This is a genomic window from Erythrobacter sp. 'gip.4 top 5' (genome assembly GCF_056495765.1).
This window is the reverse complement of the sequence record NZ_CP200270.1, coordinates 222372-450737: the sequence shown is the minus strand read 5'-3', so window position 1 is coordinate 450737 and position 228366 is coordinate 222372. Positions and strand designations below refer to the sequence as shown.

Below are 228366 nucleotides of genomic sequence, written 5' to 3'. Positions count from 1 at the left end.
AAAACCGGGTTGCGCGGGCGGCGACATTTTTTGCGGCGGGATTTTGTAGATATACAATGGATTCAACGATTAAAAAGAAAAAGGTGGCGTTTTAGACCCTGTCTTGGCCTGGCTTGGCCCCTTTTAGACCGCGCTTGCCCTCCGTTAGACTGCGCTTGCTCCCTGCCAGCCCCCTGCCGCCTGCAGATGCGCCAAACCGGTGGGTCAGGGCACTCAATCAGTGCCGGAAATGCCGCATTCCGGTAAAGGCCATCGCCAGACCGGCAGCGTCGGCCGCGGCTATCACTTCGTCGTCGCGGATCGAACCGCCCGGCTGGATCACCGCGGTCGCGCCCGCCTCCGCCGCGGAGATTAGCCCGTCGGCAAAGGGGAAGAAAGCATCCGAAGCGACCGCGCTGCCGTGCGTGCGCGGGGCGGCCCAGCCGTGGGTTTCAGCCGCTTCGGCAGCCTTGATCGCAGCGATCCGCGCCGAATCGCGGCGGTTCATCTGGCCTGCGCCAATGCCTGCGGTCGCGCCGTCCTTGGCATAGACGATGGCGTTGGATTTGACGTGCCGGGCCACCGTCCAGGCGAACAGGCAGTCCTGCAATTCCTGATCCGTCGGTGCGCGCTTGGTGACGACCTTAAGATCGTCGAGGCCAACTGCGCCTGCATCGCGGGACTGGAGCAGCATTCCGCCTGCAATGGTCTTCATGGTCAGGGCCGGGCGACGCGGATCGGGCAGGGTGCCACATTCGAGCAAGCGCAGGTTCTTCTTTTTCCGGAAGATTTCGCGCGCCTCGGCCGAGACGCTGGGGGCGATGACGACCTCGGTAAAGATCGCGCTGATCGCCTCCGCAGTGGCCGCGTCCAGCTCGGTGTTCACTGCGACGATCCCGCCGAAGGCCGAGACCGAATCGCATGCCAGCGCCGCTTCCCACGCGTCCAGTAGCGTGCCCGATTGCGCCACGCCGCAAGGGTTGGCGTGCTTGACGATCACCACGGCAGGCGCCTGCCCGGCAAATTCCGCCGCCAGTTCGAGCGCGGCATCGGCGTCGTTCAAGTTGTTGTAGCTGAGTTCCTTGCCCTGCAATTGCGCCGCCTGCGGGACGCCTGCGGTGCCGATCACCTGCGGGACATAGATCGCCGCCGACTGATGCGGGTTTTCGCCGTAGCGCAGGCTGTCGGCGCGCTTGAGAGCGATCGGCAGCGTGTCGGGGAACGCGGTCGTCTCGCCATCCGGATCGGCGAAGGCGAACCAGTTGGCGATGGCGGAATCATACGCAGCGGTGCGGGCATAGGCCTTGCCCGCCATGCGGGTGCGGAAGGCTTGCGTGGTCGCGCCGCCGTTCGCGTCCATTTCTGTGACCAGCGTAGCGTAATCGGCCGGGTCGGTCAGGATGGTAACGAAGCCGTGGTTCTTGGCGGCCGAGCGCACCATCGAAGGCCCGCCGATGTCGATGTTCTCGATGATCTCGCCGCGCCCGGCGCCCTTCGCCACGGTCGCGTCGAAGGGGTAGAGGTTGACCACGACAAGGTCGATCGCACCGATCCCGTGGACCTCCATTGCCGCGACGTGTTCGGGATTGTCACGCAGCGCGAGCAGGCCTCCGTGGACGGTCGGGTGCAGCGTCTTCACGCGCCCGTCCATCATCTCGGGAAAGCCGGTGAGGTCGGACACATCGCGCACAGTCAGCCCCGCATCACGCAGCGCCTTGGCCGTGCCACCGGTGCTGACCAGTTCAACGCCGCGTGCGGCGAGGCTGGCGCCCAGTTCAGCCAAACCTGCCTTGTCGGACACTGACAGCAGCGCCCGCGCAATTGCCTTGTGATTCATGGCTGAATTCTATCCCGTTTTCCGTAAGCGCCAGGAGAATTGTCCCCCGCTGCGCATTGCCAGTCCTTCGATCACGAGCTGCTCGGTCGCGTGCGGGCGGCCGTCTCCGTCGACCCACAGGCTGTCCTCGACCGCGAGCGTGATCGCACCGGCGCCCGCCCTATCGCCGCTCAGCCGGAATTGCCAGAGCCGGCCGTCGGGCAGCAACAAACTCGCCCCGCGCTTGTCGCCGGAAAGCTGCACCTCAACTCCGCGGCCCAGATGGAACCGTAAGGCAAAGGCGATCTTGCCGCGTTTGCCGTTCTTGGCGCAGGGGACAAGAATGTCTTCGCCCGCAAGTTCGGTGCCGTCCCCCGACAGCGTCAGGATGCGCTGGTGGGTCAGGCCGAAGCGGCTGGCGTAGCCATCATGGGTGCCTTCGATCCGGGTCGCCTCGCGTGCGCCGCGCCCTGCCACCACGCGGCGATCAAACGCCACCGTTTCCACGCCTTTGCCAAGCTGTCCGTTCAGCAGCACGGCAGTCGAGTTGGCATTGTCGAGCACCAGGGTCGAAAAGGCGGCGGTGGCTCGCAGCCCTTGGCCGATACGGGCGGGAACCTGTCCGCCCGCCAGCGCCGCGCCGCCACAATTGACGATGATGCGTTGCGGCCCGTCCGACAACTCGAAGGCGAGCGTGGAGGCGCAGCCGGTGCGCGCGTGCCGGGTGCGGGGCGGCGGGGCGGTGTCGAATTGCAGCAAGGTGTCGCCCGCCTTGATGCGGTTATAGCCCCAGCCCTGCATCACCGACAGCGGCCGGGTGCGCACGCCGCTGGCTTCGATCACGGCATTGACCCGGTCGGCGGCTATCGCGCCCTGGCCTTGCCAGCTGCCCAGCGCCCCATCCCCATGTCGCAGTGCCAGCAGGGGCGGGACCAGCAATTCGCGCATCACGCCGAGCGCGGCGGGCGGCGCAATCTCCACCGCCGCGTAACAAGCGATAAGATCGGTCAGCAGGCGGATCGCATCCAATTGCGCGGCGGGGCAGCGCGACAGGACGCCGCCATCCTCGCCCACCATATCGCCCAGCGCCTTGACCAGCCCTGCCTCACCGAACAGCCGGCGTGGGTTGCCGTGGGGCAACAACAGACCGGCCGCCACTACCCCTGCCCATGCAGCGACCTGCGCAAAGCCGGCCGGCTCACGAGGGGCACGCTTGTCGAGCCAGTTCGCGGCTTCCGCGATGGCGGCGAGCAGCCGGGATTTCAGGCCCTTGTCCGCCCCGCCCAGCATCAGCGGCGCGTAAACCAGCCAGGCCATCAGCCTGAGACCGGCATATTCTGCTTCCCAAGCCGGGCCCTTGCCGGGTTCGCTGTGAGCGTGAAGCCACTGCGCGGCGATGCGCTCGGCCACGGCGGCGCCATCGGTGCGCGGCGCGCTGGTTGCCAGATCGGCAAGCCAGCCAAACCCATGCACCACCTGCTCAACCCCCGGCGCATGGCGCGCAGCAGCAGAAAAATCGAAGCTCGTAATCGGCAAGCGCACGCCGTGGATCAGGAAATGCCCGGCGCGTAAAGCCGTGCCGGCAGCTCGATCACCACGGTTTGGGCTGTCGACCGTCGCCAGCACGCGCACCGCCTGTGGGCGGCGGAAGGGCGCAGCCAGCGCATGACCCGGAACGCCAAGGCGATAGGCCAGCCGGATCAGCGCTTCACCGGGGCCGGCCTTGACCGCGATGACATCGCTGAGAGCCAGCGCACGCGAGGGTTCGGCGTGGGCCGGTGCACGCTGTTCAGGGGCAGCGGCAGCAGCGCCAGCTTCGGCGCCACTTGGCAACATCAAGGCAGGATCGTCAGCCACTCGCTCCACCAGCGCATCGGCACGGGCTGCGCCCGAAGTGCGCAGCAGCGTGGCCATCAGCGCCCGCCTTTCAGGCCGGCGATATTGTCGGCATAGGCTTCCGGGCCGCCCTTGAAGGTGGCCGATCCCGCCACAAGCACATCGGCGCCGGCTTCAACACACATGCGCGCTGTTTCCGCATTGACCCCGCCGTCCACCTCCAGATGGATGGCCCGGCCCGACCGCGTGATCATTGACCGGATCCGCGCAATCTTGGCCAGTTGCGACGGGATGAAGCTTTGCCCGCCAAAGCCGGGATTGACGCTCATCACCAAAATCAGGTCGGCCATGTCCATCAGGTTGTCGAGCACTTCAACCGGCGTGCCCGGATTGATCACCACGCCCGCCTTTTTGCCCAGCGTCTTGATCGCCTGAAGCGTGCGGTGAATATGCGGCCCTGCTTCGGGGTGGACAGTGATGATGTCGGCGCCCGCTTCGGCAAAGGCCTGAAGATAGGGATCGACCGGGGCGACCATCAGGTGGACGTCAAACGGCTTTTTCGTGTGGGGGCGCAGCGCCTTCACCACGTCGGGGCCGATGGTAATATTGGGTACGAAATGTCCGTCCATCACATCGATGTGGATCCAGTCCGCCCCGGCCGCATCGATCGCGCGCACCTCCTCGCCCAGCCGAGCAAAATCGGCAGACAGGATCGAAGGGGAGATCAAGGGCGATGGCATGGGACGGCGGAAAGCCTTTCTCTGGCACGTTCCCTGCCATACGGGACGCGCGAATCGCGCGACAAGGCACCAAAGCCGTCTTTTCCACCGCGAACGGCCCTGGGAGAATCAATTAAGCCGCAATTCAGGCACGCTTCGTCATAAGCGCAACATATCCCGACGGTTTCGGCGCCGCCGCATTGCTTGCGCGCCTCCTCCCCTCCCCTTATCCTCGAGATGCTCATGACCGATTTTATGCCCTTTTCCGGCTCGTCTGAACGCCGCCTACGCGCACTTTTGCCGGTGGGGTCCTTCGGCCTGGCGCTCGCCGGACTGGTCGCAGCGCCTCTGGCAGCACAAACCTATGCCTATGCCCGATCAGGCGCGAATGACCTCGGTCAGTGCGCGGCTGGCAAGGGACCGGCGGTGCGGGTCGCAATCAGCGGATTGAAATCGTCGGAAGGCAATTTGTTTGTGCGCGCCTATCCTGCCAACAGCCGCGACTGGCTGGCGAGCAAGCGTTACGTCATGCGCGTGGATGCGCGTCCGCAGAAGGGCAACGTAACCGTGTGCGTGCCGCTGCCTTCATCGGGCGATTATGCGATTGCGGTGCATCACGATGTCAACAGCAACCGCAAATCCGATCTTTCCGATGGCGCGGGCATGTCCAACAATCCGGGGATCAAGAAGATCCTTGGCCTCGTGCCGCGCCCGCCTGCGGTCGACAAGGTGCGCTTCACCACGGGCAATGGCGTCAGCCAAATGTCGATAACAATGCAGTATATGTGAGCCGCGTCAGCCGCCGCGCTGTCGGCGGCGATGCTGGCTCAGATCCCACAACACCTGCGGGGCCGCCAGCAGCGGAAAGCGCTCGCGAAACGGCGTTACCTTGACCGCCATGCCGGTGTGCCGTTCGATCTTCCAGGCAGCATAGCGTGCCGCACCTTCGAAGGTGGTGCTAGCCTTGACCAGCCGCACGAGGTTCAAGGGCTTGCCCAGCCTGCGCCGACGCCTCCACCAGCCCAGGATCCGCCCCCGCTCCGCTGGCATCAGCCGCGGGGTAAAAAGTGTGCCACGCTGGCCCGGTGGAATCCCTGCTGCTTCCAGCGCCAGCGGCAGCAGGCCTGCGAAATGTTCGGCATTTACGCTAAGAATATCATTCTCGCGGCCCGATTTCTCCACGCGAAACTCGGCCTTGTAGGTGGCGCGGAACAGAGCGCGCCAGAAATCTTCCGCTGGACCGCTAACCGGGCCGAGCGCGGCCGCAAGCCGCGCTGCGGTGGCCGCCGCCGCTGCGATCGCTGCGAATACGGCGTTGCGGGCGGCATCGTCTTTGGCCCAGATCAGCGCGCTGGGCTGGACGAAGCGCGCCCAGATCGTGGTGTCGGTCAATTCGCCACCGGCGGCGCGAGCGAATGTTGCCAGCGTCATGGTGGCAACCTTGGCCCGCAGGACGAGCCCGTCATGGGCGCGCTCATGATAGCTGATCCGCGGCCAGATCGTGGTTTCTGTGTTGCCGGGCAGCAAAATGTAGAAATCAAGCACGCCTTCGAGCGATCCGGTGCGCAGGTTTGAACCGTAGAACACAACGGCCTGTGCGCCTGCGTTATCCGCCAATGCGCGCGCAAACGCGGCTACAGCGGGATCGACAGGCACGGCAAGTTGCGCGGCGATCCGCTCGGCCAGCGGGTCCGAAGGCGCGGCGCTCATGGCGCGACGAAGGCGAGCTCCGGGCCCTGTTCGATACGGTAATCACCAGCCGGAAAACCCTCGCCATCAAGGATGAACTGGTCATCGATCGACAGACTGAACTGTGTGGCCGAAAGCTGGTGGATGCCGCGTTCCCGCAAGCTGCTGCGCAGCTTGCCCATCAGCACCAGCGGCACCAGCGCCGTCGTACGCCGCGAAATCTGATCGACCGCTACGAGCTTCAGCCCATTTTTAAGCGCGCCGAATGGCTTGATCCCGGCCGGCAGGCGTTCGAGCGTGGAGGCAAACAGCAATTGGCGCATGGCCGGATCACCTTGTCCGCTGTGCGCCATCGGGGCGTTCGTTGCGCCCAAGCCGATCTGCATTTTTGCGCCCTTGCGCCAGGCATTACCGCGGCCGGCGAACATTGATTGCAACAGCGCCCAGATCCCGGTGACAGCCACCACCATGCTATCGAAGGCACCCAGTTTGTGTGCGCTTTGCCCCGCTTGTGTGGCCTTGGAAAAGGCCCCGGCACCAAGGATGAAACCGGCCACGCGGGATACCGCGCCGACTTTGCCGTGCTGGTCCAGCGAAGACACGATCATCGGGCGGCGCCAGACGCGGGTGCCGTGGTCAAGCGCGTTGATCGCATCCTGCAAGGTCCAGTCATCCGGCACGCCAAGGTCAACGGTCAGCGCGTTCGTTTTGCCTTTGGGCAACACAGCGATGGCGGGCCAATCATTGCCGAAAACCGTCTGTCCGCAGGTCAATACATCACGCACGGTGCCGTCCCCGCCATTGATGACGAGCAGGTCAATTCCGCGTTCTGCAAATTCGGCCAGTGCCAGAGGCAATTGTCCGCGCTCACGCGGCTGCGCGATATGGACATGCGGACACAGGCCACAATCAAAATCGGCGCCGACATTGCGGTGGCTGCGCGGATTGTAGATCACACCGACTGTGGGCGCCTGGCCGACATTGCGCACCCGGCCAAGCGGTTTGGTCGCGGGGGCAATCCGCGGGTTTTGCGCAAATTCGTAGATCGACGTGGCCATGGGCGTCCTATACTTGTCGGAAAACTAACTTTCTACCGCAATCTTGACCCTGAAATGTAACAGAGCCGCGTGCGGAAGATTGGCCGCTCCTCCGCAAAAGCAAGATCGCATGCGCCTGCCGGTGGCAGTTTTGCGACACATATGGCTAATTGGCGACGGACGCGGTGTGGGCGGCTCTATTCGCCGCCCTCCAATGTACGGATCGTGAACTGGCTCACCAGACGGTGCACACCGGGCAGCGCCGACAGGATTTCGCGATGGATCCGCTCGTAACTGTCGTTTTCGCGCACCAGCACTTTGATGAGATAATCGGACGGGCCGCTCATCAGATAGGCTTCGACGATCTGCGGGGTGCTGGCCATCGCTTGTTCAAAGCCGAGCATCGTGGCTTGGCGCTGATCGGTCAGCGTGACTTGCACAAACACCGTCGAGGGATTGCCGCGCGCCGCTTTCGATAGCCGAGCCCGGTAGCCCATGATCGCACCGCTATCTTCCAGCGCTTTGACGCGGCGGTGCGCGGCCGAGGGCGACAGGCCAACATGCTCGCCCAACTGCTCACCGGTCAGACGCGAGTCCATCGCCAGCAGATCGAGAATTTTCTGATCGATACGGTCCATTCACGAAATTATTGCGATTTTTGCGCGCTGACGCAAGATTTTCGCGGTTCTCTATGGTCGCTTGCCAATCATTGCGAAGAACGCGCAAGCCCCCTCTGCTAGTGCGGTTCCAAGCTCAAGCAGGAGAGACACCATGCGCGTCGGCGTTCCTACCGAAATCAAGAACAACGAATATCGCGTCGGACTGACACCGGCAGCCGCCGCTGAACTGGTGCGCGCAGGGCACGAAGTGCTGGTGCAAAGCGGTGCAGGGCTGGGCGTCGATTTCGCAGATAGCGCCTATGAAGCGGCAGGCGCGGTGATCCTGCCCGATGCCGCCGCCGTGTTCGAAGGCGCGGAGATGATCGTCAAGGTCAAGGAACCCCAGGCTGTCGAAGTTGCCATGCTGCGGCCTGACCATGTGCTGTTCACCTATCTCCACCTCGCCGCGGACAAGCCGCAGACCGAAGGCCTGATGGCGTCGGGCGCAACGTGCATCGCTTATGAAACCGTGTCCGCCTCGGACGGAACCTTGCCCCTGCTCAAGCCCATGTCCGAAGTTGCAGGCCGCATGTCGGTGCAATGCGGGGCGCATTACTTGGAAAAGCATCAAGGCGGGCGCGGGGTGCTGCTGGGCGGCGTTCCGGGAGTCGAGCCGGGCAAGGTCGTCATTCTCGGCGGCGGCGTTGCTGGTGTGAACGCGGCGCAAATGGCCGTGGGCCTGCGCGCGGACGTGACCATCTTCGACATCTCCAACCGGCGCCTCGCTGAATTGGACGCGCAGTTCGGCAACCAGATCAAAACCGCGTTCGCATCCACCGCCGCGATTGCCGCGGCTGTGGCCGAGGCCGATCTTGTCATCGGCGCGGTGCTGGTGCCGGGCGCGGCGGCGCCCAAGCTGGTTACCCGCGATATGATTGCCACCATGCGGCGCGGGGCTGTGGTGGTCGATATCGCGATCGACCAGGGCGGCTGTTTTGAAACCAGTCATGCCACCACTCACGAAGACCCGGTGTTCGAGGTCGATGGCGTAATCCACTACTGCGTCGCCAATATGCCCGGCGCGGTGGCGCGCACCTCCACGATGGCGCTGGGCAATGCGACGCTGCCCTTTGTGCTGAAGCTGGCAAACATGGGCGCAGAAGCGGCAATGGCGCATGATCCGCATCTGGCCGAGGGGCTGAATGTGTCGAACGGCAAGCTGCACATCGCCGCGGTGGCTGAGGCGCTGGGCCTGCCGCTCGGCTGAACGGGCCACAAAGCTCGACGAAAGGGGCTTCATCGCGATTCCTTTGCCCGCTACCCACGGGCTGATGCTGCATTCCCCGCGCAAAGGAACATTCGATGACGCACACGCTCACCTTCAGCCTCGCCATGGCGCTCGCCGCCGCGGTGCTTCCGACCAGTGCCGCGCACGCGCAGGCGCCCGAGGCCGCCGCTGCGCAGACCGAGGATGCGCGTCTGACCGCCTTTCTCGATGCCGAGTTTGACGAATGGCTAAAACAGCAACCGCAGTTGGCGACCCGGCTGGGGCTTAAGGAGGGCGGTGACCGCTGGAATGACACCAGTGACAAAGCCGCGGCTGCCGAGCTTGCGTGGCGCAAGGCCAGCGCCGCGAAGATGCAAGCGCAGTTCGACCGCGCTGCGCTATCCCCCGAAGCCCAAGTCAATTTTGACATCTGGGCGCTGGAGGCGGAGCGCGCAGAGATGCAGTTCTCGAACCGCGTCTTTCGCCCGCCGTTCTATTCGCGGCTCTATTCGGCGCACAGCCAGCTGCCCGATTTCCTCGTCAATACCCATTCAGTGGCCGATGCGACGGATTTGCGAAACTATATCGCCCGCCTGCGCGCGATGCCGGACGTGCTGGATCGCGCCATCGCGCGCACCAAGGCAAGCCAGGCGGCCGGGATCAGTCCGCCACGTTTCCAGATCGAAACGATCATCGAAGGCAGCCGCAAGCTGACAAGTGGCGCGCCTTTTGGGGATGGCGAAGACGCAGCGCTGTGGGCCGATGTGAAGGCCAAGACGGAAAAGCTGGTTGCAGGCGGCACGCTGCCGCGTGCCGAGGCCGACGCGCTGCTAGAAGATGCCCGCACCGCCATCCTCGCCTTGCAACCGGCCTACGCCCGCGTCATCGCCTGGGCCGAGGAGAGCCTGCCCACCGCGCCCAGCGGCAAGGTCGGCGCGCTGACGCTGCCGCAGGGCGATGCCTATTACGCCAAGGAACTGAAGCTCAACACCACCACCGATCTGAGCGCGCAGGAGATTCACGCGATCGGCCGCAGCGAAGTCGCGCGGATCGAGGCGGAGCAGGATGCACTCGCGCAGGCCGCTGGAATTGCCGATCGCCAAGCCTTTTATGCCGAGCGTGCGCGGCTTTATCCGCCGCAGCCTTATGACGATGCGCTGCGGGCAGACTATCTCGCTTCGGCCAATGCCTTCGTGGCAAAGACCCGCACGCTGTTGCCCGCCTATTTCGGTACGTTGCCGGCCTACGGAATCGAAGTGGTGCGCGAGCCGGCTTTTTCCGAAACGCCGGGCGGTGCGGCCCATGCTTCGCCCCCCAGCCCCGATGGCACGCGCCCGGCGAAAACCTACGTCCACCTTGCCGGCACGCGCACCGATCCCGCGATGATGTACACGCTGATGTGCCACGAAGCGGTGCCCGGCCATAACATGCAGGGCGATATTCAGGTGCGCCAGCAGGGCGGGCCCAAGTTCCGCGCCGTCACTGGCTATGTGGCATTCGGCGAAGGTTGGGCGCTCTATGCCGAGGCCTTGTGCAAGGAAATGGGCGCTTATCCGGATATCCCTGCGGACTTCATGCGGCTGGACGCCGAACTTTTCCGTGCCGCGCGGCTGGTGGTGGATACCGGCCTGCACGCAATGGGCTGGACCGAGGAGGAAGCCGTCACTTACATGAACACCGTGGGCCGTCAGCCGATCGAACGGTCACGGTCCGAAGTGCGGCGCTACATCACGCTGCCGGGTCAGGCGACCGGGTACAAGATCGGTATGCTTAAGATCATGGAATTACGCGCCCGCGCCGAAGCGACGCTGGGCGGCCGGTTCGATATTAAGGGCTTCCACGACCTGCTGATCGCGTCCGGCTCGCAACCGCTATCGATCCTCGAACGACGGGTGGACGCGTGGATCGCTGCTTCGGTTAGCTGACGTCGAAGCTGACACGGCCCGTCATGGCATGGCCGTCGGCTGCGGCGGCCTGCCAGCGCACGTCATAGCTGCCGGTGGGGAGCGGCTTTTTCAACGTCAGCGTCATGGTCGTGCCATCGGCGGACCAGCTGGCGGTGAAATTGCGGATCATCATTTCGCCGTGGTTCGCCATGCCCGGCATCGCGGTCATGACGATGCTGGCAGCGGCGCTTGCCGGGGTGACGGGCTGGGTGAAGGTGAGGGTGATCGTCCGGGGCGCCTTGGCCGCGGCCCCCGCTGCCGGGGTCGAGGCTGCCAGCTCGACATGGGCCAGCAGCGCCGTGGGCGCGAGCGCGGTGAGGGCGAGGGCGGCGAGATAAGCGGGATAACGCATCGGATATTCCTTCGAATGTTCAGAACCAGAAACGGATGCCAGCGATAAGGCTGGTAACAGAGGGGTCTTCGCTTCGCGCGCGGGCGAAGGTGGCGCCCTGTCCAGTTCGCCAGGATTGTTCAATGCCGATATAGGGCGCAAATTCGCGTCGCAATTCATAGCGTAGCCGCGCCCCGACTGCGATCTGGTCGAGGCCTGCGCCGGTCCCCAATTCGGGAATGTCCTGCGCGGACAGGTTGGCTTCGATGCGCGGCTGGAGGATCAGGCGCTGGGTGATGCGCTGGTCGATCTCGGCTTCGAGGCGCGCGGTCACATCGCCGCGGTGCGAGAGGAACAGCGCGGTGTCGATCTCGAACAGATAGGGCGCAAGGCCCTGCACGCCGATCACGGCATGGGTGGTGTCCGGCCCGCCGAGATCCTGCCGGACACCCGCCTGCACGTCCCAGAACGGCGCGAAGGCCTTGGCATAAAGTGCCTGAACTTCGGCATCGCCGGGATGGGAACCGAACGCGCCCCTGCCTTCGGACTTGAACCACAGCCGCTCGGTCGGGCCGCCGTAATAGCCCTGAATGTCCCACAGGTAGAGGTCCGCGCCGTCACGCACCTGCGCCTCAAGGCGGTCGCCCTGAAACCAGAACACGGGAAAGTCGCCATGGGTGCGGCGCAGATCCTCACGCGAAGCGGCCATCGCGTCGGCCCCCCAGATCGCGTCTGCGGCGCGTGGCGGTCCGCTGCCGGCGGCGGCGGGGGGCGGGGTCTCCATGGTCGGGCCGGGCGAGGCAGGCGTGTCATCCTCACGGCCCATATCGTGCCCAGCGTGGCGATCTTGCGCGGCAAGCGGTAATGCACCCAGCAGAGCACAAATGGTAAGAGTAGATTTCATTGGCCAGCGTCCGGCGCCATCACCGTCACGGTCTGCATCATCCCGCCGTGCATGTGATACAGCAGGTGGCAATGAAACGCCCAGTCGCCCGGTTCGTTGGCGGTAAGATCAAACTGCGCCGATGCGCCGGGCTGGACCACGACGATGTTCTTGCGCGGCTGGTGCGCGGCGTCCTCACCATTGACCAGCTCGAAGAACATCCCATGCAGGTGGATCGGATGCGCCATCATGGTGTTGTTGACGAGCTTGACCCGCACTCGCTCGTTCCAGGCAAACCGGATCGGCACGTCGCTGACGGCAGAGTACATCTCGCCATCGAATGACCACATATAGCGTTCCATATTGCCGGTGAGATGGATCTCCAGCAGACGCGATGGCGTGCGGATGTCGCGGTTGGGCTCCAGCGCGGACAGCATCCGGTAGGTGAGCACGCGGTGCGCGACATCGCGCAGGCCGATCCCGGGATCGCCCAGCTTGTCGACCGGGGCCATCGAAACCATGTCGATGCCGGGGCTGACTTTCACATCGGGCGGCAGCAGCAGAGTATCGCGCATGCTCATGCCGTCCATGCTGTGCGCGGCGCCGTCACCGCCCGCCATATCGCCATGGTTCATGCCCATATCGCCCATGTCGAGCAGCGGCGGCTTTCGCAGCGGGGGCACAGATGCGCGCGCGCCCGGACGGCTCGCCAGCATCGCCAGCGCCATGCCCGACCGGTCCATGCTTTCAGCGACGATCGCATGAGCCTGCGCACGGGGTTCGACGATCACGTCATAGGTTTCCGCGGCGCCGATCTGGAATTCATCGACTTCGACGGGTTTCACGTTCTGCCCGTCTGCCGCGATCACTGTCATTGGCAGGTCGGGGATGCGCAGGTTGAAGAAGGTCATGGCCGAACCGTTGATGATCCGCAGGCGGATACGTTCGCCGGGGTTGAACAGGTATTCCAGCCCTTCGTTCGGCCCGCGTCCGTTGGCGAGGTAGGTGTAAGTCGATCCCGTCACATCGGCGATGTCGGTCGCGGGCATCCGCATTTCCGCCCACATCCGGCGTTCCTTGGCGGACAGCGCGTAATCGTCTGCCCAGCTGGTCTGCTGATAGTTGAAATAGCCTTCGCCCTTGCGCAGCCGGTCCATGATGCGATGCGGGTGCAGAGACGTAAATTCGCTCAGCAGCAAGATGTAGTCGCGATCATAGCTGGCCGGTTCGTCGCCCGCGGGATCGATGATCAGCGGGCCGTAATGCCCCTGCTGTTCCTGAAGGCCCGAATGGCTGTGATACCAATAGGTGCCCGATTGGCGCACGGGGAACTCATAAGCAAAGGTCTGCCCCGGCTTGATACCGGGAAAGCTTATTCCCGGCACGCCGTCCATGTGGAACGGCACCAGCAACCCATGCCAGTGGATCGAAGTGTCCTGCGCCAAATGATTAGTGACGTTGAGGCGGACGTTCTGCCCTTCTTTGAGCCGCACCAGCGGCCCCGGAACCGTGCCATTGACGGCGATGCCGTGGCTTTTGCGGCCTCGCACCATGCGCGTGCCTTCGCCGACAGCAAGGTCGATCACGGTGCCCGAGACTTCATCGAACCCGGCTATGATCGGCGGACCTTTGGCATGGCGATGGACGCTGTGGCCCTGTGCCCAAGCTGGCAGCGCAGCAAGAGCCGAAGCAGCCCCGCCGCCTGCCAGCAGGCGGCGTCGCGTGATAATGGGAGAGGTCATGCTCCCTATACGGGTGGGCGCACCTAATCCCTCATCGCCAGGATCAACTTCGCCCTTGCTCGGTACAGCCGGGTCTCGACGGCCTTGCCACTGATCCCCAGGGCCTGCGCCGTTTCCTGCTGAGACAGCCCCTCGATGGTGCGCAGGATGAGCACGTCCTTGAGGCTGGCGGGTAGCGCGGCGATAGCCTGCGCCGTGGCCGCCAGTTCGGCGCGGTCAGCGGCCAGCGTTTCGGGTGAGGGCGCGTCGTCCGCAATCCACGCGGCGGCATTATCAGGCATTGGCAGGCCAAGAAAACGCCGCACCGCCTGCCGCCGGGCCCGGTCGCGGCACTTGTTGAGTGTGATTGCGGCGATCCACCCGCGAAACGACCGCGCGGGATCATAGCGATGCAGCGCAGCAAAGGCCGCAATGAAGGCCTCCTGCGTGATGTCAAAAGCGTCCTCCGCGCTCCCCGTCGCCGACCGTGCCAGCCGGTATACGCTCTCCCGGTGACGCTCGACCAGAGCGCGCTGCGCCTGCCCGTCTCCTTTCAGCGAATCGCGCACCAGCGTCGCATCCGAATTGTCGGCGGTCACTGGCCAGGCTGCGCGAGGCTCTCGGCAATCGCTTCGTCGAAGGTCGCTTGCTGATCGGGGCGCAGGATCGCACGCATCGCGAAGACATGCTCGAGCGTCGCCTTCTGAAGATCGCCCATCGCGCCGTGGGTCGCATCAACCGCCGCTGCCACGCGCGGGCCATATTCATGCTCGGCTGCAATCGCTTCGGCGAGCCGGGCATTGTCGGCCATCAGCCGGGCTTCCAGCGCCCGGCGCCGTTCGGCAAAATCGCGTTCCAATACTTTGAGTGAGCGTTCCTGCGTGTCGTCAAGCGCAAGCCCGTCATGCATCAGCGCATGAAGCTCGGCGCCGCTGTGCTGGACGCCGGGCTGGAGCATCCGCCCCAGCCACACGCCCACCAGCGCCAGCACAATCACCAGAGCAGCGACAATCAGGGCGCGCCGAAGGCTCACTCCTGTCCCAGTGCGATCAGCGGAGTGAGCGCCAGTTCCGGCCCGAAGGCGGCCAGCGGCGCTTCGGCTTGCGCAGGCGTCTGAAACCCGCCGACGATCCCGATACCCAGCGCCGCGATCAGCGCTGCGCCCAGAGTGCTGCGCGCCGCGCGGGCCTCGGCCCGCGCCCGCAGCGCCAGCGCGTTGCCAGAGATCGCCGAAAGGTCGGGAACCTTCGCGCACGCGATCCGCGCAAGATTGTGGTCAAGATCCATCGCACACCTCCTGTCGCCAAGAATACGCACGCGGCGCCGCTTTCCCTCACGGGCTCAGCTCACTACCGATGCGCCGCGAACGATTTATTGCAGCGTGGTGATTTCCTCGCTGCCATCGGTCCGGCCGAAAAACTGCATCAGCTGAACCAGCAATTCACAGCGATCCGTCAGCGTCTCCGCTTCGAGAAGTGCCTGCTTGCTGGCGGGATCGAAGGGCGCGATCTGCGAGACGCCGTTGATCAGCGAGCGATCATCCAGCCGTTCGACCGAAGCCCAGTCGACGCTGTAGCCTTGCGCATCGGCAAAGGCGCGCGCTTCGCGCTCGAACCCGCCGCGCTGGGCATGGCTCAAGGTTTCCCCCTCGTCTTCATCGTAAATGGTCGCCTCGATCTGGCGGTAGGCCGTGGCAACATCAAGTTCGCGCACCAGCCGGAACCGCGCCGTTCCCTCAAGGATGACGTTGTAGCGCCCGTCATCCATCGCCTGAACCTCCCCGACCCGTCCGATGCAACCCACCGCATAGAGCGGAGCGCCATTTTCGGGGCGCTGCGGCTGGATCATCGCGATCTGGCGATCACGGATCATCGCATCGGCTACCATCGTGCGGTAGCGTGGTTCAAAGATATGGAGCGGCAACTGCATCCCGGGAAACAGCACCGCGCCGGTCAGCGGAAAGATGGAAAGGCGGCGGGTCATGATGTTTGCAGTCATCCAAACAATACGCGGGAAAGCCGGCGGCGGACGCCGACGACCCATTCGTCTTCAAGGCCGGTCGCCTCGAAAATCTTGAGCAGCTTTGCCCGTGCGGCACCGTCGTTCCAGTCGCGGTCGGCGGCAATCATGGAGAGCAGAGTTTCGGCCGAGTCATCGCGCTGGCCCGCGGCAAAGGCGGCTTCGGCAAAGGCGAATTGCGCGTCCATGTTTGCCGGATCGGCCTGTGCGGCGCTGCGCAGAGCGACGAGTTCACTGTCGTCAACCCGGGTGCCAGCAAGCTCCAGCGCGCTGCGTGCAGGGACAATGGCCGGATCGGTGGCGAGGCGCGGATCGCTGTCGATCACGTCCATCACTTGACGCGCGTGGTCCATTTCGCCCAGTTGCACCAGTGCGCGCACAAGACCCGCGTGGGCGGGCGCATTGTCTTCGGCAAACTCGGTAATCTGAGCAAAGATACCCGCGGCGCGTTGCGGATCACCCGCAGCAAGCGCCTCCTCGCCCAGCTTCACGAACTGCGCGACCTCCTCGGGTGATGGGCCTTTCACGGCAGCCGGCTCACCCGTCTCGCCTGCCGCTCCGGCTTCGATCGGCACTTGGGCAAGCAATTGATCAAGCATTTGCTTCAGCTGCGATTCGGTGCGCGCGTTGGTCAGATCGGCGATCGGTTGGCCTTGGAACATGGCATAGACCGTCGGGATCGACCGCACTTGGAACTGCGCGGCAATAAATTGGTCTTCGTCGACGTTGATTTTGGCCAAAACCACGCCCTTGTCGGCATATTCCGCCGCAACCTTTTCCAGCAGCGGGGTTAAAGCCTTGCAGGGCCCGCACCATTCCGCCCAGAAATCAAGGATCACCAGCTTGCTTTGCGAAGGCTCCACCACATCCTTGCGGAAACGGTCGACAGCCTTTTGTTCTTCTATGCTCAGTCCCATGCTGGCCAAGATGCGTGCTCCTGTTTTGGTGTTGCGCGATGCCGCGCCATGCCCTCAATGTGGGGTATAGCGCACGGATGTGAAGCGCGCATTTGTGCTGGCCGCTCTGCCCGATGCGATCAAGCCCCAATCACGCCAATTTAGCGCTTGCAGGGTAGCCGAGGCGCTGCTAATCGCCCCGCGTCTCCGGCGAGAACCGCGCGTTTGCGGATTTTGTCAGCGCCAGTGAGCGGGCGTAGCTCAGGGGTAGAGCACAACCTTGCCAAGGTTGGGGTCGAGGGTTCGAATCCCTTCGCCCGCTCCAGTTTTTCTCAGGAAAAACAATGATTTCGCCAACCGGCGACCCCCGAAATTCTGGAGACAACGCCTCTCTGGGACCCCCATTGTCTCCACATTGTCTCCAGTTTTGACACAAGTGGGGGCTTCCTGGGAAAAGAAGGTCGTAGGCCGTGACTTCCAGCCCCAGTTTTTCACGCAACTCCATCAGTCGAGGACGCCCGGGCTTTTGCTCGTCTGGCGGGACGAAGCGCTGGCCGCTGTTGCCGGGAGAGAAGAAGATACTGGCGAGGGCAACCACCAGATCTCCGCTCACAGCTCCGGCGCTCCATCGACATAGCCCTCGAAGGCATAGTCGTTGAGAAACTGGCGGCGCCACAGAAAGCCACGATCGACCTCGCTCACCTCACCTTCATCGCAAATCGTTGCCCAAGCCCTCGTGATTTTCACAACCTGATGGTTGATCAGATCGCGGGCATCCCGGTCGCTCAGAAGGAAGTTCGGCGCTGACAGGCGGCAGGTTTCCAGAAGGCTGCGCTTGTCCTCGCCGCTCACCAGCATGGCTTGGTTGGCCTCCCGGCCGTTGCGCGGCTGCGGGCAAATGTCATAGGCCTGGGTCAGGGTAAGATGGGCGCCATCCCAGAACGCCGCATGATTGCGGGCATGATCGTCCGTATTGCCCGTCAGCACATTGAAGACCAACCGGCCGAACAGTTCGCGCAAGCTCGCTTGGGGATCGGTGAAGCGCGCGCGCACGATCTCGGCCAGATCAGCGTAGCTCGCATAGCGAGCCTGCATTTCACCGAGCCCAAACATCGTCAGAGCCGAGACCATTGAGCGGCGCGTCCAGCCAGTTCCGTTCCATTCACGGTCGAACCGGCGCACCAGGAGCACATCCTTGCCGCTGGCTTTGGCAAGCCGGACAGGTGCGACGTTCAGCCCCGCTTCTGCTGCCAGACGCATGGCAACGAACTCCGCCTTCACGACGGACATGGTGTCGTTGGTCGCCGAAAATTTCGTGATGAACTTGTCCGCGCCATCCTGGATCAGGGCTTTGGGGCGTGCGCCGCCGATGGAGCTTCCATGGAACAGCGCTTTCTCGAGACCTGGAGGAATGGGCTCACCCCGCTCCACCCGCTCGGCCGCTTCCAGAAGCTCCTCCAGCGTGGCATTTTCCTGTTCGCGCGGCTGAAATTTCTCCGCTGACGTCTGGAAATCAAGCGCACCGATGCGGTCGGAACCCGAATTGAGCATGAAGGTCAGCTCGTCGAAATCGACGTTGTGCGCTGCCTCGCCGCGCAGACCCGTCAGCCGATTGATGATGACCCGGCGCCCCCATGCATCGGGCGCGCCGTCCCGCAAGCACCCGGCCATTTCAAGCGGGGCGTTGGGCGCAATCCTGCCGCGCTGGAGAGGCAACTCCGGCGCATAGATGGGTATGGCGTCAGCGCGCTCCAGATAGGAACGACCATAGTTGAAGGCATAAAGGCCACCCTCCAGCTCGATCCGCCCGGCGATGACAGGCTCGAGCGCGCCCGGTAGCCACATCCACACGAAAGCTTCGGTAGCTGGCGGGACAGGATCTTGGGCGGCAGCAGCTGCCGCAGCGGGGTGAGGTCGGTCAGAAGTCATCTTTCACCTCCGAGCGCGGACGCCGCACCGACTGGGGAAGGAGCGCCAGCTTGTCGTTGATCCGCGAAATCTCAGGGGCAAGCCGGGATGGCTCGTCGACGAATAGCGGCACACCCACGATCGTCGCAGCCTCGAACACCAGTCCGATTTCCACCCTGGTATGACCCTTCTCGATCAGTTGCAGCGTGCTGCGCGCAATGCCGACCCGGGCCGCGAGGTCCGCTTCCGACATTTTGCGCTGCTTGCGTGCGAGACGAATGAGCCCGCCCATCATGGTCAGCGCTTCGCGCGTCATGCGCGAATAGGTGCGTGGATGCTCATTCATGTGAACCTCAATGCCGGTTATGGCGGTCACAAAGTAGTTTCCCGACCGCGATAACGGTCACTATCATGCAGGAAGTTAAGAATCAACCAAATGACCGCAAGGGCGGGCACAGACACCGTTCGTGCAGGTTATACCGGTCAGTAGCATGGTCAATGATGCCATGATCAGCATCGGAAAGAACCGCGATATCAGATGGCTGCAAGTGGCATAGCCCCAAGTGCCGCAGAACCAACCACTCGCTTTAGCCGCTGATCCCTGGGCTCGAAGCCTGTCCTCCTTCAATCAACCCGTGAAGGGTCCGCTACGCATGCGCGTGCGGCCGCCGCGAAGCTGCGGTGATTGCGGCCAGCCCCCGGCCTGTGGGGCGACTGTCGAGCGGGGTGGTCCCGCTCCTAGACAGGAGCCGCAGCATGCCACTTGCAACCGCACAATCGCTGGGCTGGAACCTCTCACGGACGCTAATGACGGTCATCGTCATCATCAAGACCAGCCAGGGCTACTCCGTTATCCCTGCCGACGAATTCGATGGCGATCCCGAGCAGGTCCTGCGCGAATATGACCCCTTCGCCCGCTGACATTCGGCGCATTCGGGCTTTTCGAGCCGAGTCCCGCCATGCTATCCTTGCTTCGCAGATTGCGCTGAAGTGGTGGCGGCGAGCGCGTCCAGACAAGGGACGCCTATGACCATTTTCCTCATCCTTGCGGCCGCTGCAGGCTTTTACATGCTATGGCTGCTCTTCCGGCTCGCCAGCCTCGCCCTGCCAGTTTACGTCGCAATCGGCACCGGCTTCGCGCTACTCCGCCACGAATACGGCTATCCGGCTGCGATCCTCGCTGCCTTTGGAGCCGGCATCGGCACGTTGCTCATCGGCCAACTTCTGATCGCTTTTATCCGATCTCCGTTGCTCAGGCTGGGGATTGCGCTGCTATTTGCCATCCCTGCCGCTTTCGCCGGATATCAGGCCGCGCACAGCCTTGGTTCGTTGGCAACAAACAGCAGCTCTGTGTTGGCAATTCTCGGTTCGATTGCAGCGATCGCCACAGCCGCTTCAGCCTGGCAAAGTGTGATGGGTGGCAGCGATCATAACAACGCAAACTCGGCAAATGACCGGTCGATGAGAAGCGATCCTCTTCCGGCCCGGACGATCAACAGCGAATAGGGGGTAGGGCTGTGCTGACTGAGTGCGTTCATTACAACGACAGGGGATTTGGCTGGCTTCAATGCCGTCTGAACCGGAAACCTCATTGCGGTGAAACTGCGATCTGCGCCAAGGACGCCATTTCCTGCAGGATCGCACCAGTACGGCCTCTTTCGACACGCGCCCATGTCAGCAAGACGCTTCGCTTGGCATACTTGCCGCAACGGTGCGGTGCGAACTTTCTTCCCCCGGCGTGCCGCCGTTCCTCGCGAGCCAAGAAAGACCGACCACCCCGTCCTTCGCTGACGCTACGGGCTGACGCTGCAGCGCCTGCCACTGACTGACCTTCATCCGCGCATCGAGGCCGCATTGGAGCGGTCCGACCAACGGAAAAGGAAATACCCATGGCAAAGATCGGCAACTTCAAGAAGGTTTCGGGAGAGCTCCGGGGCCAGATCGCCACTCTTGCATTGCAGGCCAAATCGGTCCGTATCGTCGCAGAAGAAAGCACCAGCTCCAACGCTCCCAGCCACCGCGTCCTCGTCGGCGATGTCGAGATCGGTGCCGCATGGGAAAAGCGCACCCAAGATGACCGGCCCTACCTTTCGGTCAAACTTGATGATCCGAGCTTTGTGGCCCCCGTCTTCGCTCAGCTCTTTGAAGCTGAGGACGGCAGCCACGACCTGGTCTGGAACCGTCCCTCCCGGCGCAGCGATAGCTGAACCACCCAAGTCATCGCCCGGGTAACACCGGGCGATGACGAATCCCTAGTATATTGGGTGGCAGTATATTAGGGTTCCGCCGACCCACGAGGCATGAAGCTTCGGGAGATTTTTGCGACGAATTTAAGGCGAATGCGTCACGCCAGTGGGCTTTCGCAGGAGGAATTGGCGCATCGTGCCGGAATCAACCGCAACTATGTTGGCCTTCTGGAGCGCGCAGCCAATTCGCCGACGCTCGATACCATCGAACGACTCGCAGAAGAACTTGCCGTCGATCCTGCCCGGTTCTTTGACAATCCCGCAGGGCTTTGAGCGCAACCCGGCTGCGCTCCGCCGAATCGGCACCGCAATTTTACAATTTCTGAACTACCGCAGGCACATATTGCCTCTTCGGGTGGTGTCGGCCCGTGCTGTGCAGATAAGAGGTTATGCAGTTTGGTGTATAACGCTGTCACGATTCAGAGGGGAGTTGGCGCTGCTTCTTTGCTCGCCTTGCAAAGATGCAGCGATTAAACTGGCCGCGCACCGAGGAGGGACCAATGCCGGCTCCTGACTTTGATGAACAACCGCCGCTGATGGACCGGCTGAGCGCCTATGACGAGCGTCACCTCGTCACCTATCTGCGCCTTCTCGACGCCGAGAACGACGGCGCATCATGGGAAGAAGCCGTCTCAATCATCTTTGCAATCGATCCTGCAATAGAGCCGGATCGCGCCAGGCTGGTCTATGACAGCCACCTCGCCCGCGCCAAGTGGATGACGCAAAGCGGCTTCCGGCATTTGCTTGATCCCCGCGCCCAATAAGCTGCGGAGTTTCCACTGTGCTGGTGCAATCGATTGTGCCTGCCCAACGCATAGCGCGCGACTGACTCCAGCACTTCTCTGGCCGTGCCCGTAACATGATCGTCCGATTCCCAAAAAAGACCTCACAGGAGAGCTGTGATGGAGGACAAGCCCGATTGGCGTTCGGAGAGTTACGCCAAAACATTTGAAACGCATGATCGTGCGGACTTCGCGCAGGAGTTCCTGCGCCGCAATCCTGAATACCGCGATCAATATGCTCGGGCTATTGACGCAGCGCCGCTCGCGCGCAAGCGTCTGGCCAGGCACTGGGGGTTGGTCTTTCGCAGCCGACCCTGATCCCTCTCCAACCCGGCGCCCCGTCATCTGGGAACCCTCTGTCGCTGCAGCCATCCTCCAGCTGCGGCCAGATTCAAGCAGCTGCAGCGGCTATAACGCACGCACGATCGTCGGTGACGCAACCATCATCATTCAGCACGCCGAAGGTGCGCAACTGCACATTGTCCTCGCTTCATCCGGACGGCGCCACCGGCTGACCATCACCGGTAACCCGTCGGATGCTGAACCCCTTGCCTATATGCTGCCCACCGACAGCTTTTGGGAACTGCGCCGCGCGGCGATGTCTGCCTTTCACGAACAGATCCATCTGAGTCTTCTGCGTCCCAGACCAGCTTGCCTTGATCCGGGCCGCTCAGAACGTTGGCGGCTGATCCAATGGTTGAGGTTGCTTGATGCGTTACCGGAAGGTGTCAGCGCGCGTGACCTGGCGGTTGAACTGATCGCCCGCGATGCTCGCCGCTATTCCGCAGCCGAGTGGGACGGATCAAGTGAACGCAAACGGATTGCGCGCTGGCAGCGCCAAGCGCTTGCCGTTCGCGACGGCGGCTATCTTCGCCTGTTGAACGGCCACTAATCGGGACATTCCGACGCGCAGTCATATGTCCGTTCACCCAACGCCCTAAAAATCCGAACTCTCGCCTCCTGTCCGCCGGTGCAACCCCTTGTGTCCGGCATGTCCGTCGTCAGAACATTTGGCGCAATGTGCGGCGTAGATTAGCGGAGTGCGGGCCTCGTCTGGGGTTTGGTTTTAGGCGGCGAGCTTGCGGTGTTGCAAGCGCCGATGTTCGATGGTCTGTCGCTTGATCCTTTCGCGCTGTTTGATGATGGCCGGTGCCCTGCCGAAGTAGACGTCGGCGGGCGTCACGTTGCACAGCGCTTCATGGTAGCGCTGGTGGTTGTAGTGCTCGACGAACGTCTCGATCTGGGTCTCAAGGTCGCCGGGCAGGAAGTAGTTTTCCAGCAGGATGCGGTTTTTGAGGGTCTGGTGCCAGCGCTCGATCTTACCCTGGGTCTGCGGATGCATCGGAGCGCCGCGCACATGGCTCATCTTGTTGGCCTCGATGTATTCCGCCAGTTCGCCCGCGATGTAGCTGGGGCCGTTATCGCTGAGCAGTCTGGGCTTGTGCAGCACCGTTGCACTGTCGCATCCTGATGCGGCGAGCGCCATGTCCAGCGTGTCGGTCACATCCTCTGCCCGCATGTTGGTGCACAACTTCCAGGCGATGATGTAGCGCGAGAAGTCGTCGAGGACGGTCGATAGATACATCCAGCCCCACCCGATAATCTTGAAGTAGGTAAAATCGGTTTGCCACATCTCGTTCGGGCGGGTGGTCTTGGTGTGGAACTGATCGGCAGCCTTGATCACGACGTAGGCCGGGCTCGTGATCAGATCATGGGCCTTCAGCAGGCGGTAAACCGTGGCTTCGGACACAAAGTATTGGCGTTCATCGGTAAATCGCACGGCCAGCTCGCGCGGTGACAGCTCGGACTGCTCCAGCGCCATTTCGATGATCTGGTCCTGCACCTCGGGCGCGATGCGGTTCCACACCCGGCTCGGCGCTGACGGTCGATCCGCGAGCGCCTCCAGGCCACCATCGAGGTAGCGGTCATACCAGCGGTAGAACGTCCGACGGGCAATGCCGAGCTTATCCAGCGTCCGCTTGGCGGGCAGGTGCGACTGCTCGACGATCCTGATGATCTCCAGCTTTTCAGAAGCAGGATACCTCATTCGTCGTCGCCCCCATCCGCGATCATGCTTTTTTTAAGCAGGCGGTTCTCGAGCGTCAGGTCAGCTACGCATTCCTTCAAGGCGCGGGCTTCGCGGCGCAGATCCTGCACCTCGCCGGTGGTCGCGGCACGGGCGGTGTCGCCGGCCAACCGGCGCTTGCCGGCTTCCATGAACTCCTTCGACCAAGTGTAATACAGGCTCTGAGCGATGCCTTCCTTGCGGCACAGCTCGGCAATGCTGTCTTCGCCGCGCAGGCCGTCCAGCACGATGCGGATCTTGTCTTCGGCCGAGAAGTGTCGGCGGGTTGCACGCCGGATGTCCTTCACCACTCGCTCAGCAGGGGCCTTCTTGGGAGGGGATTTTTTCAAGGAGGATTGGGTCTTCATCTTCGTTCCTTCGTCACTACGACGAAGCCCCAACCCTCCTTAAATCACAACCTCAAATCTGTGCCATTGGTGCTGACGGGGGACAGTCGCCCCCATCCGCGATCATGCTTTTTTTAAGCAGGCGGTTCTCGAGCGTCAGGTCAGCTACGCATTCCTTCAAGGCGCGGGCTTCGCGGCGCAGATCCTGCACCTCGCCGGTGGTCGCGGCACGGGCGGTGTCGCCGGCCAACCGGCGCTTGCCGGCTTCCATGAACTCCTTCGACCAAGTGTAATACAGGCTCTGAGCGATGCCTTCCTTGCGGCACAGCTCGGCAATGCTGTCTTCGCCGCGCAGGCCGTCCAGCACGATGCGGATCTTGTCTTCGGCCGAGAAGTGTCGGCGGGTTGCACGCCGGATGTCCTTCACCACTCGCTCAGCAGGGGCCTTCTTGGGAGGGGATTTTTTCAAGGAGGATTGGGTCTTCATCTTCGTTCCTTCGTCACTACGACGAAGCCCCAACCCTCCTTAAATCACAACCTCAAATCTGTGCCATTGGTGCTGACGGGGGACAGTTTGATCGGGCCGAGCTTCGGTTGGGGGCTGGGCGAAGTGCCCGCCACGTTCGGATCGAGCGCGAAACCGCACGCCGCCGGGGGCGCACATGAACCCGCAGCGCCCGGTGGACCCAATTCCTTCCAGCGAAAGCCCGGAAGTCGATCTCGATTCACCACCAGAGGAAGCGCCCGTGGCACCGGCTAGCGCGGATGGCTTTCGTCTTGGCGGAGAGCCCCCTCGCGTCATGCGCCTGTCGCGCAAGGCGCTTGCGACAATCGGTGTCGCCGCGAGCCTCGGCATTGGTGGTTCGCTGATTTATGCACTTCAGCCCAAAACCCAAGTGCCGCAGGAAAACCTCTATGACACCAACAGCCGCAATCGCGCCGATCAGGTGACGGGCGCGCCAGCCAACTACAGCGACGTACCCAAATTGGGGCCACCGCTGCCGGGGGATCTGGGGCGACCGATTGTCGCTGCCCAGCAGGACGGCCAGAACGTTCCGATCCCGCCGATCGGACCGTCCGACAATGGTACGCAGCCGCCAGATCCAAGGGTTGCAGCAGCGCAGCAGGCGCGCGATCGCGCCGCGCAGGAACGCGACAGCGCAAGAACCAGTCAGCTGTTTCTGGCAGGCAATACCGGCGCCAGCGACAATCGCGCTGCCGCGCCTCCCGGCCCGCTGCCTGCGGTTGCTGCTGTTGCCACTGGCAATCCTGCTCAGCCTGCCGCGGTCACGCCCGTATCGAACCGCCGTGCATTTCTTGACCAGCGCGGAGCGCGCGGGACGGAAAGTACAGAACGCATCATGCGCCTTGTATCGCCCCATGTCGTACAATCAGGAAGCATCATTCCCGCCGCACTGATCACCGGTATTCGCTCGGACCTTCCCGGCCAGATCACAGCGCAGGTCACGCAGAATGTCTATGACAGCCCGACCGGCCGCATTCTGCTGATACCGCAAGGATCACGTCTCATTGGCGAGTATGACAGTGACGTCGCTGCCGGGCAGAACCGGGTGCTCCTGGCATGGGATCGCCTCATTTTGCCGGGCGGCCATTCGATCCTGCTCGACCGCCTGCCGGGCGCCGATGCCGCTGGTATGGCAGGACTGGAAGATCGCACCGATTTTCATTGGGGCAACATGCTGAAGGCCGCCCTGATTTCGACGCTGCTGGGGGCGGGGACCGAGCTGGTCGCCAGTGACGACAGCGACCTTGTCCGTGCGCTACGCTTCGGCACGCAGGATACGGTCAACCAGACCGGGCGGCAAGTGGTGCAGCGGCAGTTGAACGTGCCGCCGACCCTGACCGTACGCCCAGGCTTTGCACTGAGGGTCATCGTCACACGTGATCTGATACTCGAGCCATTCCAGACAGGAGCGCCGCGATGACTCGCCTTAAACTGACCGACATAACCGATGAGAAGCCCGTTCGGTTGTCGCTGGAAATCCCTGCTAGATTGCACCGGGATCTGACTGCCTACGCCGTGGCAGTGAACGGCGGCGATCCCAAGGGCGCACCCACAGTCGAGCGCCTCGCTTCCGTCATGCTTGAGCGGTTTATCACCACGGACCGGGCCTTTGCCAAAGTGCGCAGAACGCCTCAGGCAGGGTAACGCTCGTTGATCAGCGTGAAGAAGCGCTGCAGCGCGGGGTTTTTATTGTCCTCGCGCCAATAGACCGAGAATTCCAGTCGGGCCGTGCCGTTGGTATCATGGACTTCCCGGAAGTTGAGATCTGGCCAAGTCACCCCCTGCGAAGCTTCGGTCGCAACGGTGATGAAACGACCGACCGACACAATGCTGAGGACGCTTTCGAGGTTTGTGTCCTGGACGATAATATTCGGGCGATAGCCCTGCTCGGTGAGGCGCGCCGCCAGCAGATTGGCGACGATTGGCCCAATGCCGCTGCTTGGCACCACGAAAACCTCGCGGCGAAGATCGGTCCAGTAGATCCGTTCGTTCTCGAGTAGCTTGTGGCCATCAAGCAGGGTGACCATCAAGCGATCCGACCAGACCCGCCGCGAGCAAATGCCGCTTTCCTCGGTGCCGGTCGGTGCAACCGCAACGTCGATCGTACGCGATTGCAGGCAATGCATCAGCTTCTTCGGACCAGCCTCGACCCCATCGAACTGGACGTCGGGAAACCGGGTCAAATAGTCGGAGAAGGTCTGTTTGAGATTGCCGGCCATCAAGGATGAGCTGTAACCGACTGCAAGACGGCCCTGTTCGCCGTAACTGACCGCTCGCGCCGTTGTCTGCAGATTGTCGATATCGGTGAGGATACGCCTTGCAGTTTCGATGAAAACCTTGCCCATCTCGGTTGGTTCTGCGCCGCGGTTCGAGCGCGTGAACAGCTTGATGCCGAGCTGATCTTCCAGCTGTGTCACGCGCTGACTGAGCGTCGATTGCCGCATGTTCAGAGGCGAAGCGGCGCGGGACAGACTGCTCAAATCGGCCGTGAGAACCGCGTAGCGCAATTGCCGAGCTTCGATCGTCACGCTGCTTGCTCCCCTGCCCATTATGTTGCTGATCATTGAGGCGAAATCTGATCGATTTCGCAACATTAATCCGCTGCGTTGGTCAAGATTGGGACGCCGATCGGTGTTTGTACTTGTGTGTTGTGCGAAGTTCATGGTGCCTGATTGCAAAACGGGCGGCCCTTTCTTGGAGGAAGCCTTAACGCCTGCGTGCTATCCAACTTCAATGTCCATTGAACCTCGCGCCCCGCGTCTTGCTGTCCTGATTGACGCAGACAACGCGTCATCCCGCATCGCCACCCGCCTCTTTGAAGAAATTGCGAAAATCGGCGAGGCCAGCGTCCGCAGGATCTACGGAGACTTTTCCGGTACCCGCCTCAAATCCTGGGCAGACGTGCTGTCGACACATGCAATTCGGGCGCAGCAGAACTTTGCCTACACCACTGGCAAGAATGCATCTGACATCGCGCTCGTGATCGACGCGATGGACTTGCTCCATGCTGGACGCTTCGATGCCTTTTGTCTGGTTTCCTCTGACAGTGACTTCACCGGTCTGGCCGCCCGCATCCGCGAGCAGGGCATAGACGTCTATGGTTTTGGCGAGCAGAAAACGCCCGAAAGCTTTCGTCAGGCCTGCCGCCGGTTCATCTACACCGAGAACCTGTTGCCAGAGGCGCCCACTTCAGAGGAGCCCGAACGGGCCGATCTTCGCCCAGCGGCCGCCAAACAATCGCCGAGCGCCGCTGCACCGCTTATTCGCAAGGCCATTGCCCAACTGGACGACGATGGCGGCTGGGTGCCATTGGGCCGCGTTGGCCAACGCCTCGCCGAGCTGGCGTCGGACTTTGATCCGCGCACTTATGGTCAAGCAAAGCTCAGCGATTTGGTCGAGAAAGCAGGCGCGTTTGAAGCGCGGAGAACGGATACTGGCCATGTGCAAATTCGGTTGAAGGTGGCTGGAAACAAGCCAAAGCCTACAAAGCCTAATTAGCGTCCCTCATACCGATCTTTCGATAAGATTGCGGGGAAGGCCTTCCCCTGCCGCTGAGCCCACCGGTCTCATCAGACCCCTTCGTGCGGAACTGCCGCCCCGCAACGCCCCGCGAGAGGAAGAGGAGCGGGATTGTCCCGTGACGGGCTGAGAGCGGCGAGAGAGGCTCGCTGCGGGTCCGCCGCGGAGACCTGCCATGGCGCAACGACATATTGCCCGCTCAAACCCTGAGCGAACCAATCTTTACCAACAAATCACAGACCGGATCATCGCTGATCTCGAGGCCGGGCGCGTCCCATGGGTTCAACCCTGGGGTTCTGCTAACGTCGGCATCGGCATGCCGCACAACGCCGTCAGTTCCCGCCGATACAGCGGCATCAATGTGCTCACCCTCTGGCACGCGGTCGTCTCCCGAGGGTTTTCGAGCCATGCCTTCCTGACGTTCCGGCAGGCTGCCGCCTTGGGCGGCTCTGTGCGTCGCGGCGAACGCGGCGTCGGTATCATCTACACCCGCCGCTTTGTGCCTAGCAGCGAACGCCGCCGCGCGGATACCGAGGGCACCACAACCAGTGGCGGGATCCCGTTCCTCAAGCATTTCACGGTGTTCTCGGTCGACCAGTGCGACGACCTTCCCGAACATATCTGCTTGCCGCCGCCGCCCATCCCGGAGGGCCTGATCCTGCCACACGCCGAAGACCTGATCGCAGCGACGGGTGCCGACTTCCGCATCGGTGGCCCGTCCGCCTATTACAGCCCGGGGCATGACTATGTGGCGGTGCCGCGGCCCGACGATTTCCATGAGCCGATCAACTGGCATCGCACGGCTTTTCACGAACTGGGCCATTGGACGGGTCATGCCACCCGGCTTGGCCGCGATCAGACCGGCAGCTTCGGCTCCAAGGACTATGGCCGGGAAGAACTGGTGGCCGAAATGGCCGGTGCCTTCGTCTGCGCCGCGCTTGGGATTGTGCCAAGCGTTCGCCACGCTGACTACATCGGCTCGTGGCTTCAGATTATCCGGGAAGACAATCGCGCCATCCTGCGCGCCGCCAGCGCTGCCTCCAAGGCGGCAGATTATATCCTTGCCTGTCGTGACACCGCATCGAGCGGCCTTGATGTCGCTGGTGAGGACGAAGCGGACGGCTTCGAGGCAGAAGGGAGGCTGGCGGCATGAACCTCCTCACCCCCGAAATCCGCGCAGCCTTGCTGGCAAACATGCACGCACGCCGCAATGCGCTGGCACAGGGCAGACGGGAGCCTGATCCCGTTCCCGTTGCCCGCTTCTTCAATCCGCTCGGCGCGGCCACTTGGCTTGCCACCGAACTCGACGAGGACGGCATCCTGTTCGGCCTCGCTGATCTCGGCCTTGGCTGCCCTGAACTCGGCAGCTTTTCGTTGCGGGAATTGCAGTCGCTTCGCCTGCCGTTCGGCCTTGGAATCGAGCAGGATATTCTCTTCGAAACCGCGTTGCCCATCTCGGCCTACGTCGCGGCAGCCCGTCAGGCGGGTTCGATCCTGGGTGCTGAAAAACTGCTCAGGGAACGCGCCATGTCAGAAGGGGATGGCTGAAATCTGGCAGCATGGGAGCTTGCCAAATCGCGGGGTGGTCCGCCTGCGGCGGCCCCAGAGGAAGAGGAAGGCAGGGCCTTCGTGACGGGCTTGGAAGCCGAGAGAGTGTCTCGCGGCGGCCCGTCATGGAGACCTGCAATGGCCAAACAGCCTGCAAAAATCACCCTCAGCCCGTCGCGTGACATTCCCTTCGACCAGCTGATCTTGTCCCAATCCAATGTCCGCCGCGTGAAAGCCGGAGTGTCGATTCCCGAGCTTGCCGAGGATATCGCGCGCCGGACTTTGCTTCAGAGCCTCAACGTGCGCCCCGTACTTGATGCCGAAGGTCAGGAGACCGGCATCTTCGAAGTTCCGGCCGGTGGTCGCCGCTACCGCGCCCTTGAGCATCTGGTGAAGCAGAAGCGCCTCGCAAGCACCGCTCCCATTCCCTGCATCGTCAAGGCAGCGGACAATAGCATCTCGGCAGAAGAAGACAGTTACGCCGAAAACGCACACCGCGAGCAGTTGCATCCGCTTGACCAGTTCCGGGCCATGCAGGCCATGATCGACAAGGGTAGCGCCGCTGAAGACATCGCCGCGCATTTCATGACCACGCCCGCCGTCGTGCGCCAGCGTCTCAAGCTGGCGTCGGTCTCGCCGAAACTCCACGATATCTATGCCGAGGACGGCATGTCGCTGGACCAGTTGATGGCGTTCACCGTGTCCGAAGATCATGAGCGCCAGGAGCAGGTGTGGGAAATGCTCACCCACAGCTTCAACAAATCCGCCGCCTACATCCGCCAGCGATTGACGGAAAACAGCATCCGGGTTGCCGACAAGCGGGTACGGTTCGTGACCGTCGATGCCTATGTCGCGGCTGGCGGCGGCGTGATCCGCGACCTGTTCGAGGACGATGACGGGGGCTGGCTCACCGATCCCGCACTGCTCGACCGCTTGGTCGACGCGAGACTTGCCGCCGAGGGCAACCGCCTTGGCACCGAAGGCTGGAAATGGGTGGTGACTGCGGTCGATCTGCCATGGAATGCGACCAACGGACACCGTGAAATCGTTGGCGCAGAATTGCCCATGACTGAGGATGAGCAGGCAAGGCTCACGACGTTTCAGGCTGAAATTGAGCAGATCGAGGCCCAATGGGCTGATGATTCCAATGTGCCGCAGGACGTCTATGCGCGGATCGAAGAGCTTGAGACCGAAATCGGCCAGCTGGTCGACCGGCCCATGACATTCGATCCTGCCGAAATGGCAATCGCGGGTGCCTTTGTGACCATCGAGGCGGATGGGTCGCTTTGCATTGAGCGCGGCTATGTCCGAGCCGAAGACGAACCGGTTGCGGAAGTTGGCGGCGAAGACAATGGCTCCGAGGTCGATCCTGTGTCGGGAGAGCCCATCTCTGGCGCGAACAACGCCGCCCCCGCCGCAGGTGCTAGCGGCTCGGCAACTGCCGGAACTGATGAGGATGATGCCGACGACGACATCCTCAAGCCGCTGCCTGACCGGCTGGTTGCCGACCTGACCGCCTGGCGCACACTCGCGTTGCAGGATGCCTTTGCCCAAAGCCCCGCCACAGCCTTCGCGACGGTGCTGCACGCGCTCGTGCTCGACACTTTCTACAGCTACAGCCGCGAGAGCTGCCTACAATTGTCGCTCAACCGGGTGTCCTTTGCCAATCCACCTGCAGGTTTGCGCGACAGCGCGCCCGCGCGGGCCATCGCCGAGCGCATGAAGCGCTGGGAAGATCGCCTGCCAGAGTCGGACAAGGAACTTTGGGACGCGCTGCTGGCCTTCGACGCCGATGAGCAGGCCAGTCTGTTTGCCCATTGCACGTCGCTCGCGGTGAACGCTCAGGCCGAGATCGTCCCCAAGTACGACAATGGCCGCGTGTCGACGCATAGCGTTGCACGCCGCATCGCTCACAGCCATGTGCTGGCGCATGCCGTCGGCCTTGATGTCGTGGCGGCAGGCTGGAAGCCCACAGTCGATGGCTATTTCCGCAGCGTGACCAAACCGCGCATCCTTGCCGATGTGACAGAAGCGCGCGGCGAGCAGTTCGCTGGCATGATCGATCACCTGAAAAAGAGCGACATGGCCCGCGAGGCGGAACGACTGCTGGAAGATGCCCACTGGCTTCCCGAACCGCTGCGCACGCCCGACGCCGACGGTGGTCCTGGCGCTGCGCCTGACGTTGATCCCGAAGGGCTCGAACTGCCCGCGTTCCTTGATGACGACGAGGCGGCTTACGCGATCGCCGCCGAATGAACTGAATCGCGCAGGTTCAAGTCGTCGCTTGTCTATCCGAAACTCAGGCCCGGCCTTCGCGCCGGGCCGTCTCTTTTTGAGGAGACCTCAAATGCCGAAAACCAGCGCTCCCGTGCCCTGCTGCGGAGGATGCCATGGCTGACTATCATTCACCAACGGTCGTACAGCCCGACATTCCTGTTGCTGCCATGACCCCGCTTGAACGCCGTTTGCTGTGCGAACTGTTCGAGCATGAAGGCAATGACGAAGCACTCTATTTTTTCGCCAGCGATAACGTCGCCGACACGGCCTGGATCGCGACCGCTGAGCTGGTCGAATTGCTTGGCCAAGATGCAGGCATGGTCAACCGCATCGCCGACGTTGTCCGCGCGGAAGTCGCCAAGGGTGATCTTGGCGAAGACGAGTTCGAACTCGATTTCTCGATGATCGGCTATGACCTGATCTTCCAGGATATTGTCCGGCGATCGCCCGATCTTGACCATGTGCAGATCATCGCGGCGTGGACCTGCACGAAGATGCGGCCCGACGGCTTTGGCGGCATGGCGACCGTCATAACGGCTGATGACGTCCATTCGATGTCCACCGCGTCCTACGTCGAGGAGGTGCTCGGCCGTTTGGCCGATCCGCCGCCCTCCACCTGAAATTTCCCGTCCAATCAACCCACCAAGCCCGGCCGCTGCGCCGGGTTTTCGCGTTTTAAGGAGACCTGATAATGTCAGCGCAATACATCTACGATACCGCCCTCTTGGGCAGCCTCATCCGCTATTCGAACGGCGAGCCGCGCCCGCCTGAGCGTTTTCGCCGAAAACTAGCCGCTTGGAACAACGACAATGGCAATGGCCGGCTCGTTGAACGCTATCCCGGCCAGGTTACCGACAACTACTGTTCGCCTGCGCATTTCATGCTGCATCTGGCAACCTACGGCAGTCAAGGCGTCATCGTCATGACCGTGCGGCGCGCCTACAGCGTCGAAAGCCCGCTCAATTTCGAAATCATCGAAACGCCGAAATCTGGGCAGGTGCGTGTCTTGACCACGTTTCGGGATAAGGACGAACTGCGTCACCTCGCAGCCGACATGGCATCGGCAGAAGCATGGATGCGCGACAATCCCTATTCCGGGATGCGCGCCGAGATTGTGACCGACGCTGATCTGGCCGTTCTTTCCTCTGACCTCAGGAGGGCGGCATGAGCGACATCATCGTCGAACATGGCACGACCAGCGATGGCCTTATGGCCGCACGGGTCGATGGGCTCGCCTATATCGCCATTCCGCTCAAGGAAGGCTTCTCGATCGTGTCCGGCTGGAAGCTCAACCGACCGATTTGCGAATGGTCCCGGTCAGATGTCTATTGCGCCGAAAGCGCCGTGGCTGATGAAGTCTCCTTCCGCGCTTATATTGCTCACATCGCGCTACATGTCCGCCAGCGCAACGCGCTCGGCCGCGTCGATACGATCCTGCGCGTTTCCACGCCTTGGGGCATGTCTCAATCCGCGACCATCTATGCTGAGGGCATCGTCTTTCATTCCACTGCCGGTCATGGCGGCTTCAAGCTCGACCGGGCGCGCAATGCGGGGATGGATCCTGCGTTGCGACTATCTGGCGGCTGGTATGAAGAAGACGCCGAATGGGCGCTCGTCGCCGCAGGTTACCCGGACCTGTTCACCTACCGCGAACAGGCGATGGCGGACAGGGCATTGCGGGATTGGTATCCCGATGCTTGGGAAGCCGTCCATGGCCGCGAGTTATCAGCGGCAGAATCTTTCACCCGTGACCACCAGCAGTTTGCACGCCGCCACGAAAAGGACTGGGTGGTGATTTCCGCTGTTCGATCATCCGATCATCCTGGCATGGTAGAGGCGCTGGCCACTGTCGGAGGCGATCGCAATAGCCGCAAAACTCGCCGATTTCTGGTGCGGGCCGGAGAATATGCGGCCGGACGCCATGGGTTTGTTATTGTTCCTGCACTCTACCAAGACATGGCACGCGTGGGAATTTGCTAGCGGCAAGGTGTGGGACCATCCCGAAAGTCAGTTTCAGGCATGTTCACCAACAAATCCGCCGGTAGTGCAGGTTCTCATGCCGCCGTCCGCGATGCCGTCGATGATCGTGATCAAAACTGAAGAAGCGCGTATTTTCGTCGTGACGCTTATCCATTGAGCCCAACATCGCTTCTCTGTCCGAGTTTACTGAGCGCGCTCGAAGATAAAGCTGCGCCAACGATAAGGCTCCCGCCCCAGCGCATCCCCAGCCTCGGCGCGGTCGAGGCAGACCAACCCGGCAGCCGCAGCAGCCGCGAGGATTTCGTCGTCCGAATGTGCAAAGAAAATGTCAACGGACTCACCCGACATTGGCTGGCGGACATTGATCCCGATGCGCCCGCCCGGCGCGAGCAATTCCGTCATAGTCAGGAAGCTCTTAGTCAAGTCAGTCGGCTGGACCAACATCAGCACAGCCGAACAGAGGATTAGATCGAAGCGGCCAAACTCGGCGATTCGCGCTAGGTCAGGTAGCCGGTCATCGATCCAGCGAATGCCAGAGGCGCTCGCCGCCCCGATAGAACGAAGGCCGATGGATGGCTCCACCGCAGTGACGTTAAGGCCATGGACCGCCAGCGCGCGTGCATCTCGGCCGCTGCCCGCGCCAATATCTAGTGCCGCCCCACGCGCCGGCAAGTAGCGGCCCAGCAACGGATGGACTGCAGCGAAACTCACACTGTCATAACGCGCGGCAAAACCCGCTGCGTCGCGATCATAGTAATCAACGGCTTCGCTTTGATCGAATATAGTCATCAATTGCCCGCCTTGGTGGTGGGTGCCTTGGTGAAGTATGCGGCGGGATTGCACGCGGCGATGCCTGATACCAAGTCCCATTGATCAGAACCCATGCGCCCATTGGCGCATGCCGATGGACATGATGCGCCAGGGCTGATCGACGAGCTTGTTCCAAGCGAAGCAGCAATGGTCGACGATGTCGTCGTAGGATGAGAAGATGCGGTTGGAGAGCCAGTTGTCGCGCATGAACTGCCAGACGTTTTCGACGGGGTTGAGCTCCGGGCACCTGGGCGGCAGCGGCATGAGAGTGATGTTGGCGGGCACGACCAGTTCCGCCGAGCCATGCCATCCGGCCTGATCGAGGATCAAGACGGCATGCGCCCCCGGCGCGACGTGGAAGGCGATCTCTTCGAGGTGCATGCTCATGGCCTCGCTGTTGCAACGGGGCATGACGATGCCAGCACCCTTGCCCTCGGCGGGACAGATGGCCCCGAAGATCCAGGCTGAGGCCCGGCGCTGGTCTTTGGGCGCACAGGGCCGGGTTCCGCGCTTGGCCCAGCGGCGGGTGAGCTTGGTCTGTTGGCCTATGCGCGCCTCATCTTGCCACCACAGTTCTATCGCGGTGCCGTGCGGCAAGGATAGTCGGATTTTTGCCAACTGGCCTGCGAAGTTTTTTTAAAATCGGCAATGTCATCCGCTTTCTGGCCACGATGACGAGGGCGGGCCGAGAGCTTGCGGAAGCCCAGCGCGCGCATCTCACGGCTCAGCGTCTGTTTGGTAATCGACAGGCCAAACTCATCCCACACCCACTGCGCCAGATCGATGAGACGCCAGCGGACAACCCCGTGCGCCGCAGGAATCGGGCCTGCTTCAACTTGCTGCGCAAGAGCGCGGCGCTGCTCATCGCTCAGAATCGAGACTTTGCCGGGGGCCTTGCGTGACATCAGCCCGTCCGGGCCATCAGCATTGAAGCGGATCACCCAATCCCGCACGACCTGCAGCGTCACGCCAGCCGCTTTGGCCGCTTCGCTCCGGCTGCTGCCGTCCAGGATCAAGCCCAACGCCAACAACCGCCGTACCTGATCCGGATCGTCACATCGTCGGGAAAATCGGCTCAAATCCCGCGAAGTGAAATCTGATCGAACACCAATCGCCGTCGCCATCGCAAGCCTCCTCGTGCTTGCTCCGGTGAATCAGAAAATCAGCGCCTTGGAAATCCCCCATGAGTCAGCCTCATCGGGATTTGGTATGAGCCGATCGCCGTGAAGAACAGCATCGCGGAGAAAATTCGCACAATGGTGTAATTGCCCTTCGTCCGGCGTTTCCCATCATAGTCCCGAATATCCTCGAGAACCTGCTGCATGACCCAGCGCAAACGCACCAACGCCCCGATCATCAGCAAATTGGCCAGGCATGCGAAGACCAGCAGCATAGATCGCGCCGATGCACTGAGGGCAAAGCTAGCGACCGCAAACCACAGTCCGCCGGTCAGAGACATGATTATCAGCGGCGACTGCCACAGAAATCCATTAAGTGAGCGAAAGTCCTCGCAGCGCTGCTCATAAATTACCTTCTGGTCCCGCGTCGCAGCGGCTACATCGTCACTCATGAATCATACACTCCTCTCCCAACAAATTTACATAGCACGTCGCGCCGTGCGCGAGTGTGCGTGATCATGCGGGCACCAATTTATCTCGACGGCTTTGCCACCTTGCCGCTCTGCCCGGAAGCTCGCAGTGCCATCCTGTCGGTCTGGGACCATCCTGGCAATGCCGGGTCGCCCAACGCGGCCGGAGAACGCGCCGCGAGCATTATCGCCGACGGTCGGGCGGAGGTGGCGGCGCTGATCGGGGCGGCGCCTGGGGAGATCATTTTCACCTCCGGGGCGACCGAAGCCAATAATCTTGCGCTGCTGGGTGTAGCACGAAGTGCTGCGACGGGTGAATTCGGCCGGAAACGGATTATCGTTTCTGCAGTGGAACATAAGGCCGTGCTGGAGCCGGCGCGGATGCTCGAGAAGCAAGGATTTTCGGTCAGCGTCGCTCCGGTCGACAGAGACGGCCGGCTCGATCTCGTCGCTTTCGAAGCCTTGCTCGGTCATGATGTGCTGATCGCGTCGGTGATGTTAGTCAACAATGAGACCGGGGTCATTCAACCGGTCGCCGAGGCTGCTGCCTTGGTCCATGCAGTGGGCGGGCTCATGCACAGCGACGCCGCGCAGGCGGCAGGGAAGATACCAATCGACGTGCTTGACCTCGATGTCGACTATCTCAGCCTGTCGGCGCACAAATTCTATGGTCCGATGGGCGTCGGTGCGCTCTATGTTGGGGCCCATGCACCTAAGCCCGCTCCTTTGGTGCATGGCGGTGGTCAGCAAGATGCGGTTCGTCCCGGTACTGAGCCGGTGGCGTTGATCGCGGGCTTCGGGGCTTCCGCCAAGGTTGCGCGTTCCCGCCTTGAGGGTGATGATTGCCACGGGCGGATGCTCATATGCAGGCTGCTTGAGGAGCTCGCATCGCGGCAATTGCGTTTCCGCCGGATCACTGGAGATGCCGCAGTTGTTCCCGGTAGCGCCGCACTCCAGCTTGCCGACGTCGATGCCGATCAATTGTGTGCCACGGTTGCCCGTGATGTTTCGCTATCCACCGGATCGGCGTGCACATCCGGTCAAATCAAACAGTCACATGTCCTTGAAGCGATTGGAGTTTCCGAAGATGATGCGCGCCACGTCATCCGGATTTTCTGCCATCGCTATCAAGATGTCGATGAAATAGAGGCCGCAGCTGACCGTATTGTAGCCGCCTCAGACCAATCTCGGCTTGCTGCTGGAGAGGTTCGCCAGTAGCGTTTAAGGATGAGGCGAGGAACAGTAAAATTTGATTCGAAAGGGCAGTTTGCGGGCCATGAGACTTTTCCGCTCCGCCTTCTTTGGCTGAAAAAGGCGTTCGACGCCGTCGGCGAGCAGGCAGACGCGAGAACGTTCCAGGAACAAGAGGCTATCACACGCTTCGGCGTCGGCCGCAATATGGCGGCCTCAATGCGATATTGGGCACTGGCAACGGGCTTCTTCAGCGAGCTAGATCGAGTTATCACCCCCACCCCGCTCGGCCGCGCCATCCTCGCCGATGATGGCCTCGACCCTTATCTCGAACAAGCTGCGACGATCTGGCTGGCGCATTGGCGTGTAGCCTCCACGCCCGACATGACAACGACGGCTTATTATGCCTTTAATCACCTCAGTGCGATCGAGTTCGATCCTGCCATGCTCGTCGAAGAATTGTTCGCGCTTGTCGAGGACAATGGCTGGCGGGCGACGCGCGGGACCCTTAAGCGCGACATCGAAGTTTTCCTGCGTAGCTATGTCCGGCGCGGCGACAGCCTCAATGAAGATGCGGCGGAGCCGCTGCTGGCCGAACTCGCGATCATCCGGGAAGCGCGGCTCGGAGGTTGGTATGAGTTTGTGCGTGGTCCCAAACCTAGCCTGCACGACGCAATCTTCGCCTATGCCCTTGGCGATTATTGGGAGCGGTCAGGGGGATCGACCACGCTGACCGCGGAACAAATTTGCTATGCGGCGGGCTCACCGGGCCGTGTTTTCAAGCTCGACGAAGACAGCGTGGTTACGCGCCTGATGCGCCTCGATGACCTGACAGACAGCGCGTGGCAATGGGTCGACACGGCAGGCCTGCGCCAAATCCAGCGGACGGGCGCGTTTGATGCGATGACCACGCTCAACCTCGCTTTTCCCCGTCCAAGCCTGAGGGCTGCTGCATGACCAAGCTCGCTTCGGTGGTAACAATCGACCGCCGGTTCGCGCGTTCGGCACGTCTCGATGCTGACCTCAATGGCACACCCCCTCTGGTTGGCTATGTCCTGCAAGCAAGCGTCGCCAAGGCTCTGACAACACTCGCTGACAGCCAATGTGACAGCCACCAAGGCGCTTACACCTGGACCGGACCATATGGCGGCGGTAAGTCCAGCGCCGCGCTGCTCGTCGCTAATCTGGTCGCTGGCACCAAAGGCAATCGCAAGATCGCGCGCGATATTGCCGGTGAAGCCCTTACCCGACTCTATGTCGAAGCGTTTCCCGAACCCAAAGGGCGCTGGAGGATTGTCGCGGTTACCGGCAGCCGGACCCGCTTGCGCGACGCCATTGTCGAAGCTGCGACCCTCGCGCTCAACTGGAGCTCGGCGCAAGCCGCTGACTATGGCGCAAGCGATGGCGCCCTGATTGCCGCGCTGATTGCTGGTGGCGAAGCTGCGTCGAGCGGCACGCTGCTGATCCTTGACGAACTCGGCAAGTTGCTCGAGCATGAAGCGCTTGAAGGCGGCGATGTGCATTTGCTGCAGGATCTCGCCGAGCGCACGACACGCAGTAAAGGCCGACTCGTCGTCATCGGCATTCTGCACCAGTCGTTTGAGCAATATGCTGCGCGCGCAGCGCGCGATGCCCGTCAGGAATGGGCCAAAGTTCAAGGCCGTTTCCAGGACATCGCCTTCCTCTCCGGGGCCGATGAGACAGTGGCGCTTTTGGGTCGAGCAATCACGGCCGAACATCCAACCGATGCTGTCGAGCGCGCTGCGCTGGTAGCCGAGTCAGTCGCCAAGCGCAGGCCGACGGAAGTTGGAGTTCTCACCAAGGCACTAACCGATACGTGGCCGCTCAACCCCGTCAGCGCCTTGTTGCTCGGACCGATTTCTCGGGCGCGCTTTGCGCAGAATGAACGCAGCGTATTCGGGTTTTTGAGCTCGGCCGAGCCGTCGGGCTTCCAGGAGTTTCTCGAGCATGCCGAGGAGGGCAGCGGGACCTACGATCCTGCGATGTTATGGGATTATATGGTCGCCAATTTCGGCATGTCGCTCGCTGCCGGAAATGACGGCAGTCGCTTCAGCCTCGCCTATGAGGCGATTGAGCGAGCCAGCGCAAAGGGCCAAGGCCTGCATGTTGCGCTGACCAAGTCGGCGGCCATCATCGAATTTTTTCGTAACGGCTCTGGCCTTGCCCTCGCAGATGATTTTCTTGAAGCAGCTGTGCCGGGCGCAACGCCCAAGGCGATCAAATTGGCAATCAAGGATCTGCTCGATTGGGCGATCCTAATCCGTCAGCCCCGGCTTGGCGGCTATGCGCTGTTTGCTGGCAGCGATTTTGATCTCGATGAAGCGATTGGACGCGCAGTGGTGCCGGTCGATTCACTCCAGCTCGAGGGCATTCCGCAGCGGGTGGGTTTCGGCTTTGCGGCCGCCAAGCGGCATTATTTCATGACGGGCGCCCTGCGGACCTTCGAGATCGCGCTGCAGGTGGTGACGCCCGACGACGACGTCGATGGCCTCGTCGAACGCATCCTGGCGCGCCCACAGCGGGGGAGCGGTCTGATGCTTTTGTTGCTGGGCGATGGCACATTGCCGCGCCAAGCGACCGACACGCTCACCAAAGCGACCGCGAAGGCGCTCAATGCGAGCGGGCGCGTTATTGCGCTTGGCGGTGCCAGCGAGAGCTTCGCGCTGCGCAACGCAGCGGCCGAACTAATGGCAGTCGAACGCGTCTTTCGCGAACATCCGCAACTCGAAGGCGATCGCATCGCCCGGCGCGAGATCGCCGCGAGGCAGTCACGTTGCATCGACGAATTGCATCGCAAGCTCGAAGCGGCATTGGAAGGCGCCAAATGGTATCTCTCGCCGTCCCCGGGTAAGTCGCATTGCGAACCGCTTGCGGTCATTGCCAGTATGCTGGCCGATGTCGGCTTTGCCAAAGCGCCGATCCTCAAGAGCGAATTGCTCCAGCGCGACAAACCTTCGTCCAGTGCCATGGCGGCGCTGCGTGACTTGGCTCATGCGATGGTCGGCGGACTTGAACTTAAGCAGCTCGGCATGAAGCAATATCCTGCCGAGCTTGGTCTCTACCTCACGGTACTCAAGCCGTTCGGCTTGCACCGCGAAATCGAATCGGGCCGATTCGATTTTTCCAGCCCGGATGACAGCCTCGAAGGCAAATCACTGCAGCCGGCCTGGGACGTTCTTGACCAAGCTGGCGACGAACCGCTCGACAAAATCTACGCACGTTGGTCCGCGCCTCCATTTGGTATCAAAGGCGGAGTTATGCCGGCGCTGGCGTTGGCATATATGCTCGCCAACCGGGATTTGGTGGCAGTCTATATCGACGGAATCTACCAGACGGCGATCGACGATGTTGTGGTCGATAGGCTGCTGCAAAAGCCCGGCAGCTTCCGTTTGCGGCGCATTGATCGCTCAATACGCGAAATAGCGTTTCTTGGCGGGCTCGCCAAATTGCTGAAGGTCACGGAGAGCAGCGCATCGCTGCCAATCGCTGCGGCCATTTTTCAGCGTTTCGAGGCGTTACCCAATTTTGCCAAACGCACCTTGCGGATTGATGCCGACGCTAAAAGCATTCGCGGCGTTGTGATGAAGTCCGACGATCCCGAGCGGCTGTTGTTCGATGATCTCCCTGCTGCGCTCGGCGATCGGCTATCGCCGGATGTTATCCACAACGCCATCATTACGGCCGAGGCGAGCTATCCGGCGCTGCTCGATGAACTGCGCGTGGCGCTTGGGCGCGCACTCGGCATCGATCATCGGGATTTTGGCGGCATCGCCGAACGCACACAGCTGATCCGCGGCATGACCAACGACTATAACTTCGACGCCTTCGCTGATCGCGCGGCGGCAATCGAACAGGGCACCGGGGATATCGAGAGCTTGGTCAGTGTGCTGCTGCACCGCCCTGCGCGAAACTGGTCGGACCGTGACCGCGAAGAGGCGCTTACCGAAATTGCACGCTATGGCCGACGCTTCCGCGAACTCGAGGCGCTAGCGGTAGTTCGTGACCGGCGCACACATAGCGAGGCGTTAGCGCTGGTGGTCGGCCTCGATCCCCTTGCCCCCCCGCTGATGCGCAGCTTCATTCTCACCGATCAGGAAAAGATGGCGGCTGCGGGCATGGCGGACAAGCTCGTTGCCGCGCTCCGCGCAGACAAAAGGGGCAGTCGCTTGCAGCTGGCGGCGCTGGCACGCGCTGTGGCGACACTTGCCGCCGAAACTGAGGATGAGGCGGAAGCGGCATGACGAACGAACGCCATATTCTCGGGATTTCGGGCGGTCGCGACAGTGCGTCGCTCGCTGTCTATATGCGGCAATACCATCCGCACTTGCCGCTCGAATATTTCTTCACCGACACGGGCAAGGAGCTACCGGAGGTTTATAGTTTTCTGGACAAGCTCGAGGGCTTTCTAGGCAAGCCGATACAGCGGCTTAATCCCGATCGGGACTTCGATTTCTGGCTTGACGAATATGGCAATTTCCTGCCCTCGCCACGCACGCGCTGGTGCACCCGGCAGCTCAAATTGCGCCCGCTCGAGCATTGGTTAAAAGAGGATCTCGAAGCCGGCACCACGATCCATAGCTATGTCGCGATCCGTGCCGACGAGCCGAGCCGGGAGGGCTATCAGGCGACCCATCCCAATATGCGCGTGCATTTTCCATTGCGTGATGCTGGAATAGATCGCGCAGGCGTACTCGAGATCCTTGACCAGTCGGATGTCGGCGAGCCCGAATATTATAAGTGGCGATCGCGTTCTGGCTGCACCTTCTGCTTCTATCAGCAGAAAATCGAATGGGTGCGGCTCGCTGAGAACCACCCCGACCGCTTCGCCGAAGCGATCGATTATGAGAAGACTGCGCTCAAGGACGGCTCGCCCTTTACCTGGAGCCAAGGCGAAAGCCTGACCGAACTGATCGCACCCAACCGCGTCGACCAGATCAAAGCGGATTATGAAAGGCGCCGTGATCGACTCCGCCGCAATCGCCGGATCAATCCGCTTTCGGCCAACACCGCCGAGACGATCGACGATGTCTATGGAATTGACGAGGGTTCAAGCAGCTGTGTGATTTGCCACAAGTGACCAGAGCATATTCAATTGCTGCCGAGCACTGTTCTAATTAAGCGAATGGGCGGCCCTTTGAATCTGGCCGAAAAAGAGGAAAGACAATATTGTTCAAGATAACCGCCCGTACTGTCCTAGAACTCGGCGCGGAACTGATCAGCTCTGATATCATCGCGTTTTACGAGCTCATCAAGAACGGCTTCGACGCAGGTACGAAAAACGGTGTTGAAGTTCGATTTGACATCGTTTTGCCTCGGCATCTGTATCTCCGACAGCGCGACGCTCTACTCAAGTCCATTGCGGACAAGAAGCAGCCGGCGAGCGCGTTGGAGGTACACAAGGGCAAGATTGTCGAGGCGTTCCTGCCAGATTCGGACGCGAAGCTGCGCAGCGGCTTTACCAAAGAGATTGCCGATGCTTCGTCGCTGACCTCACTGCGTGACGCTCTCGATGAGGCACAAGCAAAGTATAATCGGATCTCGGTGGGAGACACCGGATCGGGTATGTCGATCGACGACCTTGAACAAAATTTCCTCGTTATCGGCACACCATCACGAAAGCGTGAGGTAGAGAAAGCAATTGCTGCTGGCGCGACAAAAAGTCCTTACCTCGGAGAAAAGGGCATCGGACGGCTGTCGGCGATGCGACTCGGCGAATATCTGCAGGTTCGCACTGCCCGCGCTGATGATAAACAGATGAACCGCCTAGACATAAATTGGCGAGACTTCGCGCAGATCGACGCCATGCTTGATGAAGTGCCGGTGAAGCCGGTATCCAAAGGTGATAAGGCGACGCCAAGTTGGTCGGGAACGACAATTATTGTTCGCGATCTGCTAGAAAACTGGACCGCGACGCGCGTCGCCGACATGTGTGAATATGACTTTGCGCGGTTGACCGATCCATTCGCCCCGCCGGAAACCCGGCCTCGCATTGCCATTTTTTGGAACGGACAGCGGCAGAACATTCCCGTTATGCCGCGTCGCCTGCTTGATGCTGCCCATGCGCGTGTCGTTGGCGCCTATAAGGTCGTAAAAGGAAAGCCGCTCTTATCCTGTACCGTCGATATCTTCGATCTGGGTTTCGAGCACCCTCCAGAGAGCGAAACAGTGGTCCTGCCATTGGAGGATTTGGAGGGCGCAATCGTTGGGAAAGATGGCGATATTGAAGATACCGCGTTGACCGAGGTGGGGCCGTTCTCCTTTGAAGCCTATTGGTTCAACCGCAGGCGCCTCTCGCGTGTTGATACTACGGGCGAGAACATGGCTTTGCGAGATCTCCAAGAGCAATGGTCGGGCATACTGCTTTTTCGCGACCGTTACCGCGTGTTTCCTTACGGTGAAGACGAGGATGACTGGCTCGAACTCGACAGGCGCGCGCTTCGCCGCAGTGGCTACACACTCAACAAAACCCAGTTTATCGGGCGCGTTGAGATCACCCGTGCAGGCAATCCCGATCTTGCCGATCAGACTAATCGCGAAGGGCTTCGCGTCACGCCGGCACAGAAAGTTTTGCTGCGAGCGATCCGCTATGCCATCCAAGATCGCCTCGGTGGCTTCATGCAGGATGTCGAACGCCAGTATAAGGGGCAGAAAATTGACTTGAGTGAGGCAAAGACACGCGTTGCTGGCTTAGAAGATCGCGCGCGTGCCTCTATCAAGAGACTGCGCCGTGTCGCACGTGACGAAGACCGAGAGGCCGTTGATGAACTCGAACAAACGTTGCTGGAACTGTCTGATTTTGCGGCCAAGGCGCGTGAGCGGATTGCCGAGGTCGAACAAGAGGGTAGGCGCATGGTCGATATGGCGGGCGTCGGACTGATGGTTGAAGTCGTCGCGCACGAACTTGCGCGATCCTCCGAAAATGCGCTCAAGGCGCTGGACAAGTTGCGCACGGCCGACCTGCCTGATCAGGTTCGCGCTCATATAAATACTTTGCGCGCTGAAATGCGCAGCGTGAGCAAGCGTGTCCGTGTCCTAGATCCGTTGAGTGTTAGCGGTCGTCAGCGATCAGAAGCATTTGCCTTAGATGCGTTGATCCGCGAGCAGCTGGACGGCCACGAAGCACAATTCGAGAGGCACGGGGTAACTGTCAAACTCGACCTGCCCAAACGGCCGCTGATGATCCGTGCGGTCAAGGGAATGATCGTACAAATCCTTGAAAACCTTATCTCCAACTCTCTTTACTGGATTGAGATGCGGGCAACCCGGGAGCCTTCACTCAAGCCGGAAATTCGAATTACGCTCGAGAGTGGCCCGCCAACCCTTACGTATGAGGACAATGGCCGGGGAATCGCGCCTTCAAACGCCGATAAGATTTTCAGACCATTTTGGTCCCTCAAAGAGCGCAAGGTGCGCCGAGGCCTCGGACTCTTCATCGCCAAGGAGGCAGCGGAGCGCCACAAGGGATCACTTGTCCTGTCAGACCATATCGATCCAGTGACAGGTCGACTGCACCGGTTCATTCTTGAGCTTCCTGGAGACAGTGAGACGTGACCCTTGCCGCACTCCTTCAGGAACGCGCCATAGAGCGCGCGCTCATCGTTGATGATGCGTGCGATCCAGTGCCGCGGGCAAGGGACCTTGCGGGACAGCAGGGCGAGTGGGCAACCTTCAATGACGATCTCTCGCCGGACGAACGCGCGAGTATCGATTTGCGTTACGTAGCAGGCGCAGCAAAGCCGTTTGCAGAGAAAATAACTGACGACAATTATGTTGCTGCCGTTTGGGAGCTTCGCAAAGAACTCGGAGCGGTCGCGGAACCGCTGTTCGAAAGCTATCTCGCCGACCAGGCACGCGACCTAGACTACGTTCAAAAGGTTCGCGACACGCTGACAGCTCTGGGTCTGGACTGCACCGAACGCGGACGAGAATTCGCGGACCAGGCCATGACGGCCGACGTTATTGTCATCGACCTCTATCTTGGTAGCGCGCAGGATGAGGAGGCGTTCTCAGCATCCCGCGCATTGCTTCGAGACGCCCTGCATCCGCGACGCGCCGAGCCGCCTTTGGTGATCTTGATGTCGAGAAGTACGCGCCTCGGCCAGAACCGCGACATTTTCCGCGATGATGTTGGACTTTTGGAATCGGGATTTCGCATTCTCTCCAAGAAGGACCTCGATCAGGATGGCCTCCTGGAACGGCAGCTCGAGCGCCTTGCCCAGCATGCCAGTGAAACGCGCAAGCTCGCACGCTTTTTCGACAGTCTCGAGCGTGGTGTTGCCGATGCTGCTTCGCGGACGCTACTGCTCGCTCGCCGCCTCCGCCTTTCCGACATTGCCCAGATCCAGCATTTGCTCCTCGACTTTGAAGGGGAGCCGACGGGAAGCTATCTTGTCGACGTCTTCGATCGTGTAATGCAGCACGAGATTGAGCGTGACACTGACGTCATAGCGGCCGCGACGGCGCTCGAAAATTTTCCGACGGCAGAACACCCTCCCCCCTATGTTGCGGGATCGGCCGACCTGCAGGCGCTGGTTGAGCGGATGCTGACGCAGAATCCTGAACGACTACAACTGCGCGGATCCATTCATTCGCCGGTGACGTTCGGCGATTTGCTGCGATTGCCAGAAGCATATGCCGCTGATCGTAGCGCAGCGCTCAAGGCATGGTCCGAGACCGACAATGCGGACGAAGCGGACCGGCCGCTGGCCGAGCCCCTCGACATTGCACCGGGCGAAGTCCTGCTGGTGCTTACGCCAGTGTGCGATCTTCTGCGTGACGCAGCCCAACGTGCTCCCCGCATTCTGTTCCTAGTTGGGTCTCCGGCACCGATGGGGCGGTCCGACTGGCTTTACGGCGTTGATAATCGAACAGTCGCCATTACGATTAACGGGGTGATGTCGTGGATTAAGTGGAACCTGAAGCACGTCGATACACTGTCCTGGGTACAACTCGAACGCGCGATCGCTTGCGACAAACTCGAAGTTTTTGCGCGCCTTCGGGAGTCTCATGCTTTGGAACTCCAGCAACGCGTATTGGCAGGACTGGGCCGGGTCGGCCTTGTCGCGCCGATGCCGGCGACATTTCCTGTTCTTCTGGAAGCTTTCTATTGCGGCCTTGATTATAAGCCAGTGCCCCTACCAGTGGACGAATTAGGCACGGCAGCAGCCTGCTGGGTGGGTCGCGATCAGCAGGGCAAGCCAGTCAGCCGCCTCGTCCTCACTGAAGGAGCGTGCGATAGTCTGGTGGCAGCGCTCACGGCACTGCAAGAAGATCTTGTCGCTGCTGACGCGCGTTCGGCGTTGCAGCTGGCACGCACTTCTGTCGAAATACGGCGAAAGCTGGAGACTGGCTTGGATCTCAAAAGCGTTAACGAAAGTCGCTGGAGCCCGATAAACATTGATCGCAAAGGTCAGCCGACTCCGATCGCGTTGGTTTCCTGGAACCATGATCCTGCATTGGAAGTCTTGCGCGGGGATCGTCCAAAGGCGGGCGTATTGCTCCTCATTCGTGATGCTCAGGACGAGGGGGCTCCGGGCCTTGTTGACCTACAGCGCGACGGTTTGGCCGCTGAGAGTGTAGCACCAGATTGAGCGCCAGTGACTATTTGATACGACATGGCCCTGAGGCTTTCTGCTTGCGAGATCGGCTTTTCACCGACATGCGTGCACAGTTATCGCGAGTATTGGCCCCACACTGAAGTGGCGTCTGCCGACGCCCCGCCTCATGAAAAACGTAACAATCATCAAAGCTTATTAGGTTTCAGCATCCTGCGCAGTCAGCTACAATTATCGCGTCGACGGCCGCATCGATATCGTCGTCAGACAGAAACGGCGCCTGCGCATAGATAATCGTCGGCTCGCCGCTCAGGCGGGCGGCGAGGTGCCCTAGCCCTAGCAGCTGTTCCGCACCCTTCACCCCCAACGCGATCTCAGAAGTGCCGACACTCGCCACCTTGAGGATCAGTCGGTTGCCAAGATTGTCGCGCAATTGCATTGGCATAACATTGGCGTCGGGTCGCTGCGCGGCAAAGATGAGATGCATGCCCGCCGCGCGCGCCTTCACGCCAAGACGCGAGACATTCGACGTCACTGCCGCCTTATAGTCCTCGGTCAGCATCCATTCGGCGAACTCGTCGTGGACGAGGAACACATAGGGCAGGCGCTCATTGGCGTTAACCTTGGTGTTGAACGATCGAATGTCGCGCGCGCCGTGCGCACGGAACACCTCGTAGCGCCGCTCCATTTCGTCGACGAGCCCTTCCATCACCTCTACCGCGCGGGCTTGGTCGATGATCACGCCGCCCTGCAGATGCGGCAGGCGTTCGACGGCTGCATAGTCGACGCCCATTTTGGGGTCGATCAGGTAGATGTGCGCAAGATTGCTCGGGTTGGTCGCGGCGATGTCGAGCAACAATGATTGGATAAGCACCGACTTGCCTGAGCCCGTCGCACCAGCAACGAGCGTGTGCGGCTCATGCTGCTGTCCGCCGGCAAAAGGTCCCCCAAGGTTGAGATACAGTATCTCCCCGTCGAGCTCCTTGAGCCCGAGGACAAACGACGTGTTCACCCCCGCTGCATTTCGATTGATCTCGCGCCGACCCCAAACATCCCAGAGCGATACCAGCTGGCGTTGCGGGCGGGCGACGCCAACCACGATCTCACCGGGCAGTGGCGAGACTGAGATCAACCTCAGCCCATGGGTCGTCAACAAAGCTGACTGGCGCGCTTCGATATCTTCGACACGCAGCCGGTCCGACCCCATGAAGCGGATTAAGGCTGCGTTGGGCGTCAGACGTGTTGCCGTGATCTTGGCCTGCAGGTTGTAGCCAAGAAGTGCCGAGCGCAGCTTCTGCGCGGTCGCCTCAAGCCAAGTTTGGGCCTCGGCCGACTCTTCATGCGCCGCCTCGGCACGTGAATGGATCAGCGCTTCGACCCCTGTGCCGGCGACCGGTATCGCTGGCTGAGACGGCTCGCGCGTGGCAATCACTGGTGTTGTCGGCGCCGGCGGGGTCGCGGTAGGTTCCGCAGCGGCCACGGGAGGGGCGGCCACCGGACCGGCTGCGAGTGGCTCACTCCTTGCCCCGGCTGATTGCTGAGCATCCGGATCCGTCGGCGCATCGCCTGGAGCCTCGGCATGCGCCGAAGTTCCATCAGCCGCGCCCCCGCCTCCGGATTTCTTGGGTGCCGGCTCCTCAGTAGCGATGCCGCCCTCGGGGTCGCCTTCATCATCATCTTCGTCATAGTCATGGACGATCTGCTTGCTCGCTGGCACGCTAGCGTCGCTCACCTCGATGGTCTTGGTCCACTCGACCCGGGGCGCGGGGTTCTGGAACTCGGGTGTGTCCCAGTTATGGTTCTGCCCGAGCCCAGCGCGGATTGCGCCGAGCGGCGTGCCGGCTTCATAGGCTTTGAGCAGCTGACGAAGGCCCTCGCGCGTGAAGGTTTCCTGCAGGCCTCCTTTGATGCCCGTTAGTAATTCCTGATCTCCGTGCGAGCTACCATCTCCGGCGGGGCCAGAGATGAAGATATGCGAATAGCCGCGCAGATCGATCGGTACCGCACCACGCCGGATGCCATCGCGAACTCGTTCGAGCAGATTGGGTTGGCCAAGCGCCGCCGTCCCGTCGAGCAGCAGGTCGGCTATACGCGACAGCCAAAGATCGCGGTCGAGACGACCAGGATCGCCAAACAAGGCGTCGTCGATCCGCGCCACCGTTTGCCGCAGCTGGCTGCGTGACTTTCGACAAGCTTCGGCCGCGCCCGACTGGTCGACATACTTGGCTTCGGTAACGATCGCGCGAAGCTGCGGCTTGCCTGCGGAATCGGTCGAGAGGCTCAGGCCAAGAATATCGGCAATGCCCTCCTCTTTTTGGCCAAGCCATTCAGCATAGTCGTCGAGCAAGAACCAGGCGACTGCCGCTGCGCCACCCATTTCTTCGGCGATCAGGGCGCGGCTCAATACGAGACCGAACAGCTCGCCGGCTGATACCCCGCGTTTGGCAGCGCGCAGGACGATGTCGCCGGAAATGGCGTTTGCATCTTCAATCATGCGCTTCGCAAGCACTGCCAGCTTGGCATCGTCGAGTCCGAGCGAAAGCTCTGTCAGACGGCGCAGCACCAGGACATGCAAGATACGCAGCTCCGATGTCGAGGAGACGACCATATTCCGGCCATGCGTCCGCTGACGTCGGTAACGGATAACGTTGATGCCTTGTGCGGCGAGCTGACGTTTATCGAGTAAATCGTCGTAGGTCGCGACCCATTCGGCGAGCCCATGCACTTCCTCGAACATCGCCTTGAGGCCGCCGTCTTGGAACGAGATCTGACGTGCGGGCAGATAATGCTCGTTGGGCGCATGGGACTGGCGCCGGACGATATTTGCTACGGCGTCGACATAGGCCCAGCCTGCATCGGGCTGGCGTGGACAAGTGAGATAGCTTGTGGCCTTGAGCTCGTCCTCCGAGGTGACGCGGCGGTAGGACCATCGCGCCGGAACATGCTCGAGCAAACTTGGATTATCGCTAATCGCCGGCACCGGAAACCATTGCTCGCGCGCCTGGCGTGACACGACATCGTGCAAGAAAGCGACATCGATCTCGCGAGTTCCACTGCTGCCTGTCGTTCCGTTGTCCAGCATAACGCCAATGCGCAGCTTTGACATGAAGTTGCGTGAGGTCTCACTCACCACCACCGCATCGGGATCGCCTTCTGAGCGCTCCAGCAGCTCAGTGTAAACGCGTGAGAGACGCGAGCGATCGCGGTGACGCACTAGAACATTGCAATGCATCTCGTCCTGATCCTGGACAGAGCCCAGCGCATTGACGGTGGCGAGAGGCAGTCCTGCCGCATCACAGTTGAACAGCATGATACTGAGGTTCGAGCGCTCGTGTGGCTGCAAATCGAGATATCGTTCCAGCAAGCTGCGGATCTGCCTCGCGGCTTCGGCCGGGTCGACATCGGTGGTGGCTTCTGATGGGTCGCGCACTGGACGCTCGACCAAGCTATAGTCGTTCACAGTGCTAGTTTCAGCCAACAAGATCGCTTCGCCAGCGTCATCGCCGACCGCGATCTCAGGGAAGAGCGGATGGGCGAGCTCGTCGCGCAGGTCGGAGAAAAACAAGCGAGGATCGCCGAAGTTCACATCAACATCGGAGAGGAGATAGTCTGCAAGGCCTGCAACCGACCGCATCTTCGACGCACTCGCAGCAAGCCGGAGCGGGTGCCACGGCGCAACAATCGCCGACGGTCCTCCACCTAGTACGCGGACGGTGCCGATGCTTAGAAGCGGCTCCCACAAGTCACGACGATTGAGGTCGCCAACAGCATGCACGAGTAACGCGCCAAGCAATGCACCATAAGCGTCAGCCTGTGCAATCAACGTGCCCGAGGCATAGCCGGAACTTTGCAGTGCGGTGAGCGCCTCACCATAGAGTTTCGCAAAATGCGTCCAAGCGGCCTCGATCGCCGTGAAGCCGACGACATCGATTCGCCCGGCATCTTTTGCCGCCTTCAGCGTTTTGGGGAAAAGCTTGGCGATATCATCGCCGGCGTTAGTGCGCGGGACCAAGGTGCCCGAATCCTGGCCGAAGGCAGGCTGCAAGGTGCCGACATCGGATAGCGACACGGCCTGCAGCGCGCCTTTCCGACTGACCGGTAGACGCGAGACATGGCTGCGTACGAAGGGGCGCTTAAGCAATCGCCCGATGTCCTTCGGTAGTTCGAGCCCGATCACACCTGGCTGGCCCGACCACACGAGCTGTACGGTCGCGCGTTCACTACCGACGTACAAGGCGGTGTCGAATTTAATCTGGATCGCGCCCCGCGCGGTAGACTCGTTTCGGCGATATTTCTTCTGACGCGCCTTGGCGCGGTCAAGCAACTCTTCATAGGCGAAGAGGTACGGTACATCCCACTCGACTGCGGGGCCGATCAAATCCTTGAAGCCGCGATAGCGTAGGCCGAAGGACAGCCCGACATCGGCGTTGAGATCGAGGAACTGGTTGCGTGTGCGCCGCGAAGACTTGATCACCAGCTTGCGCGATCCGCCAACAAGATTAACCTGTCCGAACAGGCGTTCGATAGCGCGTAGCAGACCTTCAAGGAAATCCGTACATTCAATCGGGCGGCCGAAAATGAACCGTTCCCATTTGACGCGCAGCGCCTTGTCTTGTCCGAGGTCGTCGCGATGGGCCTCGAAGAAGTCGCGGTCGTCGTCGCGAGTTTCCTTGAGAGAGCGAGTCTTGAGGGTCGTGAGATAGTCTAGATCGGTCGCGGTCAACCTGTCAGGCAGCGTAAAATCGAAGAAGTTTATCGTTTCCTGAGCGAATGACGTCTTCTTGAGCTTGATGCCCGAGAAGAGTTGGAGAACGCTCTGCCCTTCCCATTCGAAGCTCGCCAGCGCTTCGGCCTCAGGTCCCCAACCGGGCGCAGTATCGACAAAGGCATGGATTGCTGGATGGACTTCGGCTGGGATGTCCTCACGCACCTCGTCGAACTGGCTGCGAAGTTCCTCGCTCTCGATTATCTGCCGATTGGGGCGCTGTTTGACCAGCAGCGGTTTGCGATCGGAGACGAGCTTCTCAAACAGCTTTTTCCAGCGCCGGGGCTGCTCGCGATCCTTGTCGCCGAGCCCCATAAAATAGCCGCTGTCGCGCGGCAAACGCAGCGCCGGCAGTGCCCACCCCAAGGCTGCTGCAACTGGAACCGCCTCTGTATCGATTCGCTCTCGCGTCATCGCTACATAGGTGCCAATTTGATGCAGCGTCCAATCATCAGCGCTGTTCAAACCCTTTAACGCTGCCTTCCATCCTTCGATCTGGCCTTCGCTCAAGCCCAAACCAGCTGCAGCGGCATCGACCCAAGGACCGGACTCCTCGGTGAGTTGCTTGGCCCCAATCAATGTCACGTCACCAAGCGATGCGCCCTGATCGTCGTCGGTGTTCGCCAGAAGCATCGCGGGCTGGTTACAAGCCGAGTTGCGGACGCGCACGGTACGTTCGTCGGTGATGACCGTCTCGGGCAACCCAAACGGTCCAACAAGATCGCGTGGTAGGGCAATCATCAGCTTACTCGCGGTCGCAGGGTCGGCGAGCAACGCGCGTGTGATCGCAGCAACTTGTTCACCGGTCAGCCGGTCGAGCAAATAGCGCGCGAGTTCATCGTCAGGCGTTAAAGCCTCGAGGCGAAAGCGGATGGAGGTCGCGCCAGCGGCACCAATCAGGTCTGACGGGGTCACGCGGCTACGTCTCGCTGGAAGGGGTTCTCTACATAGGCGCAACTATCCGAGAGCCGTTTCAGGAGACCGAGGCTGGCGAGCCGCTCTTCCAAGCGATGGGCGTTGTCTGAAAAATCCTCTTGGTCGGCAGTACCAGAATCAATGAATTGGCGCGCCTGAGCGTCGCCGATTACAAAGCCGTAGCGCTCGTTAATGCGCACTAGAAAATCCTTGAATTCGAGGCGTTCACTTACACAGGCGATCACCAAAGTCTTGAGCAACCGGTCGGTCGGGGCATAGCGGACCCGGCGGCTCGAGCGGCGTGAAGATAATCCGATAGCGCGGGCCCAGGTCATATGAATCTTGCCAACATGTTGTTTGTGGCGAACGGTTGCACGCCCGACGAGTTCATCGACAAAGGCCTGCGGATCAGCAGAGAGTTGGTCGTCATCGCCATCGGGCCACCCAAATTCGCGCTTCAATATGTCGATGGTATTGAGCGTAGGGTCATCCGACGCCAGCGCTTCGGTCCAGGCATCGGTCTCGATAACTCGCCGCACGAAGCGCTCGATGGCTTGCTGAGGCAGCATGTTGTTATGCTGATAGCTATCGGCCGAGAGATCGCGCACCACCGATTTGCGCGGCGAAACGATCTCACACACTAGGCTGATTGGCGGCCGATCGAGCAATTCGCGGGCGCGGTCGAGCTGGTACAATATGAGGTTCAGGCCGGTCATTGTGACCAGATGCGGTATCGCGTCGTGCGCCGGGATCGGAAGCCTCAGGATCGCCAGCCAGTCAGCGGCTAGCCGGTCGAAGATCGGATGGCTCGAGCAGGGCAGGTAAGCGCCGGCGCGTTCTTGCTTCGCAAGCTGCCGCTCACCCTGCAGCGCATGCGCCATGCTGTCGTAGGGTGCAGGGCTTTCGAGAAAGCGACTGACCAGCAAACCACGCAGGGCGTCGGCATGCTGGCTCCGGCTCAGCATCAAATAAAGCAGTTCGCCGGATCGCGCAAAAAAGCGCCGATCGTTCGAGACGCTACCGCTCGGCTTGACGTTCACATCCTCGTACAACGCGTGCGGGCCGAACGGAAAAACAAACTTCGAACTCCAGCGCTTGTTGCTCGTCCCTTCTATCGCCGAGCCTTGAAGAAAGCTCAGTACGGAGGCAAAATCGTCGAAATTCTCGAACCGGTCGCGCAGATATGCGAAGTCCGGCCTCTCGATACCGCCAGCACTTTCAGCCATTCTTTCGAGCCACATTGCCCAAGCTGCCTCGTCCGATCGAGCCTCGGCGCGAACAGTCATGATGTGCGGGTTGTTGAAGACGAGATTGCGCAGTCGCAGTTGCAGCTGCGGTTTGTATGAAAGGCTGTTGAGGCGCTCCTCCTTGAGCGCCCGGCCCTCGCGATGTTCGGCGAGCAAAACCGTCATAAATTCGAGGAAAATTAGCCAGGGCGCCTGCTCATCGTGCAAGCGGTGACCCCAAATAGCTTCATCGATCCAGAATGCCGGGCCGGAGCGGTCCTCGAACTCGGTCGGACGGGCCAAAATTTCCATTGTCATACCCGTACGATCACCCGGCGCGGCTGGGCGCGTCCATTGGAATTGAGTTCAATAAAGCGCAGGACCAGCTCGCCGTCAGGCGATTCCTCCTCGCCGTCGAGCTTGCGGCGGTTTTCGGTCTCACGCAGAAGGCGCGCCTTGAAAGCCAGCAGATCCTCATGGCATTCGAGCGAGAAACTGCTCGGAAGTGCGCCTTCGGCAACACGACCTAAAAATTCGAAGCGTGTCGGAGACAAGGGCAGAAACACTGGGGCGATCTCGCTGCCTCTGACGAGTTTAACCGAAACGCCGAAGCCATCGGCTTGATCGGCCACAATGCTGACTTCTTCTCCGCCCGACCGCGGGACCGAAATAAGTTCGTCAAGAAGCGGGCTACGCTTCGACTGCGAGTAGCTGCCCGAAGTCGCCAGCACGAGCTCGTCTTGGTTTTGCACGAGCATCCCGGTAAAAATGCGATTGAGACCGCGCACTACCATATTGAGCGCTTCCCGTGGCACAGCCTGCCGCGCCGCAATGTTCTCGGCGACCGCAAGATAGAGGCCAGCGTAGCGGAAGACGGTTAGGTCCCAGAGATCATAGTCGGCCGCTTTGGTATCCGGCAAAGTGAAGAATAAACGCTGTCGCTGCGCTCGAAGCACCCCCAGAAAGCCTGACCTGTCGCCATCATCGGCACCTTCGAGGTAGTTGCGCTGAGCTGTCGCGTAAGCAGGCGTAGCGCCGTAGACCGAATCGTTGAGCACCAGCGCGGCGTAGTCGGCAGCGTAGGCAGGGTCATCGGCCCCATAGACAAGGAGATTGTCGACACGGTTGCTCGTCTCGACACCAATGCCAAAGGCGTTAAGCTTGCGGAACAGCTCAGTCTTCTCAGCCTTGCTGGGTTTCAAGTTCTCACCAAAGACATTGCGGTAAATACTAGCAAGATCGGACTTACCGGACGCCTGTATCGTCGTAACATCGTTGCAGCTCATCAAGCCATCGCGTGCGTCGGGATGTCCGAGGATCGCATTGGCGACCAGCGCAAGCAATTGCCGCACCGGGAAATGGCTACCATTGCGCTCGCTCAGTTCGATCAATTCCGTCAGTCTGCGCTTGAATGGATCGTCCTGATCGTCACCGATCAGCCGACGGCGGTTCTCGAAGATCGGGCATGACCCGTCGCCGTTGGCGTTGCAGCTATCGCAACCTACCCAATCCTCATGCCCGGTTACCTCATTGATAATTGCCATTGCCATGTCGGCGGCCGGCGATCTGCTGAGATCGGTCAGATCGAGTGCTATGCCCTCATCGGCGCTGACGTTGGTCACTAGCAGGTCTTCGACCACCTTGCCGACCCGCGTCACCTCCGGTGTAGATGGTGCGGATTTGAGTTTCTCGAGCAACTGCCCGTGGTTGGCTGCGAACAGGTAGAAAGTCTGAGACGCCGGATTCGCGACGTCGCGTGCAAACTCGACGATCAGTTCATCGCTTTCATCGTCGCGCAGCTCGCTCAAATCCTTGACGATTACGAGCGTTCGTTTCCCTATTGCCAGACGTTGAATCTTGTCGCCTTGGTTCCAGGCAGTAATATCTCCGCCGAGTTCGGTCCACACCTCCCGGCAATGATATGTTTTCCCATCGCCGGCGGTGCCTGTGATAATGTGGGATACGGGCGTATCGCCCTTGAACATCGCAACGAGTTCTTCACGAAGGGGCGCCGGCAACGTAATCGGACGGATCTTGTGGCGTCGCAGAGCCCGCTGGATCGACTCGTCGTACATATTGTCGTTGGTCGGTATCGGTCCGTAGTTCCGAAGGAAACGTACCCATGCCGCAGTTTTTGGATTCGCCGACAAGCCTTGCCCCTAAGTTTCCGTAATAGCCACACTCTGTGCGAATCGCACAACAACGATCGCAACTTAGCGCCGGTAATGGGTTACTACCGATAACATTGTAATTCTGGAAACAATCAGTGCGCCATCATTCTAAAAATACCCCGCGCCTGGAGGATGGCTGAACGCTCGGCGAGCTTTTGCACGCTCGTCAAAACCTGAAAAAGTCTTCTATCGGGAGCGGTAGCTGCTCAGTCCGGCGATCGCCTCCAATGGCTACAGCCACCGGCAACGAGGCGGTAGCCAAATTCCAAGGCAGAGTCTTGCCGGGAGCGGGCGAACCGCCCGGGTTTGAGAGAGAGCGTCCGGGCGTGATCCGCCCTTTCTGCTCTCCCGGAGATCCCACCAATGGCCCATATCCTAACGGACGCAGCGCTTGGCGCTGCGCCGCGCGCATCGCATTGCGCATTTGATGAGCGTGCGCGTGCGCTGCTAGCCGCAGCCACCTCGCTTCTACCCCTGCTCGAAACCGGGCAGCTTCTTGAATCCGCCTGTTTGCGCGATGCTATGACGACAGCCTTTGGCGGCACCGACGCTGAAGGCGCATGGGACTGGAAGAGCGCCTACGATGCCTGTGAGGTTGCACAGATCCTGTTCCTGCGCCGCTTTGGCCCAGCAATCTTGTCACGCAGTGGGTCCCAATCTCGCTCCCTTGCGCTGATTGAGCGGGTATCGGCTCTCATACCGACCCACACCCGGCGCTCTGAAACCAGCCAGGCCTTGCAACAATATTCGACGCCTGCGGGCCTTTCGTTCGTGGGCTCTGTCGCCGCTTCAATTGGCGCTGGTGAAACAGTGCTCGAACCTTCTGCTGGCACAGGCATGCTGGCGATCCAGGCCGAACTCGCCGGCGCGCGGCTTGTGCTCAATGAGCTTGCTGAAGGCCGGGCAGCGTTGCTGTCGCACTTGTTTTCGGACGTGGTCGTTAGTGGGCATGACGCCGCGTCGATTAATGATCGTTTGCCCGCTGCGGTCCGCCCGAGCGTCATCCTGATGAACCCGCCATTTTCGGCTGTCGCGCATGTTGAGCGGACGATGAAGGACGCCGCGCTTCGCCACATCGCTTCCGCCCTCGCCCGGCTCGAACATGGGGGCCGGCTAGTGGTCATTACCGGCGCTGGCTGTTCGCCTGATGCTCCAGCATGGCGCGATGCTTTCATCCAATTGCAGGGTGCCGGACGTGTGGTCTTCACCGCCGCCATCGATGGCAAGGTCTATCGCAAGCACGGCACGACGATCGACACCCGGTTGACGGTTATCGACAAGCTCCCCGCTTCCGATCCCGCTATCTTCGTTCCGAGTTCCGGAACTGCTTCAGATACCGCGACCTTGCTCAAATGGGTCGAAGCGCAGGTGCCGCCGCGCGGACCGATTGCCCCATTGCCCGGTGCAGGACTGCATTGCGCTTCTTCGCCGTCGCCCGTGAGCTGCGCGGTTGCTCGGACTGCCCCGGTCAATCTCGTGGTCGATGCCGATGCGCCGGAACTCACCTATTCGACTGCTGACTGGGCTCCGCCCGAGGGGCAACTCGGTGACAGCATCTACGAACGATATGGACTTCAATCGGTCGTCATTCCCGGCGCATTGCCGCACCCGACGCCGCTGGTTCAATCCGCGTCGATGGCCTCGGTGGCCCCGCCCAAACCAACCTATGGTCCGCACTTGCCCGAGCACCTGGTGCGTGACGGCGTGTTGTCCGACGCGCAGCTGGAATCCGTCATCTACGCTGGCGAGGCCCATTCCGGGCACCTGGCAGGGGCATGGACCGTTGACGACACATGGGATCTCGTCTCGGCGGCGGCTGAGGAGAACGATGCTGCCATCAGTTTCCGCCGGGGCTGGTTTCTGGGTGACGGCACGGGCGCGGGCAAAGGCCGTCAGGTCGCAGGCATCATCCTCGACAACTGGCTCAAAGGTCGCCGCCGTTCGCTCTGGGTCTCGGTATCAGACCGTCTGCTTGAGGATGCTCAACGCGACTGGTCGGCTTTGGGGCAGGAACGACTGCTGGTGACACCCTTGTCGCGCTACCGTCAGGGCACGCCCATCAAGCTGGCGGAAGGCATCTTGTTCACGACCTATGCGACCCTGCGTTCGCAGGAGCGCGGCGGCAAGGCGAGCCGGGTCCAGCAGATCGTTGAATGGCTTGGCCGGGACTTTGACGGGGTCATCATCTTTGATGAGGCGCACGCCATGGCCAATGCCGCGGGCGGCAAGGGCGCGCGCGGCGATGTCTCAGCTTCGCAGCAGGGCCGGGCGGGCCTGCGATTGCAACATGCCCTGCCCAATGCCCGCATCGTCTATGTCTCGGCCACCGGTGCCACGACGGTGCAAAACCTCGCTTATGCTCAGCGGCTCGGGCTGTGGGGCGGCGAAGACTTCCCTTTCGCCTCCCGGACAGATTTTGTGGCCGCGATTGAGGATGGAGGCGTTGCAGCCATGGAGGTGCTGGCCCGCGATCTGAAGGGGCTTGGCCTTTACGCTGCCCGTTCATTGTCATTCAATGGTGTCGAATATGACCTGCTCGAGCACCAACTGAACCCTGAGCAGGTACGGATTTACGATTCCTATGCCGGGGCATTTCAGGTCATTCACGCCCATCTCGATGCGGCGCTCGAAGCATCCGGCGTCACCAGTGCCTCCCATGGGACATTGAACGCCCAGGCCCGGTCGGCAGCGCGATCCGCGTTCGAGAGCGCCAAGCAGCGTTTCTTCAACCACCTGATCACCGCGATGCAGACGCCTAGCACCATTCAGGCGATGCAGCGTGATCTTGAGGCTGGCCATGCCTGTGTCGTGCAGATCGTTTCGACGGGCGAAGCGCTGCAGGAGCGCCGTCTTGCCGAAATCCCGACCGACGAATGGGATGACGTTTCCGTAGACATCACACCGCGTGAATATGTTCTGGACTACCTCGCGCACAGCTTCCCGGTGCAGCTCTATGAGCCTTTCACCGACAGCGAGGGCAATCTCGCCTCGCGTCCTGCTTTCGATGCCGACGGCAATCCCATCCTCAACCGCGAAGCCTGCCGTGCCCGCGATGCGATGCTTGAGCGGCTTGCCGCATTGCCGCCTGTGCCAGGTGCGCTTGACCAGATTGTCCAGCATTTCGGGAGCGATGCGGTTGCCGAGGTGACCGGACGTTCCCGTCGCGTTGTGCCCCGCGCCAACAGCGACGGTTCGGTGCGCTTCGCCGTCGAAAACCGACCAGCCTCTGCCAACATCGCTGAAACCCATGCGTTCATGGATGACAAGAAACACATCCTCGTCTTCTCCGAGGCTGGCGGCACTGGGCGATCCTATCATGCCGACTTGGGCGTGAAGAACCAGCGCCGCCGCGTCCACTATCTGCTCGAAGCAGGCTGGAAGGCCGATACCGCCATTCAGGGCTTCGGTCGCACCAACCGCACCAATCAGAAGCAGCCACCGCTGTTTCGCCCGGTATCGACCGATGTGAAGGCGCAGAAGCGCTTCATTTCGACCATCGCTAGGCGGCTCGACAGTCTGGGGGCGATCACGCGCGGCCAGCGGCAAACCGGCGGCCAGAACATGTTCAGCGCCAGCGACAATCTGGAATCCTTCTATGCCCGCGATGCCCTGCGTCAGCTTTACCAATTGCTGGTGCGCGGCAAGATCGATGGCTGTTCGCTCGGGCAATTTGAAACGGCCACCGGCCTTTCGCTGCTCGATAGTGACGGCGGGCTCAAGGACGAACTTCCGCCCATCACGACCTTCCTCAATCGGATGCTGGCGCTCACCATTTCCATGCAGAACATCCTGTTCGAAGCTTTCGAGGGTCTGCTGACGGCCCGGGTCGAAGGCGCAATCGCCAGCGGCACCTATGAAATGGGCCTCGAAACCCTGCGCGCCGAGAGCTTCTCGGTCTCTGACCGCAAGACGATCTACACCCATCCCGGCACCGGTGCGGTGACCCACCTCCTGACCATTGAGCGCCAAGACCGGATCGAACCGGTTATGCTCGAGCGGGCGCTGGCCATGGCAGAGGATCGCGATGCTGAACTGGTGATCAACAGCCGGTCAGGACGTGCTGCAGTCAAATTGCGGGCGCGCGGTCTGATTGACGATGATGGCGGCATTCACCCGCGCATCCGCCTCGTCAGACCTTTGGAGGCGACCAATATTCTCGCTGAGGTGTTCGCGACCAGTCACTGGGAGCCGGTGGACCGTGAGCGGTTCAGCGAAGTCTGGCAGGCCGAACTTGCCGAGTTGCCCGAGTTCGAAACCTCGACCCTGCACATGGTTTCTGGCCTGTTGTTGCCGATCTGGCGGCGTCTCCCCAATGAATCGACCCGCGTCTACCGCCTCCAAACCGATGCTGGCGAGCGCGTCATCGGCCGCAAGGTTTCGCCTGCCTGGGTTGCCACGGTGACCGAGCAGGACACGGCGTCCGTCCTGCCCGCCGATGCATGGGCGATGCTGTGTGCCGGAGATGCCAAGCTGCATCTGGCCGAAGACCAGACGCTCGCCCGGGTCCGGGCCATGAATGACTGGCGGATTGAACTGACCGGCTTCAACGATCTTGGTATTGAGCGACTGAAGGCAATGGGCTTGATCTCCGAGATCGTCTCGTGGAAACTCAAGCTCTACATACCGACAGGGGCTGTCGGGGTGGATGTGCTCGCCAAGCTGCTGGACCGGTTTCCGATCCAGCGGATTGCGGCACGCAAAGCCGCCTGAAGGAGCCCCGAATGGACAGTCCCGCCACCGATATCGCCCGCCGTCTTGCCGCTTCAGCCGAAGCCGTCTGCCGCCGTTACCTGTCCAATGGCCGCCGCGAAGGCCGCTACTGGCTGGTCGGCGATGTCCATAATTCGCCGGGCCGCAGCCTCTACGTCCGGTTGTCGGCAACGGCGGAGAGCCGTGGAAGCGCAGGCAAGTGGACCGACGCGCAAAGCGGCGACCATGGCGATCTCCTCGACATCATCGCCGCGAGCTGCGCCCACCGGACCATGCGCGAGACGCTCGACGAAGCCCGCATGTTCCTGAGCCTGCCACCAACAACGGAGATTACGCCACGCAACCCGCCCATTCGCAAAGCACCGAGCGGCACGCCGGAAGCGGCACGGCGCCTATGGGCCGCGTCAAAGCCGTTCACGAACAGCATTGCCGCGCGTTATCTTAGTCGGCGGTCGATCACCGATATGTCCGGCATTGATCAGTTGCGCTTCCATCCGCGCTGCTACTATCGCGCCGCCGAAGATGATGCCCCCGGTGTGCGGGAGGCATGGCCCGCCATGATCGCTGCGGTCACCGATAATGAAGGTGTGATCACAGGCGTCCACCGCACTTGGCTCGATCCTCAGTCATGCGCCAAAGCCGCGATCGTTTGTCCACGGCGCGCCATGGGGCATCTGCTTGGCTCTGGCGTTCGGTTTGGCCAAGCAGGCCGTGTCATGGTGGCTGGTGAAGGCATCGAAACCATTCTGTCGTTGCGACAGGTGATGCCATCCATGCCCATGATTGCTGGGCTGTCAGCAGCCCATCTCGCTGCCATCCATTTTCCCGCTCACCTGCGCTGCCTTTATGTCGCGCGCGATGACGACCCCGCTGGGACGTCGGCATTGTCGACCTTGGCCGCGCGCTGTGAGCTGTCGGGCATTGCCGTCATGCCGCTTGAACCCCGACTCGACGATTTCAACAGCGACCTTACCGCCTACGGCTCGGAGCGGTTGGCAGCGGCCATTCGGGTGCAGCTTAGTGGCGCGGATGCCGTGCAGTTTCTTATGCGATGAGCGAAGCTGGCCGGTAAGCGGGGGATTGTCCGGGGAAGTGGGGCGCATGGCCACCTCTCCCGGTCCTTGAAGGTCGCCACGCCCTCGGCCTTCGGGAGGGGGCGACTGCGGCAGCGGGCACGGGCACCGCAATGGCTGCGCTGCGACTATTTTCCGCCGGGGCATATCCTTGGTCGCATTGCTCCAAATGCCCCTTTGCATCGCGAAACAAAATAGCCTGACTTCGCCATCCTCCGCTGGCGCTTCGGCCGCGCGTTCCCGCGCGGTGCAGGCCCGAGCCCGCTGTCGCCGGTCGTCGCCACGAAGGCCGCGAGAGGCGCGGCTCAGGACACGGAGACCAACATGGCAAGCGCCTACGATCTTCCCTTTGAAGACAACACCCCCGAACTCGGCTCAACCGCCTATCTTCTCCAGGAAATGCAGCTCTACGGCCACCGGCCCTTCGAGGATGAACCCGATCCTAGGCCGCTTCCCGACGCCCGGCTTGCAGGCGGCGCAGTCGCAGACATGTTTGACGGCCTCGTCTCTGCCTTGATCGACACCCGCATTGAGCCGGATCTCGAAGACCTGCTCTGGAATGTCGTCAACATCTTCCACCGCGCCGGCGAACGGGTCGAACGCGATCTTGACGACAATGAACAGGCGCAAAAACGCCTTCAGCGCGAACAGGATGGCAGCGAAGTGCGCTCGGTCGAACTTGAGCTCCGGATCGCCGAAGGCATCTCGCTCATCGAACGCCGCGACACGATGGAATTCTTCCGCGAAACCGCCGCCGACCAGTTCCGCATCTACGCCCGCAAGGCCTGGACGCCGCGATCCGGATCACGCGTCAATCGCAAGGCTATGACCTCGGCCATCATCGACAGCCGCGACTTTCTCGACAAACGCGCCAGAGAAAATGCCCGCGTGCTGCTGCCCGAAGGCACCCGTATCGCCTTCACCGGTGGCCCCGACTGCAACGATCACTCGGCGATCTGGGATGTCCTCGACCGGGTTCATGCGCGTCATGCCGACATGGTCTTGCTCCACGGCGCCACACCAACCGGTGCCGAACGCGCCGCCGCATGCTGGGCCGATACACGCCGCGTGCCGCAAGTCGCCTTCCGTCCCGACTGGAATCGCCACAAGAAGGCGGCACCGTTCAAGCGTAACGATCGAATGCTCGAAGCTCTGCCAAAAGGCCTGGTCGTATTTCCCGGAACCGGCATCCAGGACAACCTTGCCGACAAAGCGCGCAAAATGGGCATTCCGCTCTGGGACTTCCGCGAGAAGCGGTGAGACCGTTAGCTTTGTCCAGTCCACTGCCTGCTACTGTGAGAAAAATTAGACAGACATTGGCTGCTAACGATTGGCAAGGTTCAGATTTCCGCTGCTACGCCACTAGATCTGTTGGTTTGCCTTTGGACTTGGTAATCACTTCACCCCGCAACTCATCGCGAAGCCGGTCCCATTCCTTTTTCAGTACTTTTTGAGCTGCAGCAATTACCGGCGGGCCGAGAGCGCGCCGTTTTCCAAAATCGCCTGCAGCTTCCTCCAACGAGCGAAGGGCAGCCAATAGTGCTTTTGAGGGATTTTCTTTTGGATTGAGTAGCAATTCGATCCTCGCCATCGCTTCGTTTGCTTTAACTACGCGCTCATCGAGGATCCGCTTCTGCTCCTCCGTGGTGCCGTCTCCAGCCCTACGCCAATTGGACAGCAAGGCATGGGCTTCGGCAATTCGACTACGCAGTTCATTGATCCATTCTTGGCGTAAACGGGCAACGGCATGCACGCCTTGATTGTCTGAACTGCGGTTAGCTGCCCGCGCGGATTGCGACGCTGCGTCGGCGCTGGCCGCCGCAACACTGATCGATTCACGTGCAACCTCGGCTTGGATGTCAGCGACAGCGAGCGATGTTTGCGGAGTGACTCTAATTGCTGCGTAGGCTGCGACGATTGCACTCAGGAAACTTGCCACGTTGAGAAACAATATAATCCAGATCGGCGGAGATGCGGTGTCAAAGAACGTGGCTGCAACTTTGCCTGCCTCCTCCCGGGTGCCAGCTCCGGCCCCAAGCAAGTATCCAACAAACATCATGATCGCGGCGACACCAAAGATCACCGCGAAACTTAGCGCGACGCGCAACAGTTTGCCGCGCGACTTGCGATTCGCGGGTTGGATCATCAGGCTTCCCAAACCTTTCGTAAGGTTCCTGTTGATGGCACGCCCACCGTATACCAATCAGTCTTATAGATCGCCTTGAGCTCCGCTCGGAAGTCACGTTTAGGTGTTAGCACGACATCGCCACCCGGTTCACCAGTATCCTTATTGACGACGAGCGCATTAAGCGCCGGCAGATCATTCATTAAGCAATAATGGCCAACAATTCCAAGTTGACGTCCCAGCATGTGGCCGGCCCGCGTGTCCGCATAGCCCATGCGCAACGCTAGCTCTCCGTAGGTCATGGTGCGCTTTGATGCGGGAATGGGATCGTCTCGGCCACAGACCCAACCGGTAAGGATCAGCCAGATTCGCTGCGCCTGAACGGGCAGGCGGTCACCCGGGCCGTAACGGCGTATCGCAGGAATCGAATCGGGGCGGGAGTTTGTGCTCATAAGAACATTATGTGCATTTATGCACGTTGCGTGTCAAATTGAATCGTTTGGGTGGAACTGCTCGCTAACCTTGAAGTCGGCCGTCAACTTTCGAGCATGCGCTTTTCATAGATGGTACTGATTGCGCACCCATCCCAGACATAGCAAAGGTGTCGCTCCTGCCGGCAGTTCGACAACATCCGGGGCCGGAAAACAGCGGCGCATTCGCCGCCAGGATCGCGGACGCTTTCATAGACAATCCCGTCCGACCCTGCATCGCGCAAGGTCCGCGCGGTTTCCTGTGACACGGCATAGCTGCTCGGATGGTATAGCGCGGGCAACGCTTCCCGCTCCCCCCGGATGTCGTGAAGGCTCGCGTCGAGATCGACGGCATAGATCCGCATGTCGAGTTCCTGCGCCGGCTCATCCGTAGCCTCAAGGAAGTGCGTGCGGTGATAGCGGGTCTCAGCGATTGCGGTTGCCAGTGTCAGTCCGGCATAGAAAACGCCGTAGCTGCCGTCGGTGAACCGGTCGCCGACCGGATTGAGGTGGGTGAACGCCGCCATGATCGGCGAGGACCCGGGGCCTGAGACGCGGTCCTCAGGCGGCACGAGCGACAGCTCGCCTGCCTCATCGCGCAGGCGGTCATTGGTCATCGCCTCTATGGCATAAACCGCTTCGAGATCGGCAGGATCGGCTACCGCCTCGAACAGCAAGATCGGCGGAAATCGGCTCGGGATGACGCGGTAGCAAGGCGTCCAGCGGACTTCAGACGTAGGAATATCCACGGGTCAGCCGCGCTGCCCGTCAACATACTGACGCACGACATAGAGGTCGGAGACATTGCCCGACATCATCCGTTCGAGCGCCGAGGTGCCGCCGAAGACTTGCGCCTTGTTGGGTTTGCGCACCCACTCATCGGCCGTCCTGGGCAGCAGGATGTGCAGCCCCTTGTAGATACCTATGACATAGGAAATCCGCTCCAGCGCATCCTTGGGCAACGCAGCGACCACACCGCGTTTCCATGACTGGAAGGTCGAGCGGCTCTCCAAACCGAGCAAACGCATCTGCTCTTGCTCTTTCAGGCCCCAGGCATCGGCGATGCGGAAGAACGTCCGCAGGGCTGGCCCCGTTAAATCCTTGCGATCAAGTCCCTTTGCAGGCGCGTTGGCTGCAGCTTGGATACCCATGTCGGCACGCCCTTTCATGGCCTCAGATGCTCATATTCTGTACAAAAAGTCAATATGAGAGCTGATATTGTACATTGCATTCTGTGTAAGGCAGCGAGGACTTTCCGCTGTTGCCCGTCCGCTATTCAAGGAGACGGCGCTTCTCGCTCAGCCGTTGGCTGCGTGTGAGGGATGATTGCTACTGCGCTCCATGCAATGATCCGGCGGAGAGGAAGCCTCCGACTTTTGGACGATGAAAACGGTGATTGCCGACTGACATTCGTTCTCGGGCGGAGCGAACACCACCCCTCATTGTCGCCTGCCTGCGGGTCTCGTCACGCCTAATGCCGTCAACCCCGTGCGGGGTTCGCCCTTCGCTTGCGCTGCGGTGACGGCGGCTCCCGGCCCCTCCTTTTGGCGCCATCGGGGATGGTCCCCGACCTTTAAGGAGAACCGACATGGCTACCATCGCAAACCTCACCGTGAAGTCCGACGACAGCTTCGAAGGCAACCTCGCAACGCTGACCGTGTCCGCGCCGATCGCGATCATCCCCAACAACCGCAAGACCAAGGACAGCGAACCCGACTACCGCATCGTCAGCCGCAAGAACGGCTTCGAACTGGGCGCAGGCTGGAAGCGCTTCTCGCAGAACACCGGCGCCGAATATGTCTCGGTCTCGCTCTCTGCTCCCGAATTCGGCACCATCTATGGCAACATTGCCAACGCGCCGGGCGATGACCCTTCGAAGAAGGTCATCATCTGGAACCCGCCGAGCTAAGGGGCTAGCATCGGCCCCGCCTTCGGGCGGGGCCGAACTAACGCCAGTGCATGAAAGTAGCACGTTCGACGCTGCCAGCGTGCGCGCGTTAAGCGCTGATCATCTTCCCCAACCAGATGGATCGGCGCGGAATTATCTCGCATCTCACATGCCCGATAATTCCGTAATCAGAAGCGAGCCTAGCTGAGGCATCAGCCCCGCCTCTGGGCGAGATCATTTTGGCTTGGTCCAGCATCATGTCCGAAATGCGTATACCTTTTTCGGACAGCGCCTTGGAAGCGCCTTTTGTCGGCCTACCGCCGGATGTAGCGGAGAGTTGTTACCTCTTCCGGATGGCGATCAAGAATCTCGATCAGGCCGACGGCAGCTTCGCTGGGCTGCATTGTACCACGTTCATACTTTTGGAACGCTCGACGCCCACCGCCAATGATCCGGCCAGCCTCTTCTTGCGTGAGGCCAAGCTTCTTGCGCACGGCTTTGACCCGTGCGGCATAGGCCGCTCGCAATTCGAGATAGGCTTGATCCAGTGCTTGAAGTTCAGCGCCCGAATGGATGGAATCGCCATTGTATTCAGGATACCAGCCCGGCACTTCCACTTCGCGTGACAACGAGCCAACGCTCAGCGTTTGCGTCCGAGCGTCACGGCGAAGCACCTCACCGGTCTTGGGATGAATCCGAGTCTGGTCCATCTTCAAACCTCCTTGGACGATGTCGGTCAAACACCGGTCAACATCTCACCCGTAAACCCCAGCGCGAGATGCTCACTCTCGCTAATACCAATACACCTTCAAGGTTAAATTTCAACCGCTGCCGTTTGTCTGATCGGGCGCAACGATGCAGCACCGTCGGCAAGCAAGCGGGCGATCTCGTCTGACGTCTTGCGCACAGCCAACTTCAGCGCCTCGTCGATATGGATGTAGTCCTGCGTCACGTTCTGCGAAGCATGCCCAAGCATGGCCCGAATTGTCAGTTCCGTGAACCCGAGTTCGCCCGCGATGCTGCCGAAAGTGTGGCGAAGGGTATGAAGTGTTGCGCCCTCAATTCCCGCCCACTGGCAAACTCGCCGGAAACAGGCTGGTGCAGCCTGATATGCGCCTGCGCCCGTCATTGACGGGAACACGTAAGGGTTTCCAACGATCTCTGGTTGAGCGAGCACGACCTTCAGGGCTTCTGGTCCGATCGAGCGGACCTGAGCATCGGTTTTGGTATCCGGGAAGGATACAAACCCGCCCTCCGCATGCACCCAGGCGCGCTTCATCGACTGCGCCTCTTCGCGTCTGTATCCTGTCAGCGCAAGTGTCCGGACCACTGCAATTGCGGTCGGATTTTCGCCGTTCCGTTCAGCATAGGCGATGGCTTTACCGAACGCGACGAGTTCAGCGATGCTGAGCCGCCTCGTCTTCTTGTTGATTGCAAGCTTCTTGGCTCCTCTGGTTGGGTGCTCCGCAATGAGCCCCTTGTGCTTCGCATGGCCCAAAATGGCTTGCAGCGAGCCGAGGCATCGCGAGGCCACGCCAGGTCCGCCAGCGGGCCGCCCACCACGGCCTTTGCCTCTAGCCTTGGCAGTTTTGCCGTCTCGGACATCAGCCTGCATCTGCTCGACGTCTGCGATTGTCAGCCTTTTCGCCATGCGATGGCCGAGGATCGGTTTGATGTGAGTGTTGATCCTGCTCTCGTCCATCGCGAGCGAGGAGGCCTTGATTGGACGGTTCTTGCGGCCAAGAATGTTACCCGCACGGGCTTCCACCAGATACCAGTCGCAGATCTCGGCGACGGTCATGCCACTGCGAGCCTGATGCATTGCCTCTGCTGGATCCTGACCACCGGCAACTTCGCCAAGCTTTATCTTCGCCAGATCCCGAGCCTGCTCCGTCGTTATGATACCATAGCGGCCAAGATTGATGCGCCGCTTGATCCCTTCGATGTTGCGGTACTGCACGATGAAGGTCTTGAGCCCCGATGGCAGTGCACGCAAGCCGAAGCCCCGGATCTCGCTGTCCCACAGGACGGCCTGCTTATCTTTAGGCGGCGCGAAAGCGTCAACGTTGCGCTTGTTTAACTTCGCTGTCGGCATATTTGACCCTCCATTTGGAGACAAAGATTTTGAGGGGGTGCTTTGTCTCCATTTTGTCTCCAAATTTGAGCGTTTCGAGGGTATATCGGGCGGAGACAATCGTAAAGAGTAACATACCAACCTACTGATTTAGAGTAGATAATCGTACTCAGGAGGTTTTGGGAAAAGCGGCTGAAATATTTTGCCAAGGTTGGGGTCGAGGGTTCGAATCCCTTCGCCCGCTCCATTTACTCGAATAACCTGCATTCCTCCGGCCTGTCGCTTAGGCGAAAAGGCTGGATGATGCGCGTGGGGATCGACTTCGCCACGGTCAGTGGCGCACCATGCCTTCGTCACTGATGGCCGTGGCCGCTGTTGCAGATAGGTTGCACGCGATGGGAGCGGACCGCGGGCCGTCCGGTTTCTGCTTGCAATCGCCCGCAACGGCGATAGGGGCGTGTTACGTTATCTCATAAATGAAACGGGACACCCCATGACCATCAAAATGACGCGTTGCGCGTCTTCTCACCTTGCGCTTTCCGCTGTTCTGGGGCTGGCTTTTGCCAGCAACCCCGCATTGGCGCAAACTGCTGGAATGAACGACTCCGAGGCAGCGGCTCAGCCCGCGACGCAGATGGAGGACGACGTTCACAATCGCCAGAGCGACGGCACTGGCACCATCATCGTCAGCGCGGCCGGTCTTCAGCAGCTTGACGTTCTGGCGGGAACCAACGTGCTCGAAATCGGCGATATTCAGCGCGACATGGTGACCGGCCAGCTTGGCGATCTGCTGACCAAGATCCCCGGCGTTTCGGCCACCAGCTTTGCGCCTGGTTCTTCGCGCCCGGTGCTGCGTGGCCAGCAAGGTGAGCGCGTGCGCGTGCTGATCGATGGCGTGGGTACGGCGGATGTCTCGAATACCTCGGTCGATCACGCCACGACCATCGATCCGATCACGGTCGAGCGGATCGAAGTGCTGCGCGGCCCTGCCGTGCTGCTTTACGGCAGTCAGGCGATCGGCGGCGCGGTCAATGTGATCGACAAGCGCATCCCGACCCGGATGCCGGACGAAGACTTCCACCTTGATGCCTTTGCCGGGGTCGACAGCGCCACCAACCTGCGCACCGGCGCCGCCAGCCTCGATGTCGGTATCGGCTCAAGCCTCGTGTTCCACGTTGACGGATCGTACCGGCAGACCGATGATTTCGACATCGGCGGCTTCCAGGTCTCCAACGCCCTGCGCGCCGACTTATTGGCCGATGCGGACGAAGAAGCGGCGGAAGGCGAGCTCGGAGAAGCGGCGGAACTGCGCGAAGCGGCGAACCAGCGCGGCACTGTACCCAATTCGGCGATGGAAAGCTGGACGGTCAATGCCGGCTTCGGCCTGATCCTCGGCGAAAGCACCTTTGGCGCCTCGCTGGGCTACTACGATACCAATTACGGCGTCCCCACGCGTCCCGGTTCAGGCCACCACCACGGCGAGGAAGGGGAAGAAGGCGGAGAGGAAGAGGGTGAAGAACTCGTCACCATCGGCCTCCAGCAGTTCCGCGCCGACTTCAAGGGTGATATCTATCTGGGCGAAGGCGCGTTCGAGCGGCTGAAGCTGCGGGTCGGCTATTCCGATTACACCCACACTGAATTCGAAGGTGCAGAAATCGGCACGGTGTTCGATTCGACCAGCATCGAAGCCCGCGCCGAGCTGGTGCAGAACACCGGCGGTGCCTTGCGCGGATCGAGCGGGGTTCAGTTCCTTCACCGCGATTTCTTTGCCGAAGGCGCCGAAGCCTATGTGCCGCCCAACCTCACCGATCAGCTTGCGGTTTTCACGCTTCAGGAATTCGGTACCGGCCCGTTCCAGATCGAAGCGGCCGCCCGCGCAGAATTCACCAATGTCGAAGCCCAGACGCTGGGAATTGCGCGCGATTTCGACACGTTTTCAGGCGCGCTTGGCCTCGTCTATGAAGGCGTCGAAGGGGTGCGCATAGGCATCAACGGCTCACGCGCCGAGCGTGCACCGAGCGCTGAGGAACTGTTCTCCAACGGCCCGCACATCGCCACGCAGGCTTTCGAGATCGGCGATATCAACCTTCGCACCGAAAATGCGTGGGGTCTGGAAGCCTTTGCGCGAGGCAGCATCGGGGCGGGCACCTTCAATTTCGCAGTCTTCAAGCAGTGGTTCGGCAATTACATTTTCTTGGAGGAAACCGGAGAGGAAGAGGACGATCTGCCGGTGTTCCAGTATCTCCAGCAGGATGCCGATTTCTTCGGTGTTGAAGCGGACATCCGCTACCCGATCATCGACACCGGTGGCCTGCGTTTGCTGACCGATCTGCGCGCATCCTATGTCGAGGCTGAGCTCGCTGATGGCACCGCCGTGCCGCGCATTCCGCCGCTGAGCCTGCTCGGCGCGCTCGAAGCGCAAACGGACGCCTTCGACGTTCGCGGGGAAGTGCAGTGGTTTGACGGTCAGGATCGGATCACCACCTTCGAAACACCGACCGACAGCTTCACGCTGGTCAATGCGCTCATCGCCTGGCGTCCGCTGGCGGACAACCGGAACGTCACGCTGCAAGTTGCAGCCGACAACATTTTTGATGTCAACGGCCGCCGCCATGCCAGCTTCACCAAGGATTTCGTGCCGCTGGTGGGCCGCAATTTCCGCGCAAGCGTCCGTATGAGCTTTTGACCCGTAACTTTTACCGGGCCTGCAACAGAGGGTCGCAATCAGGGGCAGTCGGCGCACACCGGCTGCCCCTTTTAGTCTGTTCCCTTACGCTTCGAGCGTGAAGGTGAGTTCGGCGTGTTCTTCCAGCCGCTTGACCAGATCTTCGCCGAGAAAGCTGCCCGGTGTCCCGATCCCGCCCGGCCTGTCGCAAGCCAGCAGTCCGATGCCAGTTTCCGACAACATCCGGCAGGTTGAGCCGTAACCCGGATCATAACGGCCTTTCACGCCGTATTGCAGCCGTCCCCCGTCCGCCATCTCGGCGACGAACACGACATCGTAAAAGCCGTTCTCGCGCTCTTCGGGGGTGGGGCCTTCGCCGGGCTTGGGCGGCTTTGAACCAAACGGGTTCTTCATGAATTCAAGCGCCGCATTGGCGGCCGCCCGGCCCGCGTCGCCAGGGCTGGTCAGCACCATCTCGTCATACTTGAAATCGGTGCCGTAGGGATGGCCAAGCAGGAAGTTGGTGCGGTGGACGTTCTTGGTGTTGATCGGCGCCATCACGAAGGGGGCGGACCACTTGCCCAGATCCTCTTCGTGCGACGGAATCATGCCCGAAGGCTGGTCAGGCCCTTCAAAGCCTGGCGTCAGCGCAAACGGGTTGCGCAGCACGTTGATGAGCGAGGGGCTGCGCGCTGCGGCCTTCATTGTCGCGCCAAGGCTCGCTGCGGTCCCGCCCGAGAATGTCCCCTGCATTGTCCGCACCCGGCCCCGGACGCGCGGGGCTGGCCTGCCAAAACGCTCCAGACACGCCTTTTGCGTCATCATCACGCCCAAATCGAAGGGGATCGAATCGAACCCGGAGGAGAAACAGATGCGCGCACCGCTCGCTTCGGCAGCGGCCTGATGCTCGGCAATCTTCTCGGCCATCCACGCAGGTTCGCCGCATAAGTCGGCGTAATCGGTGCCGGTTGCAACGCAGGCGGCAAGCAGCTTGTCACCATAAAGCTGGTACGGGCCAACGGTCGTCAGAACCACCCTGGTGCGCTGGCACATGGCTTCCAGATCGGTGCTGTTGTCGGCGTCAGCGACCACCAACGGCGTGCTGGCAGGGGCGGCGATCAGATCACGGACCTCTTCCAGCTTCGCGAGGCTGCGGCCGGCCATGGCCCACTTCGGACCATCATCGCGGCTGCCGTAATGGTTCGCCAGATATTCCGCGACCAGCCGCCCGGTGTAGCCCGTGGCGCCAAAGATGATGATGTCGAATTCGTGGGTGGCCATGTTCATTCCTCCGTTCGCCCTGAGCTTGTCGAAGGGCTGCTTTTCTCCCTCGACGTTCAAGAGGAAAAGCAGTGGTAGGGCAATGCCCAGCTTCGCTTCCGACAAGCTCAGCCCGAACGGAACATGGAAAAACCTTAGAGCCTGGGCAGTGTCACCCCGCGCTGGCCCATATATTTGCCGGCGCGGTCCTTGTAGCTGGTCTCGCAGCGTTCGTTGCCTTGCAGGAACAGGAACTGGCACGCGCCTTCATTGGCGTAGATTTTCGCCGGCAGCGGGGTGGTGTTGCTGAATTCCAGCGTGACGTGTCCTTCCCAGCCTGGCTCTAGCGGAGTGACGTTCACGATGATGCCGCAGCGCGCATAGGTGCTCTTGCCGAGACAGATCACCAGCACGTCTTCAGGCACACGGAAATATTCAACCGTGCGGGCCAGCGCAAAGCTGTTGGGCGGGATGATGCAGCAATCGGTTTCGCGGTCGACGAAGCTTTTCGGGTCGAACTGCTTGGGATCGACCACCGAGCTATCGACATTGGTGAAGATCTTGAATTCAGGCGCAACCCGCGCGTCATAGCCGTAGGACGACAGGCCATAGGAGATCACCCCGTCGCGCCGCTGCGCTTCGACGAAAGGCTCGATCATGCCGTGTTCGCGCGCCTGGGTCCTGATCCATTTGTCTGAGAGAATCGCCATGCACCTGTGATTCCCGACGCAAGCATTGCCAGCAAGAGGCCAGGCCGAATTATCCGGAGAGTTGTGGGTCGTTTGAGTCAAGTCCGGAAAAAAACGCGCCTGCTCGGCGTGCGGACCGATGGATTTTACGAAATCTGACAAGACGTATATCATTTGTATAAAAGAAGCAGTGCGTTGTGTTCTTGCCAAGATTTTAACCGTGTCCTAATGCGCGAAATATTCGCCGTCGCGGCGCCGGAACCTCCATGACGTGCTGAACACCGCCAATATTTCCTCAGAAGCGCTTGCGAATGTAATCGACCAGAGTGTCGACTGCGTAAAGCTGCTCAACACGCAGGGCGATGTCTTGTGGATGAACTCCAATGGTCTGTGCGCCATGGAAATTGAGGACGTAACGGACGTATATGGAAGGCAATGGGCCAATCTTTGGCCCGAGAAAAACCGGGCCACGGTTGCCGATGCACTCGCTGCTGCCAAAAATGGTGAAACCATCCGCTTCGAGGCTTTTTGCCCGACGGCAAAGGGAACACCGCGCTGGTGGAACGTCACCGTTTCCTGCGTTAACGCACCCGATGGCGCGGATATTGGCTACCTTTCGATCTCGCGCGATGTGACCGAAGCGGAAACGCAACGCCGTGCTCTTTCCATTGCGGCGGATGAATTGCGGCATCGCTTGAAGAACACTTATGCGATGGTGTGCGGACTGTTGAGCAGCCTTGCGATGGGCAATCACGAAAACGAACTCTTCGCCCGTCAGATGAACGCCCGCCTGATGGCGCTCAGCACCGCGCAATCTTTTTTCATGGCGCCTGATGTGCCGCGCGATCTGACCGATCTGGTGCCGGCGCTGGTCAATCCCTTCGTCACCCCGGCCTGCGATGTCGCCATCGACGCGATCGGCCAGGTGATGGTATCGCGCGGGGAAGCAGATGCGATTGCCCTCATTGTGGGCGAACTGGCGATGAATTCCTCGAAACACGGCGCGTTGGCGCATGGCGGGACGATTGCGATCGCGGCAAAGGAAAACGACGGGATGCTCGCCCTCGTCTGGACCGAAGCCAGCGTGCAACCGGTCGCCGGCCATTCGCGTGAAGGCGGGCAGGGTCTCAATCTTATCGAGATGATGGTCGAGGCGCATCGCGGCGCGATCGTCACGCAATGGCACACTCACGGTCCCGAAGTCCGAGTGAGCTTGCCGATCAGCGGTTGACCGGTTCTCCAGCGGCATTTGCCCGACCCGCCGATCGGGCAGGCTGACGATGCGTACGTCTTTTCCAGCGGGATGGTTCAACAACACCGATTAAGCCGACAAAGGGTGTCGAACCGCGCGCTGCCTGCGGCTATGATGCCCCGCATGAGCTTTTCCTTCGATCTCACCGGGCGCACCGCGCTCATCACCGGCGCGTCTTCGGGCCTTGGCAGCCGCTTTGGGCAGATATTGGCAGCGAGCGGCGCGAAGGTCGCGCTGGGGGCGCGGCGGGCGGACCGCTTGGCAGCGCTGGCGAACGCCATTGGTCCCAACGCTGTAGCGGTGCAGATGGACGTCGCACGCGAGGCCGATATTATCGCGGGGTTCGACGCAGCCGAGGCGGCGTTTGGCCCGGTTGATACCGTGATCGCCAATGCCGGGATCGATGGCGCAGGCATGGCCACCACCATCAGCGAAGCGGAGATCGAAGCCACGCTTGCGATCAACCTGAAGGGCGCGATCCTCACTGCGCGTGAAGGCGCCAAGCGGATGATGGCGCACGACGTCACCGGGGGCCGGATCGTGATGATCGCTTCGATCACCGCGTTTGAGCCGTCTCCCGGCCTCGTCGCCTATGCCGCCAGCAAGGCAGGCGTGGTACAGGCAGGGCGCACATTGGGGCGGGAATGGGCGCGGGCGGGGATAAACTCAATACCGTCTCGCCCGGCTATATCCGGACCGCCATCAACGACGCGTGGTTCGATACCGAAGCGGGCCAGAAGCAGATCGCGAAGTTTCCCAAGCGCCGGTTGATGCGCGAGGACGGTCTTGATGCAATGGTGCTGTTCTTGTGCTCGGACGCATCGGAATTCGTGACCGGCACCAATTTCGTGCTCGACGACGGGCAAACCTTGTGAGGCCTCGCCAGCGCTAGACGAGCGCAAACTCTGCCCACACAGGTAAGTGATCCGAGGCGGTGGTGGCCAGCGCACTGCGATGGACACCGCAGTCTTTCGCCTCCAGCCGTTCGCAATGCATGATCCGGTCAAGCCGCCCGATGGGACGCGCGGCGTGGAAGCTGGGACCGGGATTGAGCACGGTGAAATGCTTGCCAAATTCACGGAAACACCCGGCGTTCTGACGCCATTCGTTGATATCGCCCATCAGTACGGTCGGCCGCTCGGCCCGTGCTGTATCGGCCAAGGCGGCGATGGCGCGGGCTTGGCGCACTCGCCACAGGCCTGACAGATCGAGGTGCATCCCGAACACGGCGATCTCGGCCCCGCCGATCCCCAGCGTCGCCGTCACCACCCCGCGCGGTTCCAGACAGGGAATGTGAACGATGTCATGGCTTTCGACCGTGATCCCGGCTTTCACCAAGATCGCATTGCCGTGCCAGCCCATCGAATCGTGCTGCACGTCAAGCGGCACGGGGACGTAGTCGGTGTGGCTGGCGATCAGGAACGGCGGCAGAACACTGGTGCGCTTGCCAAAACGCAGGTCTGCCTCCTGCAGGCACACGACATCGGCGTCCACCTCCTGCAACACCTTGAGGATCCGCGCCGGATCACGCTGCCGGTCTGTGCCGATCCCCTTGTGGATGTTGTAACTGGCGACCTTGATGCGCTGCGCCATCCGCTGCCTATCCTGCGGCGAGCAGGGTGGCGTTGCCGCCCGCTGCCGTGGTGTCGAGCGTCATCACCCGTTCGGTCGCAAAGCGCGACAGATAGTGCGGCCCGCCGGCTTTTGGTCCCGTGCCTGACAGACCTTCGCCACCGAACGGCTGGCTTTCCACCACCGCGCCGATCTGGTTGCGATTGACGTAGAAATTGCCCACCCGCGCCCGTGCCCGCACCAGCCGCCGTGTTTCGGCGATACGGCTGTGGAGGCCAAGCGTCAGGCCATAGCCGACAGCGTTGATGTCATCGACCACCTTGGCCAGATCGCCGGCGGCGAAGCGCACGACATGCAGCACCGGGCCGAAATGTTCACGCGCCAGATCGCGGATCGAGCCGAGTTCGACGATGGTAGGGGCGACGAAACAGCCCTTGGCCGTTTCCGGAGGCAGCGGAAGACGTGTAACGGAACGCCCGCTGGCTTCGCAACGCCGGATATGGCGTTCCAGCGCAGCCTTGGCGTCCTCGTCAATCACCGGGCCGACATCGGTGGCGAGGTCCGCCGGATCGCCAACGTGCAGCGCTTCAAATCCGCCGCGGATCATTTCGAGCATTTTGTCGGCAATGTCGTCCTGCAGATACAGCACCCGCAGCGCCGAACAGCGCTGGCCCGCGCTCTGGAAACTGCTGGCGAGCACATCGCGCACCACCTGTTCGGGCAGCGCCGAGCTGTCGACGATCATCGCGTTCTGCCCGCCCGTCTCGGCAATCAGCGTGGCAATCGGCCCGTCGCGGTTGGCGAGCGTACGATTGATGGCGCGCGCGGTGTCGGTCGATCCGGTGAAGGCGACGCCCGCCAATCGCGGATCGGCGGTGATCAACTGCCCGACCGTGCCCGCACCCGGGAGCAATTGCAGCGCCTCGGGCGGAATGCCGGCCTGATGGCACAGCCTGACGGCGAGCGCGGCGATCAGGGGGGTCTGTTCGGCGGGTTTGGCAATCACGGCATTGCCTGCAGCCAACGCAGCTGACGCCATGCCGATGAAGATGGCCAGAGGGAAGTTCCACGGGCTGATCGTGGCGAAAACCCCGCGTCCGTGCAGGGAAAGCGTGTTTTCTTCGCCGGTTGGACCCGGCAGGATCGTCGGGGCGCCGAATTGCTGACGCGCGCCTTGCGCGTAATACCGCAGGAAATCGACCGCTTCGCGCAGTTCGAGCACGGCATCGAGCAGCGTCTTGCCCGCTTCGCGTTGGCATAGACTGATGAACTCGTCGGTGTGGCGTTCAAACAGATCGGCGGCCTCTTCAAGCAGAAGCGCGCGCGCTTCGCCGCCCAGCGCGTCCCATCCCGGCTGGATTTTTGCAGCGCGGGTGAAGGCGGCTTCAACTTCTTCGGCGGTCGCATCGCGGCGCGTGCCGACCACGTCCGACAGGCTGTGCGGCATGGTGATCGGCGCAATTTCGCCCGCGGTTGCGGCCGGGAAGGTCGGAGCGGCGTGCCAGTGCGCGGTTTCAAGCGCTTTCAGCCGGGCAATCAGTGGTTCGCGCACAAGCGGATCGCTCAGATCGATCCCCGCGCTGTTCTGGCGGTTGCCAAAGATGTCGGTGGGCAGCGGGATCGCCGGATTGCGGCGCGGGTTTAGACTGGCGAGTTCGGCCACCGGATCGCCCACCAAGGCCTCAGCCGGCGTGTCAGCGTCGCCCATGCGGTTGACGAAGCTGGTGTTGGCGCCGTTTTCCAGCAGGCGCCGCACCAGATAGGCGAGCAGTTCCTTGTGTCCGCCCACCGGTGCATAAATGCGCACCGGTGTGCGCTGGTTGCCTTCAAGCGCATGGAGCGCGTCATAGACTTCCTCGCCCATGCCGTGCAGGCGCTGAAATTCAAAGGCTTTTTGTTGGCCTAACGCTTCACTACTTGAGGCCAGCTGCTTGACCGCGGCAATGGTGTAGGCGTTGTGGGTGGCGAAGGCCGAATGCAGCACGTCTGCGTGTGCAAACAGGCGCGCCGCGCAGGCGAGGTAGCTGACATCGGTGGCGACCTTGCGGGTGAAGACCGGATAATCGCTGTATCCGCCGACCTGCGCCAGCTTCACTTCGCTGTCCCAATAGGCGCCCTTGACCAGCCGCACGAACAGTTTGCGCCCGTGCCGCCGCGCCAGATTGCCTGCCCAGTCGCACACCGCGACCCCGCGCTTCTGATAGGCCTGAATGGCAAGGCCGAAGCCTTCCCAGCGGCTGCCATCAGGGCGGCGGAACAGATCATCGTCCGCGACCAGTTCCTCGATGATGTCGAGGCTGAGTTCCAGCCGCTCGGCCTCTTCGGCATCGATGGTGAAGTGAATATCGGCATCGCGCGCACGGATCGCGAGCGCCTTGATCACCGGCACCATCGTAGTGCGCGCCTCATCGGCGTGGAAGAAGGTGTATTGCGGATGCAGCGCCGACAGCTTGACCGAGATTCCCGGCGATCCGCCAACGCCCGCGCCCGATTCGCGGGCCAGGCGGGTCAGCGCGGCTTCATAGGCCTGCCGGTATTTCTCGGCATCGGCAAAGGTCATCGCTGCCTCGCCCAGCATGTCGAAGCTGTGGGTAATCCCGCGCGCGCGTTCGGGTGCAGCGCGCTTCAGCGCCTCGTCGATGGTGCGGCCGAACACGAACTGCCCGCCCAGGATTTTCATCGCTTGGCCGGTTGCGGTGCGGATCACCGGCTCGCCCAGCCGGTTCATCGCGCGCTTCAGCACAGAGCCCATCCCGCGCTGGCGGGCATCGGGCGGATCGAGCACTTCGCCGGTCAGCATCAGCGAAAACGTCGCCGCGTTGACGAAGGTGGAAGAGCTTTCGCCCAGATGCTCGCCCCATTCGACCTGTCCGATCTTGTCGCGGATCAGCGCATCTGCCGTGGCGGCGTCGGGCACGCGAAGCAGCGCTTCGGCCAGGCACATCAGCGCAATGCCTTCTTCGGTATCCAGCCCGTATTGCTGGAGGAAGGCGTCAATCCCGCTTGCCTTTTTGCCGCGGGCGCCTTCGATCAGATCGATCGCAAGGCGGGCGGCGGCGGCATGACCCTGCGCGGCAGGAGCGGCCTGTTCAAGCCGCTCGGCAATGCAGGCTTCCTCCTCCTGCCGATAGGCACGGCGCAGGTCAGCGCGGTCAACGGGGGTGGGGGCGGAGTAGTCGGCCATCTGGTTACACCTGAAACGATTCGGGGGGCAATTCCCGGCGCTCTGAACGCCATGAGGCTGCGCTTCAAGTTCAGTCTTTGCAACAGGCTCCAAGCTGTGCGCCTTGATCGCTCAGCCGTGCGGCGTTAGCCTGCCGGCTACGCAACAGGGGCTTTTCGATCATGCGCATGTTCTGCTTCCATTGCCGCGACGGCGAAGACGGCGGACGCCTGCGCGCGATCCATCGGCCCGCGCACCTCGAATTCGTCCACGCCAATGCCGAGCATTTCGTGATCGTGGGGCCATTGAAGCGCAGCGACGGGCTGATCATCGGATCCTTGCTGATCGTGAAGGCCCAAGATGAAGCTGCCGCCCGCGCACTGCTGGCAGATGATCCCTACCTTACCGGCGGGGTGTGGCAATTGATCCGGGTGGATGAATTCACCCCGCTGCTGGGCGACTGGGCTTAAGCCCCAGCGTTCAGGCCAGAGAGTCTTCGGGCTGCGGATTGGCCGTGTTCCAGCGGACCGAGGACCAGAACGCCAGCCCGATCAGCACCGCCCCGATCAGACCGGTGATGACTTCGGGGATGTGGGCGAAGGTGTTGATGAACATGATGATCGCCAGCGCCATGATGGCATAGAAGGCGCCGTGTTCCAGATAGCGATATTCCGACATCGTACCCTTGCGCACGAGAAAGATCGTCATCGACCGCACGAACATTGCCCCGATGCCAAGGCCAATGGCGATGATGATCAGGTTGTTGGTCAGCGCGAAGGCCCCAATCACCCCGTCGAAGCTGAAGCTCGCGTCGAGCACTTCGAGATACAGGAACGCGCCGAAGCCCGCCTTGGCGACATCGCCGGTGGAAGGCGTGGGCGGTTCAAGCAGGTGGTTCACGATCTCAACGGCGAGATAGACCAGCAGGCCGGCGATGGCGGCGATGATGAAGGTCAGCGCGTCGGCATCGCTCAGCATGGTCGACGTGCCCCAGATCGCGGCCAGAACCAGGCCGATCGCAATCGCCTCGATCTCGGCAACCTTGGAGAGCGGTCGTTCGATCGCGGCGATCCAATCAACCTCCTTTTCGGAATCGAAGAAGTATTTGAGGCCCACCATCCCCAGAAAGGCGCCGCCAAAGCCCATCAGCCCGATATGCGCGTCGCTGACGATGCGTTGGTATTCAGCCGGGGAATTGAGCGCGAGGTTGATCGCTTCGATGGGGCCGAGCGAAGCGGCCACCATCACGATCACCAGCGGGAACACGATCCGCATCCCGAACACCGCAATCGCGATCCCCCAGGTCAGGAAGCGTTGCTGCCAGACGGGGTCCATGTCTTTCAGGACCGAAGCGTTGACCGCGGCATTATCGAAGGACAGCGACACTTCCAGCACCGCCAGCACGGCGCAGATCCACACGATCCCCAGCATGCCATCCAGCGTGCCGGTAAGCTCCCAGCCATACCACGCCCCCACGAGCAGGCCCGCCAGGGTGAACAGCAGCGAGCCACCGAAATGTTTGAACATCGAACATCGTTCCTTCTGGCCGCGCGATGCGGTGCCTTTACGGCCTAGCCCTTACTGCTACGGGTAGGTTGAAGATAGACACCGATATGCGCGGCAAACGCTTTTCGGTTTTGGCAGGAACGCATCACCCGGCTGAACTTCGGTCTGCGGCAATCCTGCACGCTCCGTCCGCGCTTGCCGACCTCGCTTACGAACGATTGGCCATCAGCCTAGATCCCGAAGCTGCCCTTCAGCCCGTCAATCACGTATTGCGCGGCCAGCGCCGCCAGCAGCACGCCCAGCAGACGGGTGATGACCGCTTCCACCTTGTCGCCCAGCAAGCGGATCAGCGGCCCCGCAGCCACCAGCGCGGCGGCCGTAATGGCCAGCACCAATCCCAGGGCCGCCAGCACCTCGAACATCTCAGGCCAGCCATCGGCTTCGTTCATCAGCAGCATGACTGCCGCAATCGCGCCGGGGCCGGCCAGCATTGGCATGGCCATCGGGAACACCGACACGTCTTCGACTTCTGGCGTGGCGGCGATTTTTTCGGCGCGCTCCTCACGGCGCTGGGTGCGCTTTTCGAACACCATATCGAAGGCAATGAAGAACAGCATCAGCCCGCCTGCGATGCGGAAGGAATCCAGCTGGATATGCAGCGCGCCGAGCAGTTCCTGCCCAAACAGGGCGAAGATCAGCAGAATAACCGTCGCGATGAAGGTCGCCCGCAGCGCCATGCTGCGCGCCTGTTCGCGCGTGGCGCCCTTGGTCAGGCCTGCATAGATCGGCGCGCAGCCGGGCGGGTCGATCACCACGAACAATGTTATAAAGGCGGAGATGAAGAGTTCGGTGAGCACTATGGCAGGCTTTTCTAAGGTCGCTTCGGGTACGTCGCCGCGCCCCTCACATCAATCGCTGATCGGCACAAGGTTTTGTTCAATCGCGGTGACCCAGCGGCCTTGGTAGAAATAGTCTGCCGCAACATAGCGGGTGCCATCGGCACGGTGTTCCCAGTGCCAGCGCAGCGTGCCATCGCGTGACAGCTTGGCATCCGCCTTGCCGTCCTCACCGATGGGAAGTGCGGGCGGTGGCGGGATCGCGGCGCCGGCGCGCGGGCAGGTGGCGACAAGGCCTGTCACAGCATTGATATCGGTGACAACGATGTCGCCTTCTTCGACCGGTGGCCGGGGCGGCGGCTGCGGAACGTCATCACCGCCGACACCGAAGGCATAACGATAGTCGCCATTGGATTGGCGCTCCCACACCGTGACAAGCCCGCCGACGGTGCCATCCGGATCACGGTAACGCCCCTTGCTGACGGCCAGCGCGCCATCGCAGCTCATCGCAACGACCCGCGGTTGCCACTGCCTCGCCTCGGCCGGGTCGGTCTGCGTGGCGAGCCAGGGCTCGCTCGCAAAGGCGCCGTTCGCGCCATGGAGCAAAGCGCCAGGCGCGGCGAATTGGCGAAAGGCGGTCCATTGCCCGCGTTCACGCGCCGCGCGCGAAAAAGCGAGTTCGGTGGCGACGATTGTGCTCGGCTGCGCAGCACCCTGCGCGGTGGCGAGCGAGCGGTCGATCACCGCCATCATACGCTTGTTAGGCTTGGGCGGTCCGCCGCCGCCAGCGCAGGCAGCCAGAGGAAGGGTAAGCGCAAGGATGGCAGCACCGGCAAGAACCCGCATTTCAATCTCCGTTCGGCCTATAGGCCTTCAGGCGCCGCAAGCCCGGCATGGGCATGGGCTGCAACAAGCGTGTTGCGCAGGAGCACCGCAATCGTCATCGGCCCGACTCCGCCGGGCACCGGCGTGATGGCGCCTGCGACCGCGCTGACCTCGGCAAAGGCGACATCGCCCACCAACCGGCCCCTGTCCTGGCCCTCTTCGGGCGGCAGACGGTTGATGCCGACATCGATCACACAAGCGCCGGGCTTGATCCAGTCGGCCCGCACCATTTCCGCCCGGCCCGCAGCAGCGATCACGATATCGGCGCGGCGCACGACATCGGCCAAGTTCTTGGTCCGGCTGTGCGCCACGGTCACAGTGGCATTGGCGTCCACTAGCAGCTGCGCCATCGGCTTTCCGACGATATTGGAACGCCCGATCACCACCGCCTCCAGCCCGGACAGATCGCCCAGCTGGTCCTTCAGCAGCATGATACAGCCCAGCGGCGTGCAGGGGACAAAGCCCGGCTGGCCGACACTCAGCCGTCCAGCATTGATCACATGGAACCCGTCCACGTCCTTGTCCGGATTGATCGCGGCGATCACCGCCTGTTCGTCCAGCCCGCCGGGCAGCGGCATCTGCACCAGAATCCCGTCGACTGCATCGTCCCGGTTGAGTCGTTCAACCAGGGTCAGCAGTTCTGCCTCGCTGGTTTCCGCCACCAGACGATGTTCAAAGCTGGCGATGCCTGCTTCCTCGCAAGCACGGGCCTTCGCCCCGACATAGACCTGGCTGGCCGGATCCTCACCCACCAGCACCACCGCTAGCCCAGGACGCCGCCCTGTGACCTGGGCAAATTCCGCTGCCAGCCCGCCGATCCGCCTGCGCAGATTTGCAGCAAAGGCCTTGCCGTCGATCCGTGCCGCTTCCCCCATCAGTTCGCAGCACCTTGCAGGATGTAACCGATGGCGTTGAGGATCAGCAGGAACACCATCGGCGAAAAGTCGATCGTACCGGTATCCGGCATCACCCGCCGGATGGGGCGCAGAACCGGTTCGAACAGGCGGCTCAGCGCGTCATGCACCGCAAAGGCGAACTGGTTGCTGGGGCTCACCACGTTGAAGGCGAACAGCAGTCCGATGATGAACCACACGATCAGCAGCATGTTGGCGGTGCTGATCACCATGGCGAGAATCTGGATAAGTGCGTCAGTCATTGCCATTTATTTCCGTTGCAGGGGCGCGGCCTGCCCAACCTGTGTGCCGCTCGCGCCCGGGGTTGTCCCTTGGTAGGCGTATTAGCTGGTTAATACGCCCTGCGCCACATCTCAGTTCCCGCTTGCGGCGTCAGACGCGCACCAGCGTGCCGGCGCCGCGCGCGGTGAAGAATTCGAGCAGCATCGCATGACCCACCCGCCCATCGAGGACCACCGCCGCCTCGCAGCCCGATTGCACTGCGGTTACGCAGGTTTCGAGCTTGGGCACCATGCCGCCGCGGACTACGCCGTCTTCGCGCAGTTTCGCGATGTCGCGCGGGGTGAGATCGGACAGCAGTTCGCCGTCCGCGTTGAGCACGCCGGCAACATCGGTCAGCAGGAACAGCCGCGCTGCGCCCAGCGCTGCCGCTATCGCTCCGGCCATCGTATCGGCATTGATGTTGTAAGTCGCGCCGTCTGCGCCCGGCGCAATTGGTGCGATTACCGGGATCATCCCGGCGGCCACGATCGTGTCGATCACCGTGGTATCGACCATGGCCGGTTCCCCCACGAAGCCCAGATCGACCACCTGTTCGATATTGCTGTCGGGATCGCGGGTGGTGCGGGTGACCTTGCGCGCTGTCACCAACCCGCCGTCCTTGCCCGAAATGCCGATCGCCTTGCCGCCAGCGGCCGCGATCCAGCCGACCAGCTCCTTGTTGATCGCGCCCGACAGCACCATTTCAGCGATCTTGGCGGTGGCTTCATCGGTGACGCGAAGCCCGTCGACAAAGGTGCTCTCCACCCCCAGCCGCCCCAGCATCTCGCCGATCTGCGGGCCGCCGCCATGCACCACCACCGGATTGATGCCGACCGCGCGCAGCAGCACGATATCCTCGGCAAAATCGCGCGCCGCCTCGGGATCGCCCATCGCGTGGCCGCCATATTTCACCACGAAGGTCCGGCCCGCATAGCGCTGGAAATAGGGCAGCGCTTCGATCAGCACCTCGGCCTTTGACAGATCGGGCGTATCCGCTCTGGGGGGGTGGTTCAGCTTGTCGGTCACCGGTGGTCTAACCCTTTGCGCGCGCGCAGGCCGCGCTCTTGGCTCCGCGCCCTAGCGACTTGCACGCGCCGGGCCAAGCCGATTGGTGCGCGCAGGGTGCGCAGATTAGGGGTTTGTTTACCCTGATGCTATTGATCAGGCGCGTAAAAGGGGGAAATGATGAGCAACACTGAAAACGACACGCCAGCCGCTGATCCTTCGGGCGGGGGGCGGCGGCAGGAGGATCGGCGCAAGGGGCACGTGCCGCTGGCCGGACCCGACCGCCGCAAGGGAGACCGGCGCGCCGGCACGGACCGCCGGACCACACCGCGCGATGATGGCGGCGAACCGCAGAACGATTGACCGGCCCATGCAAGCCGGCCTCTGGCGGCGTCTAGGAGGGGTCAAGCGCGGGCAAGCCGGGGTCTGGGGCAGGTCAAGACGCGGCTGGAGGGGGTCTGGCGCAGCCTAGATTGCGTGGAAAAAACGCCAATATCCTGAAATTATGCAAGAATATTCTGCAACGACGGTTTGAGGCACAAAATCAGAGCCCTTCCGCCCATATTTCGCTTGGCGTTGTGCGCCAGCGCCGCCGCGTAGGAAAGCGCCTGCGGCCTTGCGCGACGCTACCCCAACACCGCTACCAGAAGAACACCGCCAGCGCGGCCGTAGCGATGATCTGGAGCGCGGCGATCATGTGCAGGGTGCTGCTGAACGGTTGCTTGCGCGTCTTGTGCCGAAACGCCGCCCGACCCGCATAGGCGCCCAGTGTCCCGCCGAACAACGCCAGTTGCAACAACGTCCCCTCCGACACCCGCCAGGCGCCGCGCTCGGCCCGCGCCTTGTCGACACCGAAGGCGGCAAAGGCGACGAAATTCAGCGCGATCAACGCGGTCGCGATGTTGGCGGGGGTAAGGAGGTCGCGCAGGTCCATGGCCTGCGCTGTAGCGCGGGGATGGTTGCGGAAGGCTTGCCGGGGGCGGCGTTAAAACGATTTTGAGATCTGGCGCGATAGAGGTGCTGCCATGCGCAAGATCGTACCGTTTCGGAAACCGCCCCGTGCCGCCCACTGGAAGCGCCGGGCCAGCACCCGCATGTCCGGTAGACCGGTGCGCTGGTTCCCGATCGCGCTGGTGGCGCTGCCGCTGGCCGCCTTTACCGCGGTGTTCCTGATGCCGATGGAAGGCGGGGTGCGTCCCGCCAAAGGCGCCGTGGGCTTTGCGGGCGCCGGCGACCGCGAGCAGGCGCGGTTCGGCCTGTGTTCGGGCGCGGTGCGGACCACCTGCGTCGTGGATGGGGACACGATCTGGTATCAAGGCACCAAGATCCGCCTTGCCGATCTCGACACGCCCGAAGTGTTCAGCCCGGCGTGCGCGAACGAAGCCGCGATGGGCCGCAAGGCGACCGCACGGCTGCAAGCGCTGCTGAATGCGGGGCCGTTCACGCTGGAAGCAAACCCCGAAGGCCGCAGCGCCGACCGCTACGGCCGCCAGTTGCTGGTGGTGACACGCGGGGGCGAGAGCCTTGGCGCGGTGCTGGTGCGCGAAGGGCTGGCCGAGCAATGGGGCGGGCCGCGGCGGGCGTGGTGTTAGGCGACTAGCGCCATTTTCTACCCCCTCCGCCGCCCCGGGCCTGCCTGCCCCGGCGCAGGCCGGGGAACCAGGGTCCCGCGCACTTGGGGGCATCCCCCGGCCGTGCGCGCTGCGGCGGGTACTCCCGTCAGGCGGTGGTTGCGTCTGGCAGCATGGCGGCGATTGCGTCGAGCAACTGCAGGCGTTCTTTCTTCAGCGATTCGAGCCGGTCATCGCTGGCCGCGTCGATCTCGGTTTCGATGCGGTGGATTTCGCGGTTCAACGCGTGATGCTGTTCCGCCAGCTTGGCGAAATGCGCATCGGTCAGCTTGAGCTGATGGAGCGCATCGGCCTGGTCCGGAAAGACATCGGCGAGTTCGTTGGGGGTGTGCGACATGGTATTCTCCCGTGGTTGAGACACAGCCCTAGACCCCGACCGGGGATTGGCCATTGATCGAGAACAATCTCGCCCGAACCCTCGGGTAGGCTGGTCGCGGGACGCGTCAGAGGGAAACCGGGGGGGCGGGTGATAACAGGGCGAGGCGCTGGTGCGGGAGGGGCTAGCCGAGCAATGGGGCGGCGCCCGCAAGGCGTGGTGTTAGGGGCTGGCCAGTTGGGCTAGGTTCTCCCCTCCCTGTGGGGAGGGGCCGGGGGTGGGGGTTCCGCCCTCTCGGACGGCAGACCCCCCATCCCAACCCTTCCCCAAGGGGAAGGGCTAAAGTAGCGGTTGGTGATGCGCGACGACGCGCTGGCACAGGGCGATGAATTCCGTGTGGCTCATGTCGTTCTTGGCATCATTGGTGCGCCATGCGCAGATGACGAAGCGGTAAGTGCCGTCCGGCTCGAACACATGATCGACAGTGGGGAGGAGCGCGAAGCCGAGTTTGTAGGCGGTCTTGCCTGCCTTGGACTCAGCGTTGTCGTAGGTGCTGACTAGCGACCAGTCGAGTTCCTCGCCGGTGTAGAAATCATGCGTGCCGTGGTCGCAGACCGCTTCGTGAATCTGGAAGCGGTAGCTTTCGCCGGTGAGATCTAGGTCGGGAAAGCGCTTGCGATCCCGCTTTACATGCGCCGCAGCTTTGCGCCGAAGCCAGCGCAGATAGACGGCGTGTTCGATGCCGAGGCCAGCGGGGACGGGGTAGCGGCTTTTGTCGGACATGAAAGTTATCTTCAGAATTTCTCTCGTAAAAATCCATTAAATCTAGCGAAAGAAAATATAAACTTCAGAATGGGATCGGATCATCTACATACTTCGTAACTTCGCTGTAGTCGTCTTGCGAGAGGACTTTCCAGTGATCGACCAAAAGCGTTTCGTAGAATTCTTTTACGTCGGTATCCGTAGAAATTTGGTGTATCTCAGGATTTGCTATTAGTGCAGCGAATAAGGCACCGGCTTCATCGGAGGATATGTCGGCAGTGAAAGGTGCAAGGCATGCGAGAGCCGCGTGGGTTTCACTGAACGAACTGGAGTCAATAAGCTTCTTGATGGCAAGCTTCTTCTCAACGTCGGAGGCGAGTTGGATCTCCGGGAATCGATCCTTGGCGAATGCACGGAGGCCCGGATAAAGGAACATTTTGCCCTTCTTGATAACCTCCCACTCTTGAAAGAGATAATTATGAGGGATGCTTTCACCAAACGGAGAAGCATAGTCCTTATCACGAGACACAAAGTGAATATCGTTGCCGTCCGGAACCTTTTCAAGCAAAGCTTCCCAATTCATCCGATCTGCTAGATCACCGTCTTTACCGGGTGGATTGCCACGCTCTAGTCTTCGCCGCGCCGCCTGATCCGCTTCATCTGAGATTGAAACGAGTTTCGCCTCTTCGCGAATTTCTTTGAACAAGATATCTGCCGCAAGTCGCCGTTCATTGATTTATTCTGCGATTTTGGAGATTAACGAGGCTTTGTTTTTCTTTAATTGGGTCAATGATCGCCGAATTTCAATGACTTCTTCAAGGTGTTCGGCAAATCTTGGAATTGTTAAAGTCGTAGTGAACCTCTCGAGGTTCCCAAGAGACTCTTGAATCTTTTTGTCTCTATTTCTGTTAGAGCCCGATTCAAAAGTTTGTCATGCGTAGCAGTATCTTGCGGTTCTGCGTGTGAGCATACGGATGCTGGCGATGTGCGCCCAAGCGGTTGACGAGGCGATGGATGTTTCCCAGTCTTTGGCCAATCGGCGACATCTGCCTAGCCAGGCGAAGGTGCGTTCGACGACCCAGCGGCGGGGCAACAGGACGAAGCCTTTGGCGGTGTCGGACCGCTTGATGATTTCCAGCGTCCAGTCTCCATGCCCCCTGAGGGCGTCCCGAAGCTTGTCGCCAGCATAGCCGCCATCGGCGAACACGTGGCGCAGCCAAGGGAAGCGATATCTGATCGCCTTGAGCACATCGACGGCGCCATCGCGGTCCTGAATATCGGCGGCGTGGACGAGAATGAAGATCAGATAGCCGCAGGTGTCGGTGACGATATGGCGCTTTCGGCCCTTGACCTTCTTGCCTGCGTCATAGCCGCAAACCCCGCCGCTTTCCGTGGTTTTGACGCTCTGGCTGTCGATCACGCCAGCGCTCGGCGAGGCTTCGCGTCCCTCGACCTCGCGCAGGTTCATCACCAGCACCGTGTTGATGCTGGCGAACAATCCGTTGTCACGCCATGCGTAAAAATAGCGCTGCACGGTCGACACCGGCGGGAAACATTTGGGCAGCATCCGCCAAGCACAACCACCCGAGCCGATGTACAGCAGCGCGTTCAACACCTCGCGCATGTCGGTGCTGCGTCGTCGGCCCCCGGTTTTGGCGGGCGGAATGAACGGCGCCGTCAGCGCCCATTCTCGCTCCGTCAAATCGCTTGGATACCGCAACCCATCCCGGCTATGTTCGCAACGGGCAATACCAGTCCATGTCATGTGCCACTCCATCTGCTCGCACAGACGGCTGAATCACATATGGCGGGTATTGCTCAACAACTTTCGGATCGGGCTCTTAAACTCCTGGTTTACGATAGTGGTTACATATAATTTTAGCTGATTACTCTTGAGGAGCTGCAATAATTTACGCAGCTCCTCAATATTGTCATCAGTATAGGCGTAAAGACTGAGAAAGACATTCGTATCAACGAATGTATGTAACACACCCCTACTCCGCAGCCTCGACCCCAAACAGCCCGGCCTCGGCCACCACAACATCGTCCTCGTTGACCGCCTTGGCCTTCTGGCGGTTGTCGAAGCTCGACCACACGGTGTTCCAGTCGCCACGTGTCGCGCCCTTGGAATATTCGGTGGCGCGCTGTTCGAAGAAGTTGGCGTGCTCCACTCCGTTGAGCAGCGGCGCGAGCCACGGCAGGGGGTGTTCCTCGATCATGTAGATCTCTTGCAGGCCCAGCTGCTTCAGGCGCCAGTCCGCGATGTAGCGGATGTAACGCTTGATTTCCTTGGCGCTCATGCCGTTGATCGGGCCCATTTCGAAGGCGAGATCGATGAAGTTGTCTTCCAGACGCACGGTCTTCTGGCAGATGTCGATCAGGTCTTCCTTCACCGCCTTGGTGAGGCACTGGCGTTCGGCGCAGAAGGTGTGGAACAGCTTGATGATGCCTTCGCAGTGCAGCGATTCATCGCGCACCGACCAGCTGACGATCTGGCCCATGCCCTTCATCTTGTTGAAGCGCGGGAAGTTCATCAGCATGGCAAAGCTGGCGAACAGTTGCAGCCCTTCGGTGAAGCCGCCGAACACGGCGAGCGTGCGGGCAATATCCTCGTCGCTCTCGACGTTGAAGGTCTGAAGGAAATCGTGCTTGTCCTTCATTTCCTCATATTCGAGGAAGGCGGAATATTCGCTTTCGGGCATCCCGATGGTGTCGAGCAGGTGCGAATAGGCCGCGATGTGCACCGTTTCCATGTTGGAGAACGCGGCGAGCATCATCTTGATCTCGGTCGGCTTGAACACGCGGCCGTAGTTTTCGTGGTAGCAGTTCTGCACTTCGACATCGGCCTGGGTGAAGAAGCGGAAGATCTGCGTGAGCAGGTTACGCTCGTTCTCGGTGATCTTCTGCGCCCAGTCGCGGCAATCCTCGCCCAAAGGCACCTCTTCAGGCATCCAGTGGATCTGCTGCTGGCGCTTCCAGAAATCATAGGCCCAGGGGTACTGGAACGGCTTGTAGGTGGAGCGGGCTTCGAGAAGCGACATGGGCGGTCTCCTTGGACGGTAAGGCTATCATGTACGGTGCGCGAAGGGCGGCGGATTCAGCCCCGCGCGCGCAAAAATCATCACGGCGCGTAGGCGACCACGACGTAGAGGCAGAACGGCACGAACATCACCAGCATCGCGGTGTGGATCAGCGCGGCGTTGCGGGCGTGGCCTTCGACATTGCGGCGCAGTTCGCGCCAGGAGTTGAAGGCGAAAACGGCACATACGATGAGGCCGAAAACCCCCACTGCAAACGGCAAATTCATGTGTTCTGCATCCTTATTATCGGTCCGGGCCGAGCGTGGTGCGCAAGGCTTTGCGCGAAGATACGCAAAACAGCGCAGGTTGGATTGCGGCGCGGGCGCATCAGGTGGCGAAATTGCCCCCCACGCCCGCGCCGGTCCACTTTATTGGCAACTGAGGCATTCTTCGTAATCGGTCGGACCCCCGGCGGTGAGTTCGATCTTGGCCAGTTCAGACGTATTGTCCGCCTCCACCCCGCCGACAAAGCCGGCGCGCTGCACAGACTTGGAACGCAGGTAATACAACGACTTGATGCCGCGTTCCCACGCCTGATAGTGCAGCATCATCAGATCCCACTTGTCGACATCGGCCGGGATGAACAGGTTCAGCGACTGGGCCTGATCGATGTAAGGCGTGCGGTCAGCGGCGAATTCGAGCAGCCAGCGCTGATCGATTTCGAAGCTGGTCTTGTACACGCCCTTTTCCTCGGGCGTCAGGAAATCGAGATGCTGGACGCTGCCACCGCGTTCAAGGATCGAGTTCCAGACATTGGTGGAGTTCTTGGACTTCTTGTCGAGCAGCTTTTCCAGATAGGGATTGCGCACGATGAAGCTGCCCGACAGCGTTTTGTGGGTGTAGATATTGGCCGGGATCGGTTCGATGCAGGCGCTGGTGCCGCCGCAGATGATCGAGATCGACGCGGTCGGCGCGATCGCCATCTTGCAGGAGAACCGCTCCATCGCGCCCATGTCGGCGGCATCGGGGCAGGGCCCACGCTCCTGCGCCAACAACATCGAGGCTTCGCAGGCCTTGGCGTGGATGTGCTTGAACATCGTGAGGTTCAGCGCCTTGGCCATCGCGCTTTCAAAGGCGACGCCCTTTTGCTGCAAGTAGGAGTGGAAGCCCATGACGCCCAGGCCCACCGAACGCTCACGCTCGGCCGAATACTTGGCGCGGGCCATCTCGTCGGGCGCGCGGTCGATATAGTCCTGCAGGACGTTGTCGAGGAAGCGCATCACGTCCTCGATGAACTGCTTGTCGCCCTTCCATTCTTCCCAGGTTTCCAGGTTCAATGAGGACAGGCAGCACACCGCCGTGCGGTCATTGCCCAGGTGGTCGATGCCGGTGGGCAGGGTGATTTCCGAACACAGGTTCGAGGTCGAAACCTTCAGCCCCAGATCGCGGTGATGCTTGGGCATCATGCGGTTCACGGTGTCATTGAAGACGATGTAAGGCTCACCCGTGGCGAGGCGCGTTTCGACCAGCTTCTGGAACAGCGAACGCGCATCAACCGTCTGCCGCACCGATCCATCGCGTGGGGACCGCAACTGGAACTCGGCGCCATCGCGCACGGCTTCCATGAATTCATCGGTCAGCAGCACGCCGTGGTGCAGGTTCAGCGCCTTGCGGTTGAAATCGCCGCTGGGCTTGCGGATTTCGAGGAACTCCTCGATCTCCGGGTGGCTGACATCGAGATAGCACGCGGCTGATCCGCGCCGCAAAGAGCCCTGGCTGATCGCCAGCGTCAGGCTGTCCATCACGCGCACAAACGGAATGATCCCGCTGGTCTTGCCGTTCAGGCCGACCGGCTCTCCGATCCCGCGCACATTGCCCCAATAGGTGCCGATCCCGCCGCCCTTGCTGGCGAGCCAGACGTTCTCGTTCCAGGTATCGACAATGCCTTCCAGGCTGTCTGACACCGAATTGAGATAGCACGAGATCGGCAGGCCCCGCGCGGTGCCGCCGTTCGACAGCACCGGAGTTGCCGGCATGAACCACAGGTTCGAAATGTAGGTGTACAGCCGCTGCGCGTGGGCATCATCATCAGCATAGGCATCGGCCACGCGGGCGAACAGATCCTGATAGCTTTCGCCGGGCAACAAATACCGATCGTTCAGCGTTTCCTTGCCGAAATCGGTCAGGCGCGCATCGCGGCTGGAATCGGTGTGGATCGTGAAGCGGCGGTCATTGACCTTCTTGCTGTCCACTGCACCCGACTTGGCAACTTCGGCCATGGCACCGGCCAGTGCCTCGCCCGCCTTGGTCGCAATCAGCACATCGGAGCCCGCATCGGTTGTCTTCATGGTCACAGCCTTTTCATCCTTGGCGGACATCTCGGCAACTGCGCCTGCATCCAACTCGTTCGTCACATCATCATTCAGCGCAGTACTGGGCACGTTTTCGTTCGCCTTGAAATCCATCACTAGCCCCATTTGTCCCCCGAATCAGATCCCCAGCGCAAGACGCTGTGTTCTAATTCTGTTCTATACCGGTTGGTCCACAGACTTGCCAACAGGCGGCTCCGTTGCCGGGCGTGCTGGCAGGTCGGTCGACCCTATTTGCGATGCGGCGCGGACCTTGGGGCCGGAGCGAAGCGCCCCTCGTCGACCCAATCAGGGGCGGCGGGCGTTTCACCAAGGCTTGGGGGTCCGATCAACATCGAACCACTAGATGATGAATCACCCAGCGACTTCCGTCAACGGGCGTTTAAGCACTTAGTTACCACGTGCAGCCGGTTTTTGACCCGCATCAGACCCGCGACGCGTGGACCAAGCTTGAGTCGTGCGGACCGCAAGCCCCTAATTGAATCTGTGAAGAAAAAAATAAGCGCGGACTCATTCGAATCCACCCGTGAATCTTTTGCACGCGCAAAGGTATGATTGTTGCGCGTGCGGCGGGTGGGGGCGAATCCGTCAGGCCTGTTCGACCGCTTCGAGCGTGGTGCCGGCCGCCAGCCAGCGCTGTTCGGCCTCAGCCAGCGATTCGGCGGCCCGCGCCCGCTTGGTCAACAGCGCCTGCATCGCATTGCCGCCTTGTCCGCCGGACTTGGCGGAAAGCGCGAGGATTTCGCGGTCAAAGGCCTCCACCTCTGCCGTGAGGCGGGCGATGGCGGTTTCCGCCTTGCTCAATTCCGATTGAGCAGCGCGCATGTCCGACCCGACCCCAAATCCGGCATTGGCGCCGCCGCGCTGCCCCTTGCCTTTGCCAGCGTTGCCCTTGGGCTGGTTGCGGCCCAGGATGAAGTCGATGTAATCCTCCATGCTGCCGTCATATTCGCGCGCGGTCCCGTTATCGACGAGGATAAGGCGATCAGCGGTCAATTCGACCATATGGCGATCATGGCTGATGAGGATCACCGCGCCGGTATAGGCATTGAGCGCTTGTACCAGCGCCTCGCGCGCATCGACATCGAGGTGGTTGGTCGGTTCATCGAGGATCAACAGATGCGGCGCATCGCGCGTGATCAGCGCCAGCGCGAGCCGCGCGCGTTCACCGCCCGACAATTTCTCGACCCGCTGGTTCGCCTTGGGGCCTGAAAAGCCGAAGCGGCCCAATTGTGCGCGCACCGCGCCGGGGGATTGTCCCTCCATCGCGCGGTTCATCAGATCGAGCGGGGTTTCCTCGCCCGCCAGTTCTTCGACCTGATACTGCGTGAAATATCCGACCTTGAGCTTGCCTGGCGCGTTGATTTCGCCCTCGGCGGGCATCAGTTGTGAGGCGAGCAGCCGCGCCAGCGTGGTCTTGCCATTGCCATTGCGGCCCAGCAGCGCGATCCGGTCATCGGCGTCGATCCGGAAGCTCAGCCGCTTGAGGATCGGCGGCGCTTCACCATAGCCTACCGCAGCGTGATCGAGCGTGATCATGGGGGAGCGCAATTCGGCCGGATCGGGAAAATCGAAAGACAGCGAAGGGTCTTCCATCAGTGCCACGATCGGCTGCATCTTCGCCAGCATCTTGGCGCGCGATTGCGCCTGCTTGGCAGTAGAAGCGCGGGCAGAGTTGCGGGCGACGTAATCCTGCAGACGTGCGCGTTGCGCATCCTGCGATTGCTTGGCGGCGGCCAGCTGCGCGGCGCGTTCGGCGCGCTGCTTTTCGAAGTCATCATAGCCGCCGGGATACAGCGTCAGCTGCCCGCCTTGCAGATGCAGGATGTGATCGACGACCTTGTTGAGCAGATCGCGTTCGTGGCTGATCACGACCAGCGTGGCGGGATAGGACTTGAGGAAGTTCTCCAGCCACAGCGTTGCTTCAAGGTCCAAGTGGTTGGATGGCTCGTCGAGCAGGAGGATGTCCGGTTCGGAAAACAGCAGCGCGCCCAGCGCAATCCGCATTTTCCAGCCGCCCGAAAAACTGTCGACCGGGCGCTTTTGCATCTCGTCGTCAAAGCCCAGACCGTTAAGGATCTTGGCGGCGCGCGCGGGCGCGGAATAGGCGTCAATCGCAAGCAGGCGTTCGTGCACGTCGCCCATGCGGTCCATGTCTGTGCAGGTTTCCAGCTCTTCGAGCAGCGCGGCACGTTCCGTGGCCGATGCCAGCACGACCTCTTCGGGGGTCGTGTTGCCGCTGGGGGCTTCCTGCGCGATGTAACCGATCTTGGCGCGCGAGGGCTTGCTGATTTCGCCGTCATCGGGCTCGATCTCGCCAATCAGCGCCTTCATCAGCGTGGATTTGCCCGCGCCATTGCGGCCGATCAGACCGACGCGCGCGCCCACCGGCACGGTTGCGCTGGCGCGTTCAAGAATGGCCCGGCCGCCAAGCCGCACAGTGACACCGTCAATCGTAAGCATGGGGGCGCCTGTAACAGCCTATCGCCGCCCGCCCAAAGGAAATCCCGCACCCGCGCTGACAGTGGCCCTATTGCCCGCGGGCGTGGGCCGTGATCTCGCCAGCGATACGGGAGATCAGCGGGATCGGCAGATCATGGCCCCAGCCCGGAATCGTGACCAGCCGCGCGCCCGAGATATGCTTCGCCGTATCCTCGCCCGCCTCCAGCTTTACCAACGGATCGTCCTCGCCATGCATCACCAGCGTCGGCACGCGCACATCGGCAAGGCGCGCGCGGCGACAGCCATCGTCGATGATCGCGGCAAGCTGGCGCGGCAGGCCGGCGGGATAGACCGAGCGGCGGATGCTGCGCAGCACCCGTTCGCGCTGCTGTTCGGGATCGAAGGGAAATCCGGGGCTGCCGATATTCTTCACCACGTTAAGGCCGTGGGCAACGATGGTCTCTTCATCCATCGCCTTGAGCGGCGCGATCAGCGCGTCCATCGCGTGCTTTTCGGCCTGGGGCAGCTTGCCATGGCCGGTGGTCGACATGACCGAGGTCATGGTCAGCAGCCGTTCGGGATGGTGGATCGCCATCAGCTGCACGATCATGCCCCCCATCGACGCGCCGACCACGTGGGCGCGATCAATCCCCAGCGCGCTCAGCAGGCCGATCCCGTCATCGGCCATATCTTTCAGGGTGTAGGGCACGCGTGCCGGAAAGCCGATCTTCTTGCGCAAGACCTGCACCGGCAGGCTGGGGGCCTTGGCGCCTTCCATCTTCTGGGACAGGCCAATGTCGCGGTTGTCGTAGCGAATCACCCGAAAGCCATCAGCCGCCAGCGCGGCGACCAGCTCGTCCGGCCACAGTGTCATCTGCGCGCCGAGGCCCATCACCAGCAGGATCACCTCGGCATCAGGCGCGCCGCCTTGCGCCGGGGTGTCCTCATAGAAGATTTCGATGCCGGTGTTGGGGGCGGTGACGGTGGGCATGGGCGGCTGATCCTTCGGTCAGGCCCGCGTGGTCACTTCCACACGGGTCCGGCGATATCGAAGCCGCGTTCGTCCAATTGGTCAAGCACGCCGCCATCTTCCGCCAACACCCGCAAGGGCACAACCGCGAGCGTTGTGCCGCGCGCGGTGCTGGCTTCGGCGATGCTGTCGACCCATATGGTCCTGAGTTCGCTGCCCAAAGTCTCATCCGCCCAGGGCCAGCACTGGCCCAGCGCCGATTCGAGCGGGTTCGCCATCACGGCCGGGATCTTGTAGCGCCGCCAATCGGTGGCACGCTGTTCGACAATGCCGGGGCCGGCCTCCACCGCATCCATCGCGGCCGCGAGGCAGGGAATGTGCGCTGCGGGCGGCGCATCGGCGAGATTGTCGATGATGTCCTCACCCCGCAGTGTGGCGGCGCGGGTGGTGGGCACCTTGGCCTTGTCCGCTGCCTTGCTGACGACGTCCGACGCATCATCGGCGGTATCGCGGTTGAAGCGCAGTTCCTTGCGCAGCATCCCGAAGGACGTGAGCAAGAAGGATTGGCGGGTGTAATCTTGCCTGTGCGCCGTGCCGAGGGTTTCGAGCCGCGCCCATTGTTCGGGCGAGAGGTATTCGCTGGCCATTGTCTTGTCGGGCAGTTTGGTGAACTTGGAACCGCTGAAAATGAGCCGCAGCACATCGCCCGGCGAAATCCTGGGTTTCGCGCCAAGGATCACGCGGTCGGCCTGCGCCGTCGCTTCGCGCAGGCGCTCCGGCTCCCATGGCGTGGACTTGGGGATCGCCCGGATCTCACCGACAAGGATAACGGTGCCGGTGGGCGTATCAATCGTCCACATCGGCGCGCCGGACCGCTGCGCGGTGACGACGATGGAATTTTCGGATTCGGGCGGGGCAGCGTCTTGGGCAGCAAGCGGCGCCGCAAGTGAAGCAAGCGCAAGACAACAGAGCATGTTCTTCATCGGACGCCTCGTGCGGGGTTCAGGGTTTGCCAAATTGGTCGGCATCACATGAACCCTGACAGAACCCTCTCGTTCCGGGCGACGGTGACTACGGCACCAGCACCGTATCCCGCGGCTCATCCGCAAGCTCCGGATAATCCAGCGTGTAATGCAGCCCACGGCTCTCCTTGCGGGCGAGCGCCGAGGTCACGATCAGTTCCGCCGATTGCAGCAGGTTGCGCAGTTCGATCAGGTCGGTCGTCACCCGGAAGGCGCCGTAGTAATCCTCGATCTCGCGCTTCAGCAGATCGATGCGGCTGGCGGCGCGTTCCAGCCGCTTGGTGGTGCGCACGATGCCGACATAATTCCACATGAAGCGGCGGATTTCGGTCCAGTTCTGTTTGATGACCACTTCCTCATCCGAGTCGGTCACGCGGCTTTCGTCCCACGGCAGGATCGCAGGCACATCGTCAAGGCTGTCCCAGCGCGCCAGAATGTCCTGCGCCGCCGCTTCGCCAAACACGAAGCATTCGAGCAAGCTGTTGGACGCCAGCCGGTTGGCGCCGTGCAGCCCGCTTTCGGTGCATTCGCCTGCCGCCCACAGGCCGGGAATATCGGTGCGCGCGTCCAGCCCCACCACCACCCCGCCGCAGGTGTAGTGCTGCGCCGGGACCACCGGGATCGGCTGGGTGGTCATGTCGATGCCGATGGTCAGCAGCTTTTCGTGAATGGTCGGGAAATGCCCGCGCACGAATTCGGGCGGTTCGTGGCTGATGTCGAGATGCACGTAATCCAAGCCGAACCGTTTGATTTCGGAATCGATGGCGCGGGCCACCACGTCGCGCGGGGCGAGTTCCAGCCGCTCGGGATCGTAGAACTGCATGAACCGCTTGCCGGTGCGCGGGTTGATCAGCCGCCCGCCTTCGCCGCGCACGGCTTCGGTGATGAGAAAGTTCTTGATTTCAAGGCTGTAAAGGCAGGTGGGGTGGAACTGCATCATCTCCATGTTGGAGACCCGCGCGCCCGCCCGCCACGCCATCGCAATGCCATCGCCGGTCGCGCCGCGCGGCGCGGTGGAGAACTGGTACACGCGCCCCGCGCCGCCGGTGGCAAGGATCGTGGCGCGGGCCACATGGCGCTCGACGCGCCCCGTGGCCTCATCCAGCGCATAGACGCCCCACACCCGGCCTGCGGCAGAGAATTGCTCGCGGTGGCGGTCCGTGATGAAGTCGATGCAGGTGCGGCCCGGCAACAGCGTGATGTTGGGATTGGCCTCGGCCGCAGCCAGCAGCGCCGATTGCACCGCCCAGCCGGTGGCGTCATCGACATGGACGATCCGGCGGTGCGAATGGCCGCCTTCGCGGGTGAGGTGGAGCGCCTGTTCCTCGCGGTTGAACGGCACCCCCAATTCGCACAACCGGTCAATCGAAGCAGGGGCGCGTTCGATCACGAACTCCACCGTCTCGCGGTCATTCAGGCCCGCGCCCGCCACCATCGTATCGCGCACGTGGTTTTCGAAGGTGTCGCCGGTATCGAGCACCGCGGCGATCCCGCCTTGCGCCCATGCGGTCGACCCGCCGGTCAGCGAGCCCTTGGCCAGCACGAGCACGCGGCGCGTTTCGGCCAGCGCCAGGGCCGCCGTAAGACCTGCCGCGCCAGAGCCGATGATCACCACGTCGTGCGCCTGCACATCACGTTCCGGTCGCAAAGCCTTACCTGTCGCCATAATCAGGATATGGCGCGCAGCTTACCCATCGGCAAGGGCGATGCTTGTCACACAGATTTAAGGCAAACGACGTAGGGATTGACCCTAGGTTGCAGTGCAACAAAATGCTAATCTGCGTTAGCCGCACGACTCAAAGCGCAAAGCAGAGCGGCGGCATGGTTGCAGAACCGGTTATCGCTTTACCTCCCTCTCCCGCGGAGCTTGCCGTTCTCATGTCAATTTTTTCTGTCTTCGGTTGCGCGCTCAACATGCATCGGCCCCTTCGCCGCGACGTCACGTGGGATGGACGCGTCTATATTGGGCAGTGCCGGCATTGCGCCGCGCCGATTGAGCGGCGCGGCCGACACAAATGGCGCAAGCGTGAGGCCGCGGTTGATAGTCAGGGCGGTGGGAAACACAGGACCTGAAGCCGTGTGTCAGACGGCTGCGGCGGTCAGTTGCACGAACACATCCTCAAGATCGGCTTCGCGGGTGGTGACATCTTCAATCGTCAGGCCCTGCGCCTGAAGGATCGCGAGAACTTGCCCTGCACTAAGGCGGTCCTTGTCATAGGTCACCTCCACCCCGCGCGCCCCGTCCCATTGCACCCGCACGAACGCGTCGTGGGCGGGCGCCGCGGCAAGATCCTCGGCCACCGTGACCGCCACGATCTTTTCGCGCGCCATGTCGACCAGTTCACGGGTCGGCTTGTTGGCGATCAGCTGACCATGGTTGATGATCGCGATCCGGTCACACAGCTCCTCGGCCTCTTCAAGATAGTGCGTGGTCAGCACCACGGTCACGCCGTCGCGGTTCAGTTCGCTGACCAGTTCCCACAGCTGGCGCCGCAGATCGACATCGACACCGGCGGTGGGTTCATCGAGCACCAAAATCGGCGGGGAGTGGACCATCGCCTTGGCCACCAGCAGCCGCCGCTTCATGCCCCCTGACAGCGTGCGGGCATAGGCATCGCGCTTGTCTGCCAGACGCACCGCCTCCAGCAAAGCTTCGCTGCGGCGCAGGGCCGACACAATGCCGTAAAAGCCGCCCTGGTTCTCCAGCACTTCGAACGGGGTGAAGAACGGATCGAACACGATTTCCTGAGGCACGATTCCGATCGAGCGGCTGGCGTTGCGCCGGTCCCGGTCAATATCAAAGCCCCAGATATCCACCGTGCCTGCGGTCTTGTTGACCAGCCCGGCGAGGATGTTGATCAGCGTCGATTTGCCTGCGCCGTTGGGACCGAGCAGCCCGAATATTGACCCTTCGGGCACATCGAAGCTGACCCCGCCCAGCGCCAGCTTGCCTTCGGTGACGATGCCGCTTGCACCCTTGGCAGGCGCATAGCGTTTCACAAGATTATCGATGCGGATGGCGGGCGGAACAGTCATGGCTTCCGCCTAGGCAAGGCGTCCCGCAAAGGCAATTGAACTCCGGCCTCCCGCCCTGTATCGACGCACGTCATGAGCATTCCTCCCCCCGAAGTCCTGCTGGTCGATGCGCCCCGCGTGTCGTGTGACGGCGCGAGCGGCATCCGCAGCCGTGCAGGGTATCGCCCCGCTGCGCTGGGGCATCCGCGCGTGTATCTTGAGATTGACGAGCATGGCTATGTCGATTGCGGCTATTGCGACCGCCGCTTTGTGCTGCGCGGCGGCGTTGCCGATACGGCAGGGGCTGATGGCGCGGATCAGGCGCATCTGCCTGATATTTCCTCAGGCGCCAGCACGCCGCACTCCTGATGCGCTCAGCGCCGGTTCAGGCGGGATGTGGTTGACACTTTCCGCTTAGTTACGCGAGGATCGTGCGATGATTGATCTCCCAATGGCCACCACCACCACCGGTTTTGCCCTGGCCCTTGCGGCGGTGGGGCTGAGCCCGCTCGCCGCGCAGGATTCCCGCACGCCCGATGTCATGGCCGAAACCAACCAAGTCTCCGAGCCACAGACGAAGGGGGAGCAGCGCCTTGCCCAATTGCTCGACGGCCGTGTCGCAGGTGAGCCAATTCGCTGCATTCGCACCTTGCCGGCTCAGCGCATGACGACCATCGACGGCACCGCCTACGTCTATGGCTCGGGCAACACGATCTACGTGCAGCGCACCCGCAATCCCGATCAGATCAACGAAAACGACGCTCTGATCATGACCCGCTTCAGCGCGAGCCAGATCTGCCGGCTGGATCAGACGAACACTGTCAATCGTGTGCAGGGGTTCTTCACGGGCACGGTCTTCTTTGAAGATTTCGTGCCTTATACCCGCGTGAAACCGGACGCTGACGCCGAAGGCTGAGGGGCTGCTTGCGCCGGTATTGTCGGGAAAGCTGTGTAGACTCCGCTGGGTTCGCCGCCCTCGGGAAGCGCAGAGGCCCTCTGCCTTATGCGATCGCAATGCGGACGTCGCGTCGCGGCCGTGCCCAAACGTGGCAACTGCTGCAGTTGATCCTTGTCCAGTCCTGCCAAAACCTGTTCAGCGCGGCGATAGGCGCTGATTTCGGCATGAAGCGCGCCGAGCTGGTCTGCGGCATCAAGGCGGGCGCCGCGCTGTTCAGCCTGCGCGCCCGTCTGGCCCGGTGCGGTTGCAGTATCATCGGCGCCGGTCTGCCAAGCGGTGCTTGATGGCGATTGCAAGGTCTGCGCTGCACAAGGGGCAACGGCGCGTGGCTGACCGGATAGGCGAACACCCTGCCACCGGCCCAACAACCAGCTGGCGAAGGCGACGGATGTGACAATGGCGCCCATCACCAGTGGGCTTGCAAATATTTCCATCTCATTCTCTCCGCCCCGACTTTATCCGAGGAGCCATCCGTCGCCGCACAAAAGCTAGCGACGAACCGCGCCGGAGCGATCCCCTCCAGAATCGGACCCGGCGCGGCGCTTTATGCCGTAGCGGTGTATGAGAGTGTATGCGGAGTGTTACCTAGCGCCGGGCACGGCTCTGGTCAGTGTCGCGCCAGCGCGTGCATCCGGGCGATGATCTCCTCGGCCTGCAGCATGATGCGGTCGATCAGTTCCTTGCAGGTCGGAATGTCATGGATGAGGCCCGCCACCATGCCGCAGCTCCACGCGCCGGCATCCATCGTCCCTTCCATCATGATCTTCGGGTACACCCCTGCAACTTCGGGCAGGATGTCCTGAATGGTGATGGCATCGCCCAGATCCTTTTCCTTGACCAGCAGACGCTCGACCGCGTCATTGGTGAGCACGCGTTCGGTGTTGCGCAAGGGACGCATCACCAGCCGGGTGTCGAGTTCGCTCGCGGCGAGGATCGCCTGCTTCACGTTCTCGTGCACGGGCGCTTCCTGGGTGGCGATGAACCGCGTGCCCATGTTCATCCCAGCTGCACCCATCGCGAGGCTGGCGACCAGGCTGCGCCCGTCGGCCATGCCGCCGCTGGAGACAAACGGGATTTCCAGCTCGTCCGCAGCGCGGGGCAGCAGGATGAAGTTGGGCACATCATCCTCACCCGGATGGCCGCCGCATTCGAACCCATCGACACTCACCGCATCGCAGCCGATCGCCTGCGCCTTGAGGCTGTGGCGCACGCTGGTGCATTTGTGGATCACCTTGATCCCGGCATCTTTCAGCGGCGGCAGCAGATCGACCGGATTGCGCCCCGCCGTCTCGACCACTGGCACCCCGCCGTCGATCACGGCCTTGACCAGCCCCGGATAGTCCGGGGGAGTCAGCGTCGGCAGAATGGTGAGGTTCACGCCGAAGGGCTTGTCAGTCATGTCCTTGCAGCGCGCGATTTCGTTGGCGAGCTTTTCGGGCGTACCCTGTGTCAGCCCGGTGATGATCCCAAGCCCGCCCGCATTGGACACCGCGGCCGCCATTTCGGCAAAGCCGACATAGTTCATTCCGCCCTGAATGATGGGGTGTTCGATGCCGAACATCTGCGTAATCGTGGTTTTCATGGCGTGTGCTCTCCCGTGCAAGGTCCGTGTTTTCGTGAGACAAGCCGAGTTGCGCGCGGCTTTCAAGCCTGCTTTTGAACGCGCTGTCAGCCGCGCCGCCATGTCGTAGCGTCATCATACGCAAGGAAGCCTGTCTTTATGCGCACCGCCCTGGGGCTTGTCGTGATCGCCGTCCTGATCGGGGGCGCCAATGTCATGCTGCAAGGGCCGTTGCCCGGTGATGTCGCAGTGACGCGGATTTTGCAGGACGTGCTGGGCGCAGCTCCGCGCTGGGCCGGGTGGCTGACGGACACCGCAAAGGCGCCGCTCCTATGGGGAACGCTGGTTCTCGCTGCGGCGCTGGCATGGCGGATCGCGGGTCTGCGCGGCGCGGTGGCGGTGCCGCTGGCCTATGGGCTGGCCTTTGCGGCGGACAAGGGCTTGCGTGCGGTGGTGTTCGCGCCGCGTCCCGATCCGGCACTGGTCGCGGTCGCCGATCCCGCCACATCCAGTGGCCTGCCGTCCACCTTTGGCCTGGTCTATGGCGCGATGTTTGGCGTGGCCCTGTTGGCAAAAGCGCGGCGGCGTGGGCGGTCTCCCTTGCGCATGGTGGCTGGCGCTTTGCTGGTGATCGGCCCGGCGGCGCGGATCGTGCTGGGGGGACACTGGGCCAGCCAGATGCTGGCGTCGACCGCGTTCGGGCTGGTGGCAGCGCTCGCGGCCCTCACGATCCTTCAGCGTGCAGGAAGGCTCAGGCGCGCCTGAACGATAGTGTGAACGTCACCGGCACCGCGGGCGTGATCGAGGGCAATTGCGCCAGCGCGCGCAATTCGCCCAGCTCATCGGTCAGGCCGAACATATCGGTCGAGATGATAACCGGCGCGGTGGGCACCACGGTCACGCGGTCAGCCGATGCGCGGGTGACAATCACTTCGGTTTCGACATCGCTGGTCATGCCCTTGATCCCCACCGTGGCTTTCAGGGGCCGAATGACCGACTCGCCCACCGCAAGCCCCGCAAAGGCGGCCGGATCGAGCTTGGCGGTCACCGTCGCTGTCGGGTTGTTGGCCACATCGAAAAACATCTCGCGCATCCGTTCATTGCGGATGTCGACCCCGGTGTTGACCGAGCCCAGATCAATGTCGAGGCTCGCCGTGCCGTCGGTCGCCACGGTGCCGGTCATGGCGTCAAAGCGGTTCGCTTCGGCCACTTCGCCCGATTTGATGCTGACATAGCTGAGGCGTGAGCCTGCCGGATCAAGCGTCCAGTTGCCCTCGGTCAAGGCAGCCGGCGCGGTTGCGGCTTCCGCTGTATCGCCTTCCTGCTGGGCGCAGGCGACAAGCCCCAGCGCAAACGCGGTGGCAATTACGAAGGGCCGCAGGCTCATCACAGGCAATTCCCTTGAAAGACAAAATCTGGAGCGCTGCAAATATGCGATTTGGCGGGCAGCGGGAAGTGGCCACGTGCGCGGCTTATTCCCATTCAATCGTGCCCGGCGGCTTGCTGGTGTAATCATAGACCACGCGGTTGATGCCCTGCACTTCATTGACGATGCGGGTGGCCACACGGGTCAGGAACCCGGCGTCATAGGGGAAGACATCGGCGGTCATCCCGTCAGTGGAGGTGACAGCGCGAAGGGCGCAGACCGAATCATACGTGCGCGCATCGCCCATCACGCCCACGGTCTTGACCGGCAGCAGCACGGCAAAGGCCTGCCAGATCGCATCGTAAAGCCCGGCATTGCGGATTTCTTCGAGGTAGATCGCGTCAGCCTTGCGCAAGATATCGCAGCGTTCCTTGGTGACTTCACCGGGGATGCGGATCGCAAGGCCCGGACCGGGGAAGGGGTGGCGACCGACGAAGGCATCCGGCAAACCGAGTTCACGCCCCAGATCGCGGACCTCGTCCTTGAACAATTCACGCAAGGGTTCGACCAGCTGCATGTTCATGCGTTCAGGCAGCCCGCCGACATTGTGGTGGCTCTTGATCGTCACGCTCGGCCCGCCGGTGAAGCTGACCGATTCGATCACGTCGGGGTAAAGCGTGCCTTGCGCCAGAAACTCCGCCCCGCCGATTTTCTTGGCCTCGGTCTCGAACACGTCGATGAAGGTCTTGCCGATGAACTTGCGCTTGGCTTCGGGATCGGTGAGGCCGGCAAGACCGCCCAGAAACAGGTCTTCGACATCCACATGCACCAGCGGGATGTTGTAATGGTCGCGGAACAGCGTGACGACCTGTTCGGCCTCGTTCATGCGCATCAGCCCGTGATCAACGAACACGCAGGTCAGCTGATCGCCGATCGCTTCGTGGATCAGCACCGCAGCGACCGCCGAATCGACCCCGCCGGACAGGCCGCAGATCACGCGGCGATCCCCCACCTGCGCGCGGATTTCGGCAATCTTGGTCTTGCGGAACTCGGCCATGGTCCAATCGCCGGCAAGGCCGCAGACATGGCGTACGAAATTGGCGATCAGCCGGCCGCCGTCGGGCGTGTGGACCACTTCGGGATGGAACTGCGTGCCGTAGAACTTGCGCGCCTCGTCCGCGATCACGGCAAAGGGCGCGCCGTCGGAGGTGGCGACGATGTCGAAACCGGCGGCAAACTGCGTGACCTTGTCGCCGTGGCTCATCCACACCTGATGGCGCGATCCCACATCCCAAAGCCCATCGAACAGCGCGCATTCCGCGGTGACAGTAAGGAACGCGCGGCCAAATTCGCCGCCTTCTCCGGTTTCATGGCCGGGGCGGACTTCACCGCCAAGCTGATGGGTCATCACCTGCTGGCCATAACAGATGCCCAATATCGGCACGCCCGCATCAAACAGTGCCTGCGGTGCGCGGGGGGAGCCGTCTTCGGGCACGCTGGCGGGCGATCCGGACAGGATGATCCCCTTGGGGCGCATCCGCCGGAACGCGGCTTCGGCCTGGGTGAAAGGCGCGATCTCGGAATAGACCCCTGCTTCGCGCACCCGGCGGGCGATCAACTGGGTTACCTGACTGCCGAAATCGACAATCAGGATGCTTTCGGAAACAGCGGAATCGCCCTTGATGGGGCTGGAGGGGTGCGCGCTCATGGCGGCGGATTACGAAGCGGGCTGCGCGCTGTCCAGCATCGCGGCATCCAGCGCCCATGATTTTGCAGATGCGCCGTGCGCTGCGCCTACGACCATGCGAAGATCGGGGGCCGGTGCATCATCGACGCCGGGATGGCTACGCGCCGCCAGACGGCAGGGGGCGTCGCCCGACAGGCCGCGAGCCGTTGCGGTCTCGTCACTGATCGAGGCAAACAAAACGCTGAAAATCAATGACTATCAGACCGATCCGATGGCTCGCTTGCCTAAGCGCCGCAACCGTTAAGTGTTGCTGTAATTGCAACAAAGGCGAGTGTTTTCGCATTTGAATTCGGTTTCATCGAACACCACTTCGCCGCCAGAGCGATGCGTTGCCGGGCCCCTCTCTCCAAACCGGCCTTCTCCTTCAACGGAGCCATCGTTTGGGTGCGGCAACCGAATACGGACCGTACCCCGCCTGCCTGACAGGCAGAAGCGGCCAGCTTCCCCCCCCTTGCGCGGCCCTTCTGCCTCCTCACCGCCCGGTGCCAAATACCGGGCACGCAGCGAAAGAGACGCGGCCACCACTCCCCCCCGAACAGGTGGCCGCGTCTCACGCGGGCGAACAAGTCCAGGCATCCCCCATTGATTGCCTTTTTCGATTGCGGTGATGAATTATTTTCAGTCTTTTTGACGATTGAATATTGCGCGCGGCTTTGTATATGCTGCGCAGGTTCGGGCGGTCATCCCTCTCTCTCCCCCTCTTGATCGCCCGAACTCCCCAACCACAACAAAACAGGGAAACGAACCATGCGTATGTTCAGCGAAAAGCTTGTCGCTTTGCTGTTGGCAGTTGCCGTCAGCGGCACCGCGTTCAACACGTTTATTGTCTAAGACCCAGCCCTGGACACGATCCGGGGCAAAAGCCTTGATAAAACGTGCAAATCGCGTCGGCTACGACACGTGATGCGGCCCGGTTGCCCTCAAGGGTAGCCGGGCCGTGCTGCATGGGGCGCCCTGTTTTCGTGTCAGCCTATTCCACGCCGCCCAGCCGTTCCGCCTCTTCGCGCAGATCGGTCTTGAGCAGTTTGCCGATATGGCTGCGCGGCATTTCAGCGATTGCGTGCAGCGCAGCGAGTCGCTGCGTTTTGCCCAGCCGCGCATTTACCGCGGCCATAATTGCCTCGCAGTCCTCCGCGCCGTCTTTCAGCACCACGAAGCCGACCGGGCTTTCGCCCCAGTTGCGCGACGGCATCCCCACGACAGCGGCCTCGACTACGCCAGCCTCCTTGCACAATTCGGCTTCAAGATCGCTGGGGTAGATGTTGAACCCGCCCGAAATGATCATGTCCTTGGCGCGGCCCACCAATTCGACAAAGCCATCGGCGTCCACCCGGCCAATATCGCCCATCCGCATCCAGGCCTCACCCGTGGCGGGGTCAATCCACTGCGCTTCGGCAGTCTTGTCAGGGCGGTTCTTGTAGCCGCTCATCATGGTGAGGCTGCGGCCCACCATGTTGCCCGGCGTGCCGGGTGGGACTTCGCGGTCCTCATCGTCCAGCACCTTCAATTCGCTCCCCGGCGCAGGCCGCCCGACTGTGTGAAGCTTGTCGGGGAATTCATGGCACGGCAGCAGGCAGACCACGCCGCCCTCGGTCATCGAATAGATCTCGATCAACCCGCCCGGCATCCGCGCAAGCACGTCGCGCTTCAATTCGGCGTGGAAGGGCGCGGAGGTGCAATATTTGAGTGTCAGCGCGGACAGGTCGAAGGTGTCGAACCCGGCGAAGTCCATCAGCCGCTGATATTGCACCGGCACCAGCATGGTGATGGTCGTGCGGTCGGCTTGGGCAAACGTCAGCCACTTGGCGCAATCGAACTTGCCCATCACCCGCACGCAGCCACCCGCCAGCAGCACCGGCAGGAAGGCCACCATCGTGGTGTTGGAGTAAAGCGGGGTGGAGGCAAGCGAGCGCACATCCAGCCCTGCACCAAGATAGCTGAGCGCCGTCGATGCAAACTGCCGCCAGCGCATCTGGTGCGAATGGACAATACCCTTGGGCGTGCCGGTCGTACCGCTGGAATAGATGATGTTGAACGCATCCTGCGGCTCCGGCGCGAAAACCGGAGCGCGAGCGCCGGGAGGGGCCATCCACTGGTCAATGCTTTCCAATGGCACACGGATCAAATCGGCCATGAAATCCGGGCCGAGTTCTGCCGCCTTGGCCGCATCGATGAACAGGTGGATCGCGCCCGAATCGCGCGCCATGCTGTCCAGCTGATCGGGCGATGCGCTGGTCGTCAGCGGCGCCGCCACCCCGCCAGCGCGCATCGCGGCCAGAAACACCAGCGCGTACTCGACGCTGGACGTGCCAAGGATCGCCACCGATTGCCCGCGCTGCAGCCCGGTTTCCACCAGCCGCGCTGCCAGACGTTCGACCAGCCCGACCAGTTCGGCCCAGTACACCTCGCGGCGTTCGTCGATCAGCGCCAGATCATCGCCCTTGATGCGCGACCATTCCATCAGGATCTCGGGGAAGCTGCCGAAGGGCTCGGCAAGGCGAGCGATCATCGTGTCGGTGTTCATGGCGCCAATGCATAATCGGACGCAAGGGTTGGGCAAGGGGCATTTGCGCTCCGCAATCCGAAGCGCCGTTGCACTCCTGCGGCCAAGCGCCCTGAACATTCGTGGAAAAGCGCGGCTGCGCAGCCTCCCGCAGTTGGGATTTGGTGCGGGCTGGCCTATATGAAGTGCATGGAAGACAACACAACACCCACACCCGCGCCCACCCCCAGCACGCTTCCCGAAAAAGTTCGCCAGATGGGCGAGTACGGTGCGGATTCGATCAAGGTTCTCAAGGGGCTGGATGCCGTGCGAAAGCGCCCCGGCATGTATATCGGCGATACTGACGACGGATCGGGCCTGCACCACATGGTGTTCGAAGTGTCGGACAACGCGATCGACGAGGCGCTGGCCGGGCATTGTGATCTGGTTCTGATCGAATTGAACCCCGATGGCAGCGTGTCTGTGGAAGATAACGGGCGCGGCATTCCCACCGGGATGCACACCGAAGAAGGCGTCTCCGCTGCCGAAGTCATCATGACCCAGCTGCACGCGGGCGGTAAGTTCGAAAACACCTCGGATGACAACGCCTACAAGGTTTCGGGCGGCCTGCATGGCGTGGGCGTGTCGGTGGTCAACGCGCTGTCCGAATGGCTCGAACTGGTGATCTGGCGTGAGGGCAAGGCGCATTGGATGCGGTTTGAACATGGCGATGCGGTCGCCCCGCTGGTGGTGACAGGCGATGCCCCGTCGGTGGCCAGCAATGGCGATGACAGTGGCCTGAAAAAGGGCACCCGCGTCACCTTCAAGGCCAGCCAGGACACCTTCAAGAACGTGCTCGAATTCGATTTCGACAAGCTGGAACACCGCTACCGCGAACTGGCCTTCCTGAACTCGGGTGTGCGGATCAAGCTGCGCGACAAACGCCACGAAGAGATGGCCGAACACGATCTCTATTACGAAGGCGGGATCGCCGCGTTCGTCAAATATCTCGACCGCAACAAGCAGCCGCTGGTGGGCGAGCCGATTTCGGTGTCGGCCGAAAAAGACGGCATCGGCATTGATGTCGCGCTGGAATGGAATGATTCCTACTACGAAAACGTCCTCGCCTTCACCAACAACATCCCGCAGCGCGATGGTGGCACGCATTTGTCAGCGTTCCGCACCGCGCTGACCCGCACGCTCAACAACTATGCCGAGCGCACCGGGCTGCTGAAGAAGGAAAAGGTCACGCTGTCGGGCGAGGACATGCGCGAAGGCCTGACCGCGATCGTCTCCGTAAAGTTGCCGGACCCGAAGTTCTCCAGCCAAACCAAGGACAAGCTGGTCAGCTCCGAAGTCCGCCAGCCTCTGGAAGCGCTGATGGGCGACAAGATGAACCAGTGGCTCGAAGAAAATCCCGGCGATGCCAAGTCGATCATCCAGAAGGTGATCGACGCCGCTGCCGCGCGCGAAGCGGCCCGCCGCGCGCGCGAAATGAGCCGCAAGGGCGCGATGAGCGTCGCCAGTCTGCCGGGCAAGCTGGCTGATTGTCAGGAGCGCGATCCGGCCAAGTCCGAACTGTTCCTGGTCGAAGGCGACTCCGCCGGTGGTTCGGCCAAGCAGGGGCGTGACCGCAAAACGCAGGCGATCCTGCCGCTCAAGGGCAAGATCCTCAACGTGGAGCGCGCGCGGTTCGACCGGATCATATCGTCCAAGGAAGTCGGCACGCTGATTCAGGCGATGGGCACCGGCATCCGCGACGAATTCAACCTTGATAAACTGCGCTACCACAAGATCGTCATCATGACCGACGCTGACGTGGATGGCGCGCATATCCGCACGCTGCTGCTGACCTTCTTCCACCGCCAGATGCCCGACATCATTCGCGCAGGTCACCTGTTCATCGCCCAGCCGCCGCTGTTCAAGGTCGCCAAGGGGCGCAGCGAGGTTTACCTCAAGGATCAACCGGCGCTGGATCGCTATCTGGTCGATGCTGGGCTGCAAGGCCGGGTGATCGAAACCAGCGAAGGTGCGCGCGGCGGTGACGATTTGCGCGCGCTGGTGGACGGGGCGCTCAGGCTCAAGAACCTGCTCGCCTTCGTGCCGCGCCGCTATGACAGCGGGATCGTGGAACAGATGGCGCTGGTCGGTGCGCTCGAACCGGGTCTTGCAGGCGAGGCGCTCACCGCTGCGCTGGGCCGTGCGGCCGGCCGGCTGGGCGCAGGCGACCGTGAAGCGCGCTGGAGCGCCTATCAGCGCGACGACGGCACCGTGGTGTTCGAACGCATGTGGCGCGGCGTCAAGGATGTGCACGAGATCGAGGCGCGGTTCCTCTCCAGCACTGAAGCGCACAAGCTCCACGGCCTCGCCGCGGCGCAGGCCGATGCCTATGCTACCCCGGTCCGGCTGGTGCGCGCAGGCAATGTGCCCGACGAGCCGGAGCCCGAACTCGCTGAAGGCGCCGAAGCCGCAGATGGCGATCCCTTCGCCGGCGAGGCTGAACAGCCCGCTGCCGCCCCGCCGTTGCCGCAGGACGACGGGATCAGCCGCCCGAGCCAGTTGCTCGATGCGATCTTTGCCGCCGGGCGCAAGGGTCTTGCGATTGCACGCTACAAGGGTCTTGGTGAAATGAACGCCGAACAATTGTGGGAAACCACGCTCGATCCCGAAGCGCGCATTTTGTTGCAGGTGAAGGTCGAGGATGCCGATGTCACTGACGAGATATTTACGCGGCTGATGGGCGATATTGTCGAACCGCGGCGGGAATTCATTCAGGATAACGCGCTTAACGTGGCAAACCTCGACGTCTAACCCTGCCCGAAAGACTCCCATGGCGCATCAGCCCCACCGTACCGAGGATCTGCAACAGGCAAGTTTTCTGATCATCCTTGCGGTGGTCACACTGCTGATGGCGGTGATTGTCTGGCCGTTCTCGCAGCCGCTGCTGTGGGCGGCGCTGGCGGCGATCATGTTTCAACCGCTGTACCGCAATATCCTGCGCAACCTTCGCGGGCGGCGCAATCCGGCCGCCGGGCTATCGCTGCTGATCATCTTCTTTGTGGTGATGGTGCCCGCCGCATGGATCGGGACGATGGTGTTCGATCAGGCGATCGTGCTGGTCGCCACGCTGCAAGAACAGCCGATCGACCTCGCAGTGGTGTTCGACACGGTTACCAACAATTTGCCCAGGCCTGCGCGCGACGCGCTGGATCGCAGCGGCTGGTCCAGTGTTGCGATGGTCCAGACGCGGCTTCAGGAATGGCTCACGCAAAGCGCCGGCATGATCGCCTCTCAGGCGGTCTCGATCGGCAGTGGCGCCTTGGGCGTCGTCCTGTCGTTTGGCGTCGGTCTTTACGTGATGTTCTTCCTGCTGCGCGATGGCGACCGGATCGGGCGTATCATTTTGGGCGCGGTCCCGGTCGAACGGGCGATTGCTGACCGATTGGCGCACCGCTTTCTGGGAATCGTGCGCGCCACGATCAAGGGCACCGGCGTTGTCGCGCTGGTGCAGGGTGCGCTTGGCACGATCACGCTGATGATTGCGGGCGTGCCTTCGGCGCTGTTGTTTGGCGTCATCATGGCGATCTTCGCCCTGGTGCCGGTGATCGGATCGGGCGCGGTATGGGTGCCGGCGGGCGTGTGGCTGCTGATTGTGGGTGATACGTGGCAGGGCGTGTTCGTTTTGCTATCGGGCTTCTTCATCATATCCTCGGCCGACAATGTCCTGCGCCCGATCCTGGTCGGTCGCGATACGGGGATTCCGGACTGGATCATCCTCATCACCACACTGGGTGGGATCAGCCTTGTCGGTCTTTCGGGGATCGTGCTGGGGCCCTTGGTGGCCGGCCTGTTCCTGGCCAGCTGGTCGATCCTGCGCGAACAGCGCGAAGAGGATGAGGCGCTGGGCCACATAGAAGGGATTAGGGTCGACTCTTCGGGTCGCACGCCCGATTCGCTCATGGCAGACAGCTGACCATGCAACCGCTGGTCAGACCCGGATCGCAAGGCGAGGCCATCGGACGCTTGGTGGTGGCCGGTATCGTGGTCACGATGCTGTCCGCGCTGCCTTTCGGCAATTACCTGATGTACCCCTTCGCCATCCTGACGACGTGGTTTCATGAAATGGGCCATGGCCTCACTGCGGTTATGCTGGGCCAGCATTTCGAACAGTTGATGATCTTCCCCAATGGATCGGGGGTGGCTGAAAGCCGGCTTTCGGGCGATGTCTCGCGCTTCACCTATGCCGCGATTGCGGCAGGCGGCCCGCTGGCCCCGAGCGCCGTGGGCGCCTTGCTGATTGTCGCCAGTGCCCATCCCAGGGCCTGGCGCCCGGTGCTGTGGCTATCGGCGGCAGCGATCCTTTTAAGCGTCATTATCTGGGTGCGCTCGCCCACCGGATTCTGGGCCCTGCCACTGGTCGCCGCGATCCTTGGCCTGATCGCGTGGCGCGCTGCGCCCGGCTTTGCGCGGTTCAGCCTGCAATTTCTGGGCGTGCTGGGCGCGATGAGCATGCTGCGGGACTTCAATTACCTCTTCACCGAAGAAGGCGTGATCAATGGCCGGGCGATGCTGTCCGACACCGGGCAGATCGAAGCCGCGCTGGGCTTGCCGCACTGGTTCTGGGCGGGCCTTATTCTGGCTGCCTCCGCGACGATGGTGGGCGCCGCGCTCAAATACGCGCTCGCCGAACAACGCCTGCGCCCCCCGCCGCGCAAGCCCCCTGCCAATGTGCTGCAATTCCGGCGCGACTCCGGGCGGTGATGCGGGCGGCGCTGAACGCCGCCGCCTAAGAAGCGACCTTCAGCGTGTTCACGCCCGACGCATCGGCGCCAGCCTCACCCGATAGTCCGATGAACATGGTGTCCACAATCCGCGCCAGCTTGTCCTCGGTCAATTTGTCGCCAAGGTGGATCAGCGCATCGGGCAGGGTGTAATTGGAGATCATCTGATTGATCAGCGATAGGGTGTCGTCGATCGACAGTCCGGCAAAGTAGCCTTCAGCCTGCGCCTCGGCGATCAGTTCGCACAGGTAATGATCCGCCAGATCGACGTAGCTGCGCACCCGCTCAAAGTTCGCCGCGCCCATTTCGCACAGGATGGTGAAGTGTTCGGGGTCTTCGCGAAACCGGCCCTGCGAAATGAGGAAGCGACGGCGGAAGAATTCATACATCTTGCGCGGCGGCGGCAGGGTGCTGGCCAGCACCTCCTCCATCACCACCAGCAGCGGAGCGAGCCAGGTTTGCGCCACTGCATCGAACAGATCGTCGTAATCAGCGAACAGTGCTTCGAACCGCGCGCGGGTCAGGCCGCTCTCGGCCATCGCGACGGTCCATGGGATTTCGGCCCCGCGCTCTTCGACAAGATCGAGCACGAGACGTGCGATCCGTTCACGCTCAGCCTCGCGCACCGTGGGATTAAGAGCCATGGGTTGCCGCATCTCCTTGCTGTTCCGCAACATAGGCTAAGCAGGCGCGGGCTGAAAGACCTTGGCCATGCATTTTGTGCGGCGCGGCAACGACAGTCGTCGAAAATATCGCGCTCAACCCTTGGGCGGCATCGGGAAAAAGGCGGAGGTGCGACGCTTGTAATCGGCGTATTTGTCGCCCTTGGACTTGTCCATACCCTTTTCCAGCAGCGTCACGCCCGACCATCTGGTGAGCGTGAAGCTGAGGAACAGCGGGCCGATGATGGTGGCGGCGGCATATTCCCAACCCGCGGCGGCGCAGGCGAGCCAGATACCCCACCACGCAGCAAAATCGCCGAAGTAATTGGGATGACGGGTGTAACGCCACAATCCTGTGTCGAGCACCTTTCCGTGGTTCGCAGGGTCAGCCTTGAACCGGGTGAGCTGCCAATCGCCGACCCATTCAAAGAACACGCCCAGGCTCCACAAGGCAAAACCGGCCCAGGCCAGCGGCGGGATCGGCGCGGGCGCGCCGCTGGCCAGAATACCGACCTGCGCAGGGGACGAGACCGCGAACAGCAGCACCGCCTGCATCAGCCACACCTTGGTCAGGGCGGCGCGGGCGAAATTGCCGGCCTCGCGATCCTTCTTGAGGATCAGCTTGTACCGCTTGTCCTCACCGTCCTTGCGCCAGCGCAGGAACAGGTAGAGGCCAAGCCGGAACCCCCAGGCGGCGGTCATCAGCATGATCAGCGTGGCAAGCTGCCCCGGCCCGCCGCCGACATGCCACCAGCTTGCCACGGCAAGGATGCCCATGCCGGCGCCCCAGAAGGCGTCGATGAAGCTGACGTCGTTGATCTTCACCGAAATCGCCCACTGGATCAACACCAGCGCCAGCAGGATCGCGGCATTCACCGCGAGCAGTTCAAACATCGTTCTTTCCGGCGATGATGTCGCGGGCCTGCTGTTCCAGCACCTTAAACCGCTCGTAATCGGGCAGCTTGGCGCGGAACCATTCGGCGAGTTTCAGCAGGTCTTCGCCGTAATTGCCGGTCGGCATCATGGGGGGGCCAAAGCTGACGATCTTGGTGTTCTGATCAGCAAAGGCGGGGACGATCGGGACATTGGCAGCGCGGGCGATGTGGTAGAAGCCCGAACGCCACTTGCCATCGGACTTGCGGGTGCCTTCGCAGGCGATCACCAGCGCCAGTTCGTCACGCGCGGCGAATTCGGCGGCGATCTGTTCGGTGGCGTTAGCTTTCGCCGTGCGGTCGACGGGCAAGCCGCCCATGTCGAACATGAAGTTGCGCATGATCCCCTGAAACAGCGTGTGCTTGCCCATGAAATTGGGCTTCACGCCTTCTTCATGCGTGGCGCCGGTAAAGAACACGAAATCCCAGTTGGTGGTGTGGGGCGCGCCCGCCAGCACGTATTTCTTCAGGTGCTTGGGCAGCGGATCAACGACCCTCCACCCTTGCGCATACCAGATCGACAGAATGATACGGCGCACAATGCGCGAGGCCAGCGTGGGGTTGCGCGAGGGCGCAGCGTTCAGCGGTGTGTGCAAAGGTTGCGCCCCTCCCAAAAGGCTTGGTTCTTGTGGCCTAACTTGGGTTATTTACGCAAGGGCAGGTGCGGGGGTTTCAGACTACATCCGAAACACACCGAACGCTGGCCGTTCTGCGATCGGCGCTTCCAGACACGCCGCCAGCGCCAGTCCCAGCACATCGCGGGTCTGCACCGGGTCCACCACGCCGTCATCCCACAGGCGGGCGGTGGCGTAGTAGGGGTTGCCTTCGTCCTCGTATTTCTGGCGGATCGGGGCCTTGAACGCCTCGGCCTGTTCAGGCGTCCAGCTGTCGGCGTCGCGGTGGACTGTGGCGAGCACGCTGGCTGCCTGCTCCCCGCCCATCACGCTGATGCGCGCATTGGGCCAGGTGAACATAAAGCGCGGGGAATAGGCACGCCCGCACATCCCGTAATTGCCCGCGCCAAAGCTGCCGCCGATCACTACGGTGAGTTTCGGCACGGTGGCGGTGGCCACCGCAGTAACGAGCTTCGCGCCATGCTTGGCGATGCCTTCTGCCTCGTACTTCCCGCCGACCATGAAGCCGCTGATATTCTGGAGGAACAGCAGCGGAATGCGGCGCTGGCAGGCGAGTTCGATGAAATGCGCGCCCTTTTGTGCGCTTTCGGAGAACAGCACGCCGTTGTTCGCAAGGATCGCGACCGGCATTCCCCAGATATGGGCGAACCCGCAGACCAGTGTGGCGCCGTAGTGCTGTTTGAACTCGTGGAACTCGCTGCCGTCGACCAGCCGCGCGATCACTTCCTTGACGTCATAAGGTGCCCGTACATCATCGGGGATGAGGGCGTAGAGATCATCCGCATCGTATTTGGGCGGGCGCGGGTCGCGTCGCGCCACATCCGCCGCCGCGCCGGTGTTCGCGCCGAGGTGGCTGACGATATCGCGCACGATGGTGAGCGCGTGTTCGTCATCTTCCGCCAAGTGATCGACGACGCCCGATTTCTTGGCGTGCAGATCGCCGCCGCCCAAGTCCTCGGCGCTGATCTCCTCGCCCGTCGCGGCCTTCACCAGCGGCGGCCCGGCAAGGAAGATCGTGCCTTGGTTGCGGACGATCACGCTCTCGTCGGACATGGCGGGGACATAGGCCCCGCCCGCGGTGCAGCTTCCCATCACGCAGGCGATCTGCGGGATGCCAGCTGCGCTCATGTTCGCCTGATTGAAGAAGATCCGCCCGAAGTGGTCACGGTCGGGGAAGACTTCCGCCTGATGCGGCAGATTCGCCCCGCCCGAGTCGACCAGATAGATGCACGGCAGGCGGTTCTCCTGCGCAATCTCCTGCGCGCGCAGGTGCTTCTTGACCGTCATCGGGTAATAGGTGCCACCCTTCACGGTCGCATCATTGCATACGATCATGCACTGCCGCCCCGAAACGCGACCCACGCCGGTAATGAGCGAAGCGCCGTTGACCCCCTCTCCATCTGGGCCCTCATACATCCCGTTCGCGGCCAACTGCCCGATTTCGAGGAAAGGCGAACCCGGATCGAGCAGTCGCTCCACCCGTTCACGCGGCAGCAGCTTGCCGCGCGACACATGGCGTTCCCGCGATTTTTCGGCGCCGCCCAGTGCCGCCTCGGCCACGGCAGCGCGGAGTTCCTGCGCGAGGGCGTGGTTATGCGTGAAGCGCGCCTTGGCCTCGGGGCTTTCGCGGTCGAGTTTGGTGGTGAGGGTGGGGGCGGTCATGCGCCGTTCTCCGTGCTGCCCATTACCAACGGCAGAGGTTGGGCTCGCGGCACCCGCTTGTCTCGTTTCGCATACTTGCTCTGATATTTACGGCGCTGTTTCGTCACTTCGTAGAGCACGATACCGGATGATGTCGCGAGGTTCAGGCTTTCGATTATCCCGAACATCGGAATGGCGATGCACATTTCGCTGCGCTCGACTGCCTGCTCGCTGATACCGTGCCTCTCATTGCCAAACCAGACCGCAAGCTTGGCATGCTCTGTAAAGTCACACTCATGCAGGTATTGATTGCGCCGACCCTTTACATGCGGCGACGTTACGACTGAGTGGAACCGGCTCTTTTCTAGATGATCGAAGCAATCGTTCGTGCTGTCGAACCGCTTCACAAAACTCCATTTCACAGCCGAGACTGACGTTTGCGCCAAAGCCTTCTCGCTGCGCATCTCATGCCAATCGTCAGGCAATGTTTTGCGCGGATCAACGACGTAGACCTTCTCGGCTCCCAATGCGTTCACGTTCCGGATCACCGTGCCGATATTTCGAATGTCGGATGGATCTTCGATGACGACGATCAGGCTTTTGCAGACGAACGGCTTGATCGTATCGGCTCGCTCGCGAACCGACCGCTTAGACTTTTTCGGTTCTTCGCCTCCGACAATCGCCATGCCACTCATCCCGCGGCCCCGATCAATTCGCGCCCGATCAGCATCCGCCTGATCTCGTTCGTGCCCGCACCAATATCCAGCAGCTTCGCATCGCGCATATACCGCTCCACCGGCCAGTCGGTGGTGTAGCCCGCCCCGCCCAGCGCCTGCACGCTTTCGGCGGCGACCTTGAAGGCGTTTTCAGACGCCAGCAAAATCACCCCCGCCGCATCGAAGCGCGTCGTCTGCCCGGCATCGCACGCCTTGGCCACCGCATAGGTGTAGGCGCGGGCCGATTGCAGGGCGACATACATATCCGCGACCTTGGCCTGCATCAGCTGGAAGGAGCCGATGGCTTTGCCGAACTGCTTCCTCTCGCGCAGGTAGGGGATCACCGTGTCGAGGCACGCCTGCATGATGCCGAGCTGCAATCCTGCGAGCACCACGCGTTCATAATCCAGTCCGCTCATCAGCACGCCGACGCCGCCATTGAGCGGCCCCATCATGCGATCTTCCGAGATAAAGCAATCGGTGAACACCAGCTCGGCGGTGGGCGAGCCTTTCATGCCGACCTTCGAGATTTTCTGGCCGATGGCAAAGCCCTCGTCGCCCTTTTCAATCAGGAAGGCGGTGATGCCGCGGCTTCCCGCATGGCCATCGGTCTTGGCATAGACCACCAGCGTATCGGCCTCGGGCGCATTGGTGATCCAGAACTTGGTGCCGTTCAGCACATAACCGCCCTGTACGGCGTCGGCCTTCAATTTCATCGAGACCACATCCGAGCCTGCGCCCGCTTCGGACATGGCGAGGCTGCCGACGTGCTCGCCCGAGATCAGCTTGGGCAAGTATTTGGCGCGCTGCTCATCGCTGCCCCAGCGGCGGATCTGGTTGAGGCACAGGTTGGAATGCGCGCCGTAGCTCAGACCCACACTGGCCGAGGCACGGCTCACCTCCTCGACGGCGATCACATGTTCGAGATAGCCGAGGCCCAACCCGCCCCATTCTTCCTCGACCGTGATGCCGTGCAGTCCCAGCGCGCCCATCGGTTCCCACAATTCGCGCGGGAAGCGGTCTTCGCGGTCAGTGCGTTCCGCCAATGGGGCGATCTGCTCGTCGGCAAACCGCGCCGTGCTGTCACGGATCATTTCGGCAGCTTCGCCAAGGTGGAAATCGAAATCGGGGGTCGCGCGCATTTTATGTCCTGCCGGTGAAATGATCTTCTGTGCCTTCGCATAGCAAGCCATTGGGCAAAGGCCAATCCGGCACGCTGGCGCATAGGGCCCAATCTCGCTAACCCTTCCCCCATGACGATGTCATCACCCCTGCTCCGCTTTGACCGGGTGATCTGCCGCTTTGGCGCGGTTACGGCGGTGGGCGGCGTGACGTGCGACATCGCAGGCGGCAGCTTCGTGGCGCTGGTAGGCGCTTCGGGATCGGGCAAGTCGACGCTGCTGAAAACGGTCAACACGCTGGTCACGCCGACCGAAGGCCGGGTAATGTTCGCAGGCGAGGACGTGGCCGGTTTGCCGCCCGCCCGTCTGCGCCGCCGGGTCGGCTATGTGTTTCAGGGGATCGGCCTGTTCCCGCATTTTACGGTGGCCGAAAACATCGCGATCGGCCCGCGCCTGACGGGCGAAAAGCTGCCACCGGAGCGGATCGCCGAATTGCTGACGCTTGTGGAACTCGATCCGGCGATGGCGCGCCGGATGCCCGATGAACTCAGCGGTGGTCAGCGCCAGCGGGTCGGCGTGGCGCGGGCGCTGGCGGGCGAACCGGAGCTGCTGATCATGGACGAACCTTTCGGCGCGCTTGACCCTGTCACCCGCGATGCGCTGGGCACCAAGGTGCGCGAACTGCACGATACGCTGGGGCTGACGACGGTCATGGTGACGCATGACATGGCCGAGGCACTGCTGCTGGCTGACCGGGTGCTGGTGATGGATGCGGGCGGGTTGGTGGCGGATGAAACGCCGCACGCGCTGATCACCGGCGCAGGCGGGGAGGTAGCGCAAGGCCTCGTCGCCGTGCCACGTCACCAGGCCGAACGGCTCGCGGCGATGGAGCGGGAGCGGTGAAGGACATCTGGGACATTCTTCCCGGCCTTGGTGACAAGCTTGCCGCCCACGTGGTTCTGTCCGCCAGCGCGATTGGCCTTGCGATGCTGATCGCCTTGCCGATGGCGGTGTGGGCCAGCCGTTCGCAGGCGGTCTCCCGCGTCGCCCTGAGCCTAGCCAGCCTCGTCCAGACCATCCCTGCCCTGGCCTTGCTGGCGCTGTTCTTTCCGTTGCTGCTGTCATTGCGTAGTGTGTTCGGGGAAGGATTGCCCACGCTCGGCTTCCTGCCCGCGCTGATGGCGCTGACGCTCTATGCGCTGCTGCCGATCCTGCGCAATGCCGTGACCGCGCAGGCCAATCTCGACCCCGGCGTGCTCGAAGCGGCCGATGGCGTCGGCATGACCAAGTGGCAGAAGCTGCTCCTGGTTGAAGCGCCGCTATCCGCGCCCTTCATCATGGCCGGCATCCGCACCGCGAGCGTCTGGACCATCGGCGCAGCAACGCTGGCCACCACGATCGGCCAGCCGAGCCTGGGCGATCCGATTTTCGCCGGCCTTCAGACCCAGAACTGGGCGCTGGTGCTGGCCGGATGCGTGGCGAGCGCCGGGCTGGCGCTGGCAGCGGATAATCTGCTGTGGGTGATCGAAGTCGGCCTTGCGCGGCGCAAACGCTGGATGATCTTCAGCGGCGCCGCCGTGGTGATGCTGGGCATCTTTGCCGCGCTGTGGGCGCAGAGCGCAGGCAGCGACGAGCGCCGCATCGTCATCGCCTCCAAGCAGTTTTCCGAACAATACATCCTCGCCCAACTGATCGGTGCGCGGCTGGAGGAGGCCGGCTATGCGGTCGAATATCGCGATGGGCTGGGCAGCGCGGTTGTGCATTCCGCAGTGGCCTCGTCCGCCATCGACATCTCGGTCGATTACACTGGCACGATCTGGACCAATTATCTGAACCGCAGCGACAATCCCGGCCGTGTGGCGATGTATGAAACGATCCGCGCATGGGAAAGCCGCGAAAACGGCGTGCGGGTTCTGGGGCGGCTGGGGTTCGAGAACGCCTATGCCTTTGCGATGCGCGGGGACCGTGCGGCAGAACTGGGCGTCAGTTCACTGAATGAGCTGGCGTTGGTCGCGCCCCGGCTGACGGTGGGCGGCGATCCCGAATTTTTCGAGCGGCCCGAATGGCTTGCAGTGAAGGCCGCCTATGGCCTCAACTTTGCACGCAACCGCAATTTCGCGCCGACCTTCATGTACAACGCGCTGCAATCGGGCGAGGCGGACGTGATCAGCGCCTACACCTCCGATGGGCGGATCGCGGCGGACAAGCTGGTGGTGCTGGCTGACCCCGAAGGGGCACTGCCGAGCTATGACGCGCTGCTGATGCTTTCGCCTCGCCTCGCCGATGACCAAGGCGTGATCGCCGCGCTTGAACCGCTGCTGGGCGCGATCAGTGTAGAGGCGATGCGCGAGGCGAACCTTGCGGTAGACCGCGAAGACGAGCAGAAACTGACGCCCAAGGCCGCCGCGGCGCAATTGGCCAAGACAATGGGCATTTAAAGAGTCTCGCCGGAACGGTCGCAAAGCGACCGCAAGGCCGACAGGCCGCATGAGCGAGGAAATCGCGGGCCGGAGGGCCCGCGCACATCTATGACTCCCGCTTCCACACCTGCGTCTGGCAGAACGGGCCGAGGCAGCCTATCACTTCCAGCACGCCTGCGCTCTTGCGGTGGAGGATTGAACGGTAGCTTTTGCCGTTCTTGGGATCGTAGATCTGCCCGCGCCATACATCGCCATCGGCTGTGAAGCCTGACAGGATGGCACGGCCCAGCAGGCGGTTCTTGCGCTTGGCGGGGTCGGGATTGTTGACGTCTCGCTGATCGTTACCGCCGGGCTGGGGTGTCAGGAACCGGTCGATCGTCCCGCAAACCGCCCCCTTGCTACCGGGCCCGCCGCAGGGCGCGATCAGGATGACAGCATCCTTCTCTGCCGTGACCCAGCGGCCGGTCACCGGCTCGGCTGCGTGGGCTGTACCGGCCAGAGCCAGGCCGATTGCCAGCGCCAACATTCGCAGCAACATCATCATTCAAACCCTACCCCGAAGGGCCAGCGCCGCCCGCAAAGTCCCAGCACTTTGAACAAGGTGCCCATCTGGTGATCTTCGACCAGACGGTCGCGCTGACGCTGGATCTTGTCCTTTTCGTAAGGATTGCGCCGCTGGAGCGCCTCCGACCGCGTGTCGATCCCCATCTGGCGCAGCCATTCGCCCTGATAGGTCAGCCCCATCACATCCGCGCCGTGATCCTCGGCGACCTGCTTCAACAGCTCGAAATCGACATGGGCGGTGAGATCGGCTTCCCCCGGATGCGCGAAAATATCGACCTTCTGGTGCGATTTCAGCGCCTGCGTGGTCGAGCCCGAGCGCAATTCCATGTGGCCGTAATCGATCACCAGCGCTGCGCCGCCTTGCTCTCGCAGCCGCCGAGCGATTTCGGCCATCAGGGCAACAGCGGCGGGGCTGGTTTCGATCATCGCGCCTTGCGCCGCCGTCACCCAGCTGGCGGGGACCATGTGATCCATCCGTTCCCGGCCCGCCATGAAGGTGAAGGCCTCCCCGTCGAGCCCGACCAGGCGATCGAACCAGCCATCAGCAGACCGCACCAGCTGGTGCACCGGCAGCGCATCGAAGAATTCATTGGCCACGATCAGCAAAGGCGCATCATCGGGCAGGGTGCTGAGATCATGGTGGTGGTGGCAGCCGGGAAAGGCCTCGCGCTGGAGCTTGCGCAAGGCCGCCGAGGTTTCGACAAAATGCACTTCAGGCGCGAATTCATACCGCGCCGCTGCCGCCAGCGCATCGCTGGCCAGCGTACCGCGCCCCGGACCCAGCTCGACATAGTGGATGCGCTTGCGCTTGCCCATGCGGACCCAAAGATCGGCCAGCCATAGCCCGATCAACTCGCCGAACATCTGGCTGACTTCGGGCGCCGTGATGAAGTCCCCTTGTTCGCCCAGCGGATCGCGACTGGCATAGTAGCGCGCGTTGCACTCACCCATGTATTGCGCAAGGCTGACCGGGCCGATTTCGCGGATCAGACGCTTCAGCGTGGCGGCGACATCCACGTTTGCGCGGGCAAAGACTTCGGCTTCCAGCCGGGCCTGTTCGGCAGCCGCAGCCTCGGCTTCGGCAGCGATTCGGGCGGCCTCGGCGGCGGCGGCCTGCTCGGCCTCTCTGCGTACCTGTTCCTCGGCAGCGCGCCGCGCAGCGTCTTCAGCAGCGACGCGAGCGGCCTCTTCGGCCTCGGCTTTCGCCTTGGCTTCGGCTTTCACACGTGCCTTTTCCGCGGCTTCGGCAGCGGCGGCGGCTTCGGCAGCGATGACGCGGGCTTTCTCTTCCGCTTCGGCTTTGGCCTCTGCTTCGGCGCGGGCCTTTTCTTCAGCGGCGGCCTTCGCTTTGGCGTCCGCCTCGGCCTTGGCCCGCGCCTTCTCCTCGGCGCGCACCTTGGCGAGCGCAGCGGCTTCGGCTTCCTTGCGCAGACGCGCTTCCTCTTGGGCCTTCGCCCTCGCTTCTGCCTCGGCGCGTTTGCGCTCTTCGGCCTCGCGGCGGGCCTGTTCCTCGGCGGCAGCCTTGGCGGCGGCGGCGGCGGCTTCCGCTTGGCGCCGCGCCTGTTCTTCAGCCTCGGCCTTCGCCCTGGCTTCGGCTTGCGCCCGTGCCTTGGCCTCTTTGCGCGCCTGCGCCTCTGCCAAGGCGCGTGCGCGGCTTTCCGCTTCGGCGCGGATCCGGGCTTCGGTTTCGGCCTGCTTCCTTGCGCGCGTCTCGGCGGCGGCTCGCTCGCGGGCTTCGCGTTCGGCGCGGGCGCGAGCTTCGGCCTCAGCCTTTTCGCGGATCCGGGCTTCCTTCAGGGCGCGAGAGCGTTCCTCGGCCTCCGCCTTGGCGCGGGCGAGGTCTTCGGCCTGCTTGCGGGCGGCTTGGCGGGCGGCGTCCTGAGCGCGGGCCCGTGCTTCGCTCTTGGCCTGCTCGCGCGCAGCTGATTCGGCGGCGGCGCGGGCCTGCGCATCGGCCTGCCTGCGCGCCGCCATTTCCGCCGCGGTGGGCGCCCGCGTCTCAGGCTCTGGCTCCGGGTCAATCAGCCTGAGGGCGCTGCGCCAGATTCCGGCACCATTATTCAGGCGGGCGCGCTGATCCCCGCCGCCAGCGGCTTCTTCCGCAGCGCGAAGAGCACGACAATCAACCCAGTCAGAATAAGCGGTATCGTCAGCCATTGGCCCATAGATAGCCCGGTCCGGGCTGCAAAGTCAGCCAGTTGTTGATCCGGCTGGCGGAAAAATTCGTTCACGAAGCGCGCAAGACCCATGCCGAGGGTGAAGACACCCGCCAGAAGACCCGGGCGATAGCGCGCGCGGGTGAACCAGAACAGCGCCATCATGATGATCAGCATGGCAAGCCCTTCAAGCCCGGCCTGATACAGCTGGCTGGGGTGGCGTGGCAGATCATCGGCGGTGGGAAACACCATCGCCCAGGGCACATCGGTCGGCCCCCGGCCCCACAGCTCGCCATTGACGAAGTTGGCGAGCCGGCCAAGCAGCATCCCCATCGGCACACCCACCGACACGTAATCGACCACGCGGATGAAATTGAGTTTTTCGCGCCACGCCACCCAGGCCATCGCCGCCGTCACGCCGGCTAGCCCGCCATGAAAGCTCATCCCGCCATCCCACAGGCGCAGCAGCTTCCACGAAACAAACCCGTCGCCCGAAAAATCGGTGAAGGCGCTGGGGATCCCGGTTCCGCCCCCGGTGTAGAACAGCGCATACCCCAGCCGTCCGCCCAGCACGACGCCGAGGATACAGTAGGTGAACAGATCATCGGCGTGCCGCTGGGCCATCGGCGCACCGGGCTCCTTCAGCATCCGCGATGTGTGCCAATAGGCAAAGACCAACCCGATCAGATAGGCGAGCGAGTAATAGCGCAGAGTGAAAAAGCCCAGCTCGATCCCCGGCTTCAGCCCGAGATCGGTCCAGTAGATCGGATCGGCGGCGCCGCTTGCGGCAAGTAGTGACAGCACGGAGCGAACCTCTTATTGACGGTGAGATGCCGTATCGGCGGACCTGACACGGCCTCTGTCGCGCTGGCGCTTCTGGCACAGCATCCAAGGCAGGGGAAGAGGCAGGGAACCGCCGGACGCAATGGGACAGGCACTTCGCAACGGGCACACAGTCCGGGCGGGCGCCATAACACAAGAGAGAGGAACATCACCGCATGCCCACCCAGCTGGATAATGCGCTCGAAGCGATCATCACCGGCCTCACCGCGGCGGATCAACCCTTCGCCACCGCGCCCTTCAACCGCGACGGTGTGGAGATGCCCGCCTTCGTCGGAGCGCCGCCGAGCCTCGCCCATTATTTTGCGCACTTCTGCAATCAGAACAAGGACGTGCCGTTTCTGGTCGATGGCGACATCCGCCTGACCTTTGGTGAGACCTATGCCGCCGCCACGTGCGTGGCTGAGGGGCTGGTGCAGACCCATGGCCTTGCCAAGGGGGACCGCGTTGGTCTGGCCGCGCGCAATTCAGCCAACTGGATGATTGCCTATATGGGTATTCTGATGGCGGGCGGCTGTGCCACGCTGCTCAACGGATTTTCGAGCGGGGATGAACTTGCCTACGGCCTTGATCTGGCCGAAGCCAAGCTGCTGCTGGCCGACGAAGGCCGCGCTGCGCGGCTGGACGGGCATGACCACCCGTCCAAGATCGTCCTGTTCACCCACGGCAATGCGCCGTCTGAAGGCCTGGCGGCCACTTGGGTAGTGCCGCAAGGCACCAGCGCGGCCATGGCGATGCTGGGCCAGATTGGCCCTGATGACATCGCGACGATCCTCTACACCTCGGGATCGACCGGCAAGTCCAAGGGCGCATGGTCGGACCACCGCGGGGTGGTGAACGGCGTGATGAATTATGTCGCCCAATCGGCGATGGCCAAGGTGCATATCGAAAGCCAGGAAGGCCCGATGACCGCGCAGCCGTGTGCGCTGGTGGCCGTGCCGCTGTTCCACGTCACGGGCGAAGTGCCGCTGTTCCTGCAAAGCTTCGCCATCGCACGCAAGCTGGTGCTGATGCCCAAGTGGGATGCAGGCCTTGCGATCCGGCTGATGGCGGAAGAACAGGTCAGCTATTTCGTCGGCGTGCCGCTGATGAGCTACGAGATCGCCAACCACCCCGACCGCGCCAAATATGACCTGTCGGCGTGCAAGAGCTTTGCCGCAGGCGGCGCGCCGCGCCCGGTGGAGCATGTCACCCGGATCAAGGAAGCTTTTCCCGGCAGTTTCCCGTTGCTGGGCTATGGCCTGACTGAAACCAACGCGGTGGGCTGTGGCAATTTCAACGAGAATTACATCGCCAAGCCCGGTTCGACCGGTCGCCCCAGCAAGCCGCTGGTTGACATGGCGATCCTCGACGACATGGGGAACGCCCTGGCGCAAGGGCAGGTGGGCGAGGTCTGCATCCGCTCGGTCGCCAATTTCCGCGGCTACTGGAAAAACGAGGATGCGACCCGCGCCGCCTTCACCGATGATGGCTATTTCCGCACCGGTGATCTGGGTTTCCTCGACGAGGACGGCTATCTGTTCATCGTCGTTCGCAAGAAGGACATCATCATTCGCGGCGGCGAGAACATTTCGTGCATCGAAGTGGAGGACGCGATCTATGCCCATGACGATGTGGGCGAATGTTCGGTCTTCGGCCTGCCCGATGAACGCTTCGGCGAAGTGCCGGCAGCGGTCTACACGATGAAAGAGGGCCGCGCCGCGGTCTCCCCAGCCGAATTGCGCGCGTTTCTGCTGGAACGGATCGCGCCGTTCAAGGTGCCGCTTGAAACGCAGATATGGCTGGCCAGCGAGGCTCTGCCGCGGCTTGGCACGCAGAAAATCGACAAGCGCAGCGTCAAGGCCCATTACACCAGCCAATCGGTCCCGGCGTGACCTGATCGTGAGCAAAGCGTGAGCGTTTCCCGTGTCTCCTAGGCGCGTCCCCGGCCAGCGCGCGATCATTGACCGGCGCGCGCTGGCCGAGGAAATCGCCAGCTTGCATGCGGCGGGCGGGGCGAGCGCGCGCACCGCAATCGTCAAGGCTTTGCGCGATGCGCTCGATGGCGGGCGGGCGGAATTGGCGCGGCGGCTGGACGAAACGCCGTCTGCCGGACACGAGGTCACGGCGGGTTTCAGCTTCCTGATGGACCAACTGTTGCGGGTGATCCACGATCACGTCACCACGCATCTCTACCCCGTGGCGGGCCGCACGCAGGGCGAACGGCTCGCGATCCTGGCGGTCGGCGGATATGGCCGGGCCGAGATGGCGCCCCATTCGGATGTCGATGTCGCCTTCATCACGCCGGGCAAGCGCGCCCCGTGGTGCGAGCAGGTGATCGAGACGATGCTCTATCTGCTATGGGATCTGGGCCTGAAAGTCGGCCATTCCAGCCGCACCGTCGTTGATACCGTGCGCATGGCCAAGGAAGACCTGACGATCCGCACCGCGCTGCTTGAAGGGCGGTTGGTATGGGGCGATCAGGCGCTTTACGAAGAGCTGCGCGGCCGGTTCTGGAACGATGTGGTCAAGGGCAGCGAGCGCCAGTTCCTGACGCAGAAGCTGGCCGAACGCGATGCCCGGCACAAGCGCATGGGCGATAGCCGCTATGTGGTCGAACCCAATGTCAAGGATGGCAAAGGCGGCTTGCGCGATCTGCAGACGTTGTATTGGATCGGCAAATATATCCACCGGGTCCAGAACGGGGTGGAACTGGTCGATGTTGGCCTGTTGACGGCCAGCGAATATCGCAGTTTTCGCCGCGCTGAGGGCTTCTTGCTGGCGGCGCGCTGCCACATGCACCTCATCACCGACCGCGCCGAGGACCGCCTGACCTTCGATCTTCAACGCGCCGTGGCCGAACGGATGCAATTTGCCGACCGTCCGGGCAAGAGCGCAGTCGAGCGGTTCATGCAGTACTATTTCCTGCAGGTGAAACGCGTCGGCAGCCTGACTGGCGTGTTCCTTGCGCACCTCGACGAGGAGTTCGCCAAAAAGCGCCCGCGCACCGGTTTCTTTGCCGGTTGGACCCAGCGGTCCCGGCAGTTCAAGGGCTATACCGTGGAAGGCGGACGGCTGCGGGCGCCGGGTGACGACTGGTTCCGCAAGGATCCGGTGCGTCTGATCGAGGTGTTTCAGCTGGCCGAGGCCGAAGGGCTGGAAGTGCACCCGGAAACCATGCGGCAGGCAGGCCGCGATGCGCGCCTGATCGACGGCAAGATCCGGCGCGACAAACGCGCCAATGCGCTGTTTCTCGATCTTTTGGCCGGGCGCAAAGACCCTGAAACGTGCTTGCGCTGGATGAACGAGACGGGTGTGTTCGGGCGCTTCGTGCCCGATTTCGGCCGGGTCAATGCGCAGATGCAGTTCGATATGTATCACCACTACACGGTCGATGAGCACACCATCCGCGCCATCGGGCTGCTGAGCCAGATCGAACGCGGACTGCTGACCTCCGATCACCCGCGCGCCAGCCGCGAGTTCCCCAAGCTCGCCTCGCGCCGTGCGTTGTTTGTCGCGGTGCTGCTGCACGATATCGCCAAGGGGCGCGGCGGCGATCATTCAGTGCTCGGCGCGGAGGTGGCGCACCGGCTGTGCCCGCGCTTCGGGCTTGATGAAAAAGAGACCGATCTGATTGCCTGGCTGGTGTTTCACCATCTGTTGATGAGCCGCATCGCGCAAAAGCGCGATCTCACTGACCCCAAGACGATCGAGGATTTCGCCGGCGAGGTGCAGAGTGTGGAGCGGCTGCGCAATCTGGCGATCCTCACGGCGGTCGATATTCGGGCTGTCGGGCCGGGGACGTGGAACAGCTGGAAAGGCCAGCTGCTGGGCGAGCTTTACGATGCGACGCAGGAACGTCTGCGGCTGGGCCACAAGGGCAAGAACCGCAAGGGACGCGTCACCGCCAAGAAGGATGCGGTCGCGCAATTGCTGGGCGATGCCGATCATCTGGTGAACAGCATCGGCGCGCAATTGGGCGATGCCTATTGGATTGCCGAGCCGGAAGACATCATCGCCAGCAATCTGGTGCAATATGACGCCGCGGTTGCCGTGGGCGATGCGCTGTCGATCCATTGCGAGGTCGATGAAACCCGCGGCGCGACCCGTGTCAGCGTGATCGCGACTGACCATCCCGGCCTGTTCTACCGCATGGCCGGCGGGATCCATCTGGCTGGTGCCAACATCATTGATGCGCGCATTCACACCGCCCGCAGCGGCTTTGCAGTCGATAACTTCCTGGTGCAGGACCAGAACGCGCAGCCGTTCCGCGAGGCGGCGCAGATGGCGCGGATCGACAAGGGCATTCGTGACGCGCTGCTCGCCAAGATCGAGCTGGTGCCCAAGCTGGCGGCCCGCCCGCTTCCCCATTCCCGCGCCAAGGCGTTCGACGTGGCCCCGCGTGTCGGGTTCGACAATGACGCGTCGAATCACTTTACCGTGATCGAAGTGACCGCGCGTGATCGGGCCGCCTTGCTCAACCGGCTGGCGCACGCGCTCTACAAGGCCAACCTGATCGTCCATTCCGCCCATATCACGGCCTATGGCGAGGCGGCGGCGGATACCTTCTATGTCACCGATCTCACGTCATCCAAGATCAAGGCGCCCGAGCGTCAGGCAGAGATCGAAGCGGCCCTGCTTGCCGCGGCGAGCGACCAGCGCCAGCAGCAGCTGGAACAGGCATAATTGCCACACCCCTAGGCTTGCGCGCAGACGTGGTCGTGCAGCCGGTTGCAATCCCATGACGAATTGGTACGGCGCGGCCATAAAGGTTTAGGAGAGTACATTCATGACATTCGTTACCCCCGTGCAGGGCCGCGTGCGGCTCGGCAAGCTGGCGCTGCTTGCCTCCGTTGCAGCGCTGGTTCCTGTTTCCGCTCAGGCCCAGGACACGGAAGAGCCGGCGCAGCAAGGTTCCGGCAGCACGCTGGACAGCATCAACGAAATCCTCGTGACCGGCACCAAAACCAAGGATGCCGAAAACGTTCAGGACGTGCCGATCGCGGTGACCGCGTTCAATGCCGATACGCTGGAAGCCTTCAAGATCCGCGACATTTCGGGCCTGTCGTTCCAGGCGCCGACTGTCAGCCTCGATCAGGTCGGCACCAGCCGGGGCACCGCCAACTTCACGATTCGTGGCCTTGGCATCAACTCCTCGATCCCTTCGATCGACCCCACCGTGGGTGTGTTCGTTGACGGGGTCTATCTCGGCATCAACGGCGGCGTGGTGTTCGATCTGTTCGATCTCGACAGCGTGGAAATCCTGCGCGGCCCGCAGGGCGTGCTGTTTGGCCGCAACGTGACCGGCGGCGCCGTGGTGATCAACACCGGCAACCCGACCGAAGATTTCCGGGGCAAGTTCCGCGCATCGGTTGATGGCCCGGCGGTTGATGGCGGCCGCGGCGGCCCCAACTACACCGCCAGCGGTGTGGTCTCCGGCCCGATTGTCGAAGATGTGCTGCTGTTCAAGGTCGGCGCCTATTACAACAATGATCGCGGCTACTTCACCAACCTGTTCGACAATTCGAACCACGGTGCAGCGGAAACCAAGATCCTGCGCGGCGCATTGGAAGCGCGTCTGGGCGGCTTGACCCTGCTCGGCAAGCTCGACTACTTCGAAAGCGACGGCGATGGCCCGTCCGCGCAGAACCGCGCCTTCTTCGATCGCAATTCGTATGATTTCTCGATCGACGAGCCGGGCTTCTACTCCAATGAAATCTGGACCGGCTCGCTGACGGCGACCATCGATATCGGCCCCGGCACACTGACCAACGTCTTCGGCTGGCGCGATTATCAGGCCGCGACGCGTGGGGATATCGATGCAACCCCGGCCTTCCTGTTCCACTCAAGCACGGAAACCACGCAGGAACAGTTCTCGAACGAATTGCGCTATGCAATCTCGCTTGATCGGCTCGATCTGACTGTCGGCGGGTTCTGGTTCGAACAGGATCTGGCCTACACCGAGAACCGCGAACTGCGCCGCGATCTTCCGGTCAACCTGCGTCCCCCGGTGTTCTTCGGCGGCGGTTCGCAGAACCACGAAGTGCTCGGCGCGTTTGCCAATGCGCAGTTTGAATTCGTTGATAACCTTTCGCTGATCGCGGGCATTCGTTGGAACCAGGAAACCAAGGATGCAGGCGTTACTTACGTTCTGCCCCGCGCCGAGTGTTCGGTGCAGGCCGGCACCTGCCCCACCGGCACGATGCCGTTCAACCCGGCGACTGAAACCAACGGGTTCACTGATCGCGTGCGGTTCCGCAACTGGTCGCCGAAGCTGGGCCTGCAGTACGAATACGACCAAGGCCAGGTCTATGGTCACTGGAGCCGCGGTTACCGTTCGGGCGGGTACAACTTCCGCATCACCAACGTGGCGGTCTTCAACCGCGCGTTCCTGGCGACCAATTCGCTCAGCTTCGATGAAGAGAAGGTCGACAATTACGAAATCGGCGCGAAGTTCCAGACCGATGATCGCTCCTTCACGCTCAACGTCGCGGGTTACATCACCACGGTTGGCAACATGCAGCGCGAAGTGAACCTGGCCGATGCGGGCGCAGGGGTTGTGCAGAACATTCTCAACACTGCCGATGCCACGATCAAGGGCTTCGAAGCCGAAGCGCGGATGCGCGTATCGGATTCGCTGCAGTTCAGCGCCAACATCGGGATTATCGACGCCAGCTATGACGAAGTGTTGTTCGACATTTCGGGTGACGGCGTGATCAACGATGCCGACCTGGCACTGAGCCTGCCGCGCGTCCCGCCGATTACGGTCGGTCTTGGCGCAATCCACGAATGGGATCTGGGCAGCAGCACGATCCTGACGCGGGTGAACTACCAGTATCGTGACGAAGCGGCCTACACCGATGATAACCTTGGCTGGTTGAACTCGCTGAGCAACCTTGAAGCCAACATCACCTGGGAAACCCCGGTCCAAGGCCTATCGCTGTCGATCTATGGTCGCAACCTGCTCGATCAGGTGCAGGAAGGTGGCGACACGCAGGTTCCCTTCGTTGGCCCGAATTCGACGGGCGTGCGCCAGCCGTTCGGCGCCAATCCCACGCAGGGCACGTTCTCGCCGCTGATGCGTGGCCGCAACCTCGGCATCGAAGCGCTGTTCGAGTTCTAAGAGAGTTCGATAGGACGCAAAAAAAGGGCGCTCCGGGAACGGGGCGCCCCTTTTTTATTAGCTCGCCTGACTAGCCCTCGGCGGTGGCCAGCAGGAGCGCGATAGCGGTGTCGTCGAAGGCAACGAATGCCCATTCGAGGCTGGCCGCAGTGATCGGGTTCCAACCGAAATACATGCGGTTGGTCATGATCTGGCACTGCCCCCGATCAAAGCACCCAAGGAAGGCTTGCGCCATCGCCAGCGCATCCGCTTCGCCCAGCCACGCCTGCTTTGAAAGCACCATGTTCACGCTGAACGCCTCGATCAGCGCAGCGCGGGCCGAACGGGGGCCGTCCGGCGCCGCATCGGGATCGAGCAGTTCCCAATTCCCGCCGATTGGCTGGTAGCCAAGGCGGGTCACAAAACTGTCGGCTACGGCCGCATGGAGACCCGGCGGCGCTTCGAGCGTCTGCGCGGCAAAGCGCACGTCCGCTGTGTCGCCGCACAAACGATCACGCCACGTGGCGAAAAAGGCGTCGAGCCGCGCGCGCGTCTCGCTCACGCCTTCTCTCACTGGTGCGCCGCACCGCGGGCGCCGAACAGCGCGCTGCCAACCCGGATATGCGTCGCGCCGAGCATCACGGCGGTCTCGTAATCCCCGCTCATGCCCATGCTGAGGCCGGTAAGCCCGTGATCCGCCGCCAACTTGGCCAGCAGCGCAAAGAACGGGGCGGGTTCCGTGTCGGCAGGGGGAATGCACATCAGGCCCGCCAGCGGCACATCGGCCGCGCGGGCGGAGGCCAGAAAGGCAGGGAGGTCAGTGATCGGACAGCCGCCCTTTTGCGCTTCATCCCCGATATTGACCTGCATGAAGCACGGCACACGGCGGCCGGTCTTGTCCATCGCGCGTGCCAGCGCCGTCAGCAGGCTGGGCCGATCGAGCGAGTGGATCACATCAAACAGCGCCACCGCCTCTTCCGCTTTGTTCGATTGCAACTGGCCGATGAGGTGGAGGGCTATGCCGGGGCAATTGTCCCGCAAGGCTGGCCATTTCCCTTGCGCCTCCTGCACGCGATTTTCCCCGAACACGCGCTGGCCGGCATCGATCAGGGGCTGGATCGCATCGGCGGCGTGAGTCTTGCTGACCGCGATCAGCGTGACATCATCTGGCGCGCGGCGGGCGGGCTTGCATACGCGGGCAATATTGGCGTGCACTTCGGCGAGGCGGGAGGCTGCATTTGTCATGGCTGCGCTCTATAGCGCGTGCGTGACCTGCGCAAAGCCCCTCCCCCGCTTGTGGCTGATCAGCGATGCGCGCAATGACGCCGGGCTGGCGGCGGCGCTGGCCCGCCTGCCGCGGGGATCGGGCTTTATTTACCGCCATTACCATCTGCCGGGGCCGGCGCGGCTGGCACGGTTCCGGGCGCTGCGGCGCGCAGCGAAGGCGCGGGGCCATGTCGTGATCCTCGCCGATTCGGCGCTGACGGCACGGGAATGGGGCGCGGACGGGATCTATGGCCCTGCGCGCAGCCTGTATCCGCGCCGCCGTGGATTGCTCCACCTTGCGACCGCGCATGATCTGGCTGAGCTCGGATGCGCGGCGCGGCTGGGCGCAGATGCGGCGCTGCTTTCGCCGGTGTTCCCAACCGCATCGCACCCCGGCGGCCAAATGCTGGGGCCGGTGCGGTTCCGGCTGCTGGCGCGCCATGCGACCATTCCGGTGATCGCGCTGGGCGGAATGACCGCACACGGCGCGCTGCGGCTGCGCTGGCCGCGCTGGGCGGCGATTGACGGGCTGAGTTAGGCGCCTCGGTCGAGAGAACGCCGTTTCGCTTGTTCCTTGACCGCAACGCGCCAAGGATTCATGATGTGTTCCACGCAGGAGATCTTCCCATGGCCAGCCGCGCGGCCCTGAACAGCAAACCCGGTCGCCAGACCGATGCCGAATGGCGCGCAGGTCTGCGCCGCAGCTTGCGCCGCATCGCTCAGATGACCGGCGCGGGTCTGCTGCTGGGCGTGGGCGTGTTTCTGACGCTGGCGTTGGCAAGCTATACCCAAACCGATGCCAGCCCTTCGACTGCGGCGGATCCGGGCGCGGTCGCCAATTGGATGGGCGCGCGCGGCGCCTGGGCGGCAGACCGCGTGCTGCTGATCTTCGGGCTGCCCGGCGTGCTGCTTCTGCCGCTGCTCTATGTCTCGGCGCGCAAGCTGTGGCGTGACGTGGAGAATGGCGACGAGCCTGAAACCACCGCCTGGTGGATGCCGACGGCGCTGCTGCTGATCGCCATGACTCTGATCGCGACGGTGTTGGCGCTGGCCTTTCAGGGGCCGGGGGGCACGCTCCCAGCGCAATCGGGCGGGCTTGCGGGCCTGCTGGGAGCGGGCGCGATCGAGGCCGTGGCCGCGCGATTTGGGGCTCAGGCGCAAGGCTGGATCATTCTTGGCCTCGCGCTCACCAGCCTTGGGGTTGGTGTGGCGCTGCTGACCCGGATTTTTGCAATCGACTGGCGGGTGCTGATGAGCCTGCCTGATTTCTTGGGCGGGGGATCGCTGTCCGGGCTGATGCGCCGCCTGCCGCTGCCGGGGCGCGAGGCGGGGTCGGCTGCTGCTGCACTGCCCTTTGCTGCGGCTGACGGTGACGAGGATGCCATCCCTGCGCCGCGCCCGAGAACAAAAGACGCGGTCAAGAGCGATGCCTTGCCAGCTTCGCTCGAAGACCGTCCGCGCCGTGCGCCCGAAATCAGCGATCCCTCCGCCCCGCCCAAGCGCGCCGAGGCCGCCAAGACCGCGCAGCGCGATATGTTCGCGCCTTTCAACCTGCCCAGCCTTGACCTGCTGGCCGAACCGCCGGTCGACAAGGCGCCCAAGCTCGACAAGCTGGCGCTGGAACGGAACGCCCGCCTGCTCGAAAACGTGCTCGATGATTTCAACGTCAAGGGCGAGATTACCGCCGTGCGCACCGGCCCGGTGGTGACGATGTACGAGTTGGAGCCCGCGCCCGGCATCAAGGCCAGCCGGATCATCGGCCTCGCTGAAGACATCGCCCGCAACATGAGCGCGATTTCTGCGCGTGTGTCCCCCATCCCGGGCCGCACCGTGATGGGCATCGAACTGCCCAATCAGGATCGCCAGGTGGTGATGCTGAAGGAACTGGCCGCCTGCGCCGATTTTGCCGATGCCAAGGGCAACCTGCCGATCATTTTGGGCAAGGATATTGCAGGCGAACCGATCATCGCCGATCTGGCCGCGATGCCGCACTTGCTGGTCGCTGGTACCACCGGATCGGGCAAGTCGGTCGGCCTCAACGTGATCTTGCTGAGCCTGCTTTACCGCTTCACGCCGACCGAACTGCGCCTGATCCTGATCGATCCCAAGGTGCTTGAACTGAAAACCTACGACGATATTCCGCACCTGCTTTCGCCGGTGGTCACCGAACCGGCCAAATCGGTGCGCGCGCTGAAGTGGGCGGTCGAGGAAATGGAGCGGCGGTATCGGATGATGAGCGCGATTTCCTCGCGCAATATCCATTCCTTCAACGAAAAGGTCTCAGCCGCGATTGCCAAGGGCAAGCCGCTGGGCCGCCGGGTGCAGACCGGGTTCGATCCCGAAACGGGCGAGCAGTTGTTCGAAGAAGAACAGCTCGATTACCAGCCGCTGCCGCAGATCGTGCTGATCGTCGACGAGTTGGCCGATTTGATGGTGACCATCGGCAAGGAAATCGAAGTCCTGATCCAGCGCCTTTCGCAAAAGTCGCGCGCCGCCGGCATCCATCTGATCATGGCAACACAGCGCCCCTCGGTCGATGTCATCACCGGCGTTATCAAGGCGAACCTTCCGACCCGCATCAGCTTCAAGGTCACCAGCCGGATCGACAGCCGCACCATCCTGGGCGAACAGGGCGCCGAACAATTGCTGGGCAAGGGCGATATGCTCTACAAGCCCAACACCGGCGCGATGGTGCGTGTCCACGGGCCGTTCGTTTCGGACGAGGAGGTCGAAGCGGTCGCCGATTTCTGGCGCACGCAGGGCGCGCCCGAGTATATCGATGCCGTCACCGAGGAGCCCGAGGACGGCTTTGGCTTCGGCTTCGAGGACGAAATGACCGCTTCGGACAATCCTGACGAGCGCAAGTATCGTCAGGCCTGCCAGGTAGTGATCGAAAACCAGAAGGCTTCCGGCTCGTGGCTCCAGCGCCAGATGGGCGTCGGCTACAACACCGCCGCCAAATGGATCGAGCGGATGGAGGAAGACGGTCTTGTCGGCCCTGCCAATCATGTCGGCCGACGCGAAATCTATCGCGACCGGGATGGCAACCCCTTGTGATTCCACACCGCACCTGATGCAGCCAGGCAACGCCTTAAAACTGACTTAGGTTGGTCACGGAACCTTAATGGCGCGGTCGCGGCACCGTCACCATTCCCTGCCACGGGCGAGCATCTCTCCAAGGCAACAGGGAAGCCAGAACATGAATCGCACCCGTTTCACGCGCACCTCGCTGGTCGCGCTCACCACCGCACTCGCCGCCGCGCCGCACGCTGCCATTGCGCAGGATAGTGCTGCCACCGGCGACACCGCTTCCGGCAACGAAATCATCGTCACCACCCAGAAGATCGAACAGCGCGCCGTCGACGTGCCGATCACCATCACCGCCACCACGGGTGAACGGATCCGCGATCTGGGCATCACCGATCTTGACGAGCTGTCGAGCTACGTTCCCGGCCTGCTCATTCAGGAGCAGAGCGCCAACAACCCCGGCATCGTTATTCGCGGGATCACGTCCGACAGCGGCTCTGCCCAGCAAGGCCCGCGTGTCACGCTCTATTACAACGGCGTCGATATCTCGCGTTCACGCGGGTCCTATCAGGCGATCTACGATCTCGAGCGGGTCGAGGTTATCAAGGGCCCGCAGGCGACGCTGTTCGGCACAGCATCGGCCGTGGGCGCGATCAGCCTGGTCTCGGCCAAGCCGCGGGAAGGCTTCGAAGGCGAAGTGCGCGGCGGTTACGGCAATTTCAAACAGACGCTGCTGGGCGGCTATCTCAACATCGGTTCGGATGTGATCGCAGCCCGTATCGCGGGTGAATGGCGCACGCGTGATGGATATCGCAAGAATCTCAGCGCCAATCAGGACAAGGATCTTTATGCGCAGAACCAGTTCGGTGTGCGCGCCTCGCTCCGCTATACGCCGACCGCTGATTTCACGCTGGACCTGATCGGCACCTACGATCAGCAGCGCAACGGCGGCACGCCCTTCACCTCGGCGCAATTCCCGGCCTTTGCAGGCGCACCGGGCGGCCCGGCCAATGCGTTTGTCGATGCCAACCTGGGCGGCAATCCGGCGGGCGCCGCCGCGCTGGGCGACGATCAGCTCGGCCTCAACCGCGAGGTCTATGACCTCAACCTCACCGCGGCCTATGAATTTGCGGATGATTGGACCTTCACCACGGTGAACGGCTACCGCGAATTCGACAGCGCCGAGGTGTTCGATGCCGATGGCGGCCCTGCGCCCTTCCTTGAATTTGCGGAAATCGCCACCGGCTGGCAGGTCAGCCACGAAGGCCGTTTCAGCTATGCCAGCGATACCTTGCGAGCGAGCGCAGGCTGGAACGTCTTTATCGAAGACGGTCTGCAAAACGTGCCCTTCGCCACTGAAGAGGGCGTGTTCATCGCCTGTCTGACCGGCGCGATCCCTGGCATCGCCTGCGTCGGGCCCGATGGTTCGGTGCCTTCGCTTGGCACAACGGCTGCCCTTACCGGCGGCGCGCTGACCGCAATCCCCTATGACTCAGTCTTCCAGAACGAGGGCCGCAACGAAGCCTATTCGGTTTTTGCCGATGCCACCTGGATCCCGTTCGAGGCGCTCGAACTGACAGCGGGCGTGCGCTATCTCGATGAATATCGCCGCTCTGGCTTCTTTGCGCGGGTGCCGGTGCCGGTCTTGCCGGGCCTGTTGCCGCAGCCACTGCGCGGGGCTTTGCTGGGCGCCTTGCCAAGCCTTTCGACCACATTGATTCCGGGCCAGATCGACACCGGCGGGCAGACCTTCACCGCCGATAACAGCTTCGATGCGTGGCTCCCGCGCTTCAACGCGCTGTACCGGGTCAGCGATGACGTGAACGTCTTTGCCACCATCTCCAAGGGCCGCCGTTCGCCGGTGGTGCAGCTGGGTGCGCGGCGCGAGGCTGGCAATGTCGTTGCCAACCGGCTCGACGTGCCGGAAGAAACCGTGTGGAATTACGAAGGCGGGATCAAGGCTGCCAGCGGGCCGGTGTCCGCCTCGCTCGGCGTCTATTACCAGGTCTATGATGGCTTCCAGGTGACCGTGCAGCTTCCCGATGGCACCAGCCGCACCGAAAGCGCGGGCAAGGCGTCGAACTTGGGCGTCGAGGGCGAGCTGGCCGTGGACGTGACCGATTGGCTCAATGTCTTTGGTAACTTCGGTTACATCGACGGCGGGATCGACGAGAACAACGCCTTCGCGCCGCAGTTTTCGGGTGCGCGGTTCCGGTTGCAGCCGAAGTTTCAGGCCGCAGCGGGCTTTTCCGTCGATTACGAAGTTGGTGACGGGATGCGCTTTTTCGTTACGCCCAGCGTGACGCATCGCAGCCAGATCTTCTTCGAAGTGCCCGACAGCGCATTGATCTCGCAGGAGGCGGTCACGCTGGTCAATGCCCGCTTCGGGCTGAGCTTTGCCGACGAACGCTACGAGATTGCCGGCTTCCTCCGCAATGCCCTGGATGAAGACTATCTGCTGGATGCCGGCAACACCGGCGGGGCGTTCGGCATCCCGACCTTCATCCCGGCAGAGCCGCGCTTCTACGGCGTGGAAGTGACCGCGAAGTTCTGACGCAGGCCTAGCGCGACATGATGGCGGGCGGGGGAGCGGACTCCTCCGCCCGTTGTCGTTGTTGCGCATCCCGCTCGGCCATCTCAACCGGGGTCAGCGGGCGGAACCGGATCGCAAGGGGGGTGAAGCTGCCGTCCTCGCGCTGGCGGATCGTCACGATCCCGCGTTGGCCGCGATCCTGCAATTCGCGCTGCAAGGCCTCGGCGCGCGCCTGCCCCAGATAAAGCCGCCCCATGGTGAGCGCGTTCAGACCGTACACGCCGTTGGCATCGCCGCGCAGCGGATACGCGCAAGGGTGTTCGCGCGCGGCGATCACACGGGTGATACGGGGCGCCTGCCCTTCAAGGCACAGCACCAACGGCTGATTGTTGCGCCACCTCGGCCATTGGTCGAGCCCCGGCCAGTCATAGGCAAACTCGACATAGTGTCCGCGCAGGTAATCGCGCGGATCATAGCCTTCGATGGGTACCTCCCATTCGGTGCCCGTCTGGAACGTGTGATGGCTCTGCCCCCACAGCGCGGCAAGGCCCAGCGCAGGAAGCATAAGGGCTACAAGGCGGGCAAGCCCGGTCATGGTGTGCCTTCCGCACCGGGCGCAAAGCGTTTCGACACGCGCACCGCCGCCCATGCGACGCCCAGGATCATCAGCCCCGCAGCAATCAGTCCGAAGCCGCTGGTGAGCAGGTCGCCTGCGAGTTCGAAGCTGAGCACGATCAGCCGCAGCGCAATCACGCCGACACTCAGTTGGAACACGCCCCGCCACCCGGCCGCCAGCGCAGCCGCCGCGATGCCGATCCACAGGGCCATGAACAACAGCGCGGCAGCCACAGTGCGGTCATTCAGCCCATAGGCCAGCGGCAGCACCAGCCCAGCGCCTGCGATAATCGCGCCCGCCATCCGCCCCGGCAGGCCCGGCCGCGCCCCCATCACCCCAAGGCCCGCCAGCACCGCGACCGCGCCGCTGATGGCCGGGCTTGTCCATTCCCGCGTCAGGCCGCCGCGCCCCCATTCGCCCAAGCTGGCCAAAGCCGCAGCCAGGGAGGCACCGGCCACCGCGTAGGCGAGCGCCAGCTGCTCCAGCCGCCGCCAGAAATCGGGCCGGGCGCTGCGTGCGCGGCACCACGCCGCAAGCGGTGCAAACAGCACGGCAAGCGCGGTAACGAATGCGAGCCACACCAGCAGCGCTATATCCGGCCGTGGCGCACGATAATCGGTCGCGGTGCCGGCATAGTCCCACGCGCACCACACCGCGCCGCCCATCAGCGCGAGCGCGGTGGGCCAGCTGCGCCCCGTCAGCAGCAGCAGCGGTGCAAACAGCACCAGCCACACTGCGAGCGGCTGCCACAGCGGGGAAGATGTCTGATAGACCTGCCCCAGATGCCCGAAGAAGGTAAGGCCGAGCGCGGCGGTGACGAACACCAGCGCTTCGACCGCCCAGGGCGAGGCCTGTGCCAGCCGATCCTCGCGCGCAAACAGCGCGGTCAGCATCGCCGCAATCAGCGCCAGATGCACGCCGAGGCGCACCATTGCGGGTATCTCTTCCCAGTTGGAGGCGACCACCGACACCAGCCCCAGCCCGATTGCCAGCGCGCCGATGCCGGACACGGCCCACAGCGCCAGCGGGCGGGCGTGGGCGGCTTCATAGGCCAGCAGCCTGTCCCGCGTGCCGGCGTCGATCAGGCCGGCGTCATGCCACTGGGCGATTTTGTGCGCGCTCATGATGGCAGACTAAGCGCGTGATCGCCGCCCGGCAATTGCTGCTATCGGGCGCTGCTACCGGGCGCGGTCTAGTCTGCTTCGAGTTCGGCCTTGGTCAGCAAGGTCATGGTGTCCACCTTGGCCGCATTGGCGGTCATCGCCGCTTGGGGCATCGCGACCATCCCGATGCGCGCCAGAGGCCCGGTCTTGCCCCAGCTTTTCACCCATTCCTTCATGTAATCCTGAAGGCCCGGAATGGCGCGCATGTGGGCTTTCTTCACGTAAACGTACATCGCCCGCGCGCCGGGATAGGCGAAGCTGGAGATGTTTTCGTAGGTCGGATCGACGCCGTTCATGGGCAGGCCCTGCACCTTGTCGGCGTTTTCTTCCATGTAGGAATAGCCAAACACGCCGACCGCGCGCGGGTTGCCGATGATTTTCTGCACGATCAGGTTGTCCTGTTCGCCCTGATCGACATAGGCGCCATCATCGCGCACTTCAGTGCAGATCTGACGATATTCGTCGGCGTTGCTGTCCTTCAGCGCCTTCATCGCCGGATCGGTGCCGCAGCCGACTTCGAGCACCAGTTCCTTCAGCGCGTCGCGGGTGCCCGATGTGCTGGGCGGGCCGTAGACGAGGATCGGTTCGGCGGGCAGCGCCGGATCGACATCGGCCCAGGTCTTGGCGGTCTGCGGCTTGCCATAGGGGCGCTCGGCCAGCGCTTCATAAACAGTCCTCGGTGACAGGTTGAGCATGATCCCACCCCTTCCCGAAGCAAAGGCGATCCCATCAAGGCCAACCTGCAATTCGATGATTTCATCTACGTTATTGGTGATGCATGCGTCGAATTCCGAAGGCTTCATCCGGCGCGAGGCGTTGGCCATATCAGGTGTGTTGGGCCCCAGGCCCGAACAGAACAGCTGAATGCCATTGCCCGTTCCGGTCGATTCGATCAGCGGCGACGGCATATCCGGGTTTGACCGCGAAAAGTTTTCCGCCACCACCTTGGCAAAGGGGTAAACCGTTGAAGACCCCACCGCATGAACGGATTGCGCCGACGAGTTTTCCGAGCAGCCAGACACGATCGCGCCAGCGAAGATCAATGCGGCGCCGAGTTTGAAAAAGGCGATTGTGCGAAGGGGCATGAAGGTTCCTGATGCGGTGCGAAGGGCGATCCTGCACACGCCGCGCTAGGCGGATTTCATGACAAGCCTGTGACGATCAGGGTTCGAGACTCAGGCGCCCCAGATGATTTCGCGGTCATTCCCGCAAGTCTCTGACAAGCCGCAGTTTTCACTCCGAAATGGAGATAATTGCCTTAACAGCATCGTAACGGCTTGCATGGTAGAGCGCCGCCGTGGATGTCATGCGTTTCCTGTTCCGTGCTGCGATGGCCGCCGTGCTGCTGGCGCTGCTGGCTGCGCGCCCGGCTGCGGCTGAAGATCGGAACGCGCTGGCAGTTGCCCCAACCTGTCATACGACCACAGAGGCCGAAACCGCCGTCTGGACGATGCAGGCGCGATCGGCATGGATTTGCGACGACCGGGCGTGGCGCGCTGATCAGCCGGTGGCCTGGCTCAGGTTTGAGCGGCAGGATGGAAGGCTGATGCAGTGCCGCGCTATTTCTACAGCCGCACCGCCCGGCACGAACGGATTACGCTGACCGCCGTTGATACAGACGGCGGCCAGCGCAGCGTCAGCTATGCCGAAGCCGACGGCGAACCCTTTGCTGCCGGGCCTGTCTTTCGCTTGCTCCTGCCGCAGATTACCGCCGATACCCGCATGGTCATTGCCCGGATCGACCGCCCCCATTCGATCCCGCTGCTGAGCGAGGCACGGTTGGCCCGTTATCCTGAAGAATCCGCGCGGACGCCGCTGGAAATGATCCTGCTGGCGCTGGTGCTGGGGATGCTGATCCTGCCGCTGCTGTTCGACATCACCTTCTATATCGTGCTGCGCGAACGCTTCGTGCTGCTTCACGCGCTGATGGTGACAGGGATGATGGGTTATGTCCTGTTCGCAGGCGGCCTGATTTCCGCGTTTGTCACGATTCCGGTTGCGGTGATGGCGGTGCTCGCGCCGCTGTCATGGGCCATAGGCTGCGGGGCGGCGCTGCTGTTTTTGAGCGCGTTTCTGGAACATGGCGCGCTGGACCCGCGGGTGCGGCGGTTCACCTTCTGGGCCGGATGCTGGACGATTGCCGTGCCCGGCCTGTTTTCGTTGCAGCTTCACGCCACGCAGGCCTTTGATGATCTGGCCTATTTCGTGGCGATTACGCCAGCAGCGTTGATTGCCAGCTTCGCCATCATTCATGCGATGCTGCGCGGCAGCCGCTCGGCCCGCTTTGTCGCAGCGGCATGGGCGCCGCTTATCGCCGCTTCGATGGAACGGCTGACACGCGGGCTCGGGCTTTATACCGGCCCGTCGAGCCTTGATCTGATGATGTTTGTGGCGACCGGGATCGAAGTGGTGGTGATCAGCCTTGCGATTGCCGACCGCTTCCTTGCGCTGCGACATGAACGCGATGCCGCGCTGACCGAGGCACGGATGCTCGAACACATCTCGACCCGCGATTCGCTCACCGGATTGATGAATCGCCGGGCGATCGAGGCGCGATTCGACGAATTGCTCGCCCAAGGTTTCGATACCTTCGCGCTGGTCGATCTTGACCGGTTCAAGGCGATCAACGATCTGCACGGTCACCAGGTTGGCGATGCGGCGCTGATCGCCTGCGCCAGTGCGATCCGTTCAGGCGGGGACCGTGATACCGTGGCGGTACGACTGGGGGGCGAGGAATTTGTGGTGCTGCTGCGCGGCGATCACGCGCTCGACCGCGCGGAGGCACTGCGCCGCGCCATTCCGATGCGGATCGCCAAGGAAGTGCCGGGTCTCGATCTGCCGGTCACCGCCAGCATGGGCGTGGTGGTGATGGCCGATGCCAGTCGCCACAAGATGGCCTTCACGGAGTTCTACGCCCGCGCCGATGCGCTGATGTATGAGGCCAAGGCCGCAGGCCGCAATCGCATCGCCTATGAACGTCTGACGGTGTTCAAGGCCGCGCCTGAAAGCCGGCAGCAAGCAGAAGACCGCGCAGCTTAGGTTACGGGCGGTCGCACTGGCGGGGCGTGCGCGACCCTACACGAAGGGCGCAAGCACCTCGGGCCGAACCCGCGCCAGCCTTCCGGTGGTGCGATCGAGCATCGCCCAGGTGGTGCTGGCGCTGACAAGGCGTTTGCCGCCCGCGTCGGCAAACTCCACCCGGCGCAGCGATTTGGCCCCCATGCCTGCGCCTTCGATCCAGGTCGTCGCGGTCACGCTTTCGCCTTGCGACACATTGCCGCGATAATCGATCTCGTGCCGCACCACGACCCAGACAAACGCGTTGCGATCCTCGGGCCGGGCCACCGCGTCCCAATGCTGGGTGGCCATATCCTGAATCCACTGCACCCACACGGTATTGTTGACGTGGCCGAGCGCGTCGATGTGCGCAGGCTCGGCCACGAAGGTTCGGGTGAAGCGGGCGGCCGCGTTCACTCGCCCTCGCTCTTGGGCGCCATCCCCATCTGCCACAGGATGAAGGCGAATTCCTCCGCGGTTTCCTTCAAGGAGTTCCAGCGGCCCGATTGCCCACCGTGGCCTGCGCCCATATTGGTTTTCATCAGCAGCAGGTTATCGTCGGTCTTGACCTCGCGCAGCTTGGCGACCCACTTGGCCGGTTCCCAATAGGTGACCCGCGGATCGTTCAGGCCCGCTGTCACCAGCATCGGCGGATAGTTCTTGGCCACCACCTGATCATAGGGCGAATAGGACAGCATGTAGGCAAACGCCGCCTTGTCGGTGATCGGGTTGCCCCATTCCTGCCATTCGCCCGGCGTCAGCGGCAGATCCTTGTTGAGCATGGTGTTCAGCACATCGACAAACGGCACATGGGCGACAATCGCGCCATATTGCGCCGGGTCCTGATTGATGATTGCACCCATCAATTCACCGCCTGCCGATCCGCCGCTGGCCGTCACCATGCCTTCAGCCGTGTAACCCTTGGCGATCAGCCCGCGCCCGGCATCGACGAAATCGTTGAAGGTGTTGGTGCGTTCAAACAGCTTGCCTTGCAGATACCAGCGCCGCCCCAGATCATCGCCGCCACGAATATGCGCAATGGCATAGGCAAAGCCGCGGTCCACAAGGCTGAGGCGCGAGGTCGAAAAGCCCGGCGGGATGGCATAGCCATAGGCGCCGTAGGCATAGAGATGCAGCGGCCCCGGCCCTTCGATCCCGGCCTTGGCGAGGATTTCGGCGCGGTCTTTGCGCATCACGATGCTGACCGGCACCATCGTCCCGTCACGCGCCTGCACGGTCAGGCGTTCCGTGACATAGAGACCGGCGTCATAACCGCTGGGGATTTCCTGCGTCTTGAGCGTTTCCAGCCCGCCGGTCTTGACGTCGTAATCATAGACCGTGCTGGGCGTGACCATGCTCTGGTAGGACAGCCGCAGCTTGGTCATGTCGTATTCGGGGTTGTTGGAAAGCCCTGCGGTGTAGCTGGCTTCGGGAAAGCTGATCGGGGTGATCTTGGCCGCATCCCCGTAAGCCCGCAGCTGGATCTGATCGAGCCCGTTCATCCGCCCTTCGGTGACGTAGAAATCCTTGAACAGATCAAACCCGGTCAGATAGAATTCGTCCGATCCGGCGATCACCGTCTGCCAGTCACCGGGGGTTTCCAGCTTCGCTGTGGCGAGGCGGAAATTGATGTGATCGTCGTTGGTCCACACCCACAATTCGTTGTCGCGGACATCGACCGAATATTCGACGCCTTTCTGGCGCGCCTTCACCAGGATCGGTTCAGCGGTGGGATTGGCGGCGGGAACAAGGCGCACTTCGCTGGTCTCGTTGTCGCCGGTGGCGATCACCAGCCAATCGTCCTGCGCGGTCAGGCCGGTGCCGACGCTGAAGGACTGATCTGTTTCCTCGTACAGCGTCACATCGCTGTCCACCGGCGTGCCGATCACGTGCAGCTTGGCCTCCAGCGTGCGCCATTCCTCGGTCGAGGGGCCGTAGACCAGCGCCGTATCATTCGCGACCCACACCAGATCGCCGCGCAGGTTTTCCAGCACATCGGGCAGCAGTTCACCGGTCTGCAGATCCTTGATCCGGGCGGTGTAACGCTCGCCCCCGCTGGTGTCGGTCGAATAGGCCAGATAGCGCCCGTTCTGGCTGATCGAGGCCGCGCCGAGGCGGAAATATTCCAGGCCGTCTGCCATCACGTTTTCGTCGAGCAGCAATTGGTCGGCCCCGCCGCCCGCGGGCTTGCGCCAATGCTTGCGATACTGCGCGCCTTCCTCGAACTCGCTCCAGTAGATGTAATCGCCATCCTTTTGCGGAACGGTGCTGTCGTCTTCCTTGATGCGCGCCCGCATTTCGGTGAACAGCGCTTCTGTCAGCGGGGTCTGATCGGCCATCTTGGCTTCGAAATAGGCGTTTTCGGCCTTCACGTGGTTCAGCACATCTTCGTCATCCACCACCGGGTATGACTTGTCATACAGCCAGTCATAGGGGTCTTCGATGGTGATCCCGTGATGGGTATAGGTGTGCGGGCGCTTCTCGGCGACGGGCGGGGTGATGTCGGTGGCGGAAGCGGCGGCAGATGGGGTCACGCGGGTCTGTTCCTCTGGATTGTTCGTGGTCGCGCTGGCGAGTAGCCGGGCGGGGGCTGCTGCGCCCAAGGTGGTGGCAAGAAGCGCGCTGGCAAGTGCACGTGTGCTGATCTGGCGAAGCATTGACGGTCGTCCCCTGTTGGCAGCCGGCCTGACGGCTGCGGGTGGAAAAACTCCGGCCTTGGGCCTATGTTGGCGGTTCTAGCGACACATTCCCGCGCGGCAAGACCCGCGCCGACCCCTGAGGACCACGCCATGCTGATGCAGACCCCCCAACTCTCCGGCCAAGCCCGCCTTTCCGCCTTGCGTGAAGAGCTGAAGCAGCGCGGCGTGCACGGTTTCATCATCCCGATCAGCGATGAACACATGAGCGAATATGTCGGCGATTATGCCCAGCGGCTGGAATGGCTGACGGGTTTTCGGGGATCTGCGGGCTTTGCGGCCGTCACGCTCGATGCTGCCGCAATCTTCGTCGACGGGCGCTACACTGTGCAGGTGCGCGAGCAGGTCGATGGAAGCCTGTTTGACTACAAGAGCGTGCCCGGCGAAAGCCTGAGCGGCTGGCTGGCCGAAGTCTGCGCGGATGGTGCCAAAATCGCCTACGATCCCTGGCTCCACACCTGGGCTTTCGTCGAGGCGCTGGAGCGGCAGGTGAACCCCAAGGGCATCACGCTGGTCCCGGCGGACAGCAACCCGATCGACGCGGTCTGGCCTGATCGCCCCGCGCCATCGGTGGCAGAGGCGCGTGTGCATGACGAAGCGATGGCCGGGCGGTCTTCGGCAGACAAACGCGCCGCAGTGGCCGATTGGCTGGTCAAGGAAGGCCATGATGCGGTGGTGATCCCGGCGCTCGATTCGGTCGCCTGGCTGCTCAACATTCGCGGAGCCGATGTGGCGCATACGCCGGTCGCCCTGTCCTATGTGATCGCGCGCAAGGATGGCAGCGCCGAGCTGTTCATCGCGCCCGAGAAAGTGACGCCCGAACTCACCCGCCATCTGGGCAACGCGGTCACGATCCGCGACCGGGCGGCATTCGAAGGCGCGCTTGCGGGCGAATATGCCGGGCAAAGCGTCGTGCTCGATCCCGATTTCGCGGTGGTCGGCATCGCGCAAGGCCTTAGGGCCGTCGGCGCCAAGTTCACCTTCAAGCAGGATCCCACGATCCTGGCCAAGGCGATCAAGAACGCCGCCGAACGCGATGGTCACCGCGACGCGCAGGCGCGTGACGGGGCAGCGGTCAGCCGCTTCCTGCGCTGGCTGGAAATCGAAGCGCCCAAAGGCAGCGTCGATGAACTTGCCGCCGCCGCCCGCCTGCAGGCCTTCCGTGAGGAAGACCCCGGCCTGCATGATCTCAGCTTCGACACGATCTCCGCCGCCGCAGGCCACGCCGCGCTGCCGCATTACAAGGTGGATGACGACAGCAATATCCCGATCCCGCCGGGTTCGATCTACCTGGTCGATTCGGGCGGGCAATATCCGGGCGGCACCACCGATATCACCCGCACAGTCTGGATCGGGACGCCTGATGGTGCGGGCGATGGTGCGGGTGAGCCGACGCCCGAAATGCGCGATCGCAACACCCGCGTGCTGAAGGGGCACATCCAGCTGGCCCGCGCAGTGTTTCCGCAAGGCACCTGCGGCGGCCAGCTCGACATTCTGGCGCGGCAATATCTGTGGGAAGCGGGCGTCGATTACGGCCACGGCACCGGCCACGGCGTTGGCAGCGTGCTCGCCGTGCATGAAGGCCCGCAACGCATCGCCAAGCCTGCGGGCGGGCAGGCCGGGACGGGGCAGGAGCTGCACGCCGGCATGATCTGTTCCAACGAGCCGGGCTATTACAAGCCGGGTGCGTTCGGCATCCGGATCGAAAACCTGGTGCTGATCGAGGAACGCGCCATTGCAGGCATGGAAGGCCGCTGGCTCGGCTTCGAGACGCTGACCTTTGTGCCGCTGGACCGTAAGCTGATCGACAAGGGCTTGCTGACGCCCGATGAAATCGCGTGGGTCGATACCTATCATGCCAGGGTGCGCGACGTGCTGACCCCCCGCCTGACGGGCGAGGATCTGGCCTGGGTGGAGCGCGAAACCGCTCCGCTTTGACGCTTGTTGGGAGCCTCATGTTCCTGTAATGTTCTTACTGTCGCGAGTCGCATTCGACGGGAGGAACACGCATGATCGGCTATGTTACTGTGGGCACCAATGATCTGCCGCGTGCGGCGGCATTTTACGATGCGCTGTCGGCGCATTTCGGTGTCGGGCGGATGATGGACACCGAAGCCTTCATCGCCTGGGGCGAATGGGGCGGCGGCACCGGGATCGCAGCGACGCTGCCGTTCGATGGCGCGCCTGCAAGCGTGGGCAATGGCGTGATGGTCGCGCTCGAAGTCGCTTCGCCCGAGGCTGTCCACGCGGTCTATGACATTGCGATGGCCCACGGCGGCAGCGATGAAGGCGCGCCCGGCCCGCGCGGCGATGACGGCTTTTACGCCGGCTATTTCCGCGATCCTGATGGCAACAAGCTGAACGCCTATTGCATGATCGCCCCCGCCGAGACGTGATGCCGCCTTGCCGGGGGTCAGGCCAGTCTTGACCCCCGCTTGACCCTGCCTAGACCCATGCTTGGCCTGTGCAATCACGATGTTTCACGTGAAACATTGCAGGAACACCGCGTCTCAGCGCATCAATCCGCCGATCAGATTGCGCACGAAAGCGGTCGCCCCGGTGCGCAGCGGATTGGCGCCGGACTTCTTGCCCAGCACCGTCGCCACAGCGATCGACGCCAGCGATCCGCCGGCCGCAGTCATCGCGCTCTTGCCCGCTTTTTCCCACACCGAAGGTGATTTGCGCTCCCGCTTGCCGACTTCCTCGCGGCCTTTTTCCGCCACTTCCTGCGCGGTCGCCGCCGCATCGGCGGCCTTGGCGGCCAGCACTTCGGCGGCGCTGGCGCGGTCGACGCGGGTATCGTACTTGCCATCGAGCGGGCTAATCGACTGAATGATCGCGCGTTCCTTGGGCGTCACTGGTCCCAAGCGCGAACGCGGCGGCTTGATCAGCGTGCGCTCCACAATCGAGGGCGCGCCATCCTCGTCCAGCATCGACACCAGCGCCTCGCCGACCTTCAGTTCGGTGATCGCGGCCTCGACATCCAGCTTGGGATTGATGCGGAAGGTCTCCGCCGCCGCCTTGATCGCCCGCTGGTCGCGCGGCGTGAAGGCGCGCAAGGCGTGCTGCACCCGGTTGCCCAATTGGCCTGCGACGTCTTCAGGAATATCAATCGGATTCTGCGTGACGAAGAACACGCCCACGCCCTTTGACCGGATCAACCGCACCACCTGTTCAATGGTGTCTTGCAGCGCCTTGGGCGCGTCGTTGAACAGCAAATGTGCCTCGTCAAAGAAGAACACCAGCTTGGGCTTTTCGGGATCGCCCACCTCGGGCAGTGTTTCAAACAGTTCCGCCAGCAGCCACAGCAGGAAGGTGGCGTAAAGCTTGGGACTGCGCATCAGTTTGTCGGCGGCCAGCACATTGATGATGCCGCGCCCCTGATCGTCCACCTTCAGAAAATCGTCGATCTCCAGCGCCGGCTCACCGAAGAAATGGTTGGCCCCTTGCGATTCGAACGACAGCAATTGCCGCTGGATTGACCCCACCGAAGGCTTGGTGACATTGCCGTATTGGCCTGACAGTTCCGCCGCATTGGCATTCGCCCAGGCCAGCAGCGCCGCCAGGTCGGCAAAGTCCAGCAGCAGCAACCCGTTCTCGTCGGCGTAGCGGAAGATGATCTGCAACACCCCTTCCTGCGTCGCATTAAGGTCGAGCAACCGCGACAGCAGCAGCGGCCCCATCTCAGACACCGTGGTGCGGATCGGATGGCCCTGTTCGCCGTAAAGGTCCCAGAAGATCACCGGATTATCGGAATAGGCATAATCGGTGATGCCCAGTTCGCGGGCGCGGCTTTCCAGCTTGTCCGCGTGCTTGAATGTGGGCGAACCCGGCATGGCGATGCCCGACAGATCGCCCTTCACGTCGGCCACGAACACAGGCACCCCGGCCATGGAAAAGCTCTCGGCGATGCCCTGCAATGTCACCGTTTTGCCGGTTCCGGTTGCGCCCGCGATCAGCCCGTGACGGTTAGACCGGCTGAGCGCCAGGGCTTGGCGCGAACCATCCGATCCCAACCCCAGAAATATGTCAGTCGCGCTGTCCGCCATGGCCTGCCCCTCGTTTCATTGCCGTTGCGAGTGGATGTGCAGGGGCGGCCCGCGGCGGTCAAGTTCTCGACAATGGTGCAGGTTTTGGCCAAGGCTACCCGGCATGGGTCAGACACTGCCTTTCGTTCTGCTCGATGATGCCCGCGCCAAAGACGGGCTGGGTGACACCGCCGCCGATGCGCTGCTTTACGAAAGCCCGCGCGCGCTGTTCGTGGCGCAGCGGCCCGATGAGGTGGACGCCGTGCTGGCCGCCGCCGAAGCGGCGCGGGTGGCTGATGGCGGGTCGCTGGCGGGGTATATCGCCTATGAAGCGGGCCTGGCGCTGGAACCAAAAATGGCGGGCCTCGCTACGGCGCGGTCGGGCGCGGCGGGGCCGCTGGTGTGGCTCGGCCTGTTCGATGCCCCGCGCTCGATTGCGGCCGCCGATGTTCCCGGCTGGCTGGAGGCATGCGCGCAAGGTCCGGGCACGCTGGGCCCGATGGAGCCGCAACTCTCGCCGGGGGGTTACGCCGCCGCCTTCGCCACTTTGCGGGAGGCGATCTGTGCCGGAGACATCTATCAGGCCAACTTCACCTATGCACTGGCGGGATCCTTTCGCGGCGACCCGGTGGGGTTATATGCCGCGCTTCGCGATGCAGCGGCGGCGGGATATGGCGGGCTGATTTTCGACGGCGCGCACTGGCTGCTGAGTTTTTCGCCTGAATTGTTCGCGGCGCTGAACGGCGCGGAGGCGAAGGTCAAGCCGATGAAGGGCACGCGTCCGCGCAGCCCTGACCCGGCGGTGGATCGCGCAGCGGTGGAAGAGCTTGTGTCCTCGGTCAAGGACCGCGCCGAGAACCTGATGATCGTCGATCTGATGCGCAATGACCTGTCGCGCGTGGCCGAGCCGGGCAGTGTGCGTGTGGATGCGCCCTTTGCGGTCGAAAGCTATCCGACGGTGCACCAGATGGTCTCCACCGTCCGCGCAACCTTGCAACCGGGCAAGGGCGCGATGGATCTGGTGCGGGCGTTGTATCCGTGCGGATCGATCACCGGTGCGCCCAAGATCCGGGCGATGGAGCTGCTGGGCGAAGTGGAGCGCGATGCGCGCGGGCCTTACTGTGGCGCGATCGGGCGGATTGATGCCGATGGCAATGCTGCCTTCAATGTGGCGATCCGAACCTTGCGGCTGACCCCGATCGAAAACGGGCAGGGGAGCGCCGTGCTCGGCATTGGTTCGGCCATCGTTGCGGACAGCGATGCGCTGTCCGAACGGCGCGAATGCGAGGTCAAGGCAGGGTTCGTGCGCCGCGCCGCGCCGGGCCTCACCGCTGCCACTTGCGATCTGATCGAGACCATGCGGTTCGAACCCGACAGCGGCATCGCGCTGCTCGAACGGCATCTGGAACGGATGAAGGCGAGCGCGGCGATGCTGGGTTTCGCCTTTGATCGCCATGCCTTGCGCAACCATATCCAGGCAGTGTGCTTTGAACTGGATGCGCCCGCCCGCGTGCGCCTGATGGTGTCACGCAGCGGAGCAAGCGCGCTGGAAACCGGGCCGCTGCCGCCTGCCTTGGACAATCCGGTCCGGGTGGCGGCGCTGCCCCATCCGCTCGATCCATCGGACTGGCGACTGGCGCACAAAACCTCGGATCGCGGGTTCTACGAGGACGCGCTGGCCGCCGCGCAATCTGTCGGCGCGCACGAAGCGGTGCTGGTGCGGGCGGATGGGCAGGTGACCGAGGGCAGCTTTACCTGCGTGTTCGCGGACGGTGCGGACGGCGTGTTGCTGACCCCGCCTGTGCACCTCGGCCTGTTGCCCGGTGTGTTGCGTGCCCACCTGATCGCGACCGGCAAGGCGCGCGAGGCGGAACTGTCGCTCGATGATCTGGCGCAGGGCTTCTGGATCGGCAATGCCTTGCGCGGGTTGATGCGGGCTGTTCTGGTCTAGGCGCGCATCGCCCTTCGACAAGGCGGGATCGAGCGGGTAACGCGGGCGCATGGCTGACATCAAAATCCTTTACGAAGACGGCGAAGCGCTGGTGATCGACAAGCCTTCGGGCATGGCGGTGGATCGGCCGCGCAAGGGCGGCATCTGTCTGGAAGACCACCTCGAACGGCTGAAACTGGGCTTTCAGCGCCCGCCGGTTGCGGTGCACCGGCTGGATACCGACACCAGCGGCTGCCTGCTGCTGGCGCGCAATCCCAAGGCTCTGGCCCGGTTCAACAAGGCCTTTGAGGACCGGCTGGTGGGCAAGACCTATCTGGCGATCCTGGCCGGGCATCCACCGGGCGAATCGGGAACGATCGAGCTTTCACTGTCCAAGATCAGCTCGGTTGAAAAAGGCTGGCGGATGATTCCAGCCAAGAAGGGCAAGCTGGCGGTGTCGCATTGGGAACTGGTCAAGGCACTTGGCCCCAACAGCCTGATCCGCTTCCGGCCTGAAACCGGCCGCACGCACCAGTTGCGCGTTCATGCGCTGGCGGGGCTTGGCACTGCATTGCTGGGCGATCCGATCTATGGGGCAGGGTCCGCGGGCGCGGCCAAGCGCACCATGCTTCACGCTGAAAGCCTGACCCTGATTCGTCCGGGCAAGACCACGATCGAAGCACGTGCCGAATTGCCGACTGACTTTAACGCATTCGGGGCGGGCGATGGATGAAGACACCCCCGAATCGCTGAGCGCCCGCGCGATTCGGCTGGCGAGCGAAAGTTTCCTGGCAGGCTCCGGCCCTGGCGGACAGAACGCCAACAAGGTCGCGACCGAAGTGGAATTGCGCGTGAACATCTATGCGCTGCGCCTGAATCCGGTGGTGTTTGCGCGGCTGCGGACGCTGGCAGGCGCGAAGCTGGCCGGCAATGGCGATCTCATCATCAATTCCAAGGCGCACCGCACGCAGGAGGCCAACCGCCAGGATGCCCGCGTGAAGCTGGCCGCGTTGCTGGAAGAGGCGCAAACCCAGCCCAAACGCCGCGCCAAGACCCGGCTCAATCGGATCGGCAAGACCGCGCGGCTCAAGGTCAAGAAGGAGCGTGGCACCGTGAAGGCCAATCGCGGCAAACCGCGCGCGTCGGACTGGTAGCGGGCACGCCAAGCCCGCCTTGACTTTTGCCGGTGAATCGGCGAATGGCGCGCTCGTGTGGCGGTGTGCCGGTTCATCCGGGCATGCCGCTATTTGCTTTTTTAGCTCTGCGTGACGCATGCGCCGGGCCGACCCAGTTGACAGGAACCCGCCATGGCGAAGCCCACCACCGTCAAGATCCGCCTCGTCTCGAGCGAGGGCACCGGCTTCTTCTACGTGACCAAGAAGAACCCGCGCAACATCACCGAGAAGATGAGCTTCCGCAAGTATGATCCGGTTGCGCGCAAGCACGTTGAATTCAAGGAAGCCAAGATCAAGTAAGATCGGCTTTGCGTGCCTGCCCGCCCGGCCCAAACATGACGGGCGGCAGGCGCGATAATTCATCGACAGTTCAAGCCAGCGGTCTTAACCGCACCGGCATGACAAAACGTATCCCTTCTTTTCGTACGCTGGCAATCGGCTTTGGCGCCGGCGCGCTGGCTTTGGGTCTTGCGCCCGTTGGCACGGCCCCTTTGACTGCGCCCGCTGCGGCGCAGTCCAGCAGCGATCTCGACAAGGTTGTCGGCGCGCTGCGCGGCATTTCCACCATGCAGGCCGATTTCACCCAGACCGATCGTCAGGGTTCCACGCTGCGCGGGCAGATGACGCTGAAGCGCCCCGGCAAAATTCGCTTCGACTATGGCAAGGACGCCGATTTCCTCGTCATCTCCAACGGTAAATCGCTCTACATGATCGATTACGAGGTCAATCAGGTTGAACGCTGGCCGATCGGCAATTCACCGCTGGGCGCGCTGTTTAACCCGGATAAGGACGTCAAGGCGTTCGGCAAGATGGTGGCGACGCGCGATCCCAATGTGCTGAGCGTAGAAGTGCGTGATCCCAAAAAGCCCGAATTCGGCATGATCACACTGATCTTCGTTCGCAAGCCCTCTGCCCCCGGCGGGCTGGAGCTGGCCTATTGGGTCGCGCTGGATGCGCAGAACAATCGCACCCGCGTGCAATTGTCCAACCAGCGTTACGGTGTCAGTGTTACGGACAGCACCTTCACATTTAAAGATCCGCGTCGCTCCACTCGTCGCCCCGGTTGAACACGTGCGCGGCGAATCGTTGTATGAAAGCGACAAGATTTTTGCCGCGTTCATGTGATTGAAAGCCTCCAACGGCTAATCATTATCAACAAGGCGGCTCGAAGGGAGGTTTCCCCCCTGTTGCCCACCCTTCGCAAAGGGCCTGCTTTGTACAAGCGTGACGAACGCTCTATGGAACCCTCGACCCAACGCCCCCGGGTCGGGGGTTTTTTGGTTTTTCAAGGAGGGGTTCCCGCCTACTCCCCCCAGCCCAGCGCCTTGCGGATGATCGTGTAGATCACGTTCTGCTCAATGACGCCGCGCGCACGTTCTGCACCTGGTCCCGTGGCGAACAGGGCCACATCCTCACCGCCGTGGGTTTCGCCGCCGAGCGGCACTAGCGCCTGCTGGCGTGCCTTCACGCCTGTTTCCGGCATCGGCCGGGCAAATTCGCCATCGCCATCTTCATCCGGATAGATGCCTCCCGGCCCGTTGGCATAGCCCAACGTGGTGTAAGGCTTGCCGTCCCCGGCCAGCACCGGCGATTCCCCGTCACCGCCATCTTCGCCGCGACCCGCTGGCGGGACCACCAGGCCCAGAATATCATTCCCGCGCTTGGGATAGCCTGCGATGGTGAAGACGTGGCTGTGATCTGCGGTGACGAGGATCAGCGTTTCAGCCGGATTGGTATTCTCGACCGCATATTGCACCGCGCGGGCGAATTCGATTGTCTCTTCCAGCGCGTAGCCTGCCTGCCCTGCATGGTGCGCGTGATCGATCCGTCCGCCTTCGACCATCAGGTAATAGCCATCCGGATCAGCCTTCAGCCGGGTGATCGCCGCCGCGGTCATGTCGGTAAGGGTCGGTTCGGGCGAATCGGCCTTGCGATCGGCCATGAACGTCATGTGGCCGGGGCTGAACAGGCCGAGCACCGGCTTGTCCGCTGGGGCGGCGGAAAGGTCAGCGGCGGTTGTCACGACCGTTCCGTCATTCGCCGCAGCCCACTGTGCGGGAAGATCGGCGGCGGCATCGATACGCCGACCGGCGCGGTCTTTCTCTTTGCCGTAGAACACCGATGTGCCGCCACCCAAGGCCACGTCGAAATTCGCTTCGGACAATTGCAGTGCAATATCCTTGCAGCCTTGCCCCTGCTGGTCGGCGGGAATGTTATTGTCCCCCTCCCAGTCACGGTCAGCGCTGCGGGAAAAGACACTGGCGGGCGTGGCGTGGGTCAAGCGGGTGGTGGAAACGATCCCGAGCGCGAGACCGCGCTGCTTCACTTCCTCGCCCAGCAGGGGCAGCGGGTGGGCCAGCGCATCCTTGCACACGCCTTTTTCCGCGTCCGGCCCGATGCCGATCACGCCGATGCGGGTTTTCTGGCCCGAATGCATCGCGGTTGCGGTGCCGGCGCTGTCGGGCACCTGGGCATTGGTGTTGTAGGTCTTGACCAGCGCGACGTGATCGAACGTCTCGAAGCTGAGCTGGTTTTCCTCGCCGCTTTCCCCGCGCTTTTGCGCTTCATAGATGCGCGCTGCCGTTATGGTGGAGATGCCCATGCCATCACCGATGAACAGGATGACGTTCTTTGCCTTCTGCGGCGCGGCGGGTTGGCCGACAGCCGCCATGGTTGGCTCACCCGGCGCGGTGGTGGTGCACGCGCCCAGTGGCAGGGCGGCAGCAAACAGGGCGATCATCGTGCGGGTCGGGGTCATCGGCAGTCTCCTCGGGAGCGCGCTATCGCCTGCGGATGTGACGGTAAAGCGACGTTTCACATCGGGAGGCATCCGCGCCGCTGGATTTTGGCGTTCTTGCTGTCCTACCGCTGCGCTACTTGAGGACGTTCTTGCTGTCCTATCGCTTCGCTACTTGAGGCGTTCTTGGTCGCCCTATCGCTTCGCTACTTGAGGGCGTTCTTGGTCGCCCTATCGCTTCGCTACTTGAGGGCGTGGGCTTCTCCCCCTAAGTCCGCTCCATGCTGACCGTCGCCACCTGGAATATCAATTCTGCCCGCCTGCGTGTGGGCCTGATCGAAAAGCTGCTGACCGAGGCCGCGCCCGATATTCTGTGCCTGCAGGAGATCAAGTGCGAAAGCCACCTGTTCCCAGCATCAGCTTTGGCGAACCTTGGCTACACCCATCAGGCCGTTAGCGGGCAAAAAGGCTACCACGGCGTGGCCACCGTCAGCCGCGTGCCGATCCGTGAACTTACCCGCCACGACTGGCAGGATAATGGCGAGGCGCGGCATATCGGGGTGGAAGTGCTGGGCCGTGATGTGCTGGTCGAGAATGTCTATGTTCCCGCGGGCGGCGATGTGCCGGATCGCACGATCAATCCCAAGTTTGGCCAGAAGCTTGATTTCCTCGAACGCATGACGCGCTGGGCCGATCAGCTGGATCGCCCCACGTTGATCGTCGGTGATTTCAACATCGCTCCGCTGGAGAGCGACGTGTGGAGCCACAAGCAACTGTTGAAGGTCGTCAGCCACACGCCGATCGAGGTCGAGACGCTGGGCCGCTTTCAGGACGCCCACGGCTGGATCGATCTGGGCCGCCAGCACGTCCCCGCGCCGCAGCGCTATTACAGCTGGTGGAGCTATCGCAATCCGAGCTGGCAGGAAAACGACAAGGGGCGCCGCCTGGATCACATGTGGGCCTCACCCGGTCTGGCGCGGCAGGCGACCGGGCACCGTGTTCTCGAAGATGCACGCGCATGGGAAAAGCCCTCCGATCATGTGCCGCTGATCACGGAGTTCGACATCTGAGCACGCCATCTCCAGAGCGCCGGGCGGCGCAGGCGGTGGACGCATTGCGCCACGGCTGGCCGCTGGCGTTCGCGGGCGGGCCGACCTTGTTGCCGGTGGAAACCGCGATTGCGCAGGACGCGACTGCGCCGCGGATGCTGATCTCCGCTGCGCGTGCTGCCACCCTGAAACTCGCCAACCAGCGCGATGCCGCCGTCCCGCACGCTCCGGTGCTGATTGCAGGCGGCGATCCTTTCACCTTGCGCGATGCCCTGCCGATTGCCGATCCCGCGCTGGATCTGGGCAATCCGCTCAAAGGCCCGTTCAAGGCGGTAACGCTGGGTTGGGAGGAATCGGCCCGCGCTGCGCTGGAACTGGCGCGGATTGCGGGGATCCTGCCCGCCTTTCTGGTCGATCCGGTGGACGCGGGCGAGGCCGTGCCTGTCGCCGTGTCGGATCTTTCCGCCTATGCCTCTGCCGGGGCACTGCGCATCGTCACTCGTGCCCGCCTGCCGGTTTCAGCCTGCGAAGATGCCGAAATCGTCGCCTTCCGGTCGGCAGCGGACCTGCGCGAACATGTCGCGCTCGTCATCGGCAAGCAGAGCGGCGACCGCCAGCCGCTTGTCCGCCTCCATTCGGAGTGCCTGACGGGCGACATCCTCGGCAGCCTCAAATGCGATTGCGGCCCGCAGCTTGACGCCGCGCTGCACGCGATGGCGCATGAGGCGCAAGACCGCGGCGGGTGGGGCGTGCTGCTGTACATGCGGCAGGAAGGGCGCGGGATCGGGTTGATCAACAAGCTGCGCGCTTACCGCTTGCAGGATCAGGGGTTCGATACAGTCGAGGCCAATCAGCGGCTCGGCCTGCCCGACGAAGCCCGCGATTTTCCGGTGGCGGCGCGGATGCTGGACCTGCTGGGCGCACGCGCCATACGCTTGTTGACCAACAACCCGGCCAAGGTGACCGCGCTGGAAGCCGCCGGGATCACGGTGAGTGAGCGGGTGCCGCACCAGCTGCCTGAAAATCCCCACAACGCCCATTATCTGGCGACCAAGCGCGACCGGTCAGGGCATTTGCTGCTTTAACGTTGCTCGTATTGCGTCAGGCTCGCGGCCAGCGTGTTGCCCTGCATCACGATCCGCGATGCGGTCCAGTCAGCGAAGAACACGCTCTGGCGGGAAAGGCCGGGGACGAAGCGCGCTTCGTTGTTCACCACCTCCAGCCCATCGGACGCGTGCAGCAAGTCTTCGGCGCCCAGCGCGATGAAGGCGGAGTAATTCTCCTTCTCGCGCCCCTGCATGAACCAGTTGTCCGCGATCCGGCCGACGCTGCCAGCGGGTAAATCGATCATGTAATTGGTGGCGCGCCCGTTTGCGTCATCGAAGCTGTTGTTCTCGATCGTCACCTGCCCCGAGCGCGCCTTGACGTAATGCCCGCCCATGCCGCGTTCGAACCGGCTCTCGCGCACGGTGAGCGACCCGTAATTGCCGATATAGATCGAATGCGCGCAGCCTGCGGAATTCTCGCAGGTGCCAAGCCCGGTGAAGGTCGACCGGGTAATGTAGATGCGGCTTTGCGGATCGTCAGCGGTCAGAATGCCCTGCTCGCTGTCCTGAAACCGCGCATGGGCGACGTTCAAAGACCCCGCCTCCAGTCGAATGCCTGCGCCGTTGCCATCGGGAACCTTCATATTGCTGAAGGTCAGCCCCCGAATCTCCGCGCCCGCGCCGCGTAGCACCAAGGCAGCCTTGCCTTCGCAGGAACGCGCCTTGAAAATGACGGTGCCCGGTTCGGCGGCTTCGTAGACGATGACGCCCTGTTCCTGCACCGCGCATTGGCGATAGGTGCCAGGTGCGATGCGAATCGTGGCGCGGGCATCGCCGATATCGTTCACCGCATCCTGCAGATTGGCATAGCTGCGTCCGGTTTCGGTCACGGTAAACGCACCCGTCACAGGCTGCGCGACGAGCACGGCGGCAGGCAAGAGAACAGCGGCAGCGAGCGCGTGGAACGCAAAAGATGGCTTGCGGGACATGCTGCCGAAGATAGCGGGCAATGGTTAAGACACCATTTGCTGCTTGGCGTATTCCCCAAGGCTTGGCTAAACCCCATCCCATAACGCTATCCAAAAAAGGACCAATCCGATGCGTACTGCTTTTTCCCTCACCGCCCTTGCCGGCGCCGCCTTGCTGCTGTCTGCCTGCGGCAGCGCCGATGACGCTTCGACTGAAGTGAGCGCCGATACGGTGGAAATGCCCGCCGATGCCGCGCTCGCCCCGATTGAGGAAGCGCCGGTTGCCGATCCTTCCGCCACTGTAACCGATGCGCCGGGCGCTCTGGAAACGCCGGAAGCCGGTGCCACCGCTGCGGGCGATGCCGCCGCCAGCGTGGCTGCCGAAGCCGCCGCCGCCGCTGAAGCCCCGGCCGAGTAAGCGCCGCCGTGCCGCGCTGGCCCATCGCCGTGTGCCTTGCCCTCATCCTTGCTGCGTGCGGCAATGAGGGGGCGAGCGCGCCCGGCGAGGTCAGCCCGGGCGAGGCCAAGGCGCTTGAAGATGCCGCCTCGATGCTCGACGAGCGTCGTCTGCCGCCCGAGGCCCTGGAGACAGATGCGCCAGTCGACGCGGCACCGCCTGCGCCAGCCGCGGCCCCTGATCCTGCCGAAGCGACAGGCGGCCCAGCGCCCGCGCGCAATTAAGCGCAAAGGTCGCCCGCCCGACTTACCGTTCAAGGACACTGCTCACCATGAATGCCCCCACAAAGCTCACCGCGCCCGCCAATCCCAGCGCCTCAAATCCGGGCATGGACGAAGACATCTTCGAACAATTTGCCGAGCAGTTGCAGCGATATGTCCGCGAACGGTTGATCCCCGCCGAAGCGCAGGTGATTGCTGAAGATCGGGTGCCGGACGCGATCCTTGCAGAGATGCGCGACATGGGGCTGTTTGGCCTTTCGGTGCCCGAGGAATTCGGCGGCGCAGGCCTTAACATGACGCAATATGCGCGCGTCGTGAATATCATGGCCTACGCGGCGCCCGCCTATCGTTCGATCTTCTCGATCAATGTGGGGATGTTTTCCAGCGCGCTTAAAAATGGCGCCACGCCGGCCCAGAAGGCCGAATGGTATCCGCAGATTGCCCAAGGCAAGATCGCCTGTTTCGGCCTGACCGAGCCGGGTTCGGGCAGCGACAGCGCGGGGCTTGCGACGACGGCGGTGCCGGATCCCGACGGCAACGGCTGGATCCTGAACGGCACCAAACGCTACATCACCAACGCGCCGCACGCCGATGTCGCGTTGATCATGGCGCGCACCAACAAGGACGCGCTGCCCAAGAATGCTCACGTCTCCGCCTTCCTTGTGCCGATGACCACGCCGGGTATCTCGACCGGATCGCCCGACAAGAAGATGGGCCAGTCCGGCAGCCACATCTGCGACATCATGCTTGATGATGTGCGCGTGCCGGGTGACGCGCTGCTTGGCGCAGAGACCGGCAAGGGTTTTGTTTTCGCGATGAAGAGCCTCGACAACGGGCGGATCAGCGTAGGCGCAGCGGCCACCGGCTATGCCCGCCGCGCGCTCGATTCGGCGCTGCGTTACGCCAATGAGCGCAAGGCCTTTGGCGAGCCAATTGCCAATTTCCAGCTGATCCAGGCGATGCTGGCTGACAGCGAGATCGAAATCTACGCCGCTGAAGCAATGATGGCCGATGTCACCGCGCGGGCTGATCGGGGCGAGAACATCCTTGTGAAGGCCGCCGCCTTCAAGGTCTTCGCCAGCGAGATGTGCGGCCGGGTAGTTGATCGCGTGGTGCAGATTTATGGCGGGGCTGGCTACCTTGCCGAATACGATGCCGAACGCTTCTTCCGCGATGCGCGCATCTACCGCATCTATGAAGGCACGACCCAGATCCTACAGCTCCAGATCGCCAAGCACATGCTGCGCGAATGGGCGGCCAACGCCTGAGATGTATGACCTTCTCGATGACCTGAGCATCGTCGAAGTTTCCAGCTTCGTCGCTTCGCCCACTGCGGGCCTGTACTGCGCGCAGATGGGGGCCGAAGTGATCCGGGTGGACCACACGGCGGGCGGGCTCGATTACAACCGCTATATGCTGACGCGCGAAGGGCGCTCGCTGTCGTGGGAGAATCTCAACCGCGCCAAGAAATCGGTGGCGCTCGACCTGCAATCGGGCGAGGGGCGCGAATTGCTGGTGGAACTGGCCGCCAGCGTCGGCCAGTGCATCACCAACCTGCCCGAACGCAGCTTCCTAAGCCACGCCGCGATGCAGGCCAAGCGGGCCGACATGGTGTCTTTGCGCGTGATGGGCTGGAACGATGGGCGCCAGGCGATGGATTTCACCGTCAACGCCGCCGCCGGATACCCGCTGATGTGCGGGCCGGAGGATTGGGATCCCGCGACGGCACCGCCGGTCAATCAGGTGCTCCCGGCATGGGACTTCATCACCGGAGCCTATGGCGCGTTCGCCTTGCTCGCCGCCTTGCGCCACCGCGACAAGACCGGAGAGGGCAGTGAAGTGCGCCTGCCGCTGGGCGACGTGGCGATCGGCACCATGGCGAACGCCGGGCTGATGGCCGAAGTGCTGTATCGCGGCGGCGATCGCGAACGGCTTGGCAATGCGATCTGGGGCGCGTTCGGGCGCGATTTTCGCAGCCGTGATGGGACACGCTTCATGGTCGCCGCGCTGACGCCCAAGCAGTGGACCGGGCTGGTCAAGGCCTTCGGGGTCGAAGGCGGCATCGGCGTGCTGGAAGCCGAATATGGCGTGCGCTTTGCCGATGGCGATACACCGCGCTTCCAGCACCGCGCGGAACTGTTCACGCTGTTCCAGAGCGCTGCGGCTGCGCTGGACTATGCCGACCTTGAAGCGCGCCTGGCCGCGCAGGGCTGCACGTTCGAGCGTTACCGCACCGCTTATGAAGCCGCGAATGACAGGCAATTGGTGGCGGATAATCCGCTGTTCGGCCCTGCGCCCGCCAACCCTTCGGGCTTTGATTATCCCGCCACCCGGTCCTTTGCGAACCTACCGGGCCGCGACGCGGGCAACCCTGCGCCAGCGCCGTTCCTCGGGCAGCATTCCGAGGAAGTGCTGGCTGAAAAGCTGGGGCTGTCCGCGGGCGCGATCGGCAAGCTGGTCGATGCGGGGACGGTGGCGTTGAGTGATAAGGACAGACCATGACCAGAAGAGCCGCCATCGTTTCGCCGCTGCGCACGCCTGTGGGCAAGTTCCTCGGCGGCCTCAGCGCCATGAATGCAGGGCAGCTTGGCGCAGTGATCCTCAAGGCGCTGATGGAACGCAGCGGCATCGATCCTGCGCGCGTCGATGACGTGGTGTTCTCCCAAGGCTACGGCAATGGCGAAGCGCCAGCTATCGGCCACTGGAGCTGGCTTGCCGCGGGGCTGCCCATCGAAGTCCCCGGATTTCAACTGGATCGCCGCTGCGGATCGGGCGTGCAGGCCGTGGCGACTGCGGCGATGATGGTGGAAACCGGCATGGCCGATGTCGTGGTGGCGGGTGGCGTTGAAAGCATGTCGAATGTCGAACATTACACGCTGGCCGCGCGCGGCGGTGTGCGGATGGGTGATCTTACCTTGCATGATCGCCTGAGCCGGGGCCGGGTGATGAGCCAGCCGGTTGAACGCTTCGGCGTGATTTCCGGGATGATCGAAACCGCCGAAAACCTCGCCAAGGATTACGGCATCTCGCGGGAGGAGGCTGACGCTTTCGCCGTCAGTTCGCACCAGAACGCGGCGCGGGCCTGGGCTGAAGGCAAGTTTGCGCAGCAGTTGGTGCCGGTCGCGATTCCACAAAGGAAGGGCGATCCGGTGATCTTCGACCACGACGAAGGCTACCGCACCGATGCATCGATGGAGACGCTGGGCAAGCTGTACCCCATCGATGGCAAACGCGATCCAGACGCCATTGTCACGGCTGGAAACGCCAGCCAGCAGAACGATGCAGCAGCGGCCTGCCTTGTGGTGGCGGAGGACAAGCTGGAGGAACTCGGACTTACTCCGATGCTATGGTTCGGCGGCTGGGCGGCGGCCGGGTGTGATCCTTCGCGCATGGGCATCGGCCCGGTGCCTGCCGTGGAGCGCCTGTTTGCCCGGCGCGGATATCGTTGGGACGATATCGGGCTGGTCGAACTCAACGAAGCCTTCGCGCCGCAGGTGCTCGCTGTGCTCAAAGGCTGGGGCTGGAGCGCGGACGATCCGCGCCGCGATATCCTCAACGTCAACGGATCGGGCATTTCGCTGGGCCACCCCATCGGCGCAACCGGCGGGCGCATTCTTGCCGACATGGCGCATGAAATGCACCGGCGCGGGGTGCGCTACGGGCTGGAAACGATGTGCATCGGCGGCGGGCAGGGCATCGCTGCGGTGTTCGAGCGCGCCGCATGACCTTCGACGCGTGGATCGGGCGCGAAGCCCGCGCCAAGGACCGGCTCGACGAAGGGCTGGCGGCGCGCTGGCTCGCCACCTTCGATCTGCCGCGCCCGAGCCCTGCGATCATGCCGCAGGGCATCCATTTCGCGCTTTGCACGCCTGACGCTGCCACCGACAGGCTTGGCGCGGACGGCCACCCGGCGCGTGACAATTCGCCCGCCAGCTTCCTGCCGCCCTTCGCGATGCCGCGCCGGATGTGGGCTTCGTCGAAGATCGCGTTCCACGCGCCCGTCGCAATCGGTGCGGTGATCGAACGTGTCAGCCGGATTGCTTCGGTGAGCGAGAAAGAGGGCGGATCGGGCCGGCTCGCGTTTGTCGATGTCGAGCATCACATCCGCGCCAATGGCACGCTGGCGGTGATTGAAACGCAGACGCTGGTTTACCGCGAAGCTGCCGCGCCCGAAGCGCCGCTCAGCCCGCCACTGCCGGGAGAAGGGCTTTTCGACCCATCCGGATGGGACGCCCACCGCACCATCACCCCTGATCCGCGCCTGCTGTTCCGGTACTCCGCGCTGACCTTCAACACCCACCGCATCCACTACGATGCGCTTTATGCGACAGACGTCGAGCGGTATCGCGGGCTCGTGGTCCATGGCCCCCTGATCGCGAGCCTGCTGTTGCAACTTGTGGCCGGAGAACTGGGCGAAAACCGGCTGCGCGGCTTCACCTTCCGTGGTCTTTCTCCCGCCGTTGCAGGCGAACCGCTGCATCTGGTGATGCGCCAAACCGACAAGGGCTACGACCTTGCCGCCTTTGCTGATGACGGGCGGCAGATCACGCAGGCGAGCGCATCGGTTTAATCCAGCGGGTAATCCTTGATCGGCTTCAGCACCTTGTAGCTTTCCTTCACCGGCGGCTTGCCCAGATCGGGGAAGTCGATTCCAGCGGGCGCTTCATGCGTATCGGGGATGCGGCTGAGGAGATCACTGACCAGCGTCAGCCGCCCGCGCTTCTGATCGTTGAAATCGACCAGTGTCCACGGTGCGTGTGTCGTGTGGGTCGCTTTCAGCATCGCATCGCGCGCCTTGGTATATTCGGTGTATTTCGCCCGCGCAGCCAGATCGATCGGCGACAGCTTCCAGCGCTTCAGCGGATCGTCCAGCCGTTCGCGCAGCCGTTCCTCCTGCTGCGCCTGATCGGTGGTAAGCCAGTATTTGAACAGCAGGATGCCATCATCGACGAGCATCTTTTCGAAGGCCGGCGCCGCTGTAAGAAACGCCGCGACTTCGGCTTCGGAGGCATAGCCCATCACTTTTTCGACGCCCGCGCGGTTGTACCATGACCGGTCGAACAGCACGATCTCGCCCGCAGCGGGCAGGTGCGGGACATAGCGCTGGAAATGCCATTGCGCCGCTTCGATCTCGGTCGGCTTGGGCAGCGCCACGGTGCGGCACTGGCGCGGATTGAGCTTGTCGCGCACCGCCGTAATCGCCCCGCCCTTGCCCGCAGTATCGCGGCCTTCGAACAGCACGACGATCCGTGCGCCGGTTGTCTTGGCCCAGCGCGCCATGCTGACCAGTTCCAAGGTCAGCGGTTCAAGCGCCGCCTCATATTCCTTGCGCTTCATCCCCATTGGCCGCTCCTTCGTTTGTGCAGGCTGCAAGAAGAGCCTATGTCCGGCAACGATATGGCCACACTTGCAGACCCCCAGCCCGATTTTGCCACTCTGCCCGAAATGACGGGCGATGTCTTCACTGCCCCGCTCGCCAAGCCAGCCCATGTGGGCGAGGATTGGCTGGAACCGGCACAAACCGCCTATACGTCCGAGGATGACGCGGTCTGGAATGACCTGTTCGCCCGCCAGATGGAGCTTCTGCCCGGACGAGCGTGCAGCGCCTTTCTGGCCGGTTTGGAAAAGCTCGATCTGGGGCGTGGGGGCGTGCCGGAGTTCGGCGTTTTGTCGGAAGAACTGGGCGCGCTGACTGGGTGGAGCGTGGTGCCGGTGCCAATGCTGATCCCCGATCACGTGTTCTTCTGGCATCTGGCCAACCGGCGCTTTCCCGCAGGGAACTTCATCCGCACCCGCGAAACCTTCGATTACATCGAGGAGCCGGACGTGTTTCACGATGTGTTCGGTCATGTCCCAATGCTGACCGATCCCACCTATGCCGACTATATGCAGGAATATGGCCGCGCCGGGTGGAAGGCGATGCGCTACAACCGCTTGAAGGCGCTGGGCGCGCTGTACTGGTACACGGTGGAATTCGGCCTGATCGAGGAAGATAGCGGCGTGCGCGCCTATGGGGCGGGCATCCTCTCAGGCCCGACAGAGGCGCGCTTTGCCGTGGAGGGCGAAAGTCCCAACCGGATCATGCTGAATGTCGACCGGGTGATGCGCACCGATTACGTCATCAGCGATCTGCAACCGACCTATTTCGTGATCCCGAGCTTCGGCGATCTTTATCGTCAGACAGTGGAGCGCGATTTTGACCGGCTGTATCGTAGCCTTCCGGCCGGGTTTACTTATGCCAACGCGGCGGTGATCGATGTTGACAATGTGCTGCACCGGGGCACGCAGGAATATCACCTGCGCGGCGGGCGAGGCAGCGGCGCGAAACCGGTCTGAGCGCAAAAGAAAAGCGGCCCGGAACCGAAGTTCCAAGCCGCCTTTTTTAGCGCTCCAACCATTACTGGCTGACGAACGCGTAATTACTGGCCGGTGGCTTCGTCAACGGCTTCGCCTTTGGCTTCCATGGCATCGGCCTTGGCTTCGGCGTTATCAACCATCGCATCTTCCTGCGTATCGGTGATCTGGCCGGCATCTTCCATGGCATCAGCCTTTTCATCGACGGCATCGACCATGGCATCGCCCTGCTCGTCGGCGGCTTCTTCGTTCGGGCCCTGGCAGGCGGCGAGCGACAGACCGAGGGCTGCGGCGGCAAAGAAGGCAGTGTGCTTGGACGTGAACTTCATAATGCTCTCCATAAACTGGCTGGCAGGCGACGGCCTGCCGAACGGGGCTATAGAGCGATTCCGGGCAAATGTTCCAGTGCTTGAAAAATTTTCATGTGCGCGAGCGCGTCGTCAGGGCGCCCAGCGCATGATAAAGCACCAGCGCCACTCCGGTAGCGGCCAGCGCGATGCCGAGGCTGACTATCGAAAGGCTGCCGATCATGGTGCCTTCATTGGCGATCTCGCCGGCGATCACCGATACGATCATGCCAAGCGCAACCTGACGCAGAATGGTGCCAGGCGCTTCCGTGCGGGCCATGATTGAAGCCAGCCAGCCCAGCGTTGCCCCCAACACGATCAACACCAACAACGCCATTTTACCCGATGTCTCCGTCAGCAGCCGCTTTGATGGCCGACACGGCCTTCGTACCTCCAAAACCAGCAAGGCACGGGGTGGTTCCGCAATGGTGGGTCTAGCGCGCCAGCAGCCACACCAGCGCGGCCCCGCCAATAAGTATGCGGTAGTAGCCAAACGGGGCAAATCCGAAACGGCCCACATAGGTCACAAAGGCGCGGATCACGACCATTGCGGCCACAAACGCTGCGACAAGGCCGATCATGATTTCCTGCCAGCCCACCAATCCGCCGCCTGCCATCAGGGCTTCGGGATCGGACGCGATCTTGACGGTTGCTGCGCCAAGCATGGTGGGCACGGCCAGAAAGAAGCTGAATTCCGCCGCGGTCTTGCGCCCCACACCCATTGCCAGCGCGCCCAGGATGGTCGCGCCCGAACGGCTGGTGCCGGGGATCATCGCCAGACACTGGATAAAACCGATGCCGATGACCTTTTTCAACGGAATTGCTGCCACGCCACTGTCCTCACCAGGGCGAACGGTCTTTTCGAGCCCGATCATCGCCACCCCGCCCACCAGTAGCGCCCAGGCGACCACCAGCGGACTTTCCAGCAGCGCAAAGATCTGATCCTTGGCCAGCAGCCCGATCACCGCTGCGGGTGTGAAGCCGACCATCAGGTTGCGGACAAACAAGACCGAGGTCTGCTCCCACGTGAGCAGGCCGAGGAACATCCCCCAAAGGTACCGGAAATAGGTGACGACCACGGCCAGAATCGCGCCCAGCTGGATCACCACATTGAACTGCGCCCACTGCGCCGCGTCATAGCCGAACAGCTCCGACGCCAAGATCAGGTGCCCGGTCGATGACACGGGCAGAAACTCGGTCAGTCCTTCAAGAATGCCGAGCAGAATGGCGACGATGGTTTCATTCATAGCCGCAGCGCTTTGCCGAGAGGGGGGGGCAAGTCAAACCAAAAGGCCCGCCCGGTTGATGGGGCGGGCCTTGAAAGGATTTACCAGATGCGCACGCGCTCTTCGGGCGGCAGATACAGCGCATCGTCGGGTTTGACACCAAAGGCCTCGTACCATTCATCGAGGTTACGCACGACGCCGTTGACGCGGTATTCTTCCGGGCTGTGGCTGTCGGTGACGAGGCGGTTGCGATAGTTCGCCTCGCGCTGGCTGGAACGCCACACCTGCGCCCAGGCGAGGAAGAAGCGCTGATCGCCGGACAAGCCGTCGATCACCGGTACGTCTGTGTCCTTGGTCGCGATCTTGTAGGCGCGGTAGGCCATGCTGAGGCCGCCGACATCGCCGATATTCTCGCCCAGCGTCAAGCGGCCGTTGACGCAGGTTGTGCCATCATCAAGCGGACAGAAGGCGTTGTACTGTGCCACGAGACGATTGCCGAGTTCATCAAAGGCGGCGCGGTCATCATCGGTCCACCAGTTGCGCAAGGCTCCGGTGGAGTCCGATTTGGACCCCTGATCGTCAAACCCGTGGCCGATCTCATGCCCGATTACCCCTCCGATCGCGCCGTAATTGACCGCGATGTCGTTAGAGAGCGCGAAGAACGGCTGTTGCAGAATGCCGGCGGGGAACACGATCTCGTTCTTCACCGAGTTGTAATAGGCATTCACCGTCTGCGGGAGCATGCCCCATTCGGTGCGGTCGATGGGTTCGCCCAGCTTGGCGACATTGTCGGCCAGCTGCCAACGGGCCGCTGCCATGCGATTGGCGATCGGATTGCCCGCCATGATGGCGAGGCCTTCATAGGTTTCCAGGTTGGGGCGATAGCCGATTTTGGGGTCAAAGCTGTCGAGCTTGGCCAACGCCTGGGTCTTGGTGGTTTCGCCCATCCAGTCAATTTCGGCAATGGATTCGCGCAGCGCCACGCGCAGGTTGGCGACCAGTTCATCCATCGCGATCTTGTTTTCTGCCGGGAAGTAGCGCGCGACATAGGACTTGCCGATCAACTCGCCCAACAGACCCTCGGATTCGCCGATGGCGCGCTTCCAGCGCGGACGCTGCTCGGGCGTTCCGCGCAGGGTCTGGCCGTAGAATGCGAAGTTTGCTTCATCGAAGCGCGAAGGCAGCACGGCGGCGTGGCTGGACAGGAACTCCTTGGCCATCCAGGCTTGCAGCACTGCAACCGGGGTTTCGCCGATCAGCGCGAACATGCCAGGAAGCCCGGTGCCGATCTTGGCAAGGGTTGCGTCGTCCAGCTTGTATTGCGCGATTTCCTCAGCCGTTGGCGGCATCAGACTGACAACGAAGCCGGGGCTTTCCGCAACGCCGATCTGCTGGAGCATGGCCGCGACGGGAACGGCGCCGCCGATTGCGGCGAGTTCGTCAGCGGTCAGCAGGTTGTAGGTCAGATCGCGGTTGCGACGCACGGTGCGATCCCACGCCACGGTGCGCGCAATGGTGTCTTCAAAGGCATAGACGGTTTCGGCCATCGCGGCGGGATCGCCGTAGCCAGCCTCGCCCAGCAGAAAGGCGAGGTATTCCTTGTACTTGGCCTGGATCGCCTGGCCCTTTTCCGACGTGTCGAGATAGTAATCGCGGTCCGGCATCCCCAACCCGCCGAAGCCGACGTTGGCAATGTGGCGATCGGGCTGCTTGGCATCCACGCCCACGCCCGCACCAATCGGGCTGGCAAAGCCCGGCTCGGCCCACAACATGGCGAGATCGTTCAGCGTCGCGGCGCCTTTGATCCGGGCCAGATAGGGCTGCGCAGGGGCAAGGCCGGCCGCTTCGATGGCGCTTGTATCAAGATAGGTGCGATAGGCGTCCACGATGCGGCGTTCGTCACCCGAAAGGGTGGCCTGGTCCTTGGCCATCAACTCGTCCATCAGCGCCTTGACGTCAGCGGTGCTCTTTTCACCAAGCAAGGTGAAGGCACCGATACGGCTGAAATCGGCGGGCAACGGGTTCGCGTCGATCCAGCGCTTGTTGACGTAGGCGTTAAAGTCATCGCCCGGTGTAATATCGTCGGCCAGCAGATCGGGATCGACGCCCCATTCACCAAAGCTCATGGTCGGCAATTGCGCTGCGGGCGCATCGGTGGTCGCCTGAACCAGATACGCGGCCGCGCCGCTGTCGTCGTGGCCGTGGCTATCGTTATTGGCAAAGGCTGGCGCGGCGAGCGCGATCAGGCTTGCGCCGAGAAGGGCGGCGGTCTTGTGAATCATGGTGGATGTGTCCCTGAAAAGCTTCGACGATATCTCTAAAGCGGGCCACATTAACGTCGCCTGCGCCAAGCGGTCGCCGCTTATCCGGCGGGCCGTGCGTTTCGTCGAAAAGGTTAGGGTCGAAAAGGTCAGGCGGTCGCGTTGGCGAATTGCAGGCTGGCAAGCCTTGCGTAAAGCCCGCCCGCCTTGCTCAGCGCCTCATGCGTGCCCTGTTCGACGATGCGTCCGTTTTCCAGAACCACAATCCGGTCCGCCGCACGCACCGTGGCGAGGCGATGGGCGATCACCAGCGTGGTGCGGCCCTGCATCAGCCCGTCGAGCGCCTGCTGCACCAATTGTTCGCTTTCGGCATCCAGCGCGCTGGTCGCTTCATCCAGCAGCAGGATCGGCGCATCGCGCAGCAGCGCGCGGGCGATGGCGACGCGCTGTTGCTGGCCGCCTGACAACTGCGTGCCGCCTTCGCCAAGATAGGTGTCAAGCCCTTGCGGAAGCGCGCGAAGGAAGGTTTCGGCATTGGCGGCGCGGGCGGCGTCCCAGATATCCTCGTCGCTCGCGTCCCATTGGCCGTAACGCAGGTTGTCGCGGGCATTGGCGCTGAACAGCACGCCGTCCTGCGGCACCAGCGCGATGCGCGAACGGACCTCGCCCGGATCGGCGCTGGTCAGCGGCACGCCGTCGATCCGGATCGTCCCGCTCTGCGGATCGTAGAACCGTTCGACAAGTTGAAAAATCGTCGATTTGCCCGCGCCTGATGGGCCGACAATGGCGATGGTCTCCCCCGGCTCGATTTCGAGTGTGAAGTCCCCGAGCGCTTCAGTTCCCGGCCGTGCCGGGTAACGGAAGGTGACGTTGCGGAACGAAAGACTGCCGCGTGCCGGTGTAGGCAGGCGTTCAGGACGGGCCGGAGGGGCGATGTCAGGCTGCGCTTGAAGCAGTTCGGCCAACCGGCTCGCCGCGCCTGCACCGCGCAGCAGATCGCCGTAAACTTCCGTGAGCGAGCCCAGCGCGCCGGCCACCAGAATGCCGGTAAACACGAAGAAGCCCATATCGCCCGGCGTTATCGTGCCTTCATTCACAGCGAGTGCGCCGCGCCACATCGCCAGCGTGATCGCGCCGAACACCAGCAAAATCACCACAGAGGTCATGGCCGCGCGCAAAATGATGCGCCTCCGGGCGATGGCGAAGGTTTCCTCGACAACGCCGGCAAAGCGTTCGCCTTCACGCCGCTCTTGCCCGAAACTCTGCACGATCTTCATCGCGGACAACACTTCGGTCACGTAGGCGCCAACATCCGCGATCCGGTCTTGACTGGTGCGCGAAACTGCGCGGATCTTGCGTCCAAAGAACACGATGGGCGCGATCACCAAGGGAATGCCGATCAGGAGGCCCAGCGTGAGCGATGGCGCGAGGAAGATCAGCAGCGCGATGCCGCCGATGGCGGTCAACGAATTGCGCAGCGCGACTGAAACCGTGGTGCCGACCACGTTTTCAATGATCGCAGTGTCCGATGTCATCCGGCTGGAGATTTCCTTGGGGCTGTTCACCTCGTAAAAGCCGGGCGAAAGGCGCAGCAGATTGGCCTGCACTTTCAGCCGGACATCGGCCACCACGCGTTCCCCAAGCCAGCTGACGAAATAAAACCGCATCGCCGTGCCAATGCCGAGCACCACCACGATCATCAGCAGATATTGAAATGCGGTGCCGATCGCGGCGGGGGTCGCATTGCCGCCGAAAGCCTCATCAATAATGACCTTGAAACGCCATGGAATCGCCAGCGTTGCCCCTGACGTAATCACCAGTGCAAGCAGCGCGAGGGCGATTTCGCGCGGGTATTGGATGGCGGTGTTGAACACCATCCTGAGCGGACCGAGCGAACGCGATTTGGGCGCCGCCTCGTCGTCAACAATTGTCGCTGGTTCGGGCAGCCCGGCCACGGTCTCGGCAGGAGCCGATGTGTCAGAGAGTTCGCGCTTCTGGATTTCGACATTCATGATTGCAGCGCTCTAGCGGTCCATTGCGCGAATTTCACGTGCAAAAAGCAGCAGGCCCCTGTGCCTTGGGAGTGGCTGGAGCGTAGCCGCCGCCATGCAGGCTCTATAATTGTGCATTGCACAACGGCCCGCAAAGGCGCATCTATTCGGGAAAGCCGCGGCTCTAACGCGGCACCAGACCGTTCGCTGCTTGAGGTAACCCGATGCTTTACCACGCTTATGAGCTCCAGCGCAGCTGGATGAACAGCGCCAGCGCGCTTGCTTCCATCAGTGCCGAAATGCTGTCCCACCCGGCCAATCCCCTGGGCTATACCGGGATCGGGCCGATGGTGGCCAATGCGATGGAAGTGTTTGCCCACGCCACCGCACCTTATGGCAAGCCCGCGTTCGGCCTCACCAGCGTTGTAATCGATGGTAAGGTCCATGCGGTCACCGAACAGGTGGCTCTCACCCGTCCCTTTGGCGATCTGCTGCACTTTACGGTGGAAGGCGCAGCCGCGGATCGCCCGCGCTTGTTGATGGTCGCTCCGATGAGCGGTCATTACGCCACGCTGCTGCGCGGCACAGTGGAGCGGATGCTGGAATCGGCCGATGTGTTCATTACCGACTGGGCCGATGCCAAAATGGTGCCGCAAAGCGCCGGGCAATTCGACCTCGATGAATATATCGAATACCTGATCGAATTCACCGAGCATGTTCATGCCGATGCCAATAGTGACGGGGCAAAGGGCCAGCGCATCCACATGATGGCGGTGTGCCAGCCGAGCGTTCCGGCCTTTGCCGCGACCGCGCTGATGAACCTCCACAAATCGCCCGCGACGCCTGCGACGTTGACGATGATGGGCGGGCCGATCGACACGCGCGAATGCCCCACCTCGGTCAACACCATGGCGATGCAGCGCCCGATCGAATGGTTCCGCCAGTCCGTGATCGCCACTGTGCCGATGAAATATCCGGGCTCTGGTCGCCGGGTCTATCCGGGCTTCATGCAACTTAACGCCTTCATGTCGATGAACCTCTCGAGCCACATGATGAGCCATTACGAGATGTTCAAACACCTCACTGTGGGCGACAAAGCCGGCGATGCTAGCGCGCAGGCGACCAAGGATTTCTACGACGAATATCGCAGCGTATGCGACATGACAGCGGAGTTTTATCTCCAGACCGTGGAAGAGGTGTTCCAGAAGCACTCGATCCCGAAGGGCGAGTTCCGCCACAAGGGCACGCTGGTCGATATTACCCAGATCACAGACACCGCCCTGTTGGCGATCGAGGGGGAGCGGGACGACATCTCGGGCCTTGGCCAAACGCGCGCGGCGCTGGCGCTGACACCGAACCTGCCCGACGCCAAGAAGCGGTATTACATGGCCGAAGGCGCAGGCCATTACGGCATCTTCAACGGCAGCCGCTGGCGTGACAAGGTCGCCCCGGTGGTGGAAGAATGGATCGCTACCCACTCAGCATAGGTGCGCTGCTGGGCTTGAGCGCGTGAGGGTCCGCCTGGCTTCAGGCAATCCTGCGTTAATTTCATAAGATTGACTTATTTCACCCGGCGCGTCAAAGGCGCCGTCGTCCTGGTCTATCGTGGCAGACTATACTCTTGTCCGGACGGGACTTATGCAAAGTATTGGCAGCACCGCGCGTATCGACGCGGTCATAACGTGGGTCGACGGTGGGGATCCGCTTCATCGTGCCAAACGGCAGCATTATCAGACGGCGGGCGCCGCGCTTCATGCCAACGCGATCAATCCGCACCGCTGGGCCTGCAATGACGAATTGAGCTATTGCGTGCGCTCGATCGCCAATCATGCCCCGTGGATTGGACGCATCTGGATCGTCACCGATGCGCAGACCCCCGATCTTTCCCGCCTGCCGCGTGGCTTGCTGGACCGGATCACGATTGTCGATCATCGCACAGTCTTTGCCGGTCACGAGGACGTGCTGCCGACCTTCAATTCCTTGGCGATCGAAACGCTGCTGTGGCGCATTCCGGGGCTGGCGGAACACTTCGTCTATTTCAATGACGACGTGTTTCTCACCGGGCCCCTGGCGCCGGGCGATGTGTTCCGCGGCGATGCGCCGGTGCTGCGCGGGCGTTGGGTCGATTACCGCACCCTGGCGGCCGACCCTGGCAGCCGCGTTGACCCTGCGCTGCTGCACCCGATCACCCAGATCAACGCCGCCGCGCTGGCGGGTTTTGCGCCTGAGCGTCTGTTCCGCGCCGCGCACGTCGTTCATCCGATGCGCCGATCAATGATGGCACGGCTTTATGATGAGCACCGGGCCGCGTTTGTCGCCAATATCGCTCACCGCTTCCGCTGCGTTTCGCAATTCCTGCCACAAGGCCTGCACAATCACGCCTGGATTGCGGCCGGTGGCGCGGTGATCCACACGGTCGACGACCACCTGCATCTGCGCACCGGCGCGGTGCTGGATTATCCGCTGCCCGCTGTCCGCGCGCTTCTGGCCCGCGCGCTCCAGCCGCAGTTCAAGTTCCTGTGCATCAATGATCTGCCACAGGTCGAAGCTGCCATTCCTGACACCCGAGACTGGATCGAGCGCGCAATCGCGGCGTGAAAGAGTGGCGGCCTGTCGGCACCTCTCACAATCGCCAGTCAATCGCGCCGCGTCCGTGCTGTGCAAGAAATTCGTTGGTCTGGCTGAAGGGGCGCGATCCAAAGAAGCCGTTATGCGCGGATAGCGGGCTGGGGTGGGCAGATGTCAGCACCAGATGGTGGCTCGATCCGGCACCTGCGCGGGCAAGCGCGGGCACACGGCTTGCCTTCTTTCGGGCATGGCTGCCCCACAAAATGAACACCGTCGGCGCGTCACGCTCCGCGACGGCGGCGACCGCGGCATCGGTGATTGCATCCCACCCGCGCCCCGCATGGCTGCCGGCCTGACCCGCTTCGACCGTCAGCGTGTTATTGAGCAGCAGCACACCCTGACGCGCCCATGGCGTCAGATCTCCGGTCTGCGCGCGCGGCAGGCCAAGATCAGCCTCCAGCTCCTTGTAGATGTTTACCAGCGAGGGCGGCACGCGCACGCCCGCCTGCACCGAGAACGCAAGGCCGTGCGCCTGTCCCGGCCCGTGATAGGGATCCTGCCCCAGGATCACGCAGCGCACATCCGGCAGCGAGGTCAGCGCCAACGCCGCCAGCCGGGTCCCGCGTGGCGGATAGACCTGTTTGCCCGCCGCTTCCTCAGCCTTGAGCCAGCCGCCCAGTTTCCGGGCTTCCGGCGCGGCCAGCACCGGCTCCAGCACGCTGCGCCAGCTTTCGGGGATCGTGTCATGTGTCATCATCGCCAAATTGGCACGCCGCGTCCACGCACGCCACTGAGCGCTTCCCCTCTTTCCCCAATCGGCGTAGGGCGAACGCCATGACCGTGTATTTCCATGAAGAAGACCTCCCCGAAGGCGTTTTGACCGGCACCAGCGACCTTGCCGTTGATACCGAGACGATGGGTCTCATCACCCCGCGAGACAGGCTGTGCGTGGTGCAGATTTCTGACGGGTCGGGTGACGAGCATCTGGTGCGCTTCAATCCGGGCAGCCGCTATGACGCGCCCAATCTGGAAGCGATCCTGAGCGATCCGGCGCGGGTGAAGATCTACCATTTTGGCCGGTTCGATCTGGCGGCGGTGCACTACTACCTTGGCGTCATGGCCGGGCCGGTGTTCTGCACCAAGATCGCCAGCAAATTGGTGCGTACCTATACCGACCGGCATGGCCTCAAGAACCTGGTCGACGAATTGCTGAACGAAAACATTTCCAAGCAACAGCAAAGCTCCGACTGGGGCGGGCCGGTCTTGTCGGACGCGCAGCGTGATTACGCCGCGTCGGACGTGCGCTACCTCCACCGCTTGCGCGATGAACTGACCGTGCGTCTGGAACGCGAAGGCCGCATGGCCATGGCGCAGGCGTGCTTCGATTTCCTGCCGACGCGCGCGCTGCTCGATATCGCCGGCTGGGCCGAGAATGACATCTTCAGCCATATGTAAGCCACTTTCAAGAACGCCACAGGCAGACACGCACGATGCCCCCCGCACAGACCCGCATTGAAACCAGTGAAGCGCGTGCGTTGCGCGGTCGCCGCCAGCAATTTGCTGCGCCCGGTGGATCGCATGACCGGTTGGTGCGCTTTCTGGCGCGGGCGCTGCCGATGGGCGTGGGCGTGATGGCCGCGCTGATGATCATAACCCCGCTCAGTCCGCGCGGTGAGGTGAGCTTCCTGCTCGATCGCAACAAGGTCGCGCAGATCAGCGAACGGCTGAGCGTCGATAACGCCATGTATCGCGGGCGCGACAACCAAGGGCGCCCATTTTCCTTGCTGGCGGGCGAGGCGGTGCAGCGTTCCAGCGCTGAAGGGCTGGTGCGGATGCAGAATCTGGTTGCGCAATTGCTGCTGACCGAAGGGCCAGCGCGCTTGAGTGCAGACGGCGGGGTCTACAACATCGACGCCGAAACCGTGGCGGTTGACGGCCCGGTGCGCCTGACCGCCTCCGATGGCTACGCGATGGTCGCACGTGGCGTTTCGGTCGATCTCAAAGCGCGCACGATGCAGGGCGATGAAGGGGTTTCGGGCGAAGTTCCGGCTGGCACCTTCTCTGCCAACACCATGCGCGCCGACCTTGCCGCGCGCACAATCACACTCGAAGGCGATGCGCGCCTGACCATGATACCCGGCCAGTTGAGGATGCCGTGATGACCAGAACAGCCCGCCCCCCGCTTCGTCGGCTTGCCTTGGTTTGGGGTATTGGCGGCTTTGTTCTTGCCGCGGCGCTGACGGGCGGCATGACCTTGCATGCCCAGAGCATTGCACGCCATAATTCCGATGCGCCTGTAACCTATGACGCAGGAAAGATCGTATTCGATGATCGCGCCAATCAGGTGATCTTCAGCGGCGGCGTGATCGTCAACCAGGCAGGTTTGCGGATCCAGTCTGATCGGATGCTGGTCAACTTCACCGATAACGGCCAGCTTGAAATCCAGCGTATCACCGCAACCAGCGGCGTGACCGTGACCCGCGGAGATGAACGCGCCACTGGCGACAATGCGATCTATGATTTCAACCGCCGGATCATCACCATGGCCGGCAATGTCAGCCTGCGCCGCGGCACGGACACCCTCAATGGCGGACGGCTGACAATCGATCTCGCCAGCGGGCTTTCGACCGTGGATGGCAGTGCTTCGGGTTCTGGCGCCGCCACGCCCGGCGGGCAGGGCCGGGTAACCGGCAGCTTCACAGTTCCACAGAACCGCCAGCCGTAAGCGGCACGACGACTGTCTTAGAACGCGTTATCGTGTTTGAGCACCATAACGGTGCGCAGCACAATTTCGATATCGCGCCGCAAGGACCAGCCTGCGATATATTCGAGATCAGACTGCAAGCGATCGGTCAGGTCTTTTTCCAGCGCAGTTGCGCCGCGATGACCGCGCACCTGCGCCAGGCCGGTCAGTCCCGGCTTGAGGCAATGGCGCTGCCAATACATCCGGTCGATGTCCCAGAAATACTTGTTGTTGGCGCGCGATCCCAGCGCGTGGGGGCGGGGGCCGACAATCGACATATCGCCTTTCAACACGTTGATGATCTGCGGCAGTTCATCAATGCTGGTGCGCCGGATGAAGCCACCGATGCGGGTGATGCGATCATCATCACGCGCAGCCGACCGATCGCCCGCGTGATCGAGCTTGTCTTCGCGCATGGAGCGGAACTTGAACATGTCGAAGAACTGATTGCCGCGGCCCAGACGGCGCTGAACAAACAGCACCGGTCCGCGATCTTCCAGCTTGATCAGGATCGCAATCACAATCAGCAACGGCGACAGCACCAGCAACGCGCCTCCGGCAACAGCAACGTCAAAGGCACGCTTGAACACGCGGGCGCGCAGGCCCAGCGGCCCGGTGGAAACCACCAGCGTCGTCCGATCAAGCGCGTCGTAGCTGTGCACGCCTACGGCGCCCAACGCGTGCGCAGGTTCGCTTACGATCTCGCCATAAACGCCAGCCGACTTGAGCAGAAAAGCCCAGTTTTCGCGCCGTTCGCGCGGACAACTGATTACCACCTTGTCCTGATTGCGCAGCAGCTTGCCAAGCCGGTCAAGCATGAAGGGATCATGGCTTCCCGGATCGAGATTGTACTGCGCCGCCGAAATCGTGACTGCGCCTTCAAAGGGGAAGCCGGTACCCCCATCGTCAATCACCAGCCGGTTTGTAATGCGCCCGTCCCAAAGCTGCTGGATCAGCATGGCGACCAACCGGCGAAACAGCATCATAAGAACGGCCGCGAACAGCAGGCCGAGCGTGACAGCGGCGCGGGAGAAATCCTCGTTCGATTTGGTGTAGAATGCGAGGAAATTTATCAGCGCTGCCGAGATGAACAGCGCAATCAGAGCCTTGCGTGTCGCAAACAGCCAGTCACCTAGCGCTCGTACGCCGTAGGATTTGTTGTACATCGCGATCGTGAAGAACACCGGCATCATGGCTTGGGCTGCCAGCATTGAGCGCGGTTCCAGCCAGCGGCCTTCCCACAGCAAGGCAGCCAACGCAAAGCTGAGATTGAGCAGCACGCCATCGGCCAGCATCAGCATGATGTAGGCGCGCAGACGACGCCGCTCCAGCGAAGGAACGAGTTTGGCGTCGACGTCCTGATGTCTTGCCGACTCCAGAAGCTTCGGCGTGACGCGGTTCATTAAAGATCAGTCCCCCAAGGCGCGACCCTTACCGTCCTACGTAAATAGCCTTACAGCGGAAAGAGGAAATTGTGCGACTGCGAAAAGCAGCTTGTCACATTTTGCTACCGCTTTGCAGCAAATCGGCCGATTTCTGTCAGTTCCTGGGCCAGCAAAAGCTCCGCTGCCTGGCTATTGGCGAGCAGACTGCGGTGCAGCGCGGTCAGGCGGGGGATCAGCCGTTCGAGTCGGGTTTCGCGGCTGCCGCGCGCTGCGATCTGAGACCAGCGCTTGAATTGGTTGGCGATGTCCCGCTTTTCTTTGAAGAATATCCCCAGTCGCATTTCGGCGCCCTTGTCGATCTGGTCAAAGTTGCCGCGTGGGCCAAGGTAAGCAGCAATCTGCGCCAGTTGGCTTGCGCGTCGCTCTAGCGCCAGCGCCACGCCGACCGGATTCAACCGCAGTTCGCGCATCCGCTTGATCTCGCCAGCGATCTTGTTCAATTCACCGCCCAGCACCGCGTTCACCAATGGGGCGAACCCATCCTCGTCTGTGGTGGCGCCGATGGCGGCGTGATCTTCGGGTGTGGCGGGGCGGGGCGCCTGCGGGTCAGCATCGCAATACAGCGCCAGCTTGCTGACTTCAGACTGCGCCAGCCGCACGTCCAGCCCAGCGCCGCGGGCAATCCGTTCAGCCAGATCGCCGCCCAGACGAAGGCCTGCCGCATCGGCCATCGCCCTGACCGCGCTGGCGACCGAACTGAGATCGGGCGGATGAAACATCGCCACCAGCGCATCAGTGCGCTTTTCAAGCAGTTTGGCGGTGCGGGATTTGTCGGTGGCGGATGTGGCGATGACGATCACGGGCGCAGCGATACCGGCGCCCGCATCGGCGGTTTCGATCAGGAATTGCACGGCATCATGAGCCTCGTCGCCACTGGCGCGCACCCAGATATGCCGCGCACCGCCAAACAGCGAGGTTGATCGGGCCTCATCGCCCAGCAGAGCTGGATCACGGCGCAGGTCAGACCCTGCCATCTCCACCCGCTCGCCCGGATCAGGCAGTGCGCCAGCGACGCGGTTGGCGGCGGCGCTCGCGCCGGCCTCGTCCGGGCCGCAGAAAAAGAAGATGCGGGCGGCCAGCGCGCCTTGCGGCACGCCGCGGGCAAAGTCGCTGTTCTTGGCCTTCATCGGCCCGCCGTCATTGGCCCGCAGCGGCGCGGCTGCGCAGCGTCAGCGCGATCTGCGTCGCCATCCGGTCGGCCACTTGGAGCGCGAGATTCTCCAACGCCTTCTGTTCCGCAGCGATGGTGGCATATTCACTGGAAACCACGTCAATCCCCGCTTCCGATCCAGCCGTCGTATCCAGCAACACCGCGCCGGTCGCCAGTTCCACCAATTGGTAGCGCGCGCGCAGGATGCGGCGTTCGCGGCTGATGGTGTCATCATTGAGCACGCCCAGTGCTTCAAGCGAATCGTCCAACCGCACGTCGAGCCGGTATTGCGGCGTTGTCTGGCCTGCGATTCCGAGCCGCGCCTCGAGCGCGTTCTTGACCAGCCATCCGCCGCGCCCCTCGATCGCGGGAACATCAACGGCCGCGATGCCTTGCGCCGTCGCCGCGTTCGGCCCGCCCGCATACATCGGCGAAAGGCCGCAGGCAGTGAGGGCCAGTGAGGCCAGCAGGGCAAGCGCGACACGCATCACGTAACGATATTCACCAAACGATCGGGCACAACAATGATCTTGCGGATCGCCGCGCCATCGACCGAGCGTTGCAGATTGGCGGAACCCAGCGCCAGCGCCTCCAGAGCGTCTTTCGATGCCCCCTTGGGCGCGGTCACGGTGTCGCGCAGCTTGCCCATGTGCTGGATCGCGATGGTGACTTCGTCATCGACCAGCAGCGCCGGGTCGACTTGCGGCCATGCTGCATCAGCGATCAGGCCTTGCCCCATGCTTGTCCAGGCTTCTTCCGCGAGGTGCGGCATCATGGGAGCGGAAAGATGAACGAGGGCGCGGATCGCCGCCGAACGGCTGGCGGACGGCGCGGCCTTTTCGACCACGCCGGTCAGCTCGTAAATGCGCGCCACGGCCTTGTTGAAGCCCAAGGCCTCGATATCGGCGGCGACGGCCGCGATGGTCTGGTGGGTCTTGCGCATCAGCGCCTTGTCTTCGCCCTGTGCTGCCGCGTCATGGGCGCAGAACAGCCGCCACAACCGCTGCACAAAGCGCGCGCAGCCTTCGATCCCGGCATCCGACCACGGCAGATCGCGTTCCGGCGGCGAGTCGGACAGCATGAACCACCGCACCGCATCCGCACCGTGGCGGGCGATGATGGCATCAGGGTCTACGACGTTCTTCTTCGACTTCGACATCTTGATGACGCGGCCGACATCAATCGGCGCGCTATCGGCCAGAAGGGATGCGCCGTCTGACGTGCGGTGGACCTCTTCCGGTGCGAAGAACACCGGCACGCCCCGGGTTTCGTCGGTGCGGCTATAGGTCTCGTGTGTCACCATGCCTTGCGTGAACAACGCCGCAAACGGCTCTGTCACGTCGATCTGGCCCATGTGTGCCAGCGCCCGCGTCCAGAACCGGGCATAGAGCAGGTGCAAAATCGCGTGTTCTACCCCGCCAATATAGTGCTGCACGGGCAACCACTTGGCGACCTCTGCCGGGTCAAACGGACGGTCGGTGGGCTGGCTGGCGAAGCGCAGGAAATACCACGAGGAGTCGACGAAGGTATCGAGCGTATCGGTTTCGCGCTGCGCTGCGCCGCCGCACTTGGGGCAGTCCACGTGCTTCCACGTCGGGTGACGTTCGAGCGGATTGCCGGGGATGTCAAAGCTGACATCCTCGGGCAGAGTCACGGGCAGCTGATCCTTGGGCACCGGCACCACGCCGCAGGTGTCGCAATGGATGAAGGGGATCGGCGTGCCCCAATAGCGCTGGCGGCTGACGCCCCAGTCGCGCAGCCGCCACACAGTGCGTCCTTCACCCCAACCGCCGCTTTCGGCGCGGGTGATGACGGCCTGCTTGGCGTCCTCAACGCTCATGCCGGTGAGGAAATCGCTGTTCACGATCACCCCGTCCCCCGCCTCGGCCTCGCCCTTGAAGGGTTCGTCAGCCTTTGCGGGGTCGGAGGCGACCACGCGGGCAATCGGCAATGCGTATTTCGTGGCGAATTCAAGGTCGCGCTGGTCATGCCCCGGCACGCCCATCACCGCACCGGTGCCGTATTCCATCAGCACGAAGTTGGCGATGAAGACCGGCAGGGCCTTACCTGTGAAGGGATGCTGCGCGGTGATCGCGGTGCGGTATCCCAGTTTCTCCGCCGTTTCGACGTCGGCCGCCTTGGTCCCGCCGCGCTTGCACGCTTCGATAAAGGCCGCGACTTCCGGATCGCTCGCCAGCCCCTGCGCGATCGGGTGATCGGCAGCAATGGCGCAAAAGCTCGCGCCGAAAATCGTATCGGGGCGCGTGGTGTAGACCGGCAGCTTCCCGCCGTCTGAAAGGTCAAAGCTGAACTCCAGCCCTTGCGACTTGCCGATCCAGTTTTCCTGCATCAGGCGAACCTTTTCGGGCCAGTCTTCCAGCTTGCCGAGGCCCTCCAGCAGATCATCGGCAAAGTCGGTAATCTTCAGGAACCACTGGTTCAGCTTGCGCTTCTCGACCTCCGCGCCGCTGCGCCAGCCCTTGCCATCTATGACCTGCTCGTTCGCCAGAACCGTCATATCGACCGGATCCCAGTTCACGGTCGATTCCTTGCGGTAGACCAGACCCGCTTCATACAGGTCGGCAAACAGCGCCTGTTCGTGGCCATAATATTCGGGGTCGCAGGTGGCGAATTCGCGGGTCCAATCCAGCGCAAAGCCGATGCGCTGCAATTGCGCCTTCATCTGCGCGATATTCTGACGCGTCCAGCCGCCAGGGTGCACGCCCTTTTCCATCGCCGCGTTTTCTGCCGGCATCCCGAAGGCATCCCACCCCATCGGGTGCAGCACTTCAAACCCCTGCATCCGCTGATAGCGCGCCAGCACATCGCCCATCGTGTAATTGCGCACATGGCCCATGTGGATGCGCCCCGAAGGATAGGGGAACATCTCGAGGATATAACTTTTAGGCTTCGGGCTGTCGGAATCCGCCGTGAAGATTCCGGCCTCGGCCCAGGCACGCTGCCAGCGTTCATCAGCGACGGCAGGGTCGAAACGGGTATCGGTCATGAACGGCTTTCAGTCGGCCGAGCTGCGGCTCGGGAAGCGTTTGGTAGGTGTCTAGGACGCCAGCGCCTGGCGGCGCAGATCGCGGGCCTTGGTGAGAATGATGTCTTCCAGCTTCTGCACGGTGGCTGCCTGTACCGGGGCTTCGACCCAGTTACCAGAATCGTTGACCTGTCGGCTTGCCGCGACGCGCAGGGCATCGGCGCGCAGATCCTGATCGAGGATTGTGACGGTCAGCTTGACCCTCTCGGTCGGGTTGGTCGGATTGGCGTACCAATCAGTCACGATCACGCCGCCCGCACTATCGGCCTGAAGCAGCGGCGCAAAGCTTACCGTGTCGAGCGCCGCGCGCCATAGATAGGCGTTGACGCCGATCGTATTGACTTGCGCGGCCTGCAATTCAGTGCGTGGCCGCTCACTGCCGCCGCAGGCGCCGAGGCCCAGCAACGACGCGCCGAGCATGGCGTAAGCTAGGGTTCGGCGGCCAAGGACGGCGGCCGGGCGGAACGGGGCAGAATTGGCGCGTGTCACAGCCGGAAATTTCCTCTTCATCGGTCTTGGCCTGCTCTATAGCCCTGCGGCCTAAAGCGGCAAGCGTCATCCGCTTTCAGATGCACGCAGGCGGGCGGGGCGAGGACGGCACAAAGCGCTTGCTGGCTTTACCCAGCCTGAATTTTTCACAATCATGCAATGGTCTGTGTGCAAGGTGCAACAGTCCGGGTAGGAATCCTGCACGAGTCAAAGCAAGGTCATTGCAAGCCCGTTGGTCTCGCTTAACACGGATGGAACAAAAGCGCTGCGACTCACTTGAGGTTCAGGTGCGATATGGCTCAGTATATGGCTCAGCTGAATAAAAACAGGGACGCAGTTATCACAATGGTACGTATGTCGGACAGGTCAGCCAAGGCGCGGCGCTCTCTGTCGTCGATCGCGCTGTGCACTGCGGCATGCGGCGCGCTTGCGCTCGCGGTACCAAGTGCAGGCCTCGCGCTGGCAGGGGACGCGGTGCCGCAACGCACTGCGGCTTCGCTCGAATCGCTCGGCCTGCGAATGTTCACGCCGGCCTCGGTTGATCCGGCCTTGGCTGCCCGCGTGGCGGATAAAGCGCGTGCGCGCGGCATTCGTTTCACACCCGCCAGCGCACCCGCGCTCTCAGGCAAGCGGACAGTAACAGTAGCAGTGCGGGTCGATGAAGATTCTGCCCTTGCCATCACCGTGCGCAAGACGATCGAAGCGGTTCCGGGGCGCGGTACAGGGCTTGCCGGTGTTGACGCCAGCAAGTTTCAACTGGGCGCAGCGCGCGGTTATCAAAGTTTTGCCCGCTCGGTCGATCTGTCGGCCAACGTCAATAATGTTTCGCTGCCCGATCTGGCGCAGTTTGAACCTTCGCGCCCCAAGGCCGATGACGCGCCGTCGCGGCTTCAACCGCGGATCGAGTTGGAAGACCGCCAGATTGCTGGCCGGTCGCCCAATACGCTTGATGCGACCGCCGCACAGACTGTGGATGTCGGCGGTAGCTTCCGCCTTTCGCCCAACCTGAATGTGACAGCCGGCGTGCGTTACTCGCAGGAGCGCGAGCGGCTCGATCCGCTGACCAACTCGGTTCAGGATAGCCAAGCGGTCTACGTCGGAACCCAGATCAAGTTCTGATCTGTTGGAGGGCTGAAGCGCCGGTTCGGGCCGCTCTTCCAGACTCGTGTTAGCCTATCGCTTGGCGCCGCTTGATCGGGCCAGACCCCTGCCAGCCTCTGCCAGACCCCCGCTTGCCCCGGCTTGACGCGCATGGCGATTCGCCGCTTCCCCTGACCCTACAGCGACGCTAAGTTGCTGGCGGAGCAAACGGATTGAGACTTGGGGAGGGATTGCCATGGGCCGGGTAGCCATCGTTACCGGAGGAACACGCGGGATTGGGGCGGCGATCTGCCAGCGGCTGGTCCGGCAGGGCCACACCGTGATCGCCACTTATGCCGGGGATGCGGAAAAAGCGCAGGCCTTCACGGCGCAAACCGGTATTCCTGCCTACAGATGGGACGTTGGCGATCATGAAGCGACACTGGCCGGATGTGCCCAGGTCGAAGCGGATCACGGCCCTGTGGACATTGTGGTCAACAACGCCGGAATCACCCGCGACGGCACCCTTCACAAGATGAGCTTTGACGACTGGAATGATGTGATGCGCATCAACCTTGGCGGGTGCTTCAACATGGCCAAGGGAACGTTCCCCGGAATGCGGGAACGCGGCTGGGGCCGGATCGTCAACATTGGTTCAATCAACGGGCAGGCGGGGCAATACGGGCAGGTCAATTATGCTGCGGCAAAGAGCGGAATTCACGGCTTTACCAAGGCTTTGGCGCAGGAAGGCGCGAAGTTCGGGGTGACGGTTAACGCCATCGCGCCGGGCTATATCGACACCGACATGGTCGCGGCTGTGCCCGCCCCGGTGCTGGAAAAGATCGTCGCAAAAATCCCGGTCGGGCGGCTCGGCTTGGCCGAGGAAATCGCCCGCGCGGTGGCGTTTCTGACCAGTGAGAACGGCGGGTTCGTGACCGGTTCGACCATGAGTATCAACGGCGGCCAGCATATGTATTGATGGCGGCGAAGGGCGCGGGAGGCTTACGCCAAAAAAAGCCCCTGCCGCAAGGCAGGGGCATAAAGGTGGAGGCCAACAGGCCCCTCGGGTCGCAATGACGCTGTACCACAACGGCGCGGCAATGCTCATGACAATGCCTGTTAGGTGCGGCGGTTGTAAGGTCGCCTCCGTCCTAAACGTGATGCCGGCCGCCCTTCCGAGCCCACGCCAGTGAGATGCGCTTTGTCTGCCTTGTGCCGTCCGACAAAAAGGAAGGTGACGAAGGTTTAAGGGCTTCTGACGTAGCCTCACGCCATGTCCGAACTTCTTCCTATTACCATTGAGGTGGCGGTGCCTAAGCCGCTCGAACCATGCAATTGGCTGGGCTGCGTCCTTACGCATTTCGCAACAGCCGAACACGCTATCGGACAATTATGTCTGACACTCGACTTGTCTGTTGAAAAGGGGCCTTTATCTAATCTCCAGCAGCTCTGTGTTCGCCTTTCACGCATGAGCGACAAGCGTTGTCAGACCCTGCTCAAACGGATTGAGCGATGGCGGTCGTTGCGGCCTTTGCGTCATCTTCTGGCACACGCGACTGTGATGGTCGTGACTGACAGCAGCGGACAACGCTTCATCGTCACACGGCATCTGCCTCTAGATCGCTATGACGTTACACCTGATCGTTTATGGACCGAAGACGAGTGTCGAGAGCTTCTGCGAGTTGCTACAAATGACGGGCGTTCGATATCTGATCAGGTGCGCAATCTGATACAAAACCCCGCTTTGATGGCCGAACTCAAAAAGCCCGATCCCGGATCAAGTCGAGGGTGACGGTAAAGCGCGTGATGCTCCATCACCCCTTGTAAAGCCCATCCACCCTTGGCTGATACCGTTCGCGGATCTTGTGGCGGCGGATCTTCATTGACGGTGTCATTTCCTCGTTCTCGATTGAGAACGCCTCGTCGGCAAAGGCGAACTGGCGGACCTTTTCAGTCACCGACAGGTCGGCGTTGGTGCGGTCGACCGCAGCGCGCACGGCGTTCCTGAAGGCAGGCAGTTCCTGCAGGGCCTTTAGATCGAACTTTTCGTCATTGGCCCGTGCCCATTCCAGCGCCCATTCGGCATCGGGCACGATTAGCCCGACGACATAGGGCCGCTTGTCCCCACTCACCATCGCCTGCGCGATTTCGGGCTGGAGTGTCAGCATCCCCTCGACCTTCTGGGGGGCGATATTGTCGCCTTTGTCGTTGACGATCATGTCCTTCTTGCGGTCGGTGATGACGATCCGGCCCTTGTTGTCGAAGTGCCCGATGTCGCCGGTGTGCAGCCAGAGGTTTCCGGTTTTATCTTCGGGATCGGGCTTCAGCGTCCGCGCGGTTTCTGCCTCGTTGCGCCAATAGCCGTGCATCACCAACTCGCCGCGCACCAGCAATTCGCCATCCGCCGCCACGCGCACTTCGACCCCGCGCAGCGGCGGGCCGACCGTGTCCATCTTGAGGCCAACCTTGGGGCGGTTGCAGCTGATCACCGGTCCCGCTTCGGTCTGGCCGTACCCTTGCAGCATGGTAAGGCCCATCGCGTCAAAGAAATTGCCGACATCGGGATTGAGCGGCGCGCCGCCTGACACCAGAGCCTTCAGCCGCCCGCCAAACTTGGCGCGAATCTTGGGCCGCAATGTCTTTTCGACCAGCAGATCGAGCGGGCGGTCGCGCAGACGCTTTTTGCCGTTTGTCGATTTCTCGGCAATCTTCAGCGCGCTATCCATCATGAAATTGGCGATTTTGCCCTGCTTTTCGATCTGCTTGATGATGCGGGTGCGCAGCACTTCAAACAGACGCGGGACCACCACCATCAGCGTGGGCCGGGTTTCCTCGATATTGCTGGCAAGCTTATCCAGCCCTTCGGAATAGAAGATTTCCGCGCCGACACTTATGGGCAGATACTGCCCGCCGGAATGTTCATAGGCGTGGCTGAGCGGCAAGAAGGACAAAAAGCGCTCTTCTGCCAGACCGAAATCCTCCACCAATACTTCGGCGGCGCCGGCGGCATTGCACAGGATCGCGCCATGATGCTGCATGACGCCGCGCGGAGCCCCGCCGGTGCCACTGGTATAGATCAGGCACGCCGTTTCCGATCGTTCGATGCCGGAAATGCGCGCATCGACAGCGGCCCTGGCTGCCGCCGCATCGCCGGTCACAAGTTCCGCCCAACGGTGATATTCAAAACTGCCCGATTGCTGGCGCTTTAGGTTGTCGATTCCGATCACATGATCGATCAGCCCGGTTTCCGCGATAGCGCCCACGAGAGGGCCGAGCAGCTTCTCGGTCGACACCACCACCGCCCGTGCGCCGGAATTGTCGAGAATGTGCGCGTGATCGCGGCGTGTGTTGGTGATGTAGGTCGGCACGGTGATGCAGCCCGCAGCCATGATCGCCAGATCGGCGATGCACCATTCGGGACGGTTTTCCGAGACCAGCGCGACCCGGTCACCATCTTCCAGCCCCATAGCCCGCAACGCTTCGGCCAGCAGGCAGACGTGTTCTGCCGCCGAGCGCCAGCTTTGCGTGACCCATTGCCCGCCGGTCTTGTGGCCAAGGAACGGGGCATTGCCTTTGGCGTCGGCACGCTTGAAAAACAGCGCCACAAGATTTTGAGCGTTATCAATATCCTGCAAAATGTGGTGGTCCGCCGGGTTGGCGATCGCACGGGCGGCTCTTCCTGCGATCCGGGAAGACGCGGTGGTGGAATGCACTGGCAAAGGCTCCTGATCCCTTCGGATTATCGTGTCGGGGTTCAGGCGCGACCCCGTATAGTGAACAGATTAGAAGCTGTTCGCCGTAGCGGCAAGCGGGGAGCGGGGATCCGCCCCCAGCGGGCTCACTTGTATTCGAGCTTGCGAACGAGGCGCGGATCGATCGCCACCTCCCACCTGCCGTCTGAGAGGCGGCGCAAAGCATTCGCCTTGAGCGGCGGAGCGCCTTTGCGGATGCTGGCATGGCCAAGCGCCTTGAGCGCCGGCTCCATGGCTTCAAGCGCGCTGCCTTCCTCGATCAGCACAGCCTCGCCAAAGCTCATGATGAACGGCATTCCAAGCGCATCTTGGGCGCTCATTTCGAAATCAATAACGCCGATGATCGAGCGCGCGACCTGTACCGGGATGGTCGGACCACCGGCAGCGCCAATCACCAGCACGATCCGGTCGCCGGCGTCGTAGACGATCGTCGGCGCCATTGAAGACCGCGGCCGCTTGCCGCCCTGGACCCGATTGGCCACCGGCTTGCCGTTCTCGTCGGCGGTGAAGGTGAAATCGGTCAATTCGTTGTTGAGGTAGAAGCCGCCGAAATACAGCCCCGATCCGAAGGCGCCTTCAATGGTGGACGTGTAGCTGATGGCGTGGCCGGCTGCATCGGTGATTGCGAAATGGGTGGTGCCGTTCTCCGGCTCCTCATCGCCGTCGCCGCGTGCCAGCGGGGCGCCGGGCGGGACGCCGGCCTCGGCCTTGGCGATTGTGGTCTCTGCCGAGATCAAGGCTGAACGGCTCGCGATATAGCCTGCATCCACCAGCCCCGAGACGGGCACGTCGACGAAATCGGTATCGGCGGTGTAAAGTTCGCGGTCGGCATAGGCGATGCGCTGACTTTCGACGAACAGGTGCCAGAACGTGGGGCTTTGCGGGCCCAGCGCGGCAAGATCGAACCGTTCGAGCTGGCCGAGCATCTGCGCCACGGCCACCCCGCCTGACGATGGCGGCCCCATGCCGCACACGCGATAGGTGCGATACAGCGCGCACACCGGATCGCGGGTCTTGGCGGTATAGCCTGTGATGTCGGCAGCGGTCATGCGCCCATCCTGCGGGGTCGCGCCGGCGACATAGGCGGCAAGCTGCGCGGCGGCAGTGCTGCCGTACATCGCTTCGGATCCTTGCGTCGCCATGGCCTTGAGAGTGGCGGCGAGGGCAGGGACCCTGACGGTTGCGCCAATCGGCAGGGCATCGCCATCCGCGCTAAAAAATACGGCCTTGGCCGCGTCCGACTTGTCCGCACGGCCCTTGTTTTGCGATAGCGATTCGTGGAGCCGCCGGTTCATCGTGAAACCGTCCTCGGCCAGAGCGATGGCCGGCGCAAACAGCGCGGACCAGGGCAGCTTGCCATGTTCAGCATGGGCTTTGGCGGCGAGCGCGACGTTGCCGGGCACTCCTACGCTCAGCCCCGTGAAAACGCGGGTATCGCGGTCCAGCACCTTGCCGCTTGCATCAATAAACCGGTCCGCTGTCGCGGCAGCAGGTGCGGTTTCGCGGCCATCATAGGTGGTGAGCGTGCCGTCTTCGCCGTCTGCGCGCAGCATGAAGCCGCCGCCGCCAATGCCGGAGCTTTGCGGTTCGACCACGGTGAGCGCCAACATGACCGCAATCGCCGCGTCAACCGCCGAGCCGCCTTGCGCCAATATGGCTTGGCCAGCGGCCGTCGCGCGCGGATCGGCGCTGCTGACCGCGCCGACCGTGACAGGCGACGTATCGCTGGCGACGATGGTCTGGGTGGAGGCACAACCCGGCAGGGCCAGCGCCATAGGGGCGATCAGGGCAGCAAAGAAACGCATGGGGGAATTGCTATTCGCTTCCCACCGCTTCGGCAATGCTTGCAAAGCCATCGCGGCGCATCAGGTGTTCAAGCCCGCGCACGATCCGCGCGCCAAGGCCCGGGCCTTCATAGACCATCGCGGAATATAACTGCACCAGACTGGCACCAGCGCGGATGCGTTCCCACGCATGGTCGGCCGTGGCGATGCCGCCGACACCGACCAGCGGGATGGCCGCCCCTGTTGCCTTGCGGAAATCGCGCAGACGCTGAGTGGCGAGGCTGCGGAGCGGCGCGCCCGACAATCCGCCGCTTTCGCCCGCATGGCGCGATTGGAGTGCGGGCCGCGCAATCGTGGTGTTCGACACCACCAGCGCCCCCAGCCGCTTGTCCAACGCGATCCGGGCGATGGCGTCGATATCCGACGGCATGAGATCGGGGGCGACCTTGAGAAAGATTGGCGGCGGATCGGACGGCACAGCTTCGTTGCGCGCGGCGATCACCGCGTCGATCAAGGCGTCTAGCGCGCCTTCATCTTGAAGCGCGCGCAGGCCGGGCGTGTTGGGGGAGGACACATTGACGCAGAGATAGCTCGAAAATGGAGCCATCTTGCGCGCCATTACCGCGTAGTCGGCGACGCGGTCGGCCGAATCCTTGTTGGCGCCAATATTGGCCGCGACGATCCCCGATCGCCCGGCACGGGCACGCAGCCGCACAAGTGCCGCTTCCGCTCCGCCATTGTTGAACCCCATCCGGTTGATAACCGCTTGATCTTCAATCAGTCTGAACAAGCGGGGCTTGGGGTTTCCGGCTTGTGCCAGCGGTGTGATCGAGCCGACCTCCGTATAACCGAAGCCCAGCCCGAGCAGCGCGTCGGGCACCTCGGCATCCTTGTCGAAGCCGGCCGCCACACCGACCGGATTGGGGAAATTCAGCCCCGCCACTGTCACCGCCAACGCGCCGCCTTCGGCAGCGGGCGAGCGGCTCGGCAGCGCGGCCAGCGCGCGGATCGCAAGCCGGTGGCCGGTTTCCGAATCGAGAGCGAACAGTGCAGGCTTGATCAGGTGAAACAGCATTGCGGCGGCGGTTAAGTCAGCACGCGGCGCATGTCGAGCCAATCGGCGCAAGGCTGCATTTGCACGCGTTAAATCCCCATTGGCGAACCATTCGATCAGCGCTTTTCCCGGGTCGCGGGGCAAGCGTTGTCGCTTGCATACAATCCCGCAGATGATTCGCAGTATAGGTACCCGAATGCGACCCGAAGGGCTTGGAGCAGTAATGCAAAGAGTTCCTCAACTTAGATAGGCGGCGCTTCGCAAGGAGCGTCGCCTCTTTTTTTGTTCTGCTTTTGACGGCGCACACAAATGTGGCATGAGATGTTCGATGACATCATGACCACAACCCTTGCGCCTTCCGAAATCGCCAGCGGCTATTCGACCGTGGACCAGCAGCTTACGGCTGCTGCGCTGATGTCGGTCGACTACATCGCGCCCCAGGCAGCGATCGCGCCTTTCGTCACCACGCTTTACTACTTCCGGTGCGACGAAGCGGTGATCCGCGACATTCAACCCGCTTCAATCGGAAACCTCTGCTTTTTCCCGCATGGCACCGGAGAAATGTTGTTCGGGCAAGGGCATCGCGATCCCAATCATATGATGGGCCTGATGACCCCGCTTTCGCGCGCCACGCCGATCGTGGTGGATGGGCCATTCCATGCTTTCGGTGCGGCGCTGACGCCGATCGGTTGGGCGGCACTGACCGGCCTTCATGCGGGGCAGTGCCGTGATCGGTTGTTGCCCGCGGCAAGCGTTCTTGGCCCCGATATCGATACGCTGGGCCAAGAACTGATCGCGGCCTACCGCAAAGGCGGGATGAGCGGGCGCGACTGTGCCCTGGCGGTGGGCGATTTTATCGGGCGAAAGGTCAGGCCGATCAATCCGCGCCATCTTGAACTGATCGCAGCGACGGGCCGGTGGCTTGGCGCTTCGTTCAATCCCGAAGTCGGTGATCTGTCCGGGGTTGCCGGCTACTCTGCCCGTCAGGTGCAGCGCCTGGTCGAACGCTATTTCGGCCTGACGCCGCGTGCGCTGGCGCGCAAATATAGGGCTTTGCGCGCAGCAGCGCTGCTGTCCGCCCCGCAATTGTCGATGGAGGACGAAGCCGAAATCGCCGAGGCTTTCTTCGATCAATCGCACATGATCCGCGAGATCGCGCATTTCGTGGGCCGCACCCCTGCGCGGCTGACTGATACCACCACGCCCTACCTCGCCGAGATGATTGACGCACGCAACTTGCGCGAACTAGGTCGCTGACAAGCGTTTGACTCGACAAGCGCCCGCCATCAGTGCAAGATAATATCCTATGATGGTCGCGCCACAACGATAAGGGGGTGCCCTTCGGGGCAGGGGTGGGTTGCAGGTTCAAACACGGATGATACTGCCACCGGCTGATCTGGCCGGACTGATAAACACGTTCTACATTATGCAGACCGAAGACGGGCATTTTCCGGAAACGGTGCCGGCTTACTCGGCACAGTTGCTGCTCGTTGTGCGCGGCCGGATCCGCTTCACCTATGCAGATGGCAGCACGGCGACGACATCCACCGTCACGTTCAACGCCCCGCAAATGCGCAGCGCCAATTGCGTCATGGAAGGCCCGTTGCTGACAATCAGCGCGTCGCTGACCCATGTTGCGTGGCAGAGGCTCGCCAATCTTCCTGCCGATGCGGTTCATGATCGGCTTATTCCGGCTTGCAAGATCCTGACGCCGGAACAGATCGCCGGGCTTGAGGCGGCAGCATTGGCCTGCGCCGAGGGGCAGATCGAACCGGAGGACCTGTGCGCGCATCTGGCCGACGTGGTCTCGGCCGGACCTCACACCATCCGCCCCGATCATGTCGCAGCGGTCGAGGCGATCCTGCGTTGGCTGAACAGCGGGTTTAATCCCCCGCTGGCGGATCTCTATGGCGATGCCGGCTTTTCGCCGCGGCAGTTGCAGCGGATATCGCGGCGCTTTTTCGGGGTTGCGCCGGCACAGGTGCTCAAGCGGTTCCGCGCGCACCGGGCGGCCATGGCGCTCGCGCAGCCGGGTATCAGCGAAGAAGTGTTTGATGCGCTGATGGCGTCCTTTTTCGATCAGGCGCATCTGATCCGTGACATCCGGCGTTACACCGGGCGCACCCCGTCACAATTGCGCAAGCAATACCACGGAAACGATCTGCTTGATCCCGCAGGCCACGGCGACGCGGGCGCGCCGCTGAGCAGCGCCGCGCAATAGCACGCCCCCGCGCCCGCTTTGCGGTTGTAATGCGAGCAGAATGCTCCTAATTGCAATTCGGAACAAATTCGTCCGAATTGAGAACCATTCGCAATGCGCCTGTCAAACCTTGCCGATTATGCCGTCATCACGATGTGCCAAGCCGCGCAGCACTGCGGCGATGGGCGGGTGAGCGCGGCCGAACTGGCGGCGGAAACCGGCCTGCCGGTGCCGACGGTGCAGAAGTTGGTGTCGAAACTGACCGCAGCGGGTCTGCTCCGCTCGGTGCGCGGCGCGCATGGCGGGTTGCAGCTTGGCCGACCGGCTGCTGCGATCACAGTGGCCGATATCGTTGAGGCGATCGAGGGTCGAATTGCGCTGACCACCTGCGTGGATGATACCCCCTGCGACTACCAGACCGGGTGCAACATGAAGCCGCATTGGCCCATCATCAATCATGCGCTGCGCAGTGCGTTGGCGGGCATCACGCTCGCCCAGCTGCGTGCGCCTTCCGCGGCCCGTCCGCTCCCCCTTATCGAGGAAACTTTGGCATGAGCGATCGTATCGACCTTCAGGACCGTGCGCCGAGTAGTGGCCCGGAAACCGATGTTCAGGCGCGTGAAGCAGCCGCCAAGGTTGCCGATTACGAGCATGGCTGGTCATCGGACATCGAAACCGAATTCGCCGAAAAAGGCCTCACCGAAGATACGGTGCGGTTCATTTCGGCCAAGAAGAACGAACCGGAGTGGATGCTCGACTGGCGGCTGAAGGCGTTTCGCCTGTGGCAGACCATGGAAGAGCCCGATTGGGCCAAGGTTGGCTATCCCAAGATCGATTATCAGGACGCGTACTACTACGCCGCGCCCAAGAAGAAGATCGAGCTGGATTCGCTTGAAGACCTCGATCCCGAGATCAAGCGCATCTATGACAAGCTGGGCATTCCGTTGGGCGAGCAGGAGGTCCTCGCCGGGGTGAAGGGCGCCAAGAAGGTCGCGGTGGATGCGGTGTTTGACAGCGTCAGCGTCGCCACCAGCTTCCGCGCCGAATTGCTGCGCGCAGGCGTGATCTTTCTGTCGATCTCCGAGGCGATCCGCGAATATCCCGACCTGGTGAAAAAGTGGCTCGGCAAGGTCGTGCCGGTGCGCGACAACTACTTTGCGGCGCTGAACTGCGCAGTCTTTTCCGACGGCACTTTTGTCTACATTCCCGAAGGCGTGCGCTGCCCGATGGAGCTGAGCACCTATTTCCGCATTAACGCCGAAAACACCGGGCAGTTTGAGCGCACGCTGATCATCGCTGAAAAGGGCGCTTATGTCAGCTATCTCGAAGGTTGCACCGCGCCGATGCGCGATGAAAACCAGCTTCACGCCGCTGTGGTGGAACTGGTCGCGATGGACGATGCCGAGATCAAGTATTCGACCGTGCAGAACTGGTATCCCGGCAATGCCGAGGGCAAGGGCGGGATCTACAATTTCGTCACCAAGCGCGCACTGTGCCAGGGCGACCGTTCCAAGGTCTCGTGGACGCAGGTCGAAACCGGCTCGGCGGTGACGTGGAAATATCCTTCCTGCGTGCTCAATGGTGAAGACAGCGTGGGCGAGTTCTACTCTGTCGCAGTCACCAATAATCACCAGCAGGCCGACACCGGTACCAAGATGATCCACAACGGCAAAAATAGCCGATCCACGATCATCTCCAAGGGCATTTCGGCGGGCAAATCGTCGAACACCTATCGCGGCCTCGTCCGCGTCGGGCCGACGGCGAACAATGTGCGCAACTTCACCCAGTGCGACAGCCTGCTGCTCGGCGATCAATGCGGCGCGCACACCGTGCCCTACATCGAGGTGAAGAACCCCAGCGCGCAGATCGAGCACGAGGCAACCACCAGCAAGATCAGCGACGAACAGCTGTTCTACGCGATGCAGCGCGGGCTTGGCGAAGAGGAAGCCGTGGCGTTGATCGTCAACGGCTTTGCCAAGGACGTGATGAAGCAGTTGCCGATGGAGTTCGCAGTCGAAGCGCAGAAGCTGCTGGCGATTTCGCTTGAGGGGAGCGTGGGGTGACCACCCGCAAAACCCTCGCCCTCAACCCCGAGGCTGCCACCGCCGACGCGCCTACGCTCAAGAAGAAGGGCCGCGGGTGGGAAATTTCGGACAAGCGGCTCGACGCGCTGCACGAACATGCGCGTGAGATGCGGCGCCATTCGTCGGACGCACACAAGGCGCTGGCCGAGAAGTTCGCTGCGGCTGATCTGGGACGTTACAAGTTCACCCGCCACGCGGTGGTCGGCAGCGCGATCATTGATTTTAACTGCCACAACCTCGGCCTCGCGCTGGCGATTGATGAGGAGGGGCAAAACGATGCTCTCGCCCACCGCCGCGACAAGAGCCTCGAGAGCGTGGGTATCAAGGTGATGCGGATCGCGGCGAGCGATATTCTCGATGATATCGATGCTGTCCTCCAGCGCCTTACCACCGTCATGCGCGACCGGATTGCCGAGCGCAAAGCCGCCGCCCGTGCGCACAAGGCGGCGAACCCGAACCAGAGTTATGATCGCCCCCGGCCACGCTCCGAACAGGGCGGCGATGCAAAGCGTACCCCAAGGAATAACAATGCTTGAAATCACCGACCTTTACGCCACCGTCGGCGGCCCCGACAAGCCGACGACAATCCTCAAGGGCTTGACGCTGTCGATCCCCGCAGGTGAAATCCACGCGATCATGGGCCCCAATGGCGCGGGCAAATCGACGCTCGCCAATGTGCTGGGTGGCAAGCCGGGTTACGATGTGACCAGCGGCAGCGTGACGTTCAACGGGCAGGATTTGCTCAGCCTCGCGGCGCATGAGCGTGCAGCGGCAGGGTTGTTTCTGGGCTTTCAATACCCGGTCGAAATCCCCGGCGTCTCCAATGTGCAGTTCCTGCGTGAAGCGCTCAATTCGCAGCGCCGGTCGCGGGGGGAGGAACCGCTGTCGGGTGGCGAATTCCTGAAGCTCGCCAAGGATAAGGCCGCGCTGCTGCAAATGGACATGGATATGCTCAAGCGGCAAGTGAATGTCGGCTTTTCGGGCGGTGAGAAAAAGCGCGCCGAAATGGTGCAGATGGGTATTCTCGATCCCGCCTTTGCACTGCTCGATGAAACCGACAGCGGGCTGGATATTGATGCGCTGCGGATCGTAGGCGCGGGGATCAACGCGATCATGCGTGCGCCAGGCAAAGCCGTGCTGCTGATCACGCACTACCAGCGCCTGCTCGATGTCGTCGCGCCCGACAAGGTCAGCATCCTTGCCGATGGCCGGATTGTCGAAACCGGCGGGCCGGAACTCGCGCTGCGGCTTGAAGCCGAGGGTTATGATTCGGTGATGGCATGAGCCTCGCCGTCCTCCCCACACGTCGCGATGAAGCTTGGCGCTATGCCGATATGGATGCAGTTGCGCGGTTGGGCGCCAATGCGCTCGATCATTGGGACACGATTGATGTTCCCGCTGGGAAGAAGATTACAAGGTGTTTTGTCGCCGGCAGCGATGCGCCCGAAATTCACCGTACCCGCGTCACGCTTGGCGACGGCGCACGGGCGGCATTTTTCGTCACCAACCGCGGGAATGATTATACCCGCGTGGAAATCGAAGTGCGGCTTGGCTGGGGCGCGCATTTTGAATTCGGCGGCGTGACAATCGGCGGAGCCAACCAGCAGGGGGGCGTGACCCGCGAATTCGTGACGCAGGTGATCCATGCCGAACCGGATGCGACCAGCAACCAGACCGTCCGTGCGGTTCACTGGGCCGGCGCGACGGGCAATTTTCTGGGCGAAATCAAGGTTGCCCGCCACGCGCAAAAGACCGACGCCGCGCAGGATTTTAAAGCGCTGCTGCTGGAGGCGGGTGCCAGCGCCAATGCCGTCCCGCAGCTCGAAATCTTCGCCGATGACGTCAAGTGCGCGCACGGTGCGACCGTTGGCGAACTGGACGAAGCCGCACGCTACTACATGATGGCGCGCGGGGTCGATCCTGCCACCGCACAACGGCTGCTGGTGCAGGCATTCCTCGGCGATGCCTTCGTGGCGATGGCGGATGATGCGGAGCGCGAAACGCTGCTCAATGCGGCACTCAGCGTACTGGAAGGCGCACAGCTATGAACGCACCTGTCATTATCGCGCGGGACTTCACCGCCGAGTTTCCCGGCCTCGTCACGGCTGAGGGCAAGCCGTGGCATTACCTGGATACCGCCGCCACTGCGCAGAAGCCGCGCGCGGTAATCGATGCGATGGCGCGGGCAATGGGCGCGGATTACGCCACGGTCCACCGCGGGGTCTATGCCCGCTCGGCGGAAATGACGCAGGCTTATGAAGCGGCGCGGCGCACGGTTGCGCAGTTCATCGGCGGGCACGAGGATGAACTGATCTTCACCCGCGGCGCGACCGAGGCGATCAATCTGGTTGCGCAGACCTGGGGCCGCGCCAACTTGAAAGCGGGGGACCGGATCCTGCTGTCGCAGTTGGAGCACCACTCGAACATCGTGCCATGGCAGATTGTCGCGGCCGAGACCGGCGCGGCGATCGACGTCTGCCCACTGACCGCCGATCATCAGATTGATTTGGACGCCGCCGAAGCGATGCTGACCGAGGCGCACAAGCTGGTGGCATTCTGCCATGTTTCCAACGTGGTCGGCAGCGTGCTCGATGCAGCCCGTGCGGCAGCGTTGGCGCACCGGGTTGGCGCGAAGCTGCTGCTCGACGGGTGCCAGTCGGCTCCACATATGGGCGTCGATGTCACGGCGCTGGACTGCGATTTCTTCGTGTTCGGCGCGCACAAGCTCTACGGCCCCACTGGGATCGGTGCGCTATGGGCCAAGGCCGATATCCTTGCCGATATGCCGCCCTATCAAGGTGGCGGCGCGATGATTGACCGCGTGACTTTTGCCGGAACCACCTATGCCCCGGCGCCCCAGCGGTTCGAAGCCGGGACGCCTGCTATTACCGAGGCCATCGCCTTTGCTGCGGCTGCCGATTACGTCAGCGCCATCGGCACCGACCGCATTCACGCGCTTGAACAGGCGCTCGTCGGCCGTCTGCGCGGTGAGCTTGGCGCGATGAACGATGTGACGCTGTTCGGCCCCGCTGACAGCGCCGGGATCGTCAGCTTTGCGGTGGACGATATCCACCCGCATGACCTCGGCACGATTCTTGACGAAGCCAACGTCGCGATCCGGGCTGGGCACCACTGCGCCCAGCCGCTGATGGATTACCTCGGCGTTCCCGCCACCGCGCGCGCCAGCTTCGGACTGTATTCCACGCAGGACGATGTTGACGCGCTGATCGCCGGGATCGGGCGGTGCCGCAAGATTTTTGGGAAAGGATAAGAGCGATGGATAGCTCAGCAAACCCTTCGGATATGACCACCAGCAAGCCGCCGCGCGCCCGCGTGGCCGATGCAGTCGACACCGATATCACACCGACTGCCGACGCGCCGCGCAACCGCGACTATCTCGAAGGCTTTCTGGCCGCAAAGACCGGCGAGGCCGCTGTCGGCGAACACGGCAGCGATCTGGAGGCTGATGTGATCGCGGCCTTGCGGGAAATCTTTGATCCGGAAATCCCGGTCAATATCTATGATCTGGGCCTGATTTACGGGGTCGAGGTGGATGACGAACGCGATGCTACCGTCACCATGACGCTGACGACGCCGCATTGCCCCGTGGCGGAATCGATGCCTGGCGAGATTGAGCTGCGCGTCGCCAGCGTGCCGGGCATCCGCGATGCCGAGGTCGTCTTGGTGTGGGAACCGGCCTGGGGACCGCACAAGATGAGCGATGAAGCGCGGCTCGAACTGGGAATGCTGTGATGTCTGATGTTGCCACCACCACGCGCCTCGCGCCCAAGGCTGCGGTTATCCTGACACCGTCCGCCGAGGCGCGCATTGCCGATTTGATGACCAAGGCTCCGGCCGACGCGATCGGCGTGAAGCTGTCGACCCCGCGCCGGGGCTGTTCGGGCCTCGCCTATTCCGTCGATTACGTCACCAGCGAAGCCAAGTTTGACGAGAAGATCGTGACGCCCGGCGGCGTGTTCTACATCGATGGGGCGAGCGTGCTGTACCTGATCGGCAGCGTCATGGACTGGCGCGAGGATGAATTTACCGCTGGATTCGTGTTCGAAAACCCCAACGCCAAAGGCGCGTGTGGCTGCGGTGAAAGTTTCATGGTATAATCAAGGCCATGGATGAAAAAGACTTTGGCAAGCGCGATATTCTCGGTGACCTCGGGCACATAGTCGGAGGGCTCGGGTTGCTGGCAATCGCGGCCGCGGCTGCTCTGGCAGCGGGCCACCGCGGTTCGAGGGCCAGCGTTGATGCTCGCCCTGGCGCCAAGTCTCTAGGCGCCTTCTTGCACGCGCGTGGCCAGACGCAGCGCCGCAAGCCGCCCGAAGCTGGAATGCCGGTCCCGGCCATTGCGCCACGGGGGCCATTGCCGATACGGGGTGGCGCGGCCGCATCGCTCGAATTCGACAGTTAGGCGATCACTCTTCTGCGGCCAGCCTAGCGATCAGGCGGCGTTCCAGATCATCGACCTCGCCATCGGCGTCGACCATCTTTTCAAGCCATTCACTCTCGTAATCGGTGACCGCCTCGCCCGCTTCGGCGAGAGCCTCGTAATCAGGGCCAGTGGGGGCCTTTTTGCCGAACACCTTGCCAAAATGGTTGGCGACCTTGGGCGCCTCGCGGGCGACACGTCCCATGAAGCGGCCAACATTGCTACTGGTGTCGGCGACAAAAGCTTCCATTGCACGCTTGCGCTCGTGGCTTAGCTGCGCGTTCGGGAGCGTGAAGCCCTTGAGATAATTGGCGACACCATCGATGAACAGATCGTCCCACTCGGCGGCGTTTTCATCGGCCAGGGTTGCGTCCTTCAAACGGAACAGCATTTCGGCATCAAAGCGCGTGACCGCTGCCGGGCCATGGCCGCCGCTGGCGAAGATCACGCGCCGGATGATCCGGCATTCGGCCGCGCTGATGTGGGTGGCAGCCAGCGCCCCGCCGCAGCGGGTGGGGCCGGTGCCCGTCAGCACTTCGCGCTCGACCACATCCAGCACGTAATTCTTGAGCCGATCTGGCGTGTTTTCTGCGCGTTCAAGGATGCGGACCATGGCTTCAAACTCGGCCATGCTGTCGACCGTGCCGTCAGCTTCGACCTGTGTGATCAGCCATTCGGCTTCGTCGTCATTGCATTGCAGGCGGGGCGGGGTGCCGTTGAGCACGAATTCACCGACCGCCTCGACAAAGAAATCGCACCATTGCGGGCTGCGTTCCTTAAGGGCGCGGTTGAGATCGAACAGCGCCTCGGCTTCGGCGCGGGTGATAATGCCGTCACCCCAGCCTTCCCGTCGCAGCGCCAGCAGTTCTTCAGCCGTGATCTGCCCGCCTGCCGAAGCGGCCTTGGCGATGGTGATGAACTGCGTGGTCATTCGGCGTCACACCCCTGTGAGATTGCGGGAAGGGCATGGCATGAACAAGCTTAAGACGGCGTTACCGCGCTCATCTTTCGCGTTCGACTTCGCGGATGCAGGCTCTGGGATCAGCCGGCGCGCCGCCGGCGCGAAGCCGGGCCATGACATGGGTGGCAGTAGGCTCTGCGGCAGCGGAGACGGGATAGATGAAGATATCGAGCACGCAGGACCGGCCCGCAAACTGCAGTTTGCGCGCATCGCCTTCCGCCAGATCGATGCGCGGGGCGCCGAACCGTTGCAGCAAGGCATCGGGTGAGGCGCCGATAATGCCTTCGAGCCCTTGCGCCGCCATCACCTGCGGCACGCGCACCACGGAACTGCCAGTTTGCGTCGAAGCCGGCCGCTGTGCCGGGGCAGACGTGCTGGCACTGACGCAGCCGCCTAGCACCAGTGCGACTGCGAAGAGCGGGAGTGCGGCGCCCTTCATCGCGGGGTCTCCGCCGCTTCAAGGCGCCGCAGCACCAAATGCGTACCCGCCGCCGCGCCGATGACCGGAGCGATGAAGTTCACAAACGGCACGAGCATCATCCCCGCAACGGCCGCGCCCAGCAACACCCGCTCGCTGGGAGGGGCGGGGTTCGCATCGCGTGCCCCCTGTGCATGGCGCAGCCACGCCATGTCGGTAAATTCACGCCCGAGCAGGACGGCGTTCACCGCCAGAAACACCACCGCCGGGCCGATCGCGGTGAACACCAGCACTGCTGCCAGTGGAAGCGCCAGCAGATTGTAGCCCAGCGCCCGCAGCAAGCCCCTTGTGGCAACCGACACCTCACGCGGGAAGGGCAGAGGCCGTCCCCGTTGCGCCAACGCCGGGTAATGCCGCGCCTCGACCGCCACCACGATGGCGTCCGCGAAGAATTGCAGCACCGCCAGCGCAACGATCCGGAACAACAACCACATCGCAACCGGCACCAGCAGCACGGTGGCCAGGCCCGCCCATCCTTCGCCAATCCCGGCCCGTTGACCCGCCTCGGCCAGCGCGTAGTAGAGGCCAGCGCCAATCGCTGCGAACAGCACCAGCGTCACGATAATGCTCTTCACCAGCACGGCCATGACCGCGCGGTCGCCCAATTGGCCGAAGGCTTTGGCAAGGGCGGCAGGAACGGCGGACATTCTGTGCCCGATGGGGTGATGGTGGCGCGAAGTCAACGCAACGAATTGGCCACCCGCACAGATGGCTTGGCGGATGCGACGAAGCCCGCTAGGCGCACGCCAAGCTCCCATACAAGCCAATCCCGTGTTTAAGGACATGCCCGTGCCCGATTTGACCCCGCCCCGTTATGACGTGATCGCCATTGGCAATGCCGTGGTCGATGTGATTGCCTCGTGCTCGGAAGAGCTGATCGAGGAGCTTGAACTCAATCGCGGCGGCATGACCCTGATCGACGAAGCGCGGGCGGACGCGCTTTATGACGCCATGCCGCCGGCGCGGGAGATTTCCGGCGGTTCGGCGGCCAACACGCTGGCGGGTCTCGCCACGCTCGGCCTGCAATGCGCCTTCATCGGCCAGGTTGCCGAGGATCAGCTCGGCAAGGTGTTCCGGCACGATATGCGCGCCACCGGCATCGATTTCGATACGCCGGCGCGCGCAACCAGCAATGACGCATCTGAACCCGCCACCGGCCGCGTGCTCATTTTCGTCACGCCCGATGGCGAGCGCACGATGAACACGTTTCTGGGTGCAGGGCAGTATCTGCCCGCCGCCGCGCTGGATGAGGCGCTGATCGCCAGCGGGGCGATCCTGTATCTCGAAGGCTATCTGTGGGATCCCGAAGAGCCGCGCCGCGCCATGCGCCGCGCCATCGAGGTTGCGCGCGATGCGGGCCGCAAGATTGCCTTCACGGCATCGGAAAGCTTCGTGATCGCCCGTCATGGTGATGATTTCCGCGCCATGATCGAAGACGGCGTGATCGACATCCTGTTCGTCAACGAAAGCGAACTCGCCACTTTGACGGGCGAGGATGACTTTGAGGCCGGTCTTGCAGCGGTGGCGGGCAAGGTGCCGGTGCTGGTCGCAACCCGCAGCGAGAAGGGCGCGGTTGCGATTGCGCATGGCGAGCGGGCCGAGGTTGCCGCCGAGCCAGTGGCGAAGGTCATCGACACCACCGGCGCGGGCGACCAGTTCGCCGCAGGCTTCCTGTCAGGCTATGCCAAGGGCGAGCCGCTGACGCAGTGCCTCAAGCGCGGGGCGCTTTGCGCATCCGAAGTGATCGCGCATTATGGCCCGCGTCCCGAAGCCGATATGCAGGCGCTGATGGAAGGGCGGTTGTAAGCGTTCAGCTTGAACCCCCGATTTCCTGATGTTGGAGACAGGTGAGACACTGTCCGGGAAACGAAAACCGTTCCCTTGCGCGCCTTCTCTTGAGCAGATGAAGGGACAGGCTCACGATGACAAAGAGCAGTTGCGCCAAAACCTTTCCGACCCGTTCGTCCTGAGCCTGTCGAGGGGCTGCCTTTTCTCTGGGCCTTGCACCAGACTGCACACGTGAAGGGCCGCCCTTCAACAAGCTCCGGGAGAACCGGAGGGGGATTAGGGTGATGACCCTATCCCCCGCCACCCCTGTAGGAAAGTTACGCGTCCGGAACCCAACCTGCTTTGCGCAAGCTGACCATATAGGCGGCGATCTGATCGATCTGAGCTTGCGTGAGGGTGAAATCCATATCTTCGGGATAATTATGGGCTTGCCCCAGCCAACCCGCGAGCGAGGTTTCCGATAGTCCCCGCCGGTTGGCAATCGACGCAAAGCTGGGCGCGGCCGGATTGGGCGAAAGAAACGGCGGCTCGACCGCATGGCAGCTTCCGCAGGCGGCTTCGACAAAGGCCGGCGCGCGGGTGTCGAGCGAGGGCGAGGTGGGTTTGCCGAGCATTGGCGGCGGGTTTTCACTCCCTTGCGTCTGGCACGCGGCCAGCGCCAGCAGCGGTGTGGCGATGAGGGCGAGGGTGCGGAGGGAATGGGTCATGACGCCCTTATCCGCGCCGCCCGGCCCGCTGTCCTTGATCGGGATCAATTTGCCGCAGCCCTAGATACAGGGGCCGGGGGTATGACCGCTTTCGGGAAAAGCTGTCAGGCAAGCGAATGTCTGGTGATGGGTGGTTAGCTGCCACCCGAACGGTCGGGTATCGGACCTCGATATTTTGGATCCGGGAAACCTCTGCCCGGTTGGCAATCGCTCCATCTAAGGAAGCTAGCGTCCATAACTTCGTTGCCCATGTTCGTTTTGAAGGAAGCGAGAAGCGCAGCCTTATGACGCTCATATTTTGACAGGTTTGGGTTCACATTGTCCGCTAACAGAAGCCACTCCACAAACTGCCCCGCATGAACAGGGCCGTCTGGCGGTATGAACTGCGTGACGTGCAGCGGCTCGCCGTTCTTAATGCACCCACAAAAGCCCCAAACGACGCAGGCGTCGTGCATCAGGCCATCGAAACCCGTTTCGCTCATGGGCCAACCTTAGCGCGCCCTGTCATGGTCGACTATGGGGTCGTTTGCTGACTGGCAGGAATTTTCCAAAAGCAAGGCAAAGCTGCCATGCTGTTTTCAGGGTCGATCCGGATCGCCGCGTATGACCGATACTGGGTGGAAATCAGAAGGTTTGCTCTGGAGCACCGCCAGCATGAATGCGGCTCAATGTGAAAGCTGATAGGTCTCCTCGTGCACCGCATCATTGCCGACATCGCAAATGCTCGGCACCTCAGGCCCTCTGCCCACGGCGTCGCCAGCCCAGTGATAGCCCATCGAAGACTGCAAAGCGGTGCACCTGGGTCCAAGCGTCCGCGTCGGGCCAGCCGCCACGCCCGTGCCAGCTAGCCTCGAACAGGGCGTCATGTTCCAGAACCACCCCGTCCAGCAGCAAGCGGCACGTCACATGGTCCGCCTTGGCGCGCATCTCTGCGGTGAGAAAACCGTCGCCCAGCGGGGTGAGCCATGGCTCTTCGAACGATCGCCGGGTTATCCACCACCCGCTAGTCGCGCGCACGGCCTCGCCGTTAATCACCCAGCGTTCCTGCGTCCAGCCCCACCAGCTGAAGGCGTTGTCGACACAGACTTCGGCATTGCCGACGCGGTAAAGCCATCGCTGTCCGTGAAGCTTCACCGCGTCGCCCCTGTCATCTGTCCCGCGCCGCGCTCAGGGCTTCGCTTCGGGGACGACCCGGATCTCGATCGGCGTGGTCCCGACCAGATAGCGCTGCGCGGCGGCCTGCAGATCAGCCGCAGTGATCGCGTCAAGCGTGGCGACGCGCTTGCGCCGCCGATCGAGCAGCACCGGATCGCTTTGCGCTGCCGCGACGAGGCTGACCCAGCCCTGGTTCTGCGTCTCGCCCCGCTCTAAACTGGCGCGGATCGGATTGCGCGCCCGCTCGACCAGATCGGCCGCGGGAGGCGCCGCCGCCAGTTCCTGCCCGATGGCACGCACCGCCGCAGCGGCGTCGTCCATCCCTTCGGGCGGCAGGGTTGCAATCGCCGCGATGAAGCCGAAACCGTCAAAGGTGAGCTGCGAATAGCTGAGCGCCTGCGGCGAGTAGGTCGCGCCCAGCTCCTCGCGCAGCTTCTCGGTCAGGCGCAGGTTCATCACTGCGGCGAGCAGGTCGCGGGTGTAATCGTCGCCCTGGTCGCGGCCATCGGTGGTGGGCCAGGCCAGCGCCAGCGCACCCTGATCGGCCGCGCCCGTGTGGGTTAGCGCCCGTGTGCTGCGATCAGCCGTGAAAGCGACCGGCGCGGCGCCGTTCACTGCCTCGCTGCGGACCGGGCGGGCCGGCAGCGCGCCGAGCGTTGCAGCAACCTGCGCAATCGCCGCCTCGGGATCGAAATCGCCGACCAGACCGAGCGACAGTGCGCCGTCCGCCAATTGCGGCGCGACCGCGGCCTTCAGATCGTCGACCGTGACCGTGCCGATTTGGCTCGCATCGCGGAGCCCGAACCGCGCGTCGCCATCGGCCAGCACCGCGCTCAGCGCAACTGACAGCACCTGTACCGCGCCAGCCCGGATATTCTGCACCAGGATCGGCGCGACCCCGGCCCACTGGGCTGAAGTTTCAGGCCGCCAGCCGGTCGCGGTCAGCCGCGCGCCGAGCAGATCGAGCTGCAGCTTGAGATCGGCCGGCGTGGTCGCGCCCTCGGCCACCAGCGCATCTTCCTGGGCGCCCAGGCCGATACCGACCGCCTTGCCCGCCAGCACCCGGCGCAATTCATCAATCTCGTGCTTTTCGAAGCCGTCGATGCTGGCGATCGTGGGAAGCATCTCGCGCAGGCCCTGCCGGTCCTTCGGGAAGCTCGCCAAGCCGTCGCCGATGCGCAGTTCGAAGGCGACCTTGCCCGGCTCGAACATGGTCGTCTTGAGATTGAGCTGGAGGCCGTTGGCAAATCGCACCGTGCGGATGCCGAGATCGGCGATGGTCTTGTCCTCGACCACTGTGCCAGGCTGGCCCCACTCGCTATAGGCGAATTGCACTTCGGCCGCATCGGCCGGCGCGGTCACGGCGACAGCGGCGCTTTGCGTCAGAGCAGCGGCAATGGCCTGCGTGCCGCCTTCGATCGGCTGTTTGGTCGATACGTGCATCACCGTCGGCCCGCCTTGCCAGGCGGCGCGAAAGGCATCGCTGACGGTTTCGGGCGTCAGCGATGGGGCGACGGCGCGGTAGAATTCCAGATCGAGCGCGGGCGCGGTCCACACCGCATCGCGCAGGCTGGCATCCACCAGCCCTTCGGCAATCGCAGCGCTGTTGCGCCCGGCGGTCTGGGCCGCGGCATTGGCGAGCGCGGTTTCGATATTGGCCTTGGCCTCCGCGATTTCGGCGGCGGTGAAGCCGTATTCGTTCGCCCGGCGCAGCTCCTGCTCCGCCAGGGCGAGCGTTTCGCGCCACTTTCCGTCCTTCGCCACAATCAGCAGGCCGTAGGATTCCGCGCTGCCATATACAGGCTGCTGGGCCGCCTGCGCCAAGACCGCTGGCGCATCAGCCGCGCGTGAGAGCGCTGAGATCCGATTTGTCAGCGCCGCTCCGGCAATGGCACGCAGCACATCGGCGCGCGCGTCCTCGACAGTGTTGGCCGCCGGCTCCCAAGCGGAAATCCGCTGCAATTCGATGATCTCGGGGACGGCGGGATCGACGAAGGCGGCAATGGTGGGCGCCCCTGTGCCATCGGGGATCGGGCTCTGATAGCGCTCGCGCGCGGCGCCCTCGCCCTTCCAGTCAGAAAAGGCCGATTTGATTTTGGCTTCCATGGCGGCGACTTCGAAATCGCCCACTATCACCAGCGTCGCGCGATCGGGGCGGTAATAGCCATCGTAGAAAGCCTTGAGATCGGCGGCCGTGATGTTGCGAATGCGCTCTTCATCGGCGCGCACACGGTTGCCCAGCCGTGATCCGGGCAGCGCTGCCTGAAGATAATCGGCCCCGCGCCGCCGGCCCGGATCGTTGCGCACCTGCGCCTCGCTCAGCATGATCCCGCGCTCGCGATCGACGGCGGCGGGATCGAAGGTCAGCTCGCCCGCCATTTCGCGGATGACCTTCAGCGCAGTGTCGACTGTCTCGTCATTGGTGCGCGGAAGCTGCAGCTCGTAGGTGGTGAACTCGAAGCTGGTGGTGGCATTGGTGTCCGCGCCGAACGCTAGCCCGAGCCGTTCAAGCATCGGCAACAGCTGGCCTTCGGGGATGTTGGTGGAGCCGTTGAAAGCCATGTGCTCGACAAAGTGCGCCGCGCCGTTTTCCGCGTCGGTTTCTTCGCGTGCGCCGACGGCAATGTTGAAGCGGACTGTGGCCTCACCCTGGGGGTTGGTGTTGCGCATCAGGGCATAGCGCATCCCGTTGGCCAAGCGGCCAAAGGTGACATCGGCATCGGCGGGAAAATCGGGGCTGGCGATCTCCCATGCCGGAACGCCGGTCACCGGGGCGGCAGAGGCTGGCGCGTTCGTGGTGGCGGTGGCATCTTGCGCCAGCACGGCAGCAGGTGCGGCGAGCGCCAGCCCGGCGGCGATGGCAAGGCGGGATATGGCACGAAGCGAAAGAATTTTGGTGCGGCCCATGAAGTCTCTCCCCAAGCAAAGGCAATGAAATCGCAGCGGAATCGCGGCGTCGCGGCGGACCATAAGCGTGGGGATAATGGTTTGACAATCGGCCATGTGATCGCTTCGCCGCACCCGCGCAAACCTGTTGCCGATTGGCCCCAAGCGCGCCGTCGATCATTTCGAAAGGGTCTCAAACCGCGGCGTCGCCGAGCTTGACGCGTGGTGAGCTGCTGAAACTAAGACCCGACAGGATCGTAATCGTCGTCGGAGCCTTATGATTGTTACGGGGTCGGTTTCAGAAAGGCAGGAATTTTTCAGAACCGTGGCAAAGCCGCAGGATCGCGCATCAGCCCCGCTTATGACCGCAGGTGGGTGGAAAACTGTCATCACGAAGTAGGTGTATGTGACTTTTCCTCGATAGGAAAACTTTCGAAGCGGAGCGGCGGCAATCGCATCTTCTGACCAATCAAGAAAACTGGTGAGTAGCCTCTGGCATCAAAAACGGCGCAATCAAATTTTTCGCGTTTCTGGACATGTCTCGGGACGTAAAAGAGTAATGTCATAGGCCGCGCAGGCTTTGCAATATCCAACGAACTGTAAGAAGTTCCTCCGGGCATTCTCGCCTCGGCGGGGTAATAGTTCTCCGGCTCCCCGCAGCGGGAAAGATTTAGCCAAACATTTTCCAACCTCCAACGGCGCAGCAGCAGTGCTGTGTGTGTTGGAACGATCAATTCAATCGCTGCATAGTCGAACTCATTTTTCTCGTAGTCCGTTAGGCCACTATAGTCATCGCTAGCTTCGATCCCTGCGATCTCCACCTGCTGAGTGCAGGCCGAGAGCAAGAGAGCAAGAGTCAGGATCAATCGAATGTGCACCGGCTTACCATCGGGCAATCTGCAAGCGTCCGCTAGGAGGTCGCTAGCCGAACGGCAGCTTTTTTTACAAATCCGCAGCAAAGCCGCCGTTAGGTCGAGCCTTCCCGCGCCACTTCCCGCCAGCCGATATCGCGGCGGCAGAAGCCGGTGGCAAAGCTGATCTTGTCGACGGTGGCATAGGCGCGCGCCTGGGCTTGCGTGGCATTTGCGCCGGTTGCGGTGACGGCGAGCACGCGGCCTCCGCTTGCCACCAGCGCGCCGCCTTTCAGCGCGGTGCCTGCGTGAAACACCTTGGCGCCGCCGCTGTCCGCATCATTCAGCGCAATCGCGCCGCCCTTCTCGGGCGTGCCGGGGTAGCCCTTGGCCGCCATCACCACGGTCAATGCGGTCTCGTCACAGAACGACAGATCCACCCCGGCCAGCTGCCCTTGCGCGCAGGCGCGCATGATCGCGGCCAGATCGCTCTTCAACCGCATCATCAGCACCTGACATTCGGGATCGCCGAAGCGGGCGTTGTATTCGATCAGCTTGGGGCCATCGTCGGTCAGCATCAGGCCTGCGAACAGGACGCCGGAATAGGGATTGCCGTCGTCGCGCAGCGTTCGCACAGTCGGTTCGATAATCTCGGCCATCACCCGCGCCTGCAATTCCGGCGTCAGCACCGGCGCAGGCGAATAGGCGCCCATGCCGCCGGTGTTGGGGCCGATATCGCCATCACCCACGCGCTTGTGATCCTGCGCGCTGCCGAAGGGGAGGATCGCCGTGCCATCGGTGAGCGCGAAGAAGCTCGCTTCCTCGCCCACCATGAACTCCTCGATCACCACTTCCGCGCCCGCCCCAAGCGCATTTGCGCCAAAGGTGCCGCCGAACATATCAGCGAGCGCGGCTTCGGCCTCGGCCAGCGTTTCGGCGATCACGACGCCCTTGCCCGCCGCCAGCCCATCGGCCTTGAGCACAAAAGGTGGCTGGAACCGCGACAGCGCGGCGCGGGCGTCTTCCAGCGACGCAGTGCGCACGTATCCGGCGGTTGGTATCCCTGCGCGGGCGCACAGATCCTTGGTAAACCCCTTGGAGCCTTCCAACTGCGCGGCGGCTTGCGAGGGGCCGAACACCGGCACGCCTGCTGCGCGTAGCGAATCCGACAATCCGTCCACCAGCGGCGCCTCCGGCCCGATCACGACGAGGTCGATGGCGTGGTCGGCGCAGAATGCGATCACCGCGCTGTGATCGGTCACGTCAAGCGACACCACTTGCGCCTCCTCGGCGATGCCGGGATTTCCGGGGGCGGCGTAGAGTTTGGTGAGGCTCGGGGATTGCGCCAGCTTCCATGCCAGCGCATGTTCACGGCCTCCCGAACCCAGAAGCAGGATATTCATGGCCCCTCCGCCCAATAACATTGATGATGCCGGGCTGGTAGCGCGCCCGCGCGGCGGCGACAACGCGCAGCCGCTGACCATCAGCGAAGTTTCTGCGTTGCTGAAGCGCACGGTGGAGGATCGCTTCGGCTTTGTACGGCTGCGCGGGGAGCTGTCCGGGGTGAAGCGGGCGGCTTCGGGGCACTTTTACTGCGCCTTGAAAGACGAAGGTGCGGTGATCGATGGGGTGATGTGGAAGGGCAATGCCGCAAGGCTGAACTTCCGCGCCGAAGACGGGCTGGAGGTGATCGCAACCGGCAAGCTGACGACTTATCCGGGGCGTTCCAAATACCAGATTGTGATCGATTCGCTGGAGCTGGCGGGCGAAGGCGCGCTGCTGGCTCTGCTGGAAAAGACCCGCGCACGGCTGGCCGCCGAAGGGCTGTTTGCCGAAGGGAAGAAACGCCGCTTGCCTTATCTGCCGCAGGTGATCGGGGTGGTCACATCGCCAACCGGCGCTGTGATCCGCGATATTCTTCACCGGCTGGCGGATCGATTCCCTACCCATGTGGTCGTCTGGCCCGTGCTGGTGCAGGGCAATGGCGCCGCGGAGCAGATCGCCGCGGCGGTGAGGGGATTCTCAGCGTTACAACCCGGCGGCCCTGTCCCGCGCCCCGATGTGGTGATCGTGGCGCGTGGCGGCGGGTCGATCGAGGATTTGTGGAGCTTCAACGAAGAAGTGGTGGTGCGTGCCATCGCGGAATGTTCGGTCCCCGTGATCTCGGCGGTGGGGCATGAAACGGATACGACGCTGGCCGATTTCGCGGCTGACCGGCGTGCGCCTACGCCCACGGCGGCCGCTGAAATGGCGGTGCCGGTGCGCGCCGATCTGGCGCTGACCCTGGCCGATTTCGCCGCCCGTCAGCGCCGCGCCGTGTATCGCCCGGTCGAGCTGGGGCGTGAACGGTTGGCAGCGCGTGCTCGTATGATGCCACGGCCCGAAAACCTGCTTGCACCCCAGGCGCAGCGGCTCGACGATCTGTCGGAGCGGTTGCGGCGCGCGCTGGGCGATCGATCGGCCAAGGGGCGCGAGCGGTTGGCAGGCGTGGCCGCGCGGCTTTCGCCCAGCCTGCTGTCCCGCACCGCCGCTGAAGCGCAGCGGCGGCTTGACCGTGCGCGGCTCAGCCCGGCCTTGATCGAGCGGCCCTTGCGCCACGGTTCAGATCGGCTCGCCGCGCTCAGCCGCGTCATGAGTCAGCTGCATCCTGAAAAGCCGCTGGAACGTGGCTATGCGATCATCCGCGATGCGCAGGGGCGCGCGCTGACCACCCGCACCGATGCGGCCTGCCAGGCGGCGCTGACGCTGCAATTTCGCGATGGATCGCTTGACGCCGTGCCCGCAGCAGGCGCGTCTGTGCCATCACCGCCGCCCGCCGCGCCTTCCGCTGCGCCACCGCGCAAACGGACCGCAGCCCGCACGCCATCGCAAGATGATTTGTTCCAGTAGCCATGCGGTGCTAATACCATGTCCATGCTGATGACACCGTCCGACAAGGCCGCCAGACTTTACTACGGCCCCTCCAGTTTCCGTGTTTTGCGCCCTGGGAGCCACGTCCTGTGCGCTGTAACCAGTGAAGCGATCCCTCTGACTGAACTGCGCTATTGGAGCGCCGCGCGGCAGGAGGCCTATGCCACGTGCGAGATTGCGACGCGTCGCCTGCTTGGCCTCGACACCGCCTGACTTACGCTCCCATCGCAGTTGACCGGGGCCCTTCGCGGGCCGATGGCCGCGCGCGCATGTTGCGCCTTTTGCTCCTCGCACTGGTGGTGGCCGGGCTGACTCCGGGCACCTTCGTGCGCACGCCGGTTGGTTTGCGCAGTGAGGTTGCGGTCGTGTCCGTTACGCCTCTGCCAGCGCGCGAAGGCGTGTCCGGCGAACTCACACTGACAGGCGTATGGGAATTGAAGGCCAAGCATGGCTGGTTTGGCGGTTTTTCCGCGCTGGTGGCCGGTGATACCGAAGGGGCGGCGCTGCTGGCGGGAACGGATCGCGGCTGGCTGCTCGATTTCGACCTGAGCGGCGATGCGCCCCGCGCTGTCCCCGGTAGCTTCCGGCCCTTCAGCAAACGCAGTTCAGGGCGTGAGGAAGTCGTCGATCTCGAAGCGCTGGCCCGCGATCCGGCCACAGGAACGGTGTGGGCCGCCTTCGAGAACGCCAACCAGATCACGCGGCTCGCCCCTGATGGCACACGGCGCACCCGCGTCCCTCCCGCCATGGCAAAATGGAGCGCAAATAGCGGCCCGGAAACGATGATAAGGCTGCTGGACGGTCGTTTCATTGTTATCGCCGAAGGCACGATGCGCAGCAGTGATACGGCGCATGAAGCATTGCTGTTCGCCGGTGACCCCGTGGCGGCAGGCGTGCCGCAATTGTTCCGCTTTATCACCCCGCCCGATTACGACCCGGTTGATGCCACGCAAGTGCCTGATGGGCGCGTGCTGATCCTGTTACGGCGAGTGGAATATGACATTCCGGTCCGCTTTGACACCGCGATCGCCATTGCCGATCCGCGGAAAATCCGCGCCGGACAGCCGTGGCGTGCGCAGATCATTCAGCGCCTTGGCGGCGGCATCTTTGCCGACAATTTCGAGGGGATTGCCTTCGTCCCGTCTGCGCAAGAACAATCGCAGGGGAGCGTGTGGCTGATATCCGACGACAATTTTTCTGTGTTTCAGCGCAGCTTGCTGGTGCGGTTCGATTGGGACGGCAACATCGCAGGCCGCGGCGCTCACGACCGCGTGGGACACAACGAAGAAGCGCCCGGAACTCCGGACGCTTGATCGCGACGCCATCGCCCTGACGGGCAGGCGAACTTTAGGCTGCGGCTTGCGCCTTGACCAATTCGCGCTTCACTTTCAGCGCGTTGGTCGACAGCTTTTCGTCGTTGGTCTTCATCAGCCAGTTATCAAGCCCGCCATTGTGCTCCACAGAGCGCAGGCCGTGGGTCGACACGCGGAACTTGAAGCTGCGATCGAGCTTTTCGCTCATCAGCGTCACGTTCTGCAGGTTAGGCAGAAACACGCGCTTGGTCTTGTTGTTGGCGTGGCTGACATTGTTGCCTGTCATGCGGCCCTTGCCGGTCAGTTCGCAGATGCGCGACATGGTGTTTCTCTTCTTGTAAAGTTCGGGTCTAATCCGGGAAAGCGGGTCGCATAAGCGGCGCGTTGCGAATCGTCAAGCCCGATGCGCTGTTTGTGAATGGCACTTCGGCCTGTCTTGCGAGCGGCACGCTTCGCCGCAGGGCGGCCGTTCATCATGGAACATTGGTGGCCTCGCCTGGCCTGTATGCCCGTGGCCTGACGGGAATGTCTTTGCAATCAGGCCAAAAGGAGAATCTCATGAAGCGCATTATCGCCACCACCTTCGTTCTTGCCTCTGCCTTGGGCCTTGCGGCATGCGATGTCGACCAGACCCAGGAAGGCGAAATGCCGGACGTAAGCGTCGAAGGCGGCCAGATGCCGGAATATGACGTTGAAACCGCTGACGTCGATGTCGGCACCAAGGAAACGACAGTTGAAGTTCCTGACGTCAACATCACGATGCCCGGCGACGCCGAAGGTGAGCCTGTCACCGGCAGCGAATAATCGCGTCTGAATGGTAAAGTGAGGGCGCGGGGTGTGAGCGATGCGGAATTCCGCAGCTTCATGCCTCGCGCCCTTTCGCTTGCCCGCATCGCAGCCGCTGCGGGAGAGGTTCCAGTCGGCGCCGTGGTGGTCAAAGATGGGGTTATCATCGCCGAGGCGTATAACAGCCCGCGCACTGACCACGATCCCACCGCTCACGCTGAAATCCTGGCGATCCGCCGCGCCACGCAGGCGCTGGGCGATGAACGCCTGACCGGATGCGAACTGTGGGTTACTCTTGAACCTTGCGCGATGTGCGCCGGCGCCATCGCGCACGCCCGGATTGCGCGGCTATATTATGCTGCCAGTGACCCCAAGGGCGGCGCGGTCGAACATGGCGCCCGCGTATTCGCGCAGGCCCAATGCCTTCACCGCCCTGACGTGTACAGCGGCATCGCAGAGGCCGAGGCCGCATCGGTGCTGCGGGCATTCTTCCGGGATCGGCGATAGTCGCAGACCATGCTGACCTCGCAACCAGTAGCCACCGTCATAGCAACAAACTACGGGACCTGAGAGTCTGTTCGACCCCGCGCTTGCGCTGGGTGAATGGCCAAGTCGCAAGATCAACGAGGCGCCGGGTTTCGTTCCCGGCGCCTCGCTGCGTTGTTATCTTACCGCAGATCGAAACGGTCCAGCATCATGACCTTGTCCCAAGCCTTGGCGAAGTCCTGAGCGAACTTGGCCTCGCCGCCGGCGACGGCATAGGTTTCGGCCACGGCGCGCAGCTCTGAATTCGAGCCGAACACCAGATCGACTTCGGTGGCTGTCCACTTGAGCGCGCCGGTCGCCCGGTCACGGCCTTCATAAAGCCCCTTGGTCTCGGCCGGCTTCCAGGTGTTGCCCATGTCGAGCAGGTTCACGAAGAAGTCGTTGGAGAGCGCACCGGGCGTGTCGGTGAAGACGCCGTGTTTCGCACCGCCGCTATTGGCATCGAGCATCCGCATACCGGCCACCAGCACCGTCATTTCCGGAACGGTCAATCCCAACGTATCGGCCTGATCGATCAGCATTTGTATCGGCGAAAGGCGAGCCCTGTCGCTGTAGAAGTTGCGGAATGCGTCGGCTGCCGGGCGCAGCAACTCAAAGGATGCGGCATCGGTCTGGGCCTCGGTTGCGTCAGTCCGGCCCGGCGTAAACGGCACGGCGACAGTCTGTCCCGCCGCCTTGGCCGCATCCTCGACAGCAACGACGCCGCCCAACACCACCAGATCGGCAATCGACACCTTCTTCGCACCCGATTGGGCGTTAAACTTGGCAGCGATGCTTTCCAGCGCCGTCACCACCGTGGCGATGGTGGCCGGATCATTGACACCCCAGTCCTTTTGCGGCGCGAGCCGGATGCGCGCACCATTCGCGCCGCCGCGCATATCCGTATCGCGGAATGTGACGGCTGACGCCCACGCGGTGCGGACCAGATCCGAACGATTGAGGCCGGCTTTGCGGATCGCGTTCTTAAGCCCAGCGATATCGCCCGTATCGATCGCGGCGTAATCCGCACGCGGCAAGGGATCCTGCCAGATCAGATCTTCGGCCGGAACCTCCGTCCCGACATAGCGCGCCTTGGGGCCCAGATCGCGGTGGGTCAGTTTGAACCAGGCGCGCGCGAAGGCGGCATCCATTGCAGCCGGATCTTCGGCCCAGGCCTTGGTAATCGGACCGTAAGCAGGGTCATATCGCAGCGCGAGATCGGTGGTGAGCATCACCGGAGCGTGGGTGACATCGGGGTCAAAGGCATCGGGGACAACCTTCACGTCCGCCGCATTGACCGGCTCCCACTGCTTGGCGCCGGCCGGGCTGGTGGTCAGCGTCCATTCGAATCCGCAAAAGGTTCTGGAGGTAATTGCTGCTCCGCTGCACCGGCGTGACCGTCCAGGCGCCTTCAAGGCCGCTGGTGGTCGCATCCGTGCCGACACCGGTGCCGCAGGTGTTTTTCCACCCGAAACCCTGGGCCTCAACGCCTTCAGCAGCCGGTTCCTTGCCAAGGCAATTGGCGGCTTTGCGCGCGCCGTGCATCTTGCCGATGGTGTGTCCACCGATCACGAGCGCGGCGGTTTCCTCGTCATCCATGCCCATCCGGCCAAAGGTGGTGCGGATCTGCTCAGCGGACTTGAGGATGTCCGGGTTGCCTTCCGGACCTTCGGGATTGACGTAGATCAGCCCCATTTCCGACGCGGCGAGCGGCGTGTCGAGATTGTCGCCCTCGGCATTGCGCTGCGAGGTCAGGAACTTGGTTTCCGGGCCCCAGTACACCAGCTCCGGCTCCCACGCATCGGCGCGCCCCCCGGCAAAGCCGAAGGTCTTGAAGCCGGTGTTTTCCAGCGCGACATTGCCGGAAAGGATAATGAGATCGGACCATGACAATGCCGCGCCGTACTTCTGCTTGACCGGCCACAGCACGCGGCGGGCCTTGTCGAGATTGCCATTGTCGGGCCAGGAATTGAGCGGCTCGAACCGGATCTGTCCGCCGTCCGAGCCCCCACGCCCGTCGCCCGACCGATAGGTGCCGGCCGAGTGCCAGGCCAAGCGGATGAACAGACCGGCATAATTGCCGTAGTCTGCGGGCCACCATTCCTGTGAATCGGTCAAGGCCGCGTTGATGTCGGCTTTGACTTCAGTGAGGTCGAGCTTGGCGAATTCCGCCGCGTAATCAAAATCCGGGCCGTTCGGGCTGGCATTATATTCGTTTTGGCGCAGGCGCGTAAGGTCGACCACGTCCGGCCACCATGCTTGCACATTGCGAGGTGCGGCCTCCGTTTGCGGCATGGCGGCGCGGGCCATCCCCGGCTCGTTGAAGCCCGGAGGCGTCGCAAGCGCAGGTGCAGCCAGCAGGAAGGTGGAAGACAGGAGCAACAGCCCCTTCAGTCGAATTGTCATGAATGAACCCCGTCTGTGTTGTTCGTTGGTTACGCCCTGACCGGCCACCTCGACACGCGTCGCGATCGGCACCGACCCTGTGCGGACGAGGGGTGACTAAGGCAGGTCGGCGCATCGGGAAAACGGCTTGTCGCGATAACTGTGATGGGGTTTGGCGATGAACTTGGCCGATGAGGCGTTGCGAGGCCGGAGCTTCCGCAAAACCCGAGCCAGCGATCACTTCGGGTTGATTGACGCATTTTTCGCAGAGCGCCGATGGTGCCCGGCCTGCTCAGGGCGCAGCTTATCGTGCGTATGAAACGGCTTTGATCATCTGCCTTGATCCAGACACATTTGGACTGGTCAGTGGTTGGCAAGACTGCAAAATCGCTCAATCTTGACGGCACAGGGACCAAACAACATAAGGAATTTGCAATGAAACTTCTCCAAACTTTCCTCGCAGGCACCGCGTTTGTTATGGCCAGTGGTGCAACAGCGCAGATGGCGCCGCAGGGCATGACCCCGGATCAGGATTACGAAGCCACCACTCAGGCGCCCGCCGAAGGCACCACACCGGTTGAGCAGATGGCTGACGCTCCGGCTCCAGACGCTACAGCAACTGACGCCAATTTTTCCGACGCCCAGATTGAAGGCTTCGCCGCCGCGGCGCTGAAGATCCAGGAACTCCAGAACGATCCGGCGACCAGTGAAGAGCAGATCGTGGAGGTCGTGGCGCAGTCCGGTATCGATGTTGAAACCTTCAACGCGATCTCAATGGCGATTGAGTCCGATCCCGAAGTGGCTCAGCGCGTGCAGGTTGCAGCGCGGCAGCTGCAAGAGTCGGCCGGCTGACTCCAAACGCCGGGACATAATCTCCGTCACCTGCCGAAGGCCCCTGCCGCATTGCGGTGGGGGCCTTTTGGCAGGAGAAGGTAGGCAAGGCCGTTTGCCTTTGCGAGCAGGGCGCCTCGTCGTTGGTTTAACGCCTCTCCTCGCCGCGTCTGCCCGCCTCCAGAATCGGCAGACCGGCCTCAGTCGGGACGTAGATGATCTTGCCCTGCGATTGGGACAGGTTCTCGATGTAGAGATAACGCAGATAGCCTTCCGGCCCGCCCAACCCGTTGGCGACGATGCGGTTGGCTTCGGCCACACCCTTGGCGCGCTCGACTTCCGCCTGCGCGAGCAGTTTGGCGCTTTCCAGCTTGGCTTCAGCTTCCAGCGTAGCGATCTGACGATTCTGGCGCGCCTGCGCAAGCTCTGCTTCGCCTGCGGATTCGGCATTCCAGACCCGCATTGAATTGTATGCGGCGCATGAGCCCAATCCGCCGCCAACCACCACGATCAGCAAAAAGGCGACACCGATCACCAGGCTCCAGACATTGCGTGTGGCGTTCATCGAAGATGCGACTCCTGTTAGTGTGAAACGATCAAAGGCCCCGCCAGATTTTGGCCGGAACAGTATCTTTCGCTCCCCAGCGCGACGGGGCGCAACGCACAGGGCGAAACGTCTTGGAATAGCATAGCCGGATTTCCTCCAGCCAGCCGCGCGCATTCAGTTTTACCCCGATGGCCTCTTCGCGCCAGCCCGGATTGGCATCGGCCAGCGCCGCGCGGATCCGCCCTGCGGTCAGGCTGTCTTCACGGCTGATGCGGTCATAATCGGGCAGGCGCAGGCCCGATCGCAGGATGCTGATCACCTTGAGGTAACTGGCTGGGCGCGTGACCATACAACTGCCATGCTTGGCCCATTGGCGCGCAATCAAGCGCGCGGACGGCATCAGGCACATATTGGCGCGGATCTGCGCCGGAGTCAGCGCAGGAGTAAGCCCAGGGCGGGCAGCGCACCATTGCGGCCAGCTTTGCCCGCTTTCCGGCCATAGCCCGTGAACAACCAGTCCGAAGACGCCGTTGGCTCCGGCGCATTGCACCGCATGGCTGCGATCCTGCTGGCGCGGCTTGCAAAACTCCGGGCTCCAGCTCAGCGCGAGGGTGTATCCGGTGATCGGGAGCGTGCGGCGCGGGCCATCGGGGGTGATTGCGGGAACGGACGAGACCTGCGGCGTGCGGCACTGATAGGCTTGTGCCTGCGCTGCGACCGGCAGGGCCAGCGATAGCGCCACACACAAAGGCACGCGCAGGCTATTCAAACACCGCAGGTCCGTCTTCCTCTGCGTCAGGTTTGCGGGCGAACCAGCGGTTGCTGGCAGGTGTGAACAGCATGGCTACCGCTATCAGCGCCAGCACAAGTGCCGTCAGCCACGCCCTGTCGACCGGGTTGCCCGCCGCGATCAGCCCAATGCCTTCTGGCACATTCAGAAGCTTTCCCAGCGCCAGCACCGTCACCATCCAGCGCGCGAACCGCACCGCTGAAAGCCACACCATCGCGATTGGGATCAGCGCAATCGAAAGACGCGCACTGAGCGTGACGATCACGGCATCGCGCGACCATTCGAAATTGGGCAGATTGGCAGCAAAGACCGCCTGCAGCGCGGCAATATCCTGCAGACCGTCAAGGAACGTCACCACGGCGCCTGCAAGAAAGGCCGCCGCAAAGATGTTGATGCTCATCGGGCGTGTGCGGGAAGGCGGGATCATGCCGGGGAAAAATCCAAGCCGATGTCTGCCGCGGGCGCGCTCTGCGTGAGGCGCCCGACCGAGATGTAATCGACCCCGCTCGCGGCCTTGGCCGCGATGGTATCGAGATTGACGCCGCCGCTCGCTTCGGTCGGCACGCGCCCTGCAACCAACGCGACGGCCTGTGCCAGGGTGGCCGGGTCCATGTTGTCAAGCAGCAGGTGATGCGTACCTGCGGCCAGCGCCGGTTCGATCTGGTCGAGACGATCAACCTCGCAAATGATTTTCTGGACCCCCGCATCGCGCGCACGCCGCACGGCTTCGCCAACGCTGCCGGCGACCGCGACGTGGTTGTCCTTGATCATCGCGGCGTCCCACAGGCCCATCCGATGGTTCTGCGCGCCGCCCTGACGGGTGGCGTATTTTTCAAGGGCACGCAGGCCCGGAATGGTCTTGCGCGTATCCAGCAGCGTGCAGGCCGGGTTGCCACCCGTCCCGCGCATCGCGATGACATAGGCCTGCGTCAGTGTGGCGATGCCCGATAGGTGCTGGACACTGTTCAAGGCGCTGCGCTCCGCTGTCAGCAGCGCACGGGCGCGGCCTTCAATGCGCATCAGATCGGTGCCTGCAGGCACCTTGTCACCATCGTGGACGAGCATTTCAATCGTGCAGTCCGGATCAAGCTTGCGGAAGAACGCCTCGGCCAGCAGGAGTCCGGCGACGACGATGGCATCGCGGCTGTCCATCACCCCGGAAAAGCGCGCATCAGCGGGGATCACGCTTTCGGATGTCACATCCCGGCCGCCATCCGGCAATCCTTCGCCCAAGTCTTCGGCTAGTGTTTCGCGGATGAACTTGGCGAGGTCGAGGCCCGGGAGAGTGAAGGTCATACGCCCTCAATAAACGGTCGCAAAGCGACCGCAAGCACGACCGTGCGCCTAGCGAGGACGAAGGCGCGGAGGCGCCTTCGCAACAAAATCAGTGCACGAACCGCGCCACGACATCCCGGTAGCTGCGGCTCACCTTCACCTCGGCGCCGCTTTCCAGCACCAGGAAGCATTCGCCATTGGTGTGCGGTTTCACCTGCCGAACAAGGTCGAGATTGACAATGGTCGAGCGGTGGACGCGCTGAAACTTGCGCGGATCAAGGCGGCGCTCGAGATCCTTCATCGTCTCACGCAATACCAGCGAATTGTCGCCAGTGGAAATGATCATGTAATCGCCTGCGGCCTCGATATGTTCGATCGTATCGACTTCGACGCGGAAGATCTGGCCGCGATCCTTGACGTTGATGAGCTTTTCAAACCGGTCAGCACTTTCGGCGGCGGGGGCCGTGGTCTCGACGAAGTCTGCTGCACGCTCGGGGGCGATCTGGTTGAGCACGTCAAGCAATTGCCCGGCATCCTCGGCCGACTTCTTTTCGGCAAGACGCTGGCGCACGCGCTCAATGGTATCGGCAAGTTTCTGTTCGTCAACCGGCTTCATCAGATAGTTGACGGCGTTGGCTTCAAAGGCGCGGATTGCGTGCTCTTCGTAAGCGGTCACGAACACGAACAAGGGCGGTTCGATTTCCATCACACCCTTGACGACGGAAAAGCCGTCAAAGCCGGGCATCTGGATGTCGAGAAAGACCAAATCGGGCTTCTCGGTCTTGATCTTGCGGATCGCTTCGCGGCCATTGGCGCAGGTGTCGATGATCACAACATCTTCGAAAGCCTGAAGCCGAAGTTGCAGGCCCTGGATCGCGAGCTTCTCGTCATCGACGAGGATGGTTCTGATGGTCATGCGGGGTTTCCGATCGTTCGTTGCGGGGGGTTCAACGGGACAATGTTGCCGAATGTTCCGTCAGCCACCGGACTCGAAGCCCCTGAAGCTGGCGAGACAGGTTCAGCCACAGCGGCCCGGGTGAAGGGGATTTCAATGAGTACAGTGAAGCCGCCCCCAGCTTCCGAACGGGTTTCGAACAGGTGTCTGTCGCCATAAGCCTGCGCCAGACGATTGCGGATATTGGCGAGGCCGACGCCGGTGGACACGGGACGACCCTGTGCAGGCGTGCCCGAAGTATCGGCGGCGATTCGTGCGGTAAAGCGTTGCATATCTTCGATGCCTGGCCCGGTGTCTTCCACCGTCAGCCGCAGCCGATCCCCGATCACCCGCGCTGTCAATGCGATGCGTGCACCTTCTTCCTGCGTGCTGACCGCATATTTGATCGCGTTTTCGACCAGGGGTTGCAGCAGCATCGCGGGCAGTTGCGCGCTGAATGCGGCGTCATCAATGTCGAAATGGGTGCGCAGACGCTCCTCAAACCGCATCCGTTCAATGTCGAGGTAGAGCTGCAAGGTTTCCACCTCCTGCGCCAAGGTCACCTGGCTCCCCGGCTCCGCGATCAGCGTGTGTCGCAAGAAGCCTGACAGGCGGGTCAGCATCGCATTGGCAGGCTCGGTCTGTTTCAGCAGCACCAGCGTGCTGATCGAATTGAGCGTGTTGAACAGGAAATGCGGGTTGAGCTGGTACCGCAGCATCGCCAGCTGCGCTGCGGTGGCCTGCGCTTCGAGCCGTTCGAGCCGATCGGCCTGCTGCTCTACTGTCAGAAAGAAATTGATCGCGTAATACAGCGCGCTCCATCCGCCCAGCATGATAAGCGGAAGATACGATAGGCCGACGAATCGCTGCGCAAAGGTGGTGTCCCGGCTGACCCCGTAGTAGATCCCTTGTACCCAGGTATCGATTGAGGTGTGGAGAATCACGGCCAACATCAGCACAAAGGCTGTCAGACCCCAAGTGACAATCGGCTGCTGCTTGATGAGATAGCGGTAAATGACCGAAAGGATCAGGCTGATCGAAAACCCGGTGATGGTGGTAATCAGCACCAGTGCCAGCAGATCGAGCGGCTGAGCGTTTGAAACAGCAACCACGCCGCGGTAGATGAACGCGCCGGTCCATCCCGCCAGTTGGAGGTTCCAGAACGCCCGGTTCTTGCTGGCGAAAAAGGGCGCCGCCTGGATCTGGAGCACTGCCATAACCTGATTGGTCTAGCTCATTTCATCGCAAACCACACCGCAAATTGCAGCTGCCGCCGCTGGCGTGCCACGGCTCGGCGCATGGATCACCGCTGCGGTCTTGGTAGCAGACCGCTGGCCGGGTCAATCTCGCGGCGAAACCGCGTGGCCCAATCGGCCTTCCCTTCGCGCGCCATTTCCGCCCGCACCAGCGGGACTTCGCCCGCCATCGCCGTGGCGCGCTCATCCCAGCCTTCGTGATTGCGCCGCATCCTGAAGCCGGCATCATGCGCGGCGCCCCAGCGTTTCATGAAATCGACGGCGGCTTGCGGATCATAGCCCGCATTGGCGAGCAGCCACGGGGCCAGCCGATCTGCCTCGCGCTCGATCCGGCGCACCAGGCGCGGCTTGCGGCCATTGCGATCGAGCCAGGCATCATGGCCCAGCACATTATGCGCCAGTTCGTGCGCGACCAAAGCGGCGAATAAAGGCTCGTCAGAGTAGGCGAAGGCGGGAAAGCCGATCCCGATCACCACCCGCGCCCCGTCGGCCACCGCCGTCTTGCCTTCGCCCATCAATTCGAACCGTGTGGCACAGACATCTACCGGTTGAAGCCGCGAAGTGTCCCCGCCTGAAAAGCTGATGGCGATGCTGCCATGTTCGGTCAGTATCGCGTCGATATGATCATGGGCGCGCACCAGCCGCTGCCAGTTCATCGCAGGCCCGCCGGACCAGCCGTTGGGATCAATCCCTTCGAGGCGGACAATCTCGCGATTGCGCGTGAAAGCCCCTGCGAGTGACGCGGGCGATCCACGTGCGGCGGTCTGCACAGCAAAGTCGCCCTGCAGGTCCAACGCTGTGCGGGCTATGGCAGGCGCGCCATAACTCGCCATATCCTGCAATTGCAGCCCGATCGATGGCACGACCTTGGGACAGAACGGCGCATTGCTGCGGGCCAGACGCCAGCCCACATCCTGCAAGCGTTGATCGGCATCCTGGTAATGCCCGATCGCCGCACGTTCAGCGGCATAGTCGACCAAGGGATCCGGCGGCATCAGCGGTGACGATGGCGTGTCCGGCTGGGTCGCAAGCAGTGCGGCCAAGGCAAACACCTGCATCACCCGCGCCTCCTATCCGGCGTTGGGTGATGCGGCCAGAGCGGCCTTCAGCTTATCGTAGCCGACCGCTCCGCCGATGGGTTTTTGTCCCGCGATCCAGGCGGGCGTGCCGGTGAAACCAAGCGAACGGGCGAGATCGAGGTTGCGGGCGATCTCGTTTGACACGGCGTCAGACCCTGCATCGCGGGCGGCCCGGCTTCTATCCAGCCCAGCCGCGTCTGCCGCCTGCATCACATCGCCGGTGGCGAACATCGCTTCGTGAAACGCACCATACTTGCCTTGAAGGCCTGCCGCCAGCGCCATGCGCGAGGCCGCATCGCTGCCCTCGAAGATCGGCCATTCGCGGATCACCACCTTGAGATCCGGGTCTTCGGCCACCAGCCGCTTCACGTCCTTCAGGCTCGCCTCGCAATAGGGGCAATTGTAATCGGTGAACTCGACCAGCACCTTGCTGCCACCGGGATTGCCGAGCACCACGCCGGGAAACGGTTCAAACACCTCGCCGCCCATCTGGGCGAGCCGTTTGCCGGCCTCTTGTTCTTCGTAGGCCTGCGCCATTTGCGGCAGGAGATCGGGATTGGTGAGCAGGAAGGTGCGGGTGCGGTTGTCCGCAAGGCCGGAATAGGACCACGCCGCCGCGCCCAAAAAGCCGAACACCAGCGCCATGAACGCCGTCAGCACGGTGGCGACCAGCGTGCGCGGCGCATCGGCAACCACAGGAGGAAGGGGCGGGGTGGACATGTGATGAATTCCGTCAGTGAGCGGGTGAAACAACGCCAGCCTAGCGCCGGTCGCGTAACCGTTCCAGTTCGGCGCGGGCTTCCAGCGCAACATCCTGTGCGCGAATCCAGTCTGACGAACCATAAGGCAGATACGCCTCGGCGGCTTGGGCATTGGCGAGGGCCTGGGGATATTGCCGGTTCATCACCTGCACTTCGGCGCTCGCAAGGCGCGCGCGCGGAGTATCACCGCGGGCTTCGTAAACCACGCCAAGCTGATACCACGCGAAGGGATTGTAACGGTCCTTTTGCACGGATGCGCGCAGCACCTTTTCGGCTTCGACGAAATTGGCCTTGTCCTCGGTCGCGATCAGCGCATGGCCGAGCATTCCGGCAATCAGCGGATGCGCGCGGGTGAGATCGGTGGCGCGGCGCAAGGGGGCAAGCGCATCTTCGGGCCGCCCGGATTCAAGCAGCACTTGACCTTTCAGTTCAAGAAACCACGGATTGTCCGGCTCGGCAGCGAGCAGCGCGTCGGCTTCTGCCAGCGCCATGTCGACCCGCGCTTCTTTGTGATAGGCATAGGCGCGGGCATAGCGCGCTGGAATGCTGGTATCGCGCAAGGGATAGGCGTTGAAGGTGCGCTGCGGTTCAGCCAGATAGCCGAACAGTTTGGCCTTGGCCCGCACAAAGCGTTCCTGCAACGGCACATCGGGCGGGACGTCCCAGGCCGGATCCTGTTCCAGCAGGCCGCGCAAGACCTGGATACGGTCGCCCGAAAGCGGGTGGGTGCGGGCATAGGCCGCTTCGTCGGCCTGACTGTATCCGGCCCGGATTTCATTGCCGCGCAACCGCTCAAAGAACTTGACCATGCCCTTGCCGGTGATGCCCGAGCCCGAAAGGTAACGCGCTCCGGCCAGATCGGTTGAAGCTTCCTGATCGCGGTTGAAGGACAAAAAGCTGCCCATTGCGGCCTGTTGCCCGGCGGCGATGATCCCCATTGCGCCTTCACCGGCCCCTGCCAGCGCCGCGCCGACGCCCAGAAGCAGGGACAGGATCGAGATGTTGGTGGCTTTCTTGGTACGTTCGCCAAATCGGACCACGTGTCCGGCCGTAATGTGCCCCAATTCATGCGCCAGCACGCCTTGCACTTCGTTGGCGGTTTCCGCTTCGTTGATCAGGCCGGAGTGGACATAGATCGCCTGCCCGCCGGCAACGAACGCGTTGATCGAACCATCATTGATCAGCACCAGATCAACATTGCCCGGTTCAAGCTCGCTGGCCTCGATCAGAGGCGCGGCCATGTCCTTGAGCAGTTGCTCGGTCTCGGCATCGCGCAGGATCGATTGTGCGGCGACCGGCTGCATCGCGATCAGCGCGCTCGCGAACAGGGCGAGGACAAAGGCGAAAGGATGAGGGCGACCGCGCATTAGACCTACCCTACCGCGATTGCGCCTGAACGCAAAGTGAAGGGCGCCGTTGCTTGCTGGCGAAGGTTATGCGCTATCTGCGTTGCTGGAGAGCCCTTGCAGAACGGCTTTGCCGCGTTGGCTTAACCGAACAGCTTGCGGGCGGCGCGTTCAATCAGGGCAACATCTTCAGGCACTTCGGCAAGGATTTCCGCGCACCCGATCTCGTCCCGGCGGATCAGCACCAGCGCGAATTCGGCATCCGCGCCGTCGAGCTGTTCAAGCGCGATCGCCTCCATCGCCCGCAACTGCTGCGCCAACGCTTCGCGCACGGCAGCGGCGTCTTCGACCGGCTTGCCCTGCTCTTCGCGACGCAGGCGGCGTTCAGCCTTGACGATGGCTTTGACCCCGCCTTCGGTCTCCTCAAGGACGTGCGCCAGAGCTCCGCGCGCCAGGCGAAGCCGGTGGGCGTGGGTCAGTACGGCGGCATATTCGGTCAACCGGGTTTTGTCATAATCATGCCCGAACACAAGCTTGACGACAGGGGTCATCGGCGCGCGGTCCTGCACCGTCAGTCCGCTTTCTGCGATCAGTTCGGCATAGTCTTCGGGCGCGGCTTGCGCCGCGATCGAGAAGTCATAGGCGCGGCTGACTGCGGCATACAGCGCGCTGCGGCTGCGGTCTTCGGTATTGTCGGCGGCGCGGGCGAATTCGCGGGCCAGCACGAGGCAATCGTAAAGCCCGGCGTCATCGGGCAAATCATCCGCCAAGATATCGTCATCGTTGGCTAGGGGCTCGGCGGCGGCCGCGGTATCGACCACAGGAGCGGCGACAGCTTCCGGTTCAGATTCTACCTCAGGTCCGAAATCGCCAAGACCGTGATCCGCTTCGATGGGCGCGTTGTCTTCCGGCATCGGTTCAAGCCCGGTCAAATCGATGGCCTTCTTGATTGGTGCTTCGATGTAATCGGCCAGCGAGGCGAAGCTGTAGCCGGCCACTTCGCCCTCGCCATCTTCCTCATCATAGTCTTCGTCGTCATCGGCGCCGAGGCTGAACTGGCTGAAATCTGGCATTTGCGCGTCGTCAGCCGAGTCGAAATCGTGCGGAGAGAGCCGCGCATAACCATCGTCAAAGCCGTCCGAAAGGTCGGCCACCTGCACATAACCATCGACCGGTTCCGCTTCGTCGCTTTCGTGCGCGGGCGAATCGGCCCATTGCGTGACCGGATCGGCAGCGCGCAGCCGGGGTTCGGTGCCGATCTCCAGCTCCGCGCCCAGTTCCAGCGCCTGGTCAATTTCAAGCAGCAGCTCGTCCGCCGTCAACTGGTCGGCCATTTCCTTCCAGTTGATCACGCCATAGATGAAATCGATCGTCTGATCGTCGCTCGAAAAAGGCAGCAGGATGCCGCGATACAGAATCGCAACGCCGGCGTGGTTGACGAACTCCGCCTCGAACCCGATCGGCGCCTGATTGGCGAGGATCTGCATGTAGTGATCGGTGATCCGGCTCAGCAACGAGCGCGGCGGAACGTCCGAAAGGCGATTGATAATGCCGGTGGCGCCGCATTCCAGCGCCAGCTTTGCGCCCAGATAGCAGACGGACGGATTATCGACTCCATGGCTGAAATCCAGCAGAACTGAATGGGGTCCGAAATCCGGCAGATGTTCCGGATCAAGGTCTTCGATATTGGGGAACATGCGCTCGCCCAGCAGGCTGGCCCAATGATTATACGCGCGCACCTGCATCCGGCGCTCGTCCTGCCCGATGGCATGCGGCGGCGCTTCGTGGTTCCGGGCCGAATCGCCGCTGTCGTCATCGGTTGCATCCCATGCCCGATCCGCATTCGCATCGGGATCAAAGGTGCCGCGCAGAGTGTCCATGGCTATATTTCCGCCCCTAGGTGATCCAGTTCCCGTCAGGTTCTGGCGGAGCGTGGTAAACATCCCGTTAAATGGCTTACGGAATGTTGGGGGCAGGTGCTTGAGAGCCTACAGGAAATACCGCATTTTTATGGACACGCGGCTGCTGCCTTCGCCTTGCGTGAAAACGGCGTCCTTGAACTTGGGCGGCGCCATTTTGACCGGTGCATCGCGCGAAAAGCCAAAGCCTTCCTTGGGCATCATTCCGATTGCCCGGTCGGCCTTGCCATTATCGTTTTCATCATGAAGCAGCGCGATCGCGTATTGGCCCGGTTTGACCCCGGTGAAGCGGATCTCGACCTTGCCGGACGCGGGCACCACGGTGCGGTGCGCGGTAGGATCCTTGATGCACTTGGGAAAGACGTCCGCGCGGGTTGTCATGCAGGCGCGCACCACGCCATCGGCTGATCGCAAATCGGTGACGGTGATCACGACCTCACCCCCTTTCGCTGGAGCCGGGGCTGCGGCCAAGGTGCTAGCAAGGCTTGCGCCGATACCCGCCAACACCCACGCGCCTGCTTTCAGGGCGTGAGCACGCGGGTCTCGTGCCCGGCTTCGGCCACGATCCGCCGCGACAGGCCCTTGTCCGTGCCGCACAACCTGTCCCAGAGGCGGAAATATAGCCCGAAGTTGCATCTGTATTCCTCATGGTGACGTTCGTGATGACTGGCGGTTATCAGCCAATTCCCCAACGGGGAGTGAACGAGCCAGCGCGGAAACATCTCCCAGCCCATATGATTGGTGACGCCCATCAGAGTCGCGACACTCAGCACCATGCCCAGCACGGCGATGTGGATCGGCACTACAAATACCAGCGCCGGTATCACAAATGCGCCGGTCAAAGCCTCGATCGGATGAAAGCTCATCGCGGTCCACGCGGTTGGCGGGCGGCTGTTGTGATGGACGGCGTGGGCAAGACGGAACCACTTGGGCCGGTGCATCCAGCGGTGGCTCCAATAAAAGCAGGTGTCCTGCACGAAGAGATAGATCAGGAAAGACAGCGGGTGATACCACAGTGGCAGCGCAGCCCAATCCGCGGTGATCGCGGTCCAGCCGTGGTGGTTCCAGCTCCACAACACGATCCCGGCCGGCACGCCATAGATCGCCGCCGACAAGAGCGACCAGCGCACTTCACGTGCGATCTGCGCGCCTTTGCCGCCATAG

General features: G+C 62.6%; 206 protein-coding genes, 1 tRNA gene and 3 pseudogenes (1 of these 210 cut by a window edge). 93 read left to right on the top strand and 117 right to left on the bottom strand.

Features of this window, described 5'->3' with window-relative positions; all coding sequences use genetic code 11:
* Nucleotides 1–217: 217 nt before the first annotated feature.
* Genes purH through rpe form a run of 3 tightly spaced genes read right to left on the bottom strand, consistent with a single transcriptional unit; the run spans nt 218 to nt 4371 of the window.
* Nucleotides 218–1816 (bottom strand): bifunctional phosphoribosylaminoimidazolecarboxamide formyltransferase/IMP cyclohydrolase, encoded by a 1599-nt coding sequence (purH, locus tag ACRANW_RS02185; protein ID WP_479432931.1) that lies wholly within the window; start codon nt 1814–1816, stop codon nt 218–220.
* A 9-nt stretch (nt 1817–1825) separates the two neighbouring features.
* Nucleotides 1826–3709, bottom strand: coding sequence for a heparinase II/III family protein (locus ACRANW_RS02180; protein ID WP_479432930.1), 1884 nt, complete (start codon nt 3707–3709; stop codon nt 1826–1828).
* Nucleotides 3709–4371 carry a ribulose-phosphate 3-epimerase gene (rpe, locus tag ACRANW_RS02175; RefSeq protein ID WP_479432929.1) on the bottom strand — a complete coding sequence of 221 codons (663 nt, stop codon included), beginning with the start codon at nt 4369–4371 and terminating at the stop codon, nt 3709–3711. The genes ACRANW_RS02180 and rpe overlap by 1 nt, the downstream gene beginning before the upstream one ends.
* A 222-nt stretch (nt 4372–4593) precedes the next feature.
* On the opposite strand from rpe, the gene ACRANW_RS02170 reads away from it, so the two are divergent.
* Nucleotides 4594–5139, top strand: coding sequence for a DUF2141 domain-containing protein (locus tag ACRANW_RS02170; RefSeq protein ID WP_479432928.1), 546 nt, complete (start codon nt 4594–4596; stop codon nt 5137–5139).
* Nucleotides 5140–5145: 6 nt separating this feature from the next.
* Here ACRANW_RS02170 and ACRANW_RS02165 read toward each other — a convergent pair whose 3' ends face one another.
* From ACRANW_RS02165 to ACRANW_RS02155, 3 genes are all read right to left on the bottom strand, one after another.
* Nucleotides 5146–6060, bottom strand: a complete 915-nt coding sequence (locus ACRANW_RS02165; protein WP_479432927.1) for a hypothetical protein — start codon at nt 6058–6060, stop codon at nt 5146–5148.
* A complete protein-coding gene (locus ACRANW_RS02160; RefSeq protein WP_479432926.1) occupies nt 6057–7097 on the bottom strand; it encodes a diacylglycerol/lipid kinase family protein in 1041 nt (346 codons plus the stop codon). The genes ACRANW_RS02165 and ACRANW_RS02160 overlap by 4 nt, the downstream gene beginning before the upstream one ends.
* A gap of 176 nt (nt 7098–7273) precedes the next feature.
* Nucleotides 7274–7714 carry an Lrp/AsnC family transcriptional regulator gene (locus ACRANW_RS02155; protein ID WP_479432925.1) on the bottom strand — a complete coding sequence of 147 codons (441 nt, stop codon included), beginning with the start codon at nt 7712–7714 and terminating at the stop codon, nt 7274–7276.
* A 133-nt stretch (nt 7715–7847) separates the two neighbouring features.
* Here ACRANW_RS02155 and ald point away from each other — a divergent pair, with 133 nt between their 5' ends.
* A complete protein-coding gene (gene ald / locus ACRANW_RS02150) occupies nt 7848–8942 on the top strand; it encodes an alanine dehydrogenase (protein ID WP_479432924.1) in 1095 nt (364 codons plus the stop codon).
* 95 nt (nt 8943–9037) lie between these two features.
* Nucleotides 9038–10867 carry a DUF885 domain-containing protein gene (locus tag ACRANW_RS02145; protein ID WP_479432923.1) on the top strand — a complete coding sequence of 610 codons (1830 nt, stop codon included), beginning with the start codon at nt 9038–9040 and terminating at the stop codon, nt 10865–10867.
* Here the strand turns inward: ACRANW_RS02145 and ACRANW_RS02140 are convergent.
* The 8 genes from ACRANW_RS02140 to ACRANW_RS02105 all read right to left on the bottom strand — a co-directional run bounded on the left by ACRANW_RS02140 (nt 10860) and on the right by ACRANW_RS02105 (nt 16759).
* Nucleotides 10860–11240: a copper resistance protein CopC gene (locus tag ACRANW_RS02140; protein WP_479432922.1), complete on the bottom strand. Its 381-nt coding sequence runs from the start codon at nt 11238–11240 to the stop codon at nt 10860–10862. The genes ACRANW_RS02145 and ACRANW_RS02140 overlap by 8 nt on opposite strands.
* A 19-nt stretch (nt 11241–11259) precedes the next feature.
* Complete coding sequence (locus tag ACRANW_RS02135) at nt 11260–12123, bottom strand: copper resistance protein B (protein ID WP_479432921.1); 864 nt, start codon at nt 12121–12123, stop codon at nt 11260–11262.
* Complete coding sequence (locus tag ACRANW_RS02130) at nt 12120–13844, bottom strand: copper resistance system multicopper oxidase (protein WP_479432920.1); 1725 nt, start codon at nt 13842–13844, stop codon at nt 12120–12122. The genes ACRANW_RS02135 and ACRANW_RS02130 overlap by 4 nt, the downstream gene beginning before the upstream one ends.
* Nucleotides 13845–13867: 23 nt before the next feature.
* On the bottom strand, nt 13868–14422 hold the full coding sequence (locus tag ACRANW_RS02125; RefSeq protein WP_479432919.1) for an RNA polymerase sigma factor: 555 nt from the start codon (nt 14420–14422) through the stop codon (nt 13868–13870).
* On the bottom strand, nt 14419–14856 hold the full coding sequence (locus ACRANW_RS02120; RefSeq protein WP_479432918.1) for a periplasmic heavy metal sensor: 438 nt from the start codon (nt 14854–14856) through the stop codon (nt 14419–14421). Before ACRANW_RS02120 ends, ACRANW_RS02125 begins: the two co-directional genes overlap by 4 nt.
* Entirely contained in the window at nt 14853–15110 is a 258-nt protein-coding gene (locus ACRANW_RS02115) for a hypothetical protein (RefSeq protein WP_479432917.1), read from the bottom strand. Before ACRANW_RS02115 ends, ACRANW_RS02120 begins: the two co-directional genes overlap by 4 nt.
* A gap of 84 nt (nt 15111–15194) precedes the next feature.
* Entirely contained in the window at nt 15195–15821 is a 627-nt protein-coding gene (locus tag ACRANW_RS02110; protein ID WP_479432916.1) for an LON peptidase substrate-binding domain-containing protein, read from the bottom strand.
* On the bottom strand, nt 15818–16759 hold the full coding sequence (locus ACRANW_RS02105; protein ID WP_479433989.1) for a tetratricopeptide repeat protein: 942 nt from the start codon (nt 16757–16759) through the stop codon (nt 15818–15820). The genes ACRANW_RS02110 and ACRANW_RS02105 overlap by 4 nt, the downstream gene beginning before the upstream one ends.
* A gap of 229 nt (nt 16760–16988) precedes the next feature.
* Between ACRANW_RS02105 and ACRANW_RS02100 the strand changes: the two genes are divergently transcribed.
* A tRNA-Gly gene (locus ACRANW_RS02100) sits at nt 16989–17063 on the top strand.
* 284 nt (nt 17064–17347) lie between these two features.
* On the opposite strand, the gene ACRANW_RS02095 is transcribed toward ACRANW_RS02100, so the two are convergent.
* Nucleotides 17348–18667 (bottom strand): type II toxin-antitoxin system HipA family toxin, encoded by a 1320-nt coding sequence (locus ACRANW_RS02095; protein ID WP_479432915.1) that lies wholly within the window; start codon nt 18665–18667, stop codon nt 17348–17350.
* Entirely contained in the window at nt 18657–18962 is a 306-nt protein-coding gene (locus ACRANW_RS02090) for a helix-turn-helix transcriptional regulator (protein ID WP_479432914.1), read from the bottom strand. The genes ACRANW_RS02095 and ACRANW_RS02090 overlap by 11 nt, the downstream gene beginning before the upstream one ends.
* Before the next feature lie 440 nt (nt 18963–19402).
* Between ACRANW_RS02090 and ACRANW_RS02085 the strand changes: the two genes are divergently transcribed.
* The 7 genes from ACRANW_RS02085 (at nt 19403) to ACRANW_RS02055 (ending at nt 22566) form a co-directional block, all read left to right on the top strand.
* The gene (locus tag ACRANW_RS02085) at nt 19403–19567 is read left to right on the top strand and encodes a hypothetical protein (protein ID WP_249700762.1); all 165 of its coding nucleotides are present in this window, start codon (nt 19403–19405) and stop codon (nt 19565–19567) included.
* A 105-nt stretch (nt 19568–19672) separates the two neighbouring features.
* Nucleotides 19673–20152 (top strand): hypothetical protein, encoded by a 480-nt coding sequence (locus ACRANW_RS02080; RefSeq protein WP_479432913.1) that lies wholly within the window; start codon nt 19673–19675, stop codon nt 20150–20152.
* Between the two features lie 383 nt (nt 20153–20535).
* Nucleotides 20536–20853, top strand: coding sequence for a DUF736 domain-containing protein (locus ACRANW_RS02075; RefSeq protein WP_479432912.1), 318 nt, complete (start codon nt 20536–20538; stop codon nt 20851–20853).
* Nucleotides 20854–20985: 132 nt separating this feature from the next.
* Nucleotides 20986–21165, top strand: a complete 180-nt coding sequence (locus ACRANW_RS02070; RefSeq protein WP_479432911.1) for a helix-turn-helix domain-containing protein — start codon at nt 20986–20988, stop codon at nt 21163–21165.
* A gap of 227 nt (nt 21166–21392) precedes the next feature.
* On the top strand, nt 21393–21656 hold the full coding sequence (locus ACRANW_RS02065) for a DUF2285 domain-containing protein (RefSeq protein WP_479432910.1): 264 nt from the start codon (nt 21393–21395) through the stop codon (nt 21654–21656).
* A gap of 138 nt (nt 21657–21794) precedes the next feature.
* Nucleotides 21795–21992, top strand: a complete 198-nt coding sequence (locus tag ACRANW_RS02060; protein WP_479432909.1) for a transcriptional regulator domain-containing protein — start codon at nt 21795–21797, stop codon at nt 21990–21992.
* The gene (locus ACRANW_RS02055; RefSeq protein WP_479432908.1) at nt 21910–22566 is read left to right on the top strand and encodes a DUF2285 domain-containing protein; all 657 of its coding nucleotides are present in this window, start codon (nt 21910–21912) and stop codon (nt 22564–22566) included. The genes ACRANW_RS02060 and ACRANW_RS02055 overlap by 83 nt, the downstream gene beginning before the upstream one ends.
* Before the next feature lie 174 nt (nt 22567–22740).
* Here the strand turns inward: ACRANW_RS02055 and ACRANW_RS02050 are convergent.
* Together ACRANW_RS02050 and ACRANW_RS02045 are read right to left on the bottom strand one after the other, a co-directional pair.
* Nucleotides 22741–24107 (bottom strand): IS3 family transposase gene (locus ACRANW_RS02050; RefSeq protein WP_479431339.1). Its coding sequence is split into 2 segments (ribosomal slippage): nt 22741–23754 and nt 23757–24107, totalling 1365 coding nucleotides; the frame shifts between segments, so codons are not numbered across the junction.
* Between the two features lie 86 nt (nt 24108–24193).
* A pseudogene (locus ACRANW_RS02045) lies at nt 24194–24573 on the bottom strand (transposase); the annotation flags it as partial.
* A gap of 175 nt (nt 24574–24748) precedes the next feature.
* On the opposite strand from ACRANW_RS02045, the gene ACRANW_RS02040 reads away from it, so the two are divergent.
* Nucleotides 24749–26032, top strand: coding sequence for a TraB/TrbI/VirB10 family type IV secretion system protein (locus tag ACRANW_RS02040; RefSeq protein ID WP_479432907.1), 1284 nt, complete (start codon nt 24749–24751; stop codon nt 26030–26032).
* Complete coding sequence (locus ACRANW_RS02035) at nt 26029–26256, top strand: DUF2274 domain-containing protein (protein WP_479432906.1); 228 nt, start codon at nt 26029–26031, stop codon at nt 26254–26256. The genes ACRANW_RS02040 and ACRANW_RS02035 overlap by 4 nt, the downstream gene beginning before the upstream one ends.
* On the opposite strand, the gene ACRANW_RS02030 is transcribed toward ACRANW_RS02035, so the two are convergent.
* A complete protein-coding gene (locus tag ACRANW_RS02030) occupies nt 26244–27140 on the bottom strand; it encodes a LysR family transcriptional regulator (RefSeq protein WP_479432905.1) in 897 nt (298 codons plus the stop codon). The genes ACRANW_RS02035 and ACRANW_RS02030 overlap by 13 nt on opposite strands.
* Nucleotides 27141–27345: 205 nt before the next feature.
* Between ACRANW_RS02030 and ACRANW_RS02025 the strand changes: the two genes are divergently transcribed.
* The 7 genes from ACRANW_RS02025 (at nt 27346) to ACRANW_RS01995 (ending at nt 33936) form a co-directional block, all read left to right on the top strand.
* Nucleotides 27346–28110 carry an NYN domain-containing protein gene (locus ACRANW_RS02025; protein ID WP_479433988.1) on the top strand — a complete coding sequence of 255 codons (765 nt, stop codon included), beginning with the start codon at nt 27346–27348 and terminating at the stop codon, nt 28108–28110.
* Between the two features lie 196 nt (nt 28111–28306).
* Nucleotides 28307–29284, top strand: coding sequence for an ArdC family protein (locus ACRANW_RS02020; RefSeq protein WP_479432904.1), 978 nt, complete (start codon nt 28307–28309; stop codon nt 29282–29284).
* Nucleotides 29281–29679, top strand: a complete 399-nt coding sequence (locus ACRANW_RS02015) for a DUF2958 domain-containing protein (RefSeq protein ID WP_479432903.1) — start codon at nt 29281–29283, stop codon at nt 29677–29679. Before ACRANW_RS02020 ends, ACRANW_RS02015 begins: the two co-directional genes overlap by 4 nt.
* A 138-nt stretch (nt 29680–29817) precedes the next feature.
* Nucleotides 29818–31935 (top strand): ParB/RepB/Spo0J family partition protein, encoded by a 2118-nt coding sequence (locus tag ACRANW_RS02010; protein ID WP_479432902.1) that lies wholly within the window; start codon nt 29818–29820, stop codon nt 31933–31935.
* Between the two features lie 134 nt (nt 31936–32069).
* Nucleotides 32070–32576: a hypothetical protein gene (locus ACRANW_RS02005; protein ID WP_479432901.1), complete on the top strand. Its 507-nt coding sequence runs from the start codon at nt 32070–32072 to the stop codon at nt 32574–32576.
* 71 nt (nt 32577–32647) lie between these two features.
* Nucleotides 32648–33124, top strand: a complete 477-nt coding sequence (locus ACRANW_RS02000) for a hypothetical protein (RefSeq protein ID WP_479432900.1) — start codon at nt 32648–32650, stop codon at nt 33122–33124.
* Complete coding sequence (locus ACRANW_RS01995) at nt 33121–33936, top strand: DUF7007 domain-containing protein (RefSeq protein WP_479432899.1); 816 nt, start codon at nt 33121–33123, stop codon at nt 33934–33936. The genes ACRANW_RS02000 and ACRANW_RS01995 overlap by 4 nt, the downstream gene beginning before the upstream one ends.
* A gap of 183 nt (nt 33937–34119) precedes the next feature.
* Here ACRANW_RS01995 and ACRANW_RS01990 read toward each other — a convergent pair whose 3' ends face one another.
* The 3 genes from ACRANW_RS01990 to ACRANW_RS01980 form a co-directional block, all read right to left on the bottom strand.
* Nucleotides 34120–34725: a class I SAM-dependent methyltransferase gene (locus tag ACRANW_RS01990; RefSeq protein WP_479432898.1), complete on the bottom strand. Its 606-nt coding sequence runs from the start codon at nt 34723–34725 to the stop codon at nt 34120–34122.
* 84 nt (nt 34726–34809) lie between these two features.
* Nucleotides 34810–35870, bottom strand: a protein-coding gene (locus tag ACRANW_RS01985) for an IS630 family transposase (RefSeq protein WP_479431320.1) whose coding sequence is annotated in 2 segments (ribosomal slippage) — nt 34810–35378 and nt 35378–35870 — 1062 coding nt in all. Because the reading frame shifts where the segments join, the coding sequence is not laid out codon by codon here.
* Nucleotides 35871–35908: 38 nt separating this feature from the next.
* Nucleotides 35909–36316 carry a hypothetical protein gene (locus tag ACRANW_RS01980; protein ID WP_479432897.1) on the bottom strand — a complete coding sequence of 136 codons (408 nt, stop codon included), beginning with the start codon at nt 36314–36316 and terminating at the stop codon, nt 35909–35911.
* 66 nt (nt 36317–36382) lie between these two features.
* On the opposite strand from ACRANW_RS01980, the gene ACRANW_RS01975 reads away from it, so the two are divergent.
* From ACRANW_RS01975 to ACRANW_RS01950, 6 genes are all read left to right on the top strand, one after another.
* Nucleotides 36383–37552, top strand: a complete 1170-nt coding sequence (locus ACRANW_RS01975; protein ID WP_479433987.1) for a cysteine desulfurase family protein — start codon at nt 36383–36385, stop codon at nt 37550–37552.
* A gap of 9 nt (nt 37553–37561) precedes the next feature.
* Nucleotides 37562–38482 carry a DUF4007 family protein gene (locus ACRANW_RS01970; RefSeq protein WP_479432896.1) on the top strand — a complete coding sequence of 307 codons (921 nt, stop codon included), beginning with the start codon at nt 37562–37564 and terminating at the stop codon, nt 38480–38482.
* A complete protein-coding gene (locus ACRANW_RS01965; protein WP_479432895.1) occupies nt 38479–41787 on the top strand; it encodes a hypothetical protein in 3309 nt (1102 codons plus the stop codon). The genes ACRANW_RS01970 and ACRANW_RS01965 overlap by 4 nt, the downstream gene beginning before the upstream one ends.
* Nucleotides 41784–42623: a phosphoadenosine phosphosulfate reductase family protein gene (locus ACRANW_RS01960; RefSeq protein WP_479432894.1), complete on the top strand. Its 840-nt coding sequence runs from the start codon at nt 41784–41786 to the stop codon at nt 42621–42623. Before ACRANW_RS01965 ends, ACRANW_RS01960 begins: the two co-directional genes overlap by 4 nt.
* An 89-nt stretch (nt 42624–42712) precedes the next feature.
* Nucleotides 42713–45097 (top strand): sensor histidine kinase, encoded by a 2385-nt coding sequence (locus ACRANW_RS01955; RefSeq protein WP_479432893.1) that lies wholly within the window; start codon nt 42713–42715, stop codon nt 45095–45097.
* Entirely contained in the window at nt 45094–47136 is a 2043-nt protein-coding gene (locus ACRANW_RS01950) for a hypothetical protein (protein WP_479432892.1), read from the top strand. Before ACRANW_RS01955 ends, ACRANW_RS01950 begins: the two co-directional genes overlap by 4 nt.
* Nucleotides 47137–47305: 169 nt before the next feature.
* On the opposite strand, the gene ACRANW_RS01945 is transcribed toward ACRANW_RS01950, so the two are convergent.
* The 3 genes from ACRANW_RS01945 to ACRANW_RS01935 all read right to left on the bottom strand — a co-directional run bounded on the left by ACRANW_RS01945 (nt 47306) and on the right by ACRANW_RS01935 (nt 56156).
* A complete protein-coding gene (locus ACRANW_RS01945; protein ID WP_479432891.1) occupies nt 47306–52687 on the bottom strand; it encodes an FtsK/SpoIIIE domain-containing protein in 5382 nt (1793 codons plus the stop codon).
* Between the two features lie 89 nt (nt 52688–52776).
* Nucleotides 52777–54324, bottom strand: a complete 1548-nt coding sequence (locus ACRANW_RS01940; RefSeq protein ID WP_479432890.1) for a methylation-associated defense system protein MAD7 family protein — start codon at nt 54322–54324, stop codon at nt 52777–52779.
* Nucleotides 54321–56156, bottom strand: a complete 1836-nt coding sequence (locus tag ACRANW_RS01935; protein WP_479432889.1) for a hypothetical protein — start codon at nt 56154–56156, stop codon at nt 54321–54323. Before ACRANW_RS01935 ends, ACRANW_RS01940 begins: the two co-directional genes overlap by 4 nt.
* 384 nt (nt 56157–56540) lie before the next feature.
* On the opposite strand from ACRANW_RS01935, the gene ACRANW_RS01930 reads away from it, so the two are divergent.
* The 3 genes from ACRANW_RS01930 to ACRANW_RS01920 all read left to right on the top strand — a co-directional run bounded on the left by ACRANW_RS01930 (nt 56541) and on the right by ACRANW_RS01920 (nt 63220).
* Nucleotides 56541–60887 carry a strawberry notch-like NTP hydrolase domain-containing protein gene (locus ACRANW_RS01930; protein ID WP_479432888.1) on the top strand — a complete coding sequence of 1449 codons (4347 nt, stop codon included), beginning with the start codon at nt 56541–56543 and terminating at the stop codon, nt 60885–60887.
* Nucleotides 60888–60898: 11 nt separating this feature from the next.
* Nucleotides 60899–61942: a DUF7146 domain-containing protein gene (locus ACRANW_RS01925; RefSeq protein ID WP_479432887.1), complete on the top strand. Its 1044-nt coding sequence runs from the start codon at nt 60899–60901 to the stop codon at nt 61940–61942.
* Between the two features lie 342 nt (nt 61943–62284).
* Nucleotides 62285–63220, top strand: coding sequence for a DUF2493 domain-containing protein (locus tag ACRANW_RS01920; protein ID WP_479432886.1), 936 nt, complete (start codon nt 62285–62287; stop codon nt 63218–63220).
* Between the two features lie 94 nt (nt 63221–63314).
* Here the strand turns inward: ACRANW_RS01920 and ACRANW_RS01915 are convergent, their stop codons facing one another.
* The 4 genes from ACRANW_RS01915 to ACRANW_RS01900 form a co-directional block, all read right to left on the bottom strand.
* On the bottom strand, nt 63315–64106 hold the full coding sequence (locus ACRANW_RS01915) for a hypothetical protein (RefSeq protein ID WP_479432885.1): 792 nt from the start codon (nt 64104–64106) through the stop codon (nt 63315–63317).
* The gene (locus ACRANW_RS01910; protein WP_479432884.1) at nt 64106–64537 is read right to left on the bottom strand and encodes a hypothetical protein; all 432 of its coding nucleotides are present in this window, start codon (nt 64535–64537) and stop codon (nt 64106–64108) included. Before ACRANW_RS01910 ends, ACRANW_RS01915 begins: the two co-directional genes overlap by 1 nt.
* An 83-nt stretch (nt 64538–64620) precedes the next feature.
* A complete protein-coding gene (locus ACRANW_RS01905) occupies nt 64621–65304 on the bottom strand; it encodes an RES family NAD+ phosphorylase (RefSeq protein ID WP_479432883.1) in 684 nt (227 codons plus the stop codon).
* Between the two features lie 3 nt (nt 65305–65307).
* Nucleotides 65308–65706, bottom strand: a complete 399-nt coding sequence (locus ACRANW_RS01900; RefSeq protein WP_479433986.1) for an antitoxin Xre-like helix-turn-helix domain-containing protein — start codon at nt 65704–65706, stop codon at nt 65308–65310.
* A gap of 437 nt (nt 65707–66143) precedes the next feature.
* Between ACRANW_RS01900 and ACRANW_RS01895 the strand changes: the two genes are divergently transcribed.
* A complete protein-coding gene (locus ACRANW_RS01895) occupies nt 66144–66464 on the top strand; it encodes a DUF736 domain-containing protein (RefSeq protein ID WP_006966713.1) in 321 nt (106 codons plus the stop codon).
* Nucleotides 66465–66757: 293 nt separating this feature from the next.
* Here ACRANW_RS01895 and ACRANW_RS01890 read toward each other — a convergent pair whose 3' ends face one another.
* Both ACRANW_RS01890 and ACRANW_RS01885 read right to left on the bottom strand, forming a co-directional pair.
* A complete protein-coding gene (locus tag ACRANW_RS01890) occupies nt 66758–67153 on the bottom strand; it encodes a type II TA system antitoxin MqsA family protein (protein ID WP_479432882.1) in 396 nt (131 codons plus the stop codon).
* A gap of 104 nt (nt 67154–67257) precedes the next feature.
* Nucleotides 67258–68538: a tyrosine-type recombinase/integrase gene (locus ACRANW_RS01885; protein ID WP_479432881.1), complete on the bottom strand. Its 1281-nt coding sequence runs from the start codon at nt 68536–68538 to the stop codon at nt 67258–67260.
* A gap of 574 nt (nt 68539–69112) precedes the next feature.
* Between ACRANW_RS01885 and ACRANW_RS01880 the strand changes: the two genes are divergently transcribed.
* Nucleotides 69113–71203, top strand: a complete 2091-nt coding sequence (locus tag ACRANW_RS01880) for a TonB-dependent receptor (RefSeq protein WP_479432880.1) — start codon at nt 69113–69115, stop codon at nt 71201–71203.
* An 84-nt stretch (nt 71204–71287) separates the two neighbouring features.
* Here the strand turns inward: ACRANW_RS01880 and ACRANW_RS01875 are convergent, their stop codons facing one another.
* Together ACRANW_RS01875 and dcd are read right to left on the bottom strand one after the other, a co-directional pair.
* Nucleotides 71288–72463, bottom strand: coding sequence for a saccharopine dehydrogenase family protein (locus ACRANW_RS01875; protein WP_479432879.1), 1176 nt, complete (start codon nt 72461–72463; stop codon nt 71288–71290).
* Between the two features lie 134 nt (nt 72464–72597).
* Nucleotides 72598–73152: a dCTP deaminase gene (dcd, locus tag ACRANW_RS01870; RefSeq protein ID WP_479432878.1), complete on the bottom strand. Its 555-nt coding sequence runs from the start codon at nt 73150–73152 to the stop codon at nt 72598–72600.
* 250 nt (nt 73153–73402) lie between these two features.
* Between dcd and ACRANW_RS01865 the strand changes: the two genes are divergently transcribed.
* Nucleotides 73403–74362 (top strand): PAS domain-containing protein, encoded by a 960-nt coding sequence (locus ACRANW_RS01865; protein WP_479432877.1) that lies wholly within the window; start codon nt 73403–73405, stop codon nt 74360–74362.
* A 72-nt stretch (nt 74363–74434) separates the two neighbouring features.
* Nucleotides 74435–75258, top strand: a pseudogene (locus ACRANW_RS01860) (SDR family NAD(P)-dependent oxidoreductase).
* A 13-nt stretch (nt 75259–75271) separates the two neighbouring features.
* Here ACRANW_RS01860 and ACRANW_RS01855 read toward each other — a convergent pair.
* Nucleotides 75272–75976, bottom strand: coding sequence for an endonuclease/exonuclease/phosphatase family protein (locus tag ACRANW_RS01855; protein WP_479432876.1), 705 nt, complete (start codon nt 75974–75976; stop codon nt 75272–75274).
* A gap of 7 nt (nt 75977–75983) precedes the next feature.
* Nucleotides 75984–79139: a bifunctional proline dehydrogenase/L-glutamate gamma-semialdehyde dehydrogenase PutA gene (putA, locus tag ACRANW_RS01850; RefSeq protein WP_479432875.1), complete on the bottom strand. Its 3156-nt coding sequence runs from the start codon at nt 79137–79139 to the stop codon at nt 75984–75986.
* Between the two features lie 161 nt (nt 79140–79300).
* Here putA and ACRANW_RS01845 point away from each other — a divergent pair, with 161 nt between their 5' ends.
* Nucleotides 79301–79588, top strand: coding sequence for a YciI family protein (locus ACRANW_RS01845; protein WP_479432874.1), 288 nt, complete (start codon nt 79301–79303; stop codon nt 79586–79588).
* A gap of 10 nt (nt 79589–79598) precedes the next feature.
* On the opposite strand, the gene ACRANW_RS01840 is transcribed toward ACRANW_RS01845, so the two are convergent.
* The 6 genes from ACRANW_RS01840 to argB all read right to left on the bottom strand — a co-directional run bounded on the left by ACRANW_RS01840 (nt 79599) and on the right by argB (nt 84534).
* Complete coding sequence (locus ACRANW_RS01840; protein WP_479432873.1) at nt 79599–80645, bottom strand: DUF475 domain-containing protein; 1047 nt, start codon at nt 80643–80645, stop codon at nt 79599–79601.
* A gap of 209 nt (nt 80646–80854) precedes the next feature.
* Nucleotides 80855–81481: a MarC family protein gene (locus tag ACRANW_RS01835; protein ID WP_479432872.1), complete on the bottom strand. Its 627-nt coding sequence runs from the start codon at nt 81479–81481 to the stop codon at nt 80855–80857.
* Between the two features lie 51 nt (nt 81482–81532).
* A complete protein-coding gene (locus ACRANW_RS01830; RefSeq protein WP_479432871.1) occupies nt 81533–82306 on the bottom strand; it encodes a hypothetical protein in 774 nt (257 codons plus the stop codon).
* A 17-nt stretch (nt 82307–82323) separates the two neighbouring features.
* Entirely contained in the window at nt 82324–83220 is an 897-nt protein-coding gene (folD, locus tag ACRANW_RS01825; RefSeq protein WP_479432870.1) for a bifunctional methylenetetrahydrofolate dehydrogenase/methenyltetrahydrofolate cyclohydrolase FolD, read from the bottom strand.
* The gene (locus ACRANW_RS01820) at nt 83220–83501 is read right to left on the bottom strand and encodes a YggT family protein (protein ID WP_479432869.1); all 282 of its coding nucleotides are present in this window, start codon (nt 83499–83501) and stop codon (nt 83220–83222) included. The genes folD and ACRANW_RS01820 overlap by 1 nt, the downstream gene beginning before the upstream one ends.
* 130 nt (nt 83502–83631) lie before the next feature.
* Nucleotides 83632–84534, bottom strand: a complete 903-nt coding sequence (argB, locus tag ACRANW_RS01815) for an acetylglutamate kinase (protein WP_479433985.1) — start codon at nt 84532–84534, stop codon at nt 83632–83634.
* A gap of 171 nt (nt 84535–84705) precedes the next feature.
* Between argB and ACRANW_RS01810 the strand changes: the two genes are divergently transcribed.
* Nucleotides 84706–84888 carry a hypothetical protein gene (locus ACRANW_RS01810; protein ID WP_479432868.1) on the top strand — a complete coding sequence of 61 codons (183 nt, stop codon included), beginning with the start codon at nt 84706–84708 and terminating at the stop codon, nt 84886–84888.
* Between the two features lie 277 nt (nt 84889–85165).
* Here ACRANW_RS01810 and ACRANW_RS01805 read toward each other — a convergent pair whose 3' ends face one another.
* The gene (locus tag ACRANW_RS01805) at nt 85166–85459 is read right to left on the bottom strand and encodes a DUF1294 domain-containing protein (protein ID WP_479432867.1); all 294 of its coding nucleotides are present in this window, start codon (nt 85457–85459) and stop codon (nt 85166–85168) included.
* Between the two features lie 91 nt (nt 85460–85550).
* Here ACRANW_RS01805 and ACRANW_RS01800 point away from each other — a divergent pair, with 91 nt between their 5' ends.
* On the top strand, nt 85551–86117 hold the full coding sequence (locus ACRANW_RS01800; RefSeq protein WP_479432866.1) for a thermonuclease family protein: 567 nt from the start codon (nt 85551–85553) through the stop codon (nt 86115–86117).
* A gap of 127 nt (nt 86118–86244) precedes the next feature.
* Here ACRANW_RS01800 and ACRANW_RS01795 read toward each other — a convergent pair whose 3' ends face one another.
* The 13 genes from ACRANW_RS01795 to ACRANW_RS01735 form a co-directional block, all read right to left on the bottom strand.
* Nucleotides 86245–86493, bottom strand: coding sequence for an HP1242/YdcH family protein (locus ACRANW_RS01795; RefSeq protein ID WP_479432865.1), 249 nt, complete (start codon nt 86491–86493; stop codon nt 86245–86247).
* Nucleotides 86494–86811: 318 nt separating this feature from the next.
* Nucleotides 86812–87255, bottom strand: a complete 444-nt coding sequence (locus ACRANW_RS01790; protein ID WP_479432864.1) for a hypothetical protein — start codon at nt 87253–87255, stop codon at nt 86812–86814.
* Between the two features lie 64 nt (nt 87256–87319).
* Entirely contained in the window at nt 87320–87940 is a 621-nt protein-coding gene (locus ACRANW_RS01785; RefSeq protein ID WP_479432863.1) for a hypothetical protein, read from the bottom strand.
* Between the two features lie 225 nt (nt 87941–88165).
* Nucleotides 88166–88999 (bottom strand): IS5 family transposase, encoded by an 834-nt coding sequence (locus tag ACRANW_RS01780; protein WP_479432258.1) that lies wholly within the window; start codon nt 88997–88999, stop codon nt 88166–88168.
* A gap of 33 nt (nt 89000–89032) precedes the next feature.
* Complete coding sequence (locus ACRANW_RS01775) at nt 89033–89278, bottom strand: PIN domain-containing protein (protein WP_479432862.1); 246 nt, start codon at nt 89276–89278, stop codon at nt 89033–89035.
* A complete protein-coding gene (locus ACRANW_RS01770; RefSeq protein WP_479432861.1) occupies nt 89229–90275 on the bottom strand; it encodes a ribonucleotide-diphosphate reductase subunit beta in 1047 nt (348 codons plus the stop codon). The genes ACRANW_RS01775 and ACRANW_RS01770 overlap by 50 nt, the downstream gene beginning before the upstream one ends.
* Nucleotides 90276–90355: 80 nt before the next feature.
* Nucleotides 90356–90541: a hypothetical protein gene (locus tag ACRANW_RS01765; RefSeq protein WP_479432860.1), complete on the bottom strand. Its 186-nt coding sequence runs from the start codon at nt 90539–90541 to the stop codon at nt 90356–90358.
* Nucleotides 90542–90682: 141 nt separating this feature from the next.
* The gene (locus ACRANW_RS01760) at nt 90683–92719 is read right to left on the bottom strand and encodes a ribonucleoside-diphosphate reductase subunit alpha (protein ID WP_479432859.1); all 2037 of its coding nucleotides are present in this window, start codon (nt 92717–92719) and stop codon (nt 90683–90685) included.
* Nucleotides 92720–93211: 492 nt separating this feature from the next.
* Nucleotides 93212–95086 (bottom strand): ABC-F family ATP-binding cassette domain-containing protein, encoded by a 1875-nt coding sequence (locus ACRANW_RS01755; RefSeq protein ID WP_479432858.1) that lies wholly within the window; start codon nt 95084–95086, stop codon nt 93212–93214.
* A gap of 67 nt (nt 95087–95153) precedes the next feature.
* Nucleotides 95154–96056: an alpha/beta fold hydrolase gene (locus tag ACRANW_RS01750; protein ID WP_479432857.1), complete on the bottom strand. Its 903-nt coding sequence runs from the start codon at nt 96054–96056 to the stop codon at nt 95154–95156.
* 32 nt (nt 96057–96088) lie between these two features.
* Nucleotides 96089–97018 carry a TraB/GumN family protein gene (locus ACRANW_RS01745; RefSeq protein WP_479432856.1) on the bottom strand — a complete coding sequence of 310 codons (930 nt, stop codon included), beginning with the start codon at nt 97016–97018 and terminating at the stop codon, nt 96089–96091.
* Nucleotides 97019–97106: 88 nt separating this feature from the next.
* On the bottom strand, nt 97107–98723 hold the full coding sequence (nadB, locus tag ACRANW_RS01740) for an L-aspartate oxidase (RefSeq protein WP_479432855.1): 1617 nt from the start codon (nt 98721–98723) through the stop codon (nt 97107–97109).
* 416 nt (nt 98724–99139) lie between these two features.
* The gene (locus ACRANW_RS01735) at nt 99140–100093 is read right to left on the bottom strand and encodes an ABC transporter ATP-binding protein (protein WP_479432854.1); all 954 of its coding nucleotides are present in this window, start codon (nt 100091–100093) and stop codon (nt 99140–99142) included.
* A 72-nt stretch (nt 100094–100165) separates the two neighbouring features.
* Here ACRANW_RS01735 and ACRANW_RS01730 point away from each other — a divergent pair, with 72 nt between their 5' ends.
* Both ACRANW_RS01730 and ACRANW_RS01725 read left to right on the top strand, forming a co-directional pair.
* Nucleotides 100166–100441: a zinc-finger domain-containing protein gene (locus ACRANW_RS01730; protein ID WP_479432853.1), complete on the top strand. Its 276-nt coding sequence runs from the start codon at nt 100166–100168 to the stop codon at nt 100439–100441.
* 82 nt (nt 100442–100523) lie between these two features.
* Complete coding sequence (locus tag ACRANW_RS01725) at nt 100524–100988, top strand: hypothetical protein (RefSeq protein WP_479432852.1); 465 nt, start codon at nt 100524–100526, stop codon at nt 100986–100988.
* Between the two features lie 649 nt (nt 100989–101637).
* On the opposite strand, the gene ACRANW_RS01720 is transcribed toward ACRANW_RS01725, so the two are convergent.
* Nucleotides 101638–102612, bottom strand: coding sequence for an NAD(P)H-dependent flavin oxidoreductase (locus ACRANW_RS01720; protein ID WP_479432851.1), 975 nt, complete (start codon nt 102610–102612; stop codon nt 101638–101640).
* 138 nt (nt 102613–102750) lie between these two features.
* On the opposite strand from ACRANW_RS01720, the gene ACRANW_RS01715 reads away from it, so the two are divergent.
* Nucleotides 102751–103356 (top strand): phosphatase PAP2 family protein, encoded by a 606-nt coding sequence (locus ACRANW_RS01715; RefSeq protein ID WP_479432850.1) that lies wholly within the window; start codon nt 102751–102753, stop codon nt 103354–103356.
* On the opposite strand, the gene ACRANW_RS01710 is transcribed toward ACRANW_RS01715, so the two are convergent.
* The 4 genes from ACRANW_RS01710 to ACRANW_RS01695 all read right to left on the bottom strand — a co-directional run bounded on the left by ACRANW_RS01710 (nt 103343) and on the right by ACRANW_RS01695 (nt 108228).
* Nucleotides 103343–103978, bottom strand: coding sequence for a YceI family protein (locus ACRANW_RS01710; RefSeq protein WP_479432849.1), 636 nt, complete (start codon nt 103976–103978; stop codon nt 103343–103345). The two genes, ACRANW_RS01715 and ACRANW_RS01710, sit on opposite strands and share 14 nt — an antisense overlap.
* 85 nt (nt 103979–104063) lie before the next feature.
* Nucleotides 104064–105665 (bottom strand): glutamine-hydrolyzing GMP synthase, encoded by a 1602-nt coding sequence (gene guaA, locus ACRANW_RS01705; protein WP_479432848.1) that lies wholly within the window; start codon nt 105663–105665, stop codon nt 104064–104066.
* Nucleotides 105666–105674: 9 nt separating this feature from the next.
* The gene (locus ACRANW_RS01700; protein ID WP_479432847.1) at nt 105675–105896 is read right to left on the bottom strand and encodes a hypothetical protein; all 222 of its coding nucleotides are present in this window, start codon (nt 105894–105896) and stop codon (nt 105675–105677) included.
* A gap of 778 nt (nt 105897–106674) precedes the next feature.
* Nucleotides 106675–108228 carry a class I adenylate-forming enzyme family protein gene (locus ACRANW_RS01695; RefSeq protein WP_479432846.1) on the bottom strand — a complete coding sequence of 518 codons (1554 nt, stop codon included), beginning with the start codon at nt 108226–108228 and terminating at the stop codon, nt 106675–106677.
* 168 nt (nt 108229–108396) lie between these two features.
* Here ACRANW_RS01695 and gyrB point away from each other — a divergent pair, with 168 nt between their 5' ends.
* Genes gyrB through ACRANW_RS01680 form a run of 3 tightly spaced genes read left to right on the top strand, consistent with a single transcriptional unit; the run spans nt 108397 to nt 112947 of the window.
* On the top strand, nt 108397–110997 hold the full coding sequence (gene gyrB, locus ACRANW_RS01690) for a DNA topoisomerase (ATP-hydrolyzing) subunit B (RefSeq protein ID WP_479432845.1): 2601 nt from the start codon (nt 108397–108399) through the stop codon (nt 110995–110997).
* Between the two features lie 19 nt (nt 110998–111016).
* Entirely contained in the window at nt 111017–112159 is a 1143-nt protein-coding gene (locus tag ACRANW_RS01685) for an AI-2E family transporter (RefSeq protein WP_479432844.1), read from the top strand.
* Between the two features lie 2 nt (nt 112160–112161).
* Nucleotides 112162–112947: a M50 family metallopeptidase gene (locus ACRANW_RS01680; protein ID WP_479432843.1), complete on the top strand. Its 786-nt coding sequence runs from the start codon at nt 112162–112164 to the stop codon at nt 112945–112947.
* A gap of 25 nt (nt 112948–112972) precedes the next feature.
* Here the strand turns inward: ACRANW_RS01680 and ACRANW_RS01675 are convergent, their stop codons facing one another.
* The 6 genes from ACRANW_RS01675 to ACRANW_RS01650 form a co-directional block, all read right to left on the bottom strand.
* On the bottom strand, nt 112973–113611 hold the full coding sequence (locus ACRANW_RS01675) for a hypothetical protein (RefSeq protein WP_479432842.1): 639 nt from the start codon (nt 113609–113611) through the stop codon (nt 112973–112975).
* A 114-nt stretch (nt 113612–113725) separates the two neighbouring features.
* Nucleotides 113726–114523, bottom strand: coding sequence for a DUF1295 domain-containing protein (locus ACRANW_RS01670; RefSeq protein WP_479432841.1), 798 nt, complete (start codon nt 114521–114523; stop codon nt 113726–113728).
* Nucleotides 114516–115157, bottom strand: coding sequence for a 1-acyl-sn-glycerol-3-phosphate acyltransferase (locus ACRANW_RS01665; RefSeq protein WP_479432840.1), 642 nt, complete (start codon nt 115155–115157; stop codon nt 114516–114518). Before ACRANW_RS01665 ends, ACRANW_RS01670 begins: the two co-directional genes overlap by 8 nt.
* 81 nt (nt 115158–115238) lie before the next feature.
* A complete protein-coding gene (locus ACRANW_RS01660; RefSeq protein WP_479432839.1) occupies nt 115239–116858 on the bottom strand; it encodes a carboxyl transferase domain-containing protein in 1620 nt (539 codons plus the stop codon).
* The gene (locus ACRANW_RS01655; RefSeq protein ID WP_479432838.1) at nt 116855–117523 is read right to left on the bottom strand and encodes a TrmH family RNA methyltransferase; all 669 of its coding nucleotides are present in this window, start codon (nt 117521–117523) and stop codon (nt 116855–116857) included. Before ACRANW_RS01655 ends, ACRANW_RS01660 begins: the two co-directional genes overlap by 4 nt.
* Nucleotides 117524–117528: 5 nt before the next feature.
* Nucleotides 117529–118695, bottom strand: coding sequence for an acyl-CoA dehydrogenase family protein (locus ACRANW_RS01650; protein WP_479432837.1), 1167 nt, complete (start codon nt 118693–118695; stop codon nt 117529–117531).
* A gap of 111 nt (nt 118696–118806) precedes the next feature.
* Here ACRANW_RS01650 and ACRANW_RS01645 point away from each other — a divergent pair, with 111 nt between their 5' ends.
* Both ACRANW_RS01645 and ACRANW_RS01640 read left to right on the top strand, forming a co-directional pair.
* Nucleotides 118807–119577: an ATP-binding cassette domain-containing protein gene (locus ACRANW_RS01645; RefSeq protein WP_479432836.1), complete on the top strand. Its 771-nt coding sequence runs from the start codon at nt 118807–118809 to the stop codon at nt 119575–119577.
* The gene (locus ACRANW_RS01640; RefSeq protein ID WP_479432835.1) at nt 119574–121112 is read left to right on the top strand and encodes an ABC transporter permease/substrate-binding protein; all 1539 of its coding nucleotides are present in this window, start codon (nt 119574–119576) and stop codon (nt 121110–121112) included. The genes ACRANW_RS01645 and ACRANW_RS01640 overlap by 4 nt, the downstream gene beginning before the upstream one ends.
* A gap of 88 nt (nt 121113–121200) precedes the next feature.
* Here ACRANW_RS01640 and ACRANW_RS01635 read toward each other — a convergent pair whose 3' ends face one another.
* The 3 genes from ACRANW_RS01635 to lgt are packed head-to-tail and all read right to left on the bottom strand — an operon-like array spanning nt 121201 to nt 124618.
* Entirely contained in the window at nt 121201–121638 is a 438-nt protein-coding gene (locus ACRANW_RS01635; RefSeq protein WP_479432834.1) for a DUF2147 domain-containing protein, read from the bottom strand.
* Nucleotides 121635–123815 (bottom strand): class I SAM-dependent methyltransferase, encoded by a 2181-nt coding sequence (locus tag ACRANW_RS01630; protein WP_479432833.1) that lies wholly within the window; start codon nt 123813–123815, stop codon nt 121635–121637. Before ACRANW_RS01630 ends, ACRANW_RS01635 begins: the two co-directional genes overlap by 4 nt.
* A complete protein-coding gene (lgt, locus tag ACRANW_RS01625; RefSeq protein ID WP_479432832.1) occupies nt 123719–124618 on the bottom strand; it encodes a prolipoprotein diacylglyceryl transferase in 900 nt (299 codons plus the stop codon). Before lgt ends, ACRANW_RS01630 begins: the two co-directional genes overlap by 97 nt.
* Before the next feature lie 194 nt (nt 124619–124812).
* Between lgt and ACRANW_RS01620 the strand changes: the two genes are divergently transcribed.
* The 3 genes from ACRANW_RS01620 (at nt 124813) to ACRANW_RS01610 (ending at nt 131756) form a co-directional block, all read left to right on the top strand.
* Nucleotides 124813–126528 (top strand): class I adenylate-forming enzyme family protein, encoded by a 1716-nt coding sequence (locus ACRANW_RS01620; RefSeq protein ID WP_479432831.1) that lies wholly within the window; start codon nt 124813–124815, stop codon nt 126526–126528.
* A 31-nt stretch (nt 126529–126559) separates the two neighbouring features.
* Nucleotides 126560–129319 carry a [protein-PII] uridylyltransferase gene (locus tag ACRANW_RS01615; RefSeq protein ID WP_479432830.1) on the top strand — a complete coding sequence of 920 codons (2760 nt, stop codon included), beginning with the start codon at nt 126560–126562 and terminating at the stop codon, nt 129317–129319.
* Nucleotides 129320–129422: 103 nt separating this feature from the next.
* Nucleotides 129423–131756, top strand: a complete 2334-nt coding sequence (locus ACRANW_RS01610; protein ID WP_479432829.1) for a TonB-dependent receptor — start codon at nt 129423–129425, stop codon at nt 131754–131756.
* Nucleotides 131757–131826: 70 nt separating this feature from the next.
* Here the strand turns inward: ACRANW_RS01610 and ACRANW_RS01605 are convergent, their stop codons facing one another.
* A complete protein-coding gene (locus ACRANW_RS01605) occupies nt 131827–132297 on the bottom strand; it encodes a hypothetical protein (protein ID WP_479432828.1) in 471 nt (156 codons plus the stop codon).
* Nucleotides 132298–132305: 8 nt separating this feature from the next.
* Nucleotides 132306–132980: a YggS family pyridoxal phosphate-dependent enzyme gene (locus ACRANW_RS01600; RefSeq protein ID WP_479432827.1), complete on the bottom strand. Its 675-nt coding sequence runs from the start codon at nt 132978–132980 to the stop codon at nt 132306–132308.
* On the opposite strand from ACRANW_RS01600, the gene ACRANW_RS01595 reads away from it, so the two are divergent.
* The 3 genes from ACRANW_RS01595 to ACRANW_RS01585 all read left to right on the top strand — a co-directional run bounded on the left by ACRANW_RS01595 (nt 132979) and on the right by ACRANW_RS01585 (nt 138582).
* Nucleotides 132979–133539: a thiamine phosphate synthase gene (locus tag ACRANW_RS01595; protein WP_479432826.1), complete on the top strand. Its 561-nt coding sequence runs from the start codon at nt 132979–132981 to the stop codon at nt 133537–133539. The two genes, ACRANW_RS01600 and ACRANW_RS01595, sit on opposite strands and share 2 nt — an antisense overlap.
* A gap of 89 nt (nt 133540–133628) precedes the next feature.
* Complete coding sequence (locus tag ACRANW_RS01590; protein WP_479432825.1) at nt 133629–136058, top strand: DNA translocase FtsK; 2430 nt, start codon at nt 133629–133631, stop codon at nt 136056–136058.
* A 142-nt stretch (nt 136059–136200) separates the two neighbouring features.
* Nucleotides 136201–138582: a TonB-dependent receptor gene (locus tag ACRANW_RS01585; RefSeq protein ID WP_479432824.1), complete on the top strand. Its 2382-nt coding sequence runs from the start codon at nt 136201–136203 to the stop codon at nt 138580–138582.
* A gap of 7 nt (nt 138583–138589) precedes the next feature.
* Here the strand turns inward: ACRANW_RS01585 and ACRANW_RS01580 are convergent, their stop codons facing one another.
* The 3 genes from ACRANW_RS01580 to ACRANW_RS01570 form a co-directional block, all read right to left on the bottom strand.
* Nucleotides 138590–139156, bottom strand: coding sequence for a GDYXXLXY domain-containing protein (locus ACRANW_RS01580; protein WP_479432823.1), 567 nt, complete (start codon nt 139154–139156; stop codon nt 138590–138592).
* Nucleotides 139153–140301 carry a DUF2157 domain-containing protein gene (locus ACRANW_RS01575; protein WP_479432822.1) on the bottom strand — a complete coding sequence of 383 codons (1149 nt, stop codon included), beginning with the start codon at nt 140299–140301 and terminating at the stop codon, nt 139153–139155. The genes ACRANW_RS01580 and ACRANW_RS01575 overlap by 4 nt, the downstream gene beginning before the upstream one ends.
* 68 nt (nt 140302–140369) lie before the next feature.
* Nucleotides 140370–141425, bottom strand: a complete 1056-nt coding sequence (locus tag ACRANW_RS01570) for a substrate-binding domain-containing protein (RefSeq protein WP_479432821.1) — start codon at nt 141423–141425, stop codon at nt 140370–140372.
* Nucleotides 141426–141646: 221 nt separating this feature from the next.
* On the opposite strand from ACRANW_RS01570, the gene ACRANW_RS01565 reads away from it, so the two are divergent.
* Both ACRANW_RS01565 and ACRANW_RS01560 read left to right on the top strand, forming a co-directional pair.
* On the top strand, nt 141647–141943 hold the full coding sequence (locus ACRANW_RS01565) for a hypothetical protein (protein WP_479432820.1): 297 nt from the start codon (nt 141647–141649) through the stop codon (nt 141941–141943).
* The gene (locus ACRANW_RS01560; protein ID WP_479432819.1) at nt 141892–143379 is read left to right on the top strand and encodes a GGDEF domain-containing protein; all 1488 of its coding nucleotides are present in this window, start codon (nt 141892–141894) and stop codon (nt 143377–143379) included. The genes ACRANW_RS01565 and ACRANW_RS01560 overlap by 52 nt, the downstream gene beginning before the upstream one ends.
* 36 nt (nt 143380–143415) lie before the next feature.
* Here the strand turns inward: ACRANW_RS01560 and ACRANW_RS01555 are convergent, their stop codons facing one another.
* Together ACRANW_RS01555 and ACRANW_RS01550 are read right to left on the bottom strand one after the other, a co-directional pair.
* A complete protein-coding gene (locus ACRANW_RS01555; protein ID WP_479432818.1) occupies nt 143416–143814 on the bottom strand; it encodes an acyl-CoA thioesterase in 399 nt (132 codons plus the stop codon).
* Nucleotides 143811–146054: a S9 family peptidase gene (locus tag ACRANW_RS01550; RefSeq protein WP_479432817.1), complete on the bottom strand. Its 2244-nt coding sequence runs from the start codon at nt 146052–146054 to the stop codon at nt 143811–143813. Before ACRANW_RS01550 ends, ACRANW_RS01555 begins: the two co-directional genes overlap by 4 nt.
* Before the next feature lie 132 nt (nt 146055–146186).
* Here ACRANW_RS01550 and ACRANW_RS01545 point away from each other — a divergent pair, with 132 nt between their 5' ends.
* Both ACRANW_RS01545 and ACRANW_RS01540 read left to right on the top strand, forming a co-directional pair.
* The gene (locus ACRANW_RS01545) at nt 146187–148031 is read left to right on the top strand and encodes an aminopeptidase P family protein (protein WP_479432816.1); all 1845 of its coding nucleotides are present in this window, start codon (nt 146187–146189) and stop codon (nt 148029–148031) included.
* Between the two features lie 71 nt (nt 148032–148102).
* The gene (locus ACRANW_RS01540) at nt 148103–148489 is read left to right on the top strand and encodes a VOC family protein (RefSeq protein ID WP_479432815.1); all 387 of its coding nucleotides are present in this window, start codon (nt 148103–148105) and stop codon (nt 148487–148489) included.
* Between the two features lie 114 nt (nt 148490–148603).
* Here the strand turns inward: ACRANW_RS01540 and ACRANW_RS01535 are convergent, their stop codons facing one another.
* On the bottom strand, nt 148604–150142 hold the full coding sequence (locus ACRANW_RS01535; RefSeq protein WP_479432814.1) for a helicase HerA-like domain-containing protein: 1539 nt from the start codon (nt 150140–150142) through the stop codon (nt 148604–148606).
* 103 nt (nt 150143–150245) lie between these two features.
* Here ACRANW_RS01535 and pabB point away from each other — a divergent pair, with 103 nt between their 5' ends.
* The 5 genes from pabB to ACRANW_RS01510 all read left to right on the top strand — a co-directional run bounded on the left by pabB (nt 150246) and on the right by ACRANW_RS01510 (nt 154293).
* Nucleotides 150246–152072, top strand: coding sequence for an aminodeoxychorismate synthase component I (pabB, locus tag ACRANW_RS01530; protein ID WP_479432813.1), 1827 nt, complete (start codon nt 150246–150248; stop codon nt 152070–152072).
* A gap of 49 nt (nt 152073–152121) precedes the next feature.
* Nucleotides 152122–152784: an RluA family pseudouridine synthase gene (locus tag ACRANW_RS01525; RefSeq protein WP_479432812.1), complete on the top strand. Its 663-nt coding sequence runs from the start codon at nt 152122–152124 to the stop codon at nt 152782–152784.
* Entirely contained in the window at nt 152777–153205 is a 429-nt protein-coding gene (gene arfB / locus ACRANW_RS01520) for an alternative ribosome rescue aminoacyl-tRNA hydrolase ArfB (protein WP_479432811.1), read from the top strand. The genes ACRANW_RS01525 and arfB overlap by 8 nt, the downstream gene beginning before the upstream one ends.
* A gap of 153 nt (nt 153206–153358) precedes the next feature.
* Nucleotides 153359–153526: a 50S ribosomal protein L33 gene (gene rpmG, locus ACRANW_RS01515; RefSeq protein WP_017664380.1), complete on the top strand. Its 168-nt coding sequence runs from the start codon at nt 153359–153361 to the stop codon at nt 153524–153526.
* 98 nt (nt 153527–153624) lie between these two features.
* Nucleotides 153625–154293 carry a LolA family protein gene (locus ACRANW_RS01510; RefSeq protein WP_479432810.1) on the top strand — a complete coding sequence of 223 codons (669 nt, stop codon included), beginning with the start codon at nt 153625–153627 and terminating at the stop codon, nt 154291–154293.
* 236 nt (nt 154294–154529) lie between these two features.
* Here ACRANW_RS01510 and ACRANW_RS01505 read toward each other — a convergent pair whose 3' ends face one another.
* The gene (locus ACRANW_RS01505) at nt 154530–155984 is read right to left on the bottom strand and encodes an alkaline phosphatase (protein ID WP_479432809.1); all 1455 of its coding nucleotides are present in this window, start codon (nt 155982–155984) and stop codon (nt 154530–154532) included.
* A gap of 260 nt (nt 155985–156244) precedes the next feature.
* On the opposite strand from ACRANW_RS01505, the gene ACRANW_RS01500 reads away from it, so the two are divergent.
* A complete protein-coding gene (locus ACRANW_RS01500) occupies nt 156245–157033 on the top strand; it encodes an exodeoxyribonuclease III (protein ID WP_479432808.1) in 789 nt (262 codons plus the stop codon).
* 35 nt (nt 157034–157068) lie between these two features.
* Entirely contained in the window at nt 157069–158097 is a 1029-nt protein-coding gene (ribA, locus tag ACRANW_RS01495) for a GTP cyclohydrolase II (RefSeq protein WP_479432807.1), read from the top strand.
* Here ribA and ACRANW_RS01490 read toward each other — a convergent pair.
* Nucleotides 158094–159047 carry a right-handed parallel beta-helix repeat-containing protein gene (locus tag ACRANW_RS01490; protein ID WP_479432806.1) on the bottom strand — a complete coding sequence of 318 codons (954 nt, stop codon included), beginning with the start codon at nt 159045–159047 and terminating at the stop codon, nt 158094–158096. The two genes, ribA and ACRANW_RS01490, sit on opposite strands and share 4 nt — an antisense overlap.
* Nucleotides 159048–159156: 109 nt before the next feature.
* Here ACRANW_RS01490 and ACRANW_RS01485 point away from each other — a divergent pair, with 109 nt between their 5' ends.
* Genes ACRANW_RS01485 through ACRANW_RS01460 form a run of 6 tightly spaced genes read left to right on the top strand, consistent with a single transcriptional unit; the run spans nt 159157 to nt 164274 of the window.
* On the top strand, nt 159157–159444 hold the full coding sequence (locus ACRANW_RS01485) for a hypothetical protein (protein WP_479432805.1): 288 nt from the start codon (nt 159157–159159) through the stop codon (nt 159442–159444).
* Nucleotides 159445–159452: 8 nt separating this feature from the next.
* Entirely contained in the window at nt 159453–159707 is a 255-nt protein-coding gene (locus ACRANW_RS01480) for a hypothetical protein (RefSeq protein WP_479432804.1), read from the top strand.
* Between the two features lie 47 nt (nt 159708–159754).
* Complete coding sequence (locus ACRANW_RS01475; RefSeq protein ID WP_479432803.1) at nt 159755–160972, top strand: acyl-CoA dehydrogenase family protein; 1218 nt, start codon at nt 159755–159757, stop codon at nt 160970–160972.
* 1 nt (nt 160973) lies between these two features.
* A complete protein-coding gene (locus ACRANW_RS01470) occupies nt 160974–162206 on the top strand; it encodes a CoA transferase (RefSeq protein ID WP_479432802.1) in 1233 nt (410 codons plus the stop codon).
* Entirely contained in the window at nt 162203–163429 is a 1227-nt protein-coding gene (locus ACRANW_RS01465; RefSeq protein WP_479432801.1) for an acetyl-CoA C-acetyltransferase, read from the top strand. The genes ACRANW_RS01470 and ACRANW_RS01465 overlap by 4 nt, the downstream gene beginning before the upstream one ends.
* The gene (locus ACRANW_RS01460) at nt 163426–164274 is read left to right on the top strand and encodes an HTD2 family dehydratase (RefSeq protein WP_479432800.1); all 849 of its coding nucleotides are present in this window, start codon (nt 163426–163428) and stop codon (nt 164272–164274) included. Before ACRANW_RS01465 ends, ACRANW_RS01460 begins: the two co-directional genes overlap by 4 nt.
* On the opposite strand, the gene ppk2 is transcribed toward ACRANW_RS01460, so the two are convergent.
* Nucleotides 164271–165047, bottom strand: a complete 777-nt coding sequence (ppk2, locus tag ACRANW_RS01455; protein WP_479432799.1) for a polyphosphate kinase 2 — start codon at nt 165045–165047, stop codon at nt 164271–164273. The genes ACRANW_RS01460 and ppk2 overlap by 4 nt on opposite strands.
* Before the next feature lie 102 nt (nt 165048–165149).
* Here ppk2 and phhA point away from each other — a divergent pair, with 102 nt between their 5' ends.
* Nucleotides 165150–166040, top strand: coding sequence for a phenylalanine 4-monooxygenase (phhA, locus tag ACRANW_RS01450; RefSeq protein ID WP_479433984.1), 891 nt, complete (start codon nt 165150–165152; stop codon nt 166038–166040).
* A gap of 83 nt (nt 166041–166123) precedes the next feature.
* Here phhA and ACRANW_RS01445 read toward each other — a convergent pair whose 3' ends face one another.
* The 5 genes from ACRANW_RS01445 to ACRANW_RS01425 form a co-directional block, all read right to left on the bottom strand.
* Entirely contained in the window at nt 166124–166387 is a 264-nt protein-coding gene (locus tag ACRANW_RS01445; RefSeq protein ID WP_479432798.1) for a hypothetical protein, read from the bottom strand.
* A 91-nt stretch (nt 166388–166478) separates the two neighbouring features.
* On the bottom strand, nt 166479–166742 hold the full coding sequence (locus ACRANW_RS01440) for a hypothetical protein (protein ID WP_479432797.1): 264 nt from the start codon (nt 166740–166742) through the stop codon (nt 166479–166481).
* Between the two features lie 97 nt (nt 166743–166839).
* Entirely contained in the window at nt 166840–167652 is an 813-nt protein-coding gene (locus tag ACRANW_RS01435) for an undecaprenyl-diphosphate phosphatase (protein ID WP_479432796.1), read from the bottom strand.
* Nucleotides 167653–167732: 80 nt separating this feature from the next.
* Nucleotides 167733–169913 (bottom strand): M13 family metallopeptidase, encoded by a 2181-nt coding sequence (locus tag ACRANW_RS01430; RefSeq protein ID WP_479432795.1) that lies wholly within the window; start codon nt 169911–169913, stop codon nt 167733–167735.
* Nucleotides 169914–170041: 128 nt separating this feature from the next.
* Nucleotides 170042–171904 (bottom strand): ABC transporter transmembrane domain-containing protein, encoded by a 1863-nt coding sequence (locus tag ACRANW_RS01425; protein ID WP_479432794.1) that lies wholly within the window; start codon nt 171902–171904, stop codon nt 170042–170044.
* Between the two features lie 203 nt (nt 171905–172107).
* Between ACRANW_RS01425 and ACRANW_RS01420 the strand changes: the two genes are divergently transcribed.
* Both ACRANW_RS01420 and ACRANW_RS01415 read left to right on the top strand, forming a co-directional pair.
* Nucleotides 172108–173370 carry a polyhydroxyalkanoate depolymerase gene (locus ACRANW_RS01420; RefSeq protein ID WP_479432793.1) on the top strand — a complete coding sequence of 421 codons (1263 nt, stop codon included), beginning with the start codon at nt 172108–172110 and terminating at the stop codon, nt 173368–173370.
* A 151-nt stretch (nt 173371–173521) separates the two neighbouring features.
* The gene (locus ACRANW_RS01415; RefSeq protein WP_479432792.1) at nt 173522–174481 is read left to right on the top strand and encodes a Stealth CR1 domain-containing protein; all 960 of its coding nucleotides are present in this window, start codon (nt 173522–173524) and stop codon (nt 174479–174481) included.
* A gap of 25 nt (nt 174482–174506) precedes the next feature.
* On the opposite strand, the gene ung is transcribed toward ACRANW_RS01415, so the two are convergent.
* On the bottom strand, nt 174507–175205 hold the full coding sequence (ung, locus tag ACRANW_RS01410) for a uracil-DNA glycosylase (protein WP_479433983.1): 699 nt from the start codon (nt 175203–175205) through the stop codon (nt 174507–174509).
* Between the two features lie 80 nt (nt 175206–175285).
* Between ung and ACRANW_RS01405 the strand changes: the two genes are divergently transcribed.
* The 3 genes from ACRANW_RS01405 to ACRANW_RS01395 are packed head-to-tail and all read left to right on the top strand — an operon-like array spanning nt 175286 to nt 177176.
* Complete coding sequence (locus tag ACRANW_RS01405) at nt 175286–175906, top strand: ribonuclease D (protein WP_479432791.1); 621 nt, start codon at nt 175286–175288, stop codon at nt 175904–175906.
* A 35-nt stretch (nt 175907–175941) separates the two neighbouring features.
* A complete protein-coding gene (lptC, locus tag ACRANW_RS01400) occupies nt 175942–176610 on the top strand; it encodes an LPS export ABC transporter periplasmic protein LptC (RefSeq protein WP_479432790.1) in 669 nt (222 codons plus the stop codon).
* On the top strand, nt 176610–177176 hold the full coding sequence (locus ACRANW_RS01395) for an LptA/OstA family protein (RefSeq protein WP_479432789.1): 567 nt from the start codon (nt 176610–176612) through the stop codon (nt 177174–177176). Before lptC ends, ACRANW_RS01395 begins: the two co-directional genes overlap by 1 nt.
* Nucleotides 177177–177193: 17 nt before the next feature.
* Here the strand turns inward: ACRANW_RS01395 and ACRANW_RS01390 are convergent, their stop codons facing one another.
* The 5 genes from ACRANW_RS01390 to ACRANW_RS01370 all read right to left on the bottom strand — a co-directional run bounded on the left by ACRANW_RS01390 (nt 177194) and on the right by ACRANW_RS01370 (nt 183255).
* Complete coding sequence (locus tag ACRANW_RS01390) at nt 177194–178597, bottom strand: sugar transferase (protein WP_479432788.1); 1404 nt, start codon at nt 178595–178597, stop codon at nt 177194–177196.
* A gap of 104 nt (nt 178598–178701) precedes the next feature.
* Nucleotides 178702–179766, bottom strand: a complete 1065-nt coding sequence (locus ACRANW_RS01385; protein WP_479432787.1) for a DNA polymerase III subunit delta — start codon at nt 179764–179766, stop codon at nt 178702–178704.
* 10 nt (nt 179767–179776) lie between these two features.
* Nucleotides 179777–180277, bottom strand: a complete 501-nt coding sequence (gene lptE, locus ACRANW_RS01380; RefSeq protein ID WP_479432786.1) for an LPS assembly lipoprotein LptE — start codon at nt 180275–180277, stop codon at nt 179777–179779.
* Nucleotides 180277–182796: a leucine--tRNA ligase gene (gene leuS / locus ACRANW_RS01375; RefSeq protein WP_479432785.1), complete on the bottom strand. Its 2520-nt coding sequence runs from the start codon at nt 182794–182796 to the stop codon at nt 180277–180279. Before leuS ends, lptE begins: the two co-directional genes overlap by 1 nt.
* Before the next feature lie 51 nt (nt 182797–182847).
* Nucleotides 182848–183255: a DUF3576 domain-containing protein gene (locus ACRANW_RS01370; RefSeq protein WP_479433982.1), complete on the bottom strand. Its 408-nt coding sequence runs from the start codon at nt 183253–183255 to the stop codon at nt 182848–182850.
* A gap of 414 nt (nt 183256–183669) precedes the next feature.
* On the opposite strand from ACRANW_RS01370, the gene ACRANW_RS01365 reads away from it, so the two are divergent.
* The 3 genes from ACRANW_RS01365 to ACRANW_RS01355 all read left to right on the top strand — a co-directional run bounded on the left by ACRANW_RS01365 (nt 183670) and on the right by ACRANW_RS01355 (nt 186196).
* The gene (locus ACRANW_RS01365) at nt 183670–184443 is read left to right on the top strand and encodes a hypothetical protein (protein ID WP_479432784.1); all 774 of its coding nucleotides are present in this window, start codon (nt 183670–183672) and stop codon (nt 184441–184443) included.
* 217 nt (nt 184444–184660) lie between these two features.
* Nucleotides 184661–185383, top strand: a complete 723-nt coding sequence (gene phbB, locus ACRANW_RS01360; RefSeq protein WP_479432783.1) for an acetoacetyl-CoA reductase — start codon at nt 184661–184663, stop codon at nt 185381–185383.
* 294 nt (nt 185384–185677) lie between these two features.
* Entirely contained in the window at nt 185678–186196 is a 519-nt protein-coding gene (locus tag ACRANW_RS01355) for a hypothetical protein (RefSeq protein ID WP_479432782.1), read from the top strand.
* A 22-nt stretch (nt 186197–186218) separates the two neighbouring features.
* Here the strand turns inward: ACRANW_RS01355 and ACRANW_RS01350 are convergent, their stop codons facing one another.
* From ACRANW_RS01350 to ACRANW_RS01340, 3 genes are all read right to left on the bottom strand, one after another.
* The gene (locus ACRANW_RS01350) at nt 186219–188042 is read right to left on the bottom strand and encodes an AMP-dependent synthetase/ligase (RefSeq protein WP_479433981.1); all 1824 of its coding nucleotides are present in this window, start codon (nt 188040–188042) and stop codon (nt 186219–186221) included.
* A gap of 200 nt (nt 188043–188242) precedes the next feature.
* Nucleotides 188243–189961 carry a gamma-glutamyltransferase gene (gene ggt / locus ACRANW_RS01345; RefSeq protein ID WP_479432781.1) on the bottom strand — a complete coding sequence of 573 codons (1719 nt, stop codon included), beginning with the start codon at nt 189959–189961 and terminating at the stop codon, nt 188243–188245.
* A 10-nt stretch (nt 189962–189971) separates the two neighbouring features.
* Entirely contained in the window at nt 189972–191015 is a 1044-nt protein-coding gene (locus tag ACRANW_RS01340) for a quinone-dependent dihydroorotate dehydrogenase (protein WP_479432780.1), read from the bottom strand.
* 300 nt (nt 191016–191315) lie between these two features.
* On the opposite strand from ACRANW_RS01340, the gene ACRANW_RS01335 reads away from it, so the two are divergent.
* The 10 genes from ACRANW_RS01335 (at nt 191316) to ACRANW_RS01290 (ending at nt 199396) form a co-directional block, all read left to right on the top strand.
* On the top strand, nt 191316–192251 hold the full coding sequence (locus tag ACRANW_RS01335; protein ID WP_479432779.1) for a helix-turn-helix domain-containing protein: 936 nt from the start codon (nt 191316–191318) through the stop codon (nt 192249–192251).
* Nucleotides 192252–192369: 118 nt separating this feature from the next.
* Nucleotides 192370–193215, top strand: a complete 846-nt coding sequence (locus ACRANW_RS01330; protein WP_479432778.1) for a helix-turn-helix transcriptional regulator — start codon at nt 192370–192372, stop codon at nt 193213–193215.
* Between the two features lie 93 nt (nt 193216–193308).
* Entirely contained in the window at nt 193309–193749 is a 441-nt protein-coding gene (locus tag ACRANW_RS01325; RefSeq protein WP_479432777.1) for an SUF system Fe-S cluster assembly regulator, read from the top strand.
* Complete coding sequence (gene sufB, locus ACRANW_RS01320; RefSeq protein WP_479432776.1) at nt 193746–195257, top strand: Fe-S cluster assembly protein SufB; 1512 nt, start codon at nt 193746–193748, stop codon at nt 195255–195257. The genes ACRANW_RS01325 and sufB overlap by 4 nt, the downstream gene beginning before the upstream one ends.
* The gene (locus ACRANW_RS01315; protein WP_479432775.1) at nt 195254–195814 is read left to right on the top strand and encodes an endonuclease domain-containing protein; all 561 of its coding nucleotides are present in this window, start codon (nt 195254–195256) and stop codon (nt 195812–195814) included. The genes sufB and ACRANW_RS01315 overlap by 4 nt, the downstream gene beginning before the upstream one ends.
* The gene (gene sufC, locus ACRANW_RS01310) at nt 195807–196562 is read left to right on the top strand and encodes a Fe-S cluster assembly ATPase SufC (protein WP_479432774.1); all 756 of its coding nucleotides are present in this window, start codon (nt 195807–195809) and stop codon (nt 196560–196562) included. Before ACRANW_RS01315 ends, sufC begins: the two co-directional genes overlap by 8 nt.
* Complete coding sequence (locus ACRANW_RS01305; RefSeq protein ID WP_479432773.1) at nt 196559–197326, top strand: SufD family Fe-S cluster assembly protein; 768 nt, start codon at nt 196559–196561, stop codon at nt 197324–197326. Before sufC ends, ACRANW_RS01305 begins: the two co-directional genes overlap by 4 nt.
* On the top strand, nt 197323–198549 hold the full coding sequence (locus ACRANW_RS01300; protein WP_479432772.1) for an aminotransferase class V-fold PLP-dependent enzyme: 1227 nt from the start codon (nt 197323–197325) through the stop codon (nt 198547–198549). The genes ACRANW_RS01305 and ACRANW_RS01300 overlap by 4 nt, the downstream gene beginning before the upstream one ends.
* A 5-nt stretch (nt 198550–198554) precedes the next feature.
* Nucleotides 198555–199031: an SUF system Fe-S cluster assembly protein gene (locus ACRANW_RS01295; RefSeq protein WP_479432771.1), complete on the top strand. Its 477-nt coding sequence runs from the start codon at nt 198555–198557 to the stop codon at nt 199029–199031.
* Nucleotides 199031–199396: a HesB/IscA family protein gene (locus tag ACRANW_RS01290; protein WP_479432770.1), complete on the top strand. Its 366-nt coding sequence runs from the start codon at nt 199031–199033 to the stop codon at nt 199394–199396. The genes ACRANW_RS01295 and ACRANW_RS01290 overlap by 1 nt, the downstream gene beginning before the upstream one ends.
* A 309-nt stretch (nt 199397–199705) precedes the next feature.
* Here the strand turns inward: ACRANW_RS01290 and ACRANW_RS01285 are convergent, their stop codons facing one another.
* From ACRANW_RS01285 to ACRANW_RS01275, 3 genes are all read right to left on the bottom strand, one after another.
* Entirely contained in the window at nt 199706–200650 is a 945-nt protein-coding gene (locus ACRANW_RS01285; RefSeq protein ID WP_479432769.1) for a hypothetical protein, read from the bottom strand.
* A 70-nt stretch (nt 200651–200720) separates the two neighbouring features.
* Nucleotides 200721–201119 (bottom strand): hypothetical protein, encoded by a 399-nt coding sequence (locus tag ACRANW_RS01280; RefSeq protein ID WP_479432768.1) that lies wholly within the window; start codon nt 201117–201119, stop codon nt 200721–200723.
* A complete protein-coding gene (locus tag ACRANW_RS01275) occupies nt 201116–201805 on the bottom strand; it encodes an EI24 domain-containing protein (RefSeq protein WP_479432767.1) in 690 nt (229 codons plus the stop codon). Before ACRANW_RS01275 ends, ACRANW_RS01280 begins: the two co-directional genes overlap by 4 nt.
* 151 nt (nt 201806–201956) lie before the next feature.
* On the opposite strand from ACRANW_RS01275, the gene ACRANW_RS01270 reads away from it, so the two are divergent.
* The gene (locus ACRANW_RS01270) at nt 201957–202964 is read left to right on the top strand and encodes an adenosine kinase (protein WP_479433980.1); all 1008 of its coding nucleotides are present in this window, start codon (nt 201957–201959) and stop codon (nt 202962–202964) included.
* A 299-nt stretch (nt 202965–203263) separates the two neighbouring features.
* On the opposite strand, the gene ACRANW_RS01265 is transcribed toward ACRANW_RS01270, so the two are convergent.
* The 6 genes from ACRANW_RS01265 to purD form a co-directional block, all read right to left on the bottom strand.
* Nucleotides 203264–203653: a c-type cytochrome gene (locus ACRANW_RS01265; protein WP_479432766.1), complete on the bottom strand. Its 390-nt coding sequence runs from the start codon at nt 203651–203653 to the stop codon at nt 203264–203266.
* Nucleotides 203654–203787: 134 nt separating this feature from the next.
* Entirely contained in the window at nt 203788–204135 is a 348-nt protein-coding gene (locus ACRANW_RS01260; protein ID WP_479432765.1) for a hypothetical protein, read from the bottom strand.
* Nucleotides 204136–204385: 250 nt separating this feature from the next.
* Nucleotides 204386–204787 (bottom strand): hypothetical protein, encoded by a 402-nt coding sequence (locus tag ACRANW_RS01255; protein ID WP_479432764.1) that lies wholly within the window; start codon nt 204785–204787, stop codon nt 204386–204388.
* Between the two features lie 33 nt (nt 204788–204820).
* Nucleotides 204821–207715: a M16 family metallopeptidase gene (locus ACRANW_RS01250; protein ID WP_479432763.1), complete on the bottom strand. Its 2895-nt coding sequence runs from the start codon at nt 207713–207715 to the stop codon at nt 204821–204823.
* A 368-nt stretch (nt 207716–208083) separates the two neighbouring features.
* Nucleotides 208084–208560: a hypothetical protein gene (locus ACRANW_RS01245; RefSeq protein ID WP_479432762.1), complete on the bottom strand. Its 477-nt coding sequence runs from the start codon at nt 208558–208560 to the stop codon at nt 208084–208086.
* 101 nt (nt 208561–208661) lie between these two features.
* Nucleotides 208662–209948 (bottom strand): phosphoribosylamine--glycine ligase, encoded by a 1287-nt coding sequence (gene purD, locus ACRANW_RS01240; RefSeq protein ID WP_479432761.1) that lies wholly within the window; start codon nt 209946–209948, stop codon nt 208662–208664.
* On the opposite strand from purD, the gene xseA reads away from it, so the two are divergent.
* From xseA to ACRANW_RS01225, 3 genes are read left to right on the top strand one after another with little or no spacing between them, the layout of a single operon-like run.
* On the top strand, nt 209947–211434 hold the full coding sequence (xseA, locus tag ACRANW_RS01235; RefSeq protein ID WP_479432760.1) for an exodeoxyribonuclease VII large subunit: 1488 nt from the start codon (nt 209947–209949) through the stop codon (nt 211432–211434). The two genes, purD and xseA, sit on opposite strands and share 2 nt — an antisense overlap.
* Nucleotides 211435–211458: 24 nt before the next feature.
* The gene (locus tag ACRANW_RS01230) at nt 211459–211668 is read left to right on the top strand and encodes a DUF2093 domain-containing protein (RefSeq protein WP_479432759.1); all 210 of its coding nucleotides are present in this window, start codon (nt 211459–211461) and stop codon (nt 211666–211668) included.
* Between the two features lie 56 nt (nt 211669–211724).
* Nucleotides 211725–212768 (top strand): esterase-like activity of phytase family protein, encoded by a 1044-nt coding sequence (locus tag ACRANW_RS01225; protein WP_479432758.1) that lies wholly within the window; start codon nt 211725–211727, stop codon nt 212766–212768.
* 34 nt (nt 212769–212802) lie between these two features.
* Here ACRANW_RS01225 and rpmB read toward each other — a convergent pair whose 3' ends face one another.
* Complete coding sequence (rpmB, locus tag ACRANW_RS01220) at nt 212803–213090, bottom strand: 50S ribosomal protein L28 (RefSeq protein WP_479432757.1); 288 nt, start codon at nt 213088–213090, stop codon at nt 212803–212805.
* 236 nt (nt 213091–213326) lie between these two features.
* On the opposite strand from rpmB, the gene ACRANW_RS01215 reads away from it, so the two are divergent.
* On the top strand, nt 213327–213572 hold the full coding sequence (locus ACRANW_RS01215) for a hypothetical protein (RefSeq protein WP_479432756.1): 246 nt from the start codon (nt 213327–213329) through the stop codon (nt 213570–213572).
* Between the two features lie 60 nt (nt 213573–213632).
* Nucleotides 213633–214061: a nucleoside deaminase gene (locus ACRANW_RS01210; RefSeq protein ID WP_479433979.1), complete on the top strand. Its 429-nt coding sequence runs from the start codon at nt 213633–213635 to the stop codon at nt 214059–214061.
* Between the two features lie 161 nt (nt 214062–214222).
* Here the strand turns inward: ACRANW_RS01210 and katG are convergent.
* Nucleotides 214223–216389: pseudogene (katG, locus tag ACRANW_RS01205) on the bottom strand (catalase/peroxidase HPI).
* 429 nt (nt 216390–216818) lie between these two features.
* On the opposite strand from katG, the gene ACRANW_RS01200 reads away from it, so the two are divergent.
* The gene (locus ACRANW_RS01200) at nt 216819–217316 is read left to right on the top strand and encodes a DUF4168 domain-containing protein (protein ID WP_479432755.1); all 498 of its coding nucleotides are present in this window, start codon (nt 216819–216821) and stop codon (nt 217314–217316) included.
* A gap of 127 nt (nt 217317–217443) precedes the next feature.
* Here the strand turns inward: ACRANW_RS01200 and ACRANW_RS01195 are convergent, their stop codons facing one another.
* The 12 genes from ACRANW_RS01195 to ACRANW_RS01140 all read right to left on the bottom strand — a co-directional run.
* Complete coding sequence (locus ACRANW_RS01195; RefSeq protein ID WP_479432754.1) at nt 217444–217860, bottom strand: SPFH domain-containing protein; 417 nt, start codon at nt 217858–217860, stop codon at nt 217444–217446.
* Between the two features lie 31 nt (nt 217861–217891).
* The gene (locus ACRANW_RS01190) at nt 217892–218611 is read right to left on the bottom strand and encodes a ribonuclease T2 family protein (protein WP_479432753.1); all 720 of its coding nucleotides are present in this window, start codon (nt 218609–218611) and stop codon (nt 217892–217894) included.
* Entirely contained in the window at nt 218604–219032 is a 429-nt protein-coding gene (locus ACRANW_RS01185) for a hypothetical protein (protein ID WP_479432752.1), read from the bottom strand. Before ACRANW_RS01185 ends, ACRANW_RS01190 begins: the two co-directional genes overlap by 8 nt.
* 23 nt (nt 219033–219055) lie before the next feature.
* On the bottom strand, nt 219056–219928 hold the full coding sequence (gene nadC, locus ACRANW_RS01180; RefSeq protein WP_479432751.1) for a carboxylating nicotinate-nucleotide diphosphorylase: 873 nt from the start codon (nt 219926–219928) through the stop codon (nt 219056–219058).
* An 88-nt stretch (nt 219929–220016) separates the two neighbouring features.
* Nucleotides 220017–220823: a LytR/AlgR family response regulator transcription factor gene (locus ACRANW_RS01175; RefSeq protein ID WP_479432750.1), complete on the bottom strand. Its 807-nt coding sequence runs from the start codon at nt 220821–220823 to the stop codon at nt 220017–220019.
* Nucleotides 220820–222058: a sensor histidine kinase gene (locus tag ACRANW_RS01170; protein WP_479432749.1), complete on the bottom strand. Its 1239-nt coding sequence runs from the start codon at nt 222056–222058 to the stop codon at nt 220820–220822. The genes ACRANW_RS01175 and ACRANW_RS01170 overlap by 4 nt, the downstream gene beginning before the upstream one ends.
* 86 nt (nt 222059–222144) lie before the next feature.
* Nucleotides 222145–223155, bottom strand: a complete 1011-nt coding sequence (locus ACRANW_RS01165) for a M48 family metalloprotease (protein WP_479432748.1) — start codon at nt 223153–223155, stop codon at nt 222145–222147.
* 12 nt (nt 223156–223167) lie between these two features.
* On the bottom strand, nt 223168–223896 hold the full coding sequence (locus tag ACRANW_RS01160; RefSeq protein WP_479432747.1) for a DsbA family protein: 729 nt from the start codon (nt 223894–223896) through the stop codon (nt 223168–223170).
* 40 nt (nt 223897–223936) lie between these two features.
* On the bottom strand, nt 223937–225304 hold the full coding sequence (locus tag ACRANW_RS01155; RefSeq protein ID WP_479432746.1) for a M48 family metalloprotease: 1368 nt from the start codon (nt 225302–225304) through the stop codon (nt 223937–223939).
* A 122-nt stretch (nt 225305–225426) separates the two neighbouring features.
* Nucleotides 225427–227163, bottom strand: a complete 1737-nt coding sequence (locus ACRANW_RS01150; protein ID WP_479432745.1) for a PAS domain-containing protein — start codon at nt 227161–227163, stop codon at nt 225427–225429.
* Between the two features lie 108 nt (nt 227164–227271).
* Nucleotides 227272–227634, bottom strand: a complete 363-nt coding sequence (locus ACRANW_RS01145) for a DUF2141 domain-containing protein (RefSeq protein ID WP_479432744.1) — start codon at nt 227632–227634, stop codon at nt 227272–227274.
* An 89-nt stretch (nt 227635–227723) separates the two neighbouring features.
* Nucleotides 227724–228366: the 3' portion of a sterol desaturase family protein gene (locus ACRANW_RS01140; RefSeq protein ID WP_479433978.1), read on the bottom strand. 134 nt of this gene lie beyond the right edge of the window; only the last 643 of its 777 coding nucleotides appear in the window; its start codon lies beyond the right edge, outside the window — the gene reads right to left on this strand; it ends in the stop codon at nt 227724–227726.

Excerpts from the sequence above, each read along its gene's own strand:
- ACRANW_RS02110 (WP_479432916.1), bottom strand. The coding sequence starts at position 15,821 with ATGACTGCAAACATCATGACCCGCCGCCTTTCCATCTTTCCGCTGACC.
- ggt (WP_479432781.1), bottom strand. The coding sequence starts at position 189,961 with ATGCGTTTCTTTGCTGCCCTGATCGCCCCTATGGCGCTGGCCCTGCCG.
- ACRANW_RS01385 (WP_479432787.1), bottom strand. The coding sequence starts at position 179,766 with ATGAAGGCCAAGAACAGCGACTTTGCCCGCGGCGTGCCGCAAGGCGCG.
- ACRANW_RS01755 (WP_479432858.1), bottom strand. The coding sequence starts at position 95,086 with ATGCTTACGATTGACGGTGTCACTGTGCGGCTTGGCGGCCGGGCCATT.
- ACRANW_RS01840 (WP_479432873.1), bottom strand. The coding sequence starts at position 80,645 with ATGTTCAAACATTTCGGTGGCTCGCTGCTGTTCACCCTGGCGGGCCTG.
- ACRANW_RS02080 (WP_479432913.1), top strand. The coding sequence starts at position 19,673 with ATGACCATTTTCCTCATCCTTGCGGCCGCTGCAGGCTTTTACATGCTA.
- ACRANW_RS01340 (WP_479432780.1), bottom strand. The coding sequence starts at position 191,015 with ATGCTGTTTCACCTGATCAAGCCTGCACTGTTCGCTCTCGATTCGGAA.
- putA (WP_479432875.1), bottom strand. The coding sequence starts at position 79,139 with ATGGCCGACTACTCCGCCCCCACCCCCGTTGACCGCGCTGACCTGCGC.
- ACRANW_RS01635 (WP_479432834.1), bottom strand. The coding sequence starts at position 121,638 with ATGATGATGTTGCTGCGAATGTTGGCGCTGGCAATCGGCCTGGCTCTG.
- ACRANW_RS01215 (WP_479432756.1), top strand. The coding sequence starts at position 213,327 with ATGAAGCGCATTATCGCCACCACCTTCGTTCTTGCCTCTGCCTTGGGC.
- ACRANW_RS01920 (WP_479432886.1), top strand. The coding sequence starts at position 62,285 with ATGGCAAGCGCCTACGATCTTCCCTTTGAAGACAACACCCCCGAACTC.
- ACRANW_RS01795 (WP_479432865.1), bottom strand. The coding sequence starts at position 86,493 with ATGTCGCACACCCCCAACGAACTCGCCGATGTCTTTCCGGACCAGGCC.
- nadB (WP_479432855.1), bottom strand. The coding sequence starts at position 98,723 with ATGGCGACAGGTAAGGCTTTGCGACCGGAACGTGATGTGCAGGCGCAC.
- ACRANW_RS01250 (WP_479432763.1), bottom strand. The coding sequence starts at position 207,715 with ATGGGCCGCACCAAAATTCTTTCGCTTCGTGCCATATCCCGCCTTGCC.
- ACRANW_RS01260 (WP_479432765.1), bottom strand. The coding sequence starts at position 204,135 with ATGAGCGAAACGGGTTTCGATGGCCTGATGCACGACGCCTGCGTCGTT.
- ACRANW_RS01280 (WP_479432768.1), bottom strand. The coding sequence starts at position 201,119 with ATGAAGGGCGCCGCACTCCCGCTCTTCGCAGTCGCACTGGTGCTAGGC.
- ung (WP_479433983.1), bottom strand. The coding sequence starts at position 175,205 with ATGACACATGACACGATCCCCGAAAGCTGGCGCAGCGTGCTGGAGCCG.
- purD (WP_479432761.1), bottom strand. The coding sequence starts at position 209,948 with ATGAATATCCTGCTTCTGGGTTCGGGAGGCCGTGAACATGCGCTGGCA.
- ACRANW_RS01185 (WP_479432752.1), bottom strand. The coding sequence starts at position 219,032 with ATGAGCATCAACATCTTTGCGGCGGCCTTTCTTGCAGGCGCCGTGGTG.
- arfB (WP_479432811.1), top strand. The coding sequence starts at position 152,777 with ATGGATGAAGACACCCCCGAATCGCTGAGCGCCCGCGCGATTCGGCTG.
- sufC (WP_479432774.1), top strand. The coding sequence starts at position 195,807 with ATGCTTGAAATCACCGACCTTTACGCCACCGTCGGCGGCCCCGACAAG.
- ACRANW_RS01540 (WP_479432815.1), top strand. The coding sequence starts at position 148,103 with ATGATCGGCTATGTTACTGTGGGCACCAATGATCTGCCGCGTGCGGCG.
- ACRANW_RS01890 (WP_479432882.1), bottom strand. The coding sequence starts at position 67,153 with ATGGACCAGACTCGGATTCATCCCAAGACCGGTGAGGTGCTTCGCCGT.
- ACRANW_RS01655 (WP_479432838.1), bottom strand. The coding sequence starts at position 117,523 with ATGGCGATTGTCGGAGGCGAAGAACCGAAAAAGTCTAAGCGGTCGGTT.
- ACRANW_RS01800 (WP_479432866.1), top strand. The coding sequence starts at position 85,551 with ATGCGCAAGATCGTACCGTTTCGGAAACCGCCCCGTGCCGCCCACTGG.
- ACRANW_RS01155 (WP_479432746.1), bottom strand. The coding sequence starts at position 225,304 with ATGCGCGGTCGCCCTCATCCTTTCGCCTTTGTCCTCGCCCTGTTCGCG.
- ACRANW_RS01790 (WP_479432864.1), bottom strand. The coding sequence starts at position 87,255 with ATGTCCGACAAAAGCCGCTACCCCGTCCCCGCTGGCCTCGGCATCGAA.
- ACRANW_RS01760 (WP_479432859.1), bottom strand. The coding sequence starts at position 92,719 with ATGGATTTCAAGGCGAACGAAAACGTGCCCAGTACTGCGCTGAATGAT.
- ACRANW_RS01275 (WP_479432767.1), bottom strand. The coding sequence starts at position 201,805 with ATGTCCGCCGTTCCTGCCGCCCTTGCCAAAGCCTTCGGCCAATTGGGC.
- ACRANW_RS01940 (WP_479432890.1), bottom strand. The coding sequence starts at position 54,324 with ATGACAATGGAAATTTTGGCCCGTCCGACCGAGTTCGAGGACCGCTCC.
- phbB (WP_479432783.1), top strand. The coding sequence starts at position 184,661 with ATGGGCCGGGTAGCCATCGTTACCGGAGGAACACGCGGGATTGGGGCG.
- ACRANW_RS01730 (WP_479432853.1), top strand. The coding sequence starts at position 100,166 with ATGAGCATTCCTCCCCCCGAAGTCCTGCTGGTCGATGCGCCCCGCGTG.
- ACRANW_RS01465 (WP_479432801.1), top strand. The coding sequence starts at position 162,203 with ATGACCAGAAGAGCCGCCATCGTTTCGCCGCTGCGCACGCCTGTGGGC.
- ACRANW_RS01430 (WP_479432795.1), bottom strand. The coding sequence starts at position 169,913 with ATGATTCACAAGACCGCCGCCCTTCTCGGCGCAAGCCTGATCGCGCTC.
- ACRANW_RS01595 (WP_479432826.1), top strand. The coding sequence starts at position 132,979 with ATGGCTGCGCTCTATAGCGCGTGCGTGACCTGCGCAAAGCCCCTCCCC.
- ACRANW_RS02135 (WP_479432921.1), bottom strand. The coding sequence starts at position 12,123 with ATGAAATCTACTCTTACCATTTGTGCTCTGCTGGGTGCATTACCGCTT.
- ACRANW_RS01330 (WP_479432778.1), top strand. The coding sequence starts at position 192,370 with ATGATACTGCCACCGGCTGATCTGGCCGGACTGATAAACACGTTCTAC.
- ACRANW_RS01980 (WP_479432897.1), bottom strand. The coding sequence starts at position 36,316 with ATGAGTGACGATGTAGCCGCTGCGACGCGGGACCAGAAGGTAATTTAT.
- ACRANW_RS01590 (WP_479432825.1), top strand. The coding sequence starts at position 133,629 with ATGGCCAGCCGCGCGGCCCTGAACAGCAAACCCGGTCGCCAGACCGAT.
- ACRANW_RS01805 (WP_479432867.1), bottom strand. The coding sequence starts at position 85,459 with ATGGACCTGCGCGACCTCCTTACCCCCGCCAACATCGCGACCGCGTTG.
- ACRANW_RS01470 (WP_479432802.1), top strand. The coding sequence starts at position 160,974 with ATGTATGACCTTCTCGATGACCTGAGCATCGTCGAAGTTTCCAGCTTC.
- ACRANW_RS01695 (WP_479432846.1), bottom strand. The coding sequence starts at position 108,228 with ATGAACACCGACACGATGATCGCTCGCCTTGCCGAGCCCTTCGGCAGC.
- ACRANW_RS02140 (WP_479432922.1), bottom strand. The coding sequence starts at position 11,240 with ATGCGTTATCCCGCTTATCTCGCCGCCCTCGCCCTCACCGCGCTCGCG.
- ACRANW_RS01165 (WP_479432748.1), bottom strand. The coding sequence starts at position 223,155 with ATGCAGGTGTTTGCCTTGGCCGCACTGCTTGCGACCCAGCCGGACACG.
- ACRANW_RS01390 (WP_479432788.1), bottom strand. The coding sequence starts at position 178,597 with ATGAACCGCGTCACGCCGAAGCTTCTGGAGTCGGCAAGACATCAGGAC.
- ACRANW_RS01500 (WP_479432808.1), top strand. The coding sequence starts at position 156,245 with ATGCTGACCGTCGCCACCTGGAATATCAATTCTGCCCGCCTGCGTGTG.
- ACRANW_RS01975 (WP_479433987.1), top strand. The coding sequence starts at position 36,383 with ATGCGGGCACCAATTTATCTCGACGGCTTTGCCACCTTGCCGCTCTGC.
- ACRANW_RS02055 (WP_479432908.1), top strand. The coding sequence starts at position 21,910 with ATGCTCGGGCTATTGACGCAGCGCCGCTCGCGCGCAAGCGTCTGGCCA.
- ACRANW_RS01780 (WP_479432258.1), bottom strand. The coding sequence starts at position 88,999 with ATGACATGGACTGGTATTGCCCGTTGCGAACATAGCCGGGATGGGTTG.
- ACRANW_RS01710 (WP_479432849.1), bottom strand. The coding sequence starts at position 103,978 with ATGAGCCTGCGGCCCTTCGTAATTGCCACCGCGTTTGCGCTGGGGCTT.
- ACRANW_RS01650 (WP_479432837.1), bottom strand. The coding sequence starts at position 118,695 with ATGCGCGCGACCCCCGATTTCGATTTCCACCTTGGCGAAGCTGCCGAA.
- ACRANW_RS01990 (WP_479432898.1), bottom strand. The coding sequence starts at position 34,725 with ATGACTATATTCGATCAAAGCGAAGCCGTTGATTACTATGATCGCGAC.
- ACRANW_RS01735 (WP_479432854.1), bottom strand. The coding sequence starts at position 100,093 with ATGACTGTTCCGCCCGCCATCCGCATCGATAATCTTGTGAAACGCTAT.
- ACRANW_RS01170 (WP_479432749.1), bottom strand. The coding sequence starts at position 222,058 with ATGGCAGTGCTCCAGATCCAGGCGGCGCCCTTTTTCGCCAGCAAGAAC.
- rpmB (WP_479432757.1), bottom strand. The coding sequence starts at position 213,090 with ATGTCGCGCATCTGCGAACTGACCGGCAAGGGCCGCATGACAGGCAAC.
- ACRANW_RS01225 (WP_479432758.1), top strand. The coding sequence starts at position 211,725 with ATGTTGCGCCTTTTGCTCCTCGCACTGGTGGTGGCCGGGCTGACTCCG.
- ACRANW_RS02040 (WP_479432907.1), top strand. The coding sequence starts at position 24,749 with ATGAACCCGCAGCGCCCGGTGGACCCAATTCCTTCCAGCGAAAGCCCG.
- rpmG (WP_017664380.1), top strand. The coding sequence starts at position 153,359 with ATGGCGAAGCCCACCACCGTCAAGATCCGCCTCGTCTCGAGCGAGGGC.
- ACRANW_RS01425 (WP_479432794.1), bottom strand. The coding sequence starts at position 171,904 with ATGAATGTCGAAATCCAGAAGCGCGAACTCTCTGACACATCGGCTCCT.
- ACRANW_RS01570 (WP_479432821.1), bottom strand. The coding sequence starts at position 141,425 with ATGCCCCTTCGCACAATCGCCTTTTTCAAACTCGGCGCCGCATTGATC.
- sufB (WP_479432776.1), top strand. The coding sequence starts at position 193,746 with ATGAGCGATCGTATCGACCTTCAGGACCGTGCGCCGAGTAGTGGCCCG.
- ACRANW_RS01355 (WP_479432782.1), top strand. The coding sequence starts at position 185,678 with ATGTCCGAACTTCTTCCTATTACCATTGAGGTGGCGGTGCCTAAGCCG.
- ACRANW_RS01150 (WP_479432745.1), bottom strand. The coding sequence starts at position 227,163 with ATGGACACTCTGCGCGGCACCTTTGATCCCGATGCGAATGCGGATCGG.
- folD (WP_479432870.1), bottom strand. The coding sequence starts at position 83,220 with ATGGGGGAAGCGGCACGGATCGACGGCAAGGCCTTTGCTGCAAATCTG.
- ACRANW_RS01925 (WP_479432887.1), top strand. The coding sequence starts at position 60,899 with ATGGACAGTCCCGCCACCGATATCGCCCGCCGTCTTGCCGCTTCAGCC.
- ACRANW_RS01285 (WP_479432769.1), bottom strand. The coding sequence starts at position 200,650 with ATGACCACGCAGTTCATCACCATCGCCAAGGCCGCTTCGGCAGGCGGG.
- ACRANW_RS01645 (WP_479432836.1), top strand. The coding sequence starts at position 118,807 with ATGACGATGTCATCACCCCTGCTCCGCTTTGACCGGGTGATCTGCCGC.
- ACRANW_RS02160 (WP_479432926.1), bottom strand. The coding sequence starts at position 7,097 with ATGGCCACGTCGATCTACGAATTTGCGCAAAACCCGCGGATTGCCCCC.
- ACRANW_RS01900 (WP_479433986.1), bottom strand. The coding sequence starts at position 65,706 with ATGGGTATCCAAGCTGCAGCCAACGCGCCTGCAAAGGGACTTGATCGC.
- ACRANW_RS01745 (WP_479432856.1), bottom strand. The coding sequence starts at position 97,018 with ATGAAGAACATGCTCTGTTGTCTTGCGCTTGCTTCACTTGCGGCGCCG.
- ACRANW_RS01610 (WP_479432829.1), top strand. The coding sequence starts at position 129,423 with ATGACATTCGTTACCCCCGTGCAGGGCCGCGTGCGGCTCGGCAAGCTG.
- ACRANW_RS01915 (WP_479432885.1), bottom strand. The coding sequence starts at position 64,106 with ATGATCCAACCCGCGAATCGCAAGTCGCGCGGCAAACTGTTGCGCGTC.
- ACRANW_RS02000 (WP_479432900.1), top strand. The coding sequence starts at position 32,648 with ATGTCAGCGCAATACATCTACGATACCGCCCTCTTGGGCAGCCTCATC.
- ACRANW_RS01535 (WP_479432814.1), bottom strand. The coding sequence starts at position 150,142 with ATGGCGGACAGCGCGACTGACATATTTCTGGGGTTGGGATCGGATGGT.
- ACRANW_RS01545 (WP_479432816.1), top strand. The coding sequence starts at position 146,187 with ATGCTGATGCAGACCCCCCAACTCTCCGGCCAAGCCCGCCTTTCCGCC.
- ACRANW_RS02170 (WP_479432928.1), top strand. The coding sequence starts at position 4,594 with ATGACCGATTTTATGCCCTTTTCCGGCTCGTCTGAACGCCGCCTACGC.
- ACRANW_RS01620 (WP_479432831.1), top strand. The coding sequence starts at position 124,813 with ATGCCCACCCAGCTGGATAATGCGCTCGAAGCGATCATCACCGGCCTC.
- ACRANW_RS01210 (WP_479433979.1), top strand. The coding sequence starts at position 213,633 with ATGCCTCGCGCCCTTTCGCTTGCCCGCATCGCAGCCGCTGCGGGAGAG.
- lptC (WP_479432790.1), top strand. The coding sequence starts at position 175,942 with ATGCCCCCCGCACAGACCCGCATTGAAACCAGTGAAGCGCGTGCGTTG.
- ACRANW_RS01580 (WP_479432823.1), bottom strand. The coding sequence starts at position 139,156 with ATGACCGGGCTTGCCCGCCTTGTAGCCCTTATGCTTCCTGCGCTGGGC.
- pabB (WP_479432813.1), top strand. The coding sequence starts at position 150,246 with ATGGGTCAGACACTGCCTTTCGTTCTGCTCGATGATGCCCGCGCCAAA.
- ald (WP_479432924.1), top strand. The coding sequence starts at position 7,848 with ATGCGCGTCGGCGTTCCTACCGAAATCAAGAACAACGAATATCGCGTC.
- ACRANW_RS01195 (WP_479432754.1), bottom strand. The coding sequence starts at position 217,860 with ATGAACGCCACACGCAATGTCTGGAGCCTGGTGATCGGTGTCGCCTTT.
- ACRANW_RS01765 (WP_479432860.1), bottom strand. The coding sequence starts at position 90,541 with ATGAATTTGCCGTTTGCAGTGGGGGTTTTCGGCCTCATCGTATGTGCC.
- ACRANW_RS02180 (WP_479432930.1), bottom strand. The coding sequence starts at position 3,709 with ATGGCCACGCTGCTGCGCACTTCGGGCGCAGCCCGTGCCGATGCGCTG.
- ACRANW_RS01910 (WP_479432884.1), bottom strand. The coding sequence starts at position 64,537 with ATGAGCACAAACTCCCGCCCCGATTCGATTCCTGCGATACGCCGTTAC.
- ACRANW_RS01415 (WP_479432792.1), top strand. The coding sequence starts at position 173,522 with ATGCAAAGTATTGGCAGCACCGCGCGTATCGACGCGGTCATAACGTGG.
- ACRANW_RS01845 (WP_479432874.1), top strand. The coding sequence starts at position 79,301 with ATGCGCATGTTCTGCTTCCATTGCCGCGACGGCGAAGACGGCGGACGC.
- ACRANW_RS02005 (WP_479432901.1), top strand. The coding sequence starts at position 32,070 with ATGGCTGACTATCATTCACCAACGGTCGTACAGCCCGACATTCCTGTT.
- ACRANW_RS01265 (WP_479432766.1), bottom strand. The coding sequence starts at position 203,653 with ATGACCCATTCCCTCCGCACCCTCGCCCTCATCGCCACACCGCTGCTG.
- ACRANW_RS02025 (WP_479433988.1), top strand. The coding sequence starts at position 27,346 with ATGTCCATTGAACCTCGCGCCCCGCGTCTTGCTGTCCTGATTGACGCA.
- ACRANW_RS01995 (WP_479432899.1), top strand. The coding sequence starts at position 33,121 with ATGAGCGACATCATCGTCGAACATGGCACGACCAGCGATGGCCTTATG.
- ACRANW_RS02090 (WP_479432914.1), bottom strand. The coding sequence starts at position 18,962 with ATGACGCGCGAAGCGCTGACCATGATGGGCGGGCTCATTCGTCTCGCA.
- ACRANW_RS01930 (WP_479432888.1), top strand. The coding sequence starts at position 56,541 with ATGGCCCATATCCTAACGGACGCAGCGCTTGGCGCTGCGCCGCGCGCA.
- ACRANW_RS01460 (WP_479432800.1), top strand. The coding sequence starts at position 163,426 with ATGACCTTCGACGCGTGGATCGGGCGCGAAGCCCGCGCCAAGGACCGG.
- ACRANW_RS01970 (WP_479432896.1), top strand. The coding sequence starts at position 37,562 with ATGAGGCGAGGAACAGTAAAATTTGATTCGAAAGGGCAGTTTGCGGGC.
- ACRANW_RS02015 (WP_479432903.1), top strand. The coding sequence starts at position 29,281 with ATGAACCTCCTCACCCCCGAAATCCGCGCAGCCTTGCTGGCAAACATG.
- ACRANW_RS02010 (WP_479432902.1), top strand. The coding sequence starts at position 29,818 with ATGGCCAAACAGCCTGCAAAAATCACCCTCAGCCCGTCGCGTGACATT.
- ACRANW_RS01490 (WP_479432806.1), bottom strand. The coding sequence starts at position 159,047 with ATGTCCCGCAAGCCATCTTTTGCGTTCCACGCGCTCGCTGCCGCTGTT.
- ACRANW_RS01715 (WP_479432850.1), top strand. The coding sequence starts at position 102,751 with ATGCGCACCGCCCTGGGGCTTGTCGTGATCGCCGTCCTGATCGGGGGC.
- ACRANW_RS01290 (WP_479432770.1), top strand. The coding sequence starts at position 199,031 with ATGTCTGATGTTGCCACCACCACGCGCCTCGCGCCCAAGGCTGCGGTT.
- ACRANW_RS01370 (WP_479433982.1), bottom strand. The coding sequence starts at position 183,255 with ATGCTCGGCGCGTCGTTGCTGGGCCTCGGCGCCTGCGGCGGCAGTGAG.
- ACRANW_RS01680 (WP_479432843.1), top strand. The coding sequence starts at position 112,162 with ATGCAACCGCTGGTCAGACCCGGATCGCAAGGCGAGGCCATCGGACGC.
- ACRANW_RS02085 (WP_249700762.1), top strand. The coding sequence starts at position 19,403 with ATGCCACTTGCAACCGCACAATCGCTGGGCTGGAACCTCTCACGGACG.
- ACRANW_RS02095 (WP_479432915.1), bottom strand. The coding sequence starts at position 18,667 with ATGACTTCTGACCGACCTCACCCCGCTGCGGCAGCTGCTGCCGCCCAA.
- ACRANW_RS01630 (WP_479432833.1), bottom strand. The coding sequence starts at position 123,815 with ATGGCTGACGATACCGCTTATTCTGACTGGGTTGATTGTCGTGCTCTT.
- lptE (WP_479432786.1), bottom strand. The coding sequence starts at position 180,277 with ATGCGTGTCGCGCTTGCCCTGCTGGCCTCACTGGCCCTCACTGCCTGC.
- ACRANW_RS02130 (WP_479432920.1), bottom strand. The coding sequence starts at position 13,844 with ATGACCTCTCCCATTATCACGCGACGCCGCCTGCTGGCAGGCGGCGGG.
- ACRANW_RS02060 (WP_479432909.1), top strand. The coding sequence starts at position 21,795 with ATGGAGGACAAGCCCGATTGGCGTTCGGAGAGTTACGCCAAAACATTT.
- dcd (WP_479432878.1), bottom strand. The coding sequence starts at position 73,152 with ATGGCGATTCTCTCAGACAAATGGATCAGGACCCAGGCGCGCGAACAC.
- ACRANW_RS01775 (WP_479432862.1), bottom strand. The coding sequence starts at position 89,278 with ATGTTGTGGTGGCCGAGGCCGGGCTGTTTGGGGTCGAGGCTGCGGAGT.
- ACRANW_RS02165 (WP_479432927.1), bottom strand. The coding sequence starts at position 6,060 with ATGAGCGCCGCGCCTTCGGACCCGCTGGCCGAGCGGATCGCCGCGCAA.
- ACRANW_RS01510 (WP_479432810.1), top strand. The coding sequence starts at position 153,625 with ATGACAAAACGTATCCCTTCTTTTCGTACGCTGGCAATCGGCTTTGGC.
- purH (WP_479432931.1), bottom strand. The coding sequence starts at position 1,816 with ATGAATCACAAGGCAATTGCGCGGGCGCTGCTGTCAGTGTCCGACAAG.
- ACRANW_RS02065 (WP_479432910.1), top strand. The coding sequence starts at position 21,393 with ATGCCGGCTCCTGACTTTGATGAACAACCGCCGCTGATGGACCGGCTG.
- leuS (WP_479432785.1), bottom strand. The coding sequence starts at position 182,796 with ATGACCGATACCCGTTTCGACCCTGCCGTCGCTGATGAACGCTGGCAG.
- ACRANW_RS01485 (WP_479432805.1), top strand. The coding sequence starts at position 159,157 with ATGCGTACTGCTTTTTCCCTCACCGCCCTTGCCGGCGCCGCCTTGCTG.
- ACRANW_RS01435 (WP_479432796.1), bottom strand. The coding sequence starts at position 167,652 with ATGAATGAAACCATCGTCGCCATTCTGCTCGGCATTCTTGAAGGACTG.
- ACRANW_RS01720 (WP_479432851.1), bottom strand. The coding sequence starts at position 102,612 with ATGAAAACCACGATTACGCAGATGTTCGGCATCGAACACCCCATCATT.
- ACRANW_RS01475 (WP_479432803.1), top strand. The coding sequence starts at position 159,755 with ATGAATGCCCCCACAAAGCTCACCGCGCCCGCCAATCCCAGCGCCTCA.
- ACRANW_RS01550 (WP_479432817.1), bottom strand. The coding sequence starts at position 146,054 with ATGCTTCGCCAGATCAGCACACGTGCACTTGCCAGCGCGCTTCTTGCC.
- nadC (WP_479432751.1), bottom strand. The coding sequence starts at position 219,928 with ATGACCTTCACTCTCCCGGGCCTCGACCTCGCCAAGTTCATCCGCGAA.
- ppk2 (WP_479432799.1), bottom strand. The coding sequence starts at position 165,047 with ATGGGGATGAAGCGCAAGGAATATGAGGCGGCGCTTGAACCGCTGACC.
- ACRANW_RS01335 (WP_479432779.1), top strand. The coding sequence starts at position 191,316 with ATGTTCGATGACATCATGACCACAACCCTTGCGCCTTCCGAAATCGCC.
- ACRANW_RS01505 (WP_479432809.1), bottom strand. The coding sequence starts at position 155,984 with ATGACCCCGACCCGCACGATGATCGCCCTGTTTGCTGCCGCCCTGCCA.
- ACRANW_RS01820 (WP_479432869.1), bottom strand. The coding sequence starts at position 83,501 with ATGACTGACGCACTTATCCAGATTCTCGCCATGGTGATCAGCACCGCC.
- ACRANW_RS01325 (WP_479432777.1), top strand. The coding sequence starts at position 193,309 with ATGCGCCTGTCAAACCTTGCCGATTATGCCGTCATCACGATGTGCCAA.
- phhA (WP_479433984.1), top strand. The coding sequence starts at position 165,150 with ATGACGGGCGATGTCTTCACTGCCCCGCTCGCCAAGCCAGCCCATGTG.
- ACRANW_RS01965 (WP_479432895.1), top strand. The coding sequence starts at position 38,479 with ATGACCAAGCTCGCTTCGGTGGTAACAATCGACCGCCGGTTCGCGCGT.
- ACRANW_RS01895 (WP_006966713.1), top strand. The coding sequence starts at position 66,144 with ATGGCTACCATCGCAAACCTCACCGTGAAGTCCGACGACAGCTTCGAA.
- ACRANW_RS02075 (WP_479432912.1), top strand. The coding sequence starts at position 20,536 with ATGGCAAAGATCGGCAACTTCAAGAAGGTTTCGGGAGAGCTCCGGGGC.
- ACRANW_RS02070 (WP_479432911.1), top strand. The coding sequence starts at position 20,986 with ATGCGTCACGCCAGTGGGCTTTCGCAGGAGGAATTGGCGCATCGTGCC.
- ACRANW_RS01230 (WP_479432759.1), top strand. The coding sequence starts at position 211,459 with ATGCTGATGACACCGTCCGACAAGGCCGCCAGACTTTACTACGGCCCC.
- ACRANW_RS01670 (WP_479432841.1), bottom strand. The coding sequence starts at position 114,523 with ATGTTTGAACTGCTCGCGGTGAATGCCGCGATCCTGCTGGCGCTGGTG.
- ACRANW_RS01160 (WP_479432747.1), bottom strand. The coding sequence starts at position 223,896 with ATGTCCACCCCGCCCCTTCCTCCTGTGGTTGCCGATGCGCCGCGCACG.
- ACRANW_RS01575 (WP_479432822.1), bottom strand. The coding sequence starts at position 140,301 with ATGAGCGCGCACAAAATCGCCCAGTGGCATGACGCCGGCCTGATCGAC.
- ACRANW_RS01305 (WP_479432773.1), top strand. The coding sequence starts at position 196,559 with ATGAGCCTCGCCGTCCTCCCCACACGTCGCGATGAAGCTTGGCGCTAT.
- ACRANW_RS01395 (WP_479432789.1), top strand. The coding sequence starts at position 176,610 with ATGACCAGAACAGCCCGCCCCCCGCTTCGTCGGCTTGCCTTGGTTTGG.
- ACRANW_RS01585 (WP_479432824.1), top strand. The coding sequence starts at position 136,201 with ATGAATCGCACCCGTTTCACGCGCACCTCGCTGGTCGCGCTCACCACC.
- ACRANW_RS01855 (WP_479432876.1), bottom strand. The coding sequence starts at position 75,976 with ATGGCGCAGCGCATCAAGGTCGCCAGTTACAACATCCACAAGGGGATC.
- ACRANW_RS01565 (WP_479432820.1), top strand. The coding sequence starts at position 141,647 with ATGCGTTTCCTGTTCCGTGCTGCGATGGCCGCCGTGCTGCTGGCGCTG.
- gyrB (WP_479432845.1), top strand. The coding sequence starts at position 108,397 with ATGGAAGACAACACAACACCCACACCCGCGCCCACCCCCAGCACGCTT.
- ACRANW_RS01750 (WP_479432857.1), bottom strand. The coding sequence starts at position 96,056 with ATGCCCACCGTCACCGCCCCCAACACCGGCATCGAAATCTTCTATGAG.
- ACRANW_RS01405 (WP_479432791.1), top strand. The coding sequence starts at position 175,286 with ATGACCGTGTATTTCCATGAAGAAGACCTCCCCGAAGGCGTTTTGACC.
- xseA (WP_479432760.1), top strand. The coding sequence starts at position 209,947 with ATGGCCCCTCCGCCCAATAACATTGATGATGCCGGGCTGGTAGCGCGC.
- ACRANW_RS01440 (WP_479432797.1), bottom strand. The coding sequence starts at position 166,742 with ATGGCGTTGTTGGTGTTGATCGTGTTGGGGGCAACGCTGGGCTGGCTG.
- ACRANW_RS02105 (WP_479433989.1), bottom strand. The coding sequence starts at position 16,759 with ATGGGACTGAGCATAGAAGAACAAAAGGCTGTCGACCGTTTCCGCAAG.
- ACRANW_RS02145 (WP_479432923.1), top strand. The coding sequence starts at position 9,038 with ATGACGCACACGCTCACCTTCAGCCTCGCCATGGCGCTCGCCGCCGCG.
- ACRANW_RS01660 (WP_479432839.1), bottom strand. The coding sequence starts at position 116,858 with ATGACCGCCCCCACCCTCACCACCAAACTCGACCGCGAAAGCCCCGAG.
- ACRANW_RS01725 (WP_479432852.1), top strand. The coding sequence starts at position 100,524 with ATGGCCACCACCACCACCGGTTTTGCCCTGGCCCTTGCGGCGGTGGGG.
- ACRANW_RS01875 (WP_479432879.1), bottom strand. The coding sequence starts at position 72,463 with ATGGCCACCCACGAATTCGACATCATCATCTTTGGCGCCACGGGCTAC.
- ACRANW_RS01885 (WP_479432881.1), bottom strand. The coding sequence starts at position 68,538 with ATGCCGACAGCGAAGTTAAACAAGCGCAACGTTGACGCTTTCGCGCCG.
- ACRANW_RS01445 (WP_479432798.1), bottom strand. The coding sequence starts at position 166,387 with ATGAAGTTCACGTCCAAGCACACTGCCTTCTTTGCCGCCGCAGCCCTC.
- ACRANW_RS01295 (WP_479432771.1), top strand. The coding sequence starts at position 198,555 with ATGGATAGCTCAGCAAACCCTTCGGATATGACCACCAGCAAGCCGCCG.
- guaA (WP_479432848.1), bottom strand. The coding sequence starts at position 105,665 with ATGAGCGCGCACCCCTCCAGCCCCATCAAGGGCGATTCCGCTGTTTCC.
- ACRANW_RS01600 (WP_479432827.1), bottom strand. The coding sequence starts at position 132,980 with ATGACAAATGCAGCCTCCCGCCTCGCCGAAGTGCACGCCAATATTGCC.
- ACRANW_RS02155 (WP_479432925.1), bottom strand. The coding sequence starts at position 7,714 with ATGGACCGTATCGATCAGAAAATTCTCGATCTGCTGGCGATGGACTCG.
- ACRANW_RS01880 (WP_479432880.1), top strand. The coding sequence starts at position 69,113 with ATGAACGACTCCGAGGCAGCGGCTCAGCCCGCGACGCAGATGGAGGAC.
- ACRANW_RS01810 (WP_479432868.1), top strand. The coding sequence starts at position 84,706 with ATGAGCAACACTGAAAACGACACGCCAGCCGCTGATCCTTCGGGCGGG.
- ACRANW_RS02020 (WP_479432904.1), top strand. The coding sequence starts at position 28,307 with ATGGCGCAACGACATATTGCCCGCTCAAACCCTGAGCGAACCAATCTT.
- ACRANW_RS01830 (WP_479432871.1), bottom strand. The coding sequence starts at position 82,306 with ATGCGGGTTCTTGCCGGTGCTGCCATCCTTGCGCTTACCCTTCCTCTG.
- ACRANW_RS01300 (WP_479432772.1), top strand. The coding sequence starts at position 197,323 with ATGAACGCACCTGTCATTATCGCGCGGGACTTCACCGCCGAGTTTCCC.
- ACRANW_RS01365 (WP_479432784.1), top strand. The coding sequence starts at position 183,670 with ATGGTACGTATGTCGGACAGGTCAGCCAAGGCGCGGCGCTCTCTGTCG.
- rpe (WP_479432929.1), bottom strand. The coding sequence starts at position 4,371 with ATGCCATCGCCCTTGATCTCCCCTTCGATCCTGTCTGCCGATTTTGCT.
- ACRANW_RS02035 (WP_479432906.1), top strand. The coding sequence starts at position 26,029 with ATGACTCGCCTTAAACTGACCGACATAACCGATGAGAAGCCCGTTCGG.
- ACRANW_RS01420 (WP_479432793.1), top strand. The coding sequence starts at position 172,108 with ATGCTTTACCACGCTTATGAGCTCCAGCGCAGCTGGATGAACAGCGCC.
- ACRANW_RS01525 (WP_479432812.1), top strand. The coding sequence starts at position 152,122 with ATGGCTGACATCAAAATCCTTTACGAAGACGGCGAAGCGCTGGTGATC.
- ACRANW_RS01770 (WP_479432861.1), bottom strand. The coding sequence starts at position 90,275 with ATGTCGCTTCTCGAAGCCCGCTCCACCTACAAGCCGTTCCAGTACCCC.
- ACRANW_RS02115 (WP_479432917.1), bottom strand. The coding sequence starts at position 15,110 with ATGGATCTTGACCACAATCTTGCGCGGATCGCGTGCGCGAAGGTTCCC.
- ACRANW_RS01175 (WP_479432750.1), bottom strand. The coding sequence starts at position 220,823 with ATGACCATCAGAACCATCCTCGTCGATGACGAGAAGCTCGCGATCCAG.
- ACRANW_RS01960 (WP_479432894.1), top strand. The coding sequence starts at position 41,784 with ATGACGAACGAACGCCATATTCTCGGGATTTCGGGCGGTCGCGACAGT.
- ACRANW_RS01675 (WP_479432842.1), bottom strand. The coding sequence starts at position 113,611 with ATGGCTCTTAATCCCACGGTGCGCGAGGCTGAGCGTGAACGGATCGCA.
- ACRANW_RS01685 (WP_479432844.1), top strand. The coding sequence starts at position 111,017 with ATGGCGCATCAGCCCCACCGTACCGAGGATCTGCAACAGGCAAGTTTT.